Origin of the sequence: Pseudofrankia coriaricola (assembly GCF_032027725.1) — a bacterium.
Classification (GTDB): Bacteria; Actinomycetota; Actinomycetes; order Frankiales; family Frankiaceae; genus Pseudofrankia.
The window spans coordinates 230,496-425,954 of record NZ_JASNFO010000002.1; the positions used below are offsets into that span (position 1 = coordinate 230,496).

The following is a 195,459-nucleotide window of genomic DNA, read 5'->3' on the forward strand; positions in this document are numbered from 1 at the left end:
AGCACCGCGGCGCCGGCCAGCGGCAGCGCGATGAGCAGCCACGACAGCGAGAACGCACCGCTGGCCGCGGCGTAGTGGACGGCGCCCCCCTCGGCGCCCGCAGCAACCGCCGGCGTCATCGCGGACCGGTCCCGAGGTGCGACGGCGTCGCGCCGTCGAGGACTTCCAGCTTCACTGCAGTTCGTCCGTTCTTCGCTTAGCCGGCAGCGCGCGCGCATGTCGCGCGGGGCCGCGTCGGCCTCGTCCGGATCACTTGTGGGCTTTGGCCCTTAGCCGCCCTGGGGACAACGGCCGCCGGGCGCGCGAAAGAAGATCATTTTCGCACACCCTTTGGCCCTTCAGTACTTGAGGAGGTTCACGTCGTCGACCGACGCCGACCTGCGCGTTCGGAAGATCGTCAGAATGATCGCGAGCCCGATCACGACCTCGGCGGCGGCCACCACCATCACGAAGAACGCGATGACCTGGCCCTCGAGGTTGCCCTGTATCCGGGAGAAGGTGACCAGCGACAGGTTCACCGCGTTGAGCATCAGCTCGACGCACATGAACACGACGATCGCGTTGCGCCTGACCAGCACCCCAACCGCGCCGATCGCGAACAGCAGCCCGGACAGCACCAGGTAGTTCCCCGGGTTCACAGCCCGCTCCCCTTCCCGGCGCCGACCGGCGCCGCGCCACCAGCCGCGCCCGGCCCCGTGGCGGGCACCGGGCCGGACGGGGCTTTGCCGTCGCCCGCGTCGCCCGCGCCGGCATCGTCGCCGCGGCCACCGGCCGCGCCACCACCGGGCCCCAGCTCGGACGGCGCGCCGCCGACCAGGCCGTTCGAGCCGCCGGGCAGCGCCGGCCGCTGGTCGGCCGAGTCGGCCCGCGCGTACACGCCGGGGCCGGGCACCGGGGTGAGCACGGCGCCGCTCTCGATCCGCCTGCGCAGGGTCTCCCGCTGCGACGGCTTCGGCCCGGTCCGCTCACGATGGGTGAGGATCATCGCGCCCACGGCCGCGATGACCAGCAGCGCGGACACCGCCTCAAAGGCGAACACATAGTCGGTGAACAACAGCCGGGCGATCGCGTGGATGTTGCCGCCGCCGGCCTTGTTCACGTCCGCGACGCCGGCCGCGGGCTGCCCCTTGATGACCTTCCCGAGCGGGAAGACGAGCAGGCCCGCGAAGCCGAGGCCGAGCACGGTCGCCGCCAGCCTCTGCCCGCGCAACGTCTCGACGAGGGACTCGGTGGAGTCGACGCCGATCAGCATCAGCACGAACAGGAAGAGCACCATGATCGCGCCCGTGTAGACCACGATCTGCACGAAGCCGAGGAACGGCGCATCCTGCAGCAGATAGCAGACCGCCACGCAGAACAGGTTGGCGACCAGCAGCAGCGCGCCGTGCACGGCGTTCTTGGCGAGCACCATGCCGAGGGCGCCGAGCACCGCGATCGGAGCGATGATCCAGAAGGTCAGCGCCTCGCCACCCGAGGTACTGGTGATCGGCGCCGCCGCGGCGAGAAGGTGCGGGTCCATCAGTGCTCCGAACCGGACCCGCCGTCGCGCGCCAGCTCCTGGAAGGCGGGCAACGGTGTGTTCGGGTCCCAGCGGTAGTAGTCGGTCTCGCTGTCACCGAGGTACATCGGGTGGGGCGCTTCCTGCATCCCCTCCCGCAGCGGCGCGAGCAGCTGCTCCTTGGTGAAGATCAGGTCGTTGCGGCTGTCGTCGGCGAGCTCGTACTCGTTCGTCATGGTCAGCGCCCTGGTGGGGCACGCCTCGATGCACAGACCGCACATAATGCAGCGCAGGTAGTTGATCTGGTAGACCTTGCCATACCGCTCACCGGGCGAGTAGCGCTCCTCGTCGGTGTTGTCGGCACCCTCGACGTAGATCGCGTCCGCCGGGCAGGCCCAGGCGCACAGCTCGCAGCCGACGCACTTCTCCAGCCCGTCCGGGTGCCGGTTGAGCTGGTGACGGCCGTGGAAGCGCGGCGCCGTCTCCTTCTTCTGCTCCGGGTACGACTCCGTGACCGGCTTGCGGAACATGTTGCCGAAGGTGAGGCCGAAGCCCTTGAAAAAATCGAAGGAGCCCATGGTTCAGCTCTCCTGACGCTGGCGTGGGCCAGCCGGCATGACGATGGGTGAAGCGGCGGGGGTCGCGGCGCCCGTCTCGGCGGGCGGGGGCCACGGGATGCGCTCGAGGCTCGGCGGCCCGACGTCGTCCTCGTCGTCCTCGTCGATCTCGCCTCGCCGCCCGCCGAACGCGAACTCGGCGACGACGAACAGGCCGAGGATGACAGCGACGGCTATCAGCCAGGGACGCAGGCCCGAGGTGTTGTTGTCCCGCATGGTCCGCAGCGCCGCGATGAACAGCACCCAGACCAGGCCGACCGGGATGAGGATCTTCCAGCCGAAGCTCATGAACTGGTCGTAGCGCAGCCGGGGCAGCGTGCCGCGCAGCCAGACGAAGAAGAACATCACGAGCAGCAGCTTGACGATGAACCAGATCAGCGGGACCCAGCCGTGGTCGAGCCCCGACAGCCCCGGAATGGGCGGGGGCTGCCAGCCGCCGAGGAACAGCGTCGTCATGACCGCCGAGACGGTGACCAGGTTGACGTACTCGGCGAGGTAGAAGAACGCGAACTTGATCGAGCTGTACTCGGTGAGGAAGCCACCGACCAGCTCGCCCTCGGCCTCGGGAAGGTCGAACGGCGTCCGGTTCGTCTCGCCGACCATCGAGATCATGTAGATCACGAACGACGGGAACAGCCCGATGTACCACCAGTCGTGCTGGCTCTCGACGATGCCCGAGGTCGACAGCGTCCCGGAGTACATGAACACGGCGACGAACGCCAGGCCCATCGCGATCTCGTAGGAGATGATCTGCGCGGCCGAGCGCAGCGACCCGAGCAGCGGGTACGTCGACCCACTGGACCAGCCGGACAGGATCAGCCCGTACACCCCGAGCGACGCCGCCGACAGCAGGTAGAGCACGCCGACCGGCAGGTCGGCGAGCTGCAGCACGGTGTGGTGACCGAAGATCGAGACCTCGGGCCCGAACGGGATGACCGCGAACGCGATCAGTGCCGGGATGACCGACACCAGCGGCGCGAGGAGGAACACCGGCCGGTCGGCCAGCGCCGGGATGATGTCCTCCTTCAGCATCAGCTTGACGCCGTCGAAGAGGCTCTGCAGCCAGCCTTTCGGCCCGTGCCGGTTCGGGCCGAGCCGCACCTGCATGCGGGCGACGACCTTGCGCTCGAACACGATGCCGAACAACGTCATGATCATGAGGAAGGCGAAGACCGCCACACCCTTGATCAGGATCAGCCAGAAGGGGTCCGAGCCGAACCTGGTCAGGTCGGGGTCGGCGCCGGTGCTGCCCGCGGCGAGCAGCACGGTGGTTACAGAGTCGCTCATGCTGCCCCTCCAGCGGTGACGGGGCCTCCGGCAGTGATAGTGCTCCTGGTCGTGGCCGCCGCCGGCACCGCGGGCGCCGGCACCGTCCCCGGCGCCTGGGCGGCCGCGATCTTCACGATCCCGCCGGTGGACCCGGCCAGCGCCCGGCGGACGTGCGAGCCGGGCGAGTGGGTCGGCACCCAGACCACCCGGTCGGGCATGTCGGCGATCTCCACCGGGAGCGTCACCGATCCCCGTTCGGTGCTGACGGTCAGCAGGCCACCGTCGGCCACGCCCGCCTCCGCGGCGGTCGCCGCCGACAGCAGCGCCGCGGCCGGGCGGGCGGTACCGGCGAGGTAGGGCTCGCCGGCCTGCAGCGCGCCGTCGTCGATGAGCTGGTGCCAGCTCGCGAGCACGGCCGTACCGACGGGCGGGGTGACCGGCGCCACGGCCGAGGAGGCGGGCGCGGGCACCCGTGCGACCTCGGCGCCGGCCCGGCCGAGCGCGGCGAGCTCGCGGGCGGCGGCGCCGACGTCCGCGACGCCGAGGTCGATGCCCATCTTCGCGGCCAGCAGGTGCAGCACCCGCAGGTCCGGCAGCGCCTGGGTCTCCAGCGCCCGCTGGAACGGGCGCAGCCGCCCCTCCCAGTCGACGAACGAGCCGGCCTTCTCCGCGGCCGGGGCGACCGGGAACACCACGTCGGCCACCTGGGTGATCGCCGAGCGGCGGATCTCCAGCGAGACCAGGAACGGCACGGTCGCGAGCGTCTCCAGCGCCGCCGCCGGGTCCGGCAGGTCCTCGACGTCGACGCCGGCGACGACCAGGGCGTCGAGCCCGGCGTTCTCGAGTGCCGCGGCGGCGAGGATCTCGGCGGTGCTCCGGCCGGGCGCGCCGGGAACCGGCGTCCCCCAGACGGCCTCGGCCTCGGCGCGCGCCGCCGGGTCGGCGACCGGGCGGCCGCCGGGCAGCAGCGACGGGAAGGCACCGGCGGCGAGCGCGCCGCGCTCGCCCGCCCGGCGCGGCACCCAGCCGAGCCGGGCACCGGTCGCCTCGGCCAGGCGCAGCGCCGCGGTCAGCGTGCCCGGCGCCTCGACGGCCCGCTCGCCGACCAGGATCACCGCGCCGGGGGCCCGGAGCGCCTCGGAGACGCTCGCCGCGAGCTCGCCGTCCGGACCGGGCCGCCCGCCGGCGAGGCCGGCGAGCAGGTCGGCCTCGCCGCCCGGCACCACCGGCAGCAGGGTGCCGGCGAGCTTGCCGAGCGCGCGGGTCGCGACCGGGCCGACGGCGTAGACGGCCGTACGACGCTTCTGGACCGCCTTGCGCAGCCGCAGGAAGACGATCGGCGACTCCTCCTCCGGCTCGAAGGCGACGAGCAGGACGGTGGGAGCGGCCTCCAGGTCGGCGTAGCTCACGCCGATGCCGGTGCCGGCGACCGCGTGCCCGAGGAACGCCTCCTCCTCGGCCGAGTGCGGCCGGGCCCGGAAGTCGATGTCGTTGGTGCGCAGCGCCAGCCGGGCGAACTTCGCGTAGGCGTAGGCGTCCTCCCGCGTGAGCCGGCCGCCGGCCAGCACCCCGACGCCGTAGCGGTCGCGGGTCTCGGCGAGACCCCGCGCGGCGTACTCGAGCGCCTCGGTCCAGCTCGCCTCGACCAGTTCGCCGGTCTCGCCATCCCGGATGAGCGGGGTGGTGAGCCGGTCGGCCTGGCGGGCGTAGGTGAACGCGAACCGGCCCTTGTCGCAGTTCCACTCCTCGTTCACCGCGCCGTCGTCGCCGGCGAGGCGGCGCATCACCGTGCCGCGCCGGTGGTCGGTGCGCAGCGAGCAGCCCGACGCGCAGTGCTCGCACGCCGTCGGCGTGGAGACCAGGTCGAACGGGCGGGAGCGGAACCGGTAGGCGGCGCTGGTGAGCGCGCCGACCGGGCAGATCTGCACCGTGTTGCCGGAGAAGTAGGACGAGAACGGCTCGTCGCCCGCGACGCCGACCTGCTCGGCGGCGCCCCGCTCGAACAGCTCGATGAACGGGTCGCCGGCGATCTGCGCGGAGAACCGGGTGCAGCGCGCGCAGAGCACGCAGCGCTCACGGTCGAGCAGGATCTCCGAGGAGATGGCGAGCGGCTTCGGGTAGGTCCGCTTCTCCTCCTTGAACCGCGACTCGCTGCCGCCGTTGGCCATCGCCTGGTTCTGCAGCGGGCACTCGCCGCCCTTGTCGCAGACCGGGCAGTCCAGCGGGTGGTTGAGCAGCAGGAACTCCATCGTCCCGGCCTGCGCCTTGCTGGCGACCGGGGAGGTCAGCTGCGTCTTCACCACCATGTCGGCGGCGACGGTCGTCGTGCAGGAGGCGACCGGCTTGCGCTGGCCCTCCACCTCGACGATGCACTGCCGGCAGGCACCCACCGGGTCGAGCAGCGGGTGGTCGCAGAACCGCGGGACCTCGATGCCCAGCAGCTCGGCCGCCCGGATGATCAGCGTGCCCTTGGGGACGCTGACCGGCAGCCCGTCGATGGTCAGCGTGACGTGGTCGGGTGGCGGGGCGGGAGGCCCGCCCGGTCCGGCCGCGGCGTCCGCGGTGACAGTCATATTCCGACCGCTTCCATGATCAGTGACGATCCCATGTCAGTGCGCTCCCGCCAGGGCGGCAGGCCCGGTGGCGACGCCATTGCTGGAGCCCTGCGCCTGGTCCGCCGGCCGTGGCTGGGCCGCCGCGGCGAACTCCTCCGGGAAGTGCTTGATGCCGGAGACGATCGGCGAGACCGCGCCGTCGGCGAGCGCGCAGAACGCCCGGCCGAAGATGTTGTCGCAGGCGTCGGTCAGGGTGTTGATGTCGCTCGGGTCGCCCTGGCCGCGCTCCATCCGGGACAGGATCTGCACCATCCAGGTGGTGCCCTCGCGGCACGGCGTGCACTTGCCGCAGGACTCGTGCGCGTAGAACTGGGTGAGCCGGCGGACGACCTTGAGCATGTCCACCGTGTCATCCATGATCATGAGCGCGGCGGTGCCCAGCAGCGAGCCGGCGGCCATCACGCCGTCGAAGTCCAGCGGGACGTCGAGGTGCTCGGCGGTCAGCATCGGGGTCGACGAGCCGCCGGGCGTCCAGGCCTTGAGCGCCCGGCCGCCGCGCACCCCGCCGGCCATCTCCAGCAGCTCGCGCAGCGTGGTGCCCATCGGCGCCTCGTACTGGCCGGGCCGGGTGACGTGGCCCGACAGGCTATAGATCTTGGGGCCGGGCGACTTCTCGGTGCCCATCGAGCGGAACCACTCGACGCCGTTGTTGACGATGAACGGCACCGAGGCGATCGTCTCGACGTTGTTGACCACCGTTGGCGAGTTGTAGAGGCCATGCGTCGCCGGGAACGGCGGGCGCAGCCGCGGCTGGCCGCGCCGGCCCTCGAGCGAGTCGAGCAGGGCCGTCTCCTCGCCGCAGATGTACGCGCCGGCACCGGAGTGGATCACCAGGTCGAGGTCGAAGCCGCTGCCCAGGATGTCCTTGCCGAGGTAGCCGGCCCGGTACGCCTCGGCGGTGGCGTTGCGCAGCCTCCGGGCGGCGTGCACCAGCTCGCCGCGGACGTAGACGAAAGCCCGGTTGGCACGCACCGCGTACGAGGCGACGATGATCCCCTCGATCAGCGAGTGCGGGTCGATCATCATCAGCGGGGCGTCCTTGCAGGTGCCCGGCTCGCCCTCGTCGGCGTTGATGACCAGGTAGTGCGGCTTGCCGTCGCCCTGTGGGATGAAGCTCCACTTCATCCCGGTCGGGAAGCCGGCGCCGCCGCGGCCGCGCAGACCGGAGTCCTTGACCATCTTGATGATGTCGTCCGGGCCCTTGGCGAACGCGGTGCGCACCGAGTCGTAGCCGCCGTGGCGCTCGAACGTGTCGAGCGTCCAGATGCCGGGGACCTTCCAGCGCGCGGTGAGAACCGGGGTGACGGGCATCGTCACGCCCCCTTTGACTTCGTAGCGGCAGGAGCGGCCGGTGTCGTCGTCGGAGCGCCGGCGGCCGGGGTGGCCCCGGACCGGGCGCCGTCCGCGGGCACCCTGTCCGGCGGCACGTCCTCGACCGGCACGTCCTCGACCGGCACGGCGCCGGCCGGACCGGCCGCGGACGAGCCGGCGACCTCGCCGCGCCAGCCGGCCTGCTCCGCGAGGGTGAGGCCGGCCACCGAGGGCTCCAGGAAGCCGGGGCCGGCGATGCCCTCGGGCCGCGGGTCCTCGAAGCCGGCAAGCTGGCGGGAGACCTCGGCGAACGTGCACAGCGGACCGCCACGGGTGGGCAGGGGGCGCTCGCCACGCTGGAGGGCCTCGACGAGGCCCTCGGCCGCGCCCTCGTCGACACCGTCGTAGAACTCGTAGTTGACGGTCATCACCGGGGCGTAGTCGCACGCGGCGAGGCATTCCGCGTGCTCAAGGGTGATCGAGCCGTCGGGCGTCGTCTGGTCGTGCCCGACGCCGAGCTTCTTCGAGATCCGGTCGTAGACCTCCTGGCCGCCCATCAGCGCGCAGGACAGGTTCGTGCAGACCGAGACCAGCCAGTCCCCGACCGGGCGGCGCTTGTACATCGTGTAGAAGGTCGCGACCGCGCTGACCTCGGCCGCGGTGATCCCGATCTCGCGCGCGCAGAGGTCGACCCCCTCGGCCGTGACGCAGCCCTCCGCGGCCTGGACCAGGTGCAGCATCGGCAGCAGCGCCGAGCGCTCCCGTCCCACGGGATAGCGGGCGATGATCTCCCGGGCGGCGGCCCGGGTCTCGTCCGTGAGTGGCATCAGCGATCAACTCCCCCGAGCACCGGGTCGACCGAGGCGACCGCGACGATCACGTCGCCGATCTGTCCGCCCTCGGTCATCGCGGGCACCGCCTGCAGGTTGACGAAGCTTGGGTCGCGCACGTGCACGCGGAACGGCTTGGTCCCACCGTCGCTGACGACGTGCACGCCGAGCTCGCCGCGCGGGCCCTCGACGGCCGTGTAGACCTGGCCCGGCGGCACCCGGAAGCCCTCGGTGACCAGCTTGAAGTGGTGGATCAGGGCCTCCATCGAGGTGCCCATGATCTTGCGGATGTGGTCGAGCGAGTTGCCCATGCCGTCGGAGCCGATAGACAGCTGCGCCGGCCAGGCGATCTTCTTGTCCGCGACCATGACCGGGCCGGGACCAAGCCTCGAGAGCTTGTCCAGGCACTGCTCGACGATCTTCAGGGACTCGCCCATCTCCTCCAGTCGCACCAGGTAGCGCGCGAAGGAGTCGGCCTCGGTCGCCGTCGGCACGTCGAACTCGTACGTCTCGTAGCCGCAGTACGGCATGGTCTTGCGCAGGTCCCAGGGCAGGCCGGCGGACCGCAGGATCGGGCCGGTGATGCCGAGGGCCAGGCAGGACGACGCGTCGAGGTAGTTGACGTCGATCAGCCGGTTCTTCCAGATCGGCTGGCCGGTCAGCAGCCGGTGGTACTCCTTGATCCGCTTCGGCATGTCGACGAGGAACTCGCGGATCGCGCGCTCGGCGCCGTCCGGGAGGTCCTGGGCGAGCCCACCGGGGCGGATGTAGGCGTGGTTCATCCGCAGGCCGGTGATCATCTCGAGCAGGTCGAGAATCTTCTCGCGCTCGCGGAAACCGACGATCATCGCCGTGGTCGCGCCGAGCTCCATACCGGAGGTGGCGAGGCCCACGAGATGAGAGGAGATCCGCTGCAGCTCCATCACCAGGACGCGGATGACGGTCGCCCGCTCCGGGATCTGGTCGGTGACGCCGAGCAGCCGCTCCACGGACAGGCAGTAGGCCGTCTCGGTGAACAGCGGGGAGAGGTAGTCCGCCCTGGTCAGGAAGGTGACCGCCTGCGTCCAGGTGCGGAACTCGCAGCTCTTCTCGATGCCGGTGTGCAGGTAGCCGATGACCAGCCTGGTCTGGCGGACCGTCTCGCCCTCGATGTCGAGGACCAGCCGCAGGACGCCGTGCGTCGACGGGTGCTGCGGTCCCATGTTGATGACGATCTGCTCGGCGCCCTCCTCACCGGCGCCGAGCACCTGCTCCCAGTCCCCGCCGGTGACGGTGTAGACCCGGTTCGCGCCGCCCTCGGTGAAGCCGGCCTCGTAGGGGGCCGCCCCGGGCGGAGTATGCGTGTCGGCGGTCATGACACACCTTCGATCGTGGCCAGGGGGGCCGGGAGAACGGTCTTCAACACGTCTCCAGACGCCCCTGATGACATCGCGAACCTGCTGGTCAGGCATCGCTTCAGGTCGTTGTTCACGAGTAGCTCCGACGCTTCTCGGGTGGGGGCACCTGGGCGCCCTTGTATTCCACCGGGATACCGCCGAGCGGATAGTCCTTGCGTTGCGGGTGGCCCACCCAGTCGTCCGGCATCATGATCCGGGTCAGCGCGTGGTGGCCCTCGAAGATGATCCCGAAGAAGTCGTAGGTCTCCCGCTCGTGCCAGTCCGCCGTCGGCCACAGCGAGGTGAGGCTCGGCATCACCGGGTCCTCGACGGTCACGGACACCTCCACCCGGATCCGGCGCCGGTGGGTCAGCGACGCCAGGTGGACCACGGAGTGCAGCCGCCGCCCGGTCGGATCGTCCGGGTAGTCCGCGCCGGACTGCGAGGACAGCAGCTCGAAGCGCAGCGCCGGGTCGTCGCGCAGGGTGCGACCGACGGCGAGCAGGTACTCGCGGCGCACGTAAAGCGTCAGCTCGCCGCGGTCGAACACAACCCGCTCGATCGCCTCGTCGAGGCCGGGGAACGCCCGCTCCAGCGCGTCGTAGACCTTGTCCGCGTCGTCGTCGCCGAACGGCCGCTCGCTGGATCCCAGCACCGGCGCCGGGGCGACGAGGCCGCCGAAGCCGGAGGTGTCGCCCGTACCCTTCGCGCCGAACGCGTCCTGCCGGCGACCGCCCGCGGCCGCCGATCCGTTCGGTACCAGTTCGCTCATCAGCCCAGGTCCTCGGTGGTCGGTCCGCCGTCCCGCCCGTGTACGTCGTCGGTCGGCTCGGCGTCGAACAACTCGTCGAGCCTGCCGGTGGTCGACGGCTGCCCGACGACCGGAAGCTGCTTGCGCCGGCCGAAGACCGACGGCGGGACGACCGCGGCCGGCTTGCGCGCGTCGAGCGCCGCGGGCTCGACGGCACCACGGCCGGCCGGCAGCGGGGCGTCGGCGGGCATCCTGAAGCGCTTGCGGTCGTTGACCGACAGCGTCCGGGTGTCGAGGCTGCCCGCCGGCAGCGCCGACTGGGCGGTCGCGACCTCGATGGGCTTCGGGTAGGGCGACTCGCCGATCTCGGTGCGGTCCAGCTTGCCGGACACCGGGCCGGTCTGGATCTTCCGGTGCAGCTTCATGATCGCGTCCATCAGCATCTCCGGACGCGGCGGGCAGCCGGGCAGGTACATGTCGACCGGGACGATGTGGTCGACGCCCTGCACGATCGCGTAGTTGTTGAACATGCCGCCGCTGGAGGCACAGACGCCCATGGCCAGCACCCACTTGGGCTCGGCCATCTGGTCGTAGATCTGGCGCAGCACGGGGGCCATCTTCTGGCTGACCCGGCCGGCGACGATCATCAGGTCGGCCTGGCGGGGGCTCGCCCGGAAGACCTCCATGCCGAAGCGGGCAAGGTCGTACCGCGCCGCGCCGGTACCCATCATCTCGATGGCGCAGCAGGCGAGGCCGAACGTCACCGGCCACAGCGACGACTTGCGACCCAGTCCCGCGAGCTTCTCGACGCTGGCGAGAAGCACGCCTCCGGGCAGCTTCTCCTCTAGTCCCATTCCAGGCCTCCCCGCCGCCAGACGTACGCGTAGGCGACGAACACCGTTGCCACGAACAGCACCATCTCGACCAGGCCGAACACGCCGAGCCCGCCGAAGGCCACCGCCCACGGGTACAGGAAGATGATCTCGATGTCGAACACGATGAAGAGCATCGCGATGAGATAGAACTTCACCGGGAAACGGCGCGGGCCGGCCTCCTGCGGTGCCGGCTCGATACCGCACTCATAGGCGTCGAGCTTGGCCCGGTTGAACCGCTTCGGCCCGACCAACATGCTGATCACGATCGACCCGGCCGCGAACGCCGTGGCGATCGCGATCAGGACGAGGATCGGCACGTAGTTGGAGAGCATGCCGAGCTCCTCTCCCCAGAGAAAGTGTGGCCGGCGGTGCGCCGGGCTCCCTGCCCCGCCTCCGGCCGGTCAGGACCGCTTCCCCGGAGGCCTGTCTTGGTGATGCCGTGCCGCCGGTCGCGGCGGTGATTCCCGCCGCCACCCGGCGGTGAGTTTCTTCGCTTTCTACACGCACGCCCAAGGGCCCTACGCGCTCGGTGCCAGCCGGCACAGCGCGTTGATCACCCGGTCGTGCGCATCACCTCCCCGTGGGTCGGTAAGGTTCGCCATGATCTTCAACATGAACCTCATCATCACCGGGTGCGGCAGCCCGTACTTCGTGGCCAGCCGCATCACGGTGGGGTTGCCGATCAGGTTCACGAAGACCCGCCCGAGCGTGTAGTAACCGCCGTAGCGGGCCCGCACCGCCTCGGGATACTGGCGCAACGCCTTCTCCCTGGCGGCGTCGCTCGTCCTGGCCAGCGCCTGCGCGACCACCTCGGCGGCAAGCTCGCCGGACTCCATCGCGTACGCGATGCCCTCGCCGTTGAAGGGGTTGACCATCCCGGCCGCGTCGCCGACGAGGAGCACGCCGTCGGCGTAGTGCGGGGTCCGGTTGAAGCCCATCGGCAGCGCGCTGCCGCGGACCGGGCCGGTCGCGTTGTCCTCGGTGTAGCCCCACTCCGGCGGCAGCGCCGACAGCCAGCGGCGCAGCAGGTCGCGGTAGTCGGTGTTACCGAAGGCCGGGGTGGTGTTCAGGATCCCCAGACCGACGTTACTCGTCCCGTCACCCATGCCGAAGATCCAGCCGTAGCCGGGCAGCAGCCGGCTCGCGTTCGGCTTGCCCTCCCAGAGCTCCAGGTGCGACTCGAGGTAGTCGTCATGGGTGCGCGGGCTGCGGTAATAGCGGCGGACCGCCACGCCCAGCGGCCGGTCGTCCCGGCGGCGGATGTCCAGCGAGAGCGCGAGCCGAGCGCTGTTGCCGTCGGCGGCCACGACTACCGGGGCGCGGTAGGTGACGGGCTCGCGGTCCGCGCCCGAGCGGGCCGTGACGCCGACCACCTGGCCGGTCCGCTCCTCGCGGACGACGCCGGCGACCGTCGTGCCCTCATGCAACCGGGCGCCGGCCTTCTGCGCGGTGCGGGCGAGCAGCTCGTCGAAGTCGGAGCGCGGCCGGACCAGGCCGTAGTCGGGGAAGCTCGCCAGCTCCGGCCACGGCAGCTCCAGACGCAGGCCGCCGCCGATGATCCGCAGGCCCTTGTTGCGCGCCCAGCCGGAGTCCGCCTCGGCCGCGTCGCCCTTGGTCCCGTCGGCCGGCGCACCACCGGCGCCGGTGCCGCCGGATGCCGCGGGCCTGGCCGCCGGCGGGCGGGCGGGGCCGGTGTCGATGCCCATCCGCACGAGGCTCGCGACCGCCCGCGGCGTGAGGCCGTCCCCGCAGACCTTGTCGCGCGGAAAGGACGCCTTCTCGAGCAGGAGCACGTCCAGGCCGGTGTTCGCGAGGTGGTAGGCGGCCGCCGAGCCCGCGGGACCGGCGCCGACGACGATCACGTCGGCATCGGCGCGTGTCGCGCCGTCCGACCGCGTCGTGGTCTCCGTCGTCACCTGATGCTCCCCACCGACAACCGACTCTCCACCAGGTCCCACACTGATCCGCCTCCCCTGAGGTTCCGCTGTCCCACCACGGATCCTGGGGCGTGGAGCGATGCGTACTCCAGCCGTTCGCCGGTCGTTGACCGCGCGTTCCTCGCACGCTCGTGAATTTCTTCACGAGCGTCCCGCCACGGCCGAGTGTAGGCGCTCACACCGCCATTGGCATCAACCAGGATCCGGCGGGCGCTGGGGGCAGGCGCGGAGCACCCACCCCCAGCGCCCGTCTGTCGGGCGCGAGCGCCCTCTTTAGGTGGTTCCGGGCCGGGGCATGCGGCGGTGGTCAGTCCGGGCCCGGACCAGCGAGGTGGTCTCGTTGACGCTGCGTCAAGACGCCGTCACGGTCGGTGGCCAAAGTGACACTTACGAGCGACCGGTAAAACGTCACACCCCGCCTCGCCACCGGACACCCAAATGCTGGCGAGTTCAGAACGGGGTGAGCCCCTGGTTGTCTCCGTGGTGGAGGGCGACGATGCCGCCGGTGAGATTGCGCCAGCCCACGCCCGTCCAGCCGGCGGCGCGGAGGGTCTCGGCGAGGTCGGACTGAGCCGGCCAGGCGCGGATCGACTCCGCCAGGTAGACGTAGGAGTCCGCGCTGCTGCTGACGCGGCGGGCCACCGCGGGCAGCGCGCGCATCAGGTAGCCCAGGTAGACCCGGCGCAGCGGGCCCCAGGTGGGCTGGCTGAACTCGCAGACGACCAGTCGGCCACCCGGGCGGGTCACCCGGCGCAGCTCGGCCAGACAGCGGGGCACGTCGGCGACATTGCGCAGTCCGAACGAGATCGTGACCCGGTCGAACGCGCCGTCCGGGAACGGCAGCCGCAGGCCGTCGCCCGCGACCAGCCGGACACTGCCAGTCCTGACGGGCCGCTTCGCCAGCCGTGCCTGGCCGGCGCGCAGCATGCCGACGGAGAAGTCGCAGGCGACCGCATCGACGCCGGCCGTCGCGAAGGCGCGCGACGAGGTCGCGGTACCGGCGGCAAGATCGAGAACCAGCTGGCCCGGTTCAAGACGCAGCGCCTTCGCGGTGGCCCTGCGCCAGCCGCGGTCCATCCCGGCCGAGAGCACCGCGTTGGTCACGTCGTAGCGCCGGGCCACCTGGTCGAACATCGCCGCGACCTCGTCGGGCCGCTTGTCCAGCCCGGCGCGCGCACCCCTGCCCGGCGCCGGCCCCGGCCGCTCGGCCTCGCCGGGCGGTTCGTGTGCGCCGGCCGCGGGCACCGGCCGCGCGGCCACGTCGGGATCGCCTTGCGGCGCCGCCACCACGGCGGGTCAGCTCGCCTGGACGAGCGGGAGGGCGGTGGACGAGAAGTGCGAGGCGACGCGCTCGTCGAGCGGGTCGTCGGCCGGGTCGCGGTGGACGACCAGGTGGTTGTAGAGGGTGTCGCGCTGGGCGGGGATCCGGTCGGCCGCGCGGATCAGGTGGATCAGCTCGGCCCGGTTGGTGCGGTGCCGCGCGCCGGCGGAGGAGACCACGTTCTCCTCCAGCATCACCGAGCCCAGGTCGTCGGCGCCCATGTGCAGCGTGAGCTGGCCGACCTCCTTGCCGGTGGTGAGCCACGAGCCCTGCAGATGGGCGACGTTGTCGAAGAACAGCCGTGCGACGGCGACCAGGCGCAGGTACTCGAACGTCGTCGCCTGGGTGCGACCGCGCAGGTGGTTGTTCTCCGGCTGGTAGGTCCATGGGATGAACGAGCGGAATCCACCGGTGCGGTCCTGGACGTCGCGGATCATCCGCATGTGTTCGATGCGCTCGGCGTTGGTCTCGCCGGTGCCCATCATGAACGTCGCCGTCGACTCCAGGCCAAGGCCGTGAGCGGTCTCCATGACCGACAGCCAGACGTGGCCGGGCTCCTTGAGCGGGGCGATCGCGGCCCGCGGACGCTCGGTGAGGATCTCGGCCCCCGCGCCGGCGAAGCTGTCCAGGCCCGCGTCGCGCAGCCGGACGATGACCTGCTCGTGTGTCAGCCCGGAGGTGCGGCCGATGTGCACGACCTCGCTCGCACCGAGCGAGTGCAGCGCCAGCTGTGGATAAGCGGCCTTGATGGCGGAGAAGGCGCTCTCGTACCACTCGATGCCGAAGTCCGGATGGTGACCGCCCTGCAGCATGATCTGGGTGGCACCCAGATCGACCGCCTCGCCGCACTTGGCGACGATGTCGTCGATGTCGCGGACCCAGCCTTCCGGGTGTTTCGGCGCCCGGTAGAAGGCACAGAACCTGCAGGCGGTCACACAGACGTTGGTGTAGTTGATGTTGCGATCGATGATGTAGGTCGCGATGCCGTCCGGGAAGCGGCGCCGACGCACGGCGTCCGCGGCCTGCCCGAGTTCGTGCAGCGGCGCCTGCGTATAGAGCAGTAGCGCCTCATCGGGCGTGATCCGGCCGCCGTCGGCGGCCCGGGCCAGCAAGGATCGGATCTCGCTCACCGGCCAGATGCTATCTTCCCCACCCTCGACGCCGGCCTCCTCCGGGAAGGCACGGCGGCCCAGTGGGATCGACCACACAGGCCGAAGGCATCCCGTTCCGCCCCGGCACAGGCGTGCGCCGGGGCGGAGGGGGCGGATCCGGCGGTCAGTAGCGGGGGCCACCACGGTCAGACGAGGACGAGCCGAAGCTGCGGAGCTTGTCCTTGAAGTGCGTGATCTTTGCCTTGTTTTCCGGCTTGGTGGCCTGCGACTTGACCTTGTTGATCATCTCGTGGGCCTTCGGGTTGTGCAGCATCTCCGAGACCCGCTGCGTGAAGTTCGCCATGACGGGGTTGTACCTGCCAGGCACCTACATCATGCGCCCAGAACACTTTCTGTCTGGACTGTCGTCACCCAGCGTAGGAGCTGTCAGGGCGTCGCCGCCGGCGGCGCGCCGCTGGCGGCACCACTGCCCGCCCTGTCCTCGAACCGGTCTCGCAGCTGGCCCGGCAGCTGGTTCACCTGGCCCGGCAGGTCGCTGGTCGCCTTGCCGCGCCATTCGTCGATCTGCTGCTCCACTCGGTTCACGACACGGTCCCAGACCGCCTGGCGCTGCTTGTCGATCGCGCTCGCGATCCGATCGGCCGCCGAGAGCAGGAGCAGGACGATCAGTACGAAGAGGATCGTCTTCTTGAACGGGATCCGGAGCCGGAAACCGCGACGGCGCCGAACGGGACGCTCACGGCGCGGCACCGGCGCGGGAGCGGGCGGCGGCGCTGGCGGCGCCGGGCGAGCCGGCGCGGGCGGCTGGTACGGGGGCCGGTAGGGCGCCGGCTCGCGGGCGGCCGGCCGCCGGGCCGGCGGGGCGGGCGCGGGAGCCGGTGGCTCCTCGTAGCGGATGTAGCCACCGCCGCGGGGCTTACGGCCAGCGTCTCGCGCGGCCCTGTCCACCGCGCCGCCCGCATAGCCGGCGCCCTGCCTGCCACCGGCGCGCGGATCCCCAGGCTGGCCGTAGTGGCCGTCACCGGCGTAGCCAGCGGGCTGGCGCGGGGCGGGCGCCTGTCCGCCCTGGTAGCCGCCGTCGCCGTACCCGGCAGCCGCGCCGGGCCGGGCCCTCGCGCCCGGCCGGGCCGCGCCGGCACCGCCGTGGCGCGCGGGCGCCTCCGTCGGGCCGCCGATCCGGGTCGGGTCGAGCCCGGCGGCGCCCTGCTCGACGCCCGGCCACGTGCCGCCGAGCACCCGGGTAGCGGCCGCCCGGACGTTGCCCCGCCCGGTCTCGCCGAGCAGCGTCAGCAGGATCTGGTCCGCCGACGGCCGCAGCCGCGGGTCGCGGCCCAGCGTCGCGGCGACGACGGGGCGCAGGTCGGTCGGGATGCCGGAAAGGTCGGGACTGCCGACCAGCACCCGTTCGGAGATCTCGTAGAAGGTGCCCTCGCCGTACGGGTGGACGCCCGTCGCGGCGTAGCCGATCAGCAGGCCCCAGGCGAAGATGTCGGTGGCGGGCCCGACCGGGCTGCCCTCCATCTGCTCGGGGGCCATCCAGCCAAGCGACCCGAGCACGATGCCGGAACGGGTACGGTTCGCGACCGCGTCCAGCGCGCGGGCGATCCCGAAGTCGATCACCCGCGGGCCCGAGTAGGACAGCATGACGTTGCTGGGCTTGAGGTCGCGGTGCACGATCCCGGCGCCGTGGATCGCGGTCAGCGCGCTGGCCACGCCGATGGCCACGCCCTGTAGCGTGGACTTGCCGAGCGGGCCCGACTCCTCGACGACGGTGTCCAGCCGCTTGCCGTCGATGTACTCGGTGACGAGATACGGCTGCCGGGCGTCCGGGTCGGCGTCGAGCACCTCCGCGGTGCAGAAGGGCGCGACCCGCCGGGCGGCCGTCACCTCGTCGCCGAAGCGGGCGCGGAACTCCGGGTCGTTGGCGAGCTCGCCACGGATCACCTTGATCGCGACCCGTCGGCCGCTGGAGTCCAGGGCGAGGTAGACGGCGCCCATCCCGCCGGCGCCGAGCCGGCTCAACAGTTCGTACCGGCCGATCATGCGCGGGTCGGAGGAGCGCAGCTGATCACCGGGAACCGGTGGGCCCGCGGACCGCTCCGTCCAGACCGATCGTTCCGACACTGCCACCCCGCTCGTCGACCTCATTCTATCGTCCACGATCGTCCAGGCACCCGGACCATGATCCGGATCGCATGCCGTACGACTCTCTGGCGGCCCGAAGCCCCGGAGGCCGCGGGACCTGTTCCCGAGCCCCGTGATCCTGGGACCTCTGGCCTTGTACTGGCCGACGGTAACCCGCCAGCCAGTGGCTTCCGTCAACTTGTCTAAGTTCTGACCCTTCCCGGGCAAACGGCGCGACGATTGTCACAGTCGGCCGACCACCGCTGTCCAACCGCCGACATCCCATGGGCTCGGATGTCCGGCCGCACGGCGCCCCGCGACGCCGCCCCAGCGACCAGTAAGCGCAACTCACCCACACCTGTCCAGTCGCGCCGCGGCCCGCGACACCGTTCCAGCGACCAGTAAGCGCAACTCACCCACACCTGGCGACAGCGCATCGGCGCAGTACCAACCCGACCACGTCGTCAGCCCGGCCCAAGCCCCACCACCGCCATATGCCAGGGGCCCGGCACCACGCGAGGAGGGCGCCCAGCGCCCGACACGGGGCGAGCGCGCCCAGCGCCTCGCCCCGACTCTCCGACAAGCCGGATCAGGGCACGTGACCCGGACGTCGGGCAGTATGAAGCCCTAGGAGTACTCCAGTGGCATCGAACCGGAGCCTGGGGCTCGGCCGGGCGGAAGGACTCTGCCGGGCCGGGGCGTTGCCCTTAGATCCTGGGGCAACGGCCGCCGGGCGTGCGAAGGAAGAGCATTTCGCACGCTCTTGGCCCTCTAGGCACGGTCGGGCCATCGGTAGTCCGGGCCCGCCTGGGCCCGCAGTGATCCTCAGGGCCGGGGCCCGGGTGCCAGCGGATGGAGATACGCCATGGGTGACACGTCCGTCGACCATTCGGTCGACATGCTCATCGTCGGCGCCGGCCCGGCCGGGCTGTTCGGCGCCTACTACGCGGGTTTCCGCGGCATGTCGGTCGCGCTGATGGACTCGCTTCCCGAGCCGGGCGGCCAGGTGACCGCTATGTACCCGGAAAAGGTCATCTACGACGTCGCGGGCTTCCCGGCGGTGCGCGGGCGTGAGCTCGTCAACGCGCTCGTCGAGCAGGTGGCGCCGTTCAACCCGACCTACCTGCTCGACCAGCAGGCCGCCGAGATCGCGCACGAACCAGATGCCATCGTGGTGACCAGCCCGAAGGGCCTGAGGGTCCGCGCCAAGGTCATCATCATCACCGGCGGCCTCGGCACCTTCACTCCGCGCCCGCTGCCGACCGGCGTCGAGCACCTGGGGCGCGGCCTGGTGTACTTCGTGCCCCGCCTCGACGACTACCGCGACCTGGACGTCGTGGTGGTCGGTGGCGGCGACAGCGCGTTCGACTGGGCGCTGGCGCTGGAGCCGCTGGCGAAGTCGGTCACGGTTGTGCACCGCCGGGACAAGTTCCGCGCCCACCAGCACACCGTCGACCGGGTGCATGCCTCCTCCTGCGAGGTGCTCACCTTCACAGAGGTCGCCGCCATCAGCGGCGACGAGCGGATCGAGAAGGTCGAGCTGGTCCACAGCAAGTCCGGCGAGCGCCAGGTCCGCGAGGCCCAGGCCGTCGTCGCCGCGCTCGGCTTCACCGCCGACCTCGGCCCTCTCACCCGCTGGGGCCTCAACATCGACAAGCGGCACATCGTGGTGGACACGACGATGTACACCGGCGTCGAGCGCATCTTCGCCGCGGGCGACATCACCGAGTACCCCGGCAAGGTCCGCCTGATCGCCACCGGCTTCGGCGAGGTCGCGACCGCCGTCAACAACGCGGCCCCGGTCATCGACCCCTCCGCCAAGGTCTTCCCCGGCCACAGCTCCGACGACGGCACGCCGGCGGCCTAGCCCGCGCGACGCTTGATCGCTGTTTCTGCTCCCTCGTGGGCTGTTCCTCAGCCCGCCAACGACCACCAGGGAGCAGAGACCCCGATCTTCGCCCGCGCGGCGCGCGGCGACGGGCGGCACGATCTCACTCTCAGTAGCGGAACTGGCCGTTGGCAGCTCCGTCGAGGAAGGCGTGCCATTCTGCCTGGGAAAAGGCGAGTACGGGGCCGAGGTTCACGAGGTCGCGGACGAGGACTCCGCCGATGGCGGCACCGTGGTCGATCCGGGCGACCTGCACTTTTCCCGTCCTGGCGTCGCTTTGCAGTGACGCGCTCCATCCCAGGGGGTACTGGAGGTAGAAGGCGGGGACTGGTTTGACGGGGTTGAGTTGCTGCGCGTTGGTGGCGTTGCCATCCGTGGGTCCCGTGTTGTGATCGCGCATGGGAGGTAGTGCCTTCCTCGAAGCCGCGCAGAGTTCTGCGTTGACGATGTCAGGTGACGGGTGCCGTCGGACGGCGTGGTTCAGACGGTGGCCTGGTGGTAGGGCTCGACGATCGGTGAGCCGGTGGGCGAGTTCGCGGACGGTGGGGAGCCTCGCCCGATGCGCGATGTTCGCGGCGGTCGTGAACTGGCCAGCGAAGAACGCGAGCGCCGCACGCACGTCAACGACGGAACCCGCGAGCACCAGCACTCTCCTCAGCGGGTAGCGAATCCTCAGCCGGTCGATGCACTGAGCGGCTGAGTCTGCGCGGCGGCCACAGACTGGGGGCATACCGTTTAGCCCACGACGGGCGGCCGAGGCGAATGGTGGGGGCCGCGGGCTTCCGCCGCGTCGCGGAGTCTTGCCGCAATCTTCCTGAGGCGCCCGGCTCCTTCGGGGAGACGAGGTCTGAAGTCGATGTAGGCATGCCCAGGCGGCGCGCTCTCGAGCACCATCGTGGACTCCGCGTCGTCAATCACCCGAAGATCTTCCGCGGATACGTCTCCGACCGACACGGCGTATGAACCCACCGAGGCCAGGCCCAGAACTTCCGTGTGATGCCGATGGGCCCGCTCGGCGGTGACGAGGGCGCTTCGGGACACCGACAGCTGTCCGGCGTCCTTCTCGGTCGGCGTAAATGCCTGGCTGGTAATCCGTCCTCTGCTCACGAAGGCGGGGTGGACCTGACGCCAGAGAAGCTCGTCAGCGTCAGACAGTATCTGCTCACCCGGAAGAAGGTCAGGCTCCGAGTCTTTGGACGACATCGATCCCCTCGCGAATGAAGGCCACCATCCGGTCGACGTCCCGCCACGCGCAGGTCAGCTCCCGGTCGTCGCCGTCATTTCTCTTGTTGAAGTAGTACGACACGAGAATATTTCCAGGCTTGATCTCCATCGAGACTTCACCATGCTCGTGTGGCCATTCGAGCTGGATCCCGCCGTCAGGCATCGGGTACACGTGGTGGCCGTGGACACCGTTCTCAAGCAGTTCCAACAGAAGCGTCTCTGCCTGTCGAACGGTCAGCCGGGAGATCGGCTCCCCGCTTCCGTCGTACCACCCCGCCGGCATTTCCGCGATCTCCTTCAGCCGCGCGGACCACTCCTCGGGCAGCACTGGCTCGACACCGAGAACATCCTTTATTTCAAGGATGTTCTCATCCCTGTCCTGGAGCGCCACGCAGTTGAGCGCAACCGTCGGCGCCATACTCGAGCTGCCCAGATGGGCAACCAGGTCCGGGAAGACATCGTCAGCCGAATAACCGCCAGCAACCGTCCTCCCGGTGGATGACAGTCTGATCTCGAAAGCCGACCGGTCAGCGAGCAGCCCGGTAATCTGACCCACTACGACAACCTCGACCTCGAAGAGCACGCGCCTGGTAAAGGCCTGGATCTTCCGGCGGACCTCGCGGGAATAGGTTGCCTGAGCCGGGGAGCCCTCGTCGAAGACGATGAACTCATCGTCCTTCAGGCTCCGGCCAAACCGTGCGAACTCGCGTAGAGCAGGTATCGGAAAGTCGCGAGGGAGCGCACCCTCATCGGCGATCATACGGAGAGCGTTCTGTATCAGCAGCCGCGATTCGTCGAAGATCCCATCTGGCATCCGGTCGATCTCGTCCTGCTCCGCCAGGATCGGCGTCTCAAGTACCGGAACTACACTACCGTGCCGCACCTCGGTCAGCCGGAGATCAAAACCAGCAGAGAACCCGCGAGGGATCCGCCGCCGCAGTGGGTGCCGTTGCTTGTAGAGATTCTGGGCGACATCTAGGACCAGTCGCTGGTAAAGCGCGAGCTCCGACAGCATCTCGACGGGCAGACCGGGCGTGTCGTACCGCCCGCCGCGCAGCCGCCAGCTACCGAAGGGTCGCGTCGCGTCTGCCATGCCCCGACTGTACCGCAAATCACCTACTGCTCATGCCGCCAATAGGAGTTTCAGCGGCTCCAGTCATGGCATGACGTCATCATGACACCGGTAAGCGCTCTTCTAGCGCTTACCGGCACCAATGGCGTGCCAGATAAATAGGTCCGAAGTCTGGTCAGCATCCCGGACATGGAGGGAGAGAGCCTCCAGGGCCGGGTTGCGACGCAAGACCTGGAACCATGGTGATCGCACTGGACGTGAAGGTCCACGGCCGGCTCGCGGACAGGCCACGCACCGGCCGCGCGGCCCAGATGACGGCGCAGACTAGGGACATGCGAGGTCTGCTGGTCATCGGGCACGGGTCGCGGCGGGATGAGGCCAACGCGACCGTGCGGGCGCTCGCGGCGGCGCTGGCGGCGGAGCCGACGGTGGATGCCGGGGCACCGCCGGCGTGGGCCGCGGTGGAACCAGCCTTCCTGGACGTGTTGCGGCCGGACATCGCGGACGGATACGCGGCGCTGGTAGCGGCCGGCTGTACCCAGATCGTCGCGCATCCGTTCTTCCTGTTCGAGGGAAAACACACCGCGCGAGACATCCCGGAGGCGCTCGACGCCGCCCGCGCCACGCATCCGGGCACCTCCTGGACGATGACGGAGCCGCTCGGGCTGCACCCCGGCGTGATCACCACTGTCCGTGCCCGCATCGCCGACCGCCTGGCCTAGCGGGGGTCGGCAAGGAACCGGTCACATCTGGTCGTCGCCCACGCCCGCCAGCCGGCAGATGGCGGTGACGAGGCCGGCGATGCCGGGCTCGTCAGCGACCGCGTCGACCCGGATGCCGGCCTGGCGACAGGCGACGACCGTTCGCCGGCCCATGGCGGCCACCACGAGGCCGGGCGGCAACGGGCCATAGAGCTCGGCGGTGATCCGGGCGGCCGTGGACGAGGCGAACGCGACGGCATGCAGCGCGCCACGGCGCAGCTCTTCCGCGATCATCGGGTCCCGTTCCGCCGGGACGTCGGTCTGCAGGGTGATCCTGCGGACAGTCCGGACGCCCATCGGCGGCGCCGCACCGGCGCAGACGGCGACCCGCAGACCGGTCACCGGGATGTCGGTTACGACGACATGCGCCACCTGTACCTGGGCCGAGGGGCGGACGTTCGCGAGCCCGAGCGCGTCCAGCGCCGCCGCGGCCGACTCGGACTCGGACACCAGTGTGAGGCCGGCCAGCGCCCGTACGTCGCGCCCGGCGGCACGCAGCAGGGCGACCACGGCGCCCACCTCGTCCGCGTCGGCGAGGACCAGCGAGTCCGCGCCCGGCAGCGCCTCCAGCAGCGCGCCCGCGTCCGGTACCGGCGACAGGCGCGACACCACCGTCTCGACCACGTCGGCGCCCTGGCTGCGCAGGCCGCGCGCGAGCAGGCCGGGGCGGTCCCTGGTACGCGGCACCAGTACCCGCATGCCGGCCAGCGGACCGGTGGCGCCGTCCGCCGGCGGGGCGGGCAGCGCCAGCCGCTCCGGCTGGCCACCGAGTCCGTCCGGGCCGTCCCGCCCGTCCACGTCGTGCTCCTTCCAGCCGCCGTCGGGTCCCGGCCCTGGCCCCGCCCGTGGCCGCGGCCTCGTCCCAGCCGGAGCCGCGAGGCGGGGCGGAACGAGGCGCGCCGAGGCAGGCCGAGAAGCTGTGCCGCGGGCGTCGATGCGGGCCGCGACGTCGCCGACGACGATCACGGCCGGCGAGCGCACTCCCGTCTCGACCGCGTCCGCGCCCAGCGAATCCAGCGTGGTGCGCAGCACCCGCTGGGCGGTGGTGGTGGCACGCTCGACCACGGCGACCGGGGTGCTCGGCTCACGGCCAGCCGCGAGCAGCGCGTCCGCGATCGCGACCAGGTGCGCGACACCCATCATGATCACAACGGTGAGCGACGGAGAGGCGAGCGCCGACCAGTCGACCGTCGAGTCCGGGTGGCCCGGCGGCAGGTGGCCGGCGACGATCGCGACATCCTGGGCGATGCCCCGGTGGGTCACCGGAATGCCGGCGTAGGCCGGTCCGGCGAGCGCGGACGACACTCCCGGCACGACTGTCACGCCGATGCCGGCGGCGGCGCAGGCCTCGGATTCCTCGCCGCCCCGGCCCAGCAGGTAGGGGTCACCGACCTTGAGCCGCACCACGCGGGCGCCGCGCCGCGCGCGGTCGACCAGCACCGCGTTCACCTCGTCCTGGCCGCGCGCGTCGCCGTCAGGGCCGACTCGCACGATCTCGGCGCCGGCATGGGTGTAGCCGTGCAACGGGGCGTCCGCCGCCAGGTCGCTGACAATCACGTCGGCGCCCGCCAGCAGCTCGGCGCCACGCACAGTGATCAGGCCTGGGTCGCCGGGGCCCGCGCCGACCAGCCAGACGTGGCCGCGGCGCCCTGTCCCCGCGCCGCCAAGGCGCGCCGAGGCTCCGCCGCCATCCAACCCCCCACTGGCCACCCACGGAACGTTACCGACCTACGGCACTCGCCCCGACACCGTCCCGCTCAACCACTAATGGATTCCGCACTCAGTCTTGGTGGAACCCGCCCAGCGGCCGGCGCGGCCGGCGCCGCGCTGGGTGCAGGGCCAGCAGCCGACCGACTCGTAGCCGTCGGACAGCAGCGGGTTGACGATCACGTTGTGCTCGGCGACATAGCGTTCGACGTCCTCGTCCGTCCAGGTCGCGAGCGGGTGGATCTTCACCTTGCCGCGCCGCTCGTCCCAGCCGACGACCGGCAGACTGCGGCGGCCGGCCGACTCGGCACGCCGTGACCCGGCCGCCCACGCCTTGTACGGGGCGAGCGCCCGGTCCAGCGGGACGACCTTGCGCATCCGGCAGCACAGGTCCGGGTCGCTGGCGTACAGGTCCTTGCCGTGGACGGCGTCCTGGCCGGCGACGGTCAGCTGCGGCCGGACGCTGATCAGCGGCAGGTTGTAGGTCGCGGCCACCGCGTCGCGGGTTCCGACCGTCTCGGCGAAGTGGTAGCCGGTGTCGATGAACACGACCGGCACGTCGGACCGGATCTTCGCGAGCATGTCGACCAGGACGGCCTCGGCCATCGAGGCGGCGACGACCAGTTTCGTGCCGAACTCCTCGACGGCCCAGCGCAGCACCTCTTCGGCGGGTGCGTCGGCGAGGTCCCTGTCGGCCCGCTCCGCGCGGGTCTTCAATCCGGCGTCCATCAGCCGTTCTCCTCCGGTGCGGTCGTGCTGGAGGGCCAAAGGGCGTGCGAAAATGATCTTCTTTCGCTCGCCCGGAGGCCGTTGTCCGCGGGATCACTAGTGGTGCCAGGGGCGGTGCCAGGAGTGCTACCGGTGATCGTGGCGGAGCTGGCGAGCGCGGTGAGGCTCAGCCGGAAGGAGCGCTGGCAGGCGCGGCACGCCCAGTGGCCGTGCCCCTCGCCGGTCGCGCCTTCCGGGATATCGGGAACGAGGTCCTCTTCGCCGCAGTACGGGCAGTAGAAGGGCACCGCGCGACCCGTGCTCACTGGTGCGCCATGACCGCGTCGTGGGTGAGGATCGACTCGTCCACCCGCTCGACCCAGTCGGCGAACGCCTCGCCGTCGGCGCGCTCGGCCTGGTAGGTCTTCAGCAACCCGACGACGTAGTCGACCAGCTCGTCCGAGGTGATCTTCAGGCCGCGCGACTTGCGGCCCAGCCGCGAGCGGGTGCCGAGGTGGCCGCCGAGGTGCAGCTGGAAGCCCTCGACCATCTCGCCGCCCGGTCCGGGCACGAGCGACCCCTTCAGGCCGATGTCCGCGACCTGGAAACGGGCGCAGGCGTTCGGGCAGCCGTTGACGTTGATCCCGACCGGCTCGTCGAACTCGGGCAGCCGCCGCTCCAGCTCCTCGATGAGGGTGGCGGCGTTGGCCTTGGTCTCGACGATCGCGAGCTTGCAGAACTCGATGCCGGTGCAGGCCATCGTGCCGCGGCGGAACACGCTCGGACGCACCACCAGGTCGAGTGCCGCCAGGTCCTTCTCGAGCGCCGGCACGTCGCTCTCGGCGACGTCGAGGATGACCAGCTTCTGCGACGTGGTCGCGCGGATGCGGCCCTGGCCGTACTGGTCGGCGAGGTTCGCGACGACCGTCAGCGTGGTCCCGGTGAGACGGCCGGCGCGCGGCGCGAAGCCGACGGCGAACCTGCCGTCCGCCTGCCGGTGGATGCCGATGTGGTCGCGCCCTTCGGAGCGCGGCGGCGCCGGCGGCGGGCCGTCCGGCAGCGGCGTGTCGAGGTACTCCTTCTCCAGGGTGGCCCGCACCCACTCCGTGCCCATGTCGGCGACCAGGAACTTCAGCCGGGCGCGGGTGCGCATCCGCCGGTAGCCGTAGTCGCGGAACAGCGAGGCCACGCCGTGCCAGACCTCGGCGACCCGGTCCGGCTGCACGAACGTCCCCAGCCGGACGCCCAGCTTCGGGTTCGTGGACAGGCCGCCGCCGACCCACAGGTCGTAGCCGGGCCCGAGCTCCGGGTGGACGACACCGACGAAGGCGATGTCGTTGATCTCGTGGAGCGTGCAGTGGTCGACGCACCCCGACATCGCCGACTTGAACTTGCGCGGCAGGTTCGCCAGCGACGGGTCGCCGACGAAGCGGCGCACAGTCTCCTCGATCGCCGGGGTGGCGTCGATGATCTCGTCGCCGTCGACGCCGGCCAGCGGGCAGCCGACCATGACGCGCGGGGTGTCGCCGCAGGACTCCTCGGTGGTCATGCCGGCGCCCTCGAGCGCGCCCCAGATCGCGGGGACGTCCTCGATCCGGATCCAGTGCAGCTGGATGTTCTGCCGGTCGGTGACGTCGGCGACGTCCCGGCCGTAGCGGGTCGAGATGTCGCCGATCACCCGCAGCTGGTCGGATGTCATCCGCCCGCCGTCCAGGCGGATCCGCTGCATGAAGTAGGAGTCCTCGATCTCCTCGGGCTCCAGGATCGCGGTACGGCCGCCGTCGATACCGGGCTTGCGCTGGGTGTAGAGGCCCCACCAGCGGAATCGGCCGCGCAGGTCCTGCGGATCGATGCTGTCGAACCCGGTGTAGGGATAACGATTGAGAATCCGGTCACGGACCTCGAGGCCGCCCTGATCCTTCTTCATCCGCTCGTTGGCGTTGAGCGGCTCGGTGTAGCCGAGGGCCCACTGGCCCTGGCCCTTCGGGCGGGCCGGGCGTGCGGGCCGTGCAGGAGAAGTCATCTGATCTCTCGCGACGCGGGTAGCGGAGCGCCGAACGGCTGGACGGCGCCAGGATCCGGGAACGTCCCCGGCGGGCACGACAGGCCCAGGGAACTGGGCTGTGACCGGCGAAAGGGGACGGCGGGGTCAGCAGGCGCGACGACAGCAGGCGCTGGCTACCCGGAGCAGGTCGACGTGCAGACGCGCGACCAGTAGAAGCTCCGGAGCACCCTCAACCGCCATGGCCAGCGGCCGTGTGGTCGGTTGGGGCGCAGTCATGGGACCTATGGTTTCACAGATGTGACCGACGTGCCGCAGTTGTGGCCTAATCGATCCTCTGCACGCTGAGCTAACGACAATTACCCACCAGACGAATCGGGATAGTAGCTCCCGGGCGCCTTGGTGGCGGTTTGTCCGGGGCTCAGGCCGCGGGCGCCGGGCGCCGGCAGACGGCGCGCAGGCGATCGACGAGCGGGCCTGAGCCAAGGCCCTTCTCCATCACGTCGTCGGCGCCAAGGGCCAGCGCCTCGTCACGTACCGTGTGCGCGGAGAAGCCGGTGAAGACGACGACCCGGGCACCCGGCACCAGCCGGCGCACCTCGGGCAGCGCGGCGATCCCGTCGAGCACCGGCATCGCCACATCGAGGATGACGAGGTCCGGACCGGTCTCGGCGACGAGGTCGATCGCCTCGGCGCCGTTGGCGGCCCGGCCCACGATGGTGAAGTCCGGCTCCAGGTCCAGCAGGAGGCAGATCAGGTCACGCACGCCATCGGCGTCGTCCGCGACGACTACCCGCAACGGGCCCGACTCGCCGCGAGGCACGGCACCTTCGGCGCCGGCACGGCTCAGGCTCGGGCCCCGGGAGAGCTCGGCGGCACGGGAGCCGCCCTCTGGACGCACGCCACCGTCCGGACGGACGTCGCCTCCGGTGGGGAAGCTGTCCGGACGGAAGCGAACGGGGTGGAGCGCCTCGGTCTCTACCGCCTCGGCGCCTGCTTCGAGGTGCCGGTCCACTCGTACCGTTCTACCGGACCACACAAGGTGTGCCCATCGTCATTCAGGGTGGTATTCGCGCATGGCCCGGGCGGGCCTCGGCCTCAGCCCGCCGCGAGGGAAACCAATCGCGATGCGCAATCGAATCGCATACACACGGTAATCGATGTGACTATACGCGTATGTGACCTTTGGCCTCTAGCCCTGCGTGGTGCTCGACGCAATAGACTGATCACCAACAGTGACACGCACGCGAGTCATGCGACGGCCAAATCCCGTCAGCGGGGCCCTCTCGACGGAGCCCTTTCAACGGGGCCTCGGCGGTTGGTCTTCGCGGCATGGTTGCCGCACAGCCTGGCTGTGCGGCGGGCTGCCGCGTGGTGACAGTGTGACCGCGGCCGGGACCAGTGGAGCGCAGATGCGGCATTCGGGCAACCGGCAGAGCAGCCGTGGCCCGGAAGACACGGCCACCGCCGAGGAGATCTTCCATCAGGAGGTCCGTCGTCGCAGGTGCGCCCGCGGACTCTCCCGCGACGATGTCGCGCAGCGAACCGGCTACAGCCGCCAGTACGTCAGCCAGCTCGAGCAGCCGAGCAAGGGGATTCCTCCCCGGCCCGTGGTCGTCGCCGTCGACGCGGTGCTGTGTGCCGACGGAGCCCTGATCGCGCTACGTGACCAGGCCATGGTTGCGCGCGCCGAACGGGCCGGCCAGCCGCGCGACCCGGAGCGCGAGTCCCGCCGCCGGGTTCACGACCTGCTGCACAACCGTCGCCGCGACACCGACCTAGACTACCTGGACCGCATGGTGGGCGAGCTGATCGCGATGGCGGACAGCCTCAGCCCGCGGGACGTCTCCAGCCGGGTCCTCGACCAGCAGGAGTTCGTCGACTCCCTGCTGCGCACCCCGATGCTGCCGCACCAGCAGTTCCGGCTCTACATGATCGCCGGGCACCTCGCGGGGCTGCTCGCGATCGCGCAGCTCGACATGGGCGACCTCGCCGGTGCGAGCACCTGCTGCCTGGAGGCCGCGGTCTTCACCGAGCTCACCGGCCATGAGGGGCTGCGGGCCTGGACGCTGGCGGTCAACCGGCTGGTCGGTGAAACCGCGCGGCACGCGGCGGCGATCATCGACGGTGACGGTGGCGCGAACCCGCCGTACGGGCCCGACGCGGCGCGGCTCATCGACAGGGCCGGCCTCACCGACCAGATCGAGCTCCCGGACGAGGCCGAGCTCCCCGACGCTGCCTCGATCTTCCTGGCCGACGGCTACGACGAGCCCAGCCGGATGGACTACGCGGCCACCGCGGGCGCCGCGGCCACCGCGGGCGCCGCCGAGGCGTCGTCCGACCCGATCGTGCGGCGCGCGGACGAGCTGGCGGCCGGTCGGCCGGCCGGCCAGGAGCGGGCACTTCTCGACGCCGAGCCGACCAGCCCGCCCTGGCGTGGCCTCTCGGACCTGATGACCGCCCCAGGCGGGCGGGCCAGCACACCGCGCCTGGTCGCGCTGGTCAAGGGCCGGATCGCCCGGTTCGCCACCACCAGCGCCCGCCGCGAACGCCCTCCATACGGCATTTCCCGCGCTTTCCACCCACCCGTATAACACTCACCGGGCCAAAGGCGGGCGCTGCGCGCCTTCAGCCTTTAGATCCTTGGGGCAACGGCCGCCGGGCACGCGAAGGAAGAGCATCTTCGCATGCCCTTTGGCCCTCTAGATCCTGGGGGCAACGGCCGCCGGGCACGCGAAGGAAGAGCATCTTCGCATGCCCTTTGGCCCTCTAGATCCTGGGGGCAACGGCCGCCGGGCACGCGAAGGAAGATCATCTTCGCATGCCCTTTGGCCCTCTAGACGTCGGCGAAGGTGAGTTCGCGGAGTGGGGGGACGGCGCCGCGGGTGGTGGCGCGGCGGGCGAACTCGGTGATGCCCTCGAGCTGGCGGGGGCCGAGCCGGAAGTCCAGGGTCGTGAAGTAGCGGACGAGCGACGCCGGGTCGAAGACCTCCCAGCGCGCCGCGCTGGTCGCGACCGTCGTCACCTCGGAGAGCGCGAGGTCGAGGCTCGCCCGGAAGGCGCCGTGGACTTCCTTGACCAGGCCGGGGTGCGCCCGCGCGAAGTCGCGGCGGGCCGCCCAGACAGCGAAGACCATCGGCAGGCCGGTCCACTCCCGCCAGGCCGCGCCCAGGTCGAGCACCGTCGGCTGGTGGCCCGGGCCGCCCTGCTCGTGCTCGTAGTAGGCGCGCAGGGCGACATCGCCGATCGTCACCGCCGCGTCGGCCTCGCGCAGCATCATCGGCACGTCCGGCGGCATCGTGACGTAGTCGGGACGCACCCCGAAGCGGTCCTCGAGCATCATCCGGGCCAGCAGCACGCTGGTCCGCGACGTGGAGCCGAGCGCGACCGAGCGGATCTCGCCGACCGGTACCTGGGTGCTCAGCACCACCGACAGGACCGGCCCGTCCGAGCCGACGGCGATGTCGGGCAGCACGACGAGCTCGTCGGCGTGCCGCAGGTACTCGACGAGGCTGATCGGGCCGATGTCGAGGTCCCCGGCGACGAGTGCCTCGCTCAGGTGGTCCGGTGTGTCCTTGAACAGGTCGAGGTCCAGCAGCGCGCCCGAGTGGACCAGGCCCCAGTAGAGCGGCAGGCAGTTGAGGAACTGGATGTGCCCGACCTGTGGCCGGCTCGGGACGCCGGCCTCCGCGGTATGTGGGCCGTCGGCCCCGCCCGGCACCTCCCCCGCGGCCTTGGAGGCGCCGGCGCCTTCCGCGCTGCCTGGACTCGCCTGAAGCGTCACTGCTGGCCCCGGCGGATCTCGAACGCTCGCTGCGCGGCCCGCCGCTGGCGCAGCGCGAGCGGGAAGCTCATGATCCCGCTGACGACCAGCGCGGCGAAGAAGGCGAGCCACCCGTTCACGCCGAGCAGCAGCACGGCCGCCAGCACCGCGCCGAACAGCACGGCGCGCAGCGCGAAGTAGCGAAGGTTGATCGCGAGCAGCCCCGACGGCTCCTTGGAGGAGGGCGCCAGGCTTGTCTCGGGCTTCATCGGCACGGGCTTGGTCATCGACCCCTCGAGTCCTTCCGGCGGTGGGGGCCGCCGGAGGTGCGAAGGAAGAACATTTCCGCACCTCCTTTGGCCTCTAGGCTTGGTCTCCTCCAGGCTGCCTCATAGACGGCCTCCGCAGAGTCATCCGGTGATTTCCAGGATTCTCCGGATCTAACGGCGGCGGGAACGCCTGCGCACCCAGCCCAGCCGGACCAGCACGCTCGGATAGCAGCCCAGGCAGACGATGACCGTCAGCAGCCCCAGCAACGAGGCTGGGCCGAGTCCCAGACCGAGCGCGTGCGACACCAGGTAGACCACGATTCCGGGTACCAGGATCACGATGAACGCCAGCACGAAGATCGACCCGATGCCAGCCTGGCCCGGCTGAGGAGCGCCCGGATGCCTCGGGTGGCCCGGGCCCGGGCCCGGCGACGGTTGGCTGGCCCGCGCGTCCGACGAGGTGACCACGGGCGACGAGGGCGCGCCGCCAGGCGCCTCGGCGACCGGCGGGGCCTCCTGGAACCCTGGGGGCCCGCTGGCGCGCGGGGCTTCGCCGTCATCGCGCGCCCTCCGGCCAGGGTCGGTCACGTCAGCCCTCGCTCACGCGTCGATCGGCTGAGGGATGTCGCGGCGGGCCGGGTCAGGGCCGTCAAAGGTGCGGATCACCCGGTAGCGGGTGTCGCGCTCGACCGGCTGGAAGCCCGCGTCGCGGATCACCGCGAGCAGGTCGTCCCGGGTCATCGTGTTCGGCGTGCCGAACCGGTCGGCATCGTGAGTGATCTTGTATTCGACGACCGAGCCGTCCAGGTCGTCCGCGCCGAAGTTCAGCGCGAGCTGTGCGGTCGTCAGACCGTGCATCACCCAGAAGCACTTGACGTGGTCGACGTTGTCGAACAGCAACCGGGAGACGGCGAACGTCTTGAGCGCCTCCGCGCCCGTCGCCATCGGCTGGTTCATCAGCCGATTACGGGGATCGCCCGCGGCGTCGTGCTGGAATCGCAGCGGAATGAAGACGGCGAAACCGCCGGTCTCGTCCTGGAGCTCGCGCAGCCGGAGCACATGGTCGACGCGGTGCCGCGGCTGTTCGACGTGGCCGTAGAGCATCGTGCACGGCGTGCGCAGGCCCTTGGCATGCGCCAGCCGGTGGATGCGCGACCAGTCTTCCCAATGGGTCTCGTGACCGACGATCTGCTGGCGGATCTCCCAGTCGAAGATCTCCGCACCGCCGCCGGTCAATGACTCCAGGCCGGCGTCGATCAGTTCGTCGAGGATCTCGTCGGCGGTCAGACCGCTGATCTTCTCGAACCAGTGAATCTCGGTGGCGGTGAACGCCTTGAGCGCGACGCCCGGCAGCGCGGCACGCAGCTCGCGCAGCGAGCGCGGGTAGTACCGCCACGGCAGGGTCGGGTGCAGGCCGTTGACGATGTGCAGCTCGGTGATGCCGGCGGGCTCCATCTCCTTGGCCAGGCGGACGGCCTCTTCGATGCGCATCGTGTATGCGTCGGCCTCGCCGGGCTTGCGCTGGAAGGAGCAGTAGGCACAGGAGGCCGAGCAGACGTTCGTCAGGTTGAGGTGGCGGTTGACGTTGAAGAACGTCTGGTTCCCGTTCTTGCGGGTCCGCACCTCGTGCGCGAGGCCACCGAGCCAGGCCAGGTCATCGCAGGCATAGAGCGCCTCTCCGTCGGCCCGGTCCAGCCGTTCCCCGGCATGGACCTTCTGCTCGATCTCCCGCTTCAGCCCGGCGTCCATACCGATGAGACTAGACCCACGGCCGGCGCGATCATCAACGACGAGACCACCGGCACAAGGGATACCGTCCCGTCGGCGCCCCCCACAACGAGGGAGCCCATCGGAGGCGGGACGGCGGGCGGACGGGTGACGACCGGCCGGATATCTCGGCCCGCCCTCCCACGGATGCCGAGGTCGAACCAGCATCCGGGCAGCGGCCGGCGCCCAGCGGCGGCCGGGCTACTTGGCCGGCTTGCCCGGCCCGGCGGTGTCGCGGCGGGCGACACGCTTCTGGATCCGCGCGATCGGCCAGGTCACGACGGAGGCCGCGATCATCCCGATCAGCAACGCCCAGAGAACGTAGAAGCCGACCAGAATGAGGATCACGGTGATCACGGCGAAGACCGCGATCCGGATGAGGAAGTAGGGAAGCGCGGCCTTCAGGTCGTCGGGCTGGTGCTCGGGCTTGGTGCCCTTCACCTTCTTTGGCCCCGTCGTCGGCACGGACTTCACCGTGGGCACGGACTTCGCCGTGGGCACGGACTTCGCCGTCGCCGTCTTCGGCTTGGCCGGCGCCTTCGGCTGCGCCGCGGCCCCCTGGTTCCGCCCGCGTGCCATCCCGATCTCCCTCAGTCCTTTGGTCCACCGAGGAGCTGGCCCGTTCCCGCGCCCGCGCCCGCTTCGTCGTCGCCGTCCCACCCGTGCGGTGTGCCATCTACTGTGCCAGGTCTCGGACGGTCCGTACGCGCCGCGCCCAGTTGTCCCGCCCACCGCCGGAACAGGGTGTTGGGCACGCCCGCCGCGTCGAGGACCCGGCCGGCGACGAAATCGACCAGTGCCTGCGCGTCCGCCGCTCCGGCATAGAAGCCAGGGCTCGCGGCGGCGACCACCGCGCCCGCGTCGTGCAGCGCCAGGAGGTGGCGCAGGGTGGCGCCGGTGAACGGCATCTCGCGGGGCACGACCAGCAGCCGGCGCCCCTCCTTGAGGGTCACGTCGGCGGCACGCTGCAGCAGGTCCTTGGACAGGCCGAGCGCGATTCCGGCGATCGACGCGGTACTGGCCGGCACGACGATCATGCCGCGGGTCGGGTAGGAACCACTGCTCGGCCCGGCGGCCAGGTTGTCGGCGCCGTGCACCCGCACCAGTCGGGCGACCTGCTCGGCGATGAGCCCGCGGTCGGGCCGCCCGCCGCCGGCGAGCGTCGTCCCGAGCCACTCGGCGAGCGCCCCCGGCCACGCGCCGTCGCCGTCGCGCCAGGCGATCCCCGTCTCATCCAGCAGGGTGAGCCGCGCGGCCCGGGAGACCACCAGGTCCACCGGCAGGCCGGCGGCCAGCAGGCCGCGCAGCACCGACGCGGCGTACGGCGTGCCACTTGCCCCGCTGACCCCGACGACCCACGGCCTCCGCCCCTCATCGGGCGCGGCGCCGTCGCGGGCGGTGCCTGGCCGTCCGCCGGGGGGCGTGGTCACGCGACGAGGCCGCGCGCGATCAGGTCGACGAGCGCGAAGCCGAACAGCGCGATGCCGACGAAGCCGTTCGCCGTGAAGAACGCGCGGTTGACCTTGGACAGGTCGCTCGGGGTGACGATCGCATGCTCGTAACCGAAAGCGACCGCGGTCAGCCCTAGCCCCACCCACCAGAAGGCGCCGAAGCCCTCGGCCAGCCCGAACAGGACGAACAGGACGAACGTCACGACGTGAGTGGCCGCCGATGCGATGAGGGCGGCTCGTACTCCGAACCGGGCCGGCACCGAGTGGACCCCGATCCGACGGTCCACCTCGACGTCCTGGCAGGCGTAGATCAGGTCGAAGCCACCTATCCAGCTGCCGACCGCCAGCCCAAGCAGTACGGCGCCCCACGACCAGTGGCCGGTGATCGCGATCCAGGCACCGATCGGCGCCACCGCCTGCGCGACCCCGAGGACGACCTGCGGGAAGTTCGTGAACCGCTTGGCGTAGGGATAGACGACCAACGGGGCGACGGCCGCCGGAGCGAGCGCCAGACAAAGCCAGCCGAGCGCTGCCGCGGCGGCGAGGAACACCACCAGCGCGACACCCGCGCCAATGATCGCGGTACGAACGGCCACCACGCCGGTGACCAGCTCCCGGCGCGCGGTGCGCGGATTACGGGCGTCGATCTCCCGGTCGATGACCCGGTTGGCCGCCATCGCGAACGTCCGGGCGGCGACCATCGCGACGGTCACCAACACCAGGTCCGCCCAGTGCACCGACCGCGACACCCGGAACCCAGCTGCCAGCGCCGCCACATAGGCAAACGGCAACGCGAACACCGAATGTTCGATCATCACCAGTCGCAGGAACGCCCGCGGCCGCGCCGTCACCGCCGGCAACCAGGCAGCCTCACTCATCGCACACCTCGCGGGGACCTACCACCGACGCATACCCGCCGGGGTCCCCGGATCTCCGTGCCGCCCCAGCGGCGCGGATATCCGGGGCTATGCCTAGTCAGATCCACACCAGCCCCGGACATCCGCTCGATCGTCACCAGCCGCAGAAACGCCCGCGGCCGCGCTGTCACCGCCGGCAACCAGGCAGCATCACTCATCGCACACCTCGCGGGGCTCCACCACCGACGTCAACCCCCCGGGGTCCCCGGGGGTGCCCGGCCCCGCCCCCCGCGGGCGGACCCCGGGGGGGGCACACCCCGTGGATCCGAGCCGCGCCAGCGGATCGGATCCACGGGGCTATGCCAAGCCGGATCCACGCCAGCCCCGACGATCCGTCACTCATCGGTCACACCAGCGCTCGTCATTCGTCGCTCGCCACCCGTTGGTCATAGGTCCTCGTCCCGCGGTCAAATTCCGTAGTCCTTCCAGCGGTCAGTGACCAGCGTGCGGGTGGCGTCGTCCATCACGCACTCCGCCGGCCAGCCGCCGGCTCGGCGGTAGCCCTCGGTCGGAAGCTTCCTGGTGGCGTCGATGCCGGCCTTGCCACCCCAGAACTGCTCGTAGGACGAGTGGTCGAGGTGGTCGACCGGGCCGATCGTGGTGACCAGGTCGTGGGCGTAGTCGACGTTGCCGAACGCCCGCCAGGCGACCTCCGTGTAGTCGTGCACATCACAGTCGGCATCGACGACGATCACCAGCTTGGACAGCGACAGCAGCCCGGCGCCCCAGACCGCGTGCATGACCTTCTGTGCCTGTTTCGGGTAACGCTTGTCGATCGAGACGAGCGCGCAGTTGTGAAAGACGCCGGCCTCGGGAAGGTCGTAGTCGACGATCTCGGGAACCAGCATCTTGATGAGCGGCAGGAAGATGCGCTCGGTCGCCTTTCCCATCGGGCCGTCCTCCTGCGGGGGCCGGCCGACGACGATCGTCTGGTAAATCGGCTCCCGTCGCATCGTCATCACCTCGACGTGCAGCGCGGGGAAGGGCTCGACCGGGGTGTAGAAGCCGGTGTGATCGCCGAACGGCCCTTCTGGGCGGCGCTCCCCCGGCTCAAGCCAGCCCTCCAGCACGATCTGCGCGTTGGCCGGGACCTGCAGCGGGACGCTCACGCAGTCGACCAGCTCGACCCGCTCGCCACGGAGGAAGCCGGCGAACAGGTACTCGTCGATGTCGGCGGGAAGCGGCGCGGACGCGGCATAGGTGACCGCCGGATCGCAGCCGAACGCGATCGCGACCGGCAGCCGCTCGCCGCGCCGCTCGGCGACCGCGTGGTGGGCGTTGGAGTCCTTGTGGATCTGCCAGTGCATGCCGACGGTGCGCGCGTCATGCCGCTGCAGCCGGTACATGCCGAGATTGCGGGCGCCGGTCTCCGGGTGGCGGGTGTGCGTGAGGCCCAGGTTGAGGAAGGCGCCGCCGTCGTCCGGCCAGGAGGTGACGGCCGGCAGCCGGAACAGGTCGACCTCGTCGCCCTTGTAGACGACCTCCTGGCAGGGCGCGGTGCGGACCTTCTTCGGCGGCATGTTCGTCAGTCGGGCGGCCTTGCCAAGCGCCTCACGCATGCCGGAGAAGCCATGCGGCAGCTCAGGGCGCAGCATGTCGGCGATCCGGTCGCCCAGGTCGTCGAGCCGCTCGACGCCGAGCGCCCTCGCCATCCGCTTCTCGGTGCCGAAGACATTGATGGCCAGCGGCATGTCCGAGCCCGCCGGGTTCTCGAACAGCAGCGCCGGACCGCCGGCACGAACGACTCGCTGGACGATCTCGGTCACCTCCAGCTTCGGGTCCACCGTCGCCGCCACGCGACGCAGCTCACCGTGCTTCTCGAGGTCACGCAGGAACGCCCGCAGATCCGCCCATGCCATGCCGCCATCCTCCCAGCGCACCTCCTCCCCGCGCCCAGTGCACTCAGTGCGCTGTGCCGCTTCCTCGCCCGGCGGGCACGCGCCGACCGGCCAGACCGGTCTGGCCGGTCAGACCGCCTGGTCAGGGAGCGGAATCGGTCGGCCGGATCGGCGGTTGTCGTCAGTGGCCAGACGCCGCCGGTAGCCAGGGCGCACACTGACTCCTAGGCGACACCCGCCCCTATGCACCGGATGGACCACCCCCGCCGCGATGAAGACGCTGGTCAGCGCGGCGACGCGGAGACGACCATCGGTCTGGGTAGGTCTCGCCGGCGTCGTAAGGTGGTCAAGGGCCGTGAACGACGCAAGACGAACGGCTAGCAGGAAAGGGGGGCGACGAGCCGGTGGTTCTCCTGCTCTACGTCGTGATCTGTGCGGCCATGGCCTACGTGATCCTGGACATCGCGCGAACCCCCCGGAGCGGGATCCGAGTCCTGTCCAAGCCGGTCTGGATCGCGCTCGTTCTTCTGTTCGGGGTGCTGTTCGGGCCGATCAGCTGCGTGCTCTGGTTCATCTTCGGTCGGCCGCGGTCGGCGATCGGCCGCGGCGGCGCACGCGCCCGCCGCGAGCACCCGGCCTACGGCGGTTCCGGCCGGTGGGACGCCATCTCGTCGCACCGTTCCGACGGCCTGGGCCGTGCGCGGGGCCGCGTTCACTGGCTCGAGCAGCCCGACCGCCCGCGTGGCCCCGATGACGATCCCGAGTTCCTGCTCGAGCTCTCGGAGCGCCTGCGCCGCCAGGACCCCGACGGTCCCTCCCCGCGTCCGTAACCGGTCGGGCCTGACGTGGTCGTCGACAAGCGCTAGATCAAATCTGCTGAGCCGCTGGCGCGACCCAGCCACAGCACATGACGGCGCCTCTAGCGCAGTGCCAACCCAGCCACATCTTCAATCTGGCACCACACCAACCACGGCCATACGCCTGCACCCGGCACCACGCAAGAGGACGCCCCGCGTCCGACAGGCGGATGGGCGAGCGGTCGCGCAAGCGACCTTCGAGCCAGATCCGCCTCAGACTCCGGCGTAGGAGTGCAGGCCCGAGATGACGAGGTTGACCAGGTAGTAGTCGACGAACAGGGCGCTGAACGCGACCAGGGAGACGGCCGCGGCCTTGTAGCCGCGCCAGCCAGCGGTCGCCCGCGCATGTAGGTAGGCGGCGTAGCAGACCCAGGTGATGAACGACCAGGTCTCCTTCGGGTCCCAGCCCCAGTAGCGGCCCCAGGCGGCCTCGGCCCAGATCGCGCCGGCGATGACGGCGAACGTCCAGATCGGGAAACCGAATGCGATCAGCCGGTAGGTCAGGGTGTCAAGCGACGCCGACGCCGGCAGCTTCATGACGATGCCGCCGCGGTTGCGCATCGCGGCCGAGACGGGCGCCCGCCCGGCCGCGACCTCGGCGAGCCGGTGCTCCCAGCGGTCCTTGACCAGGAACAGCACTGTGGTGACCGCGGACACCAGGAAGATGCCGCTGGACAGGATCGCGGCAACGACGTGGATCTTCAGCCAGTACGAGTTCAGCGCCGGCACGAGCGGCCCCGCCGGGACGTAGAGCACCGTCCTGGCGAAGCCCAGGTAGACCAACGCGGGGAACACCAGGAAGACGCCTAGCCAGCGGACCGGGTAGCGGGTCAGCAGCAGGAGGAACGCCGAGATCGCGATCAGGCAGATCATCGACGAGAACTCGTACATGTTGCCCCACGGCACCCGGTGCGCCGCGAGGCCGCGGGTGACCAGGGAGCCGACGTGCAGTCCCCAGCCGAGCACCGTGAGCACGACGGCGATCCGGCCGATCAGGAGCGCCCGCGCCGGCTGGGCCTCCCCGGCGTCACCGGCCGAACCCGAGCCGCCGGCGGCCTTGCCGGCCGCGGCGCTCGTGACGGCGGGAGCGGCGGCTGAGACGTTACCCGCGGCGGCGCTGGCCTGGCCGGCCGCGGCGCCGACGAGCGCCGGCTCGCGGAGCGCGGTCTTCGCCGCGCTCTCGGCCCTCGGCGCGGCTGCGGCCGCGTCCGCCGTCCGGCCGATGCGGTTGAAGGCGAACTCAGCCGCGTAGCCGAGCATCGCGACCGCGTAGACGGCCATGGCACCGTCGACGAGATGATCGGACAGATGGGCGAGGCCCTCGTTGACGGCCATCAAGGCTCCCGTCTGGTGCTGGAGGGGTTGTTCTGGTCATCGGGCTCGGCGGATGGTTCCGCCTGCCCGCTGGCTTCCGTGGCATCCTCGGTTGTCGCCGTGGCCGCCGGTGACTGAGCTGGCGGTGACTGAGCTGGCGGTGACGGTGTGGCCACAGGCGGCGGACCGGGAGGTTCCGTCGCCGCGCGGACCCGGGCGGTGAGGGCGGTGAGCTCGGCCGCGAAGCCCTCCGCGTCCGAGCGGGACAGGCCACCGATCTCGACGGTGCTCCCCGTGCCGGCGGCCGGGCGGGCGCGGACCCAGACCCGGCGGCGACGCACCCGCAGGCTCGTCACCAGCCCGACGATGATCGCGATCGCCGCGTAGAGCACCAGGTTCTTGTACGGGTCGGACTTCGTCTCGAAGGTGGCGAACTCGCGCAGACCGTCGACCTCGAGCGACATGCCGCCGGGCAGGCCCGTCATCGTGCGGTTCTTCGGGTCGTTCAGCGCCAGCCGCTGGGCGGGCAACGCCTTACCGCTCGGGCCGTCGGTGCCGAACTGCTTGAGGTCCTGCGTGTCGAGCGAATAGATGTTCTGCGGGATGCCCTCGTTGACGTGCAGGTTGCCGAGCCAGCCAGTGAGGAACAGGCCCGGCGCGACCGCCGCCGGGTAGACCGAGACCGGTCCCTGGACCGGGTCGACGATGGTCGTCGGGGTGAAGAACCCGGTGAAGGCCAGCTGCTGCGGCGACCTGAGCGGCCCCACGGGCGGCAGCCCGGTGTCAGGGATCTTGACGGTGCAGGTCGACGTGAACATCCCGTCCCGTGGGGTGCACGGAACGTACGACTCCCAGACGGTCTTGCCGCTCTTGTCGCGCAGCACGAAGTGCGGCGCGTAGCCATGCCCCAGCAAGTAGATCTTGCTGCCGCCGATGCTCAGCGGGTGGTTCACCCGGATCTCGGCGTGCTTCGTCGGCGCGTCCAGGTCCTCGGCGTAGGCGACGGTCGCCACGAAGTCCTTGGGCTGGCCGTTCGCCTCATAGGTGGCCTTGAAGTCGTCCAGGTCGAGGGAGAACGGCCGCAGCTTGGCGGTGTCGACCAGCGTGCCGGCGCTGAACTGGTCATAGGAGATCAACGTGTTCGAGTAGCCGTTACCCTGGATCACCAGCACGGTGCCCTGGTAGCCGAACCAGGAGCCGAGGCCGACGCCGAGCAGCACGACGACGAGCGCGATGTGGAAGATCAGGTTCCCGGTCTCGCGCAGGTAGCCTTTCTCCGCCGCGACCGAGTGGTCGGGGTCGCCGCCGGCACGGGTCGCGCCGGGGGGCGCCACCGCCACCCGGAACCGCCGGCTTCGCAGCACCTTGCCGGCCGCCACGACGGCCTCGTCCGGCGCGAGCGTGCTCGCCCAGGACGACCCGCCGGCCAGCCGGCCGGGCCTCGACGGCGCCGCCGGCGGCCGGCCGACGAGCGCTCGCAGGTGCCACCGCACCCGCGACCACAGGCAGCCGATCAGTGAGATGAACAGCAGCAGGTAGATCGCCGCGAACCACGGCGCGCCGAAGACGTGAAATCCGCCGAGGCGGTTCAGGATCGGTGCCCAGGTCGGATGAGCGGCGTAGTACTCCTGCACCTTCAGCGGATTGATGGTGCGCTGCGGGAAGAGCGAGCCGGGGATGGCCGCCACCGCCAGCAGGAACAGCAGGATCAGCGCGGTGCGCATGCTGGTGAGCACCCGCCACGCCCGCCGCGGCGGGTCGAGCAGCCGGTCGAACTGGCCGCGCCCGCCGTCGCGCGCCGCGCCACCACTGGCGGCGTCGGCGGCGGCCGTGGCACTCGGCTTCGCCCCGGACGCCGGCGCGGCGGCCGCCTCCGGGAGGGAGAACTCGTCCGGATGGGCGACGATCTGGTCGGTGCCGGCGCCTACGACGGGTGTCGGCTCGTCCGAGCCTGGCTCGTTCGCGGCCCGCGCCGTCGGCACGGAGGTCGTCGGGGGTGGCGTCACAGCGGCGTCTCCGCGAATCCGGGGGCGTAGGGGCGCAGCGTCGCGACCAGGTCCGCCCACTGCCCGGTCACCTGTAGGACCCCGACGGCGACGAGCAGCGCGCCGCCCGCGACCGTCAGCAGCCGGGCATGCGAACGCACCGCGCGCAGGGCGCCGGCGACGCGTCGGAAGGCGAGCCCGGTGACGACGAACGGCACCCCGAGGCCGAGGCAGTACACGGCGGACAGGAACGCGCCGCGGCCGGCGGTGGCGCTCTGCACCGCCAGCCCCTGCACGGCCGCGAGAGTCGGGCCGAGGCACGGCGCCCAGCCGAGGCCGAACAGCGCGCCGAGCAACGGCGCGCCGAGCAGGCCCCGGGTGGGTGGTAGCCGGTGGATCCGGAACTCCCGGTTAGCCCAGGAAAACCGGGAGAACACGCCCGCGAACAGCAGGCCCATGGCGATCGTGACCGCGCCGAGCACCTGCGCGACCCCGACCTGGTGCACCTTCAGCCACTGCCCGAGCCCGCCGAAGGCGGCGCCAGCGGACACGAACACGACCATGAACCCGAGCACGAACAGCCCGGTCCCGGCGGTCACCCGCCCCGTTCGCCGAAGCCCGCCCAGCCCGTGCCGGACGGCCGTCGCGGTCGTCACCAGCCACGGCCGCTCCGCCGACAGCCTAGAGGGCCAAAGGGTGTGCGAAAATGATCTTCCTTCGCACACCCGGCGGCCGTTGTCCCCAGGATCACTAGAGGGCCAAAGGGTGTGCGAAAATGATCTTCCTTCGCACACCCGGCGGCCGTTGTCCCCAGGATCACTGACGGGCGACGGGTCCGGCGTGAGCGCCGTGTGCGCGTCGTGGGCGGCCGTGCCGGGCGCCATCGCCGCCGTCGCCCCGGCGGTCACGAGCGCCGGCCCGAGGACCGCGTCGGCCGGTTCGGCGCCGCTGGCCGCCGGAGCGGTGGCCCGCCGCGCCCTGGCCGCGGACGGCTCGCCTTCCAGGTCGGCCCCGGACAAGCCTGTGACGTAGGAGAGGTAGCCCGGGACGAGCGGCAGAACGCAGGGCGAGAAGAACGACAACAGACCGGCCGCCGCGGCGACCGGGGTCGCGAGCAGCAGGGGCCCGTCGGAGATCAGCCCGGTGAGGCTCACCCGCGGCCCCCCGCCCCGCGCGCCGGCCGTGGCCGGCCGGGTTCGCCGCGACGACCGTCAACCACCGCGGCGGGTCGACGGCCTAGGAGGCGGTGGACGGTGCGGGCCACTGTCGCGACGGTCGACGGCCGGGACGCGGCAGCGCGGCGGGCGGGCGTGGAGGTGCTCGACGGGGTCAGGAGGAGCGAGCCGCCGCTGAGGGCGATCACGTCTCGGCCGCCATCTGGTCGAGGACCCCGGCGAGCGCCTCGAACGAGACGGGGCCGGTGAACCGGGCCGCGATCTGGCCCTTGCCGTCGAGCACGACCGTCGACGGCAGGCCCAGCGCGATCGGCCAGCCCGCCGAGAGGATGCCTTTCTTGTCGGAGATGCTGGGATAGCTGACGGAGTAGTCACGAACGAACGCCAGACCCGGCGAGGTGCTCGGCTCCTCGTTCACTCCGACGAACGCGACGCCCGGGCGCTGCCCCGCGAGCTCGACCAGATGAGGGGTCTCCTCGCGGCAGGGCGCGCACCAGCTCGCCCAGAAGTTGATCACGACGGGTTTGCCGCGCAACGACGCAACGTCCAGCTTCTCTCCGGTCAGTGTGTCGCCGGCCAGCTTGGGCGCCGGCTTGCGCTCGGCGGGTGGGACGAAGTCCTGCCCCGCGGACTGCTGCACGAACCCGAAGCTGCCGCCGCCGGTCGCGTCGACGGCGGTCGAGCCCGTCGAGCAGCCGCTGAGCCCGAGGCCCACCGCCAGCGCCAGGGCAGCCGGCGCACCCGCGAGCCCGACGATCCGCCGCCGTGTCCCCGGCCGCGCGCCGCCCAGCGACGGCCGCCGGCCACGCACACGCGAATCCCGCCGTCGCATCTCCAGCACGCCACCCAGTATGTGCGCCACGCTCGCCGCCCCGACACGGTGTCTACGACCACTCGTAGAACTTCCCCCACACAGTAAGTCGCGCCGTTCGGACACGCCCCACTCGGCCCCGGTCCATCACGGTCGCGTCCCCGCGCTCGGCCGGTTGGGGCCCAGGGGTGATGGGCGGAACGCGGACGCGACGTGGGTGTGACGTGGTGAAGTTCACCGCCCATCGGGCCCGAGCCACGCCGCCAGGCCACGCCGCCACACCGACTTCCGTTCTCCTTGCCGGCCGGCCGGCCCGCCGCGCCGCACCGACGCCGGCGAAGGTCACCTGAACGCGCCGGGGCGTCGCCCGTAGGGCCCGGAATCGCCTCCGCATGATCTGTGGTGCCGAACAGCGCCTCATTCACCCCCAGAAACGATGCCCCGAACGCAGGCCTGGCCGGGCGGAGGTCGCTGCGTCCACCGCGGCGGGCACGACGTCGATGCCCTGCCCGCCAGTCAGAGCCCGCCAGGCGCGGCGCGGATCTCGCTGGTCGCCGCCGGCCTGTGGGCGGGTAGCGCACCGGGCCGCGGTGGCGACGGCCCGGCCACACGGTTTATCACTCTGCGTGCATGTAGGATCACCCTTCGCGTCGTCACTCTGAGTAGCGATATCTGGGGCGTGAAGCGTGCTGGAGTTGAAGTCGGTCCTGGTTGGCGCCCTTTTGGGGCAGCCACGGAGGGTGACGCGCGTGGCGGCGTCCGTGGTCGTCCTCAGTCTCCTGTTCATGGCGGTGAGTTCCACGGAGGCCTGGGCCGCCGACACAACACAGTTTCCGATAGACCCATCGCGCCATAAAGGCGTCGCGATACCGTTCGAGGGTTACACCGACCACCTTGGCGGGATACTGCCGATTTCCGGGGCAGTGGGCGTGGACCTGGTGCTCGGCATGCCCACACACAAGTACCTGCCCTGCCAGAATCTGACAGACAAATTCATCAATGCCTGCGAGGAGCGTGGGAGCTATACTACCTACACCCGGTTCAGAGCCGGCCAGGGGCTACTTTTCCCGTACGGGTACTTCATGGGAAACATGCAGCGGGACATCGTCACCGACCACTACGTGCAGACAGACTGGGGTCGGCGCGCCACAAACTTGTCGGTGGAGTTCTACCCCGAGTTGAGCCGCGACCGGGAGTACGTTCACCCGCGCTTCCAAATCGACCATTTCAACCCTCGTGTGAACGGATGGGCCTACTCCGCGCCCATCGGGCGAATCACTGTCCTCACCCTCGCGGACCCGGGGACGACCCGTGTTAGCGGAGGTATCACCGATGGGGGTAAGGCAATCGCCAAGGACCGAGTCAGGATCCTCGTTTTCGGCGGTAACGCCAGCTCCTCCACCGGTTACCCGGTCTCGTCGTTCGCGGTGTGGGACAGCGCAGGCGAAACGTCCTGGACTTCTGGAGCGATGTACGCGGGAACGCAGCTGATCACGGTGACCGACAAGGCGACCGGCCACACCTGCGACGTGCGGTACGGCAACATGACCGGCTCGAACAACCACTTGGACTTCGACATCTCTCAGCCCGGTTTCGGGCGTATCGGGCGTAAGTGCAACTTCGGCACCGACACCGTCTCGGACCGCCAGGTGGCTTACCCAAAGAAGTGACGGCACGCACAGACTCGCGGTTGCCACGCCGGTGCCGACACGTCGGCCGGCCGCTACCTCGGAGGACGGGCGTAGAAGGAAGTCCGCGGTACGACGACACCGGAGAGGGCACTGATCTGCCCTAATTATGGCTTATGCGCCAGGACAGGCCGGGTCCGCAGACGGCCGAACGATTCCCGTCTCGTAGGCGAACACGACGGCCCGCACTCGGTCGCGCGACTCAAGCTGCTTTGCAGGTCTGCTTCGTCTGGTGCCGCTCAAGGACCTGCCGGACACGCCGTAGATCGTGCTCGCCGCCGAGGCAGGCGAGGCGGGCGTGGGGGGGGGGGGGGGGGCCGCGCCCCCCCCCCCCAAACCCCCCCCCCCAAAAGCGGGAGCCCTGGGCCCCGCCGCCCGGCCGGGCGGGGGGGGGGGGGGGCCCCCCGCGGGGTGCCCCCCACGGCCCAACTCCCGGTGGTTCCGCAGGAGGCACTCCGGCGGAGATTGTGGCGGTATGCCAGCGATAGAGATTTCGGCGTTGCGCAAGATGTACGACGGGCGGGTCGTCGTCGACGATCTCGATCTGTCCATCGAGGCCGGCGAGTGCTTCGCGCTGCTCGGCCCCAATGGCGCGGGCAAGACGACCACCGTCGAGATCCTGGAGGGGTTCCGCTCCAGGGACGGTGGCGGCGTCACCGTGCTCGGCCGCGATCCTGCCAGGGCGGACCGGAGGTGGCGGTCGCGGATCGGGGTCGTCGCGCAGACCACCGGTGCGGCGCTCGACCTCAGCGTCGCCGAGGCGGTCCGCCACTTCGGTGCCTACCATGCCTCGCCGCGGCCCGCCGACGAGCTGATCGAGGCCGTCGGGCTCACCGACAAGGCGAGCACCCGGATCGTCGATCTTTCCGGCGGGCAGCGCCGGCGGCTCGACGTCGCGCTCGGCGTGCAGGGGCGCCCGGAGCTGCTCTTCCTGGACGAGCCGACGACCGGCCTCGACCCCCAGGGCCGCCGGCGGCTGTGGGATCTGGTCACGAGGCTGCGCGCCGACGGGACGACGATCCTGCTGACCACGCACTACCTGGACGAGGCGGCGCGCCTGTCCGACCGGGTCGGGGTGATCGCGCACGGCCGGCTGCTGGAGGTCGCGCCGACGGCCGAGTTCGGCGGCGAGCTGCGCGACGGCGCGACCGTCCGCTGGCGCACCGGCGACCTGGTCCACGAGGTCGCCACCCGGACCCCGACGGGGGTCGTCCGCCAGCTGCTGGCCGAGACGCCCGACGGCGAGATCGAGGACCTGGAGATCCGCCGCCCCACCCTCGAGGACATCTACCTCGCGCTGCTGGGCGCCGCCGAAGACGTGGGCGCGGGCGAGACCGCCCAGCCGGCCGAACCCGAGCCGCCAGCCATATCCACACCACCATCCGAAACCGCGCCGCCGCGCCAGCCGCGTGCCACCACCAGGAGTGGGTCATGACAACCGCCACCGGTCCAGCCACCGCCCGCGGCCCGGTCGCGGCGCCGCCGAGCGCGGCACGGATCGCCCGGGCGCGGGCCGCGCTCGAGCTTCGGCTCTACCTTCGCGCGCGCCAGGCGATGATCTTCTCCTTCCTCTACCCGATCATCATGCTGGTGATCTTCGGGTCGATCGACATGGGCGGCACGGTCGCGGGCGGCGTCACCTACGTCCAGTACTTCACCGCCGGGATCGCCGCGACCGGCATCATCCTCAACACGTTCCAGCAGCTGGGGATCCGGATCGCGAACGAGCGGGACGCCGGCGAACTGGCCCGGCTGCAGGCGCTCGGCACACCCGCGATCTCCTACCTGGCCGGCAAGGCGGCGCAGGTGCTGGTGACGACCGCCGCCCAGCTGGCCGTCCTGGTCGTGGTGGCACGCTTCGCCTTCGACGTCCCGTTCCCCGTGGACGCCGCCCACTGGATGACGTTCGTCTGGGTGGCGCTGCTGGGCACGCTGGCCGGGACGGCCCTCGGCTTCGCCGTGTCGCTGCTGCCGAAATCGGCGAAGAACGCGGACACGGTCATCGTGCCGATCGCGCTCGTGCTGCAGTTCTTCTCCGGAGTCTTCTTCGTCTACAGCGACCTGCCCGGCTGGATGCAGGCGATCGCCAGTGTCTTTCCGCTGAAGTGGCTGACGCAGGGCATGCGCTCGGTGTTCCTGCCCGACGCGGCCGCGAGCGCCGAGGTGGCCGGCGGCTGGGAGCATGGCCGGACGGTGCTCGTCCTCGCCGCCTGGATCGTCGTCGGCGTCGCCGTCTGCGCCCGTAGCTTCCGCTGGCGCCGCGTCTCCTGAAGGGCCCAAGGGTGCACGAAAATGCTCTTGCTTCGCGCACCCGGCGGCCCCCGTCCTGGAATCGTTAGACCATCTGTCGTAGACCATCTGTCGTGGCGACATGGGCCGAAATCGGAGGTTCACGGTGAGCTCGGGCACGGCAGTGGCGACGACGAGAATCTGGCGCGGCGTCGGCTCGTTCCTGCTGCCCAACCTGGCCGACCCGTCGACGCACGAGGGCCCGCCCATGGGCGCGCGCGTCTGGCGCCGGGTGCTGGTGGGCCTGCACGCGTCCTTCGGCATTCTCGCGGCGCTCGCCGTGCTCACGATCCTGACCAACGCGCAGTCCGAGCCCTGGTGCCGGCCGGCGGCCCTGGCCGCGATCGGCGCGATCGTGCTCGCCTACACGGTGGCGGGCCGGGTCGGCCTGACCGCGGCCAGGGTGTCGCGGCGCGGTCGCGCGCTCATCGTCGCCTACCTGGTCGTGCTCGTCGCCGGAGTCGGCGTCCTGGCCAGGACCGAGCCGGACACCCTGTTCATCTTCTTCATCGTGTACGCCCAGGTGTGGTCCCTGGTCGACCGGACGGTCGCCGGCACCTTCTGGTCTCTCATGCTGGTCGCCGCCAGCATCGTCGGGATGGCACTGCGCCCGGCGCCGGACCGGCCGGATCTCGTCAGCCTGATCTCCAACCAGGCGGTCGGGGTCGCGTTCGCCCTCCTGATGGGCATCTGGGTCCACAGCCTGTTCGACCGCAGCCGCGAGCAGGCGCGCCTGATCGAGAAGCTGGAAAGCGCGCGGGCGGAGGTCGCGGCGCTGGAGCGCGAACGCGGCGCGCAGGCCGAACGCGAACGGATGGCCCGCGACGTCCACGACACCCTCGCGCAGGGCTACACGAGCATCCTCATGCTGGCCCGCACCGCCGTCGCCCAGCTCGGCGCGGACCCGGCGGCGGCGCGTGAGCGCCTCGAGCTGGTCGAGGAGGTCGCGAGTGAGAACCTGGCGCAGGCGCGGGCGCTGGTGGCGGCCCAGTCACCGGTCGAGCTGGACGGCACCAGCCTGCGCGACGCGCTCACCCAGCTCGCCGGCCGCTTCACCCGGGAGACCGGCATCGAGGTCGACATCCGGTTCTCCCCCGAACCGGCCGGCGACGGCACCGCCGGGCCGGCGGGCCTGCGCCCGGCCGAGGAGCTGATGCTGCTGCGCGCCGCCCAGGAGGCCCTCACGAACGCCCGCCGGCACGCCTCACCGACCAGGGTGAGCCTCACCCTGGCCACGGCCCGCCCGGGTGAGGCGACGCTGCGGGTCGTGGACGACGGGGTGGGCTTCGCGGTGGGCGCCGAGACCGGCAGCGGCCTCGTCGGCCTGCGCCGCCGGATGGAGGAGGCCGGTGGCGAGCTGCTGGTCACCTCGGCACCGGGCGCCGGCACACAGCTGGTCGCCCGGGTCGTGCGCGGCCGGTGACCGCACCAGAGCCGGTGACCGTACGGAGGCGGAGATCGTGACGATGGACGAAGAACGGGCGACGATCGGGGTCCTCGTCGCCGACGACCACCCGGTGGTGCGTTCGGGCCTGGTCGGGATGCTCGCCAGCCAGCCCGGCCTGCGCGTCGTCGGCACGGCCGCCGACGGCGAGCAGGCCGTCGCCCGGACCGCGGAACTGCTGCCCGACGTCGTGCTGATGGACCTGCGGATGCCGCGCCTGGACGGCGTCGCGGCCATCGAGCGGATCGGTGCGAGCCACCCCGGCGTCGCCGTGCTGGTGCTGACCACCTACGACAGCGACGCGGACATCGTCCGCGCCGTCGCGGCCGGCGCCGCCGGCTACCTGCTCAAGGACGCCCCGCTCGACACGCTCGCCGAGGCGATCCGCGCGGCGGCACGCGGCGAGACCGTGCTCGCCCCGCCCGTCGCCGCCCGGCTGGCCTCCCGGCTGCGCGCGCCCGAGCCGGTCACCCTGACCCGCCGCGAGACCGAGGTGCTCGCGGCGGTCGCCCGCGGCGGCACCAACGCCCAGATCGCCCGCGAGCTGTTCATCGGCGAGGCCACCGTGAAGACCCACCTGGTGCGCATCTTCGCCAAGCTCCAGGTCGACGACCGAACCCGCGCCGTCACCGTCGCGCTCGAACGCGGCCTGCTCCCACCCATCACCCCGAACTGACCGCCCCCGACAGCCCGATCGGCGGTCGGCTCCTCGAGACCGCGCGATGCCTCCTGAAGCCGCGGAGACGGCTAGGCACCGGGCTTGTGAGGACGCCCGCCCACATGGAGGCGAGGACGTCGCTGTCCGTCCGCCGCTTGGGCGCGGGGACGAGACCGGGCTCGATCAGCTCCAGCGGCTGAGCCGTCGCGTGCGGCAGGCAGGTACTGGCGGCTGCGTCAGAACGGTAGTCCGCACTGCGGCTGGCTGGTACTCATATGTGCGTGACGCTGGCAGTCTGGTCTCCGCGCAGTGGATCCGAGGTGGCTGTGCGCGGTGGCTAGGAGTCTCGACGGGTGAGCAGCCACCCGCCGGCCCCGAGTGCCACGGCGGCGTAGAGGCAGAGCAGGCCGAGGCCGGCCCAGGGCGACAGAGCATCTGCCTTGGGCGTGGCCACCGCGAGGGAATTGGCGACGATCCCCAGCGGGACGTAGCGCGCGGCCGAAGGCGCGAACACGAGCGCGAACTGCCCGACGAGCAGTGCGCCGACGACGAACACGGCGAGGGCGACCGCGGAGTGCCGCAGGATGGCGCCCAGGCCGAGCCCGAGCAGGCTCACCAGGCTCAGTCCCGCTCCGCTCAGGACGACGGCGCGCAGCACAGCGGGCTGGTCGAGGGCAGGGGCCGGCTGTCCCTGGGGCAAAGCGGCCGAGCCGGCGAAGAACGCGAGGAACGCGGCGGCCTCGCCGACGGCCAGGGCGGCCAGGCCGAACACGGTCGCCTTGGCGGCAAGCAGACGCAGCCGGTTCGGGACCGCGGCCAGGGTCGCCAGGATCATGCCCGAGCTGTATTCGCTTGTCATGGTGAGCACGCCGAGGATGCCGAGGAGCAGCAGGCCAGGCGCGACGCCGGACAGGATGCTGTTCGTCACGTCGGACACCGGGTCGGTGTGCTCGGAGGCGCCGACGGCGGTGGCGATCCCGATGGCGCTGGCGATGGCGGCCAGCAGCGTCCAGCGGGTGGACCGCAGCGTCCGCAGCTTGATCCACTCCATCCGGACGGCGTGGGCGTACCCGTAGCCCCGGTCGTGCGTCGAGACGGTGCTCACGGGTTCCTCCTGGTGGGGATCCTGCCGACGTCGGTGGCCTGGTCGCGGTCGCCGTCGCGGCCGCCCTCACCGTTCGTGGTGAGGGTGAGGAACGCGTTCTCCAGCGAGCCGTGCTCGGCGGTGAGCGCGGCAAGCGTGGTGTCGGCGCGGAGCCGGCCGTTGTCGATCACCACGACCTGGTCCGCGGTGAGGGCCATCTCGCCGATCAGATGGCTGGACACGAGGACGGCCCGCCCCTCGGCCGCGAGCGACCTGAGCAGGTCACGCAACCAGCGGATCCCTACCGGGTCGAGGCCGTTGGCGGGCTCGTCCAACAGCAGAACGCCCGGGTCACCGAGCATCGCTGCGGCGATGCCGAGCCGCTGGGCCATACCGAGTGAGAACGTGCCGGCCCGGCGGCCGGCCGCGTTGGTCAGGCCGACGAGGTCGAGCACCTCCTCGACCCGCCGGCGAGGGATGCCACCGCCCGCCGCCAGCGCCCCGAGGTGGCCGCGGGCGGACCGTCCCGGGTGGAATGCCTTTGTCTCCAGCAGGGCCCCGACCTCGCGCAGGGGCCACCGCAGCCGGTTGTACGGCATTCCGTTGATCCGCGTCCCACCGTTGTCCGGCCGATCCAGACCGACGACTATCCGCATGGTCGTGGATTTACCGGCACCGTTCGGACCGAGAAAGCCCGTCACCCGGCCCGGTTGTACGTCGAAGCTGAGGGCGTCGACGGCGATGACGTGACCGTGACGTTTTGTCAGGCCATGCACCTCGATAGGAGCCGTTATGTGATCCACAGGTGACGTTCCTTTGGTGAGGGGAGCTGGCGGATCCGATGCTGCTGGCGGGCGGTCGCGGGGTAAATCGAGCCGGCACGACCTTTTGAGGTTCGGTTATCCGACCCATGGGACGTGCCGAGGACGAGCGCTGGCCCGCGCTGGCGTGGCAAGGTCTCGGCGCGGCTCCTGCCCGACGCGGACCTGACGGGCGGTCGGGGTCGGGGCGGGGTCGGGGCGGGGTCGGCTGGCGGTGGTTCGGATGCCCGTACCCCGGGTCCGGGTGCTGCCGCCATGGGCGCAGGGCCGTCCCCGCGCCAGCATGATGCGACCGCTCCACCCACCCGGGCGAGGTGACAAATGATCAAGAACTCCGCGCTCGACGAGACGGTGACCGAGGTACGAGGCCGCGCGAGGTGGTTCGACGTCCAGCGGGCCGCCGACGCGCCGTGGTCCGCGCGGCCCTGCCGGGTCCTGCGCGCCGCCGTCCGCGCCCCGTTCACCGCCAGGGCCTGGGCCGAGCTGGCCTATGCCGTCGCCGGGTTTCCGCTCGGCATTCTCGGCGCCGCCTATGTTGTGGTGACGTTCGTCCTGGGCACCGGTCTGCTGGTCACCCTCGTCGGCCTGCCGGTGATCGCCGCGTTCTCCGCCGGTGCACGCCTCCTCGGCGCGGTGCGCCGGGCGCTGGCCCGTGCTCTGCTGCACCTCGCCGTGGAGGCGCCCGAGCGCGCCCGCCGGGCACCGGGGTTCGTCGGATGGGTCGGCGCGGGCGTCGGCGACAGCGCCGCCTGGCGGGCACGGGCCTACCTGCTGATCTCGTTGCCGCTGTCGGTGATGTCCTTCGCGGTCGTCGTCTTCTTCCGGGGCTACGGGCTGGTCCTCATCGCGTCGCCGATCCTGTGGAGTTTCGGCTACGTGGGCAGCAGTTACCGCGACGCACACGGGCACGAGCGCCAGGCGGTCCTCGACTACGGCGACCTCCACGTCGACACCTGGCCGGAGATCCTCCTGCTCGTCCTGCAGGGCATGGTCATGCTGCTGGCCGCGCCGTGGGTGTTGCGCGGTGTCCTGTCGGTCGAGACGTGGCTGATCCCGGCGCTGCTCGGCCCGTCCGGAACGGCCCGCCGGGTTCGGGACCTGGAGCGGACCCGCGCGCTCGCGGTCGAGGACGCGGCGGCCCAACTGCGCCGCATCGAACGCGACCTCCACGACGGCACCCAGGCGCAGCTCGTCGCCCTGGCCATGAAGCTGGGCCTGGCGTCGGAGAAGCTCGACGCCGCCGGAGACACACCCGCCGAGGTCGACCTGCCGCGGCTCCGGGAGCTGGTCGGCGCGGCACATCGCGGCGCCAAGGAGGCCATCGTCGAGCTGCGGGACCTTGCCCGCGGCATCCACCCTCCGGTTCTGGACACGGGGCTGGGTACCGCGCTGACCACACTCGCGGCCCGCAGCCCGGTGCAGGTGGACCTCCAGGTCGACGTGCCAGCCGACGCGTCGAACCGCCCGTCCGCGGCCATCGAGGCCATCGCCTACTACTGCGCGGCCGAGCTGCTGACCAACGCCGTCAAGCACGCCGGCGCGCGCCGGATCACCGTCGACGCCGCCCGGCGGGGTGGGATGCTGCGGCTGCGGGTACGCGACGACGGCACCGGAGGCGCGCACGCGGCGACCGGCGGAGGCCTCGCCGGGCTGGCGGAGCGCGTCGGTACCGTCGACGGGCGCCTCGTCCTCGACAGCCCACCGGGCGGGCCCACCGTCATGACGGTCGAGCTTCCGCTGCATGTCTGACCGGCGGCGGGAAGGGGGATCTCTCGTGCGGGTTGTCATCGCCGAGGACTCGGGGATCCTGCGAGCCGGCCTCGTGGAGGTGGTGACCGACCACGGATATGACGTGGTCGCCGCGGTCGGTGACGCCGACGCGTTACGCGCCTCCGTGGACGCGCACCGGCCCGACGTCGCCGTCGTCGACATCCGGATGCCGCCGACCCACACCGACGAGGGGCTGCGTGCCGCGATCGCGCTGCGCGAGGACCACCCGGGGCTCGGCGTGCTCGTCTTCTCGCAGTACATCGAGACCCGCTATGCCACGGCCCTGCTCGGGCGATCACCGCGCGGGGCGGCGGGGCTGGGCTACCTGCTCAAGGAGCGGGTCGCCGACGTCGCCGAGTTCGTCGACGCGCTCACCCGCGTCGCCGGTGGCGGCACGGCGCTGGATCCCGAGGTCGTGACGCAGCTGCTGGGCGCCCGGCGCCATGACGCGCTCGACACCCTCACCCCACGCGAACGGGAAGTGCTCGCCAGGATGGCGGAGGGCCGGTCGAACACCGCCATCGCGGCCGCGCTGGTCGTCACCGAACGGGCCGTGGAAAAGCACGTCAGCAACATCTTCACCAAGCTCGGTCTCCAGCCCTCAGACGCGGACAACCGGCGAGTTCTCGCCGTGCTGTGGTACCTGAACTCCTGACCTCGTGCTTCCGCCCATCCGACGGCCGGAGCCGGACCGGCGATCGCCCCGAAACGTCAGGCGCCGACGGAGCCGGCGGTGGTGGAGGTGGGGCCGTTGGGCTCGGCGTAGTCGACGCGCAGGAGGGCGCCGTCGCCGGCGTAGACGGCGGAGGTGACGCTGGCCAGGGCGCACTGGCGGCGGTCGGGGCGGTGGAAGAGGCGCAGGCCTTCGAGGGCCCGGCGGGCGGTCCAGACGGGCAGCTGGTGGCTGACCAGCACGATGTGCCGGCCGGGGAAGGCGTCGCGCCACTCGGCGGCGGCGCGCAGCATCCGCTCGGCGATCTCGGTGTAGGGCTCGCCCCAGGACGGGCGCAGCGGGTTGCGCAGTACTGACCACATCTTCGGGTCACGCAGCAGGCGAGGGTTCGCCTCGAACGCCCTGCCCTCGAAGAAGTTGCGGCTCTCGATCAGCCGGTGGTCGGTGATCACGGGCAGCCGGTGGGCAGCGGCGATCGGCGCGGCGGTCTGCTGGGCGCGCAGCAGCGGGCTCGCGATGACGGCCGCCACGTCGAAGCCGGCGAGGAACTCCGCGGTGACCTTGGCCTGCTGCTCCCCCGTCTCGGAGAGCCGGTAGTTCGGCAGCCGGCCGTAGAGGATCTTCTCGGGGTTGAAGACCTCGCCGTGACGCACCAGGTGGACGGTCGTCGTCCCCGGCTCACCGGCAACCCTGGGCGACGCGTCGGCCGCGGCAAGGACGGCGCCAGCACCAGTGACGGCGCTGGCGTCGGTGATGGCACCCGCACCGGCGCTCTCGTCGCCTGGCCGGGCCGCGCTCCCGGCATCCGGCGTCCGCTCCGCCGCCTCGCTCATGACGCCCCCGCCCCGCGCCCGCCGGCGGCGACCGGCGGGTCGGCCACCGCCGCGGCGGCGCGGGCGGCGGCGGGGGCGGCGTCGGCGAGGCGGTTGACGGCCTCGTCGTCATGGGCGGCGGAGACGAACCAGGCCTCGAAGGCGGACGGGGGCAGGTAGATGCCGGCGTCGAGCATGCTGTGGAAGAAGGCGGCGTAGCGGGCGGTGTGCTGGGCGGCGGCGCCCGCGTAGTCGATGACGGCGGCGGCGTCGGTGAAGAAGAAACTGAACAGGTTGCCGGCGTTGGCGGGCAGGTGGGCGACGCCGGCCTCGGTCAGGGCGGTGGAGATGATGCCGGCGACGTCGGCGGCGCGGGCGTCGACGGTGGCGTAGACCTCGTCCGTGCAGGCGCGCAACGTGGCCAGCCCCGCGGCGACGGCCAGCGGGTTGCCGGACAGGGTGCCGGCCTGGTAGACGGGGCCGGCCGGCGCCAGGCGGGCCATCACCTCGGCGCGGCCGCCGAAGGCGGCGGCGGGCAGCCCGCCGCCCATGACCTTGCCGAAGGTGAACAGGTCGGGCGCCCAGCCCTCGGCGGCGCCCTCCAGGCCCCACCAGCCGGCGCGGGAGACCCGGAAGCCGGTCATGACCTCGTCGAAGATGAACAGCGCCCCGTACTGGTCACACAGCCGGCGAAGGCCGGCGTTGAAGCCGGGCAGGGGCGGAACGACGCCCATGTTCGCCGCCACGGCCTCGGTGATGACCGCCGCGATCGCCTCGCCGTGCTCGGAGAAGGCGGCCTCGACCAGGGCCAGGTCGTTGTAGGGCAGGACGATGGTGTCGGCGGTGGCCGCGCCGGTCACCCCAGGGCTGTCGGGCAGGCCGAGGGTCGCGATACCCGAGCCCGCCGCGGCCAGCAGGGAGTCGACGTGGCCGTGGTAGCAGCCGGCGAACTTCACGATTTTCGGCCGGCCGGTGAACCCGCGGGCCAGCCGGATCGCGCTCATCGTCGCCTCGGTGCCGGAGTTGACCAGGCGGACCTGCGCCAACGGTGCCACCCGGTCGACGAGCGTCTCGGCGAGCTCGACCTCACCCGGGGTCGGGGTGCCGAAGCTGGTGCCGCCGGCGGCGGCCCGGTGCAGCGCGTCGACGACGTCCGGATGCGCGTGGCCGAGGATCATCGGCCCCCACGAGCAGACCAGGTCGACGTAGCGCCGGCCGTCCGCGTCCGTCAGGTAGGCGCCCTTGCCGGACACCATGAACCGCGGCACGCCCCCGACCGCCCGGAATGCCCGGACCGGGGAGTTGACGCCACCGGGAATGACCCGCCCGGCGCGGGCGAACAGATGTTCGGAAGCCGGTGCCGCGGACGGGGTCACCGTGTCAGCCGCTGGAACGTGCATGTCCCCGATCCTCGCAGGTCCGTCCGGCACGGCTCGCGACCTGCTCACCATTGAGTCCCGTCCCTCGACGGTCAGCCTCGGTAGTTCGTCGACGCGTCGACGTTCGCGCCCCAGGGCCGAGGAGGCCAGGCAGGCGTGACCCGGTCGACGAGGAGCCATCCTCGATCGCACCGGCGAATGCTTACCCTTGGGCCATCGGGACGTGAGACAGCTCACAGTTGGCCGGCGCGGGCAGGCCCAGGCACCGTGGCGGCGCGGAGACCGCTCCGCGATAGTGGCAGGCGCCGCTCACCGCGCCAACCACCGCCCGTGTTCCGGCGTTGCTCGCGCCACGCGGGCCGGACGATCGGAGTCGCCATGCGCATCGGGACCCTGCTACCGAGCCCGGAGGGGCCGGACGCGTTCGCGAAGCTGCGCGACGCGCTGGCCCGGGCCGCCGACGACGGGTTCGCGTCGGCCTGGATGTCGAACATCTTCGGCCTGGACGCGCTGACGGCGCTGGCCGTCGTCGGCAGTCAGGTGCCCGGGATCGAGGTGGGCACGGCGGTGGTGCCGACGTACCCGCGCCATCCGGTCGCGCTCGCGCAGCAGGCGTTGACGACGGCGCTCGCGGCCGGCGGCCGGCTCACCCTCGGCATCGGCCTGTCGCACAAGATCGTGATCGAGGACATGCTCGGCTACAGCTTCGAGCGCCCGGCGCGCCACATGTCGGAGTACCTGTCGGTGCTGGTGCCACTGCTCGACGGCAAGCCCGTGGACGTGAAGGGCGAGACGCTGCGGGCCGCGGCCGGGCTCTCGACGCCCCGGCTCGGGCGGGTGCCCGTGCTGGTCGCGGCCCTCGGGCCGGCGATGCTGCGGCTGGCGGGCGCGCACGCCGACGGCACCGTGCTGTGGATGACGGGGCCCGCGACCGTGCGCGACCACATCGTGCCGACGATCCGGGCGGCGGCCGCGGCGGCCGGCCGGCCCGAGCCCCGGGTGGCCGCCTCCCTGCCGGTCTGCGTCACCGACGACCCGGCCACCGCGCACGCCCAGGCCGGCAAGATCTTCGCGATCTACGGTGGCCTGCCCTCATACCGCGCGATGCTCGACAGGGAGGGCGCCGCCGGGCCCGCGGACGTCGCGATCATCGGCGACGAGGACACCGTCTCGGCACGGATCGCCGATCTCGCGTCCGCCGGGACGACCGACTTCGTCGCCAACGTGTTCGCCGCCCCCGGCACCGCCGAGGAGCGGCGCACCCGCACCCTGCTGAGCGCCCTAGCCCAGGGCTAGCGCTTCGCGCCAGCCCGCTGATGCGCCGTCACCAGGCGAGTTCAGGTACGAGGCGAGTTCAGGTACTAGTTGAGTTCAGGCCAGGCCGGCGAATCGCGCCAGGTCGGGGCGACGAGGCTGCTCCTGACGGTCGGCTGACCGTCAGGAGCCGGCGTCGTGGAAGGACGGGAAGTCGCCGTCGCCGCCGAACCCGACGTCGGTGTGGCCGGCCTGGTGCGCCCAGGCCTCCTCGTGGCCGGTGTGGACGTGATCGGCGGCGTTGTAGGTGTCGTAACCAGAACCGTCGTAACCGGAACCGGAGCCGTCGGGGTTCTCCGTGCCCTCCGTGTGGGGGCTCTCGGTGCCCTCCGCGTGGAGATGTCCCGGATCGGTGTGGCCCGTCGTCGGGCCCGACTCGCCCCTGCCCTGGCTGTCGTAGTCCGCGTCGGCCGCGGTTGTCTCGGTGAAGAGCTGATGGGCCTCCGAGCCGGCCGTTCTCCCGAGCATGTCTGTCTCGTGGCCGGCCGCCGTGGTCCCGGCGTGGCCGCCGGCGGCCAGCCGGTGGCTGGACTCCGCGTCCCAGCCGTCGTCCCAGCCGTCCCCCCAGCCCGCGCCCCAGGCATCGGCGTGCCCGTGGGCATTCGCTCCGTCGGCATCCGCGCCGTCGGCGCCCTGGGACCCGGTGCCGCTCACCTCATCGGCCGCCGCGTTCTCCGCGCCGGCGTGCGCATCGGCCATGGCGTCCGCGTGGCCGTCCGAGTGGGCGCCCGCGGGGCCGTCCTGGTGGGGATCGGCGTGCGCGTCGTGATGGGCGCCCGCGTCCGCGTCGCCGTCGAAGAACGCGTCGACAGCCGCCGCCGCGGCGAGGCCGGCGACCACCCCGCCCGCGGCCAGGGCCGCGACCACCCCGCCGGCGAGGAGCCCTCCTCCACCGGTGGCGGCACCCCGGGGTGTCCGCCAGGTCGTGTCGTCGGGCCGGCCGGTGTACATGCCCGTGTAGACCCGGGCGCGGTCGAACTGGCTCGCAAAGATGGACATCGCGCTCCCTCGCGGCTGAGCAGAGGGCCAAAGGGTGCGCGAAAATGCTCTTCCTTCGCGTACCCGGCGGCCATGATCCAAAGTAACTGGAGGGCCAAAGGGTGCGCGAAAATGCTCTTCCTTCGCGTACCCGGCGGCCATGATCCAAAGTCACTGGAGGGCCAAAGGGTGCGCGAAAATGCTCTTCCTTCGCGTACCCGGCGGCATGTTCCAAAGTCACTGTGGGAATCAGAAGTCGACGAACCGCGGGGTGCTGACCGAGTCGCGCGCGGCACGAAGATGGTGCGCGATCTCACCACGGGTGAGCCGGATGCCGGTGCCCGCCGGATAGCGACGCAGCACGTCGAGCCGGGCGAGCCGCCGGGCGACCCCGCCCATCGCGGCCCCCCGCGCCGCCGGCGCCGCGTGCCGCAGCTCCTCGGCGAGCCGGCGGGCGGTCTCCCAGCGCAACGCGAACAGGTTCTCGGTCAGTACATAGCCGAGCACCGGGAGTGTGGCGGTGACCAGCGTGTTCCACCGGTCGAGGGCGCTCGCCCAACCACTCACCGCCTGCGCGCTCATCAGAGCCGACCGCTGCGCCCGCTGGTTGTACTGACTGAACGCCTGGGTCGCGCCGGAAACCAGGAACACCGGGTTCAGCAGTGCCGCTCCGAGCGCGACCGCGGCGCCCGCGTAGTTGGCCTTCGGCAGCGCGGACGGGTCGAGGTCCATCAGGCGCTGCACCTGCGCCGACAGCGCCCCGGTCTCGGCCGCCGCGCGCTGTGCGGGGGCGAGCGCCGCTCGCAGCCGGCTCTCCTGAGCCTTCAGCCACTCCGGCTCCGCCCGTCCACCCGTGGCCGGCGCCAGCAGCAGCGCGTCGCGGTGGCGGATGAAGGCGGGCAGGACCGAGCCGACCTGGTCGAGGTGGCGCCGCAGCTCGTCGAGGCCCTCCGACAGCGCGGCGGCGGTGCGCAGCTGGCCCTCGTCGTCCGCCGGCAGCGTCACCGGGACGGCCAGGTCGCCCGCGGCCGCGTCGCCGAGCAGGGCGGCGTGCAGCTCGTAGAACGGGCCGAAGATCGTGTAGAGGAAGTAGTCGTCCTCCAGGCCCGCGGCTGCCCGCAGCATGTCGGGAAGGTGGCGCGGGTCCTCGGTGGCGTAGTTGCCGGCGACGATGTCCGTGTGCAGCGCGCGGACCAGCTCCAGCTGGCCGACGACCGTGACGTCCGCGCCCGCGGCCGCCACCCGCAGGCTGGCGCGTGCCGCGTCGGCGGTGCCCTCGACGGACAGGATCTCCGGGAACGGCACCCGCAGGTCGGCACCAGGGCCCTTCACCCGTAACGCGCCGGCCGCGACCGCGCAGGCGACCGGCCCCCCGTCCGCCAGCTCGGCCGGGTAGGGGCCGGCCGCCAGCGTCCGCTCGGCCGCCGACCGCACCCCCGGGTGGGCCCCCACCCGCTGGCCGAATGCCTCCGAGTCACTTTCCACGACCACCGGGCCGTGCTCCGGGTCAAAAATGACGAACCGCTGCGCCGAACCGGCCACCCGCAGCCGGGAGTCGGTCAGCTCGAACCGGGTAAGCGCCGTGACGCTCTCGCGCGGCTGCAGCTCCAGCACGGTGTCACCGAGGACGCAGTCCGCCCGGCCCCGCGCCGCGTCGCCGCCCAGCCCGCTCGCCCACACCGGCGCGGAGGTTCCGATGGCCGCGGGCTCGGCCTCGCGCCGCTCGGCGTGCGCGGTGGCCAGAAAGGCGGCGAGCACCTCCGGGGTGGCCAGGTGCAGCGTCACGCCGGTGAGGAACCGGCCGTCGAGCACGGCACCGCCGCGCACCGCCGCGCTCGTGGGGCCGGCCGGCTCGACGGCGACCCGGTTGAGCGGCCAGTCGATGATCGTCTGTCCTCGGGAGCGCAGCTCGAGCCGGCCGTCCTTCACGACGACGTAGGTGGTGAGCTCCCCGTCGGGGGCGCTGGGGGTGCCCGCCTGCCCCTCGCTCGCGGACGCGCCGCGGGCGGCGGCCGCGACCTTGGCGGCGGCGCCCCTGACGGTGGCCGCGGAGAGCCCGCCGGTGGCGGCATCGGCGGGAGGTGGGGCCACGGCGACCGGGGGCGCGGCGGCTTTGAGGGTGGCGTCGGCGCCCGGGTCCTGCTCGTAGTGCGGCGTGACGGACATGGCGCACGGGCTGACGAACGCCGTCGACCACGCGTCCGGCAGCAGCCGGCCGAACAGGCCGGTGAGCGCGGCGCGCAGCTCCGGCGGCAGCGGGGTGACGGTCGCGGCCTGGTAGGTCCGCCCGTCGGGGAACGCGACGTCGACGGCGAGCCGCGTGCTGCCCTCGTGGAGCTCGACCGTCGCGACGGGGTCGAAGGCCGGCTCCAACGTGCTCAGGACCGCGGCGCCGAACCCGCCGGTGTCGTGCACGTACACCGCCGGCAGGTCGGTGAGCAGCAGCTGGCGGCTGCCGATCATCGAGAAGCCGCTGGTCCGCCCCTCTCGCAGCGCGCACCATGCGCTGTCGAACACGACCCGTCCCCGCACCTGCGCCCAGTGCGCGGGCACCGGCGCGGCGGCGCCCCCGCCGCCCCACGGCGCGACACCCGCGGGCGGCGCGGGCGGCCGCGCAGGCGGGGGCGGGGGGCCGGCGATGACGGGCGCGGTCGTGTGCCAGGGGGCGATCGGAGGACCCGCGGCCGGCCCTGGCGCGGGAGCGGCCACGCCGACGACTGGCGGGTGGATGGGCGGCGGCGGAGGGCCCTCGACCGGCCTGTCGGCCGGGCCGAGGGCTGTCGGTGGCCAGTTCCAGCCGGCCGGCTGGCCGGCCTGTTGGGGATCGCCCGGATTACTGCTCACGTGGTTTCGCCGCCCCCATCCGAATAGGACGTGACCGGCCGCGCGCCCGGCGCGCGTGAGGTTTCCGATCGGGTAACGGAGGCGGGGCGCGCCCGGTCGCGGCCTTTCCTGGAAAGTACCGGCTAACCGGACCCCTTGCGCAAGCTGGCGGACAACCGCCGCTATCGAGGGTCGTGGCCGGTGCCCGATGAGGTGGGTTCCGGATCCTCGTCGACAGGCTTGCGCTGGCCGACGACGGCGCCACGGACCCGGCGCGGGGCGCTGGTTCGGTCACGGGTGGGCGGCTGCTCGGGGAGCAGAAGCCGGCGCAGCGCGTCGACCTGGTCCGCGGCGGGACCGGTGGCACGGGCGGGCACCGCGTCCGCGGCGGCGAGCACGTCGGCGTCGGACCCGCCGGACGGCCCGGCGGCCGCGGCGCCGTAGGTGCGGCCCTTCCAGGCGGCGCCGCGACCGGCGCGGTGGCGGCGGGCCGAGTCGAGGGTCATCGCCAGGTAGAACATCGCCGTCACCGGCAGCAGCAGCGCCGCGGGCGGCGGCTGGCGATAGTAGCGGATCATCGGCAGGTAGGTCCCGGCAAGCACCAGCCAGCCGGCCGCTCCGAGCGCCGCCAGCACCGGGTCACCGGCCGCGAGCCCGGTCACCGCCGCCACAACCGGCACGGCGAACAGCAGCAGCATGCCGACGGCGGTCGCGGCGAGCAGCGCGATCGAGTGGCGCAGCTGGGTGTAGGCAGTGCGGGCGATCATGTTCCACAGGTCGGCGAGCGCCGGGTAGGGCCGCACACTGTCGACCCGGTCGGCAAGGCCGAGCCACGTCCGCCCTCCGGCCTTCTTGACCAGCCGGGCGATCGCCACATCGTCGATGACCGCACCGCGCACCGCCGCGAGCCCGCCCGCGTCGACCAGTACCCCGCGGCGGACGAGCGAGCAGCCGCCCGCCGCCGCCGCGATCGCCGACCGCGGCCGGTTCGACCAGCGGAACGGGTAGAGCATCGCGAAGAAGTACACGAAGGCCGGGACGACGAGCCGCTCCCAGCGGGTGGTGACGTTCAGCCGGGCCATCTGGGAGACCATGTCGAGCCGGTGCGTCGTCGCCGCCTCGACGAGCGCGCGCAGCGAGCCCGGCCGGTGCGCGATGTCGGCGTCGGTGAGCAGCACGAACTCGGCCTCGCCCGCGAACTCCACGCCATGCTGGAGCGCCCACAGCTTGCCGGTCCAGCCGGGCGGCGGCGGGGTGGACGTGAGCACGGTGAGCCCGACGCCGCCGAGCGCGGCGGGGTCGCCGGCATCGCGCGCCGCGGCCCGGCGGGCGAGCTCCCGCGCGCCGAGGTCGCGGGCGGCCTCGGCGGTGTCGTCGGTGCTCGCGTCATCGACGAGGACCAGCGTCACCGGGCCCGGGTAGTCCTGGGCGAGCAGGGTTGGCAGCGTCAACGGCAGCATGGCCGCCTCGTCCCTGGCGGGCACGATGATCGCGACCGCGGGCCACTTGGCCGGTGTGCGCCGGGACGGCAGGCGTTGGTCGGTCCGCCAGTACCCGCCCCAGCACGTCGCCAGCGACACCCAGGAGGCCAGCGCGACGATCGCCACGCCCGTCAGCACCGTCAGAACCGTCTGCCCCGTCACCCTCCGTAGCGTGCCACGTGCGCGCAGTCGCCGCCTGCACACGCCCCCCGCACGCCCCGGGTGGTAGCAGCCCCTACCTACCCGAGCTGGCGCGGAGGCGCACCTCGCGGAGGCCCGGCCCACGAGCGAAGCGAAGTGGGTCGGGCCGCAGCGAGGTCGCCGGAGCGCCCGTGAGCGGAGGAGGACGGCACGCGGAGGTCCCTTCCCGCCGCGAAGCAAGGGAAGGGACCGGAGCGCGCCGCCCGGACGGAGCGAACCAATGTCACAGCGAGCGCAGGTAGCCGCGGAAGGCGCGGACCGCGACTGCCGAAGCGACACCAGCCAGCGAGGCGAGCACGAGGAAGTAGCCCAGCACGGACAACCAGTCGGGATGTGCCTCAAGGGCGGTCCGTGAGCCGGTAACCGCCCAGTTCGCCGGGTTGTAGGCGGACGCCACGCGGATCCAATGAGGCAGCAGGTGCACGGGCATCATCGCGCTCGACAGGAACGTCAGGGGCAGCACCAGGATGTTCGCCGCCGCGATCAGCGCCTCCCGTCGGCGCACCACCAGCGCCAGCGCGCCCGACAGCGCCGTCACCACCGAGCTCAACGTGACCGCCATGACGATCATCACCAGCACGCCCACAACACCGGAGTGGAAGCTCGCGCCCAGCGCCCAGCCGAGCAGCGCCACCAGTGTCACCTGCACGGCGACGAGCAGTGCCTGGTAGGCGAGCATGCTGCCGACCACCGCCCACCGCCTGGTCGGCGAGGCCAGCAGCCGCTCCATCACCCCGCTCTCCATGTCGTCGATGAACCGGATCCCCGCCCAGCCGGCCGAGAACAGCACGCTCATCGTCGCCACGCCGGGGGTCAGGTAGTCGATGTAGTTCCCGCCGCCGAAGCCGGGGATCGCCGCCACGCCACGGAACAACGACCCGAACAGCGGCAGCCAGACCACGGCCTGCACCAGCGTGATCGCGAGGAACGCCGGATGGCGCAGCATCGCGCGCACCATGCGGGCCGTGAGCGCGCCGAACTGTCGCCACCCGGCCGGGTAGGCGACACCGCCCTCGAACGCGCCGACAGGCGCCGCCGCGACCGGCACCGGGACCGGGACCGGCACCGCGACCGGCACCGCCGCTGCCAGGGCCGCCGCGGCCGGGGCCGAGGAGCCCGGCGACACGATCTCCGGGATCTGGGACAAATCCCAGACCGCGGGGTCGTCCACCGCCGTGGGATCGTCCACCGCCGTGGGGTCGTCCACCGCCGCGACGTCGGCCATCGCCGTGACGTCGGCCATCGCTGTAGGGTCGTCTACCGCTGCGGCGTCGTCCACCGCCGGTTCCGGCTGGTTCGGGGCGCGCTCGGGTGCCGTCGCCATCAGGCCACCCCCCCGGACTGGCCGAGCCGGTGACCGACATGGCGCAGGTAGACGTCGTCCAGGGACGGGCGTGCCACGGTGGCCGCCACGACGGACAGGCCCGCACCATCCACCGCCGCGAAGATCGCTGGCAGCTTCACGGCGCCCTCGTCCACCCGGGTCCGCACCGCGCGTCCGTCGAACAGGACCTCCACCGCGCCCGGCAGAGCGGCGAGCCGGGCGCGCAGGTTTTCGGCCTGGGTGGCGGTCGGCTCCGTACCCAGGTCCACATCGACGGCGTCACCGCGCAGCTCGCTCTTGAGCGCGTCCGGGGTGCCCTCCACGACCACCTGACCGCTGTCGATGATCGCAACCTGGGTGGCGAGCCGGTCGGCCTCCTCGAGGTAGTGGGTGGTGAGCAGGATCGTCAGCCCGTCGGCGGTGAGCGCCGCGATCTCGTCCCACATCACCGCCCGCGCGTGCGGGTCGAGACCGGTCGTCGGCTCGTCGAGGAAGAGCACGGTCGGGCGCTGGACCAGGCCGATCGCCACGTCGAGGCGGCGCAGCATGCCGCCGGAGTAGGTGCGAGCCAGCCGGTCGGCCGCGCCGACAAGGTCGAAACGCGCCAGCAGCTCGTCGGCGCGGCGGATGAGCGGGGCGCCACCGAGGCCATAGAGCCGGCCCTGCAGCAGCAGGTTCTCCCGGCCGGTGGCGTCGAGATCGGCACCGGTCTTCTGCGACACGATCCCGATCGCGCGGCGGACATTCCACGGGCTGTGCAGCAGGTCGTGGCCGGCGACGGTGGCCGACCCGCTATCCGGCCGGGAAAGCGTCGCGAGCATTCGCACCGTGGTCGACTTGCCGGCGCCGTTCGGGCCGAGCAGGCCGAAGATCGTCCCGGCGGGAACGCGCAGACTGACGCCACGAACGGCCCGAATCGGCGGATCACCGCGCCGACGCCCCCGGTAGGTCTTGACCAGCTCGTGTGCGTCGATCGCCCACACTGGTTCACCACCCCCCGCCACGCGAGGCTTCGCCGCCGCCCCGCCTTCGGTGGGGGCCCTCTCATCAGTCTCGACCGCGGCCACCTCTGGCTGCGCCGAAACACCGCCTTCGACACCAGCCACGTCATCGACCCCGGCGACACCGGACTCGGTCTCCGCGCCGCCGTCGGCGGGAGTCCTCTCATCTCCCCCAGCCGCGCCCGGCTCTGCCACCGCCGCGCCGCCTTCGGCGGGAGACTGCTGGTCTCCCGAAGATCGCTGGTCATCCCCGGCCACACGCGGCTTCGCCACCGCCGCGCGTCTCCTGGTCGGAGTCCGTGGACTGCCGCCAGTCGCACGCGATTTCGCCCTCGTCGGGCGTGCCTTGGGACGAGGCTCCGTGGTCGCTGGCTGGTCGGGGGCGGTCGGCTGGACCGGGATGGTCGGCTGGTCGGGCTTGGCGGCGGCTGGGATGTCCGGCTGTGGGCTGGAATCCGTGGGTTCGGGGGGTGGCTCCGGCTCAATTGCCGAAGCGGGTGGTTCCGTCGGTGGCGCGGGTCTGCGCGCCGGATGGGTCGTGGTCATGACCGCGTCTCGGTGATCCTCCGCTCGGCGGACCAGCCCAACGGCCGGCCCGGCGCCCCCTGATCAGCGCGGGCTGCGGCCCGCTTCGTGGATCCGACCGAAGTATGCCGATCCCATTCCAGACCGCAGCAAACATGCCACCAAGGACTACATCGTGGCATCTGTCCGTGCCGTTGCGTTCGCAAACATAGGCGTTCTGACGAACGGCGGGAACCTGATTCGTCACCAAAAGTCGGTAAAGACCACTGTCAGGCGGAATCGGCGGGGTGGCGGGCGAAGCGACGCAGCCGCAGGCTGTTCGAGACGACGAACAGGGAGCTGGCCGCCATCGCCGCGCCGGCGATCATCGGGTTGAGCAGCCCGAGAGCCGCGACCGGCAGCGCCGCCACGTTGTACGCGAACGCCCAGAACAGGTTGCCGCGGATCGTGCGCAGCGTCGCCCTGGACAGCCGGATCGCGTCAGCCGCCGACGTCGGGTCGCCGCCGACGAGCACCAGGTCACCCGCCTCGATCGCGACGTCACTACCCGTGCCCATCGCGAGCCCCAGGTCGGCCTGGGCGAGCGCCGGGGCATCGTTCACCCCGTCACCGACCATGGCCACGACCAGCCCCTGGGCCTGCAGCCCGCGAACGGTCTCGACCTTGCCTGCCGGCAGCACGCCCGCGACGACGTCCGCCGCGTCGATCCCGACCTGGGCGGCGACGGCCCGCGCGACCGGCTCCGCGTCACCGGTCACGAGCATCGGCCGCAGCCCCAGCCCGCATAGCGCGGCGACCGCGTCGGCCGCGCTCGGGCGCACGGTATCCGCGACCACGACAGCGCCCCGGGCACACAGGCCCACCGCGCCGGCAGCGCCCGCGGTGCCAGCGCCACCGGCACCGGCATCGCCGAGCCGCGGCGGCCGGTCCGGCGCCGGGCCCCAGGCGACGAGCACCACGGTGCGGCCGGCGGCCTCGGTGGTCACCTGCCACGCGGCAAGATCCTCGTCGACCGGCACGCCCCGCTCCGCGAGCAGCCGGGCCCGGCCGACGAGCACGCGACACCCGTCGACGGTGCCGCCGGCGCCGAGACCGGGCAGCGCGACAAAGTCGGTCACCGCCGGCGCGGCGAGCGCCGAGCCGGAGCTGGCCACGCCGGCTGTCCCGGCCGAACCGGCTGCCTCGGCCACGCCGGCGGCCGCGGCGATCGCCTGGGCGATCGGGTGCTCGCTGGCCGCCTCGACGGCGCCCGCCAGGCGCAGCACCTCGCCCGCGGTGATGCCGGCGGCCGCGGATCCGGGGGCAGGGCGCACCTCGACGACGCTCATCCGGCCGGTGGTGACCGTGCCGGTCTTGTCGAGCACGACGACCTGGGCCCGCCGGGTCGACTCCAGCACCTCCGGCCCGCGGATCAGGATGCCGAGCTGGGCACCGCGCCCGGTGCCGACCAGCAGGGCCATCGGCGTCGCGAGGCCCAGCGCGCAGGGGCAGGCGACTATCAGCACGGCGACGGCGGCGGTGAAGGCGGCGGCCACCGGCTGGCCGATGGCCAGCCAGGTGGCGACGGTCGCGACGGCGAGCACGAGGACGACCGGGACGAAGACCGCCGACACCCGGTCGGCCAACCGGGCGATCTCGGCCTTGCCCGACTGGGCGGCGGCGAGCATCCTGGCCATCTGCGCGAGCTGGGTGTCCGCGCCGACCCGGGTGGCCCGCACGACGAGCCGGCCCCCGCCCGCGACGGTCCCGCCGGTCACCGCCGCGCCCGGCCCGACGTCGACGGGCACCGACTCGCCGGTGACCAGGCTGGTGTCGATCGCGGCCGATCCCTCGGCGACGACCCCGTCGGTGGCGATCCGCTCCCCCGGCCGGGCCACGAACAGGTCGCCGACGGCGAGTGTCTCGACCGCCACCCGTCGCTCGGCCCCGTCCGGGCCCACCACGGCGACGTCCCGGGCTCCGTGCTCCAGCAGCGCCCGCAGCGCCGCCCCGGCCCGCCTGCGCGACCGTAGCTCCAGGTACCGGCCGACGAGCAGGAACACCGTGACGCCGGCCGCCACCTCGAAGTAGATCGTGTCGAGGCTCTCCCCGGGGCCGCCGCCCGTCCAGCCGACGGCGAGGTCGAAGCCGTGCCGCATGCCGATCATGCCGGCGTCCCCGAACACCAGCGCGTACAGGGACCAGCCGAAGGCGGCGAGCGTGCCGAGCGAGATCAGCGTGTCCATCGTGACCGCGCCGTGGCGGGCATTGCGCCAGGTGGCCCGGTGGAACGGCAGCCCGCCCCAGCCGACCACGGGCGCGGCGAGCCCCAGCGACACCCACTGCCAGCCGGGGAACTGCGCCGGCGGCACCATCGCCAGCACGATCACCGGGACGGCGAGCGAGGCGCTCACCCACAGCCGCGTCCACGACCGGCGGGTCTCGGCGGCCTCCCGCGTCTCGGCCTCGGCGATCGCGTCGACGGTCGGCGGATTCGCCGCGTCGAACCCGGATCCGTGATCGTGGCCGCTCTGAGGATGACTGTCCTGAGCACGGCCGGGGTACCCGCCGGAACCAGGCCCGTCGGTCTGCCCGCGCGTGCCGGCCGGGGTGAGCGGCGCGGCCGTGTAGCCGGCGGCCTCGACCGCCTGGACGAGGTCGGCGATGGTCAGCGTCCCACCCGCCGTGGCACCGCCAGCACCGCCAGCACCGCCAGCCGTCGTCGCGTTCGCCCGCGCTCCATCCCGGGCGCCGCCGGCGTACGCGTCGGTCGTCGGCTCACCGTCGTGGCCGACCAGCCGGACGGTCGCACGCTCGGTCGCGTAGTTCACCGCCGCGTCGACGCCCGGCAGCTTGTTCAGCCTGCGCTGCACCCTGGCCGCGCAGGAGGCGCAGGTCATCCCGCCGACCATCAGCTCGACGGTGTCGCCCGCGCTCATCGGGTCGAGTTCCCGGATCGCGGCCATCATGGTCCTCCCGCCCCTGGCACGCGTGGTCGCGCCCGCACGTCACACGAGCTGATAACCAGCCTCTTCGACGGCGGCCCGCACCGTCTCGCGATCAAGGGGAGCCTCGCTGGTCACCTCGGCCGTGCCGGACGCGAGGCTGACCAGGACCCCCGAGACCCCCGACAGGTGGGATAGCTCCTCGGTCACGGCGTTCACACAGTGCCCACAGGTCATCCCGGTCACGGTGTACGTGCTGGCGACCATGGCTTCCTCCATGCTTCGTATCCGGTCCCGCCGGTATCCTCCGGCGGCCCCACAATGATACCCCCAGGGGGTATCTATGAACCAGAGATGTGTGCCTTCGAGGTGTCCGCCGAGCGTCACGACGTCACCAGGAGGACGTCACCAGGAGGTGGTGGGACCGCATGGGCCGAGCCGCCAGGAAATGCCTCGGCGGCCTCGGCATCTGTCGCCGAGGCCGCCGACGGAGTCAAGCGGGATGAGAAACGCCCATTCCGGGCGAGCGGGCCGGCCGGCCACCCACATGGGCCGGACGCGGCGCTAACCGTGGGCGAGCCTGGTGGCTACCTCGGTTGCCCAGTAGGTGAGGATGATGTCCGCGCCGGCGCGGTGGATCGCGGTGAGCGTCTCGTGGATGATCCGGTCGCGGTCGACCCAGCCGTTCGCGGCGGCGGCCTCGACCATCGCGTACTCCCCGGAGACCTGGTAGGCCGCCACCGGCACGTCCACCGTGTCGGCCACCGCCCGCAGGATGTCCAGGTACGCCAGCGCGGGCTTGACCATCACCGCGTCCGCGCCCTCGGCCAGGTCCAGCGCCACCTCCCGCAGCGCCTCGGCGGCCGAGCGGGCCGGGTCCTGCTGGTAGCCGGCCCGGTCGCCGAACTGGGGCGCGCACTCGGCGGCCTCCCGGAACGGGCCGTAGAACGCCGACGCGTACTTCGCCGAGTACGCCAGGATCGGCAGGTCGCGGTAGCCGGCACCGTCCAGGGCGGCGCGGATCGCGCCGACCTGGCCGTCCATCATCCCGCTCGGCGCGACCACCTCGACGCCCGCGTTCGCCTGCGCCACCGCGATCGAGGCGTACCGCTCCAGGGTGGCGTCGTTGTCGACGTCGCCGGTCTCGGTGAGCAGCCCGCAGTGGCCATGGTCGGTGTACTCGTCCAGGCAGAGGTCGGCCATGATCGCGACCGATCCGCCGACCTCGGCGACGAGGTCGGCGATCGCGAGCTGCACGATCCCGTCCGGGTCGTCCGCCGCGGAACCGCGGCCGTCCTTCACCGCGGGCACACCGAACAGGATGATCCCGCCGACGCCGGCCTCGGCCGCCTGGGCGGCGGTCTTGCGCAGCGAGTCGCGGGTGTGCTGGACGACGCCCGGCATGGACACCACCGGCACCGGCTCGGTCACGCCCTCCTTGACGAACACCGGCAGGACCAGGTCCGCCGGGTGCAGCCGGACGTCCGCGACGAGGCGGCGCAGCGCGGGCGTGCGCCGCAGCCGCCGCGGCCGCGCCAGCGGGAAACCAACGCCGCCGCCCAGCCCGGCCGCGGCGCTCACCGGTCGTCCCTCGACGGGCCGCCAGCCCCCGGCCGCCAGGCGACCCGACCACAACGCGACCGGGGCCCGACAGCCAGACCCGAACCGATCGCAAGGAAGCCGTAGAAGCCGGCCAACAACCCAACCGGAACGGCACGACGGCAGGCGACCACAGGATTCATCGCCGGCCCCGCCGGGGCTTGGGCAGGCGGGCGGCCAGCGGGCCGACCTTGCCCAGTTCCTCGCGGTGCTCGGCGGAGAACTCCGCGAGCGCGCCGACCAGCGCGGAGATCGTCGACTCCGGTGCCTGCACGTCGACCCGCAGGCCCAGCTCCTGGGCGGTCTCGGCGGTCTTCGGGCCGATGCACGCGATCACGGTCGTCTCGTGCGGCTTGCCGGCGATGCCGACCAGGTTGCGCACCGTGGAGGACGAGGTGAAGACCACGGCGTCGACCCGGCCGCCCTTGAGGGCCTCGCGGATCGGCGCGGGCGGCGGCGCGGCACGCACCGTCCGGTAGGCGGTGACGTCGTCGACCTGCCAACCGCGCTCCTTGAGCCCGGCCTCCAGGATCTCGGTGGCGATGTCGGCCCTCGGCAGCAGCACCCGGTCGAGCAGGTCGAGCGAGCTGTCGTACGGCGGCCAGTCGGCGAGCAGGCCCTCACTGGACTGCTGGCCGGAGGGCACCAGGTCGGGCCGGATGCCGAAGGCGCGCAGCTCGTCCGCCGTCGCCTCGCCGATCGCGGCGACCTTCACGCCGGCGAACGAGCGGGCGTCCAGGCTGCGCTCCTCGACCTTCTCCTGCACGGCCCTGACCGCGTTGACGGACGTGAACGCCACCCACTGGTAGCGGCCGGAGACCAGGCCGGTGATCGCGCGCTCCATCGGGGCGGCGGTGCGCGGCGGCTCGACGGCGATCGTCGGCACCTCCAGCGGGCTCGCGCCGTGCGAGCGCAGCAGGTCCGACAGGACAGCCGCCTGCTCCTTGGTCCGCGGCACCAGGACGGTCCAGCCGAACAGTGCCCGGGTCTCCCACCAGGACAGCTTGGCGCGGGTCGCGACCACGGGACCGATCGACAGGACGACCTGGGTCGGCGGCTGGCTCGAGTTGGCCAGCAGCGGTGCGCAGTCGGTCTCGATCCGGTCGAGGGTGGAGCTGACGGTGCGCTGGTCGGTGGTGGTGCCGTCGACCGTGACGGCCGTCGGGGTGTCACCCGGCCGGCCATGCTCGACGAGCGCCGTGGCGACCTTGCCGATCTCGCTGGGCGCCGCGGTGATCACCAGCGTGCCCGGGGTCTGGGCGAGGCCAGCCCAGTCCACGTCGGACATGCCCGCGACGGTCCCGCCGCCCAGGCCGCCGAACCCCCCGCCCAGGCCGAGGCCGCCGCCCAGGCCGCCACCAAGCCCACCGCCCAGCCCGCCGGAGCCCAGGCTTCCTGAGCCCAGGCCGCCGCCAAGCCCACCGCCTAGGGTGCCGCCGAGCGGGCGGCCGATCAGCCCGCGCGACGACCCGAACGGCGACGAGCCGAGGCCGCCCGTGTCCGGCCCGAACGGCGAGGCGACCGGCAGCTCTCCGCTGGACGAGAACACCCCGCTGGTGCTGGCGAAGGTCACCGGCAGGCCGGGGGCGACGCCCGCGTATGTGGAGACAGCGGCGCCGGTCGCGACACCGGGAATGACCTTGTACGGGATCTTGGCCTTCGCGAGCGACTGCGCGTCGTTCGCGCCGATCCGGGTCAGCCATGGGTCGGACGCGTAGAGCCGGACGACCTTGTCGCCGGCTCGTGCCCGGCTGACAACCGCCGCGGTGGCGGCCTCCGCGTCCCGGATCGGTTTCGGCGCGTCCAGGTCGCCGATCCGCAGCACCTCGGCGGTGAGCGGCTCGAGGATGCCGGGGGCGACATCCGGGTCGGCGACGACGACGTCGGCGGCGTTGAGGGTCTCGACGGCCAGCACGGTCAGCAGGCCGGGGTCACGGGGCCCGGCGCCCACGAGGGCTACCGGGGACACGGGCTTTTTCGTTCGTCGGGTGGCCATGACGTCAGCGGGTTCCCATCAGCGTGTGTGCTCCGGCGGACAGCAGGTCGTCCGCGAGGCGCCTGCCGAGCGCCTCCGGGTCGGCGGTCGGGCCGATGAGCTCGCGCCGCAGGACGGTCCCGCCGTCCGGCGACGCGACCACCGCGCGCAGGCAGACCTCACCAGCGCGAGAGGGCTGGCCGCTTCCGCCTGCTGGCTGCCGGCTCCGTTCGTCAGCAGACATCTGCCCACGAGAGGTGCTGGCACCACCAGCCGCGGGCACGACCCGCGCCAACGCGCCGACCGGCGCGGTGCAGCCCGCCTCGATCGCCGCCAAAAACGCGCGTTCCGCCCTGACCGCCACGGACGACGGTGCATCGTCGAGCACAAACCGTAGCAGCCCGGCAAGCGGAACCTCAACTCCGCTTCCCGGGGTAGCCGACCCGTCGGCCCCCGTCACATTGCCGTCCGGGGCCACTGGGCAACCTGTCGTCACACCCGTCGGAGCCGTCGCCGCGATCAGGCACTCGATGGCGAGCGCGCCCTGCCCGGGCGCCGGAAGCATCACGTCCGGGTCCAGGATCTCGGTCACCGCGTCGAGCCGGTCGAGGCGGGCGAGCCCCGCTTTGGCGAGCACCACGGCATCGACCTCACCGTCGATCGCCTTCTTGATCCGGGTGTCCACGTTGCCACGGATGGCCACCACTTCCAGGCCAAGGCCGAGCGCGAGCAGCTGGGCGGCCCGCCGCGCCGAGCCCGTGCCGATCCGCGCGCCGGGGCCGAGCTCGGCGAGCCGCCGCCCGCTCGGCGAGATCAGCACGTCGCGGACGTCCTCGCGCGGCGGGATGGCCGCAAGCGTGATCCCCTCCGGCTGGGCTGTGGGCAGGTCCTTGAGCGAGTGCACGGCCAGGTCGATCTCGCCGGCGAGCAGGGCGTCGCGCAACGCGCTCACGAACACCCCGGTACCACCCAGCTGGTTGATCGCCGCCTTGTTCCGGTCGCCCTCGGTCACGATGTGCACCAGGTCGACCTCGACCCCGAGCCGGGCACGCAGCTCGTCGGCCACCATCCCGGACTGGGCGAGCGCGAGCGCCGAACGACGGGTGCCCAGCCGCAGCCGGGCGGGCGTCGGGCGGGGCACCGACGACCCGTCGGGTGCCGGAGCCGTGAGCGCCGGCGTGAGCGAGGCGAGCGACAACGGGGAAGGAGGTGTCACGGCTGCTCCAGCAGGTCAGGGGCCGAGACGACGGCCGGCACCTCACGGGGGAGGTCGAACAGCTCGCGCAGTGCCTCGGCGTAGGAATCGCCGGCGGGACCGTTCGCCAGCTGCTGGACCCGCACTGTGGGTGCGTGCAACAGCTTGTCAACCACCCGACGGACGGTACCGGTCACCATCTCCCACTCCCGGGCATCCAGGCCGGGGAGCCGGCCGCGTAGTCGGTCGAGCTCGTCCTGCACGATCGCGGCGGCCTGGGCGCGCAGGGCCACGACCGTCGGCGCGACCCGGACAGCGCCGCGCCGGTTGAGGAAGCCGGTCACCTCCGCGGAGACCAGCGAGCGCACCGCCTCGACATCGTGCGAGACCTGCGCGCCCTCGAGCGCGGCACGCAGGGACTCCAGATCGACGAGCACGACGCCGGGCAGCTCGCGCACCACCGGGTCGATGTCGTGCGGCAGCGCCAGGTCGAGGAACACCAGCGGCCGGCCCGCCCGGGCGGCGAGCGCCGCCTCGACCATCTCGTAGCTGACCACGAGCCCGGTCGCGTCCGTGGAGGAGACGACCAGGTCGGCCTGGCCGATCTCATGCGGCAGGTCCGCGAGGCCGACCACCTGGGCGCCGTGGTTCTCGGCGATCGCGGCCGCGCGCGCGGGCGTGCGGTTGGCGACCACCAGCTCCGCCGCACCCGCCCGCCGGACGGTCGCCGCCGTCAGGCCGCCGACCGCGCCAGCACCGATGATCAGCACCCGGCAGCCGTCAAGCGGCAGGTCCGCCCGCGGCGCCCCGGCGACCGGGCCGCGGACCTCCCCGCGGACCTCCCCGATCGGCTCCGCCGATCGGGCAGGAACCCCGGGCTCCGCCGATCGGGGAGGAACCCCGGAGTCGGCCGACTCGTCCGCGCGGCGTTGGCTGACGAGTGCGCCCGCGACCAGCGAGGTGGCGTCCGTGGAGAGCCGCTCGGGACGGCGGACTTCCAGGCTGCCGGCCGCGATCTGCAGGCCCACGGAGACGATCGAGGCGCCGGCGGCGTCGATCGACGTCTCGCTGTGCGCCCGCTTGCCGACCCGCAGGGCGGTCTGGAACAGCGCGGCCAGCGACCCGCCGGCGGCTCCGGTGCCCTGGGCGCCGCGAAACGCCGTCCGGACCTGCCCGAGGATCTGGCTCTCGCCGACGAGCATCGAATCCAGCCCGCAGACGACGGTGAACAGGTGCCCGACCGCGCGCGCCTCGTGGTGCACGTACAGGTGCGGCGACAACTCACTCAGATCGACGCCGCAGACCCGGGACAACTGGTCGGATATGTCAGCGAGGCCGCCGTGGAAGGTGTCGACCTCGGCGTAGATCTCGGTACGGTTGCACGTGGACAGGACCACGGCCTCGAGCACGTGGTCGGCCTGGACGAGATCGCTGAGCACCTTCGGAACGTCGTCGCCCGACACCGCGGCCAGCTCCAGTAACGAGTTCGGCGCCGTCCGGTGATTGAGGCCGACCGCGAGCAGGCTCACGCGCTCTCACTTCCCGCGCCCGAGGACGCGCCGGCACCGCTGGCCACGCCCTCCGCGCCCTGGCCGGTCCGCGCACGCGTCACCGTCGGCGCCGAAGACGCGGCGATCTCGCCGCCGGCACCGGGCACCTCATCCAGGCGAGGCTCTTCCTGCCGCCGTGCCGCTGTGATCCGTTGCATGCGCACGATCCCGTCCGTCCTGCCGCCCGTGCCCGCGCCGTCCGCCTCGACGCCCTGTATTCCAACGCCACCGACGACGGCATCCGTCCCGCCGCCGGTGAGGCCACGACTACTTAGGCCACCCTCACCGGGACCGCCGTCGCCAGGGCCGGTGCCCTCGTGACCGCCGGCCTCGTGTCCACCGGGGGGCGCGTGGTCCTCGCGTGGTGCTCCCACCGGCAGCGTCCCCAAGGCCGCGGGCCGGACACGTCCACCGGTGGCCGGGCGCTTGCGTGCCTCGTGGAACGACAGGATCTGGAGTTCGACGGCCAGATCGACCTTACGCACGTCAACCCCTTCGGGGACGGTCAGGACGACCGGCGCGAAGTTGAGGATGCTGGTGACACCGGCGGCGACCAGCCGTTCACAGACCTGCTGCGCCGCCCCGGCTGGGGTGCAGATCACACCGATCGTCACCTGGAAGTCCTCGATCAGTCTTTCCAACTCGTCCACGGGGCGGATCCGCACACCGCCGACGACCTCGCCGGCGCGCGCCGGGTCGGCGTCGACGAGCGCGGCGATCCGGAACCCGCGAGCCGGGAACCCGCCGTAGCGCGCGAGCGCGTGCCCGAGATTACCCACACCTACCAACATCACGGCCCGGTCCTCGGTCAGCCCGAGGCGCGCCGAGATGCGGTCGAGCAGGACGTCGACGTCGTAGCCAACTCCTCTGGTCCCGTAGGAACCCAGATGTGAGAGGTCCTTGCGCACCTTCGCCGGAGTGACCCCGGCCGCGGCGGCGAGCGTGTCCGACGACACGGTCGAGACGCCCTCGTCCCCCAACGAGGTGAGCACCCGCAGGTAGAGCGGGAGACGGGCGACAGTCGCCTCAGGGACAGCGCTGGCCCGGTTCTCCCGGGCTGTACGCCGGGGCTTGCTCATGACACGCGGCTCCTGTGGCGGCCGCTTCGCGTCCGCCTTTCGGGCGCTGAGCGCCCTCCTGGGTGGTGTGGGGGCAAGGTGTTAGCGGTGGCCAGGCTGATCGCGGGTCGGTGAGGCGGTCGGGTGGCGTCAGCGCCGATGCGCCGCCGCCCGTCGTGGCTGGGCTGAAGCGCCGCGCCGGGCGGCGGAGCCGCCCCAGGATCCGTTGAGTCTACGACTTCGTGAAAGGCTTCACAAAGTTTGCGCCGACAACTCGGCAGACGCACCCGTCCGCGCCGACAACGGATGGGGACCAAGGTCAGATATCCATGAGGCCGAAAGCCTTCAACGCCCGGGACGAAAAGCCACCAGAGCCCGGCCAGCCGGCACCGTCCAGCCCGCACACCCAGCCGGACCGGGTGAGCCAGGTCGGGCGAGCCGGTGGGTCCGTCGCCGGCGGGCGACGCGCTCAGCGCAGCGACCAGCGGCGCCCGCCGAGGGCGTCGCGCAACCGGGCCTCCTCGACCCGCCAGTAACCATGCTCCCTGCCGTCGACCAGAACGACGGGCACCCGGTCGCCGTACTCGTCCGCGCGGGCCTGCTCGGCGTCCACGTCCAGCTCCCGCCAGCCGACGCCGGTCTGCTCCGCCACCCGGACGACCGCCGCGCGCGCGTCGTCGCACAGGTGGCAGCCCACCCTGGTCAGCAGCGTGATCCGAGGCGCGCCACCGGCCGCCTCGCCCACCGTGTCAGTCCCGCCCATCGGCCCAGCCTTCCCGCCTGGTCATCACCCTCACCATTTATGCACGACCCGTCGGGCTCGTACCGCGAGCCCGACGCGGCCATGCGCGCATCGGTGAGGTAACGGGGATCGGTCGGGTAGCCGACCTGCGACGCGCACCGGCAGAGGCGCCGTAGGCTCAGGTGCGCATGTCCGCACGTGACCGCCAGGGCCGCGGGCGGACTGGCCAGCGGGCCGCCGAAGCGACCGGGGCACACCGGCATCGTTGCCGATACCAGCGGGCCGGCTGCCCCACGCGGCCGGTCGGCGGCCGGGCGGCCGACGGCCCGTGCCGCGGCGGGGTGACGCGCGGCACGCCGCACGGCGCCCGCGACGCACCGTGGACATACGCGACCATGGTCACGACGCGCCGTGGACAGCCGGGAGATGAGATGTGGTTGCGACCACGCAAGGATGAGCCGACCCACACGGACGCGGCGGCCGCCGACGCCGCCGACGCCGCCGCCACGGCCGCGTTGAAGACGGCGGCCCAGGCGTCGCCCAAGCCGCCGCCGGACCCGACCGCGGCCGCGTTCTTCGACGTGGACAACACGATGATGGCCGGTGCGTCGATCTTCTACTTCGCCCGCGGCCTCGCCGCCCGCGACTTCTTCGACTCTCGCGACCTGCTGAAGTTCGGCTGGCAGCACGTCAGCTACCGGCTGCGGGGTCTGGAGGACCCGAACGGCATGCACAACGCCAAGGAGGCGGCGCTCGCCTTCGTCGCCGGCCGGGAGGTCAGCGAGATCGTCCGCTACGGCGAGGAGATCTACGACGAGCGGATGGCCGAGCAGATCTACTCGGGCACCCTCGCCCTCGCCCAGCAGCACCTGGACGCCGGCCACCGGGTGTGGCTGGTCACGGCCACTCCGGTGGAACTGGCGTCGATCATCGCTCGGCGGCTGGGACTGACCGGCGCCCTCGGCACGGTCTCCGAGGTGATCGACGGCCGCTACACCGGCCATCTGGTCGGCGACCCGCTGCACGGCCCGGGCAAGGCCGCGGCCGTGCGGGCGCTCGCGGACCGCGAGCACCTGGACCTGGCCCGCTGCTGGGCCTACTCGGACTCGATCAACGACCTGCCGATGCTGTCCCTGGTGGGCAACCCGGTCGCGGTGAACCCGGATCCGGACCTGAAGACGGCGGCCAGGGAACGTGACTGGGCGGTCAAGGACTTCCGCACCGCCCGCAAGGCGGCCAAGGTCGGCATCCCCACCGCCGCCGGCCTGGGCGCCCTGGCCGGCGGCGTCGCCGCCGGCATGGCCCTCAAGCGCCGCTATGCGGATGTCTAGAAGAAGACCGAGCGGCGCTGCATGAGCAGGCCGTAGAGGGTGTGCTGGATGGTCTCCCGGATGCGGTCCGTGAGCTCGAAGACGAGCATCGGGTCCTCGGCGGCGGCCGGGGTGAACGGCGCGGTCGGCACCGGCTCACCGAACTCGATCAGCCATTTCGACGGCAGCGGGACCATGCCGAGCAGGCCGAGCCACGGGAACGTCGGGGTCAGCGGGAAGTAGGGCAGGCCGAGCAGCCGGGCGACCGTCTTGGCGTTGCCGAGCATCGGGTAGATCTCCTCGGCGCCGACGATGGTGCACGGGATGATCGGCACCCCGGTGCGCAGCGCGGCGGAGACGAAGCCGCCGCGGCCGAAGCGCTGCAGCTTGTAGCGCTCGCTGAACGGCTTGCCGACGCCCTTGAAGCCCTCCGGCCAGACGCCGACCAGCTCGCCCTTGCCGAGCAGCCGTTCGGCGTCGGCCTGGCAGGCCAGGGTGTTACCGGTCTTGCGGGCGATCGGGGCGAGGAACGGCAGCGAGAACACCAGGTCGGCGGCGAGCATCCGCAGGTAGCGGTGCGCCGGGTGGTGGTCGAGCAGCGCGACGGCGGTCATCAGCGCGTCGATCGGCAGCGTCCCGGAGTGGTTCGCCACGACCAGCGCGCCGCCGGTGTCGGGCACGTTCTCCAGCCCCCGCGTCTCGACCCGGAAGTAGTTCCGGTAGACCGGCCGCAGCAGCGGGGCGACGACGTGCTCGGTCAGGTCCGAGTCGAAGCCGAGCTCGTCGACCTCGTAGTCGCCGGTGATTCGCCGGCGCAGGAAGGCGAGCATCCCGGCGAGCGCCCGTTCCAGGCCGGCGGGCTCCGCCATCGGCGCCGCCGAGGTGTCCGGGACCGCGCCCACGTCCGCCGCGTCGACGGTGACGCCGGCGCCGAGGGCCGCACCGTCGTGGTGTTCGCCGTCGTGATGTTCGCCATCCCGGTGCTGCCCTGTCGGGCGGCCCAGCAGTCGCTCGGCCCTGTCCTCGGGATGTTCCGGCTCCCCGCCTGACACCGCCGTGGCCGAACGGCCCCGGCCGGTGCCGGTCCTGCCGGGCCGCGCGCCGGCCGCTTTCGTGGTGCGCGCGCGCGGCACGTTCCCCGCGCCGGTCCGTTCGGTCGCCGCGTCCCCCGCGGTGGCGCGCCTGGCGGCGGCCTTGGCGGGGGCCGCCCTGGCGCCGGAGTCCTGAGCGTCCTGAGCCGCCGGCGGCTGGGCCGCATCGGCGGAATCGTGGGCCGCGTGTGCCGCCACCGTGCTCTCCTGGGCGTCCCCGCCCTCGGCGACCGCGGGGGCGACCGGCCGGGCGGTCCGTGACCGGGTGGAGCCCGTCCGCGCCGCCCCGCCCGCGGCGCCGGTCCGCCCGGTGGGGCGTCCCGAGGTGGTTCGCCTGGCCCTGGGGCGGGCCGGCTCGCCGTCCGTCCTCGGTCCGATCGACGGCACCGGGCTCGGGGGCGACGCGGCACCGGCGGGCCGGCCACCGCCGGCCGGCTCGCCGTCGGCGCGCGCCCGGCTTACGGACGGCCCGGCACCCGGCTGCTCGGTCCCCGGCCGTTCATCGCTGGGCCGCCCGCCACCGGGTTTCGCGGCGCCGAGCGGCTCGCCGCCGGACCGGTGGACGCCGGTGCGCCCGGCCGCCGCGCCACGGCGGGCCGACCGCGCCAGCGGGATGATCTGGGCTTCGCCCGGCGGCGGCTCGGCGGTGGTCACGACGCACCCACCAGGCGGCGGCGGGCCATCAGGCCGAGCAGCGCGCGCTCGGCCTGGACGACACGTTCAGAGTCGATCGTCGGACGCAGCCCGCGCTCGCGCACGAAGCTGTCGAAGGCGGCGGCCGTCGTATACCGAGGGGTGTAGCCGAAGACCTCACGCAGCCGGGTGGTGTCGACCGCGCGGCCGTGCGCGAGGAAACCGACCTGCTCGGGTGGGAAGTCCACGATCCGCAGGCGGCTGGCGAGCCGGGACAGCGAGCTGACCGCCGGCAACGGCACTGGCACCGGCGGCCGGCCGGCTCGGCGTACTGCCTGGGAAAGAAGAAGGATTCCGTCGCCGGCGACGTTGAAGGTGCCGGCGTGGCCGCCGGCGGCGGCGCGCAGCAGCACCGCGAGCGCGTCGCTGGAGTGCAGCAGCTGGATGCGCGGGTCGAAGCCGAGCACGGTCGGCACGACGGGAAACTCGAAATAGCGCGCCAGCGGGCTGTCGACACCGGGACCGAGAATGTTCGCGAACCGCAGCACGGTGACCGCGATATCCGGCCTGCGGCGGCTGAAACCCCGCACGTAGCCCTCGACCTCGACCGCGTCCTTGCCGTAGCCGCCGCGCGGTAGCGAGCGCGGCTCCATGTCCTCGGTGAACAGCGCCGGGTCACGCGGCGACGAGCCGTAGATGGTCGTCGTCGACCGGACCACCAGCCGGGTGACCGTGTCGGACTTCTGACAGGCGGCGAGCAGCTGCATCGTCCCGATGACGTTGATCTCCTTCATCGCGGTCCGGCCGCCGGCCGCGACCGGGTTCGCGATGAGGTTGAGATGCAGCACCGTGTCGATCGCGGACGTGGCGATCACTTTGGCGATCAGCGGGTTGCGGATGTCAGCGCGCACGAACCTCGTGCGGCCGAGATCATCGTTCGGGGGAACGGTGTCGACTCCGATCACCGTCTCGACCCGGGGACTCGCGGCGAGCGCTCGGGCCACGTCGGCGCCGAGGGGACGGGACACACCGGTGACGAGCACGCGGCCGCGTTTCATAGGCGGGGTCTCATGTGGGCTCCCGGGACGCCGGTCGGCTGCGGTCCGTGTGGTCATCGTACGCCTGCCCACGGGCAGCTCCACTGCGCAGCGTTACCAGATTTCCCGTCGCAGCCCCCGCGTCACCGGCCGCCGCCCCGGCCGGTCAGGTCAACGCCGGCAGCCGCACGACCGGGGCGGCGGCCCTGGCGGCGCCCGGATGCGGCTCGCGCGGAGGCTGGCCGATGACCACCGCGTCCCCGCGCCGCAACCTCAGCAGGTCACTGGCACGGCCGCAGTTGACCGCGAGCATCACCCGGCGCAGCGAGTCCTCGCACAACGCCACCTGACCGACCGGAACGTCGCCGTAGGTGTAGGTGAACGGGAGCGTCGCCTCCCGGCCGGCGGCGCGGATCTCGACCCGGTCGCCGAGCAGCATGCCGGCGGCCTCCAGATCGACCCTGGTCACGTTGAGTGACAGATTGCCGAAGTGGTCGACGGCCAGCACCTGGGCGTGGACGTGGTCGTCGTCCACGACGCAGGACGGCCGGGTGAACCGAACGAGCGAGTCGGCGTCGATGCGCGGCCCGACCTCGGCGAGGGCGAGCCCAGCCGCGATCCGGGCGGCGACCGGGGCGTAGACGTCCCGGCCGCGGAACACCGCGCTCGGCAACGGCAGCCACAGCGCCGGGTTGGAGATCTCATGCGCGGCCGCCACCCCGCCGAGGACGTCCCAGGCGAGCGACGTGAGCCCGTTGTCCGGGGCGACGAACGTCGACCCGTCGGCGGTGCGGATCGCGACGCCGCGCGCCCCAGGCGTGACCGCGGAAATGACCTCGCGGGCGGGGATTCCGGGAGTGCCGTCCGTGTTCGGGAGACCCGCCGCGTCCAGCCGCTCGACGACGGCGAGATGCACGCCGACCGGCAGGTAGCACACGCTGTCGGCGAGCAGCCCCGCGCCGTGCTCGATGTCCTGTTGGGCGACCGCGTGGCAGACGTCGAGTACACGCACCTGCGGCGCGTGCCGGGCGATGACCCCGTGACACACGCCAACACACGTGTCCTCGAGCCCGTAGTCGGAGAGGAAGCTGATCCACCCCATCGATCGCGCCGCGGCACCATCCACCGCGCCCGTCATCACCCCGGCCGACGCCATCTCTCGCACTCCCGAACCCGCCGCGGGGCGGCCCCGTTGCCGCCCGTCAGGCAGCCTCCCACAGGGCCAGGGCCTCAACCGTCGAGGCCACTGCGAGGAAACCAGCTGGATACATCAGGCGGGCCCTGACGGGCGCTCCGCGCCCGTCAGGCGCCAGCCCTACTTCTTGTTACGACGCTGCACGCGGGTCCGCTTGAGAAGTTTGCGGTGCTTCTTCTTGGCCATCCGCTTGCGACGCTTCTTGATAACAGAACCCACGAATACGACCGATCTGTGTGGAGGAGAGCTACCGAGCGAGCCTACCGCCCAGCACCGGTGTGGATGGGTGGCCGCCTCGACACGGCATGCGGTGGTCGGACGGTACCACCGAGTCCGGGAGGGGCCGCCCAGCGCGGTTGGCGGCCGCGGCGGGACTGGCCCTGTCGGCAGAGGCCAGCTAGCTGGAGCGACCTAGTTCGGCCGAGCGGTCGCGGGCGGCCGTGAGGGCGTCGAGGATGGCCGCGCGCACGGCCCGGCGGTCGAGCTCGAGCAGCGCGGCGGCGGTGGTCCCGGCGGGCGAGGTCACCGCCTCGCGCAGCAGCGCCGGATGCTCACCGGTCTCCCGGAGCATGCGGGCCGATCCCAGCGCCGTCTGCACCATCAGCTCGGCCGCGAGGGGCCGGGGCAGGCCGAGCAGCACCCCCGCCTCGACCATGGCGTCGAGCAGGTAGAAGAAGTATGCCGGGCCGCTGCCGGACAGGGCGGTGATGGCATCCAGCTGCGTCTCGGGGACCCGGACCACCCGGCCGACGGCGCCGAGCAGGGCCTCGGTCCGGTCCAGGTGCTCGTCGCCCGCGTGCCGGCCGGCGCACAGTGCCGACATCGCCTCGCCGACCAGCAGCGGAGTGTTCGTCATCACGCGCACCACCGGCGTTCCGGCCGGCAACGCGTCCTGCAGCGCGGTAAGCGTGATCCCCGCCGCCAACGACACGACGAGCGTGCCGGCCTCGAGCACGCCGCCGATGTCCGCCAGCAACGCGGCCGTGTCGTGCGGCTTGACGGCCACGACGACCACGTCCGCGCCGGCCACGGCCTCCTTCGGCGCGGCCCCCGCGACGCCGTGCTCATCCGACACCGCCGCCGCCCGGGCCGGGTCCTTCTCGGCCACGACGATCTCCCTCGGCTCGACGCCGGAGCGCAACAGCCCAGTCAGGAGCGCCTCCCCCAGCCGTCCCACGCCCACGATCGCCACAGTCATGCCCACTCCTCCGCCCAAACGCGCCCAACCGCCCGCCAGCGCCGCCCCGCCGATTCGCGGCACATGGTTCTCGTACATGCGACCTTGTCGGGCCCAGGGGACGAATCGGCGGGGACCCTGCGACCGCTCCATGTGGATCCTGCGACCGCTCCATGTGGATATGGAAACTAGCGGAGGCTGTCAGAGCGTGACCGAGGTCAGGGGCGGCGGGCGACCACGAGCACGGTACGGAAGGGCTCCTCGATGATCCCGTCGGGAAAGGCACGCAGCATCGAGCGGCGCTCGGCGTCCAGGAAGTCCGCCAACCGGTCGCCGATCTCGGCGACGTAGGACTTCGAGCGCAGCCACGTCAGGTACGTGTCGACATCGATCCGGCGGGCCCACCGGCCGGCGAGCGTGACGACGTCGGCGAACTGGCCGGTCCAGCGCAGCTCGTCGGCGTACGGCCGGGCCCGGTAGCCGCGCTGGTAGGCGGGGTTCATCACCTCCAGCCGGTCCTGCTGGCGGCCCCACCATTGCTCGTCCTCGGCATCGACGTCGTTCCACCACACGGCTAGTGCCCCGCCGGGGCGCAGCACCCTGGCCGCCTCCGCGGCCGCGGCCGGCACCCGCACCCAGTGCCATGCCTGCGCGTAGCAGACGAGGTCGGCCACGCCGGCGCGCAACGGCAGCGCCTCCGCGTCGGCGAGCACGGCGGGGATCCCCGGAGTGCGTTCCCGCAGCCGCGCGAGCATCGCCGCACCGATGTCCAAGGGCACCACCCGGGCACCGCGGCCGAGCAGGCACCGGGTCGCGATGCCGGTGCCTGCGCCTACCTCCACCACGTCCGCGCCGGCGAGTGGGCGCCCGGCCAGCCGGGCGAGATCGTCGAACAGGGCGTCCGGGTAGGTGGGCCGCGCCGCGTCATAGGCGTCGACCAGCGGATCGAACAGCGAACGTGAACCCATACCTCGATCGTGGCACCAATTACCAGAGGCGGGCCACGCCCGCGGCGTTACCGAGGTGGGGCCACACCCGCGGCACGCCGGAGATGAGCGGCCCGGGAGGCGTCAGCGCCTGGCCGCGCGCGAAGGGCTCGCGGCGGCGGGGGCCGCGAGGTTGAGACGGGTGAAGGCGAGCGCCTCGGCGAGGTCGATCTCGCGCTGTGCCCGCGTCTCGGCGCGACGAGTGTTGATCTCGACGACGACCGTGCCGTCGAAGCCCCTGGTCGCCAGCCGCTCGAGCAGCTGCGCGCACGGCTGATTGCCTCGCCCCGGCACCAGGTGCTCGTCCTTCGCGGAGCCGGAGCCGTCGGCGAGGTGAACGTGCGCCAGCCGGTCGCCGAGTGCGTCGGCCATGGCCAGCGCGTCCGAGCGGGAGACGGAGGTGTGCGACAGGTCCAGCGTCACGTGCCGGTAGCCGTCCTCGACGGGCGACCAGTCCGGCAGGTAGGCCGACACCTCACGGCCGCGGGCTCGCAGCGGGAACATGTTCTCCACCGCGAAGTGGACGTCGGTCTCCTGCGCCATCCGCTCGATGCCGGCGACGAAGTCGCGGCCGTAGTCGCGCTGCCAGCGAAACGGTGGGTGGACGACCACGGTCGACGCCCCAAGGGACTCGGCCGCGGCACGGGCGCGCACGAGCTTCCCCCATGGGTCGGTGCCCCATACCCGCTGCGTGAGCAACAGGCACGGCGAGTGGATCGCGAGCACAGGGATGCCGTGGTAGTCGACCAGCCGGCGAAGCGCCTGGGTGTCCTGGCTGACGGGGTCCGTCCAGACCATGATCTCGATGCCGTCGTAGCCGAGGCGGGCGGCCATCTCGAAGGCGGCGGGCGTCGACTCGGGGTAGGTCGACGCGGTGGACAGCGCGATCTTCGCCGCCGGGATGCGCGCGACCCGATCCGACCCGTTGCGGACAGCGACAATTTTCCGTGGTTCCGTGCCGTTCACCGCATCCGACGGCCGGGTTTGCGACGTCGCGGCGTGACTCGCGCCATCCGCGTCGGCCCCGGCCGCGGCCGCGGCGGCCTCCCGTCCAAGGTTGCGTATCACCCGCACCCGAACACCCTCCTCCCCTACCAGGCCCCACAGCCGCGCCCCCGCGCAGCCATCCGGCCCACATCTCAGGCTAGGCCATCGAGCGGAGCGGGCCCGTCAGGCCGCCCGCGGACGATCTCACGCTGCGTATCAGTGGCGGGAGCGGAACCGCCGGACGGCGGGAGGGCGGGACGCGGGTGTCGGCCAGCGGGAGGCCCGGTCAGCCGAAGTTCAGGGTGTCCAGTCGGCGCAGGATGATGCCCTCCCGCAACGCCCACGGGCAGATCTCGACCTCGTCGACCGAGAGCAGGTCCATCGTCTCGACGGCGACCACCGCGCCGGCCGCGAGCTGGCCCGCGCGGGAGGCGGACACCCCGGGCAACGAGACCCGCACGGCCGACGGCATCCGGCAGACCGTCTTCGCCGCGGCCTCCAGGTCGGTCCGGCGCAGCACCCGGCGCACGTAGGGACCACGGCTGTAGGGCTCGGCGCCGGCGATCCTGGCCAGCGAGCGGAACGTCTTCGAGGTGGCGACGGCCCTGGTCGGCTCGCCGACGTGGTAAAGCTTGCCGACGACCGGCGCGATCTGGGCACGCACGTAGCGGCGCAGCTCGGCCAGCTGCCGATGGCTCGGCGGGTCGGTGGGCAGCCAGTCCCTGGTCAGCCGGCTCGCGCCCAGGGGCAGCGAGGCGACGACATCCGGTTCCTCGTCCATCCCGGCGCCGATCTCCAGCGAGCCGCCGCCGATGTCCATCGCCAGCAGCCGGCCCGCGCTCCAGCCGAGCCAGCGGCGCACCGCGAGGAAGGTCAGCCGGGCCTCGTCCTCGCCAGGCAGCACCTCGACCGCGACGCCAGTCACGGAGCGCAGCCGGGCAAGAACCTCGTCACTGTTCGTGGCATCACGCAGGGCCGACGTGGCGAACGCCACGAGATCGAAGACGGCGAGCTCCTCGGCCTGCCTACGCAGGTCGCGGATGCAGTCGATCAGCGCATGCTCGCCGCTCACCGACAGTGCGCCGCCACCATCCAGCAGCTCGACGAGCCGCAGGGGCACCCGCGCACTCGCCGCGGGCCGCGGCGCCGCGCCGTGGTGGGCGTCGACCACCAGCAGGTGGACGGTGTTCGAGCCGATGTCGATGACACCGAGCCGCATCGGCTGAGCGGGCGGCGCCGGCAGCGCGACCGCCGTGGCGCGCCGCTGGCTGGGCGGCGCGGTGCCCACCGGGACCACCGCGCCGGGGCTCGCCGTTCCGACGGGGCCGCCGACCGGACCCGCCGGCACGAGCGATGCCGACGCGACCGCCAACCGGCGCGGCACCAAGGCCGTACCCGGCACGATCCGCGGCGCGTCGCCGGGATCCTCCTCGGGCACCTCCGTGTTCCCGGCCGCCGCCCTGGCCGTCGGCGAGAACCTCAGCCGCATCGCTCGTCCCCCCATGTCTACCGGCCGCCTCCGGCCGCGCGAGGCTTCGCCATCGTCGCGCGGCCTTTGGCCGGGTCTACCGGCCGCCTCCGGCCGCGCGAGGCTTCGCCATCGTCGCGCGGCCTTTGGCCGGGTCTACCGGCCGCCTCCGGCCGCGCGAGGCTTCGCCATCGTCGCGCGACACCCACGTACCAGGCATCGAGCAACGAACGAGGCTACGCGCCGGCCCCGGTGCCCCGCCGCCGACACGGCACACCCTCACTACCCGCTCACCAGTGCGAACCGCACGGTGACCGCGCAACTCGGGCGAGACGTATCCGCGGAACGCCGACCGGAGTCGACATGCATACGGGACCGCCTACGGCTCGAACTTGTAGCCAAGTCCTCTGACGGTCACGAGGTGGCGTGGGTTGCCCGGCTCGGACTCGATCTTCGCCCGCAGGCGCTTGACGTGGACGTCGAGCGTCTTGGTGTCACCGACGTAGTCCGACCCCCAGACCCGGTCGATCAGCTGTCCACGGGTCAGTACCCGACCGGTGTTCCGCAGGAACATCTCCAGCAGCTCGAACTCCTTGAGCGGCAGGGCGACCTGCGCTCCGTGCACGGTCACGACATGCCGCTCGACGTCCATCCGCACGCCGCCGGCCTCCAGGGTGACGGGCGCGGCCTCGTCCGGCTCGCTGCCTCGCCGGCGCAGCACGGCTCGGATCCTGGCGACGAGCTCACGCGAGGAGAACGGCTTGGTGACGTAGTCGTCGGCTCCGAGCTCCAGGCCGAGCACCTTGTCGATCTCGCTGTCCTTGGCGGTGAGCATGATCACCGGCACCGAGGACTTCTGCCGCAGCGCTCGGCACACCTCCGTGCCGGACAGGCCCGGCAGCATGACGTCGAGCAGCACGAGGTCGGCCCCGTGGCGTTCGAAGTCCGACAGCGCGGTGTGCCCGTCCGCCGCCACGGCGACGTCGAAACCCTCGCGTTCCAACATGAAGGACAGTGCCTCCGAGAAGGACTCCTCGTCCTCCACCACGAGCAGGCGGGTCACCGGTCACTCTTCCTTTCACGAACCGTCGTCAGGGTGGTCACGCGTGACCGGGCCGACGACGGCGATGTTCTCTGGTGGTCACTGCTCGAGGACTTGCTGATCTGCTGGCTGGTCGTCCTCCGACCACCCGCCTGTTAACTGATTGTTACGTGCCGTGTAGTCCTTCGTGGCCTGTTCCTCGGGCTCGTGGCTGCTGGATGGGTCTTGTTCGGACGACGGCGCGGGCGGAGGGGCCGCGGGCTCGCCGTCCCGATGGTCCGCCGTCGCGTCCGCGCCGTCAGCCGGATCACCGAGTTCGGTGGTCGCTGGCTCGACGGCTTCCTGTCCAGGGGATTCGGCACCCGGCTCCTCCCCCTCCGCCGGGTCGTCGAGATCCGCGTCCTGGTTGTCGGCCTGGTCGTCCAGGTAGGTGGGCAGGCGCAGGGTGAAGGTCGAGCCGGCGCCCTCCGCGCTCCAGACGCCGACCGAACCGCCGTGGTTGGTCACGATGTGCTTGACGATCGCGAGGCCCAGCCCGGTGCCGCCGGTCTCCCGGGAACGTGCCGGATCGGCCCGGTAGAAGCGCTCGAAGACCCGCTCCAGGTCCTTCTCCGCGATTCCGACGCCCTCGTCCGCGACGGAGATCTCCACGGTGTCGCCGACACAGCGGACGCCAAGCCCGACCCTGGTGCCTCGCGGCGAGTAGCTCACCGCGTTCTCCAGCAGGTTGGCCACCGCGGTCACCAGCTGGGACTCGTCCCCGAGCACCCCGGCGTCGGTCTGCCCGATGACGGCCACCGAGATCCCCTGGTTCTGCGCCGCCAGCCGGTTGCGGTCCACCGCCTCCGTGACCACATTGCCCACCGCGACCGGCTTCATCACCGGCAACGGGTCAGCACCCTGCAGCCGGGAGAGATGGATGATCTCCTGGACGAGCCGGGCCAGCCGGGCTGACTCGTGCGTCATCCGGTCGGCGAACCGGCGCACGGCCACCGGGTCCTCGCTGGCCGCCTGCACGGCCTCGGCGAGCAGGTGCAGCGCGCCGACCGGGGTCTTCAGCTCATGGCTCACGTTGGCCACGAAGTCGCGGCGGACGGCCTCGACCCGCCGGGACTCGGTGACGTCATCGAGAATGACGGCTATGTGACCTCGGCCACCCAACGGCCGGGTTCGTGCCCGCACGGCGACCGCCTCCTGGTCGGGGCGCGGCCGAGTAAGCGGGGGCGGCGGCACCGGCGGCAGGTCCAGCTCACCGTCGAGCCCGGCACCCACCTCACGGGTGCGCCGCACCAGGTCCAGCACCGACTCGAGGGCGACCTTGCTGCCGGTGACCACGCCCATCGCGTGCGCTGCCTGGTTCGCCAGCGCGACCTCGTCGTTCACGGTCAGCACGAGCACGCCGGACGGCAGCGCCGCGACCAGCCGACGCAGCTGGCTGGCCGGCAGCGTGGCATCGAGGTCGTCGGTCGGCAAGCCGGACTGGGAGGCGTGCGCCCAGCGGACCGGCGGCCGCCGGTCCGGTGGCCGTGCCGGCCCGGCGGGCGGTGGCGTCGGTGAGGTCATCCGCGCACCGCCGCGAGGCGGCCCCCCGCCACCCGGCGGGTGGCATCCTGCCGGACGATCCGGTGCACATCGTCAAACCCGTGCACATCGTCAAGCCAGTGCACATCGTCAAGCCAGTGCACATCGTCAAGCCAGTGCACATCGTCAAATGTCGGTGCGGCAGAGCAGGCCGGCGCGGACCGGGCTGCGTACCGTAGCATGCTTGTCACATCATTCACCGACCTGTCGCCCACGCGCCGAATGTTAGGTGCCCCCGCGCCCTCCGCGGGCCGCCGAACGGTTCAGCTCGGCGGTTCGTCGCTAGGTGTTCATCCCCGCTAACGTCAACGTTCACCGGGTCGCGGTGAGGTCACCGCATCTTCGACCAATCAGAAGCAGCGAACTCGGGTCGACGAGTCCCGAGTCCGTGCCACGGCGCAGCCGTGGGTCCGGCATCGCCGCCGACAGCGGCGCCCCGGCTACTGAGGCGAGCGACCAGGCAGAGCACGCCGGGCGGGCACCTGAACCCGAACGACGATCACGACATAGATCATGAAGAGGAGTCCGCCGGTGCGGGACGTCTTCCGCGAGGAGCTCGAGGGCATCACAGCTTCCCTCGTCGAGATGGCAAACCTGGTCGCGTCGGCCATGGCGCGCGCGACCACGGCGCTGCTCGACGCCGACCTCAGGCTCGCCGAGCAGGTCATCACGGCCGACGAGACCGTCGACCTGCTGCGCAACGAGCTCGAGGAGCGTGCCTTCGACATCCTGGCCCGCCAGGCCCCGGTCGCGACCGACGCCCGGGTGATCGTCACCACGCTGCGCATCGTGGCTGACCTGGAGCGGATGGGCGACCTGGCGCTGCACGTGGCGAAGGTGGCCAGGCGCCGTTACCCAGGCGGGGCCGTTCCCCCGGAGCTGCGCGGCACGATGACCGAGATGGGCCAGGTAGCGCAGCGGATCGTCGCCAAGGCCGGCTCCGTCATCGCCAGCCGTGACACCGAGCTCGCCCGCGAGCTCGAGGCCGACGACGACGCGATGGACAACCTGCACCGCCAGGTTTTCCACATCCTGCTGGAGCGGCCGTGGCCACATGGCATGGAGGCCGCGATCGACATCACCCTGTGCGGCCGTTTCTACGAGCGCTACGCCGACCATGCGGTCTCGGTCGCCCGTCGCGTCGTCTACCTCGTGACCGGCGTCAAGGAATAGGGGTCAAGGCGGGTCGGGCTGGGGCGCCTCGCGCCCCAGCCCGCTGCCCAAGCGCGTGGGTTACTTCTTCTTGCCCTGAGCCGCGACGGCGGCGGCCGCCAGTTCCGCGGCGTCGGGGTCGAGATAGGCGGACGAGATCACCTTCAGGTCGGCGTCCAGCTCGTAGCGCAGCGGGATGCCGGTCGGGATGTTGAGGCCGGCGATGTCCGCGTCGCTGATCCCATCGAGGTGCTTGACCAGCGCGCGCAGCGAGTTGCCGTGCGCGGCGACCAGGACGGTCCGCCCGGCCCGCAGGTCCGGCACGATCGCGTCGTACCAGTAGGGCAGCATCCGGACGACGACGTCCTTGAGGCATTCGGTCTTCGGAACGAGGTCCGGCGCGAGCTCGGCGTAGCGCTCGTCGACGCCGCTTTCCTGGCGATCTGTGATCTCCGGCGGCGGGGTGTCGTAGGAGCGGCGCCAGAGCGTGAACTGCTCCTCGCCGTACTTCTCCAGCGTCTCGGCCTTGTCGAGGCCCTGCAGGCCGCCGTAGTGCCGCTCGTTGAGCCGCCAGCTGCGACGGACCGGGATCCACAGCCGTCCGGCTGCGTCGAGGACGATCCAGGCTGTCCGTATCGCTCTGGTGAGCAGGGACGTGTGCAGGACGTCCGGCAGTACGCCGGCCTCGCGCAGCAGCTCGCCGCCGCGGGTGGCCTCCTTGACGCCCTTCTCGGACAGGTCGACGTCCACCCAGCCGGTGAACAGATTTTTCTGGTTCCAGGTGCTTTCGCCATGGCGGAGCAGGACGAGAGTCGGCATGGCCTCGATCCTGCCCGCTGCTCCCCGCCTCCGGCCATACCCGTCCGCTCTCCGCGCGACGTGACGTCCGTCGACCTGGTGTGGCACGCGCCGCCCGCCGGCACGCGAAGGATGACAGGCCGGACATAACAGGCCCGGGAACGTGAAAACCCCCGGGTACTTCCGCGTCGGTGCGTGGCACACGACGCGGGCCGTCGGGACGACGACGGCACCCGGGGGCCCGGTAACTGCCTGGTACTCGCCGGCCGGGGCTCATGGGCACCCGGATGGGGACGGTGTCCCGCTCGGTGAGGACCACGAGACCGGCTAGCTGACAGTCACCTCACGCGTCCAAGAAATACACAACTCTGGACCACCTCCCTTCTCGTGTACCGACGACGCTACGCGCGACCGGGGCGGGACGGCAACGCCTTTTCTCGACCCCGACCAGCCGCCACGCAGGAACCCGTTCTGGTGAGGCGTCCGCGGGTCGCGCCGGCCGAGGACGACCCCGTTCCAGTGAGGCGCCAGCCCAACCCAGCCACCAGTAGCGACAGCGCATTGGCGACCACCGCCCGCGACAGCGCATTGGCGCACCGCCACCGCAACCACATCCCGACCCCGACCCACACCAGCCCCGGCCATACACCTCAACCCCGAAACCAGGCCGGGAGGGCGCCCTAGGCGCCCGACAGGCGCCGCGGCCGGCGGTCGCGCAAGCGACCTTCCGGCCAGCGGCGCCCTAGACTTGACGGTGTGGCCGCAGAGGTCTATCGGCAGTCGATGACATCAACGAGCACGGCGCCCGTCCATGCGGCGCCGGCTTCCAGCGCGCTGGCCTCCGATGCACCGGCCGAGGTCTCGGCCGCCGCCGAGGGGCGGGACGGCTGGCAGTCACGGCTGCGCGGTCGTGGGTACCGGCTGACACCGCAGCGCCAGCTCGTGCTGGAGGCGGTCGCGAGGCTCGGCCACGCGACGCCGGAGGCGATCGTCACCGAGGTGCGCCGCACCGCCACCGCCGTCAACATCTCGACCGTCTATCGCACGCTGGACCTGCTCGAGGAGCTCGGGCTGGTCTCCCACGCCCACCTCACCCACGGTGCGCCGACCTACCACGTCGCCGGGCGGGACCGGCACATCCACCTGGTGTGCGGCGGCTGCGGGACGATCAGCGAGCTGTCCCCCGACCGGCTCACCGGGCTGGTCGACGCGCTGCGCGAGGAGCTCGGGTTCACCGTGAACGTCGACCACGTCGCGCTGGCCGGCCGGTGTGCGGACTGTTCCGCGCGCGCCCACGGTTGACTACGGACATGAGCAGCTCCCCGGTCGATGCCACCGCCGACTCCGCCGCGGCGACAGCCGCCGGCTACCGCTCCCCGCTGCTGGGCCTGCCCGGGGCGGTCGCCGCGGACGGCCCGGACGCCGGAGTGGCGGCGCACTACGGTGACCCGCTGCGCGAGCAGCGCCGGGCGGCGGCCGGCGCCGCCCTGGTGGACCGCTCGCACCGGGGCGTGCTGCGCGTCGACGGTGCCGACCGGCTGACCTGGCTGCACAGCCTGACGTCGCAGCACCTGAGCGCGCTGCGCCCGATGCGCGGCACCGAGGCGCTGCTGCTCTCGCCACACGGCCACGTCGAGCACCATCTGGTTCTCGCGGATGACGGCGCCACCACCTGGATCGACGTGGAGCCCGGCTCCGGCGCCGCCGGCGTCTCCAGCGAGGCTGGCGCACTGCTGGCATTCCTGGAGTCGATGCGTTTCCTGCTGCGGGTGGAGCCCGCGGACGCGACGGCGACGACGGCCGTGCTCTCGGTCCTCGGCCCGCGCGCAGCGGCGGCGGTCGCGGGCGCGCTGGGTGCCGACGCACCGGGCGACAAGGCCGGCGACGGCGACGTACCGACGGACTGGGCCGCAGCGCCGGCCGGGGGCGCGGCCGGCCTCCCGACGGAGGCGGGTCCCTACCCGCTGGCCCGGTTCGGACCCGGCGTGCTGGCCCGGCGGATGCCGTACGGCGTGGACCTGCTGGTGGAAAGGACCCAGCTCGGGGACGTCGCGGCCCGGCTGCGCGCCGCCGGCGTGGAGCCGGCCGGCGTCGAGGCCTTCGAGGCCGAGCGCGTCGCCGCCCACCGGCCGCGGCTCGGCGTCGACACCGACCACCGCACGATCCCGAACGAGGTCGGCTGGCTCACCAGCGCGGTGCACCTGGACAAGGGCTGCTACCGCGGCCAGGAGACGGTCGCCCGCGTCCAGAACCTTGGCCGCCCGCCGCGCAGGCTGGTGCTGCTGCACCTCGACGGGGCGCTGGCCGCGCCCGGCTCTCCCGTGACGGCCGCCGGCCGCCAGGTCGGGTTCGCCGGCTCGTCCCGGATGCACGCCGAGCTCGGCCCCATCGCGCTGGCGATGCTCAAGCGCACGGTGCCGGACGACGCCGCCCTCGTCGTCGCCGACCCGGATGGCCACGAGGTCGCCGCCCAGATCGACCCGGGCTCCGGTCCCGTGCGCCCAGACCGTCCCGCCGGTCACGTTCTGCGCTAACGGCACAGACGGAACCGGCGACGGAACACCGCTGACTGGCGCGGCCCGGCTGGCCGCCGTCCGTGCCACGGGTCATTCCTTCCGCGGGCCTTCCGCGGAACCCCTGCTTTGATCACGGATCGTGACACTGGTCCCGGCGGACATATCTGGCGACTGCCGGTGACCGCCCACCGAAACCGGAGGATCGCCTCGGCCGATCTCCAGTTAGTGACAAGTAGCCCGCGAGTGCCGCCGCGCCCGAGACCGCAGTCAAGCGGTCCTTCGGCCCCGTGCAGTGACCACTTGGGACTACACGGTCTCGCCACGCCACCGAGCACCCCTCGGCGAGGCCGATCGTGACACCGTCTGGCCCGGTCAGCGGCCTGGAGGCCGGCGCCGGCCTACTGGGCGCTCAGCACCCCTTGGCCGGGGGTGTGCAATACAGACCCCCGAGTGGGCTCCTTGCAACACCAATGCACGCATCGCACCACGCTCAGCGCTATCGATGACAGATGTCGCGACATAGCGTTGCCATGCGCCTACGAAACGTCCATCGGGCGACAGACAGCGACCGTCACGGAGCGCATGCGTTCCTGGCTTCGGACGGTCGCGGGAGCGGACAGGCCGACGGCGTCCTGCCTGCCCTTCAGCACAGCTGTCGCCAACGGATAACCGTGCACGCATATCCGAGGAGATCGTCGATGCTGACGGAGAACGCTCAGGCCTGCGCACACCCACTGGCCTTCGTCCGCGCCCAGCGAGGCTGGTCGTACCAGAAGCTCGCTCGCGTCGTCGCCAAGAGGGCTCGTGACCTGGGCGTGGCGAACATGGCCGCTGAGCGGCAGAAGGTATGGCGCTGGGAGCACCGCGGTGTCGTCCCCGACAGGGTGTCCCAGCTGGCGCTCGCCACCGAGCTCGGCGTACCCACCGAGCGGCTGGAGTCCCACCCCTGGCCGTCCTGGCTTCCGACCGGTGACAACGTGCGCACCGACTACCCCTGGACACAGGCCGGCAGCCTGTCCGCGCTGACCGACGTTGTCCAGGACGCGCTGACCGACCGCCGCGGATTCCTCACCATCAGCGGATCCGGGGTCGCGAGCCTCGCCACCGAGTGGCTCGGCCTGGAGCCGGCCCGCCTCGTGGGCGCGCTGGACGGCGGTCTGGTCGACGAGCAGATCGTGCACCGGATCGCCCACAACATCCCCGGGCTCCGAGTGATGGACGATCGGCTCGGCGGCGAGAGCGTGCGCCGCCTGGTGGACGCGGAGCTGGGCGTCGTCGCCGAGCTCCTCGCCCGCGGCCGCTACCCGGAGAAGATCGGCCGCGAGCTGCACACCGTCGCCGCCGAGCTCGCCCGCTTCGCCGGCTGGGTGTCGTTCGACGCCGGCTACCAGACCGCCGCCCAGCGCTACTGGGTCACCGCCCTGCACGCGGCCCACGTCGGCGGCGACCGTCTGCTGGGTGCCAACGTGCTCAAGAACATGTCGCTGCAGTGCGTCGACTTCTCCCGGCCCGCTGAGGCCATCGAACTCGCCGAGGCCGCGGTCCGCACCGCCGGCGCCACCACCGGCCGGGTCGGCGCGATGCTGCACATGCGCAAGGCCCGGGCGCACGCCGCGCTCGGCGACCAGGTCGCCTGCACGCGCGAGCTCGCCGTCGCCGAGGCCGCGTTCAGCCGCGCCCGGCCGCAGGAACCGTCGTGGGCGGTCTACTTCGACGAGGCCGAGTTCCAGGCCCAGGTCGGCTGCTGCTACATCGACCTCGGCCATCTGCCCTCGGCCGACCGGTGGCTCGGCAACGCCCTGGCCAGCCACCCGGCCGAGAAGGTCCGCGACCACGCGACCTACCTGCTGCGCCGTGCGGGCGTCCAGATCGACCTGGGCAACCTCGACGCCGGCTGCGCGCTGGCCACCGAGGCCGTCCCGCTGCTGACCGTCACCCGGTCCCGGCGCAACGCCCGCCGCGCCGACGAGGTCCGCCGCCGCCTGCGCCGCCACGCCGCGGTCCCCGCCGCCCGCGACCTCGACGCGCAGCTCGCCGAAATGGTCTAGGGCAACCCCAAATAGCCGGGGTCGGCCTAAAAGGTTGTTGCTGGTTCCCTCCGTCCGGGCTGTGTCTCTGGTTCGCTCCGTGCGGGCGGCGCGCTCCGGCCCCGTACTCGCTTCGCTCCCAAGGGACCTCCGCGCGCCGTCCTCCTGCGCTCACGGGCGCTGCGGCGACCTCGCTGCGGCCCCCCTACGTCGCTTCGCTCGTAGGAGGGCCTCCGCGAGGCGCGCCTCCGCGCCCAGCCCGGTTGCTTGCCGCTGTGACGTCGCGAGTCCGAAGCTGCCGTCTCGGTGGGGCCACTTCGCTTCGCTCGTAGGGCGCCTTCGCGCCTGATCGGTGGGAACTATTCCAGATCAGGTCCCACCTTGGATTGGCGCCGTTCAAGCGCATCGCAACCGAGCTGGCGCGAAGGCGCACCTCCGTGGAGGTCTCCCTACAAGCGAAGCGAGGTAGGGGGCTCCACAGGCTGGTCCCAGCTTGGTGACGTTCAAACGACACGCCACCGGGCTGGCGCGGAGGCGCACCTCCGCGGAGGCCCGGCCACGAGCGAAGCGACGTGGTTGGGCCGCAGCGGAGGTCGCCGCAGCGCACGTTCGCGGAGGAGGACACGGCGCGGAGGTCCCGTGGGAGCGAAGCGAGTACGGGGCCGGAGCGCCGTGCCCGCACGGAGCGAACCAGAGACACAGCCCGCACGGAGCGAACCAGAAACAACCTTCCACCCCGACCCGCTAAACCATTCGGCCACGGGAGCGAACCGGGTTAAGAAACGGCTACCTCGGTCAGGGCGTTGGCGGTGGCTTGGGGTTCGGTGATCATCAGGTCGTGGCCGGTGTCGATGTCCCAGAGGCGGCCGTCGGCGCGGGCCTTCGCCATCAACTCCGGATCCCTGGTGGCCAGCGTGGACGTGCAGACGATGTGGTACTGCGGGATCGCCCACACCGCGGCCTCGTTGGTGAGCGTCAGCGGCTGCTCGAAGCACCGCCAGGGGTGCGGGGTCAGCCGGTCGGCCATCCAGGCGATGTCGTCGGGGTTGGTCACCCCGTAGAAGGCGCCCGCCTCGGGGAACGGGATGAGCACGAGCTCGACGCCGTCGACCACCTTTCCCGTCGGGCGGGTCGCCTGGATGATCGGCCCGGCGACGTCGACCAGCGACTGGCCATTGACCGGGTTCGCCGCGTCCAGGTAGACGAGGCGCCCGACCCGGTCGGCGGCCCGGTCCGCGATACCGGTGATGACCATCCCGCCGTAGCTGTGCCCGACGAGGATCACGTCGCGCAGGTTCTCGTAGTGCAGCAGGGCGACGACGTCCTGGATGTGCAGGTCGAGGTCGACGTGCGGGCCGACCAGGTGCGCCCGTTCCCCTAACCCGGTCAGCGTGGGGGCGTACACCTCGTGTCCGGCCGCCCGAAGCAGCCGGGCGACGGGCTGGTAACACCAGCCACCGTGGCCACCCCCGTGTACCAGGACGTAAGTCGCCATGATCCAGTCTCCTCCGCGGCGAGGGAGCCGATCGGCGGCACCGGACGGATTCGCCGGAACCAGGACCAGGCACCCGAGTAACGTGGTTACCGAGGTAACCACGTTACTCTAAGGACGTCAAGCAGGGCCTTGCCGTCCTTTGCCGTTAGAGGGTTCAAGCGTGACGTCACCGAGCTGGCGCGGAGGCGCGCCTCCGCGGAGGCCTGCCTACGAGCGAAGCGATGTAGGCGGGCCGCAGCGGAGGTCGCCGCAGCGCCCGTGAGCGCAGGAGGACACGGCGCGGAGGTCCCTTGGGAGCGAAGCGAGTACGGGGCCGTAGCGCCGTGCCCGCACGGAGCGAACCAGTAACACGGAGGGAGGCTCGCCCGGTGGCGGAGTTACGGCAGACCGACGTCATCGTCGACGTCGTCCTCGCGCTCCTGGAATCCGAGGGCTACGACGCCGTTCAGCTGCGCGCGGTGGCCCGCCAGGCCCACGTCTCACTTGCGACGATCTACAAGCTGTTCCCCACCCGGGACGAGCTCATGGTCACCGCGGTCGAACGGTGGATGGCCAAAAACGGCTGCGCGCCGGTACCACCGCCACCACCCGACGAGACCCTCTACGACGGCCTCATGCGGGTGTTCCGGCACGTCTTCGAACCGTGGGAGCGCAGCCCGCGCATGCTCGAGGCCTATCACCGCGCCCGCATGACGCCGGGCGGGGAACGTCTCGAACGACAGACGGCGGCCATCATCGAGCCCGCGGGACAGGCCGTGCTGGCGGCGGGTGAGCCCGGCTATGTGGAGGACGTCGCCCTCATCCTGACCAACGTCGCCTACGCCGTCGTCGCCCGGTTCGCCGCCGGTGAACTCGACAACACCGCCATCCTCCCGGCGCTCGAGCGCGCCGCGTACCGGCTCACCGCGAACAACGAGCCCGCCGCGCGTGCGGCCGGTGAGCGCTCCACCACGGCCCGGCGGGCGGCGCGGGAGGCACAGCACGAGACCGAGAGCACCTGACTGAGGCACCTGACCGACTGGTCCAGCCGCCGGTCGACGGCCGTGGCCGCGCCGCCGGGTCGCATGGCGGCCGCTGTCGCATGGCGCGGTCTGCCCCCTGGCGGCTAGTCGACGCCTATCAGCGCTCCGTCGCCGGTGAAGAAGGCCAGAGCGGTGGCCGGGGCTGTCAGCGTGACCGGGGCCCCGGAACGCGTCGCGTCCGGGGTTCCTCCCGCGTCGGTCTGACGAGCGGGGACGCGGACGGCCACGGCACCGGCCGCGGTCTGCACGTAGACCACCCGTTCGGCGCCCAGGCGTTCGGAGACGACGACGTTGCCCGCGATCCGCAGCGAGCTGTCCGGCTGGGTGGCCGCCGGCGCGTCGGGCGCGGCCGTCGTGCCACCCGGGGAACCGGCCGTCGCGGGGGCGAGCTCGAGGCCCTCGGGGCGCACGCCCACAGCGGTGGAGCCCGCGGGGGCGGTGACGGCGAAACCAGGACCGCGCAGGACGCCCTCGGTGAGGGCACCGTCGAGGACGGTCATCGGTGGGCTGCCGACGAAGGTGGCGACGAAGCGGGTCGCGGGACGGTCGTAGATCTCGTCAGGGGTGCCCAGCTGTTCCAGGCAGCCGGCGTTGAGGACGGCGACCCGGTCGCCGACGGCCATCGCCTCCGACTGGTCGTGGGTCACGAACAGCGCGGTCGAGCCGAGCCGGCGCAGCAGCGCGACGATCTCGACGCGCAGCTCGACGCGCAGCTTCGCGTCCAGGCCGGACATCGGCTCGTCGAGCAGCACCACCCGGGCGCGCCGGGCCAGCGCCCGGCCGATCGCGACCCGCTGGCGCTGGCCGCCGGACATCTGCGCCGGCCTGCGGTCGGCGAGCGCTCCGATGCCCAGCATCTCCAGGGTCTCGTGGGCGCGCGCCACGGCCGCGGACTTGGACATCCTGCGGCCGTAGCGCAGCGCCAGCGTCAGATTGTCCAGCGCCGACAGGTGCGGGTAGAGCGCGTAGTGCTGGAACACCAGGGCGACGTCCCGCTGGTGCGGGGCGAGGCCGGCCTGGTCGGCGCCCGCGAACAGCAGCCGGCCGGAGGTGGGGGCCTCCAGGCCGGCGCAGATGCGCAGCAGGGTCGACTTGCCGGAGCCGGACGGGCCGAGCAGCGCGACGATCTCCCCCGGGCGCACCGACATGGTCATGTCGGCGAGCGCCCTGACCGGGCCGAAGTCCCGGCCGAGGCCCTCCATGTCGATCGGCACGCCCGCGGTGCCGGCGGCGGTCGCCGCCAGCGCGTCATCGCCGGGCCGCACGGCCAGCTCCGTCACTCCAGCTCCTCGTCGTTCCCAGCGGAAGGGTCTTCGGCGGCGCGCCGGCGGGGCGCGCCGCCGGCGACCGTCAAGCGGTCAGCTGCGTGGCCTTGGTCTGGGCGTCGCGCATCGCGGTTGTCGGGTCGGTGCCCGTCATCGCGCGGATCACCTGGTCGGTGATCGCCTGCGGGACCTCACCGCCGCGGGTGCCCGGCCACGCCGGCGCCTGGGTGAGCGAGCCGGCCAGGTTCTTGAACGGCACCAGCTCGGGGAACTCCTGGTAGAAGCTGGCGAGCTGGGTGGCGGCGGCGGTGTCCACCGGCAGGTAGCTGACCGACTCGACGCCGGCGGCGACGACGTCCGGCGCGAGCAGCGAGACGAGCAGCTCGGTGGCCATCTCCTGCTGGCACTTGTCGGTGGACAGCACGGTCAGCGCGTTACCGCCGGCGGTCAGGTGCTCGGTGCCGCCGGGCAGGGTCGGGAACGGCACGGCGCCGGCCTTGAAGCCGTTCGCCCCCTGGCCGCGGATGAAGCGCAGGCCGGCGGCGAGCGAGGCGACGGTGGCGCCGACCATCGCGGTCTGCTTCTGGATGCCGAAGCGCAGCAGGCCGTTCTGCGACGGGTCGTCGGACTGCGGGCCGTAGGAGCCGACCTTGGCGAGGAACTGGGCGGCCTCGGTGACGGCCGGGGCGGTCAGGTTCGGCGAGCCGTCCGGCTTCTGGATCGAGGTGTCCTTCGACTCGGCGAGCGAGCCGAGGTACCACTGGCCGAACTGCTGGCCGGTCGGCAGGTCGATCGGCTGGACGCCCCCGCCGGAGGCCTTGATCTTCTCGGCCGCGGCGAGAACGCCGTCGGTCGTGGTAAGTGTCTTCGGGTCGACGCCGGCCTTGGCCAGGATGTCGGCGTTGTAGACCAGCACCGGCATCGAGACCTGGGCGGGGATGCCGATCTGCTTTCCGTCGACCTGGCCCAGCTTCAGGAACTGCTGGTCGTACGTAGAGCGCAGCAGGTTGGGCGAGAGGGTCTGGGCGCCGAGCTGCTTGGCGAACACGGGAAGCAGGTCGAACCCGGCGACGGCGACGTCGGTCTGCTTGCCGGCGGCCCGGTCGGCGGAGATCTGCTGGACGAGCGCGACGTAGTTCGGCGCGGTCGAGTTGAGCTGCACGGTGAGGCCCGGGTGCGCCTTCTCCATGTACGCCTTGCCGGACTTGGCCACGTCGCTGAGCGCCGCGACACCGTAGAACGTCAGCGTCTTCACCTTGGACGCGCACTCGGGCGACGCGGTCGCGCCGTTGACGCCCGCGACGCCGGCGGCCGCCGTGCGCGCGGTCGGCCGCAGGTCGGGGGTGTCGGAACCGCCGCCACCGCCGCCGCAGGCAGCGGTGATGAGAGCGACGGTCGCCGTGAGCAGCACCGGCGCCTGCCTGAGGCCGCCCAGTCTGCCTCGGCCCGGGCGCGCCGGGGCCGCTCCGGCACGGCCGGACCTGTCGATGCGGATCACGGTCTATCCCTCCACTGCGCCAGCTGGCACGGTCTGCGCACGGTGTACCTGGTCGAGTACGAGACGTACAGGTCGATGCCGAGGTTGCGGACTGAGGACATGAGTCAGCCGCCGGCCCCGGTGCCGGTGAGGCCGGCGGTGAGGCGACGCTGGGCGATGAGGAACACGACGAGCGTCGGCAGGCTGATGATCAATGCTCCGGCCGACAGCTCGGCGAAGTCCGGTAGGCCCGAGGGGGGCGAGGCCACCAAGGTGGCCAGCGCCAGCGGCGGGGTGGCGATCTCCGGTGAGCGGGCCTCCAGCAGCGGCCAGAGGTACTCGTTGAACGACAGCAGGAAGCTGAACACCGACACCGTGGCGATCGCGGGCATCGACAGCGGGACCACGATGGTCCGCAGCGTACGAACCAAGCCAAGGCCGTCCATCCTGGCAGCTTCCAGGACGGAGACTGGAATGGTCGTCATGTACTGGCGCAGCAGGAAGATCGACGCCGCACTCGTCATGAACGGCAGCACCAGGCCGACGCGGGTGTTCGACAGGCCCAACGCGGAGATCGTCACGTAGTTCGGGATCGCGGTCACCTGGCTCGGGACCAGCAGCGTCGCCAACACCAGCCCGAACACCACGCCGCGCCCGCGGAAAGGCAGCCAGGCGAACACGTATGCCGCCGGGATGGCGGTCAACAGCTGCAGCAGCAGGATCGCCAGGCTCACGACGATCCCGGTGAGCAGCGCCCTTCCGAGATGGCCGTCCCGGAAGGCGCGCGTGAAGGCGTCGAAGCTGATGGACTCCGGAATCGGGTTCGACGAGAGCGCCAGCGCCGACTGGGACGGCCCGAACGCGGTGCGGACCATCCAGACGAAGGGCAGCAGGGCGAAGAACACACCGACGGTCAGGACGGCGGCTCGCCCAGCGAGCCCCGCGAACCGACCGCTGTTCGGTCCACCCGTCCGTGCGGCGCGATGCGCGTGTCTACCGGTCGGGGGCGCCGGCACAGGGCTGTCCGCCCGCGGCTCGCCCCTCACTGGCTCGGTCATCGCCGGCTCGGTCATCGCCGGCTCGCTCACGGCGGGTTCGTTCGTCGGCGGTTGACTGAGGGGCGGTTGGCTGAGGGGCGATTGGCTCATCGGGCCGCCTCCGTCGCCGGGGCGGCCGCGCCGGCGACACCGAGGCCCACCAGCGCGGCGCCCGCGGCGCCGTCCACCCCGGCGTCGGCCCCGTCGCTCTCGACGCGGGCGGCCCGTGCCCTGGCTCGCCTGCCGAGCACCGAACCGAGGACACCGATGAGGACGATCCCCAGGATCAGCAGCAGCGCGATCGCGGAGGCGTAGCCGATCCGGAACGAGCCGGTGAACCCGACCTCGTAGATGTAGTAAACGATCGTCGCGCTGGACCTGAACGGCCCGCCGTGCGTCAGCACCGCGACTGTCTCGAACGTCTGCAGCGTGAGGATCGTGGTGAACACCGCGAGGAAGATCGTGGTGGGCGCGAGCAGCGGCAGTGTGACGTGTCGCAGCCGGGCGAACCCGCGGATTCCGTCGACCTCGGCCGCCTCGTACACCGAGGCCGGGATGGTCGTGAGGCCCGCGAGGTAGACGACGAAGACGAAGCTGGTCAGCCGCCAGCCGCCGACCAGCGCGACCACCGGCAGTGAGGTCGCCTCGTCTCCCAGCCAGTTACGCGGCCCGGCGCCGAACCAGCCGATGACCGTGTTGGCGAGCCCGTGGCCACTCGGGTCGAACATGTACGCGAAGACCACCGCGATGGCCACCAGGTTCGCGCTGACCGGCAGGAACAGTGCCAGCCGCAGGGCACCCGAGCCGCGGGTGACCTTCTGCGCGGCCAGCGCCAGGGCGAGCCCGACGACCACCGCGGGGATGACCGTCAGCACGCAGTACAGCAGCGTGTTGCGGACGGACCTGCCAAAGTCCGGGTCGCCGAACGCCTCCCGGAGGTTCGCCGTGCCAACCCAGTGAAAACTCGGCCCTGTCAGGGTCTTGTCGGTCCCCGCCGCGAAGGCGGAGACCAGCGCGGGGCCGAGGATGAACACGGTCAGCCCCAGCAGAGCGGGGAACAGCAGCGCCCCGATCCGCCAACCGCCGGCTCCGGTTCGTGGTCCGGCGCCCGCCCTTCTCGTCACGCTTACGCATCTTGGCCTGCCACGCGTCACCTGCCTAGAAGCGTGGCTGACATGGAGGTGAACACGACCGGTCCGGGCCATGACGGTGATGGGGTTGAAGCGGGATCCCCGGCAGGGATCCCACTCTGGCCCGATGCCTGCAAGAATGGCAGGCAACCTAATGTCGATCTTGGGATTGCGATGAGTGACGGGACCGGCTCCGAGTGGGGACGAGTCGCCGACGACGGCACCGTCTATGTACGGACGTCCGAAGGCGAACGCGCTGTCGGCTCGTGGCGGGCCGGCAGCCCTGACGAGGGGCTCGCGCACTTCGTGCGCCGCTATGACGATCTTTCCGCCGAGGTGGAGCTGCTGGAACGGCGAGTGACGATCCCCGGGGTCGACCCGGTGGGGATCGCCGCCAGCGCGCAGAGGCTGCTCGACGGGCTGGCGACGGCCGCCGTCGTGGGCGACCTCGACGCGCTGCACAGCCGGCTGACGGCGCTGCTCGGCGTGACCGAGGACCGCAAGTCGCAGGCGCAGGCCGAGCGCGCCGTCCGCGTGGCACAGGCGGTCGCCGCGAAGGAGGAGCTGGTCGCCGAGGCCGAGCGGCTGGCGAAGAGCTCCGACTGGAAGGCGGTCAGCGAGCGATTCCGGACGATCGGCGACGAGTTCCGCGCGATCACCGGCGTCGACAAGCGGACCGACTCGGGTCTGTGGCGTCGGATCGCCGCCGCGCGCGAGGAGTTCGCCCGCCGCCGAACGGCGCACTTCGCCGCGCTGGACACCCAGCGCGCCAAGTCGAAGGAGCGCAAGGAGGCGTTGATCGCCGAGGCCGAGTCGCTCGCCAGCTCGACCGACTGGGGGCCGACAAGCACCAGGTTCCGCGAGCTGATGGCCGAGTGGAAGACGGCGGGCCGCGCGGCCAAGGACGTCGACGACGAGCTGTGGACGCGGTTCCGGGCGACACAGGACGCGTTCTTCAGCCGGCGCAACGCGGTGAACGCCGAGCGCGACGCCCAGGCGCGGGCGAACCAGGCCGCCAAGGAGGCGCTGCTGGCCGAGGCCGCCGAGCTCGACCCGGCCGACACGGACAGGTCGTCGCGCAGGCTGCGCGAGATCCAGGGGCGCTGGGACGCCATCGGCAAGGTGCCGCGCGAGGCGGTCGGTCAGCTGGAGCGCCAGCTGGCCACGATCAGTGACCGCATCCGCGAGGCCTCCGACGCCCGCTGGTCACGCCAGGACGGGGAGACCTCCCTGTTCGCCGCGAAGATGCGCGAGAACATCCGCCGGCTCGAGGAGAAGTTGCAGAAGGCCAGGGCCGCGGGCCGGGAGAAGGACGTCGCCCGGATCGAGGGCGAGCTCGCCAACCACCGGGCCCTGCTCCCGGGCAGCGACCGTTAGGCCAGCACTTCCAGGCCCCCGCACGACCGCGCCGAAAGCCCGCCGACCACCAGGTTGGCGGGCTTTCGGCGCGTTGAGGGGGGTCGCCGGCCCACGCCCGCGCCTAACCCCCGCCCCCCACCAGGTTGGCGGGCTTTCGGCGCGTTGAGGGTGGTCGCCGGCACGCGCGCGATGTGCTAACTGTCCGCTTGCCATAGTTAGCACCGTGGCGTAGCGTCGCCGTAGTAGGTGCGGTGTGCATCGTGCGACGACGCGCCGACTCGGCCGGTGAGCTGGCTGTTCCGCCTGCAGCCGCCGGCTGGCTCGACGCGACGGCGGTGTCGGCGGTCTGGCGAGGAGGTCGAGAAGCCCGTGGCGGCTCTGAACGTCCGTGAACTCGGCGATTTCATCCGGGACCAGCGGCGCACGGCGCAGATCTCGCTGCGACAGCTGGCAAAGCAGGCCGGGGTAAGCAACCCGTACCTGAGCCAGATCGAGCGCGGCCTGCGCAAGCCGTCGGCGGAGATCCTGCAGCAGATCGCCAAGGCGCTGCGCATCTCCGCCGAGGTCCTCTACGTACAGGCAGGGATCCTGGAGGAGCGGGAGGGTGGCGAGGACGTGCACGCCGCCGTGCTCGCCGACGAGTTCCTCACCGCCCGCCAGAAGCAGGTCATTCTCGACATCTACGAGGCGTTCCGCCGGGAGAACGCGGTCGCCGGCGCCGACGGCGCTGGCGACACGCCCGGCGCGGCTGTCAGGGAGCCCGGCACGGTGACCAGGCCGCCGGCCTCCCAGCCGTCCACCACGGGCGGTGCGGACGCGGCGAGCACCACCGCTCCGCCCTCGCGGGCGATCCCGAAGCCAGCGACGGCCGAGGCGGCCGCCGAGTCCGCCGGCCGGACGGCGACGGGGCGCCCACGACGCGCCGCGGCCTCGGCCACCGCGTCAGCCCCTGCTGCCCGGGCCACGGCCCGCCGGCCGCGCGCTGCGTCCGTCGACAGGACAGCCGCCGGCGAGACGGCCGCGGCCGAGCCCGTGCGGCGGGCCGCCACCCGGCGCGCGACGACCCGGCGTCCGGCGGCGGCGGACGCTCCCGCCGAGGGCACCGCGGGCGGGCCGGGCGCGGGCGCGGAGCCCTCGGGGAACGCCTCACCGGCGGCCCCCCAGCCGTAGCTCGGCGAGCCGCCGGCTCGCCGACGGCTGCTACAGATGACGGTGTGTCCCGACTGCCCCTGAAAGCGGTGCACCGCCCTTAGACGACAACAGCAGACACATGCGCGGTGGGACCGCTGGTCCTGATCGCGGAGGAGGTCAGATGGCTACCGAACGGACCACGACCACGACCACGGCCAAGGGCAGGCGCACCAGCACCGCGGCGTCCTCGAGGACCTCGGCCACCGGCGGCGCGAAGAGCGCGCACGCGACCGGTGGCACGACGCGCGGCACCGGCGCGAGCGCCTCCGCCGGGACGGGCACAGCCAGCTCGCGGACCACGCCGGACCAGCGGCGCGCCCAGCTGTCCGAGGTCCGCAAGCCGCTCTACGCCTACGTCGGCGCGGCGGACCTGGCCGTCGAGAAGCTGCGTGCCCTGCCGGCCACGGCCAGCACCGAGGTGCGTCGGCTGTCCGACCGGGTTGGCGAGCTGACGGTCGAGGCGGCGAAGGTCCCGACCCAGGTCGGCACCACGGTCCGCGGCCTGCCGGAGACCGTCGGCGCCCAGCTGTCGGGCCTGCAGGGCCGCGCGACCCAGCTCTACAACGCGTGGGCAAACCGCGGCGAGAAGCGGGTCACCGAGATCCGTCGCAGCCCCACGACCGAGGAGGCGGTGACGCGGACGAAGACCGCCGTCAGCCGGACCAAGGCGGCCAGCACGTCGGCACGCCGGGCCGCGGACGCCGTCGGCAAGGCCGCCGTCAGCCAGGCCACGCTTCCCCGCCGGACCCGATAGGGCGGCTTTGGGGCGAGGCGCGGGAACGCCTCGCCCCAAATCTCGCCGGCCTCGTGGGCGGGTGGTGGGTACGCTTCGTCGTCTCGAGGCGACGGACGATCGACCGGGATGGGAATCGCCGGACCGGGCGCCGGGCGATCGTGGTCCGGGTGTTGTATTGCGGTCATGCGCTACCGTCCCTTGGGCAACTCGGGCCTACTGGTCTCCGTCGTCGGTCTCGGCTGCAACAACCTCGGGTCGAGGGTCGACCTGGGCGGCACCCGCGCCGTCGTCGACGCGGCGATCGAGGCCGGCATCAACCTCTTCGACACGGCCGACACCTACGGCAACAAGGGCGGCTCGGAGACCCTGCTCGGGCACGTGCTGCGGTCCCGCCGGGACGAGGTCGTGCTCGCCACCAAGTTCGGCAACGACATGGGTGGCGTCTACGGCCCGGACTATGGGGCGCGCGCGTCACGCCGCTACATCCGCAAGGCCGTCGAGGGGTCGCTCAGCAGGCTGCAGACCGACTACATCGACCTTTACCAGCTGCACAACCTCGACGGCGTCACGCCGATCGAGGAGACGCTCGAAGCCCTCGACGAGCTGGTCAAGGAGGGCAAGGTCCGCTATGTCGGGTCCTGCAATCTCGACGGCTGGGAGGCCGCGGACGCCGAGTGGACGGCGCGGACCTCGGGCCACACCCGGTTCATCTCGGCGCAGAACCACTACAACCTGATGGAGCGTGGTGTCGAGGCCGAGCTGGTGCCGGCGGCGCTGAGGTACGGGATCGGCATTCTGCCCTACTTCCCGCTCGCCAACGGCGTCCTGACCGGCAAGTACGCCCGCGACGAGCCGCCGGCGCCCGGCACCCGGATGGCCGGCCGGCAGGACGAGCTGACCGACGAGGTCTTCGATCAGGTCGAAGCCCTGGAGACGTTCGCCAGGGAACGGGACCGTTCGCTGCTGGACGTCGCGATCGGCGGCCTCGCCGCGCAGCCCGCCGTCACCTCCGTCATCGCCGGCGCGACCAGCGCCGCCCAGGTTCACGCGAACGCGACGGCCGGCGCCTGGCAGCCCCGCGCGGACGACCTCGCCGTCCTCGACAAGATCGCCCCCACCTACCGGCAGTAACACTGGTTCGCGGCGGGGGGGGGGGGGGGCGCCCCCCCCCGGGGCGGCCCCAAAAAAAAGGGGGGGCCCCCCGGCGGAGAGCGCCCCCCCCTCCCGGCCGTAACCCTGGTTCGCTCCGGGCGGGCGGCGCGCCGCCCGCACGGAGCGAACCAGAAATACAGCGGGCGCCCGCCGGCTCGTCGGCGGAATGGGCATACCGGTGGGCGCCGCGCACATCCCAGCCTGCCCACGTCCGCCCGCCGCGAAGCCGCTCCCGCCGGATGAGGTGAGCGACGTCCTGGATGAGCGGAATCACCGCTCAGGTGGGCTCGGCGGGGGCCAGGTGACAGTCAGCTCGCCGAGGCGCCAGCGGCGCGGCGCTCGGTGGATGGCCCAGCCGTCGGCGCGGAGGGCGGACACGGCCTGGGACCAGCGGGTCCGGGGGCCGAACGGCGCATAGCTGGCGGCGCGGTCCCATGCGGCGTCGAGGGCGACGAACAGGGCATGAATGGGCTCGCCGGGAGTGTTGCGGGCGATCAGGGCCTTGGGAAGGCGCTCGGCCAGGTCGGAGGGGCGTTCGAGGCTGGGCAGGTGCGCGGAGAGCGTCAGCGTTCCTGGGCCATCGGCGGGCAGCGCGAACCAGCAGGCGCGGCGGCCGATCTCGTCGCAGGTGCCCTCGAGGAGCAGGCCGCCGGGCGCGAGACGGGACCGCATGGTTCGCCAGGCGGGCTCGACATCGTGCTCGGCGTACTGCCGCAGCACGTTCATCGCCCGGATGACGAGCGGGCGCCGGCCGGCGAGCTCGAACCCGCCGCGGGCGAAGGCCAGGCCGGGCGGACGGGCGGCGGCCGCAGCGGCGGCGACCCGCTCCGGGTCCAGCTCGAGGCCGAGCACCCTCGCCGACGGGCAGGCGGCACGCAGCCGGTCGTAGAGCTCGATCGCCGTGACCGGCGACGACCCGTACCCGAGGTCGACGACGAGCGGGTCATCCGCGGCGCGCAGCAGGGCCGCCTGGGTTCCCGTCAGCCACCGGTCGACCCGGCGCAGCCGGTTCGGCGCCGTCGTGCCCCGGGTCGGCAGGCCGAGCGCCCGGGCCCGCCCCGCCGCCAGCCGCGGGGGGCGCCCACCGGGCACCGTCGTCGTCACCTCTCCACCTTGACAGACGGCGCCCGCCCGCCTGGGCGGCGCGGTCCCGCTTCCGCCCGTCCGGGGCGGCCCGGGGATGACCACGGGCCGTCAGGGGGATACAGGTTGCTGCCGACGCCGCGGGCTTCTAGCGGGTCACGCGGCCCCGTCCGCCATGGTCGCCGCCCGTGACCGATGACGCGCCGCGACCAGGCGACGGATGCCCGCCAACGTGAGGAGGATCGCGCCCACCAAAACGGCCGGAGTGGTGTCATAACCCGCTTAAGGTGGGCAGTCGGCCTACCGGGACGGGCCGCCCGCGGCCGGTCGCCCTGGCCGCCGAGATGGGCCCGGGCATGCCCGGCCAGATGCGCATGTTGCACCTTCCCGGGTCAGCAATATCCGAGTAACAAACGCTGAAGCGGCCTGACAACGGGGCAGTGCCCGACGGCCGGTTCGCGGTAGGTGTGGAGGTGGTCGTGCAGCTGGTCGCAGGCGGAGGCGAACCGTCCCCGAGCCACCAACAGCACGCCCGGCCGCTCGTACCCCGTCGAGTCGCGATGCTGTCGATGCACACCTCGCCGCTCGAGCAGCCCGGCACCGGCGACGCCGGCGGCCTCAACGTCTACGTCGTCGAGCTCTCCCGCCAGCTCGCCGCGCTGGGCACCGAGGTGGAGGTGTTCACCAGGGCGACGAGCAGCAGCCTGCCTCCGACCGCGCAGCTCCATCCCGGAGTGACGGTCCGGCACGTGCCGGCCGGCCCCTTCGAGGAGATGCAGCGCGCCGAGCTGCCCGCCTGGATCTGTGCCTTCACCGCGGACGTGCTGCGGGCCGAGGCGGAGCGCGAGCCCGGCTGGTTCGACCTGGTCCACTCGCATTACTGGCTCTCCGGCCAGGTGGGGCTGACCGCGGCCCGCCGCTGGGGTGCTCCGCTCATCCACACCGCGCACACCCTGGCGAAGGTCAAGAACCGATCCCTGGCCGCGGGGGACCTTCCGGAGCCGACAGCGCGGGTGCTCGGCGAGCAGGAGGTGGTGGCCACCGCGACCCGGCTGGTTGCCTCGACCACGGAGGAGGCCCGCCACCTCGTCGAGCTCTACGGGGCGGACCCGCACGCGGTCGACGTGGTCGCGCCCGGCGTCGACCTGGAGGTGTTCCGGCCCGGCGAGCAGGCCGCGGCACGTCGACGGATCGGCATCCGGGCGGACGGTCACCTGCTGCTGTTCGTCGGGCGTATCCAGCCGCTGAAGGCGCCCGACCTGCTGTTGCACGCCACGGCCGAACTGCTGCGTCGCGACGGGCGGCTGCGCGAGTCGCTCACCGTCGCCGTGGTCGGCGGGCCGAGCGGCAGCGGGCTGGACCGACCGGACGCGCTGGTGAAGCTTGCCGCCGACCTCGGCATCTCCGATGTCATGCTGTTTCGCCCGCCGGTGCCGCGCGCCGAACTCGCCGACTGGTTCCGCGCGGCCACCGCCGTCATCGTCCCCAGCCACAGCGAGAGCTTCGGGCTGGTCGCGATCGAGGCGCAGGCCTGTGGCACGCCGGTGGTCGCCGCCGCCGTCGGTGGGCTGCGCACCGCCGTCGCCGACGGGCATTCGGGGGTGCTGGTCGGGGACCGCGACCCGTCCGCGTACGCGGACGTACTGGCCAGGCTGCTGGCCCAGCCCGGCTGGCGGCGCCGGCTGTCGGCCGGCGCCCGAGCCCACGCGTCCGGCTTCGGCTGGTCGGCGACCGCGGCGGGCGTGCTCACCGCCTACGACGCCGCTCTCTCCCCCGCGCCAGGCGTCTCGGTGCCGATGCCGATGCCGGTGACACGGTCGCGCGGACGGCGCAGGCTGACTGGCAGCGCACACTGAACAGCACGCCGAACGTCGAGTGGTCCACGTCCGGCCAAGCACGCCGCTGGCAACCAGGACCGGCAGTATGAGCGGTCAAAACCAGGGAAGGTTCTCGGTCATGACCGTGACATCTGTGGGCACAGTGGGGCGGATCGACGAGGCTGAGCGCGCCCGGCTGGACGGAGTGATCAAGGACGCGCTCGACGATCTGGGGCTGGCCTACGAGCACCCCGGGGTCGGAACGTTCCTGGTCACGCTCGAAGGCGAACACAAGCTGCGGACGATGACCTGGGTCGTCGTTCAGGACCACACGCTGCTCGTCGAGGCGTTCTTCATGCGCAAGCCGGCGGAGAACGTCGCCGGGACCTACGGGTTCCTGCTCAGCCGTAACGCGAAGACCTACGGCGTGCACTTCTCCATCGACCGGATCGGCGACATCTTCCTCACCGGCCAGGTACCGCTGACGGCGGTCAACGCCGACGAGATCGACCGGCTGCTCGGCTGCGCCCGCACCTACGCCGACGAGAACTTCGACCCGGCGATCGCGCTCGGCTTCGCCCAGGCGGTCGCCCGGGAGAAGGCCTGGCGGGCCAAGGTCGCCACCGAGGCCCGAGCCGCCCGCGCCCAAGACTAGACCCCTCGCGGATCCGAGGGGGATCCTGTCACGGATCCGGGAGGAACCCGGACCCCCTGGGGGTACAGCCCTTCCGATCAGCCAGGACTCGAGGCCAGCCCTAGGCCAAAGTCGCTCCCCCGGAAGATCGGCTGGCGCCGATCTTCCGGGGACCCCTGCGGCGATGATGGCGGAGCCTCGCGTGGCCGGAGGCCGTCAGACACGGCCTAGTCCTCGACCTTCCGGAGCCGGGCGGACAGGTGGGGCTGGAGCGGCTTGCCGCCGGATTCCATGTCGATCGCGTAGGCGAGGTCGCCGCCCTCGACGATGCCGTAGAGCCGGACCGAACGGGTGACGTCGCGGGCGGTCGCGGTCCGGATGACGACGTTCGAGTCCAGCTCGATCCTGGTGCCGTCCAGCGTGCCGACGTAGATCTCGGCGATGCCGAACGGGTGAGCGAGGGCAACCTCGACGATCCTGCCGCCAGGCTTGTCCGGGTCGTCCTGCACCCGCCAGAAGCCGGTCTCGGTGGCCAGCGGGCTCCCCGGCTCACGGCCGTCGCGCGGCTCGTCGGCCCACCAGGTCGTCGACGCGTAGGCGAGCGCCGGCCGGCCGGCCGACAGGAAGGTGATCTCCTGTTCGTAGCGGAAGTCCGGCAGGTCCTCGTAGCCGCCGACACCCTCGCCGTGCCAGGTGCCGACCAGAAAGGCCAACGGCGCGAGGCTGGGGTGCAGGTCTGGGACCGACGCCCCGCTCCGCGCTGGGCCGGTCGTGCTCGCCACCTGAATTCTCCTCGCGTCACGGCGCCTGTCGGCGGCATCCTTGGGGCATGCCCGAGAGGCAGGATCGCATCCTGTTCGGGCAGGTCGGCTTCGGGCAGGTCAGCGCTGGCCCTGGTAGAGCCTGTAGGCCACGTACACCGAGCACCACGCGATCAGCAGCGCGGCCGCCGCCAACAGTCCTGTGAAGACGTACTGCACGGCGCTCCCGCCAAATCTGCCGAACGGCGTAGTTGGACGACCTCACGACCTTAAGGGACCGGGATCCGGTTGGTGGCGACCGGCAGCTGTGTTGATGGTTCGCTCCGTCCGGGCACGGCGCTCCGGCCCCTTACTCGCTTCGCTCCCAAGGGACCTCCGCGCCGTGTCCTCCTCCGCTCACGTGCGCTACGGCGACCTCCGCTGCGGCCCAACCACGTTCGCTTCGCTCCGTGGCCGGGCCTCCGCGGAGGCGCGCCTCCGCGCCAGCTCGGGTGCGTCACGCTTGACCGTCGCGAGACCACAGCACGCACCTGCGGGGCCACGTCGCTTCGCTCGTGGGGTGGCCTTCGTGCCTGATCGGTACGGAAGGCGACCAGCCCCAGCCCAGAGTCCACGAGCGAAGCGACGTGATTCCCGCAAGGGTCTGGCCCCCGGATCGGGCCGGTCCTGGATTGGTTCCGTTCAAGCGAGAGGCGACCGAGCTGGCGCGGAGGCGCGCCTCCGCGGAGGCCCTCCTACGAGCGAAGCGACGTAGGGGGGCCGCAGCGGAGGTCGCCGCAGCGCACGTGAGCGGAGGAGGACGGCGCGCGGAGGTCCCGTGGGAGCGAAGCGAGTACGGGGCCGGAGCGCGCCGCCCGCACGGAGCGAACCAGAAACAACCTTCCACCCCGACCCCCGCCAAAACCATCTCGGCCGGGAGCGAGGCTCGTGCGGGCGTTGCTGGGAATTCCGGGGCGGCCGGCGGTCATTGTGGCTGTCGTGACAGGACTGTGGGCGCTGGTGGCGGCGGTCGTCGTCGCGACCGCGATCGGGGTGACCCTGCGTCGTCGGGACGGTCGCTTCCGGCCGGCGCGCGGCGCGCGGAACGGACGCCCCACGACCGCCCTCGGCGGCGCGGAGTACCAAGACGTGGCCTCGGACCCGGCCGGCTCGCCGGCTGAGGACCCGACGGCTGAGGACCCGCCGGTAACCGCCGCGACCATGACGCTTGCTGAGCCGCCGGTGGCGCCACCGACCGAGTCGCTCGCGGGCGAGCTCACGTCGCTCGGCCGGGAGGCCGGGGAGCGGGCCACGCTGTTGCAGTTCTCCACCGCGTTCTGCGCGCCTTGCCGAACGACCCGGACGGTACTTGCCGACGTGGCTCGGATCGTGCCGGGCGTGGCGCATGTCGAGGTCGACGCGGAGGACAACCTCGAGCTGGTGCGCCAGCTGGGGATCCGCCGGACGCCGACGGTGCTGGTGCTCGACGGTCATGCGCGGGAGATCAGCAGGGCGAGCGGCGCGCCGCCGAGCCGGGCGGCCGTGATCGCCGCGCTGGGCCCGGTCGCCACCGAGTCCGAACCCATGGAGCCGTAGTGGCGCGGCTGAGTCCAGCGCCTGCTCACCGGCCACTCGGCCCGTTCCGCCCCTGGACGCCGCGGGAGAACGGGCATCACCCCACCCCCGGGGGACAGCCACGGGACGGCCTCTGGAAAAATCACTCGATTCGGGCCACAACCGTTAACACCTGCGTGACGTTCGCTGCTAACGTGGCACCGTTATGTTCTCGACACACCTGATCAAGCGCCGCGCGGTGGACCTTTGCCGCGTGAGCAGCTGCTTGTGTCGACTTTCCTGATTGGGCACTAGCCCAGGCATGCCCGCGGCCCGCGGGTGCCCGCCAGACCGACGCCAAGGTTCCTGCTAGATCGGCGAAGCCGAACCGGCAGATCGGCGGTCTGGGGGCCAGCGGCCAGGCGGGCACCCGCCACAGCGACGGCAGACCCGGCCCTACCCGTCTCCGCCCCGCCTATCAGGAGAAGATCCCTGTGGTTGACCCCAGAGGTCTGCGGTTTGCCGCGACCATCACCACGGTCGTCCTGGCCGTCGCCCTGGTCACCGCCAATCCATGGGTGCTGCTGGCGCAGCTGGCTGTCTTCGCCGTCGGCGCACTGGGCGGCGTACGCCGCGCACCGTACGCGCTGGTCTTCCGGCGCCTGATCAGGCCGCGGCTGGGGCCTCCGGCCACCACCGAGGACCCTGCTCCGCCTCGGTTCGCCCAGGCCGTCGGGGCCGTCTTCGCCGCTGTCGGCGTCGTCGGGTTCCTGACCGGGCTCGACGTGCTGGGCTATGTGGCAACGGCCTTCGCCTTCGCCGCCGCCTTCCTGAACGCCGCCTTCGAGTTTTGCCTCGGTTGTCACCTTTATCTGTTCATCCGAACCACTACCGCGAGAGGAGCGCGCGCATGAGCCGCGAGCAGGCACTGGTCGACGCGACATGGGCCGAGGCGCACCTGACCGACCCGTCGGTCGTGTTCGTCGAGGTCGACGAGGACGTGTCCGCGTACGACAAGGGCCACATCCCGGGCGCCGTCCGGCTGGACTGGAAGTCCGAGCTGCAGGACCCGGTCATCCGTGACTTCGTCAACAAGGAGGCCTTCGAGGCCCTCCTGTCCGGCAAGGGCGTCTCGAACGACCAGACCGTCGTGCTCTACGGCGGGAACAACAACTGGTTCGCCGCGTACGCCTACTGGTACTTCAGCCTCTACGGGCACGCCGACGTCCGGCTGCTCAACGGCGGCCGCAAGAAGTGGGAGCTCGACAGCCGCGAGCTGACCACCGAGGTCGCGGGGCGGCCGGCGACCCAGTACAAGGCCAAGGAGGCGCGCACCGACATCCGCGCCTTCCGCGACGAGGTCATCGCCGCGATCGGCGAGAAGGCGCTCGTCGACGTGCGGTCGCCAGACGAGTTCTCCGGCAAGCTGCTCGCCCCGGCGCACCTGCCGCAGGAGCAGTCGCAGAAGGCCGGGCACATCCCGACCGCGAAGAACATCCCGTGGGCGAAGACCGCCAACGAGGACGGCACCTTCAAGAGCAACGACGAGCTCACCGCCCTCTACAACGAGGCGGGCGTCGACCTCTCCAAGGAGATCATCGCCTACTGCCGGATCGGTGAGCGTTCCGCGCACACCTGGTTCGCGCTGCACGAGCTGCTCGGCCTGCCGGGCGTGAAGAACTACGACGGCTCCTGGACCGAGTACGGGGCGCTGGTCGGCGTGCCGATCGAGAAGGGCGCCTGAGCATGTGCGGAGCCATCGCTGGCGGGCCGTCGACGGAAGGAATTGACGTGGCCAAGGAAACCGTGATCCAGGGGATCGTCGTCAAGGGCGGCGAGCCGGTGTCGTCCGGCTACGCGCGGCTGCTCGACGAGGGCGGCGACTTCACCGCCGAGGTTCCACTGTCCGCCACCGGCCAGTTCCGGTTCTTCGCCCGCCCGGGTACCTGGACCGTGCGCGCGCTGGTGCCAGGCGGAAGCGGCGAGCAGAAAGTGTTCGCCCGTCAGGGCGAGCCGGTCGACGCCCAGGTCGAGATCTCGGCCTGAGGCGTGCGGCGTGCGGGCGCTGAACGCGCCGCCCTGCCTCTCGGACGCTGAGCGTCCTCGTTGCGTGGTGCCCGGTACAGGTGTGTGGCGGTGGCCGGCCTGATTCCGGGCTGACGAGGTGGATCGGTTGGCGCTGCGCCAATGCGCCGTCGCCCCGGGTGGCCGGGTCTCACAGGCACGAAAGACGAAGGCGGTAGAGGGTGGACCCTCTACCGCCTTCGTCACGTTTCAGCTCTCCGCGGCCACCGGCGCGACGCGTCCGATCGAACAAAGATCCGCGAGAGCTCGCCTACGTGGGGCGGCGCGGGGTGGGGATCGAGGGCGGTCCGGGTGGGGCCGCGAGGACCATCGGGCGGACCGTGAAATGTCGCATCTCGTTGTCGACGGCGAACGTGGCGGCGGCCCCGCGGTCGGGAAAGGGCGCGACAACCTGCCGGACGTCCTGGCGTCCGGCGCCGTCGTACTGAATCACCGCGTACAGACTCTGCGCCTCGGACATCATATGATCATCTAACCTCATCCACGCAAAGTCACGGGATGGGCACCGAGTGTCCCCGTTGTGGTCCGTACCAGCATGACCAAGCCATCCATCAGCGGGTACGCCAACGCCCACCCGTTTGGTGGCAGCGCTTTGGCGCAGCACCAACGCAACCACCGCGGGAGGGCGCCCAGCGCCCGGCATGAGGCGAGCGCGCACAGCGCCCCGCCTCAACAGCGCTTTGGCGCAGCGCCAACGCAACCACCGCACCGGGCCCGAGACCAGACCAGCCACCGCCATACACCTGTATCCGGAACCTCGCGGGGAGGGCACCGAGTGTCCCCGTTGTGGTCCGTACCAGTGTGACCAAGCCATCCATCAGCGGCGGCGTACACCAACGCCCACCCGGTTGGTGCCAGCGCTTTGGCGCAGCGCCAACGCAACCACCACACCGGCCCCCACGCCAGACCAGCCACCGCCATACACCTGTATCCGGAACCACGCGGGGAGGGCGCCCTGGCGCCCGACATGAGGCAGGCGCGTATAGCGCCCTGCCTCAGTAGACGAGGGCCTGTACGCCGTCCTGCATGGCCTCGGCCACGAAGGTGGCGGCTCCCGCGATCCGGATCCCGTCGATCACGTCCTCTGGGCCGATCGAACGGCGGGCCGCGCACTGCGTACACAGCGTTACCCGACCGGCCGTGAGCACCACCTCAAGGAGGTCGGGCAGCGGCGCCGCTTCCGGCAGGCTGAACTCGGCTGCCCGGCCCGGCAGCGCGAACCAGGCCGACTCACCGGTCAGCCACAGCGATACGTCCACGCCGCTGCTGGCCGCCACGGAGGCGACGGTGAACGCCTGTGAGCAGCGCTCCGGCGCATCCATCCCGGCGGTCACCTTGATGACGAGCGATCGACTCATGCGACCAGTTTCCACCGCCGTCGCCGCGGCCTAGGCCAAAGTCGCTCCCCCCGGAAGATCGGCTGGCGCCGATCTTCCGGGGACCCCTGCGGCGATGATGGCGGAGCCTCGCGTGGCCGGAGGCCGTCAGACAGGACCTACTAGCCCGCTGGCGACAGCGTCGTCGTGGTACCTGTCGGGATGGTCGTCGTGTCGAGGATGACGTGCTCGCCCGCGGCGCTGAAGCGCATGCGGTCGGGCAGAACATCGACGGCTGTCAGTTTCAGGTTGAAGGGCAGCCCCTCGACCGGGATCCTGACGGTCAGCAGCTTGATGATCTGGTCGTGCCACTCGGGTGGGAGCACCGACGTGACGCTCTGAGCCAGTTCCCTCGGGGTGATGGTGAAGGCGGCTGGCTCCACGCCGATGCTCGCCGTGCCCTCCACCGGGTAGTCCGTTCCGAACACGTTCGCCGTGCCGCCGATCCGGATCGCCGAACCTGCCGGGGCGACCGTCAGCTTCATGCCCTGAGCGGCCAGGTAGGCGTTGAGGTCGGTGTAGGTCACCTCCACGTCGGCGTCGAGGCTGTCGACCGGGATCTTTTTGACGTTGCCGCCGATGATGTCGGACAGCGGGATGTGCACGCCGTCCAGATGCGAACGCACCCGGTCGACCCGCAGGCCGTTCTGGACGCTGCCGCGCACGTCGATGTCGATGTCCCGGTAGTCGCCACGCACGACCTGGGGCAGGAAGAGCACGCCGCCGATGGACACCGACGGTTTGGTTGGCAGGTTCTGGCTGCGTTGCGCCTCGGTCGCTATCTGGCCGGAGACCACCCGGGCCGCGACCCTGTCCCCGATGAACAACAGCACCAGCAGAACGACAACGACGCCAACTGTGATCCGGATTGCCCGACTGCCCACCGGATTATCCTTACAGATGCCGTCCGACCAGATAGATGAGCGGTGCCGCGATGGTCAGCGGAGCTACCGCCGCGAGCAACGCCGTCGCAACCGGCCTGGCCGAGATCGGGCCGACGCGGACCCCGCCCGACAGCAGCGGCGCGACTGGTGAGCGCAGGTCGCCAAGTGCTCCGCGGCCGGCCCGCCACGCCCGCGCGCCCACGCTCCCAGACGCCGCGCCCGCCCGCGCGGCCGGAACCGGTCGCGTCCCGTCCGCCGGCGGAACCGCCGCGCCCGCCGACGGACGGGACGCGGCTGCTGGCGAGGAGGCGCTGGCGCGCGCGATCAGTACGCCCATCACCGCCGCGGCGAGCGCACCGGCCGCCGCGAGCAGCGCGCCCGAGCCAGCCGACAGCTCATCCACGTATGCGCCGTAGACCGCGCCCATACCCGTACCAGCGGCAAGGCCAAGCCCGGCGGCCACCAGCGTCCCGGCACCCAGCAGGCCGGTCAGCCAGGCGACGAGCACGGCCCCGCCGGCTCCGGCCAGCCCGACGGCGACGAGAAGGTCACCCGGCGCGGCCGACTCCGGCTGAGCCCGCAACGCGAGCAGTCCGGCGAGAAACGCCACAAGGGTGCCGCCGCCGAGCGCGGCGGCGAGCTCACCCGTCACCCGAGCCGGCGTCGGCGTCGGCGGAGCAGACGTGCCCGACGCGGTCGATGCCGTCCGCGTCGTCGGCGCCAAGCCCTCCGGTGAGGCCGGTTGCGTCGCGGCGGGCACGGCACCGACGCGGTGGCGGCGGACCAGCTGGTAGACGATCACCACGGCGATCCCGGCGCCCACGACACCCGCGAGGCTGCCGAGGTCGTGCCGCGCCGCGCCGAGCACCGCGCCGTCAGCGGTCAGTGCCGCCGCGGTAAGCAGCAGCACCGTCGGCCGGGAGGCGCGCAGCACGACAACCCAGGCCCAGCCGAACGCCAGTTGTTCGGCGAGCAGCACGGCGGCCAGCGCCGGGGTACCGGCCATGGCGGCCGCGGCCGGGAGGGCAGCGGCCAGTGCCGCGCCGAGCAGCGCGGCCGTCACCCACCATCCGCCGGCGCGGGCGGCCCGGCCCCCGGCCGGCAAGGCCGACGACTCCGGGAACGATGGGTCTGGTGAAGGCTCGGCGCCCGCCGATCCGGCGGGCGCGCAGGTCCGTGGATCGCGGGCACGCACCCCCTCATGCTGTCACGTCACCAGCTGGCCGCCTGCTCGACATCCTCTATCGATCATCGATGGTCCGGGGCCGGCCCCGGACCGCCTGCCAGGACGCTTGTTTTGAGCCAGGTCTGGACGCGGACGCCACCAGGCAGCCCGGCAAGCCCGTTCACCGAGAACCAGTACCGAAAAGATCGGCCGGGCCGGTTCAGCCGCTGATCAGCCGCCGGCGAAGGGCGGGAGTGCCTCCACGACGCTGCCGGGGCGCAGCGCCAGCGTGGCCGGGTCTCGCCGGCCCGCGGGCTTCTCGTCGATGAGGAACGAGCACCGGGTCAGCACGTCGGCGAGCCGCTGGCCGTGCCGGCCGACGGCGGCCTCGATCACCGCGGCCAGCGTGTCGGCCGTCAGGCGCTCCTCGGTCACCCCGGCCGCATCACGCGCGGCGGCCCAATACCGGACAGTAACTTCCGTCACATCCGACAAGTAGCCCATCACCCTTCCGCAGCCGGAGCACTTCGGCACCACTCGACGTAACCCCGCCACAGGGTGGCGCACTTCCCATGCGGCGGCCTCACGGAGCGCGGAGGCCGGCGCCGCGCCTCGGCGCATCGCGTCTCGCCATCCGCGAGGTTCGTCTCGCTCAGGGCCCGCCTGGACCGTCCAGCACGACCCGGCGCGCGGCGGCAGGGCTGGGCGGCGACCCGGGCCCGTGGCCGATATATTTCACTGACGTTTCCCACACGTTATCCATGCTGAACATGGAGTCATGCCGGTGGCCGTCCAGGAGGTACGGGAGATACCTCCCGATCCGGTCGACGAGTCCCGGCACCACACCCGTCTCCGCGTGTCCGAAACCAGGGACGATCCAGAGCCTGGCCCGCGGACCGGCGGCCGCGGCGAGCGCCCGCGGATGATCCAGAGTGAAGTACCCGTCCAGGTCGCCATGCACGATCAGCAGCGGTGTCGGGGCCACCTGGCCGATCAGGTCGACTGGCGCCGGCGGACGCTCGGAGGGGAGCTCCGGCCAGGGCCGCGATGGGATACGCACCCCGAAAACGGTCCTCGCCATCAACCGCCCGGTCCGTGTCTCGGCCATCCAGAGGATGCGCCGAAGCGGAGCGGTGTCGCGCACGAACCACCGGCTGGTCGCGCTGACCGTGACCACCGCGTCCGGACGATTGCGCAGCCGGTGTCCGTGAACGGGAGTTTCCTCACTCGCGAGCGCCGCGTGCCGGACCACCGCGGCACCGCCCATCGACCAGCCGACGGTCACGACCCGCTCGTGCCCGAGCCGCCTGGCCTCACCGACGGCCGCGTCGACGTCGAGGACCTCACGGTCGCCGAACGTGCACGTACCCGTCGACCTTCCGTGGCCGCGCGTCTCGACCATGACCACGCTTGCGTGCCACCGCAGGCCCTCCGCCACGGACCGTACAGCCGGCCGGCGGATCGTCCCGGAGAAGCCCGGAACCAGCACGACCGCGGGCGGCGGGATGACGGACCCCACCAAAGAGCCGTGATCAAGAAAGGCAGTGGCCAGGATCTCAGCATCGGCCGTCGGAAGAAGCCGGTAGACGGTGGGAGCGCGGTGGAACACTCCGCTATCCTCCTCACGTACCGGTGTGCGTTTCATGCCCATGACGGTCGTGAGACGCCGGGGTTCGACTTGTGCCTTCTGAGGCCAAGTGCGGGCCACTCGGCACTACCTGGGTCGACGCTGCCCCACCACCATCCGCCTCGCATGGAGGAGTCGTCTTGAGCGTCGTCCTTTTGCTCACCAACGCGCCCGGTCCGTCCGCCGAGTCGTTCCCGTCACTCGGACTACTCACTCATACCGTGCGCGTCGCCCCGCTGGAGGCCAGCGCCCTGCTCGACGCCCCGCCGGTCGACGTCATCGCTGTCGACGGCCGTCGCGAGCTCGTCATCGCCCGTGGCCTGTGCCGCCTGCTGCGCACCACCGGCCTGACCACCCCGCTGCTCGCCCTGGTCACCGAGGGCGGCCTGGCCGCCGTGTCGGCGGACTGGGGAGTCGACGACGTGGTACTCGACACGGCGGGCCCGGCGGAGGTCGAGGCCCGGCTGCGGCTCGCGATCGGCCGGGTGGCCGCCGCCGGCGGTACCGCGGAGGCCGGTGTCATCCGCTCGGGCGACCTCTCCGTGGACGAGACGACCTACTCGGCGAAGCTGCGTGGCCGGCCCCTCGAGCTCACCTTCAAGGAGTTCGAGCTGCTCAAGTACCTCGCCCAGCACCCGGGCCGGGTCTTCACCCGGGCCCAGCTGCTGCAGGAGGTCTGGGGCTACGACTACTACGGCGGCACCCGCACGGTGGATGTCCACGTCCGCCGGCTGCGCGCCAAGCTGGGTGCCGAGCACGAGTCGATGATCGGTACCGTGCGCCACGTCGGTTACAAGTTCGTCGCCCCGCCGATCACCCCGCTGCCCGACTCGAACGGCGCCGGGCGCCTCGAGCGCGATGAGATCCGCACCCCCGAGCGCGTCTAGGCGCTAAGCCTGACCTCCCAGATCGCCGACCTCCCAGATCGGCTCCCAGACCTCCCCGATCGCTTACCTCCCAGATCTGCTTCGCAGATCCGGCAGGGACCCTGTCGCCAATCGGGCAGGGACCCTGGATCCGGCAGGACCCTGTCGCCGATCCGGCAGGGACCCTGCTCCCCACCGTGGTACCGGGCACAGGCTCATGGCGGTGGTTCACCTGGTTGCGGGTTGACGACATGGGTGCGCTGGCACCAGCGCAGAGGCGCGGTTCCCTACCATGGCCGGATTGCATGGACCGCTCACCAACAGACGTCACATGACGACCGCGCGGGCTCGACGCTTCGCGCCCGCGCGGTCGTCCTGGGGCGAGTGCTCGGCGGGTGCGTCTCGCCATTGGGGTGGCTACCGTCTGCCTGTGACGTCTTTGGGCTGGTCGGACAGTTTGACGGTGGCCGAATCCGACGGGGTGAAATCGGTCGTCGCGGCCGCGCATGCCGCCGACGGCGTCGGACCGGTCTCCGATGACGTCGCCCTGACGGTCAGGCCGGGGTCGAGCCCGGCGCCAGGCCGGTTCCACCTGCTCGCGGCCGACCCGGACCCGGCCTCGCCGGAGAGCGACGTGGCCGGGTATGCGCACCTCGCCCATGCGGGGGGTGGCGCGTGGGAGGCGGAGCTGGTCGTCCGCCCGGACCTGCGGCGCCGGGGAGTCGGGTCCGCCCTCGTCGACGCCCTCGTCCAACGGGTGGCCAGCGAGTCACCGGCCGAGGTTGCCGCCGCCGCGAGTCCGGCGACGCTGGACATCTGGGCACACGGCGACTCGGCGGCCGCGGCCGCGCTCGCCGCGCGCGGGGGGTTCGAGCGTGGCCGGGTGCTGCTGCAGCTACGCCGTCCGCTAGTCGCCGACGCGGGGTCCGCGGGCGAGGAGCTACCCGAGCCGACGTGGCCCGCGGACGTGACCGTGAGGTGTTTCGAACCAGGCCGCGACGAGCGGGCCTGGCTCGCGCTCAACGCCCGCGCGTTCGCCAGCCACCCAGAGCAGGGCCGCTGGACCGAGCAGGACCTGCTGCCGCGCGAAGCGGAGCCGTGGTTCGATCCGGCGGGCTTCTTCCTGGCCGAGCGGGACGGTGAGCTGGTCGGTTTCCACTGGACGAAGGTGCACGCCGAGGACCCGACACCGCCCGACGGCCGGGCCGGGCCGGGCCGGGCACTTCCGATCGGAGAGGTCTATGTCGTCGGAGTCGACCCCTCCCGCGCGGGTGGGGGACTGGGCCGCGCCCTGACCCTGGCTGGACTGCGCCACCTGCGCAACCGTGGCCTCACGACGGTGATGCTCTACACCGACGAGGACAACGCCCGCGCGGTGCGGATGTATGAGCGTCTCGGCTTCACCCGTCACGCCGTTGACGCGCAGTACCGCCGGCACGTCGCCGTCGGCCGGCCCGGTCACTGACACGGCCGGCTGACACGCCAGCCGCGCGTCGGCGGCGCCTGCCGCCACGTCGCGGGCCCTGTCGCTCGGAGCCCACCACCGGCCACGACGTTATGCCGATCAGGCATCTACCGGGATCGAGCTCCCGTACGGGCTCGGGCCCCCGTGCCGGTCACTCGCCACGGGTGGCGGTGCGCGGCGCGGCAGCGGCCGCCGACGCCGTCGGCGGCTCGCCCACCCCGCCCTCGACGTCGAGCACGGTGGTCAGGTTCGTCACGTGCAGCAGACGTCGAGCCGTGTCGTTGAGGTTGCGCAGGATCAGTCGACCACCGCTGGAACGCTGCCGTCGGTGGGCGTAAAGGATGACAGCAAGGCCCTGCGAGTCCAGGAACCCCACATCGGTGAAGTCGACGACGATCTCCCTGACACCCGCCATCCGGGCGTCCACGAGGGCTTCTCGCAGCGGATCTAGGCAGGAGTAATCGACGTCTCCCTCGGGCCAGATCACGATTGCATGCGGACCCGTAACTTCGACACGCAGTCTCATGATCATTGCTCCCGCCTCGGTTTCCGTCCGGGTCGTCCCCGGTCGGACATACGGCCTTGTCCAGGCGGCGCGGGGAGCGACCGGAACAGCCTCGCGTCGCGCACGCCCCGAGCGGGCGTGATCCAGCTCCCCACCGTCGTCAGCCCATCTCCAGGCAACAGCGCCGACTTAGCCGACGACGGAACGGCGAAACCACCGGCCCGGGTCACCGTAGTCGTGACGGTGATCGGGCTCAGACACTTCGATCGGGTGACGTAGCGGGACGCAAGGCCCGTCAACCATGCAGCGTCGTACCCGTCTCGACTGAGCTCACACCCCGTCAGCGGAGTTCACCCATCGTTTTGACGCTGGGTGCACGACAGCGGACCACCCGTCGATCCTCCGTGCCCCGCTGTTCGTCTGGCCAGACGCGGCCGGCCGCGCGAAAAGCTCCCCGCCGCACGGGGTGGGATCGGGCAGGCGGGGATGCGATCTTTGGGCCATGCGTGATGAACAGGCCCTTATCCCCCGGCCGGGCGCCCTCACGGAGCCGCTCACCCTCGTGAGCGAGCTCGACGGGAGCGTCGTCACGGTCGGCACCCAGCCAGGCATCGACGACGGCACCCACGTCATCGTCATGCGGCTGCAGTCGTCATTGCTGGACGTCCTGAACGCGGTGTACCTGATGCCGGTGGAGGCTCAACGGCTGGCGGACTCGTTGTCGTCCGCCGCCGCGATGGCCGTCGCCGGCACGGCCGCGCACGCGGACCGTGTCCTGGCCCGCCTCCCGGACGAGGATCCATGCCCGCACGACCTCGTCGACGCCGAGCCGGCAGGCATGGAAGTCGGCGCGGTGGACGGGGACGACGTCGCTCCCGACGGGAACATCAAGATGGACGGCATGGCCGCGATGCACACGGTCACGGCCAGCGAAGGGGCGAGCGCCGCCCAGCTGCGCGACGCGCTCGGCACCCTGCCGCCGTCCGCGGAGCTGGTCGACTTCGGTGCCGACGCCGACGTCGTCCTGGTCTTCGTGGCCACGCCGCGTTCGAGCCCATAGCGAACCCACGGGATCCCGGGGACCCGCGGACCCGCGGACCCGGAAAGAGATCGGCAGAAGAGTCTCTATGCGGGGGCGGCGGATCCGCTACCGGGCCCCGCCTGGCTCGAGGCGAGCCGGGCGTCGAGCTCCGCGCGGTCGTCGACCCAGTACGGCCCCTCGTCCTCCACGACATCCGCCATGATCACGTGGTGGCGGCCGGCGTGCCCGGTGGGGAGCAGGCAGGTCAGCCCGTCCGCCCGGCAGCTCGAGATCACGACGGTCTTCGGCATCGTCCAGAGCAGCCACACCTCGTCATCGCCCCAGCCCTGCAGCACGGCCGTATGGCTGCCCTCGTGACCGGCCTCCAGCGCGCAGGTCACCTCGTCAGGCACCTCGTAGGCGGCACCAGGCACGTCGCCCAGCCGCTGCACGATCTCCTCCGGCACCCGCTGCCACTCGCCGCAGGCACCGTCGTCCACGGTCTCACCCATGTCCCGGCTCCCTTGCCCTTCCCGGAGACCTCCGTCGGCCCGGCCGCGCGGTCCCCGCAACCCCGATACCCAGCACCGCCGACCCACTCGACGCACAGATATAAGCACGCGGGGTCGGGAGACCTGGACACCGGGTCGAAACACTCCGTATGGATAAAGTCACCCATTGAACACAAGAGGGAGTTTTCGACCGCCAGCGCGCCAGATTCCGGGTCTCCCAGATCGGCGACGGGGTTCCTGCCGGATCCGGGGTCCCTGCCCGATTGGCGACAGGGTCCCTGCCGGATCTGCGAAGCAGATCTGGGAGGTAAGCGATCGGGCAGGTCTGGGAACCGATCTGGGAGGTCGGCCGGGAGGTCAGCAAGCCTGGACGTCCGCGATCCGCCCGTCACGTCATGAGGCGGCCGATGGGCATCCGACTGGCCTAGCCCCGGTCCGTCGGCTGGGTGGCAACGATGGTGATGCCGAGGGCGGCGGCAAGCGACGGTGCCAGGCCCATGAGGTCGCCAACGCCGATCTCGGCACCGGCGAGGCCACTCGCGCCCGCCACCCGGTCGAACCGGCAGTCGGCGAAGCGGGCCGCGGCGACGGTCGCGCCGGTGAAGTCGACGCCGGTCAGGTCGCAGCGGACGAACTCGACATGGTCGAGCCGGGCTCGGGTCAGGTCCAGGCCGGACAGGTCACAGCCCTCGAACCGAGAGCGGTGCAGCCGGCAGAACCGCAGGGTCAGGCCGTCCGCGCGTACGTCGGTCAGCCGCGCGTCGCGGATCTCGCCGTCCACCCAGACGGCTCCCGAGAGCCGGCCGCCGTCGACCGTCACTCTGGTCGCCGCGCCGCCGTCGACGATGGTTCCGGCGAGCGCGACATCCCGTAGCGCGACGTCCCGCAGGGTCACGCCGGCAAGCTGGCCGCCGACCACCCGCAGCGTGGCCAGCCGGACGCCGACCAGCCGGACGTCGCGTCCGGCACCGGCGCCCGCCTCGGCGAGCAGCTCCGCCAGTTCGACGAGTTCCGCCGGCCCCCGGCCGCCGTCGATCGGCCGGGCTGGCTCAGCCGGCAGGTCGGGTGCCACCGGACTCCAGGGGTCGCTACGTCGCCGCGTGGTCGCCATGGCCTCAGCATCCAGGACGCTTCCGACGCTTTTCGGCCTGGCCTCCGCCGCGCGGCTCAGCCGCGGATCACGTCGATGAGGCTCAGGATCGCCAGGATCACGAAGGCAGCCGCCGCGATCCTGGTGATGACCTTGACCGGAACGATCCGCAGCAGGCCGCGCCCACCGGCGATCGCGATCGCCGCCACCGACCACAACGCGAGCAACGCTCCGAGCCAGACTGTCACCGGTGAGTCGAACCGGGCGGCCAGGTTCGCCGTGGAAATCTGGGTCAGGTCACCCATCTCGGCCACGAAGATGACGGTGAACGAGGTCGCGGCCACCCGCCAGAACCCGCGGGATACGGCGCTTTCCCGCTCCTCGGGCGCGACCTCGAGGTCACTGGGCGCTGGTTCGCTGGCCGACGGGCGAGTCGCGCCCGCGCCAGCCGCCGCGGTCGGCCCACCCGCGGCGCCGGACGCGCGGACGCCCGCCGGCATCGCCGTGGGCGCGCCCGGCGCGACGGTGCCAGCCGCGACGCTCTCACGGATCTCGTCGCGTTCGTGGGTCTCGCGGGTCGTATCGGTCTCGCCCGTCTCGTCGCGGCCCTCGCGGTAGACGAGCACGGCGCCGATGGCGAACAGGACCAGCGCGATCGCGTCGACGACGCGGTGTGGCAGCAGCGTGAGCACGCTGCCGGCGGCGACGGCCAGCGTGACATGCACGAGGAAGGCGGCGGCCACCCCTGCCCAGACGTAGAGAGGCCGGTAGCGGCTGCCCATCACGAGGCTCGCGACCATGGTCTTGTCGGGCAGCTCGGCGAGAAAAATGATGCCGAAGGTAACGAACGCGGCGGTAAGGCTCACGACCTGGCCCCTCTTCTCGGGCCGGGCCGGGGGCGCGAGTCCCTTCGACCCGGCATGCAAACCGGATCGAAGGTCTCGTCCACCCGGTCGACCGCAAGATCGACCAGGCCCGGCCGCCGGGCCTGCGCCGCTGGGTTTCGACCGATCAAGATCGGCCTGACGCGCGACGCCGCCAGTATGTCGACGGCCGGGCTGTCCAGCACATCAGCGCCAGACAGCAGGGCTACTCCCCTTCAATGACTAGTTTACCGGAGAACGGAACCAACGCTCCGCATCCGCGCTTCCGTGGCTCCGCCGCCGCCGAGTACGGGCCCGCCGCGATCGCCCGGCAGCCTCACTCGCCGCACTCGGAACCGGTGGTCTCAGCGGTCGCGGGTGAGGGTTCACGCCAACGCCGGCCACACCACAAGAGCGACACCACAAGCTCGACGTGAGCCACTCTCGCTGACACCCCGAAGTCATGTGGTCACACATTTGCCATCGGAGGTGTGGATTCTGGCCGCCACGTTGCGTCACCGGACGGCACGGCAGTCCGCCCAGGGCGTGGTGGCCTGCGACAGAGCCACCGGTCCGGCTGGAGATCTTGCTCTGGCATCCTGTGCCGGTTCGACCAGAACCGGCTGTCAGGGACCACAGGCCGCTGTGACATCATCGCCCGGCCGAGTCTGCGCGAATGCCGCACCGCTGCGCAGCGAGAGGCGTACAGCTCGTTGTCGAGGAGGGGCGCATGGCTTCCAAGAAACAAGTCAAGGCATACGCCGACCAGGCGAGGTCGACCCTGCGCAAGGCAGTACAGCAGACCGGCTTCGACGTCGTCCGTCGCCGTCCCGGGATCGACTCCGCCGGCATGGATGCCCTGGCGATCGCGACCATCCGCGAGACCTCGCCCTACACGATGACCGACCCGACGAAGGTGTTCGGCCTCATCCAGGCCGTCCGTTACCTGGTGACGAACAAGATCCCCGGTAACATCGTCGAGTGCGGCGTGTGGGCCGGCGGCTCGTCGATGGCGGCTGCGCGCACGCTGCTGCAGCTCGGCGACACCTCGCGTCACCTCTACCTGTTCGACACCTTCGAAGGCATGACGCCACCGACCGGCGCCGACATCGCCCCGGATGGGCAGACCGCCGAGCACCTGCTCGCGAACTCCGACCCGGACGACCCGGCGTCGGCCTGGTCGATCGTGCCGCTGGAGAAGGTCAAGGAGAACGTCGCGCGGATCGGCTACCCCGCCGACAAGATCCACTTTGTCAAGGGCATGGTCGAGGAGACGGTGCCGGGCGGGGCCCCGGAGCAGATCGCGCTGCTGCGCCTGGACACCGACTGGTTCGAGTCGACCCGGCACGAGATGGAGCACCTGTTCCCGCGGATCAGCCCGAGCGGGGTTCTGATCATCGACGACTACGGCTGGTGGAAGGGCTCCCAGCAGGCCGTCGACGCCTACATCGCGAACCACCAGATCCCGCTGCTGCTCACCCGCCTCGGCCCGGAGGGCGGCGCGATCGGCGTGGTCCCAGCCACTGGCGCGCTCCCCACGCTGACGAAGCCGGCCCCGTCGTCCGTCGGCGCCCGGGCCTCCTGACGCCGCGCACCGGCCCGTCCTCGCCGCGCGGAGGTAAGGACGGGCCGCTCCGGCGGCGGCGCGGCGCAGCGCAACCCCAGCCACCTCGCCAGCCGGAAACCAACGCGCCCGCCCCGTCCCGTGACCCGTCCACGCGACTCGGCCACAGAAAGTGACGGCGCATCAGCGCTGGCGCTGACCCAACCACCTCGTCAGCCCGGAACCAGGTCAGCCGCCGTCATACGCCTAAACCCGGAACCAGGCCGCGAGCAGGTCCCTGCCGGATCGGCGAAGCCGATCTGGGAGGTAGGGCTCAGCGCCCGAGGGCGGCGCCCGGCCGGGGTCCCTGCCGGATCGCGAAGCGATCTGGGAGGTCTGGGGCGCGGAGCGTCCCGGACCTCCCAGATCGACTCCGCAAGCTCCGTCGATCCGGCAGGAACCCCGGCGGGACCGCCTCAGGTGAACAGGCTGCGGCCCCAGTAGTCGCCGCCGGTGGCGGCAACGCCGGGCGGGACGGCGAAGATCGCGCTGCCCGTGTGCTCGATGTACTCGTTGAGCGCATCCGAGCTCGCCAGCCGGGTCTGGATCGGGATGAACTGCTTGCGCGGGTCCCTTTGGAAGGCGATGAAGAACAGGCCGGCGTCCAGGTGGCCGAGGCCATCGCTGCCATCGGTGAACGAGTAGCCGCGGCGCAGGATCGCATGGCCGCCGTTGGTGTCCGGCGAGGCCAGGCGGATGTGCGCGTCCGCCGGGATGACCAGCTCGCCGTCCGCCGTGCGGCCCTTGAGGTCCACGGCGTCGAACTCGCCGGTGTGGCCGAACGGCGCGCCGACGACCTTGGTGCGACCGAAGGTGGTCTCCTGCTCGGCGAGTGAGGTGCGGTCCCAGCGCTCGATGAGCATCTGGATCCGACGGGTCACCATGTACGACCCGCCGGCCATCCATGCGCCGGCGCTCTTCTCGTCGCTGGGGGCGACCCAGACGTGCTCGTCGACTTTGGCCGGCTGCTCGACGTGGATGTTGTTCGTGCCGTCCTTGAACCCCATCAGGTTGCGCGGCGTCGCCTGGCTGGAGCTGGTCGACGCCGTGCGGCCGAACCCGAGCTGGGACCAGCGGACCGCGACGACGCCCCGGCCGATCCGGGCCAGGTTGCGCACGGCGTGCACGGCGATCTGCGGGTCGTCGGCGCAGGCCTGGACGGCGAGGTCCCCGCCGCAGCGCGCCGGGTCGAGCGCGTCGAATGAGAAGGCGGGCAGGTCGACCAGCGCGGCCGGCCGGCGGCTCGCGAGCCCGAACCGGTCGACGCCGTCGGCCGTGGTGAACAGGGTCGGCCCGACGCCGAAGGTCAGGGTGAGGTGGCCGGAGGCTAGCCCTTCGGCCTCGCCGGTGTCGTCGGGCGGCGCGTCCTGGGCGCCAGCGACGCCGTCGCCGACCGCCTTACCCGCGGCCATGGCGGCCGCGGCCGCCGTCCATTCCTTGAGTACCTCGACCAGATCGGCGCGGCTGTCGGTGACCACGTCGAACGCGGCGAAGTGCAGCCGGTCCTGCGCCGGGGTGACGATCCCTGCCTGGTGGGCGCCGTGGAACTCGACAAGCTGCTTCCCCGAGGCGGGGACGGCCTCGGTCCCTCCGTTCTTGTCGTCCGAGCAGGCGGCCAGGCCACCGGCGGTGGCGGCGCCTGCGGCCGCCACTCCAGCCAGCCCGAACAGCCCTCGCCGCGACACCCGTGTCCCAGCCACGTTCTTTACCTCTGCTTCCTGTTCCTGCGTCCTCCCGGACGGTGGCACCGCCCGATTTCCGATTAGTGATCCTGGGGACAACGGCCGCCGGGTGTGCGAAGGAAGATCATTTTCGCACACCCTTTGGCCCTCTAGGCCGCCAGACGGCGCCTTTGTTACGACTGGCCAGGAAACGCGGTTGGCCGGACCGGCCGGGTGCCCACTGGCGGGGCCGGCCCGGCCGCCCCCGCTAGGCCGCGACCGCCCCGGTCAGCTTGGACAGCGGCTCGGCCAAGCCGTCGACCTTGTCGGACAGTGCTCGGACCTGGGTGTCGCTCAGCGAGGTGTAGTCCACGTAGCCGTCGCCCGACTTGTACGGCTCCAGCGCCTTCTCGACATCGGTCAGGCGGGCGTCGATGGTCTTGGCCAGCTCCGGGTCGGTGTCCTTCAGAACCGGCAGCAGCGGCTCGTACGCGGCCCGGGCACCCTCGACGTTGGCGGCGAAGTCGATCAGGTCGGTGTGCGAGTACCGCTCCTCCTCGCCGGTGACCTTGCTGGTGGCGACTTCGTTGAGCAGCTCGGCCGCGCCGTTGCCGAGCTGGCTCGGGGTGAGCTTCACGTCGGTGACCAACGTCTGCAGCTTCTTCACGTCGGCGAGCAGCTTGTCGGCGACGACCGGGTCGGACGTCTTGCCGTTGACCCAGAGGTCCCTCTCGATCACGTGGAAGCCGGTCCACTCGTCGTCCGGGACATCGCCCTCCCGGGCATCGATCGCCGGGTCGAGGTCGCCGAAGCTCTCCGCGACCGGCTCGATCCGCTCGTAGAAGACCCGGGCCGGTGCGTAGAGACGCTTGGCCGCCTCGACGTCGCCGCTCTTGACCGCCGCGGCGAACGTCTCAGTGGCGGTGACCAGCTGACCGGTCTGGCCCTCCACGTAGACGCGGTACTCGCCGACGGCCTCGTACAGCCGCGGGTCGTAGGCGGCGCCCGGGGCGGACGCACCGGGCGCGGCGATGGTGAGCTTCGAGGTCACGCCGTCACCAGTGGTACTGGTCGGCCGACAGCGCAGGGTGTAGTCGCCCTCGGCCAGGTCGACGGTCAGGTTGCGCGACGTCCCCGGGCCGACGTTCTCCACCTCGCCGACGGCTTGGCCGTTCGCGCCGATGAAGTAGAGCTCGATCGCCTTGCCGGTGGTGTTCGAGACCTTGAAGGTGTGGGTGCCCGCGGACAGGGCCGGCCCGGAGTAGGCGCATGTGTCGTCGCCGGCGGTGACCACCGAGGCGCCGGCCGCGGTGCCGGCCGCGGTGCCGTCCGAGCCGCCGTTCAGCGCGAAACCGATCGCGCCGCCAGCCAAGAGCAGGCCCACGACCGAGACGCTCAGGACCGGGACCGCCGTGAGCGTCCTGCGCCAACCCATGACCTCGTCCTCCTTGGGAGCTGCTTCCTCGCCGCTGTCGGCGGGCTTGCTGGTGTCGTTGTTGCCGGCGGGCGCCGGGATGTCGCGGTGCTGGCCGCTGGGCGAGTCGGTGCTCTGGGTCGGGATGGCGGCCTCGGCGGTCGGGATGGCGGCGTCGGCGGCCGGGGCGGCGTCTATCCGGGTCGTGTCCGGCCCGGCCGGAACCGCGCCTGCCCCGGCTCCCGCCGCGGCCGTGGCGGGAGCCGGGGCGGCCGCCGGCTCGGGGGACCTGAACAGGTAGCGGTAGCAGACGTAGATCGCCATGACCGGGACGAGGTAGCCGAGCCAGACGCCCAGCTGCGCCCACGACCACACCGGGCTGATGTTGAAGATGCCCTTGAGCAGCGCGCCGTACCAGCTGCTTTCCGAGATGTGGTCGGAGAGGTCGAACGCGAGCGCCTCGTGGCCCGGCAGCAGGTCGGCCTCCTGCAGGTCACCGACGCCGTAGGCGGCGACACCGGCGGCGACGACGATCAGCGCACCACCCGTCCAGGTGAAGAACCTGCCGAGGTTGAACGTGAGCACGCGGTTGTAGAGCAGGTAGCCGAGCAGGATGGCGATCAGGATGCCGACGAGCGCGCCCAGCATCGGGCCGACGGTCGAGCCGTTCGTCGAGTCGATCGTCGCCCACAGGAACAGCGCCGTCTCCAGGCCCTCGCGGGCGACCGCGAGAAACGCGGTGAAGACGACGGCGCCCGCACCGACAGACAGTGCGGCGTCCATCTTGCCGCGCAGTTCGCCGGACAGGTTGCGCGCCGTCTTACGCATCCAGAAGACCATCCAGGTCACCAGCACGACGGCGACCAGCGACAGGATCCCGCCCAGTCCCTCCTGCGCCTTGGTCGACAGGTTCGCGGAGGTGAACGTGAGCGCGGCACCGAAAGCCAGGCTGAGCGCGACCGCCGCCCCAACCCCGAAGGAGAGGTGCGCCATCCGGTCACGTCGATCAATCTTGACCAGGTAGGCGGCAAGGATGCTGACGATCAGCGTTGCCTCAAGCCCTTCACGCAACCCGATCAGTAGGTTCGGAACGAAGTTGTCCACGCACTCTCCACTGGGCCCAGGTCCCATCCAGTTAGGACCACCTAACTTAAGGCAGGCCGACCTAACTTAGGACCGCCTAAGGCTCAGACGCAAGGGTCCTCCGAACGAGTGCCCACGAACACCTCGGCCAAGGCTCACAACAGCTCGACCAGCGCAGGAACGAAAGGCGCGCGGGCGTCCCGCACCCCCACCTCCAGGCGAAGATCACCCCTGCCGGCAGTTCGCGGTCGCGCCCCGCCAGGACAGTCGGAACTCACCGCCGACACGCGACCCGAACAGGGCGCCCACAGCGTTGCCCTCATCGAACACATGTGCGACTGTTGGGCTCGTGGAAGTGCGGATCGTGATCGACGGCCAGACCTTCGAGCTGCCGGCCGACACCGACCCGGATGAACTTCGCACGCGCGTCGCCCAAGCGGTCTTCCGCTGCGAGGTCGAGCAGTTATACCTGGCCGACGGCTACACGATGCTCGTCAACTGGCGCTCCGTCCGCACCATCCAGATCCGCACCGGCCCGGCCTCGCCCAATCACCCCGACACCGGCACCGCGACCGCACCGACCGGCGAGCCGCCGGTCCCCTAAGACGGACCACGGTCGTGTGGTGGCCGGGGCGGGACCTACGGCCACCTTCCCCCGCACGGCCGTGGTCCCCACCCGCACGCCGACGCCGCGGGCGGCAAGGCCGAGACCCGTCCCGCGCCTGATCGACTGCTACGCACAACCCAGCCACCGATGGTGACGGCGCATCGGCGCATCACCAACGCACCCACCACCCCGGCCCCAGTCCACGCCAGCCCCGGCTACACACGCCAACCCCGAGATCAGGCTGGGAGGGCGCCCTGCGCCCGACAGGCGGCGCCCGGCGCCGGGCGCGAAGCGTCCGGCGCGGGACCGCCCCAGCCGCCGCCGCCCGGGGTGTGGACCGTGACCACGGCCCCGGCGGGCAGGGGCCGGCTGGCCTTGGGCGGGAGCGGGTCGCCGTCGACGTCGGCGCGGCCGACGCCGCCGGGGCCGCCGCCGGCCGCGCCCTGCGGGGCATGGCGACGCCGATCGGCCAGCACCGACAGGGTCGCCGGCTCCAGCACCCGGATCGAACGGACCAGACCGGCGCCACCGGGGTGCAGCCCGGCGCCGGCCGTCGCCTCGTCGAGCTCGTAGCGCTCCACCCGCATCGGGTACTCGAGCTCGAGCGCCTCGATCGGGGTATTGAGCGTGTTCGTCATCCCGACGTGCACCCCGGACGCGCCCGGCCCGCGCGCGGAGCCCCCAGCCCCGCCCGCCAGCGTCTCGTAGTACGTCCAGCCGTCGCCGCCGATCACCAGGTTGTTCATCGTCCCCTGGCCCTGCGCGGGCAGGACCGGCAGCGTCGCCGGTTCCTCTCCCGTCTCGGTCGCCGCCGCCGCGACCGCAGCGGCGCCCGCGGCGGCGGCGACCGCCTGGCCCAGGGCGGCGAGCACGGTGTCGGCGATCCGCTGTGACGTCTCGACGTTGCCGGCGACGACGGCCGACGGGCGACGGGCGTCGACCAGCGAGCCGGGCTCGGTGACGACGGTGAGCGGCGCGTACGTGCCGTCGTTCGCCGGCACGTCGTCGGGCAGCAGCACCCGCAATGCGAAGCAGCAGGCCGAGCGGGTCACCGCGCGCGGGCAGTTGACGTTGCCCCGCACGGCCGGCGAGGTACCGGTGAAGTCCACCGTGAGACCGTCCCCGGCGATCGTCACCGCGACCCGCAACGGGATGTCGACGTCGTCCGCGCCGTCGCCCTCCAACTCGCTGGCCGCCTCGTACCGGCCGTCCGGCAGCAGCGCGACCAGCGACCGGCTGCGCCGCTCGCCATAGCGCAGCACCTCGGCGAAGGCGGTGAGCACGGTCGCCACCCCATGGCGCGCCGCGAGCTCGGTCAGGCGGATGCCGGCGAGCCGGTTCGCGGCCGCCTGTGCGCGCAGATCGCCGCGGCGCAGGTCGGGGGTGCGCGAGTTCGCGCAGATCAGGTCGAGGATGTCGTCCTGCCACCGGCCCGCCCGGACCAGGCGGACCGGCGGGATGATCAGCCCCTCGGCGAAGATCTCGCGCGAGTCGGCCGGCATCGAGCCAGGTCGCATGCCGCCCATGTCGGAGTGGTGCGCCCTCGTGGCCGCGTAGCCGACGATCTCGCCGCCCGGTTCCTCCGCGGCGGTGCCCGGCGGGCCGCCGAAGGAGGCGCGATCATCGTCCTCGCGTGCGCCTCCGGAGGCACCTGGCGGGATGGTCAGGGGGCTGACGAGCGTGACGTCCGGCAGGTGGTTGCCACCGGTGAACGGGTCGTTGAGCACCCACACGTCGCCGGGTGCCGCGCCGCGCTCGGCGACCACCCGCACCGACTCGTAGAGCGCCCCCAGGTGCACCGGCACGTGCGCCGCCTGCGCGACCATCCGGCCGTCCGCGTCGAACAGCGCGGCCGAGCAGTCCCGCCGCTCCTTGATGTTCGACGAGTACGCGCTGCGGACCAGCAGCGTCCCCATCTCCTCGGCGATCCCGGCGAGCCCGCTCGCGAGCACCGACAAGGTCACCGGGTCCAGCCCGGCCGGCACCGCCTCCATGTCTCCCAGCGTGGCACCTCCCCGTCCGGCGGAGGCTGTGGGGGCCGTGGTCAGATGAGGCCATGCCAGCCGCCACCCCCGGCGTGCCCGCCGGCCCGTCCACCGGTCCGTCCTCCGGGCTTTCCCCCCAGGAGCCTCTTGGCGGCGTCTCGGCCGAGCTCGCCACCGACGTCGCCGGACGGGTACGGGCGCTGATGCCGCGCGCCCGTGACGAGCTCGCCGAGCTCGTCGCCATCCCGACCGTCTTCGATCCCCGGCTGGGGCCGTCGGCCGACTGCGTGCGCGGCGCGGGCCTCGTCGCGGACGCGCTGCGCGACGCCGGGCTGCCGGACGTGCGGCTGGTGGAGACGCCGGACGGCTCCACGGCGGCGATCGGCCACCGGCCGGCGCCCCCCGGCGCGCCGACCGTGCTGTTCTACGCCCACTACGACGTCCAGCCTCCGGGCGACGAGGCGAGCTGGGACAGCCCGCCCTTCACGCTGACCGAGCGGGACGGCCGCTGGTATGGCCGGGGCGCCGCCGACTGCAAGGGCAACCTGATGGCCCACCTCACCGCGCTGCGGGCGGTCGGAAACTCGACTTCCCCCACATCCAGCCTTCGGCAGGATGTGGGGACCCCTGTCCCAGTCGGGATCAAGGTCGTCGTCGAAGGCTCCGAGGAACAGGGCACCGGGGGACTCGAGCGGTTCGTCGAGCAGAACCCGGACCTGCTGGCCGCGGACACGATCGTGATCTGCGACTCGGGCAACGTCGCCGTGGGCGTGCCGACGTTGACGACGGTGCTGCGCGGCCTGGTCAGCGCTGTCGTCCGCGTGACGACCGGCACCAGCGGCATGCACAGCGGCATGTTCGGCGGCCCGACGCCGGACGCCCTGCTGGCGCTGGTCGCGATGCTCGCGACGCTGCACAACGAGGCGGGCGACGTCACCATCCCCGGGCTCGCCAACGGCGGGGTGTGGAACGGCGAGCCCTACCCTGAGGAGCGGCTACGCGCCGACGCGCACGTGCTCCCCGAGGTGGGCCTGCTCGGAAGCGGCACCGTCGCCGACCAGCTCTGGGCCCGGCCGGCGTTGACGGTCATCGGCATGGAGGTACCGCCGCTGACCGGCGCGCCGTCGGCGGTGCAGCCGGCTGCCGCGGCCCGGCTGAACCTGCGGGTCCCGCCGGGCGTCGACCCGGAGGCCGCCTACGGGCTGCTCGCCGACCACCTGCGCGCGGTCGCGCCGTGGCATGTCCGGGTGGAGATCGAGCTGGAGGGCATCGGCGCGTCGTTTCGCGCCGAGACCGACGGGCCCGGCTACCGCGCGATAACGGCGGCGCTGGCGACGGCCTATGGGCGGCCGGTCACCACAGCGGGGCAGGGGGGCGGGATCCCGCTGTGCGACACGTTCGCGCGGACCTACCCGGATTCGGAGATCATGCTGATCGGCGTCTCCGAGCCGGCCTGCCTCATCCACGCCCCCAACGAGAGCGTCGCCCCCAGCGAGATCGAACAGATCGCGCTGGCCGAGGCGCTCTTCCTGCTCGGCCATCCCACAACGGGCTGACCAGCGGGAGAGACACATCATGATCGACGTGAGGCGGGTACCACAATCACCTCGCAAGACCGGCAACCCAGCTCCGCGCCTGGCATCGCGCGGTGCCATTCTTGGGGGTCATGGGACCACGGGGGGATGAGGCCACGTCGGCCATGCCCCCGGAGCCCCCGCCGGTGAAGGCGCTGCCCGCGGAACCCCAGTCCGCGGAACCCCAGTCCGCCCAGCCCGCGTCGCCCGCGGCCCTGTCGTCCACGGCCCTGTCGTCCACGGCCCCGTCGCCCACGACCCCGTCGCCCGCGTCCGTTACCTCCCCCGAACCCGCGGTGGCCCAGGCCCCGACGACGGGGACCCTGCCGGACTCGCCGGCCCCGGCGGCTGAGACCGAGGCCGTACCCGCGGCGCCAGCCCGCACGCGGGCTCCTCGGCGCGCGCCAGCCAGGACGGCGGCGGCGAAGGGCACGGCCGTCACGACCGTGGCGCCGACTGAGCAGGCCACGGCCGAAGGCACACCGGCCGCGCGGCAGCCTGCTCCCTCGGCCAGGGCGACCCGCGCCCGGCCGACCCACGCCAAGGCCACGCCAGCCGGCGCGGGGACCGACGAGGCGACGACCGGCCCGACGCCATTCGCCGACGCCACGACCTCGGACGCCACGACCTCGGACGCCACAGCCTCGGACGCCACAGCCTCGGACGCCACAACCGCCACCGCCACGCCCACGGAACCACCGAGACCGAAGACGACCCGAACCCGGTCCACCCGTGCCAAGGCGCCCTCCGCCGAGGCGACGGCCGGCGCGCCGGCCGTCGAGGCCGCGCCGGTCAAGGCCAGCCGCGCCCAGTCGACGCGGAGCCGGGCCAAGGCCGCGCCCGCCACGGCGACGGAGCAGTCACCGCTGCCGGGAGCGACGGCCGGTCCCGCGCCGGGCAGGGCCGCCCAGCGGGCCGGCGCTGGATTGGCCGGGCTCGCCGACGCAACGCCGGAGCCGGTCGAGACCCGGGTCTCCTCACCGCTCAGTCCAACAGGCACGGGGGATCTCGGTGAGCTGATCCGCCTGTTGATACCGGATGACCCGACGACCGGCCCGGTCCCGATCCCGGCGCCGCCCCCGGACACCGGTCCCCTGATCCTCCCCCCGATCGACGGCCCGTTCCTGACGCCGATGGCCGACGAGACGGGGCCGCTTACCGTTCCACTCGCCTACCGCGGGTGGGACAGCCCGACCGCTCCTGGCGGCGCGCCGGACGACGCCACCGCGCCGACGAGCCCTGGGGGTGCTGGCCTGGCCGGCCAGGCCACGGCGCCAGTCGGTGGGAGCACCACCGGTGAGAGCGCCGTCGGTGAGCCCACCACCGTGGCCGCCGCGGAATGGCCCGTCGCGGCAGCCGCCGCGACGCGGCCGGGTGGGGCCGAGCCCGACGCGGAGGGATTCGCGGTCGTCGGAGTGTTGGAGCAGCGGCGGCGCCGGTGGCCCTGGACCCGTTGGCGGTGGACACGCCTCCCGCTGCCCGCGTCCTGGCCACCGCCGGGGCGGGAGCCGTCCTCGCGGCGCTGGCCGCGGGCGCTGCGCTGGTCGCTGGACATGAGCTGGGAGCGGACGCTGCGTCAGCCGCGGTTTCGGCGCTGGCTCCCCGCCGTGGACTGGGAGGAGACCCTGGGCCGGCCGCGGGGCCGATACCTGCTGCCCGCCCTGATCTGGCCGTCGGCTCCACGCCGACCGTCCGAACGGCGCTGGCAGTCGGCCGGGCGCTCGCTGTCCCGGCCGGTCTGGGCCAGGGGCAACGTCGACCGACGGTTCGCGCCGGTCTACGCGGTGGCCTTCTCGCCAGACGGGCGGCGGCTCGCGACGGCGAGCGGCGATGGCCTCGTCCGGCTATGGAATGTCGCTGACCCGGGCGTGCCCGCGCGAATGTGGGAGGTCTCGACGAGGTTCGCGGCCGGGCCGGTCGTGGCGTTCTCACCCGACGGCACATGGCTGGCCACGGGCCACGACAACACCCACGCGGTGCTCTGGAAGATCGACGAGCTCGCCGGACCCGTTCCGCGCGCGTTGCTCGCTCATCCCGGAGGGCTGACCGGGCTGCACTTCTCGGCGGACGGGCGGCGGCTTGCCGCCGGCTTCGCCGCGGAGGCCGCCCGGATCTGGGACGTCACGGACCCCACCCACCCCCGCCCGCTGGGCCGCGCGGGTGACTCGCGCCTGATCCGCGCCGCCGCGATCTTCCCGAACGGCCGCTGGCTCGCGACCGCGGGCGAGCGGGTCGAGTTCTGGGAGGTCTCGGCCACGCCGGTGCGCCGAATGCACCTGACGGCCGGCGAGGGCCCGCTGTTGGACGTGGCGGTCGCGCCGGACGGCCGGACGATGGCGGTGGGACGCCTCGACGGCACCGTCGACCTCTGGCACACGATCGACCCGTCGGCGCCCGCGCCGCGGGCCTCGATCAACGCGCACGCCGGCTGGGTCACGTCGGTCACCTTCAGCGCGGACAGCCGGTGGCTGGCCACTGTGAGCGCGGAGCACGTCGCGCTGTGGGACCTGCTGGACCCGACCGCCGCGGTCGGGCGGATACGTACCCGACTGCCGGTGACTGCCGTCGCGTTCGCCCCCAAGCGTGGGTTGCTCGCCGTCGCGAGCCTCGACGGGTCGGTGACCCTGCTGCGCCCGACGACGGAGGCTCATGAGCCGGCCGGCGCGGATGGCCACGCGGCGACGGACGCCGACGAGGCGCGGGTCCGCGAGGCGCGAGCTGACGACGAGACCGACGCCGAGAAGACCGCGGTCGATGTCGAACCGCTCAGGACCCTCCGCCCGATGGGGGACACGCCGGCCGCCGGCGGCATCGACCTGCCGGGCAGGCGCCGCCGCGAGCGCCGGACGAACGGTCGGGCAGCGGTCGTCGGGGGCCTCGCGATCGGCCTGAGCTGCCTGCTTGTCTTCGGTCACCAGCTGGGGCTGCCCCCGGCGCTGCTGCTGGCCGCGGGGATGATCGTCGTGCTGGCACTGGTCGTGGCGACGGGGCTGGCACTGGCTGCGGCCGTCTGGGCGCCGCCGGCCGCCGGGCCACGCCAGGCGGCTGGCGCGGGTACGCCCGCCGCCCGGTCCGCCGGCCGGCGGACGCGCGGTGCGCACACGCGCTCGGCGAGCCGGCCACCCCGGCCGGGGCCGCGGACGGCGACCGACCCGACGACGGCGCGGACGAACGCGGCGGAGCCGGACGAGGAGCAGCCGCGGGATGCGGGCGCGAGCCCGCTGAGCGCCACGCTCCCGCTTGGCCTCGTCGGCGCCGATGCCGTCGGGACCGAGGACGACGGCATGGGCGGCCACGCGAATGCCGGGGCCGAAGCCGTCGTGACCAGCCCCTGGAACGTGTCCGAATCAACGCGCCCGATGCCATAAGAAACGTGTACGTCACCTAAAGCGCCCGTGTTGGCCGCCTGGGTCATCTAGGCTGCGCGGCTGGTACGCCATGGCGCATAAGGGCAACTGACGCTGTCCGTGGTCGTTGTGTGGCCTGACTACCACCGAACCCGACATCGACAGGAGACTCCGATGCCAGCGCTGGCTCCGGTACCCGACGCCTCGGCCGGGCGCTGAGATGGCGACGCCCACTGTGGGCCAGCAGGCCCCCGACTTCACCCTTTCCGGCCTGGTCGTCCACGACGGCGAGACCGCCCGTTCCGACTACACCCTCTCGGCCGCCAAGGGCACCCCGGTCGTGCTCGCGTTCTACCCCGGCGACGAGACGCCCGTCTGCACGAAGCAGCTGTGCTCGTACGCGGACAGCATGGAGGTGTTCTCGGGCGTCGGTGCCCAGGTCTGGGGCATCAGCCCGCAGGACCTCGACAGCCACGAGCGGTTCGCCAGGCATCGTGCCCTGTCCTTCCCGCTGCTGGCCGACCCGGACCGTGCCGTGATCCGCCAGTACGGGATCGCGATGCCCGGTCTTGGGCTGCGCCGCTCGGTGTTCCTCGTGGACGCTGACGGCGTGCTGCGCTGGAAGGACGTCGGCCTGATCGGCGTCACCTATGCCACCGCCGACAAGATCGGCAAGGAGCTCGCCCGGCTGGGGTGACCAGCGGCCGGCCGTCGTCCCGGCCGCGAGGTTCCGCCGTCGTCTCCACCACCGCCCCGGCGGAGCTCCGGCCAGCGGGGCCGTCGGGGAACCGTTTCGGCCTGACGCGGTCGATGTGCCGGGCTCGGGCCAACTGTCGTAAAGTCACCGGCGAGGCCATCGGTATTCGGAACTCGACAGTGAGGTGGGGGCAGCCTTGTTCACCGCCCGACGGGATCCGGACGCGTCCACGAACGATGCGGCCACGGCTGCCCCGAGCACCGTTCTCCAGATCGGGGATGTGGCCCGACAGGTAGGTCTGTCGTTGCGCACGGTCCGCTTCTACGAGGAAGCCGGGCTGCTCACCCCGGTCGGGCGGACTCAGGGCGGCTTCCGTCTCTACGACGAGGACGCCCTGGACCGGCTGCTTCTGATCAAGCGGATGAAGCCCCTCGGCTTCACGCTGGAGGAGATGCGGTCCCTGCTCGCGGTGCGTGACGAGCTTCGCCTGCCGGACCTGACGGCGGACCGCCAGCATGAGCTGCGGGAGCGGCTGAAGACCTGGGCGACGCTGGCGGAGGAGAAGCTCGCCGACCTGCGGGCGCGGGCCGGGATCGCGGCGGACTTCGTCGCCGGCCTGCACGACGACGCGTCCCGCCTGCCCGACAGCCCGGACGACCTCACGGATGTCGTCGCCCACTCCGGCGCCACCGACACCGCTCCCATCGCCGGTGACAGCGCCACGACCTGCGACGATGGTGACAGTGACGGCGTCGCGCGCGCCATCACCGCTCACAGCCCAGACGGCCCCGAGCACGACGCGCCTTCGACCGAGACGAGCCCCGACCGGACCTGACCGTCCGCGCCGCCGGCGCCGCCACGAGCGGTCACCGATCGGCGCGCAACGGACGCCGGGTGCCTCCGCGCCCGGCAGCGGCACCCGCCGAGCCCACCCGTCCCGCCTCCAGCATCGAGTAAGGGTTCAGTTGTCCAGCACGCATAGCATCCCGTCCCCTGCCAGCGCCGGACGCGAGGTTTACCCGATCGGCGACGTAGCGGACAAGGTCACCCTGTCGTTGCGCACGACGCGCTTCTACGCCGAGGCCGGCCTGCTCGCCGCCGTCGCCGAGGACGGAGCCGGGGCGCCGCTGTACGACGAGGACGCCGTCGACCGTCTCCTCCTGGTCAAGAAGATGAAGCCGCTCGGCTTCGCCCTCGACGAGATGCGCGCTCTCATTGCCCTGCGCGACGAGGCGACGAGCGCCGGCACTCCTCCCGAGCGGCGTGAGGAGCTGCTAGAGCGGCTGCATACCTGGGTCGCTCTCGGCGAGGAGAAGCTGCGCTCCCTCGAAGAGCAGGTCCGCATCGCCGAGTCGTTCCTGCACGGCCTGCACGACGACGCACACCGCGCCGGCCGCGCGGCCGGCGACTAGGCCTCGCGGCTCTCCGCCTGCGCCGCCGCCTGGCCGTGCGCCGGCCGGCTCCCGGCGGAGTCGGACGACGAAGTCGGGGCGATGATGGTCCGTATGCCGACTTTTATTCAGAAGCCGACCGTCGTCGAAGCGGCGGGCAGCCTGCCGAAGATCATCCGCGAGTACGTGGGCATGGTGAACACCGGTTCGTCCGGTGTGAGCATCGCGCACATGACCAGCCCGTCTGGCTGGGAGGAGCCGGGCCAGCGGCCCGAGTTCGACGAGTACACGCTGGTACTGCGCGGCGTCCTCACCGTTGAGCACTCCGGTGGGGTGATCGAGGTCGGTGCCGGCGAGGCCGTCCACACGGCGGCCGGCGAGTGGGTGCGGTACAGCACTCGCGGCGCCGACGGTGCCGACTACATCTCGGTCTGCCTGCCCGCCTTCGCCCCCGACACCGTCCACCGCGACGCCTAGGCTCCATCCGCCCGCCGGAGCACCGGGATGGACCCGGAGTTCCGCATCGGGGCCGCGGCGGGCGGGCCTCCGACTACGATCAGGGGAAACCGTCGCGGCGCCCTCCGGCTGACTGGCTGGCTCCGGAGGGCGGACGCGGCGAGGCCGGTGGCGGTGGGAGGCGACGGATGACGACATCGAGCGAGTCACCGCCGCTGTTGCGCCGGCTGGTCGGCGATGCGCTACGCGACTATCGGATGGGCCAGGGCCGGACGCTGCGTGATGTCGCGGCCGCGGCGCGGGTTTCCGTCCCCTATCTGTCCGAGGTGGAGCGGGGCCGCAAGGAGGCCTCCTCCGAGGTGCTCGCCGCGGTATGCCGCGGGCTGGGCATCCGGCTGAGCGACCTGCTCGAGCAGGTACGCCGCGAGCTGGTGGAGCGGGAGCCCCGCCAGGAGCCTTCGCGGGCACCGGTTCGGCCGGTGGCCGGCTCGGCGCCCACCCGCCCGGTGGCGGGCGCGAAGGCGCCGGCCGCCAGGCCGGCCGCCGCGGCCCGGCCGCTGTCTCCCGCGGCCCCGGTTCGTCTCGTGCGCGCCGCCGAGCAGGCCATCCCGACTTCGCCCATCCAGCCGGGCCCGACCTGCCAGGTCGGCGCCGCGCACACGCCACCGGCTCGGCCCCTCCGCGCACTTCGACGCCGGGGGCGCTACGGGCGACCGGGCGGCCTCGGTCCGCGCCAGGCCCTGGCACCGATCGTCCCCACGGCGCCGGGCCGGCCTCCTGCCCGAGCGACCCAGCCCGGATGCGCGGCGGCCCGGCGCGTTTCGGGGCACCACCGCGCGGTCGGGCACGCCCCTCGTCGTGTCGGCGGCCCCGCGGTCCGGGCGACAGTCATGCTCTGACGGACTCGCGGTCGCTGTCGGGCCGCGGCCACCGTCGGGCTTGGGTGACCTCTGCCGGGCCAGTGGACTAGATGGTGCCGTCCCCGTCCCCGTCCTCGTCCTCACCCGCGGGCCCGGCCCGGTCGTGTGGCGCCGCGGCCGGCCGTGACTCCGGCGGTGTCTGCGCGTCCGCCTGCTTCCGGACGATCGCGGGGATGACGGCCCAGAGCAGGACAAGGACCAGCAGGGTCAGCGCACCGGCGATGATCCCCGCGGTGGGGCCGACGACCACGTCGAAGATGAGGGTGACGACGCCGGCGACGGCGAGCGCGAGCAGCGCGAGCCCCGCCTGCGCCAACGCGTTCGCCGCCTGGATGAGCAGTTCCTTCTGGTGACGGCGAAACACCGCCCGATGCAGGCTGACCGGCATCAGCAGAAGGCCCGTCGCCGCGACCGCGAGCAGCACGACGACCAGATAGAGCCCCCGCTGGGCCGAGCTGAGGTCCGAGAACTTCGCCTGGAACGGGAGCGCCAGCAGGAAGGCCGTCAGCAGCTGCACACCCGTCTGCGCGACGCGGAGCTCCTGTAGCAGCTCGGTCCAGTTCCGGTCACGCCGGTGGTCCGGCGTCTCTCCGGAGTGGCCGGCGGCGCTGTCGGCGCTGTCGGCCGACGGGACGCGCTGGCCGCTGGCCGCCGGTCCGCCGGATTGGCCGGGTCGACCGGCGGCCTCTGGAGACTGGCCGGCTGACCGCTCGCTCACCACCTCATCCTGCCCTCTCCGAGCAGAGGCGTCATCATCCACGCAATCCGCCAGGCCGGGCCGCCTCGGACCGCCGTGGCGTGCGGTCCACGTCCCACGACGCGAGATTCTCTGCGCCTAACCGTCCCGTCTGTCCGGCTTGCGAGCATAGGAACGTGACGCACACACCGGACGCCGAGGACACGAGCTCGCCACCACACAACGGCAGGCACCACCCGAAGGTCGTCAACGAGCGAATGCTGCTCGCGCAGCGGCGGACCGGCCAGGAGCGGTTCGCCGACGCCGTCACCGGCTTCGCCGGCTCGATGTCATTCGTCTACCTGCACGTCGTCTGGTTCACCGTCTGGATCCTGCTCAACCAGGGCGCCTTTGGCGACAGGATAATCTTCGACCCGTTTCCCTACGGCCTGTTGACGATGATCGTCAGCCTGGAGGCGATCTTCCTGTCGACGTTCGTGATGATCAGTCAGAACCGGGACACCCGCCGCCAGAACGTGCGCGCCGACCTGGACTACGAGACCACCGTCCGGTCCGAGGTCTGGTCGTCGCACATCGGCCGGCAGCTGGGCATCGACCCAGCCACGATCGAGGTCCGCGTCCAGGAGATCCTCCGCCGAACCGGCGCGCCATCGCCCTGACGCCGGCCGCGGACGCCCGAGCACCCGGCGGCGTCCGCGTCCCGGCACGGCCCGCCATACCGGGCAGAGGCGCGCGCCATGGACTGCCAGGGACGGCTGGAGCCGCTTGCTTCGGGCATTTCGGGCTGGCAGGCTGTCGTTTTGATCATTGGATTGTGACGCGGGCCATGGCAGGAAGCGAGGAGACGACGCGATGGGCGGTCAGACCGAGGGGAACGGGCGAGTCGCGGGCAAGGTGGCCGTGGTGACCGGCGCCGCGTCCGGGATCGGCCGGGCGGTGACCCGGCGGCTCGCCGCCGAAGGCGCGCGGATCGTCGCGGCGGACATCGACGAGACGGGGTTAGGCAAGCTCACGGCGGAACTCGGCGAGGAGGTCGCCGCCGCCGCCCGGTGCGACGTCACCGTCGAGGAGGACGTCGCCGCGGTCGTCCAGCTCGCGGCCAGCCGCTTCGGCGGGCTCGACATCGTGGTCGCCAACGCGGGCGGGGGCTTTCTCGGGGAGATCGCCGACCACGACTACGCCGAATGGCGCCGGATCGTCGACCTCTGCCTGAACAGCGCCTTCCTCACCGTCAAGCACGCGGGCGCCGCGCTGCGCGCGGGCGGGCACGGCGGCTCGATCGTCGCGATGGCCAGCCTCAACGCGGTCCAGCCCGGCCGGGGTATGGGTGCCTACTGCGCGGCGAAGGCCGGCGTCGTCGCGCTCACCGAGGTCGCGGCGCTGGAGCTGGGCCGTCACGGCATCCGGGTGAACGCGGTCGCTCCGGGCCTCGTGCGCACCTCGCTCACGACGCCGCTCTGGGACGTCCCGGGGGTCGTCGAGGACTACGTCGAGAACGCCCCGCTCGGCCGGTTCGCCGAACCCGAGGAGATCGCGAACGTCGTGCTCTTCCTCGCATCGGACGAGGCCGCCTACGTCTCCGGCAGCCTCTACAGCGTCGACGGCGGCGCCCGCACCCGCCGCTACCCCGACGTCATCACCGCCCTCGAACGACTGCGACCGCCCTCGCCGGCCGACTGACCGCCAGCCGGCCTCAGGCCGCGGGCGGCTCTTCGGAAGCCAGGGCGGCCAGGACGGCGTCGGTGACCTCGCGGCGCCGGGCCTCGCCGACGACCTCGGCGCCGTCGGGCTCCTGGATGTAGAACGCGTCCACGACGTCGAGGCCGATGGTCGCGACGATCGCCGTACGCACGTCGACGCCGGCCCCGGCGAGCGCCCCCACGATCCGGAACAGCACCCCGGCCCGGTCGGGGGCGCGCACCTCCAGCACCGTCCTCGACCCGGAGTCGTCGAACGTCGCTCGCGGCGGGCCCGGGGTACGCCACGGGCGGCGGGTCGCGTACGCCTCCTCACGGGCGGTGAGCTGGCCCCCGACGTCGAGCCGGCCCTCGAGCCCGCGGCGCACGTCGGCGAGCAGCCGGCTCGCGTCCGGCTCGCGTCCGTGCCGCCCGGCGACGGCGGCCTGCAACAGCGCCCGGCCGTTCGCGCCGCGGGCCGAGGCACGCCGGACGTCGAGGCGGTTGAGCGCGAGCACCCCGGTCGTGACGGCGAGCAGGCCCACGTGGTCCGGCGCGAGCACCACGATCTCGTACATGCCCTCGTCGGGCAGCCCGTTGACCTGGACGAGGTGCTCATCGGGCAGCTCGAGCAGGGCGCGCTGGCGGTCGGTCAGCTCGCCGGGGTACGGCACCGGGCCACCGCCGAGGACGGCCAGCGCGCGGGTGACCAGGTCGTTGATGAGACGGGCCTTCCAGGCGCTCCACGCCGTCGCGCCGGTCGCCTGGGAGTCGGCCTGGGTCAGCTTGTGCAGCAGGGTGAGCACCTGCGTGCTGCCGGCGGCGGCCGCGACCGCCTCGATCGTGGCCGGGTCGTCGATGTCGCGGTGGGTCGCGGCGTCCGGCAGCAGCAGGTGGTGGCGGACCATCGCGATCAGCACGTCCACGTCGGCGGGCGGCAGGCCGAGGCGGGGCCCGAGCTTCTCGACGATGACGATGCCGGCGTCGGTGTGGTCGCCGGGATAGCCCTTACCGATGTCGTGCAGCAGCGCGCCCAGCAGCAGCAGGTCGGGCCGGTCGACCTCGCGGGTGTGATCGGCCGCCCGCGCCGCCGTCTCCATCAGGTGCCGGTCGACGGTGTAGCGGTGGTACGGGTTGCGCTGGGGCCGGCTGCGCACCGCCGCCCACTCCGGCAGGATCCGGGTGAGCAGGCCGACCTGGTCGAGCGACTCCAGCACCGGCACGGCGTTGTCGCCGGCGGCGAGCAGCGCGACGAAGGCGTCCCTGGCCGCGCCCGGCCACGGGTCCGGCAGCGGGGGTGTCTCGCGGGCGAATCGGTCGACCGCGAACCTGCCGAGCGGGATGCCGGCGCGGGCGGCGGCGGCCGCGGCCCGCAGCACCAGCGCCGGGTCGGCCGCGGGGTCCGCGTCCCTGGCGAGCAGGACCTCGCCGTCCTGCTCGACGACCCCGGCGGCGAGCGGGCGGCGTACCGGTCTGCGCGAGCGCCAGCGCGACTGGGAGCGCAGCGCCGCGGACACCCGGTGCCACGTGGTGTCCCAGGTCCACGAGATCGTCCGGCCGGCATCGGCGATGGCGTGCGCGAGGGCGAACGAGTCCGGCTCGCCGAGCGCGCCTGGCCTGCCCAGTTCGGCCGGCTCGCCGGGCTGGGCGGGTTCGCGGGTCCCGCCGGACCCGGTGGGCTCGGCCGGCTCGGCCCGATAGCCGAGCGCCGCGGCGACCGAGGTGCCGTCCTGGAGCAGCAACCGGTCCTGGTCACGGCCAGCGGCGAGCCGGCGGACCTCGCCGCGGACGTCGAGCAGCATCCGCTGGGCGGCGAGCACCCGCTCGCCCGGAGCCTCGGCGACCCAGGCGGCGGCGAGCGCGTGCAACGCCTGCACGTCGCGCAGCCCACCCCGGGACTCCTTGAGGTCGGGTTCCAGCAGGAACGCGACCTCGCCGGCCCGGCGGGCGCGTTCGGCGTGCAGCTCGGCGAGTTCGGGCAGCCGGCGGCTGGCCCGGGCACGCCAGCGGGCCCGCACGGCCTCGGCGAGCCTGGTCGCGAGTGCCTCGTCACCGGCGACCAGGCGGGCGTCGAGCAGGCCGAGGGCCGCCTTCATGTCGCCGTCGGCGACCGAGACGGCCTGCTCGACCGTGCGGACGCTGTGGTCGAGGCCGACGCCCGCGTCCCAGACCGGGTACCAGATGCCGTCGGCGACCGCGGCGACGGCACGCGCACCGCGCCGGCCGTCGTGCAGCAGCACCAAGTCGAGGTCGGTGCCGAAGGCCGGCTCGCCGCGGCCATAGCCACCCACGGCGAGCAGGGCGACGCCGGGGCCCGGATCGCCGAACAGGGCCCGCAGCGCGACGTCGGCACGCTCGGTGAGCGCGACCCGCAGCGGGGCTCCGATCAGATCGGGAAACGCGCCGTCCCGTCCACGCAACGCCGCGAGCTCGGCTGCCACGTCCACCCCGTGCTCCACCGCGCGCCCACCTCCAGATCCGTCATACAAGTCAGATCCTTACGCGACGGACACCTGTGCCGCTCGCCAATGGGGACGGCGGTAGGCGCCGGCGCATCGCGACGAGCGGACAAGGCGGGGGCAGGCCGGTCTCGGCCTGCCCCCGCCCATCACGGTCGCACTACCGAAGCAGAGGAGGAGCGATCAGAACTTCTCGCGGTGTCGCGTCCGGAGGCTCCGGCGCTCCCCGGTGCTACAGGGCGTCGGAGCCGCGCTCACCAGTCCGCACACGGATGACCGTTTCGACCGGGACCACCCAGACCTTACCGTCGCCGATCTTGCCGGTCTGCGCCGCACTGGTGATCGCGGTAACGAGGTCCTCGACGGCCTCATCGTCGACAACAACCTCGATCTTGATCTTCGGGACGAAGTCGACCTTGTACTCTGCGCCTCGGTAGACCTCGGTGTGCCCCTTCTGCCGACCGTAACCCTGAACCTCGGAGATAGTCAGTCCGTGCACACCCAGGGCCTCCAGCGCCGCCTTGACGTCGTCGACCTTGAACGGCTTGATCACCGCGGTGACAAGCTTGGTCATTACTTTTCCTCCTCTTTTTGACAGACCTGCGGCCCCTCGCTCAGGCCTGCGTCCTCTCGGGCATCTTGACCGAGTTGACGGCGGCGACGCTACCGTCATCGCCGGACAAAGTGAACCAGTCCGCATCTTCTTTTCGCCACGACCGGCCAGCCCTGATCGGCTCCCCCTCCCCGCCGTTTCGCGAGAGCCGAAGGATTGGCTTGAAGCGCGCGGCGGGTGAACGTTCCGGCAGCCACGTCCGAACAGCGGCGACCGCTAGGCCGGCATGCCCGACAGGATTCTTACGACGCTCCCCTGGGCCGGCCAACGTCTTCCGGATCGCCAGCGCGAGAACCAGCGTGACGGCGGCTGAGTAACCGACCGTGGACACGACCGCGAGCGTCTGCCTGCCGAGCAGCCCCCACGACCCCCCGTAGATGAGGCCCTCGTTGATCGAGCCGCCGGTATCCGCCGTCGCGAAGAAGCCGACGAGCAGGGTGCCGAGCACACCGCCGACGAGGTGGACGGCGCCGACGTCGAACGCGTCGTCGATCCCGGCCCTGCCCGTGAGGGCCGTGGCGAAAGCGCAGGCGACCGCGGCGAGCGCCCCGATCGCCAAGGCGCCCATCGGCGCCACGAAGCCGCTCGCGGGGGTGATGGCGACCAGCCCGGCGATGGCGCCAGACGCCGCGCCGACCGGGGTCGTCCGGCCGTCACGCAGCCACTCGACGATCAGCCAGCAGATCATCGCGGCGGCGGCGGCGAGCTGGGTGTTCAGGAACGCCCAGCCGGCGAGCTCACCCGAGCCGAGCGCCGAGCCGGCGGTGACTCCGAACCAGCCGACCCAGACGATGCCCGCGCCGACCAGCGCCAGCGGCACGTTGTGCGGCAGCCCCCTGGAGATGCCTGGCGAACGCCTGGGAACACCGCCCGGTCGCGCGGCGCCGCGCGGCGCCATGGCCGCGCCGCGCGCGAGGCGCCCCCCGTCCCGCCACACATCCCGCCAACCGGGGCGGAGGCCGAGTACAACCGCGAGCACGACGCCAGCGGCGCCGGCGCTCGCGTGGATCGTGGTGCCGCCGGCGAAGTCCAGTGCGCCGAGCCGGAACAACCAGCCGTGCGGACTCCAGACCCAGTGCGCGACCGGGGCGTAGACCAACGCCAGCCACAGCGCGACGAGAAGGGCGAGCGCGCCGAGCCGAAGCCGGCCAGCCGTCGCTCCGGTGACCAGCGCGGCGGCGAGAAGAGCCAGCATCAGCTGGAAGGTAAGGACGATCACCGTCGGGGTGCCGCCGCCCTCGGCGGTGTAGGGCGCTGTCACCGGGTCGCCGAGGTGGCGCAGGGCGAAGGCGCCGAGGCCGCCCCACGCCCCGTTGCCGCCGGGCCCGAACGCGATCGTGTAGCCGACCAGTACCCACAGCAGTGTGCCGACCCCGATGCAGACCAGGTTCTGCGTGAGGACGCTCAGGACGTGCCCGACGCGGGCCAGGCCTCCGTGGAAAAGGCCCAGGCCCAGTACCGCGAACATCGCCAGCGCGCAGCTCACCAGCAGCCAGGCGCCGTTCGCGGACAGATGCGCGTCGACGACCGCTCCATGCAACCGCGGATCAACGATGTGCGCGTTCATGTGCCTCCCCCGATCACGCGCTAGCTCCGGGCAGCATGCCCGGGAGTGTGTGCGTCCTCCTCACCGGGTACTCAAAGGGCATGTGACCACGTATCGGGGCGTGCCGGACGACCGACGCGAACCGAGCGGGACCGCAACCGGGTCGATACAGCAAGGTGGGGGTGCGCCGGCTGAAACCGACGCACCCCCACCTTCCGTGCTGTGTACCTACCGGGGCGGCGACGAGACGAACTCCCCCACCCCGGTCAGGCTCGCGACGCTGGCCCGTACGTTCAGGCCTGCGCCTCTTCCGGCACCTTGACCGGGGCGACGGTCGTCGAGGCGGAACCCGCACCGCCGACCGAGCTGAACCGGTACGCGGTCTCGCCGTGCTGCGCCTCGTCGAGGCCGATCTCCTCATGGTCGTCGCTGAGGCGACCGTTCAGGACGTACTTGACGAACAGGGCGAGGATCGCGGTACCGACGGCCGAGTAGCCGACAGTGGCACCGACGGTCATCGCCTGGTAGCCGAGAACGCTCCATGGACCGCCGTAGAAGATGCCGTCCTTGCCGGCAGCGTTCACGTCGACGGTGCCGAAGAAGCCAATCAGCAGGGCGCCGAGAACACCGCCGACCAGGTGGACGGCACCGACGTCGAGCGCATCGTCAATCCCGACCTTGCCCTTGATGGCCGTAGCCAGGGCGCAGAGGGCACCGGCGATGGCGCCGATCGCGATGGCGCCCATCGGCGAGACGAAACCACAGGCCGGGGTGATGGCGACCAGACCGGCGACGGCACCGGAGGCAGCACCCAGGGTGGTCGGCTTGCCGTCACGCAGCCACTCGATAGCGACCCACGCGAGCGAGGCGACACCGGTGGCGATCTGGGTGTTCAGGAACGCCCACGCGGCCAGCGAGCCGGAGCCCAGGGCCGAACCGGCGTTGAACCCGAACCAGCCGAACCACAGGATGCTCGCGCCGAGGACGACGTACGGCACGTTGTGCGGACGGAAGTCCCCACCCGGCCAGCCCTTGCGGCGACCGAGCACGAGCGCCAGGACGACACCCGCGGCACCGGCGTTCGCGTGGACGACCGTGCCGCCAGCGAAGTCGAGCGCGCCCTTCTTGAACAGCCAGCCGTTCACGTTCCAGACCCAGTACGCGATCGGCGAGTAGATCAGGATCGACCACAGGGCGATGAAGACGACGAACGCGCCGAACTTGAGGCGGTCCGCACTCGCGCCGGTGATCAGAGCCGGCGTGATGATGGCGAACATCATCTGGAAGGCGATGAAGACGACGGTGTGAACGCCGCCGCCCTCCGGGTTGTACACGGCCGTGACGTGGTCACCGATGTTCTGCAGCGCAGCGAAGTCGAAGCCACCGAAGAAGCCGTTCGTCGCCGGCCCGAAGGCGATGCTGTAGCCGACCAGGGTCCACAGCAGCGTCACGATCCCGATGCAGAAGAAGTTCTGCATCAGCATGCCCAGGACGTGCTTGGTGCGGACCATGCCACCGTAGAAGAACGCGAGGCCCGGCGTCATGAAGAGCACCAGCGCCGCGCTGGTGAGCAACCAGGCGTCGTTGGCGGACAACCCCGCGTTGGTGACAGCGTCCGTTAGTTCCTGTTGGGACATATCTCTCCCGTCGTTCTCCCCCCGCGCGAGCGGCCGCGCGGACTGCGGTCCACCGGTTCGCTGCCCGCGGCACTCGTCCCGGATCCTCCGGAGTCGAAGGTTCTTCAGGGCGTGTTCCGGACCAGTGACCGCCCTGTTTCTTGTGTGTGAATTCGCCAAATTGGGCGCGTCGTGGTCGACTCGGGTGTGCCGGCTGTAGATCCTTCGGAACCCTACGTGTCACCCGGCGCGGATGCGTGACTGTCAAACTTCGGACAGTTACTGTGACGCGCCGTGTGCACCACGCCGTCGGAGGGCTCCCATAGGGGCAGTGGTCTGTCTCAAAGATCACCGGAGACAAGGAGTTGGCTCGAACGGGCTGTGTCGCAGCCCGCGCGGCACGGCCGGCCACCCAGCGTCCGGGTGTCGCTGGGTTTCCTGATCTCCGGATGGCTGTTCCTCGCCCCCGGCATGGCCCCCGCATGGGCGAGCCCTGTTGCTCCGTCGGTCGACGGGAGCCCCTCGGCAGGGGTCGGCGATGGTGGCTCGTCCGACACGATCGACGGGATCATGGCCCAGATCGCGGCCGCCCGCGGCGAACTCGCGGATCTCGACGCCAAGCTGTCGACAGCCACCGAGGCGTTCGACGCGGGTCGGATCCGGCTCGGTCAGGCGAGAGCCGCCGTCGACGACGCCGAGGCCCGCGTCGACCGGGCCGACACCGCGGTCCAGGACGCCGTCCAGGAAAGGCGCGGGCTTGCGGCATCCGCGTACCGCGCCGGCGGACTGGACGCGCTGTCGGCGATCCTCACCGGCGATCCGGGCGGCGCGCTGGACCGGGCCGGCGCGCTGGACGCGCTGGCGCGCCGGGCCCGCGTCGCCGAGACCCGGGAGCGGCTGGCCCGCGTCGACCTGACCGAGGCACGCGCCATCGCTCGCACGACGATGGCGGACGCGCAGGGCGCCCTTGACGCCGTCACCGACCAGAAACGGATCATCGAGACGTCGGCGGGCACGCAGCGCACCCTGCTCGACGGCCTGATCGTCAAGCAGGCCGACCTGGAACGTCAGGCCAGGGAGCGGGAGGCCGCGGCGCGGCAGGCGCGGCAGCAGGCCGCGGCCGCCGAGGCCGCGCGGATCGCCCAGGCCGCCGCCGACGAGCAGACGAGGCTGCGCCAGCAGTCCGGCCTGGTCCAGCAGGCGAGCGACACCTTCGCCGCCACCCCGGTCACGCCGGCCACCCCGGTCACGCCCGCCAGTCCAGCCCCGCCCGCACCGGCGGCAGCGGGCGCACCCCCGCCGCCGGTGGCTGGGGGCGGCGGCGCGGCGGCCGCCGTCGCCGAGGCGCACCGGCAGATCGGCAAGCCATACGTGTGGGGGGCGGAGGGGCCGGACGCGTTCGACTGCTCCGGCCTGACACAGTGGGTATGGGCGAAGGCCGGTGTCCAGCTCCCGCACTACACCGGCGACCAGTGGAGCGCGGGCCGGCACGTGTCCCGCGACCAGCTCATCCCCGGTGACCTGGTGTTCTTCAACGCGGCTCTGGATCACGTCGGCATCTACATCGGCAACGACCAGATGATCCACGCCCCGCACACCGGCGCCGTCGTCCGCGTGGAGAACGTGTGGTGGTCCAGCTTCCAGGGGGCCGTCCGCCCGTCCGGCTGAGCCCGGTCAGCGCCGGCCGGGACCCGCGACAACGGGGGGTTGACAACGACAACCCTGGGTTGTCGTCGTAGGCCTCATGAACGAGCACACACAGGAACAGCGGCAGGCCTTCGACCGGCTACGACGGGTTCGGACAGAGGCTCTTGAGCACGCCCGGAGGACCCAGGAACTCGCGCTCGAGCGCCGCGACCTGATCCGGGCTTTGATCGCGGAAGGCTTCTCCCAGGCCGACGTCGCCCGCGAGCTGGGCGTCACCCGCCAGGCCGTCCAGAAGATGCTTGCCTGCTGACGGCGATGCCGCTGGCCGACGGCGAGAGCGCCGTGACCGGTCACGACCGGCCCGGGAATCAGCCGTGGGAGCTCAGGCCAGAGGAACTCGGCTCAGGAGGACCACCCGAACTCCGGGTGGATCGCCAGAACCCCGGACGCGCTATCCGAACTGCTCGGCCATGTCGACGAGCTCCTTGCAGCGCGGGCAGACCGGGAATCGCTGAGGGTCCCGGACCGGTTCGAACTTGAAACCGCACAGGGCGGTCACCCTGCCGCCTTCGATGGACGCACGGACGATCTCCTCGCGGCGGGCGAAGTGGGCGTGGTCGTCCCCCTCGCCGGTACGCGTATCGGACGTCTCTGGCCGGATCTGCGTCGTGCTCACCCGTCGAGTGTAGGTCGCGGCGGCTCGTTGGCCACCCCTGGGCCGCCGTGCGGCCGGAGCGCGAGCAGGATTCGCGCGCGAGGACCAGTCGGCACCACCGACGCGGCCCACACGGCTCTTGCCCCAGCGGCAGGCGGCGTACTCTTAGGAATGGACGAAGGAGACCGGTGACTGCACTGATCGACAGTACCGAGATGTACCTCCGTACCCTGTATGAGCTACGGGAAGAGGGCATCCCGCCACTACGGGCGCGCCTGGTGGAGCGGCTGCACGTCAGCGCTCCCGCCGCGAGCGAGTCCACGGCTCGGCTGGCGCACGAGGGACTCGTCTCCCTCGCCGAGGACCGGACGGTCCAGTTCACCGAGAAGGGGCTCCTCCGGGCCACCGCGGTGATGCGCAAGCACCGGCTCGCCGAGCTGCTACTCACGAAGATCATCGGTCTCGACTGGGCGCTGGTCCACAACGAGGCCTGCCGCTGGGAGCACGTGATCTCCGACGAGGTCGAAGCCCGGCTCACGGTCATCCTCGGCGACCCCAAGCGATGCCCGTTCGGGAACGAGATCCCGCCGCCCACCGACCAGTTCGTGGGCGGCAACGGCTCCCCGACCAGCCTCCTCGCCAGCGCGGACCTCGCCGGTGGCAAGAGCAGGCCGGTCACCGTCGGCTGGATCTCCGAGCGGCTGCAGGCTCATGAGGGCACGATGAGGCGACTGCAGGAAAACGGGATCATTCCCGGCGCCCCGATCGTCGTCGAGTCCCACGGTGACCTCGTCAGCATCCGCCAGGACACCGACAGGCCCACCGAGTTCGACCGCCGCACCGCCTCCCTCGTCTACGTCGACCCCTGACCTCCCCCGGCCCGCGCGCGGGGCCCCACGGTCTCGCGCTCCGAGTCCCAAGTGGAACGACCGCGCCCGCGATCCGCCGCCCAGGCGGCGTATTCTCGCCTGGTCACCGCTGACCCGAGATCGCCCCGCCCGGGGCGGTCCACGGCCACGGAGACCGCCAAGCCCTCGTAGCTCAGTGGATAGAGCGACCGCCTCCTAAGCGGTAGGCCGCAGGTCCGATTCCTGCCGGGGGCACGCGCGAATGATCTTTTGTGTTGCTATTTGCGCTGGTCAGACAGGTTGAGCGCAATCGCGGCCGGGCTCCGCCGCACTGGCCCGAAACACGTCACACCGGCTACGACCAGCGGTTTTCACGAACGGGGATGGGCGTAGGTGCGTGCCCTACGGGGTTAGGCATCGCCGGCCGTGGTCGGCACGCAGCCCGACGAAATCCCGTCGTCATGCCCTCCACGACGATCTATGACTTGCGCACCCGCCCCAGGACCCAACATAGATCAAAACCAGATACGCGCGAGACAGCCCTCGGGCTGGTCGCCACCACTCGCGGAGCGGGGCGAGTCCGACCGTCACGTTGTCGCGAGACTCGGCCTGGTCGACTTTGATCCTCGCGAGAAGCCAGTCGCCAGACCGATGCTCGACTCTGCAGAGGCAGCCGCAAAGGGAACGTGATGGCGGTACAACCGGACTATGTCCGACAACGGGGACGGGGCACGGCGTACCGGCCGGCGCTGGCTGTGGATCATTGCCGGGCTCGCGGGGGTTGGTGCGATCGCGGCAGTGGTCGCCATCTGGCATCTGCCCGACCGGATGTATCCGCCGGGCACGGACGGCGGTGCCGAGGCTCGGGCCGCGCTGCAGAGCGGACTGCTCACAGCAGCGGCGGCGTTGACGGCGGTGGCAGGTGCTCTGATTGCGTTGAACGAGACCAGGCAGGCCAACGCTGAGACCAAACGATCCAACGAGGCCGCCGATGTCCGCGAGCGGACGTCGAACACGAACACCCACGTGCGCGAGCTGTACGTAGAGGCGGTCAAGCTACTCAACGAGCCTGGGAACCTCGGTATTCGACTCGGGGGTATCTACGCGCTAGAACGACTCGCGGTCGACTCGCCGCCCGACCAGCGGACCGTCGTCGAGGTGCTCTCGGCGTTCGTGCGCACCCGCACTACCGACCCGGAGCTACGCCGCCCGCCCCCGCCTTCCGCCGAGCCGGCGGAGGGCTCGGCGGCCGACGTGCGCGCCGCAGTCCAGGTCCTCGCACGCCTACCCCCTCGCGCCGTCGACCGAGCCGACCTCACCCGCGCGGACCTCAGCGGCCCCGCCAGCCTGACAGCCCTCACCTTCATTGATTACGCCGACCTACATAGCGTCGCGCTGAATCAGGCTCATCTCACCTTTGCCCAGCTGCGAAGAGCGAACCTGACCTGCACCCAGCTGTACAAGGCGGACCTAAGTAACGCCGAGCTGGACGGCGCGAACCTGACCGGCGCTGATCTGGTCGAGGCGAACCTGACCGACGCCAAGCTGGGGCGGGCAAAGCTGACCCACGCCGTGCTGCGCGGGGCGGATTTGACTGGCATCGTGGCGGCCGAGGCCGACCTAACACGAGCAATGTTGATCGACGCGAATCTGACCAATGCTTGGCTGGCCGGGAGCGACCTAACCGAGGCCCACATGTTCGGGGCAGACCTGACGGGTGTCATGCTCGCCGGAGTCAATCTGACTGACGCTCAGCTGGACGGCGCGAACCTGACCTACGCGCGCGGGTTAGTGCAGGGCCAGGTGGACGTGGCGATGGGGGACGCGCTGACGCAGTTGCCGGCGGACGTGACTCGGCCATCGTCCTGGTGATTCCGGGCGGTAGCCCCGACCGCTGGGCGGTGACTCACCTCGAACCGTCGCCCCGCTGGTGGAACACCCAGCTTGGTTCTGGCGAGTTCCGTTCGCCAGCCGCTCCGACACTACCGACCAGAACCCACGCGCATCAGTCACCGCCCACGACGGATGCCGACCCGCCGGCACCCGCAGCCGTCAGCAGCGCACCCTGACAGTGACTGAAATCACATCGGTCCGACGGAAGGACCGGGCCCCATCCATCGCTAGCCCGACGCACCGCGTTCACGAGTCCAAGCGAGGAACCCAGCACCCGTGTACATCAACTGCCGCATCCTCGGCACGGGCTCCGGCCGGGCGTCGGTGCCCGATACTGAAGGCCCAGGCGCAGGCCATCGAGATCTCCTTCACGCCCTGCACAGCAGCTCCTCGTTCAGATGCCGCAGCACAAGTGGGTCATGCTCAGCCAGGTAGCGGAAGCTCTGCGGGGGTCGGAACTTGACCTGAGCCTCGCGGAGCTCGGCCAGCGAGTAGCCGTACTCAAGTCGCCGCGGGCTGTCGAGCAGTACAGCAGTTGCTAGACGCGCGCCCATGAAGTACCGGTCGTACTCGGCTCGGCTGACGCTCGCGAAGCGCCCGTACCGGCTCCACACGCTGTCCGGCGTATCAACCACAGTGCTGGCTAGGCGGGCTACGCCTACGACGGACATCACAGGCGCACTCGCATACAAGATCAGCAACGTTCCGCTGGAGGCTGCCAGCCTCGTGCGTCGCAGCTCCACCGTCTTCGTGCCGTCAAGTATCGCGCGTGCGAAGCGCGGACGAAGAGAGAGCAGGAGCGGTCGGGGCGCCGCCGTTTCTTCAGCAGGTTCCGCTGAACTGGTCACGACGAGAGACGTTACGACAAGTCAGGCCGCGAACCATGGAGATCGGCGGTGTCGGCCGATATTACCTCCGATTGGATGTGCCTAGTTTGTAGATTGCCTCGAACGTGGCAACAGGCATCTTGACAGGAGCGAGCACCCCTCTCGGCCCCGGCAGCGCGTCGAGGAGGCCGAGGTAGCTACTCCACAACACCGGCGTGGGAAATATCTCCGTGTTGGACACCCGAAGAGCCTGGACCTTATCGCTATCGCCGGCGGCCTCCTTCACGTGCCTGAGGCGAAAGACTCCATAGTGTGAGAGTCTGGAGTACAGAGCGTCAGGTGTGTCGGTGTCGATCGCGTCGAGTAGAGAGGTGCCGACGAATCGTCGCGGTCCGGATGGCCCCCCGCTGACGCACCACAAGATGCGGCCCGGCGCTCGCAGCGGGCTGCTGCGGCCACTTCGGTAGTAGACGAGTTCCCGCGCGAGTGCCAGCTCGTCAGGACGGGGCGTGAGAACCGCGGGCACTCCAAGGAGATCCGAGCTCCATCGTTCCTGGATCGCCACAACGAAGTGCGGGAGGTCACTGTCGGTAATCTTCGCGGGCCACCACGTCCGTTCGTACTGTGCCGCGGTCACGGCCGGCAGATGCGGGGCGAGGAGCGAGGCAGGGCCGACCTCAGCGATCCGGTACGCCTCGTTCGCCATCGCGGTGATCTCGGCGCCGGGGCCTGTCGCCTCGACAATCCACGAGTACCAGCGGTCTCCGATGCGCTGGTACGACTCGTGGCTTGCCGCTCGGATCACTACCTCAGAGAGGTGCGGGTCATCGATCTCTACTGCCTTGGCACCAGCCTGACGGGCGGTCCGGCGGAGTGACCATAGCAAGTAGCGAGCCATCGTCTCTGCAACTGGTCGAGCGTCGACTCGAAAAATTGATACCCGCAGCAAATCACCCGAGTGAAGGCGGGAGAAGCAGGCCACTGGTTCGCCGACGAGGGTGCGGACGATGAGTCGCTCATGTCCTGATCGAGCGATCTCGCGCAGTCTATCTCGTAGGTGGCCGCGTTTTTCTCCCTTCGACTCCTCGAGGAATGACATGAGTTCGTGCTCCGAGTCCGCTCCTGCTAGCTCAACACTGTACCCTCCCCCCTCGATGGCCTTGGGCTGATATTCAGATGAATGTGTGATCTCATCGAGACGGATGACCAGGTGGTCAGGATCTATGATGCGGAGGTTCGCGAGTTCCGGTATCCCCTCGATCTGACGCACTATCGGAGCGATGACCTGCCGTAGCTTGTCATCCCAGGTGAGAAGTATGGTCATTCCGGCTGCCGCCGCCTCGGCTATCTGCCAGATGTCTCCGATGTCGTTTTGATCCAACTTCGGATTGGGGAGCTGTGTTGTCACCGCCTTCCGAATTACCTCGAACAGTTCAGCCGCGGCCTGCTCCGGGCCACGTCTACGCGGGAACCGTGTCGCCTGACGTGCTAGTTGGGCGTGTAGGTCTTCCGGCTGAGCCTGCAACTCACGATCAAGGCCACGAGTGACGACCAGTTCGATGCGGTCAGCCAGCTCAGGTGAGGAGAGAACCCGAGATCGTCTGCTTCGCTCCGCTTCGAAAGATGCGCTCAAGTCCCGCATGATGTTGAGGTCGATGGCGACGGGCAAGGTGGCGGGCTCGTCAAGAGCGCTGTATAGGTGCGGGTGGCCATGATCACGCCACCAGTAGGTCATCCACGCTCTGTCGCGTCCCCGGCCGCGCGTCTTGCTGCGCGCACCGAATCCGAGCGCCTGCCAGATCAACGCGATGTCAGGGTAGTCATCTCGGCACTTGGCGAGCAGTCCGAGCCGCGCGTGGTGACGGGTACTCACCTCGTCCACGAGCCGACGGGCTACACCACGGCCTCGGAAGTCCTCGCGAACGCAGAGGTGTGTTAGCGCGACTCGGCCCCATGAAAGGCGAAAAAGGGCATATCCGACAGGCTCGCCTCCCCGCCAGGCGGCAAGGAGGCGGTCCTCTGCGGCCGCTTCGTAGTAGACGGCCCGGGGAAGTAGGCCCAGAGTCCGAGCGGCCCGATTACCCTGATCGATCAGAAGTTCGATCGTTCTGCCATCGGAGGCAGCGACATAACCGAGCGTAAGCTCCTCGCCAGAGGACATGCACGCCATTCTGCTCGCCTGCTCGCAGAATCGGTATAGCCGGCACATCCTCCAATCTCGGCCACGCGCGTCGTTTCGTCCGCTTTGCGGCGTAACCGCCGCGCCAGCTGGGAAGACGCTTTGCTGGCACGATCGGCGGCGAGGTGGACCATGGGTCGGGCGGCGGGGCGCCGGGGCGAGGCTGCGGGTGCATCGTTGCGCTGGTGGACCTCGGTCACGCCTGCCTGCGGGTATCGCCACCGCCGACGCCGCGCTCCGCATTATGGCGCCTCCGACGACGCGGTCGCACGCCTGTGCGAAGGACGCAGGAGCGGAGTGTCGCAGGCCGAGACCACGCCCCTGGCCGCCACGCAGCTCTGCAGGGCCCTCCTGATCGGGGACAGGGCCACCGAGGATCGGGGGCATCCGGCCCCTGGTCGCCGGGCCCCGTCGAGGCATCCTAGAACTGCAGCCCGGCGTCGAGGGTCGCCTGCCGGAGATTGCGCAGGTACCGCCGCCCCTCGACGAGAAGCAGATAGGTGGGTGCCTCGGCGAATCGCGCCTCGTAGTCGGGGTCGAGCGTCGCGCGGGGGTGAAGGGCATAGTCCCTGATGCCGCGCAGGCTGTCGGCGAACCGGTGCAGCTCGTCGACCCGGCTCTTCTTCGCTCCCAGGTCCTTCAGCACAGGAACGACTCGCTCGATGAGCGTGCTCGCCGGTGTCTTGGGATCGTCGAGGAGCTTGTCGATCTGCGGCTTGCCGGCGCGCACCGTCTCCGCGACGGAGAACCACGCCGCCTCGCTCGCGAGCGCGAGCATGTTCGAGGACGAGAAGTACCGGCCGGCCCGAAAGGTCTCGACGGCCTCCACGAGAGCCTTCAGACCGCGCGGGCCGAGTAGGTCCTCGAGTCCGTCGGTGCCGAGAGTCGGGTCGAGGATCGCCAGCTCCGACACGCCGCGGTATCGGCGGGCCACTCGATATGCGGGCGCGAGCAGCGGCTCCGACAACGGGAGCTGCGCGGTCGTGCCGTAGCCACCGTCGTGGACCTGCACCGGGAGGATCCCAGGAGTATTGCAACTGGTGAGGATTCCGGCCGCCACCAGGTCGGCGAGTGCCTCGCGCGCCGCCGCCTGGATGCGAGCGAGCTTCAGCGGCGGCAGCTCCGCGTCAAGCGGGTCTTCCCCGAGCTCCCGGGGGTGGACCGGTGTCCGAAACGCGTTGAGGTCAGCTCCGGCGGCGGGAGAACCGCGATGACTAGCCCATCGGCCCCAAGAGCGCCGCCGCCCTCGACCGCTCGAAGAATGATCGCCTTGGCCTGCTGAACATCCGTCTCCCGCGGCTCGACAGCTTGCGTAAGCCGACCCTGGTCCTGCGGGCTGATCGTGTGCATCACGCGACGGTAGCCGAACACAGGCACGAGCATGCCTGACCACCCACGCCCGTCAGACCGCGGCGAGTGCCTCGATCTCCACGAGCCACCCCTCGTCATAGATACCCGCGACGATCACCGTCGGCGCCGGGCAATGCCCACCCAGCAACCTCCCGGCGAATGGCGGAGTTCTCGTCGCGGTACCGCCGACCGGACAGATAGATCGTCACCTTCAGGCCGGACAGGCCCATCCCGCGGTGCGACAGTGCCGCGGCCACGTTCGCCCAGGCCTGGCGGCACTGAGCAGCGAATCCAGCGGACACGGTGCCGCGGTGACACCGGAATCTGCCCGGAGACCACGACCAAGCGCGCCGGGGTCAGGATCTCGTACGAGTGCCGGCAACCGCCCCCGTCGGGGACCACCAGGCCGGAACTCACCACGGACTGATGCTGCCAGCAACGCCGCAGCCCTGATCAGTCAGTCCTCGTGTCCCCAGTGACGGTCGCCGCTGTCTACGACCACGCCGGACCAGCTCAATGAAGGTCCACACGCCGTTGCACCAGAGATATTCCCGCCAGCGCGAAATTGAGAGCGACCAGCTCGGCTTCGCAATACGAAAATTTGGGCGGCCAGGATAATTCCGCTACAGGATTCGGCCATAGCGGAATAAGCGGCTTCGGTTCGTCGAATTCGAGCGCCTCCAGACCGCGAGCGATCGCGTCTGGCACAAACACCACTTTGATCACGAGGGGGCCCAGGGCGGCCGTGAAGTCGACCAGGCTCCCGACGTAGACGCCGTCGGCGGTGCAGTCCAGCCTCCTCGGCCGGAGCCGCACGGGGCGATCGTGGTACATGGTGTCGTGGAACCTGCTGGTCCACACGGCCACGTTGGTGGGTGCGTCGCCATCTGCCAACTGGCGAGCGGTGATGGGCGGCAGAATGGCGCCATACCCCGACGTATTGACCTCGGCGATAGCGGTCTTGATACACCAGCGAGCAAGAATGCCGAGGTGCTCCGGCCCGAGGCTGACTGGAGCACCTTCCAACAGTGGCCCGAGAAAAACCTTGGCAGAATTCTCCAGTCGGCTCATCCACCCGGCGTTGCAGTCACCGCAGGCGATCCGCACCTGGAGATCGATTTTCTTGAGGCTGAAAGTCTTAGACTTTCCTGAATCACCGGCTCTAGAATCTACGATCACCTTGCCCGTGAACGAGGGAAGAGTCGATATCCAGGCTGGGATCACATGCTCCTTGGTGAGGGTTGCCTCAGTACCGCAGAACTGACAGATCATTTCCTCATCCTCTGGAGCTAGGCCGTCCGTCGAGTAACTTCGGCGACGACCGCGATCTCACACGATCGAACCTGGGCCGTGATGATCTAGGATATAAGGGGCCGGGCTCTCACGGCACATGGCCTCGGTCGGCTTCACTCGCTGCCAGTGCGGTCACCTGCGGCCTGGTAGCAAGCACGCCAGGTTTGCCCGAGTTCGATGGGATCGCTCTGCCGACCCTGCCATCTGTGCGACCGATCGCTCTGGATCCCGCCTGACGCCGTTTCGGCGGCGTCCTGCGCGGGCGGAATACTCGGAGGGTGAACGATCCGAGGAAAGGCGCAAGAGGCAGTCCGGAGCGACGCGGTAGCGGTTCCGCCGCTGGCGCGTCGCCGGCCGACGCTGCGGCGTGGGCGCCGCCGCCGCCGAGGCTGCACACGATGGTGCTGGCGCAGGAGCTGGCTCCGCCGGTGGACACGCGGGAGCAGGTGCTGCCGTTCGACTGCCTGGCTTGGGAGAACTTCGAGCGGCTGTGTCTGAAGCTCGCTCTGGAGCGCGGCAAGGTTGATCATGCGGTGGACCACGCGGCCGGCGACCGGGAAACCGGCCGGCTGTCCGCGCGGGAAGCCCAGGCGCAGGGCCGCCTATACGGCACCCGGGGCCAGAAGCAGCAGGGCATCGACCTGTATGTCCGGCTGCCGCCGGCCGGCGATGCGCCCCCGGGTTCCGGCGCCTCGCCGCGCTACCTGAGCCTGCAGTCACGGCGGGTCGCCAAGCTGACTGCGGCCGGTCTGAAGAAGGCGGTCGGGGACTTCCTGGGCGGTTCGTGGGCCCCAACGAGTGACGTCTTCGTCTACGCCACCAGCCTGCCGGCCGTGCAGACCGAGCTTGCCGACGAGATCGCCCGGCAGACGGAGCGCCTGGCAGCCAAGCACATCGAGTTCGAGGTCTGGGACGCGGAAGCGCTGTCGACCCAGCTGAAGTCGGCATCGCGGCATGTCCTGGTCGACGACTTCTTCGGCCGGGTCTGGGTGCGCCGCTTCTGCGGCTCCGAGGCCGCCGACGCCTTGGGCGAGAGGCTGGACGCCGCGCAGGTAGGCGCGTTTCGCGAGAAGCTCGGCGGGTTTTACAGGGCGCTCTTCGGCGTCGTTGACCCAGGGACGGCGGCGTTGGGGCGTTCCGACGCCCCGCGGTTGGAGCTACGCGACCGGTTCGTGCTGCCGGATCTGCTCGCGCCCGCCAGCGCAGAAGCCCTGTCCTTCGACGGGGCTTATCCGCAGCCGACATCGGTCCCGTCGACGCTGGAATCCGGGCCGACCGTCGAGGTATACGAGCTTCTCCCGGAGGTGGGGGGCACACGGATGGGGGGCGCCTCCTATCGCGCGCTACGCCGGCAGTCCGCGAGCTGGCCCGCGGGCCTGGGGCCGGACGTCGGGAATACCTCGGCGCTGGCGGCGGGCGCGGCGCTGCGTATGAACGCGGACAGGTGGTTCGCGTCCGGTGACCGGTTCGTGCTGGTCGGAGGGCCCGGAAGCGGGAAGAGCACGTTCCTGCGCTTCGCCGTGCTCGACCTGTTCTCCGATGAGCCGTCGATGCCGGTGTGGACCGAGCGCTTCGGCGGGCTGCTGCCGGTCTGGCTGCCCTTCCATTTCCTGACCCGCCGCAGGCAACAGCACGACGACGCCGCGGCGTCGATCAAGGCCACCTTGCAGGCGTGGCTGGGGCAGCACGACGCAGGGCACCTGTGGCCCCTGGTCGAGCAGGCGCTGACCGACGAGCGGCTGCTGCTGATCGTCGACGGCCTGGACGAGTGGGTAGATGAGTCGGCCGGGAACAGCGCGGCCATGGCGCTGGAGATCTACCTCGCCGCGCGCAACACCCCGGCCGTCGTGTCCACCCGGCCCTATGGGCTGGCCCGCCTGAGCCTGTCTGCCCGCTGGTCGCGCGCCGATCTGGCGCCCCTGTCGGAGGCACAGCAGCGGCGGTTGGCCGAGCTGTGGTTCCGTGCGTACGCCGAGGACGGCGAAGCCGGCGCCGCGGATCCGGAAGGCGATGAGTCCGCGGCCGTCGACGGCTTCATCGAAGAGGTTCACGGTCTGCCCGAGCTGCGGTCGCTGGCGCAGGTGCCGTTGTTCCTGCTTCTACTAATCGGGCTGCGGCTGGCCGGCGTGCAGCTGCCCACCCGCAGATTCGACGTCTACGGGCGCGTCATCGACAGGCTGCTCAAGGATCATCCGGCCCGGCGGGCGACCGCGGCATCGGCGGCGGCTCCGTACACGTCCATGCCTCAGGACGATGTGCGTCAGGTGCTGGCTCATGTGGCCTACGCGCACCAGTCGCGCGGCGATTTCGGGCCGGTCTCCGAGGCGGCTGTCCGGCGAGACGTCGTCGCGGCCCTGCGGGATCCCGATCACCTGGCCATGCAAGAGGAAAGCGCCGCTGCGCACGTGCGCCCGTTCGTCGAGGTCGCGGAGGGGCGGCTCGGGGTCCTGGTCCGTCAGGGGCCGCGCGAGCTGAGCTTCCTGCACCGAGTCCTGCTCGAACAACTCGCTGCCGAGCACGCCGCGGACCATCTGTCCGAGCAAGAACTCGGCGAGCTGTTCGTCGGCAAGGCCGCCGACCCACGTTGGAAGGAGGTGCTGTTGGGGATCCTGTGGCGTTCCGGGCGCCCCAAGGAGGTGGCGCAGCTGACCACAGTCCTGGCCGAACAGGCAGAAGGGCAGACGCCCGCCGCGCTGGGCGTGAGCGAACTGCTCGCCGAGATCGCGTTCGGTAGCTACCGGCTGCCCGCCGCCGACGCGGCCCGCCACGCGCACGCCACCCTGGATGCCATCGAGACCCACCCCTACCTCCCGCACCGTGCCCGCCTGCTGTCCGCGGCCGTCCCCGGGATCGAGCACCCTACCGCCGGTCCACTGCTTCGAGAGCGGCTACCCCGATGGACGCTGGCCCGCCAGCCGCCCACGGCCCTGTACTACATGGTTCGTCTGCCCAAAGACGGGCGGACGGACGCGGTGGTCTTGCCGGTGCTGCTCGCCTCGCTCGCCGACGAGGACCCACGGACCGCGAAGGCCGGCGCCGTCGCGATCGCAACCCGCTACAGCGCCGGCGAGCGCGGCGACGAGGTACGCACCGCGCTGGTCAACGTCGTGCGGCGGCCCGGCACTGCGCAGCACGCCGCTATGGCGCTGGCGAGCATGTTCCTGGGCTGGCCTGAGGACGAGCAGGTTCAGCGGCTGCTCGCTGCGGCGCGGCAACAGCCGACCGGCCCGACCCGTCTGGTTGGCCTCGCCGCCCGTCTGGGGATCCTGCCGGCGCTGCTGAGAGAACAGGATCCGCCGCCCGAACCGCACGACGCGTGGCGGGCCGCAACGGACGATGACCGCGCCTGGCTGGCGCACCAAATCGACTTCGAGCAGCTGGGGCGCGAGCACTGGGTCCCCTACATCTCCGCGTCGCTCGTGGCCGCCACCGCTGGTCTGCCTGACAAAACCGCGCAGTTGCGCGACCGGTGCCTGCGCATCGTGGACACGCGCGAGTTCGGCGACCGCGCCATCGCCTGGGCCGTGCTGATGCGCGGACATGCCCGCGATACTGCCGTCGTCGCGTTCGTGCGCCGAACCCTGGCAACTGATCTGCGCCGCCTGTATTTCCTCGGGCTGGGTCGGCTGGCCACGGCCTACTCCGGCGATCCGGACATCGCGCAGGCTGCGGAGGAAGGGCTGCGCGGAGAGCCGACGATCATGGATGCGGAGCTGCACACTCTCGCTCGCGTCGACCACGGCCCAGTCCTGCGCGACCTGCTGCTGCGCAGGTTCGCCGAGCGCGGATTCCCGCACTGGGCGGCCGGAGCGCTCGCCATACACTGGGCCGACGACCCGACCGTGCACCAAGCACTGCGCGAGGCGCTGTCCGGCGCGCCGGAACGCGCCAGCACCGTCGCGAACGTCGCCGTCCGCGTTCTCGGAGCGCGCGCCGCCCGCGGGCGACTGCTGGAACTGCTCGCGCACACCCCCACGCCTGGCAAGCGGATACGCCGCGACATCGTGACCTACGCGCTGCTGGAGGCGTGCCAGGAGCTAGGCGAAACGACCGGGCCGGAAGCCGAAAACGTCGCGCAGGCATGCCTGACCGCCCTGGACTCGGACGCTATGTGGGAGGCGGACGCCGAAGCCGCGGTCCTGGCCGTGCTCCCCGAGACCCACGCTGCCCGGACCAGGGCCGAGCAGATGCTCGCCCTCCCGCAGCCGCCCGTGACGGTCCTCCTAGCCGGCTACGGACAGGACGGCACCATCCTCGCCAAGACGCTGCGCATCATCGCCACCGTGGCGCCCCCGCTGCCCGCAGCGCTGCGCCTGCATCTAAGCGGCCTGCTGGAGAACGCCACGCCCGCGAACGCTTTCGTCCGCGCCCTGACCCGCGACTGGCCGTTGGAACCCGACGACCTGGTGCGCTCGGCGGCCAGCGCCGCCTACCACACCCATCTACTGCACGCTCACCGGCGAGCGGCCGACGACGCGGACGAATGGGACGCGGCCCTCGACGTGCTCCGCCGCGAAGCCCTGGCCACAGGCTGGGCCAACGGCGGCCGGCGCCGCTCGGCGTGGCTCGGCATCCTGCTGCTCGACGAGCTAGGAATCCTCAACGAACTACGCGAACACGGCCAGTCGCAGCAAGCCGCCCGCGTAGAGCTCGGGGATCTGATCGGAGAACTCGACACGCGGCTGCTAGGCGAGATCGCGGCCCGCTGGCCGCAGCTACGCGCCCACTTCGGCGGCGAACTCCTGCCGCGGCTTTCGGGCGGACTCAGCCAAGACACTGACGAAGCCTGGCAGTACCTGGCCCTGGTCGCCGACCGGCACCCAGCATTGCAACGCGAACTGTCCAACGCCGTCGCCGCCGACGAGACCCTGCTGCGTCACGACGGGGTGCTGGCCTGGTACGCCCGCACGCACCGCGGCGAATCCGGACTGCCGGTCACCCTGGTCGCGCACCTTCACGAGCACGACTCCAACCTGCGCGCGCTGCCCAGCCTGCTGCTGGGCCGGCCGGAAACGCTCGGCCTGACCCCAGACACGGTCGCGAACGCCCTACACATCCCGGTCGAAAGTGAACTGCGCTTCTCGCCCCCCTTCCATTCGGCCGCTCTCGAAGCCCTCGCCGATGCGGCGCCGGACGACGCGCGAGTACGCGCCTGCTGGGCCGCCACGCTCGCCCAGCGCGAACAGGACGGCCACCTGGAGATGCACCCACGCACCTACTACCCCCTGGCCTATGCCGCAGAGCCGGCCGACGGGTTCATCACACGTCTCTGCCACGACATCGACCACCTCAGCATCGCCGGAGGCGACTACTTCGAGCCGCAGTTCGCCGCCGCCGCAACCCGGCGCCTAGGCCGCGACCCTGAGGCGCGCCGACTGCTAGATGAGCACATTCGCGCAGCGGACACCACTGACCAACGTGCGGCGCAGCTGGCTCACCTCGCAGCCGGCGCGCACCCGCTCGACCCGGAGACGGTACGCGACCTTTCCGCGCGACTCGAACGCCAACTCGACGCCGAAGCGCCCGACATGGTCCACGACTGCAGGTCGGGCGACGACGTACCGGTGTACCTACTGCTACTCGGCGTCCTATCCGGATACCCCGCCGACACCCCTCAGAGCGCAGGCTGACACAGCGATCGCCGCGATCAACCCATAGCTCTGCAGTCGCGTCCCGGCCTGTTCGCGGGCGATCTGCTCGTCGGTGACGCCACGTCGTTCAGCGCGAGCAACGGAGGCGTCGACAGCCTGCGCCGGCTGTGGGGCAATCTTCTCGGGCGTCAGGTCTGAGTCGCTGCGGCAGTGCTCGCGGCGGGCGCCGCGAGGCATTCGCGTTCCGGCGGTGAACAGGAGCCGTTCACCTTCGAGCGGTTCGTTGACACCAGTCTCGCAGGACGGGCAGCCCCCAGGCGCCGCCGGCTTTCCCGCAACGCCTCGTGAGGTACCCGGTCTTCCTGCCTGGTTGGCGGCTGGCGATCGGCTGTGACGCGGTCCTGAGGTCGTGTGGGTCGGCCGCGCGGGCGCCGCCGCCGCCGACATCGCCATCTACGCGGCAGTCAAGGCCGCCAACATCCGCGCGCCAGCCTCGCGAGCAACACCGGGCAGCTCCCGCGGACCTTGGTACACCCCTGCGACCTTGCGGAGATCTCCCACGTGGTGGCGGGCCTTGCCCAGTTAGCCGTCGCCCGGCCCTGACCTCTTCGGAGGCGCTCGGTAACGACCCCGTGTGCGCTGCCGCTGCGGGTTGGTCGAAAGTTGTTAGCGCCGACGCCGGCGAATACGCGCGCGTCCTTCCGACGCTGGTGAACCGGCCTCTCATCAAGAACTGCCAGGTCAGCGACGCCGTTTGGTTCGGCCAGCCGGCTACGGGAACATCAGCGGGACTGCCCTGGTCATGGGCCAGGGTGTTGGAGGTCGACGGTGTGGAAGCTGTGGCGCGCGATGCGGGGTGCCCATTGCCGGTAGGTGGCGAGTGTGCCGTGGTAGCTGGTACCGGCCTGGCGGATCGCGTCGATCGTGCGGGCGATGGTGTCGCAGGCCGGTTGGAGGGCGTCGCCGCAAGGTTTGTCGTGGAGGAAGTCGATGATGTCGCCGTCGCCGGTGCTGGCGGCGAGCGCGGTCAGGAGCGGGCGGGCCAGGACCGGCTGACCGATGATGATGGCGAGCAGGAGCACGACGGCCTGGTACGGGCCCGCGGTGAAGGTCGCCAGGTCGCTGTCGGGGACGCCGATGCGCACGAGCCGATAAAGGTTGATCAGTTTCTTGCCGGCGCGTGGAGTGGGCAGCAGCGGTCCGACCAGGGGGATCAGGGCTCGTTCGTTGTCGTTGAGCGTCAGTGACGCCGGCCGCAGGTCAGGGATTCCTCGGCCGCGGTCGACGTCCGGGTCGGCGACGGCGCGGTCCATCGATGGTGTTGCAGGTGGGCTGTTGACAGGCATCGTGGTCCGGGTGGATGGCGAAGAACGTTGGGGGTCGGCGCGGCGCGGGGCGACCGGTCGGGGAGCGGGAGCGCGGATGGGGGTGAGCGGATGGCTCGGATCGACGAGGCCCGGAAGCAGCGCGGTCAGATAGTCGGCGGCGGTGTGGCGTGTCGGTCGCAGCGCGAACGGGATCTGGAAGATTTTGTCCAACCAGTCGATCGGGGTCACCACAACTGCGGAGGCAGGGTCGCCGTCCACGGTTGGACCGAACAGGGTGGCGTGGTGGGCCGTGAGGGAACGCCGCAGCCAGGCTGCGTCGACCGCGACGAGCACTATGAACAGCCGCCGCGCTAGCAGCAGGTGGATGGCGGTCAGGACGTCGACGACCCGGTCGGGTGAGCATCGGTCGAGGTCATCGACGTAGAGCACGATCCGTTCCAGCGGCGGCCGGGCCGTGCTGCCGCTGGTCTGCCATTCGACGCGGGCGGCCGTTAGCGCCTGTTCGAGCAGGTCGAGATCGCTGCTGATCTGGCCTACCAGGCCCCGGTAGCCCTCGTAGGCACGGCCGGTCGTGAGGCGGTCGAGGACGTCGGCGAGGTTGGCCGCAGCGTCGATCTGGGCGAGGTGGGCACGCGCGTCGGCTAGGTCGCGGCGTACCTGGCCTGCCTGCTCGGCGAGACGGCGCCGTTGGTCCGCCGTGAACCGCACCATCCAGCTGTGTACCCGGCCCAGGACCGCGAACGGGGCCAGCGCGATCACTCCGGCGACTGGCACGGCCGCAGATCTCGACCACGGCCCAAGCCACAACCAGAGCGCGCCGGCGCCCGCGAGCAGCACCGCCCAGCCGGTGAGGATGCGGTAACCGCGGCGCAGGTCACCCGCGACTCCACCGACCGCAGACAGTGCTGCTCGCGCGAACCCCCCGAGTGACCCGGCGGCGGCGAGCCGCCCGGCCAGGGCCGGGGCTGTGTCGATCTCGCGCAGCTGCGCGTCGAGCCGGTCGCGGCTGGCCTCCAGCTGTTCGGCTGTTTGCCGGAGCTGACTCTGCTTCTGCCGAGTGGCTTCGGGGGCGGGGGCCGGTGCCGTTGGCTGGGTGCCGGCGAGTTCGCGGAAGAGGTGTTCGACCAGGCCGGTCCACACGTGATCGTCGCTGTAGTGCCAGGCGTTGAAGGTGATCTGCCGGATCGAGGTGACATACGCGCTGCGGCCGAGGTTGTTCAGCGACAGGCCGGCAAGCCTCTCGACCCGGGCGTGCACCTGGCGCAGAACCGTCGACTTGCCAGCGCCCCACTCCCCGAGCACCGCAACCGCCAACGGCGGCTCTGTACTGGATGCGGCGATCAATGCAGCCAGGGTGTCCACATCATCGCTGACATCGAGCAGGTCAACATCGCTAGGCTCGTCGCTCCGCACGCCGGCCAGCACGCCTCGTCGTGACGGTGCCCCCGTGGCCGTGCCACGGACCTGCATCCCACTGCGCCGATTCCACACTCGGATCGTCCGACCGCCAACGCTGACGATCTCCAACCCATCTGGGGTCACCGCCACCGCGAAGACAGGCCCGGTGTGGCCGATCAGCGCAGCCTCCCGGACCCCGCTCGCGCGGTCCCACAGCCGCACCACACCGTCGCCGCCACCGGTGACGATCTGCCGGCCATCCGGCGTCACCGCCACCGCGAGGACCCGATCAGTGTGACCTGCCAGGGCGGGTAGTTGGGCGCCGGACTCGCGGTCCCACAGCCGCACCACACCGTCGTCGCCACCGGTGACGATCTGCTGGCCATCGGGGGTCACCGCCACCGCGAAGACAGGGCCGGTGTGGCCTATCAGGACACGCTGTTGGGCGCCGGACTCGCGGTCCCACAGCCGCACCACACCGTCGCCGCCACCGGTGACGATCTGCTGGCCATCGGGGGTCACCGCCACGGCGAGGACCCGCTCCATGCCACCAGTCCGAAGATGCTGTTGTTCGTCGCCGGACTCGCGGTCCCACACCCGCACCCAACCGTCGTCGCCACCGGTAATGATCTGCTGGCCATCCGGCGTCATCACCACCGCGAGGACCCGATCAGCGTGACCGGCAAAGACACGTTGTTCGGCGCCAGATCCACGGTTCCATACCCGCACCTGGCGGTCGCCGCTGCCGGTGACGATCTCTTCGCCGTCCAAGCTCATCGTGACCGCGAGAACCTGGCGATGGTGGCCAGTCAACGCGAGCTGTTCGACACCGGACTCGCGGTCCCACACCCGCACCGCACCATCGTCGCCACCGGTAATGATCTGCCGGCCATCCGGCGTCACCACCACCGCGAAGATAGGCCCGGTGTGGCCCGTCAGCACAGCCTCCTCGACGCCACTGACGCGGTCCCACACCCGCACGGAGCCATCACGGCCGCTGGCGACGATCTGCCGGCCATCCGGCGTCACGACCACCGCATGGACCTGGCGACGATGGCCAGCCAAAACAAGCTGTTCGGCACCGGAGTTACGGTCGAAGATCCGCACTTCACCGACGTAGCCAGCGACGATCTGGTCGCCGTCCGGCGTCACCACCACCGCGTCGACCGGACCCTGACCGCGAGGCGTGAGAAAGAGCTGGGCACCGGACCTGCGATCCCACACCCGCACCTCGCCGTCATTGCCGCCGGTGACGATCTGCCGACCATCGGGCGTCACTGCCACCGCAAAGACAGGCCCGGTGTGGCCGATCAGCACAGCCTCCCGGACGGCCCTAGCGCGGTCCCACACCCCCACCACACCGTCGTCGCCACCGGTAACGATCTGCCGACCATCGGGCGTCACTGCCACCGCAAAGACAGGCCCGGTGTGGCCGATCAGCACATCCGCAGGGACGCCGCTGGCACGGTCCCACACCCGCACCAGACCGTCGTCGCCACCGGTAACGATCTGCCGGCCGTCCGGGGTCACCACCACCGCGAAGACCCGGTCAGTGTGGCCGGTCAGGACGCCCTGTTCGGCACCGGACTCGCGGTCCCACAACCGCACCACACCGTCACCGCCGCCGGTGATGATCTGCTGGCCGTCCGGCGTCACCGCCACTGCGAGGACCTGGCCGGTGTGGCCAGTCAGGACACCCTGCACAGCTCCGGACTCGCGGTCCCACAGCCGCACCGCACCGTCGTCGCCGCCGGTGATGATCTGCCGCCCATCCGGGGTCACCGCCAGCGCGGCGACCGCGCCGGCGTGGCCCCAGAACGGTGGTCGGTCCGACGGCGCGACATCCGTGGGCATGTAGCCAGTGTGCCGTGATGATCCAGGCGCCTGGCAGCAGCATGTCGGCCTGCGCGCAAGGAGAACAACTCGGCTTCAGTGCCAGGGAAAGCACCGGCGGCTCCGCACACCCCGACCCTCATCTGCGCGACATCGTGTGGCGCCGAGAGAACGCCCTTCTCGCCCTCGGCACCGCAGCCAGCCTCGCCCAGCTCATCTTCCGCCCAGCACTACGCCGGCACGCCCACTAGGTCTCGTCAGCGACCCGCGCCCACCGACGCGGCAGGCGCGGGATCGCCGTCCTTACAACAGGTCACACGCCATCTTGCGGCTCGTCACTGATGGGGCCGCTGGCACCTTCGATCCGGGTGTGGATGTCGCTACGCAGCTGCGTGACCAGCCCACGCGCGGCCGGAGCACCGATGTGCAGACGCTTTCGTAGCGTCTCCGCGGAGATTGGCCGCTGTTGCTCCTGCCAGTGCAGCACGTCCTCGGCCCGAGCCCGGTGCAGCAGATCCTGCTCCCGGGCCTTCCGATCCACGCGACGCGATCCCTTTGCCGCACCGAGTGCCCCGGCCGTGACCGGCCGACTCGGGCTGCCATCCTGCTCCACCTCTGCGGCCTCAGCCGGCTCGGGGGCCAGCGGCGCACCCTCTGGCTGCATGGCGTGGAGCAAGCCCGGTCCCACCTCCGCCCAGCCGATCAACAGAAGAGGGCCGACAGCGTCGAACGCCGCCTTGCCCAGATTCCCGGCGATAATCGGTTCAGCGATGTTGAGCGCCAGGGTGACGAGGCTCGCGAAGACCAGAAGCCGACGGGCCGGCTGGATCTCCTCACGAGGCGCACCCCGCATCGCAAGCTCCTGGATCGCGATCAACAAGCCAAGGACCGACAGATCCACCGCCGGCGCGACCAACGGCGCCACATAGACCGGCACCCCCAACCGCAACCCCAGCAGCCAAACGTTGCCGAACCCGAACAAGAACGTCAGACCCACCACCATGGCCATGACCACAGTCACGGCAGTGAACGCCACACCGCGCCCACGTGCGACCGATGCCGAAACCGGCGATGATCCGCTCATCGCCTGCCCTGCCGGACCTCGAAACTGGCCTCCACGACCAGCTGCCCGACGCAAACGCCCAGGTCAGCGCCTCCCCCTTCTACAAGGTTCCCCGCCGGGGGCACACAAGAACGATCATCGTTGAGCTATTTGCGCTGGTCAAACGGGGTGACCGGCATCGCGACTGAGCCACCTGCTCTCACCCGAAACGCTCCGCATCGCCGCCACCAGCGGTTTTCCCGACCGACGGCCGGCGTAGGTCCGAGCCCCCGGAGACAACGCCAGCAAGCAGATCGACGTAAGCGACCTGCATGAAGAGGATCAACTTCCACCAGCCGCCAACAGAAGCAGGTCCCGCCGCCGTGCGCTGGCGCTCAACTCGTCGCGCCTCCCACCGGGTCACCGAACCGAGCGCATGGGGCGGCAAAGCCCCGACACCTCAGCCGCCATCAAGATCGGCTAATGCCGCCTTCGCGCGGATCGTGTGGGGGTGGTCGTCGCCGAGGATCCGCTGCCACCGGGCAAGCACGTCCTCCCACAGGGCGCGGCGGCCGGATGGTCCCCCTGGCTCTGTAAGGCGCTCGCGAGGTTCCCTGCGGCGTAGATCGTGTGGGGTGGTCGTCGCCGAGGATCCGGCGCCGCCGGGCAAGCACGTCCTCGTCGAGGGCTCGGGCGGCTTTGAACTCGCCCAGGTTCCACAGCGCGGCCGAGAGGTTGCCCGCCGCGCGGATCGTCTCCGGATGGTCCTCGCCCTGGACTCGCCGCCATCGAGCGAGGACATCCTCGGCCAAAGCCCGAGCGGCCGTGTAGTCGCCCGAGCCTCGCAGGATCGCCGAAGAGAGGGTGCCCGCGGCGTGGATCATGTCCGGATGGTCCTCCCCGGCGGTTCGCTGATACCAGGCGAGCACGTCCCGGCTCAGAGCTCGGGCCTCCTGATACTCCCCCTGCTGGCGTAGGGCGTTCGCGAGGTTGCTCGCCGCGCGGATTGTGTAGGGGTGGTCCTCGCCCAGGATCTGTCGGAACCGTGCGTATGTACAACTGAGTCGCCTGGTCGAGCACTGCCACCGCCGACGGGTTCCGGGTTACCCCTCGGGTAACGTCACGGACGACTTCGGGCCACGGCCACCATAGGGGATGGGCGCATGACAAACATTCGGCCGGACATCGACCAGGCCAGCCAGCGGATGCGCGTCAAGCTGGGCGCGGAGCGGAGACCAAGAAACTCCCTGACTAACGGTGGTTTGTTGTGATCGGTAGTTCCTCTGCATGACTAGGGTGGTAGGTAGAGGCGGAGCCGGTGCCCGGCGGCGCCCCACAATCAGTTCGTGCAGTGGGCTGGGTGTCGGAATGGCGGGCCAGGTCCGGCAGATCTGGAGCAGGAAGAGCAGCGGGGTCAGGCAGGCGCGGACCTGGCGGAGGCTGGCTGGCCAGGATGGCGGGGCCGGGCGTGGGGGTGTCTGGTCGGGGCCGCTGCCCGGCGGGGTGGCTGCTGGGGCGCTGTCGTGCCAGCACAGGCTGAACGCGCAGTTCACCAGGGTCCAATGCCGCTGGATGGCGGTGGCGGAGCGGACCTGGAAATCGGCCCAGCCGAGTTCGTGTTTGACCTGCTTGTAGTCCTGTTCGACCCAGCCGCGCAGCCCGTAGAGGCGGACGATCTCGTCGTAGGCGGCCGGTGGGAACGGGCTGTCGGGACGGGTGGGCAGGTCGGGGTGGGCCAGGGTGGTGGCCAGGTACCAGGTGCTGGTCGCGGGCAGGGTGGCTGGGTCTGTGGTGGCGACGACGAGGCGCAGCGGTCCGCCGATGCGGTAGGGGCCGGCGCGGCAGTCGGTGGCCCACCAGGTCTCGGTGTGCCCGTCGCGGTAGGTGCGCCGTACCGGCGTCCACTGGCCGGGCCGGTCGGGGCAGTCCCAGACCCGTTCGCGGGCGGCCTGGGCCGGGGTACGCACCTGGCTGTCCTCGTCGGGGTGGGGCAGTTCCAGGTTCGGTTTGAGCGCCAGCACGAATGGCAGTCCGGCCCGGCGCAGTTCGGCGACCAGGCCGGGGCTTTCGGACGGGCCGTAGAAACAGTCGGCGACCACCGCGCGAAACGGGATACCCGCCGTACAGGCGTCCTCGACCAGGCCGGCGGCGATCTGTCCCTTCGTCCGAAACGACGGGTCCTCGCGGCCGCCGGGCAGGCAGGGAGCCGGAACATACAGCCGGGTGTGTAGCGGGTGGTAGGTCCGCTCGTCGGCCCAGGCCGTGGTCACCGCGACGACGCCAGCCTCGATGCCTCCGCGGGAGCCGAGATACTGGCGCGACACCCCCGCGGTGGCGTGCCCGCTCTTACGGTCCCCGGAGTCGTCGACGACCAGCGCCCCGCCCGGGTGCGGCGCGGCGCCCGGCTGTCGCGCGAGCAGTTCGACCCGCCGACTGTTGATCTTTTTGTGGTCCCATGGCGACTCCGAGAGGAACCACTGCAGCTGCTGGACCCGCCGGTGCTGGGCATCCACCACCGGCTCCGCCCCGGCCAGACACGTCAGCGTCTTGTTCCGGTCTCGCGGCGCCAACAGCCCGACCAGATAGTCCCGGAACCCCTGCCGCTGCGCCCGCGACGCGAAAAGGTCATCGAACTGGGCCGCGTACACCTCCACCGGCGCCGGAGCCGGCGGGCACGGCAGTCGTGCCGTCATCACACACCCCCATACGCTGCGGGGCCCCTACTCCTCCTTACCGTCTGTACCCATACCGACCACCGATCACAACAAACCACCGCTAAAAACCTCGATCAATTCGCCGAATAATTCAACAAGACGGCATCAACATAAGGGGGTGCAGCGTCCCGTCGAGGGGATTACCTCGAGAAGGTCGACCCACCGGCGAATCTTCGCCCCCTTATTTCCCCGGGGCCTGGTCATCGAATCTCTCACGAGATCTGGCTCGAATAGACGATGAGCGCGAGCGGCAGGCAGTCCACTCCAGAGCGCAACCATAGTAGAGGTGCTCTCGCGGCCAGCCTCTAAGCTATTGTAAGAATTCCGAGAGTGGCGAGGCGAAACGTCATCGCCTGTTGGCTCACTTCGAAACGACGCGCGAGCCTGGCGACCAGTTCCGAGTCAGAGAGATGCCTACCTGCAAGAATCGCATCTAGGGCCTTCTTTAGAAGATCTTCTGGCATCAGAAGTTCAGCCGCAAACTCGTTAGCATCGATCTCTTCCGAATCGGTCGCCGTACTGCTCGTGGCGTCTCTAAAATTCAGTCGGACGTGCCGCTCAAAGATGAGACCGTTCCCTTTATGAAGAAGCAAATGTCCAAGCTCGTGAGCGATGGTGAAGCGTTGCCTGACCTTGCTGTTGGTGCTGTTGACACCAATGACGGGCGCGGCACCGACGGCTCGGTAGAGGAGCCCCGAGATATCGTCGGCCTCGAAGGGCTGATAGCTGATAAGCGCACCGGCTTCCCGAGCGAGCCGTTCCACAGGCACTGGCGGCTGGGCTAGCCGCGCCGTGCGGAGCAGGCGGGATGCCTCCTCGTGAGCCTTTGTCATCTCGGCCTCCGCGCTGAGGGTCGTCGCCCGTCTGGACGAGCAGACGAGTCCGAGGCGTCAACACTGCCCGAGATCACCTGGGCGGCCCAGGATTTCAGGCGCAGGTCTTCGACGCTGTCAAGCGGACTGCGACTAGATGAGGTCGGTAGGCCGAGCGCTTCGCGGACCAGACGGTCGGCCTGGGCACCGAGAGCAGCAGCGAGGCCAGGCAGCGTGCCGATCGGAAGGTTCTGCGCGCCGCTCTCGATGTTGCTGATGCTTGTTCGAGCCAGCCCGAGCCGATCCGCGAGCTCGGCCTGGGTCATGCCCTGCCGCCGGCGCGCCTGTCGTACGGCGGCGCCGAAGCGAACCAGGAAGTCGTCAGGCATGTCTTCCAGAGTGGCGCTGCTAGGGCAGTGACGTCAACCAGAGTGACAAGGCGCACGGCCACTCCGAGCTGGATAAGGTCAGTCAGGCTGACATTTTCAAATTGACGATGCCTACTTGATTGACATCCGACTTGCCTCTGTAGCACCATCGTCGCGGACCGGGGTCGACTCTCGGCCAGCGGTCGTCAAGAGGGGGTAACAGAACGTGACGCCGAGGCGGGATCCCGCAGACCGAGTCGTTCTCGCCGCAGCAAGGGTCCTTCGGTCCCATCAACGCCTGCCCGGAAGAGACCCGCGGTCCGCGCGGGCCCGTTGGCTCCGCCCGTCCTGGCCCGACCAGCACTTCCTGCGCAGCCAAGTCCGCGAGCGCCTCGTTCAGCAGCTCCTGCTTGATGATCAAGTCCGGGCTGAGGTTCGCGCTTCCCTGTCGCTTGCCGAGGCAAGCGACCTAGACAGCGCAGAGACCGACTTCTCCGATGTTCTTCCCGGTCTGCTGGCTGAGGCAGGAAATCCCGGCGCTCTACTTCTGGATGCCACCACCCATCCAGACACGCGTTGGGTGGCCGCAGCCCTTCCCTACTTGCGCGGGCAGGTATCAATACCGGAGATGCCTCCCCCGGACGCATCGACACCTACGCCTCACGCGGATCGCCAGGCGGAGCGCAAGAGGAAGACCGACGCTCAGGCCCTTGCCCGGCAGACGCGCGAGTTGACGCGTCAGATAGACGCCCTCAAGACCCAGAACCTCCGCCTCGAAGAAGACCTCCGCCTCACTCGGCAGGAGGTAGGCGGTCTCCGCGCGCAGCTCCCATCGGGCCGTGAACGCGCCGCATTGAAGCATGCCGATGAGCTTTCGCGAGGTCGGAAGAAGGCGCTCAAAGACCTCGCGGCCCAGCGTCGAGCGAACACCCAGGAGCGGGAAGCGGCGATGAAGGAGCGTCAGCGGCTGGAGGTACTGCTGGAAGAGGCACGCCAGGAGGCAAAAAGGGAGGCCACGCGCCGTCACGGTCTCGAGAACAACCTAGGGGACACCGCCTATCGCGCTCGCGGGTTGGCCGACCTCGTCGAGCGCGAGGCCGCCTCGCTTGACCGCAGCATCCAAGACCTTCGTCACGGACCTGCCCGATCTCGCGCTGAACGTCGTATCGCTCGACTGCGAATGCTTGCGTTGGAGCTCGACGAGCTGTACTCAGATAGATCAGATCGGCAGGCCAGCGTCCAAAACGAGGAATACTCTGTGGGGCTCACCCCTCCCGAACGCGACGCTCTACCGTCGATCCCACAACGAGATGAGGTATTTAAAACGCGTGACCGGGGACTGCGCGTTACAGCCGTTGGCGGCTCTGACTGCATCGGCGGGAGTGCGCTACTTCTCGAGGCAGGAGCCACTCGTCTGTTGGTAGACGCAGGAGTTCTTCCGACCGGACGGGTCGAGCAGCCGGCCACCGAGGCGCTCGTGGCGGCACTGTCAGAACCGGTCGACGCGATCGTTGTCACTCATGCCCACGCGGACCACGCCGGCTATGTCCCAAAGGTAGTCGACCAGTGGCACAGCGCGAAAGTCTTTTGCACCCCCGAAACCATGGCGCTCCTTCCCACCGTCTGGAACGACGCCGTGAAGATCATGGCGGCGGAAGCAGAATCGCTGTCTGGCGGGGGAAACAATGTTCGGCCTGCATATGGTGAAGTGGAAGTTGAACAGGCCGAAGACCGCTTGCGCGAGCTTCCCACAGGCATGACTCAGCAGGTCGGGGACTTCGAAATAACCCTTTTCCCAGCCGGCCATGTTCTCGGAGCAGCCGGAGTCGTTGTGACCGCCGGCGAACACCGTGTCGTCATCACCGGCGATATCGACAACCGTAGTCAAGGGACCATTGGCGCCGCTAGGATCCCGCCTCGACTCGCCACAAATGCCGATCTTTTGATCATCGAGACAACCTATTGCGACAGCACTCACCCCGACCGCGGACAAGAGGGTCTCGCCCTCGTGCGACATGCCGAAGATGTGATCAACCGCGGAGGTCGCGTTCTCATTCCCGCTTTCGGCCTTGGCCGGGCGCAGGAAGTAGCACTACTACTCGGCGAAAATTTGCCAGACGCACAGATTCTGGTTGACGGCCTAGCCGTACACATCAGCAAGATATATGAGATGCAAGGAGCTCCTCGGATCCTGAAGGGGGGAGTGCGCCAGGTTCAGCATCGCGGCCGTGAGATCCGTGGCATGACGAGCGGCATCGTCATCACCACAAGCGGGATGCTCACGGGCGGCGCGGCCGTGCCATGGGCGCGGGCTGTGCTACCGGAGCCCGACAGTGCGCTTTTCCTATGTGGTCATCAAGACGAAGAGGCGCCTGGTCGCAGGTTGCTGGACCTCGCCCGCACGGCATCCAACGGCAGGCGCCAGATCGTCTTGAACGACGAGCACGGCCAGCCGATTACCGTGCCAGTCGCGTCTGCGATTGAGACCTATAACCTGAGCGCGCACGCAGATCGGCCGGGTCTGCTTGAGATCATCAAGATAGTAGATCCCGCTGCCGTCATGCTGGTTCATGGCGAGCGGGCGCCGCAGCGACGGTTCACCGAACGACTCACCCGCGAGGGTCGGGTCGTGGTCGACAACCAGCTGACCTGGAGCCCAGGTCAACCGGTCCGCGATGTAAAGGCCGGAAGGCGCCGTCATCCCTCCCGGCATCCTGCGCGGCTCGCGGCAGGGGGACCGCGCTGATGAGTACGGACGTACATACGTGGTTGGACAGCCGGACGCGTTCAGACGCCCTCTTGTCAGCATGGTCGCGGGACAGCGGGTTGCAGAGGTATGAGAGTCGCGTCCTCGGGATGGCTGCTCTAGCGGGGCAGACGGGATCGTCAGTCACGCTACCGATCATCTCGGGACTTTCCCGCCTTCCCGTGCTTGCGGCTGTCCACGCTGCCGCGCTTCGTCTGCCGGAGTTCCCGTCACCGTTTACACCTCGAGATCCACGGCCGGTCGTGCTCGTGACCCGCAACCCTGTCCGTCGCAGTCAGATTCTTGCCCTCGACGCGGCAGGCGTGGCCATCTCTATCGTGGTAAACCCCTGTCGCCTCCGCCAGGACGGCCAGGTTGTTCCGCTAGGCGGCGGCCGACCACGGCCGCCCCGCCCCACTGATCGACTTCTGTTGTGGTCACCCGGCGCTGGGTTGCCCAGCGAGCGCCCAGCCTCGTCGGTCACCGTCGTGGATGCCATTGATGACCATGCCCACCCGTGGATCGAAAGCGCCCGGGCCGATGCGAGGTCGACGAGCACGATCGTCCTGTTCGGGATGCCTTCTGCCGCTACCGATCCGTCGACACCCATGTCATTCGGCTGGGCGGCCGTCACCGCAGCCGACCCGGCCGGAACCCACGAATTGACCGCGTTGGCGTCGGTCCGGGGACACGCCGCGGCCCTCGAGGTCGGTGCGCTACCCGAACTGGCCACAGCTGGTCGTCTCCTCTCATCGTCACGTCCCTCCGGGCCCCTGCCTCCGCCCGTGCTCGAGGCCGCCGTCATGTTCGCTCGGCTCAACGAACTCGCTGTACCGCTGGATTGCTATGACGCAGCCTGCGGCCGTTGGCATACCCGGACGCTGACGGAACGTCTCGAGGATCTGGAGGAAGTTCGAGCACGGGACCTCGGTCCTGCGTGGCGGGGTTGGGCAGAAACAGTCTGGGGACCGCTCAAATCGGCCATTCTGGCCGCGCATCGCACCTTGCTGATTGGCAACGCGAAGGCCGAGGCCCTCCTCGAACGCATCGATAGGGGCGTGCGTCAGGGCATGAGCCTCGACGTCGTGACTCCCAGCAACACGGCCCGAGACGCGCTCGTTGCGCATCTCGTCGAGGCCGGCGTGCCCGTGCCCACTGATGGTTCTCTGGTCGTGCGGTCGCTGCGTCAGGTGCAGCCGTGGGGGCCGCCTCGCTGTTCCGTCTTGATTGGGTTGCCGACGAGGGACAAACTCCGCCGGGTGGTCGGCGCCGACGTCGGTCCGTTGAACGTCCTGTGCTGGCAGCACGAGACACGACGCCTACCAGCGCTATTGCAGCGGGCGCTCGCAGAGATCCCTCCGGACGAGAAACTGCTCGCGGCGTTGCTTCCCCCAACGCTCACCGTCGCGGTGCCCACAGTGGTGCCGCCTGCCGTCATCGTGAGCGCCGTGCCGGCGGCCCCCCACGTCGCCGACGCCGCGCCGATCAGGGCCGGTCTGCTCGGCGGCGCTGATCTCGTGGCTCTCGCCGCGCTCGGCGTCCGCGTCTCCCCAGATCTGGGGCCGACCAGCCTGCCGGACATCGACGATGTCGACGAGCTCAATGAAGCCTTGGAAGGCCAAGGAGATGCCAGCCCGTCTGGTCCCGCGCCGAGACGACGGTTCGAGGTTCTCGCAGTCGGCGATGGCTCGCGGCCCTGCGAGGTATGGCTCCCCCTGGCAACCCTCGTCATGCGCGTACTCGGTGACCGCACACAACGGCTTGCCGTAGCGGACATCGCTCCCGGCATGCTTCTCGTGGGACTCGACGGCTGCAGCCCATTCGATCGCTTCCGATCACTACTCGTGCAAACTCGCGGGCCGGTTACGCAAATGCTGCTCGCCGCCTGGGACCAAGCCCTCCGGGAGGCTCTTAGCTTGGCGGGTGGTCCCGCGGAACTCACCAGGCAGATGAGTTCCGAAGGTTCAACCATCAGCTCGGGCGCGGTAGCGCAATGGACCGACGACGATCGTATCGGACCTCGTGACGCTTCCGACGTCGCCCGGATCGGCCGCCTCGCCGGGCATCCCCTCGTCAACCACGAAGCAAAAGCGATCGCCGAGACTATGCGAAGGCTGCGGGCTGTGCACCAAGACATCGGGCGAGTCCTCGCCGATCCCTCTCGCAGCCGAGATGAGATCAGGAGTCGTCTCGAAGACGCTCTTGGCCCAGACGCGCCCGATCTTCTCGACCAGATCACCGTGTGGCGCGTCCTCGACGCGGATCCGGTCCCCACGGCTGCGTCGGCCAGGGTTCCGGATCAACCTGCCGACAACGACTTCCGTAGGAAACGAGAGACTACGTGATCCAGACCGGCGCCAGCGGCCCGCACAGTGCCCGCGTGCAGCGCAACCAAGACCAGGTTCGGTTCGCCGAGCACCTTATCGGCGTCGCCCGCAACCGGCTGACCGGGCGCGACGAGCAGGGTCAGCAACTCGAGGATCGCCGACCCCGTGAGCAAGTCGTTCTAGGTGTCCTGTCGCCGCAGCCACGCCAGTCGACGACTACTCCGCCTGCCACGTCGCCCTCCGGGACACCCTTTGAACCCGGTGTCCCCGTCGATCGCCTGCCAGCCAGCGAGATGGGTCTGACCGCACTCGTCTCGGCCTGCGCGGAGACACTCGTCCTCAAGGTCAGCGCGCGCTATGCGATCTACTTGCAGCATCTGCCGACCCATGGGCAACAGGCCGAGCGGTCAGGGCTCTCCTCGGCCGACGACCCGGAAGTGTCTCCGGGAGATACAGACGACGACATCGCCCAAGCCGACAGCGAACTCGACGCGCGAGCCAACGGTATCGGCGTCAACCTGCCAGGGCTCATCGCGCCAACGACGCCGGGCGAAGACCAACTCGTCGACCTTCCGCCTGATGTAGCGGCTGCAGTCATCGCGAGCGTCGCGGGCGTGCAGGCTGGCTCACCGGGCTCTGATTCCGCCGTAGCTAACGCGGCAGGCGCTGGAGCACGAGACCAGCTCCGGCTGATCTATCGCCGATACGAGATCACGGTGGAGCACGCGCTTGAGGTACCCGTTCCTACGGATGCGCGACCCCACACGTACGGCGAGCGCTCCGCCTACGACACCAAGCACGCCGAGATCGTCCGAACAGCCTCCTTCCCGCCTTCAGGGGCGCCGGGCGGTCTGTTCGTTCCCATGGCCGGAAGGAGCGCCACGCGCATCCCGCGTCAGGCGGTGATCGAGGGAGAGGAGTCGTACGCGGCCTACCTGCACGCCAATAAGCGAGCAACCTGGGCGACGCCGTTGCCGAAGGTTGCCTTTCAGGCCACGGTCCAGCGCACCCCTGATAAGTCCATTCGCCTCGCAGTGACCCTCGTCAACGAGTCGCCAGATCCTGCCAGAGATAAAGGTTTTACGCCAGAGGTCTCCCTCTACGACGCCGGCTTCAGCGTCGCGATCGGCAACGGAACAGTCATCCCGAGCGAGTACCGGGTAGTCGAGCGGGACTATCGCAAAGAACCACGCGTCTGGGCACACGGTCGCTTCTGCTGCCTGGACGAGGCTGCGTTTCATGCTGACGGACGCCTCACCACCACGACGATGCCGATCTACCGTCAGCAAGTCTATGAGTCACGCCCCGAGCTACAACCCTCCTTTTCCGAACTTGCGACCGACCCACTGCCGCCTCTACGACACCTCCTTGATCACATGATTGGGTTCCTCCGGGATTGGGACGACTACCTGAGGTCTGGTCCGACCCTGCCTCCGACTGCTCTGACCGCATGCGCCGCGGACCGCGACGCATTCGCCGACGAGGTTCGTCGGTTCACCCGAGGTCTAGAATTGATCGCGAACGACATTGCGAAAGGCGGACGAGGCATTGGGGGTGCGTTCATCCGCGCGAACGAGGCCTTCGCTCTCTTCAACACGCGTGAAGGCCTGAACCAGCTGGGTGAATCAACCACGACCACATGGCGGCTTTTTCAGATCATCTACGTAGTATGCAATCTTCCAGCTCTTGTCGCCCGCGAGGCTCCTCTTGCGGACAAAGAAGCATGGATCAATGGACGCGGCGAGCCACGGCAGATCTTGTCCGACCTCGACGAGCTGGACGTCGCTGATGTTCTCTGGTTCCCGACTGGAGGCGGCAAGAGCGCAGCTCTCTACGGTATAGTCGCTGTCGCGCTCTTCTTCGACCGACTCCGCGGTAAGCATTCCGGTGTTACCAGCATGATCCGATTCCCACTGCGGATGCTTTCAGTCCAGCAGCTAGAACGCGTACTGCGCCTAATCGCCTCGTGTGAAAAGGTACGCCGCAACCGAGCCGATCCCGGGGAGGAGTTCCGCCTCGGCTACTGGGTCGGAAGCGCCAATACACCAAACAAGATCACAAGCCCGGCGGACGAAAGGTGGCGAGACGTCGCCGCAATGTCGCGCCAGGGAGAGGAATGGCGGCGGGCCAATACCGTCATCCCCACATGCCCCTTCTGTGCTAGCTCTTCGGTCGTTCTAGAACCAGATCCGGTAGCCGTAGTCGTACGGCACCGGTGCCGCACATGCGGTGAGGCGCTACCGGTCGATATCTCCGATGACGAGGTATTCCGGCATCTGCCCTCCGTAGTTGTCTGCACCGTCGACAAGATTGCCTCACTGGCCTTCAACGCGCATGTCAGTCATCTCACTCACGGGCCAACCCACCGCTGCCCCGACCACGGTTACATCACCTATCCCCAGGGACGCGCTGGACGCTGCCTAGCACGCCAGTTCTGCAACAGAGAAAGGACAGAATGGGAAGAGATAGCCATCAAGGACCCAGCGCCAGCACTTGTCATCCAAGACGAGCTGCACCTTCTTAGCGAGGAGCTGGGGACATTCGCGGCGCACTACGAGACACTGTGGCAGCACCTCTGTGTCGTCGGCAGTGGACTGCCTAGCAAAATCCTGGCTGCTACCGCGACAATTAGCGACTACGCAAATCAGGTAACTCAGCTCTACGCCTTGCGCCCACGACGATTCCCGACAGACGGTTGGGAGGACGGCCAGAGCTTCTACGCCCGGCAGCATGATGACCTGGTGCGCCGAGTATTCGTCGGTACCCTTCCCACGCAGATGGATACACTCGACGTGTCGCTCGCCACAGGATTTGCGATACGCGATGAAATCGGCCGCCTGAGAAACAGCGATCCGGTCGACGCGGTATCGCTTCTCGGGCTCCAGGACATCAATCCTGATGAGATTACCGAGTTTCTTTTCCGTTATGAACTCCAGGGTTACTATTGCAATCGCAAGACAGACGCCGACCGCGTTCAGGCCGCCAACGAGCGACACGCCGCCTTGCGCCCTCCCGGCTTCGGTTCTGTTCGCCTCAACGGCCAGAACAAACTCGGTGAAATCAGCGACGCAATCCGTCGCGTCGAGCGCGAGACCGCGTCCTCTGATGTTTCTGAACGGCTCGCAGGCATTGCCGGGACGAGCCTCATCAGCCATGGAGTGGACCTAGAGCGCCTCAACCTTCTGTTCGTCCTGGGGATGCCGAGCACAGTTGCCTACTATGTGCAGGCCAGTAGTCGCGCCGGGCGAACGGACGTTGGCATAGTCTTCACCGCCCTTGGCCGGAACTACGTCCGAGATCGAAGCGTCTTCCATTTTTTCCAACCACAACACGAACACGTTAATGTCCTCGTCGAACCTGTCGCCCTTAACAGGTTCAGCACGCACGGTCCGCTCAAGACGGTCAGCGGGCTAATCGCCGCTATAATCATTCAACAATGGGGGCGCGACACATCCGCGCTGGGGCCCGCAGCTGCGGGTGGGCCGCAGGATTTGACCAGGGCTGACCAGGCCCGACAGCTTCTGGCGCGGATGCGCGCACATGCAGCTGCAGGAACCGGTCCCGACCCAATCCGCCTCCTCCGGCACGCCCTCAGGGCGGCGTACGGGCTCACCGCTCCGGTGCTTGACCGTCACATGGCTCAAAGATTCGCCGACGATGTGGATCATCTCGCGTCGGCCCGCGTCGAATCGATTGAAGCCGGTCACGAGATGCTGCTTAGCCGTTCACTTCGGCCTAGACCACCGCGAAGCCTACGCGATGTCGACACCAGCGCGGACTTCGGGGCAGTAAACTATCCCGCCCGCCGACGCTTTCAGTTCCTCGGCGGCACCGCTGCCACCAACGACGACGTGGTCATTTCCGACGAAGAGGAGGGGTAACGTGGAGCGCTCCCGCGTCACTGTCGAATACTCTCACCTCCCGGGACAGGTGTTTGAGCACGAGGCGGCGGGGATTTTCTGCGAAACGCGAGCTGTCACGGGCGGATCACCCAACGATCTCCGGATTGCTCCGGTCCTGGAGGCACTCGAACACACGCTCGAGATCTGGCGCGCCCAAGGGGGTGTCGCCACTGGCTTTCCCAGCCCAGTGACTGACTACGAGGACGAGTTCCGTCTCGTCGAGCCCCGCTCCGTCGAGTTTGACGTCTTCCCAACCTGGCTCTTCTGCAGCAACAGAGCCTGCGGACACCTAATTCGCGCGCAACGTGTCGAGGAAATTCCAGAGCGGCGTACGTGCAAGCAGTGCCGCACCGGCGTCTATCAGCAGATGCGATATTTCACGGTGCACTCCTGCGGCGCCCGCGCCGACCTTCGCATACCCTCCTGCCCGGAACACTCCAGCGGACCGGTCGCATTTGAGGACAGCCGTTCTTTCCGCACCGCTGGATTCCGCTGCCTCACGTGCCGACGTCCACTGGAGATCACATTCCGGCGGTGCAATTGCGGGATGACTTGGCGGGGTCCAGGCGCTTCAGCCGCGGACGCCGTGCGGCGGCCGGTCACCGTCCGCGACAGCCAGGCCTATTTTGGCCACCATCTGACGCTCGTCAGCGTCGGAGGAACCCGCCTCACGGCGGCGTTGGCCGCCCCCCGTGGCGTGCACTACGCCCTTGGCCACTACCTCGGAGCGGTTACCGACCTAGCCGGACTGGCCGACGAGGCAAGCGGACGACGACCCAAGACCGGTCAAGCTGGGCAAGAAGCACTACAGCGACTTCGGGATCTCCAGCCGGACCTGCCACCCGATATTCTTGACCAACTCAGCGCCGCCGTGAATGCGAATCGCGGCGACACACCCGCGCTGGAGGCGACCGAGAACGCTCTCACGGCCGATACGTTCCACACAGCCCGCTCAGATCGCCGCCTCATGGAACGCGCCTTCCTATACGCCGAACACGCCGTCGACGATCTCGCCTCGATCTCCGACCGCCTGCAAGCCGACGGCCATCCCACCCTGGCGAGCCGCGTGAAGGATGGGCTCACCGCCGCGCGCGATCAAGGCCTCGCCCGGGTCAGCGTCGTCCGCGATTTCCCGATCGCACTCATCGGCTACGGCTATACGCGCGAACACAACCAGCCGACCCGGGCACAGCTCAAGCCGCTGCCGCACTATGAAGGCGATCGTCTACCCCTGGTAGCTGTAGAAGCTCGTACCGAAGGCCTGCTTATCGAACTCGATCCGCTCATCCTCTGGCATTGGTGCGCCGCGAACGGCTGGGCGGCGCCCCCACCCCCCAACGCCGGCGACCCACTGGCCCGGGCGTGGCTGCTGGACACGACCTGCGCCAGAGACCCAGGCGAGGCGGCGCAGGCTATCCGTCGGGCGACACATGCATACAGCCACCTGCTTATGCATGCTCTCGCAGCGCACTCCAGCTATTCGTCCAACAGCGTCAGCGAATACCTCATGGAGCGACAGGCGAGCACACTCATTTATGTAGCGAAATACACGAGCTTCAACCTGGGCGGCCTCGCGACCCTCGCCGAACAGCACCTCCGACGATGGCTCGAGTCCGCAGCATCGGCCGCCTGGACCTGTGTGCACGACCCCATTTGCCTTTCCGAGCGCGGCGGTTGTCATAAGTGTCTAGCCGTTGCCTTTGGCTGTGAAAGCTTCAATAGGGGGCTGGACCGCGGCTACCTGGTAGGCGGAGGGCCACAGAACATCACTGAAGGATTTCTATTCACTAGCGGTGCTCGCCAGTCAGGCGGGACGCCGTAGCAGGAGTACGCTCTCACGACCTCCCCCACCGTGTGCTCGTTGTTGCACAGCGACTCGTTTGTGCCTCAGCACCCACAGGCCCTCGACTTGGAGTCCAACGCCCTCGGCGATGCTCCCAAGCATCCGATCCGTAGGCACGGGCACACCGAAGTAGGTCTGCGTTCCCACGACCAGCGCGGCCGGCGCGCCCGGCCGCAGCACACGCCGGGTCTCGCTCAAGACTCGTGTCATGTCATCGAAGTAGCCGACAAGCATCCGCAGCGCGCGCCCCCGTTGCCGGTCCGGCTTTTCAGCGCCATCGGCGGCCCTGGCGACCCGGGACAGCACCTGCAGACATGCAGGGTCCCGAAGAGCGGGACTGTCGAGATCTGGGGCCTCCAGGTGAGACCGCAGCAACGATCTACGAACGGTTCGCAAATCCTGGTTCGACTTGACGAAGCCACCAAAGGCGAGCTCAAGCTGGTAGACAGCAGAATAGTCATATCGATTCGGATAAGGAGGGCTAGTCAAGACAGCACCAACGGCGCCCGCCTCAATCGGAAGACAACGAGCATCACCAGCAAGAACCCGAGTCCCGGCTGGAAGTAACGGTAGATGCTCCAAATCGTCCACCATGCGCTCGACGGCCGAACGGAACGCGCCCTCGACGTCCCCATCTGTCACCAGCTGATTCTTTCGGCCAGGCCGGACCGTACGCCCAGCCCGGCGCCGCTCACGGTGGCGGAGACTCGTCCCGTCCTTCACCGCTTGGCTGACCGGCTCTACGGCGGTCAGCAGCGCGAGATGCGCAAGATTCGCTTCCCGCGAAGATCCCCGGCGCGGAAGTGCCTCCCGCAGACCAACCAGCCGCCCCAAGACCTCCGGTGGAAGCGCCCAAGCAGCGGCCGGCACTGGCAGCATCGGTTGGTCGACCGCCGTGCTCAGGTCGATGGCCTTCTTCGAAAGCTCGAGAAGAGCCGTAGGATCGGCGCCCGCCGCGCCTAAGACAGCGTTCGCTGCCCACCGTGGGTACGCGAGCAACTCGACACCGAGAGCCGGGACGCCGCTCGCAGCCGCCGCGAGCAGACTCGTGCCGACGCCAGCAAATTGATCAAGGAGTGGTCCGTCGATCTTCTTCCAATGCTCGAGTATGGCCTCGACGAGGCCGGGGGAGAATGCCTCCTTGTATGGCAGCCATCGGTACACCGGTCCGCGCCGCCGCGGACCAGCCATGACACCTAGGTGGGCCCTCACATCTATCAGAGGATCGATCAGGGCCTCGGCTTGATCCGCCTCGTCGCTCGCCAACAGCAACGAACGCCAGCCCGTACTGAGGGGTTGGCTTCCCACCCGCCCTCCTCTCCTAGGTCCAGTCTCAGGCTGAGAACCTACGCACCTCGGTTCCTAAGCTGCCACGCCGGAGTCTGGCAGCCCGCAACCTCTGGATCGCGGAGTGGCTCACACGGATGGCCCAGGATCGAGGCGAGAGCACTCGGGCCTCTCGGACTTGGCGTCCTGCGCCCTGGCCGGTTAGCGCCACTCACCAGTGCCGACCGGAGTGATGGGCCCGGTGTTTCGTCCCGGCCGGTTCCAACCCGCAGCCCCTCGCCGCCTTCCGAGGGGTCGGCGGCACGTCACTGCGCGATCCACCTGCAGATCTCCCTGATCGCATCGGCCTCTACCCGGACTAGGCGCTCACCCTCGACCCCGGTCTCGACCTCGACGGAGAAGTCCATCCCGATCCAGCTCGCGATGACCGTGGCCTAGGCGTCGCCCGCAGACCTCACGCCGCACCTTCACAGGCGTGCTCAAGGGTCGGTCGCCTCGTCCGGCGGAGGGTCAGTGGTGCGTTGCTGTGCGAGCCAGTCGCAGACGTCTCGGATCGCCTTGGCCTGCGCTCGGGCCAGGTCGGCTGCGTAGGGACCGGTCATGACCTCGACGGTGAAAACCATCTCGGGCGGCTCACGACGCCCATGACCCCGCCCACCCGAACCTCCCGAGACACCTGCCACTGACGCACCCCACAGCCATCCGAGCCGCTACCCCCACACAAGACGCATCGTAACCATATAGTCACAGTCGAACGGAGTGCGCTCATCCGGATCGATGCCAGGAAGCGAGTCAGGTCCGCAATGGGCATAGGTCTCGTCGGCGACCCGCGCCCACCGACACGGCAAGCGCGGGCTCGCCGCCTTCCAATAGGTCACACGGCCTCGTGCGGCTCGCCACCGGCAGGGCCGCTGGCCGTGCCGATCCGGGTGTGGATGTCGCTGCGTAGCTGGGTGACCAGCCCGCGTGCGGTCGGAGCGCCGACGTGCAGGCGCTTACGTAGCGTCTCCGCGGAGATCGGCCGCTGGTGCTCCTGCCAGTGCAGCACCTCCTCAGCCCGAGCCCGATGCAGCAGATCCTGCTCCCGCGCCTTCCGATCCACCCGACGCGGCCCCGTCACCGCGCCGCGCATCCCTGCAGCGACCTGCCGGTTCTGGCCGCCTTCTCCCTCCGCACCAGCGGCCTGCGCCGGCTCCGGAACCGGTGGCGCGCCGTGCGAACCGACCGGCTGCATGGCGTGGAGCAGGCCCGGCCCCACCTCTGCCCAGCCGATCAAGAGAAGTGGGCCGACGGCGTCGAACGCCGCCTTGCCCAGATTCCCAGCAACGACCGGTTCAGCGACATTGAGCGCCAAGGTCACAAAGCTCGCGAACACCAGCAGCCGACGCGCCGGCCGGATCTCCGCGCGAGGCGCACCCCGTACGGCAAGCCCCCGGATCGCGATCAACAGGCCAAGGACCGACAGATCCACCGCCGGCGCGACCAATGGCGCCACATAGACCGGCACCCCCAGCCGTAGCGCCAGCAGCCACACGTTGCCGAACCCGAACAAAAACGTCAGGCCGACCACCAGCTCCATGATCACAGTCACGGCCATGAATGCCACACCGCGTCCACGTGCGTCCGACGCCGGAACCGGCGATGATGCGCTCATCGCCTGCCCTGCCGGACCTCGAAACTGGCCTCCACGACCAGCTGCCCGACAGAAACACCCAGGTCAGCGCCTCCCCCTTCTACGAGGTTCCCCGCCGGGGGCACCCAAGAACGATCATCGTTGAGCTATTTGCGCTGGTCAAACAGGGTGACCGGCATCGCGACTGAGCCACGCGCCCTCACCCGAAACGCACCGCATCGCCGCCACCAGCGGTTTCGCGACCGACGGCCGGCGTAGGTCCGAGCCCCCAGAGACAACGCCAGCAAGCACCTTCACGAGCTGGTCGCCCGTGAACTCGCCGCCACGACCGCCGTACTCGACGACGCCGCCTACGACGAGCACCTCGGATATCGACTGCTGTCCGCTGTCGCGGAGCTGTGTCAGCTCGCCGGGTGGGTCGCGATGGACGCCGGCCACGCTCAAGCCGCCCGACGCCTTTACCTCGACGGCGTGAAAGCCGCCCACGCCGCCGGCAACAGCCCGGTCGCGGCGAACCTGATCTCGCCTACTACCTGGCATTCGGGGCCGTGCTGTACCTGGCCTGGGCCCTGCGCGGTCAGACGCCCCGCGGCCTGGTCGACGACACCAACTCACTGATGTGAACACCGACCGTCGTCTCGAGATCGTCTCGGAGGTCGACGATCTCGAACGCAGGCGTCCAGTCGGCCGCGGCGGTTGTCAACGGCCCAGCGCGGTCCGCGAGGCGGCCTGGGCGTCGACGGTACGGCGCGGACGGCGAAACCGAACTCCTCAGCCGTTCTGCCGGACGCCGGACGACAGCGGGCACTCAGCACGGGTTTCAAACAGCGTGCGGGTCGTTCGTTCCACGCGCCAGAACCGCCAGTCGCCCGGTTGGAAGCTCCGGTGGCGGCCTTGGCCGCGGCGCTCGGCGAGCGGTGGATTTCGCCGGAGGCCGTGCGGATTCGGCCGTCGGCCGTCACGGTCGCTGGGAACAGCCGGCCGCGACGGCTCCCGACGAGCCGCTCGCCGGCGCGCAGTCGGCCGGCATCGATCAGGTCTGCCGGGGTCGCGTTGCAGCGCTGCCGCCGCGGGCGTGCTCCGTCGTCATCGGCGGCGACATCGTTCCCACCGTCACCGCCTTCGCCGCCCACTGCGCCGGAAGGCTTCGCGGCGGGTGGACGCGGCAAGTCGAGCGTCCGCGGCGACCAGATCCGCTGGTCAGCCCCTGCTCAGCGGCAAAGGCGCTGAAACGTTTGTGCCCCCGGCTCCGGTGGGTGTCCGGCTGCTCGGCGGCGTATTCTTCCTCGTCTCCACGCTGTGCCTCGGAATTAACGGGCAGCCGCCGCGACCGAAGTAGTTCCGGCGGATAGTGCACGGCATGAGACTCTCTGCCGCCGGTCCGTCGACTCGCCTCCCGCGGTGCGGCAGGGTATTGGCGGCGACGGTCTGGGTGGGCGCGATGGTCCTGGGGCTGGTCGCATGCGCCGGCTCCAGCCCGTCCGGCGGCGCGGCGACGCCCGCGGCCGCTGGGTCGTCGGCGTCGTCGGTGTCGGCGCCCCGGACGGTCTACGACGTGGCCTACGCCGGGACGTCCCCGGAGCAGCGGCTCGACCTCTACCTGCCCGCGGCCGCGGGCCGTCCGGCGCCGTTGGTCATCTGGATCCACGGCGGCGGCTGGCGGACCGGTGACAAGAGCTCCATCGCCGACCGGTACGACCCGACCGTGACCCCGCCCAAGCCCACGAGCTGCAACGACGTCGTGCAGGTCCAGGTGCCTGACGTGGCCGCGCTGACCGCCCGGGGCTACGCCGTGGCCAGCATCAACTATCGGCTCGAGCAGGACCCGATCACCGCCGTCCAGGACGCGAAGGCCGCCGTCCGCTACCTGCGAGCGGGCGCCACCCGCTACCGCCTCGACCCGGACCGGTTCGCTGCCTGGGGCAATTCGGCCGGCGCCTACTCGGCGATCATGGTCGGCCTGACCGGCGGCCAACGCACGGTCTTCGACGATCCCGCGCTGGGCAACTCCGATGTCCCGGCCACCGTGCAGGCCGTCGTCGACTGGTACGGCCCCACCGACTTCGCCAGCATCCCAGGCCACCTCGGACCGGCAGAGAACCCGTTCACCTATATCGTCGCCGGACGGTCGCTGCCGCCGTTCCGGATCGCGAACGGGGACGCCGACTGCGTGGTGCCGGTCGCGCAGGCCCGGCGGCTCTACGACGCGCTGCGGACGGCCGGGTCAGTCGCAACGCTGGCCGTGCTGCCCGGAGCCGGTCACGAGGACCCGGCCTTCATGCGCACCCAGCTTGCCCCGACCGTCACCTTCCTGGCCCGGACCTTCGGTCAGTAGGGGGACGGCGGCCAGCCCCCGGGGCGACGATGCTCGGCCCGATCCATTGCCCCAGGAGTCGCGGCGGGGACGGGACGAGAACGGACGGCGTCCGACCGCGTGACAATCAGCCGAGTCCAACCGGATAGATGCTGGCCGCACACTTCCACATGGCTAGAGCAGCACTGTTCCAGCAACAGCACGTCACCGGTCAAAGTCTCGGCTCCCAAGGCAGGGTACCTGGGCGACGTCGATCAACGCCGGATCCCGGCGCCCAAGCCCTTGGCCGGGGAGGGGACTTGTCACGCGGCCTCGGCGATGGTTCTTGCCGCGCTGTGCCACACTCACCTGTCGCCGCGCGAGCCATGCGGTCTCAGTCTTGGTCTCGTTCAGGGCCGTTCAGCAGCGGTCGAGACCTCGCAGTGGCATCGCTCGGCCTGCATCGCGGACCGCGCTGAAGGTCGGCGGACGCACCACCGTGGCACTCCTAGAGGGAAATAGAACGTGACCGATCAGCGCAACGCGGCCCAGGGCGAGGCGACCACGCTGGGACAGGCGCCTTCCGGTGGGCGCCCACGCTGGAACGGGCACCTTCGGTGGGGTGACCGCGCCGGGTCAGGCGGCCTGGGTGGCGTGGTCGGGTCGTTTGGTGATGACGGTGTCGTAGCCGATGGCGTTGAGCTGGGCCTTGAGTCTTTCGGCATGGCGGGCGGGGTCCTGGCGGCGGGTGAAGTAGTCGGCGCCGAGGTCGTGGTAGGGCTCGCCGCGCTCCAGCATGTGGTAGATCGCGACGAGGATCGAGTGCTCGACCGCGACGCGGGCCTTGGCCGCGCCGCGGCGGGGTTTGATCCGTTTGTACTGGGCGGACAGGTAGGTGCCCTTCGTCGTGGAGGCGGCGCGGGCGGCCTCGTGCAGGTAGAGCCGCAGCCACTTCGAGCCCTTGCGGGTCTTTCCACCCTTGGACCGGCCCGCGGACTCGTACTGGCCCGGGCAGCGGCCCGCCCAGGAGGAGAGGTGTTCGGCGCTGCCGAACACGGTCATGTCGTCGCCGATCTCGGCGAGCAGGCACTGCGCGGTGCGGCGGTCAACCCCGGGGATCGTGTCCAGCAGGGCGACCTTCGCCTCGAAAGGGGCGATCATCCGGTCGATCTCGGTCGAGAGCCGGTCGATCACCTCGTCGAGGTAGTCGAGCTTCGCGAGGATCTCCCGCACGATGATCGCGTGGTGGCCGGTGAAGAACCCGGTCAGCGCCTCCTGCAGCGCGGGCAGCTTGCGGCGCAGCCGCCCGCGGGCCAGCTCGGAGAGCACCACCGGATCGGTGGTCCCGGCGACCAGCGCCTGCAGCATCGCCTTCCCGGAGACCCCCAGCAGGTCGGAGGCCACCGAGGACAGCTTCACCCCCGCATCCTGGAGGACCTTGTCAAGGCGCTGGGTCTCGCGGGTCCGCTCCTCGATCTGCGCCTTGCGGTAGCGGGTCAGATCGCGCAGCTCCCGGATCGGCGGCGGGGGGACGAACGACGGGCGGACCAGGCCGTACTCGACGAGTTCGGCGATCCACGCAGCGTCGGCCGCGTCCGTTTTGCGGCCCGGGACGTTGCGCAGGTGCCGGGCGTTGAGCAGCCAGCACTCGCCGATCACGTCCTCAAGGATGTGGAAGACCGGCTTCCAGAAAACCCCGGT

Annotated in this window: 159 protein-coding genes, 1 tRNA gene and 3 pseudogenes (1 of these 163 cut by a window edge); 55 read left to right on the top strand and 108 right to left on the bottom strand. The window is 71.1% G+C overall.

Annotated elements, in window-relative coordinates; translation table 11 throughout:
- The 17 genes from nuoL to QOZ89_RS03155 form a co-directional block, all read right to left on the bottom strand.
- Positions 1 to 119 carry the 5' end (the start) of an NADH-quinone oxidoreductase subunit L gene (gene nuoL, locus QOZ89_RS03075; protein WP_071050793.1) on the bottom strand. It extends 1,855 nt beyond the left edge of the window, so only the first 119 of its 1,974 coding nucleotides appear in the window; its start codon is at positions 117 to 119; the stop codon falls past the left edge of the window.
- A gap of 219 nt (positions 120 to 338) precedes the next feature.
- Positions 339 to 638 (bottom strand): NADH-quinone oxidoreductase subunit NuoK, encoded by a 300-nt coding sequence (gene nuoK / locus QOZ89_RS03080; RefSeq protein ID WP_007514768.1) that lies wholly within the window; start codon positions 636 to 638, stop codon positions 339 to 341.
- Positions 635 to 1,519, bottom strand: a complete 885-nt coding sequence (locus QOZ89_RS03085) for an NADH-quinone oxidoreductase subunit J (RefSeq protein WP_071050794.1) — start codon at positions 1,517 to 1,519, stop codon at positions 635 to 637. Before QOZ89_RS03085 ends, nuoK begins: the two co-directional genes overlap by 4 nt.
- Entirely contained in the window at positions 1,519 to 2,076 is a 558-nt protein-coding gene (gene nuoI / locus QOZ89_RS03090; RefSeq protein WP_071050795.1) for an NADH-quinone oxidoreductase subunit NuoI, read from the bottom strand. The genes QOZ89_RS03085 and nuoI overlap by 1 nt, the downstream gene beginning before the upstream one ends.
- 3 nt (positions 2,077 to 2,079) lie before the next feature.
- The gene (gene nuoH / locus QOZ89_RS03095; protein WP_071050796.1) at positions 2,080 to 3,402 is read right to left on the bottom strand and encodes an NADH-quinone oxidoreductase subunit NuoH; all 1,323 of its coding nucleotides are present in this window, start codon (positions 3,400 to 3,402) and stop codon (positions 2,080 to 2,082) included.
- Positions 3,399 to 5,957, bottom strand: a complete 2,559-nt coding sequence (locus QOZ89_RS03100) for an NADH-quinone oxidoreductase subunit G (RefSeq protein ID WP_071050799.1) — start codon at positions 5,955 to 5,957, stop codon at positions 3,399 to 3,401. Before QOZ89_RS03100 ends, nuoH begins: the two co-directional genes overlap by 4 nt.
- A 36-nt stretch (positions 5,958 to 5,993) precedes the next feature.
- Positions 5,994 to 7,310 carry an NADH-quinone oxidoreductase subunit NuoF gene (nuoF, locus tag QOZ89_RS03105; protein WP_071050843.1) on the bottom strand — a complete coding sequence of 439 codons (1,317 nt, stop codon included), beginning with the start codon at positions 7,308 to 7,310 and terminating at the stop codon, positions 5,994 to 5,996.
- Between the two features lie 2 nt (positions 7,311 to 7,312).
- On the bottom strand, positions 7,313 to 8,137 hold the full coding sequence (gene nuoE, locus QOZ89_RS03110) for an NADH-quinone oxidoreductase subunit NuoE (protein ID WP_071050800.1): 825 nt from the start codon (positions 8,135 to 8,137) through the stop codon (positions 7,313 to 7,315).
- Positions 8,137 to 9,495, bottom strand: a complete 1,359-nt coding sequence (locus QOZ89_RS03115) for an NADH-quinone oxidoreductase subunit D (RefSeq protein WP_071050801.1) — start codon at positions 9,493 to 9,495, stop codon at positions 8,137 to 8,139. Before QOZ89_RS03115 ends, nuoE begins: the two co-directional genes overlap by 1 nt.
- Positions 9,496 to 9,607: 112 nt before the next feature.
- Positions 9,608 to 10,288 (bottom strand): NADH-quinone oxidoreductase subunit C, encoded by a 681-nt coding sequence (locus QOZ89_RS03120; protein ID WP_071050803.1) that lies wholly within the window; start codon positions 10,286 to 10,288, stop codon positions 9,608 to 9,610.
- Entirely contained in the window at positions 10,288 to 11,121 is an 834-nt protein-coding gene (locus tag QOZ89_RS47125) for a NuoB/complex I 20 kDa subunit family protein (protein ID WP_071050805.1), read from the bottom strand. The genes QOZ89_RS03120 and QOZ89_RS47125 overlap by 1 nt, the downstream gene beginning before the upstream one ends.
- On the bottom strand, positions 11,112 to 11,474 hold the full coding sequence (locus QOZ89_RS03130) for an NADH-quinone oxidoreductase subunit A (RefSeq protein WP_007519871.1): 363 nt from the start codon (positions 11,472 to 11,474) through the stop codon (positions 11,112 to 11,114). The genes QOZ89_RS47125 and QOZ89_RS03130 overlap by 10 nt, the downstream gene beginning before the upstream one ends.
- A 186-nt stretch (positions 11,475 to 11,660) precedes the next feature.
- Positions 11,661 to 13,058 (bottom strand): geranylgeranyl reductase family protein, encoded by a 1,398-nt coding sequence (locus tag QOZ89_RS03135; RefSeq protein WP_312622916.1) that lies wholly within the window; start codon positions 13,056 to 13,058, stop codon positions 11,661 to 11,663.
- Between the two features lie 471 nt (positions 13,059 to 13,529).
- Positions 13,530 to 14,213, bottom strand: coding sequence for a demethylmenaquinone methyltransferase (locus QOZ89_RS03140; protein WP_071050845.1), 684 nt, complete (start codon positions 14,211 to 14,213; stop codon positions 13,530 to 13,532).
- Between the two features lie 162 nt (positions 14,214 to 14,375).
- Positions 14,376 to 15,530, bottom strand: coding sequence for a cyclic dehypoxanthinyl futalosine synthase (mqnC, locus tag QOZ89_RS03145; RefSeq protein WP_083419154.1), 1,155 nt, complete (start codon positions 15,528 to 15,530; stop codon positions 14,376 to 14,378).
- 145 nt (positions 15,531 to 15,675) lie between these two features.
- Entirely contained in the window at positions 15,676 to 15,879 is a 204-nt protein-coding gene (locus QOZ89_RS03150) for a hypothetical protein (RefSeq protein ID WP_241841962.1), read from the bottom strand.
- A gap of 59 nt (positions 15,880 to 15,938) precedes the next feature.
- Entirely contained in the window at positions 15,939 to 17,660 is a 1,722-nt protein-coding gene (locus QOZ89_RS03155) for a serine/threonine-protein kinase (RefSeq protein WP_116271649.1), read from the bottom strand.
- Between the two features lie 841 nt (positions 17,661 to 18,501).
- Here QOZ89_RS03155 and QOZ89_RS03160 point away from each other — a divergent pair.
- On the top strand, positions 18,502 to 19,503 hold the full coding sequence (locus tag QOZ89_RS03160) for an NAD(P)/FAD-dependent oxidoreductase (RefSeq protein ID WP_071050808.1): 1,002 nt from the start codon (positions 18,502 to 18,504) through the stop codon (positions 19,501 to 19,503).
- Positions 19,504 to 19,633: 130 nt separating this feature from the next.
- Here the strand turns inward: QOZ89_RS03160 and QOZ89_RS03165 are convergent, their stop codons facing one another.
- Both QOZ89_RS03165 and QOZ89_RS03170 read right to left on the bottom strand, forming a co-directional pair.
- The gene (locus QOZ89_RS03165; protein ID WP_312622917.1) at positions 19,634 to 20,167 is read right to left on the bottom strand and encodes a DUF397 domain-containing protein; all 534 of its coding nucleotides are present in this window, start codon (positions 20,165 to 20,167) and stop codon (positions 19,634 to 19,636) included.
- Between the two features lie 534 nt (positions 20,168 to 20,701).
- Positions 20,702 to 21,841: a hypothetical protein gene (locus tag QOZ89_RS03170; RefSeq protein WP_071050813.1), complete on the bottom strand. Its 1,140-nt coding sequence runs from the start codon at positions 21,839 to 21,841 to the stop codon at positions 20,702 to 20,704.
- A gap of 218 nt (positions 21,842 to 22,059) precedes the next feature.
- Between QOZ89_RS03170 and QOZ89_RS03175 the strand changes: the two genes are divergently transcribed.
- Positions 22,060 to 22,542 (top strand): sirohydrochlorin chelatase, encoded by a 483-nt coding sequence (locus QOZ89_RS03175; RefSeq protein ID WP_397428665.1) that lies wholly within the window; start codon positions 22,060 to 22,062, stop codon positions 22,540 to 22,542.
- A gap of 21 nt (positions 22,543 to 22,563) precedes the next feature.
- Here QOZ89_RS03175 and cobA read toward each other — a convergent pair whose 3' ends face one another.
- The 6 genes from cobA to QOZ89_RS03200 all read right to left on the bottom strand — a co-directional run bounded on the left by cobA (position 22,564) and on the right by QOZ89_RS03200 (position 28,013).
- The gene (gene cobA, locus QOZ89_RS03180; protein WP_312622918.1) at positions 22,564 to 24,291 is read right to left on the bottom strand and encodes a uroporphyrinogen-III C-methyltransferase; all 1,728 of its coding nucleotides are present in this window, start codon (positions 24,289 to 24,291) and stop codon (positions 22,564 to 22,566) included.
- A gap of 54 nt (positions 24,292 to 24,345) precedes the next feature.
- Complete coding sequence (locus tag QOZ89_RS03185) at positions 24,346 to 25,017, bottom strand: phosphoadenylyl-sulfate reductase (protein ID WP_071050816.1); 672 nt, start codon at positions 25,015 to 25,017, stop codon at positions 24,346 to 24,348.
- Positions 25,017 to 25,322 (bottom strand): transposase, encoded by a 306-nt coding sequence (locus QOZ89_RS03190; protein WP_241841963.1) that lies wholly within the window; start codon positions 25,320 to 25,322, stop codon positions 25,017 to 25,019. Before QOZ89_RS03190 ends, QOZ89_RS03185 begins: the two co-directional genes overlap by 1 nt.
- Positions 25,319 to 27,019, bottom strand: a complete 1,701-nt coding sequence (locus tag QOZ89_RS03195) for a nitrite/sulfite reductase (RefSeq protein WP_071050818.1) — start codon at positions 27,017 to 27,019, stop codon at positions 25,319 to 25,321. The genes QOZ89_RS03190 and QOZ89_RS03195 overlap by 4 nt, the downstream gene beginning before the upstream one ends.
- A gap of 126 nt (positions 27,020 to 27,145) precedes the next feature.
- Positions 27,146 to 27,277: a putative leader peptide gene (locus tag QOZ89_RS47130; RefSeq protein ID WP_491677170.1), complete on the bottom strand. Its 132-nt coding sequence runs from the start codon at positions 27,275 to 27,277 to the stop codon at positions 27,146 to 27,148.
- 142 nt (positions 27,278 to 27,419) lie between these two features.
- A complete protein-coding gene (locus QOZ89_RS03200; protein WP_241841964.1) occupies positions 27,420 to 28,013 on the bottom strand; it encodes a response regulator transcription factor in 594 nt (197 codons plus the stop codon).
- 397 nt (positions 28,014 to 28,410) lie between these two features.
- On the opposite strand from QOZ89_RS03200, the gene QOZ89_RS03205 reads away from it, so the two are divergent.
- A complete protein-coding gene (locus tag QOZ89_RS03205; protein ID WP_071050819.1) occupies positions 28,411 to 29,592 on the top strand; it encodes a helix-turn-helix domain-containing protein in 1,182 nt (393 codons plus the stop codon).
- A gap of 242 nt (positions 29,593 to 29,834) precedes the next feature.
- On the opposite strand, the gene QOZ89_RS03210 is transcribed toward QOZ89_RS03205, so the two are convergent.
- From QOZ89_RS03210 to QOZ89_RS03245, 8 genes are all read right to left on the bottom strand, one after another.
- Entirely contained in the window at positions 29,835 to 30,719 is an 885-nt protein-coding gene (locus tag QOZ89_RS03210; protein ID WP_312622972.1) for a menaquinone biosynthetic enzyme MqnA/MqnD family protein, read from the bottom strand.
- A 59-nt stretch (positions 30,720 to 30,778) separates the two neighbouring features.
- Positions 30,779 to 31,048, bottom strand: a complete 270-nt coding sequence (locus QOZ89_RS03215; protein WP_083419144.1) for a hypothetical protein — start codon at positions 31,046 to 31,048, stop codon at positions 30,779 to 30,781.
- 153 nt (positions 31,049 to 31,201) lie between these two features.
- On the bottom strand, positions 31,202 to 31,618 hold the full coding sequence (locus tag QOZ89_RS03220; RefSeq protein WP_241841965.1) for a hypothetical protein: 417 nt from the start codon (positions 31,616 to 31,618) through the stop codon (positions 31,202 to 31,204).
- 12 nt (positions 31,619 to 31,630) lie between these two features.
- Entirely contained in the window at positions 31,631 to 32,779 is a 1,149-nt protein-coding gene (gene mqnE / locus QOZ89_RS03225) for an aminofutalosine synthase MqnE (RefSeq protein WP_071050821.1), read from the bottom strand.
- Positions 32,780 to 32,998: 219 nt separating this feature from the next.
- Positions 32,999 to 33,376 (bottom strand): hypothetical protein, encoded by a 378-nt coding sequence (locus QOZ89_RS03230; protein ID WP_312622919.1) that lies wholly within the window; start codon positions 33,374 to 33,376, stop codon positions 32,999 to 33,001.
- Between the two features lie 11 nt (positions 33,377 to 33,387).
- Positions 33,388 to 34,227 carry a UbiX family flavin prenyltransferase gene (locus tag QOZ89_RS03235; protein ID WP_083419145.1) on the bottom strand — a complete coding sequence of 280 codons (840 nt, stop codon included), beginning with the start codon at positions 34,225 to 34,227 and terminating at the stop codon, positions 33,388 to 33,390.
- Complete coding sequence (mqnP, locus tag QOZ89_RS03240; protein ID WP_071050825.1) at positions 34,224 to 35,126, bottom strand: menaquinone biosynthesis prenyltransferase MqnP; 903 nt, start codon at positions 35,124 to 35,126, stop codon at positions 34,224 to 34,226. Before mqnP ends, QOZ89_RS03235 begins: the two co-directional genes overlap by 4 nt.
- Positions 35,127 to 35,572: 446 nt before the next feature.
- Positions 35,573 to 37,024: a menaquinone biosynthesis decarboxylase gene (locus QOZ89_RS03245; protein WP_071050826.1), complete on the bottom strand. Its 1,452-nt coding sequence runs from the start codon at positions 37,022 to 37,024 to the stop codon at positions 35,573 to 35,575.
- Positions 37,025 to 37,407: 383 nt separating this feature from the next.
- Here QOZ89_RS03245 and QOZ89_RS03250 point away from each other — a divergent pair, with 383 nt between their 5' ends.
- Complete coding sequence (locus tag QOZ89_RS03250) at positions 37,408 to 37,833, top strand: PLD nuclease N-terminal domain-containing protein (RefSeq protein ID WP_083419146.1); 426 nt, start codon at positions 37,408 to 37,410, stop codon at positions 37,831 to 37,833.
- A 240-nt stretch (positions 37,834 to 38,073) separates the two neighbouring features.
- Here QOZ89_RS03250 and ccsB read toward each other — a convergent pair whose 3' ends face one another.
- The 4 genes from ccsB to QOZ89_RS03270 all read right to left on the bottom strand — a co-directional run bounded on the left by ccsB (position 38,074) and on the right by QOZ89_RS03270 (position 43,196).
- A complete protein-coding gene (gene ccsB, locus QOZ89_RS03255) occupies positions 38,074 to 39,195 on the bottom strand; it encodes a c-type cytochrome biogenesis protein CcsB (RefSeq protein WP_071050827.1) in 1,122 nt (373 codons plus the stop codon).
- On the bottom strand, positions 39,195 to 41,180 hold the full coding sequence (gene resB / locus QOZ89_RS03260) for a cytochrome c biogenesis protein ResB (RefSeq protein WP_312622920.1): 1,986 nt from the start codon (positions 41,178 to 41,180) through the stop codon (positions 39,195 to 39,197). The genes ccsB and resB overlap by 1 nt, the downstream gene beginning before the upstream one ends.
- The gene (locus QOZ89_RS03265) at positions 41,177 to 42,313 is read right to left on the bottom strand and encodes a cytochrome c biogenesis CcdA family protein (RefSeq protein ID WP_312622921.1); all 1,137 of its coding nucleotides are present in this window, start codon (positions 42,311 to 42,313) and stop codon (positions 41,177 to 41,179) included. The genes resB and QOZ89_RS03265 overlap by 4 nt, the downstream gene beginning before the upstream one ends.
- A 205-nt stretch (positions 42,314 to 42,518) precedes the next feature.
- Positions 42,519 to 43,196 (bottom strand): TlpA family protein disulfide reductase, encoded by a 678-nt coding sequence (locus tag QOZ89_RS03270; RefSeq protein WP_083419148.1) that lies wholly within the window; start codon positions 43,194 to 43,196, stop codon positions 42,519 to 42,521.
- 698 nt (positions 43,197 to 43,894) lie between these two features.
- Here QOZ89_RS03270 and QOZ89_RS03275 point away from each other — a divergent pair.
- The 5 genes from QOZ89_RS03275 (at position 43,895) to QOZ89_RS03295 (ending at position 49,242) form a co-directional block, all read left to right on the top strand.
- A complete protein-coding gene (locus tag QOZ89_RS03275; RefSeq protein WP_241841967.1) occupies positions 43,895 to 44,815 on the top strand; it encodes a hypothetical protein in 921 nt (306 codons plus the stop codon).
- Between the two features lie 493 nt (positions 44,816 to 45,308).
- Positions 45,309 to 46,268, top strand: coding sequence for an ABC transporter ATP-binding protein (locus tag QOZ89_RS03280; RefSeq protein WP_312622922.1), 960 nt, complete (start codon positions 45,309 to 45,311; stop codon positions 46,266 to 46,268).
- Positions 46,265 to 47,104: an ABC transporter permease gene (locus QOZ89_RS03285; RefSeq protein WP_071050830.1), complete on the top strand. Its 840-nt coding sequence runs from the start codon at positions 46,265 to 46,267 to the stop codon at positions 47,102 to 47,104. The genes QOZ89_RS03280 and QOZ89_RS03285 overlap by 4 nt, the downstream gene beginning before the upstream one ends.
- Before the next feature lie 124 nt (positions 47,105 to 47,228).
- Complete coding sequence (locus tag QOZ89_RS03290) at positions 47,229 to 48,545, top strand: sensor histidine kinase (protein ID WP_083419150.1); 1,317 nt, start codon at positions 47,229 to 47,231, stop codon at positions 48,543 to 48,545.
- Positions 48,546 to 48,588: 43 nt separating this feature from the next.
- On the top strand, positions 48,589 to 49,242 hold the full coding sequence (locus QOZ89_RS03295; RefSeq protein ID WP_071050854.1) for a response regulator: 654 nt from the start codon (positions 48,589 to 48,591) through the stop codon (positions 49,240 to 49,242).
- A 319-nt stretch (positions 49,243 to 49,561) separates the two neighbouring features.
- On the opposite strand, the gene QOZ89_RS03300 is transcribed toward QOZ89_RS03295, so the two are convergent.
- Positions 49,562 to 50,329 (bottom strand): ABC transporter permease, encoded by a 768-nt coding sequence (locus QOZ89_RS03300; protein WP_071050833.1) that lies wholly within the window; start codon positions 50,327 to 50,329, stop codon positions 49,562 to 49,564.
- Positions 50,326 to 51,111 (bottom strand): ABC transporter ATP-binding protein, encoded by a 786-nt coding sequence (locus QOZ89_RS03305; RefSeq protein ID WP_312622923.1) that lies wholly within the window; start codon positions 51,109 to 51,111, stop codon positions 50,326 to 50,328. Before QOZ89_RS03305 ends, QOZ89_RS03300 begins: the two co-directional genes overlap by 4 nt.
- Positions 51,112 to 51,450: 339 nt before the next feature.
- Between QOZ89_RS03305 and QOZ89_RS03310 the strand changes: the two genes are divergently transcribed.
- Both QOZ89_RS03310 and QOZ89_RS03315 read left to right on the top strand, forming a co-directional pair.
- Positions 51,451 to 52,878: a sensor histidine kinase gene (locus QOZ89_RS03310; protein ID WP_312622924.1), complete on the top strand. Its 1,428-nt coding sequence runs from the start codon at positions 51,451 to 51,453 to the stop codon at positions 52,876 to 52,878.
- Between the two features lie 25 nt (positions 52,879 to 52,903).
- Entirely contained in the window at positions 52,904 to 53,554 is a 651-nt protein-coding gene (locus QOZ89_RS03315) for a response regulator transcription factor (RefSeq protein ID WP_198543380.1), read from the top strand.
- A 56-nt stretch (positions 53,555 to 53,610) separates the two neighbouring features.
- Here QOZ89_RS03315 and QOZ89_RS03320 read toward each other — a convergent pair whose 3' ends face one another.
- Positions 53,611 to 54,405, bottom strand: a complete 795-nt coding sequence (locus tag QOZ89_RS03320; RefSeq protein WP_083419151.1) for a histidine phosphatase family protein — start codon at positions 54,403 to 54,405, stop codon at positions 53,611 to 53,613.
- Positions 54,402 to 55,784 (bottom strand): glutamate-1-semialdehyde 2,1-aminomutase, encoded by a 1,383-nt coding sequence (gene hemL / locus QOZ89_RS03325; RefSeq protein WP_071050837.1) that lies wholly within the window; start codon positions 55,782 to 55,784, stop codon positions 54,402 to 54,404. The genes QOZ89_RS03320 and hemL overlap by 4 nt, the downstream gene beginning before the upstream one ends.
- Positions 55,785 to 56,141: 357 nt before the next feature.
- Here hemL and QOZ89_RS03330 point away from each other — a divergent pair, with 357 nt between their 5' ends.
- On the top strand, positions 56,142 to 57,059 hold the full coding sequence (locus tag QOZ89_RS03330; RefSeq protein ID WP_071050838.1) for an LLM class F420-dependent oxidoreductase: 918 nt from the start codon (positions 56,142 to 56,144) through the stop codon (positions 57,057 to 57,059).
- A 141-nt stretch (positions 57,060 to 57,200) separates the two neighbouring features.
- On the opposite strand, the gene QOZ89_RS03335 is transcribed toward QOZ89_RS03330, so the two are convergent.
- The 13 genes from QOZ89_RS03335 to QOZ89_RS03395 form a co-directional block, all read right to left on the bottom strand.
- Positions 57,201 to 58,076 (bottom strand): hypothetical protein, encoded by an 876-nt coding sequence (locus QOZ89_RS03335; RefSeq protein ID WP_071050839.1) that lies wholly within the window; start codon positions 58,074 to 58,076, stop codon positions 57,201 to 57,203.
- A 228-nt stretch (positions 58,077 to 58,304) separates the two neighbouring features.
- Complete coding sequence (locus tag QOZ89_RS03340) at positions 58,305 to 60,899, bottom strand: hypothetical protein (protein WP_312622926.1); 2,595 nt, start codon at positions 60,897 to 60,899, stop codon at positions 58,305 to 58,307.
- 161 nt (positions 60,900 to 61,060) lie between these two features.
- Positions 61,061 to 62,497 (bottom strand): glycosyltransferase, encoded by a 1,437-nt coding sequence (locus QOZ89_RS03345; RefSeq protein WP_312622927.1) that lies wholly within the window; start codon positions 62,495 to 62,497, stop codon positions 61,061 to 61,063.
- A gap of 286 nt (positions 62,498 to 62,783) precedes the next feature.
- Positions 62,784 to 63,884, bottom strand: a complete 1,101-nt coding sequence (locus QOZ89_RS03350; RefSeq protein WP_312622928.1) for an ABC transporter permease — start codon at positions 63,882 to 63,884, stop codon at positions 62,784 to 62,786.
- The gene (locus QOZ89_RS03355; protein ID WP_312622929.1) at positions 63,884 to 64,867 is read right to left on the bottom strand and encodes an ATP-binding cassette domain-containing protein; all 984 of its coding nucleotides are present in this window, start codon (positions 64,865 to 64,867) and stop codon (positions 63,884 to 63,886) included. The genes QOZ89_RS03350 and QOZ89_RS03355 overlap by 1 nt, the downstream gene beginning before the upstream one ends.
- A gap of 812 nt (positions 64,868 to 65,679) precedes the next feature.
- Positions 65,680 to 68,355: a heavy metal translocating P-type ATPase gene (locus QOZ89_RS03360; protein ID WP_071050857.1), complete on the bottom strand. Its 2,676-nt coding sequence runs from the start codon at positions 68,353 to 68,355 to the stop codon at positions 65,680 to 65,682.
- Between the two features lie 42 nt (positions 68,356 to 68,397).
- Positions 68,398 to 68,601 (bottom strand): heavy-metal-associated domain-containing protein, encoded by a 204-nt coding sequence (locus QOZ89_RS03365; protein ID WP_083419167.1) that lies wholly within the window; start codon positions 68,599 to 68,601, stop codon positions 68,398 to 68,400.
- Between the two features lie 297 nt (positions 68,602 to 68,898).
- Positions 68,899 to 69,915 (bottom strand): porphobilinogen synthase, encoded by a 1,017-nt coding sequence (gene hemB, locus QOZ89_RS03370; protein WP_071050859.1) that lies wholly within the window; start codon positions 69,913 to 69,915, stop codon positions 68,899 to 68,901.
- A 157-nt stretch (positions 69,916 to 70,072) separates the two neighbouring features.
- The gene (locus QOZ89_RS03375; protein WP_312622930.1) at positions 70,073 to 71,929 is read right to left on the bottom strand and encodes a bifunctional uroporphyrinogen-III C-methyltransferase/uroporphyrinogen-III synthase; all 1,857 of its coding nucleotides are present in this window, start codon (positions 71,927 to 71,929) and stop codon (positions 70,073 to 70,075) included.
- A 4-nt stretch (positions 71,930 to 71,933) separates the two neighbouring features.
- Positions 71,934 to 73,124, bottom strand: a complete 1,191-nt coding sequence (hemC, locus tag QOZ89_RS03380) for a hydroxymethylbilane synthase (protein WP_397428667.1) — start codon at positions 73,122 to 73,124, stop codon at positions 71,934 to 71,936.
- Positions 73,121 to 74,632 carry a glutamyl-tRNA reductase gene (locus QOZ89_RS03385; protein WP_071050862.1) on the bottom strand — a complete coding sequence of 504 codons (1,512 nt, stop codon included), beginning with the start codon at positions 74,630 to 74,632 and terminating at the stop codon, positions 73,121 to 73,123. The genes hemC and QOZ89_RS03385 overlap by 4 nt, the downstream gene beginning before the upstream one ends.
- Entirely contained in the window at positions 74,629 to 75,732 is a 1,104-nt protein-coding gene (locus QOZ89_RS03390) for a redox-sensing transcriptional repressor Rex (RefSeq protein WP_083419163.1), read from the bottom strand. Before QOZ89_RS03390 ends, QOZ89_RS03385 begins: the two co-directional genes overlap by 4 nt.
- Before the next feature lie 448 nt (positions 75,733 to 76,180).
- On the bottom strand, positions 76,181 to 76,474 hold the full coding sequence (locus tag QOZ89_RS03395; RefSeq protein WP_071050863.1) for a glutaredoxin family protein: 294 nt from the start codon (positions 76,472 to 76,474) through the stop codon (positions 76,181 to 76,183).
- A 410-nt stretch (positions 76,475 to 76,884) separates the two neighbouring features.
- Here QOZ89_RS03395 and QOZ89_RS03400 point away from each other — a divergent pair, with 410 nt between their 5' ends.
- Positions 76,885 to 77,784 (top strand): HAD family hydrolase, encoded by a 900-nt coding sequence (locus QOZ89_RS03400; protein WP_071050864.1) that lies wholly within the window; start codon positions 76,885 to 76,887, stop codon positions 77,782 to 77,784.
- Here the strand turns inward: QOZ89_RS03400 and QOZ89_RS03405 are convergent.
- The 10 genes from QOZ89_RS03405 to QOZ89_RS03450 form a co-directional block, all read right to left on the bottom strand.
- Entirely contained in the window at positions 77,781 to 79,508 is a 1,728-nt protein-coding gene (locus tag QOZ89_RS03405) for a lysophospholipid acyltransferase family protein (RefSeq protein ID WP_491723639.1), read from the bottom strand. The two genes, QOZ89_RS03400 and QOZ89_RS03405, sit on opposite strands and share 4 nt — an antisense overlap.
- Positions 79,505 to 80,545: an NAD-dependent epimerase/dehydratase family protein gene (locus QOZ89_RS03410; RefSeq protein WP_071050865.1), complete on the bottom strand. Its 1,041-nt coding sequence runs from the start codon at positions 80,543 to 80,545 to the stop codon at positions 79,505 to 79,507. Before QOZ89_RS03410 ends, QOZ89_RS03405 begins: the two co-directional genes overlap by 4 nt.
- Positions 80,546 to 80,690: 145 nt before the next feature.
- Positions 80,691 to 81,680 (bottom strand): SAM hydrolase/SAM-dependent halogenase family protein, encoded by a 990-nt coding sequence (locus tag QOZ89_RS03415; RefSeq protein WP_083419164.1) that lies wholly within the window; start codon positions 81,678 to 81,680, stop codon positions 80,691 to 80,693.
- Between the two features lie 159 nt (positions 81,681 to 81,839).
- Positions 81,840 to 81,938: a 30S ribosomal protein bS22 gene (locus tag QOZ89_RS03420; protein ID WP_003948845.1), complete on the bottom strand. Its 99-nt coding sequence runs from the start codon at positions 81,936 to 81,938 to the stop codon at positions 81,840 to 81,842.
- A gap of 178 nt (positions 81,939 to 82,116) precedes the next feature.
- Positions 82,117 to 82,917: a pyrroline-5-carboxylate reductase gene (proC, locus tag QOZ89_RS03425; protein WP_071050867.1), complete on the bottom strand. Its 801-nt coding sequence runs from the start codon at positions 82,915 to 82,917 to the stop codon at positions 82,117 to 82,119.
- A gap of 197 nt (positions 82,918 to 83,114) precedes the next feature.
- Positions 83,115 to 83,864 (bottom strand): class I SAM-dependent methyltransferase, encoded by a 750-nt coding sequence (locus QOZ89_RS03430; RefSeq protein WP_312622931.1) that lies wholly within the window; start codon positions 83,862 to 83,864, stop codon positions 83,115 to 83,117.
- 102 nt (positions 83,865 to 83,966) lie between these two features.
- Positions 83,967 to 84,824 (bottom strand): sugar phosphate isomerase/epimerase family protein, encoded by an 858-nt coding sequence (locus QOZ89_RS03435; RefSeq protein ID WP_312622973.1) that lies wholly within the window; start codon positions 84,822 to 84,824, stop codon positions 83,967 to 83,969.
- Positions 84,825 to 85,155: 331 nt separating this feature from the next.
- Positions 85,156 to 86,358 carry a Ppx/GppA phosphatase family protein gene (locus QOZ89_RS03440; RefSeq protein ID WP_083419165.1) on the bottom strand — a complete coding sequence of 401 codons (1,203 nt, stop codon included), beginning with the start codon at positions 86,356 to 86,358 and terminating at the stop codon, positions 85,156 to 85,158.
- Between the two features lie 358 nt (positions 86,359 to 86,716).
- Positions 86,717 to 87,400, bottom strand: coding sequence for a response regulator (locus QOZ89_RS03445; RefSeq protein WP_071050874.1), 684 nt, complete (start codon positions 87,398 to 87,400; stop codon positions 86,717 to 86,719).
- 78 nt (positions 87,401 to 87,478) lie between these two features.
- Complete coding sequence (locus QOZ89_RS03450) at positions 87,479 to 88,942, bottom strand: sensor histidine kinase (RefSeq protein WP_312622932.1); 1,464 nt, start codon at positions 88,940 to 88,942, stop codon at positions 87,479 to 87,481.
- Between the two features lie 549 nt (positions 88,943 to 89,491).
- On the opposite strand from QOZ89_RS03450, the gene phoU reads away from it, so the two are divergent.
- Positions 89,492 to 90,133 carry a phosphate signaling complex protein PhoU gene (gene phoU / locus QOZ89_RS03455; protein WP_071050875.1) on the top strand — a complete coding sequence of 214 codons (642 nt, stop codon included), beginning with the start codon at positions 89,492 to 89,494 and terminating at the stop codon, positions 90,131 to 90,133.
- 60 nt (positions 90,134 to 90,193) lie between these two features.
- Here phoU and QOZ89_RS03460 read toward each other — a convergent pair whose 3' ends face one another.
- Positions 90,194 to 90,931 (bottom strand): phosphoglyceromutase, encoded by a 738-nt coding sequence (locus QOZ89_RS03460; protein ID WP_312622933.1) that lies wholly within the window; start codon positions 90,929 to 90,931, stop codon positions 90,194 to 90,196.
- 762 nt (positions 90,932 to 91,693) lie between these two features.
- Between QOZ89_RS03460 and QOZ89_RS03465 the strand changes: the two genes are divergently transcribed.
- The 3 genes from QOZ89_RS03465 to QOZ89_RS03475 all read left to right on the top strand — a co-directional run bounded on the left by QOZ89_RS03465 (position 91,694) and on the right by QOZ89_RS03475 (position 95,474).
- Positions 91,694 to 92,212 carry a Fur family transcriptional regulator gene (locus tag QOZ89_RS03465; RefSeq protein WP_083418816.1) on the top strand — a complete coding sequence of 173 codons (519 nt, stop codon included), beginning with the start codon at positions 91,694 to 91,696 and terminating at the stop codon, positions 92,210 to 92,212.
- Between the two features lie 8 nt (positions 92,213 to 92,220).
- Positions 92,221 to 93,444, top strand: a complete 1,224-nt coding sequence (ygfZ, locus tag QOZ89_RS03470; protein ID WP_312622934.1) for a CAF17-like 4Fe-4S cluster assembly/insertion protein YgfZ — start codon at positions 92,221 to 92,223, stop codon at positions 93,442 to 93,444.
- A 680-nt stretch (positions 93,445 to 94,124) separates the two neighbouring features.
- Positions 94,125 to 95,474: an NsdA family TPR-like regulatory protein gene (locus QOZ89_RS03475; RefSeq protein ID WP_071049591.1), complete on the top strand. Its 1,350-nt coding sequence runs from the start codon at positions 94,125 to 94,127 to the stop codon at positions 95,472 to 95,474.
- A 754-nt stretch (positions 95,475 to 96,228) separates the two neighbouring features.
- On the opposite strand, the gene QOZ89_RS03480 is transcribed toward QOZ89_RS03475, so the two are convergent.
- Positions 96,229 to 96,948: an alpha/beta hydrolase gene (locus tag QOZ89_RS03480; RefSeq protein WP_312622936.1), complete on the bottom strand. Its 720-nt coding sequence runs from the start codon at positions 96,946 to 96,948 to the stop codon at positions 96,229 to 96,231.
- A 368-nt stretch (positions 96,949 to 97,316) separates the two neighbouring features.
- Here QOZ89_RS03480 and QOZ89_RS03485 point away from each other — a divergent pair, with 368 nt between their 5' ends.
- Complete coding sequence (locus QOZ89_RS03485; protein ID WP_312622937.1) at positions 97,317 to 97,949, top strand: TetR/AcrR family transcriptional regulator; 633 nt, start codon at positions 97,317 to 97,319, stop codon at positions 97,947 to 97,949.
- 104 nt (positions 97,950 to 98,053) lie between these two features.
- On the opposite strand, the gene QOZ89_RS03490 is transcribed toward QOZ89_RS03485, so the two are convergent.
- From QOZ89_RS03490 to QOZ89_RS03505, 4 genes are all read right to left on the bottom strand, one after another.
- Complete coding sequence (locus QOZ89_RS03490) at positions 98,054 to 99,250, bottom strand: ABC transporter ATP-binding protein (RefSeq protein WP_312622938.1); 1,197 nt, start codon at positions 99,248 to 99,250, stop codon at positions 98,054 to 98,056.
- Positions 99,251 to 99,320: 70 nt separating this feature from the next.
- Positions 99,321 to 100,733 (bottom strand): extracellular solute-binding protein, encoded by a 1,413-nt coding sequence (locus tag QOZ89_RS03495; protein WP_397428668.1) that lies wholly within the window; start codon positions 100,731 to 100,733, stop codon positions 99,321 to 99,323.
- A gap of 104 nt (positions 100,734 to 100,837) precedes the next feature.
- Complete coding sequence (locus QOZ89_RS03500; RefSeq protein WP_312622939.1) at positions 100,838 to 101,860, bottom strand: carbohydrate ABC transporter permease; 1,023 nt, start codon at positions 101,858 to 101,860, stop codon at positions 100,838 to 100,840.
- On the bottom strand, positions 101,857 to 102,873 hold the full coding sequence (locus QOZ89_RS03505; protein WP_083418821.1) for a carbohydrate ABC transporter permease: 1,017 nt from the start codon (positions 102,871 to 102,873) through the stop codon (positions 101,857 to 101,859). Before QOZ89_RS03505 ends, QOZ89_RS03500 begins: the two co-directional genes overlap by 4 nt.
- 180 nt (positions 102,874 to 103,053) lie before the next feature.
- Between QOZ89_RS03505 and QOZ89_RS03510 the strand changes: the two genes are divergently transcribed.
- From QOZ89_RS03510 to QOZ89_RS03525, 4 genes are all read left to right on the top strand, one after another.
- Complete coding sequence (locus QOZ89_RS03510) at positions 103,054 to 104,256, top strand: DUF349 domain-containing protein (RefSeq protein WP_071049594.1); 1,203 nt, start codon at positions 103,054 to 103,056, stop codon at positions 104,254 to 104,256.
- A gap of 351 nt (positions 104,257 to 104,607) precedes the next feature.
- Positions 104,608 to 105,408: a helix-turn-helix domain-containing protein gene (locus QOZ89_RS03515; protein ID WP_071049756.1), complete on the top strand. Its 801-nt coding sequence runs from the start codon at positions 104,608 to 104,610 to the stop codon at positions 105,406 to 105,408.
- A 142-nt stretch (positions 105,409 to 105,550) separates the two neighbouring features.
- The gene (locus QOZ89_RS03520; RefSeq protein WP_083418822.1) at positions 105,551 to 106,183 is read left to right on the top strand and encodes a hypothetical protein; all 633 of its coding nucleotides are present in this window, start codon (positions 105,551 to 105,553) and stop codon (positions 106,181 to 106,183) included.
- A gap of 165 nt (positions 106,184 to 106,348) precedes the next feature.
- On the top strand, positions 106,349 to 107,296 hold the full coding sequence (locus QOZ89_RS03525) for an aldo/keto reductase (RefSeq protein ID WP_071049595.1): 948 nt from the start codon (positions 106,349 to 106,351) through the stop codon (positions 107,294 to 107,296).
- 291 nt (positions 107,297 to 107,587) lie between these two features.
- Here QOZ89_RS03525 and QOZ89_RS03530 read toward each other — a convergent pair whose 3' ends face one another.
- On the bottom strand, positions 107,588 to 108,421 hold the full coding sequence (locus tag QOZ89_RS03530) for a class I SAM-dependent methyltransferase (protein ID WP_083418823.1): 834 nt from the start codon (positions 108,419 to 108,421) through the stop codon (positions 107,588 to 107,590).
- 458 nt (positions 108,422 to 108,879) lie between these two features.
- Between QOZ89_RS03530 and mshA the strand changes: the two genes are divergently transcribed.
- Both mshA and QOZ89_RS03540 read left to right on the top strand, forming a co-directional pair.
- Positions 108,880 to 110,256: a D-inositol-3-phosphate glycosyltransferase gene (mshA, locus tag QOZ89_RS03535; RefSeq protein ID WP_083418865.1), complete on the top strand. Its 1,377-nt coding sequence runs from the start codon at positions 108,880 to 108,882 to the stop codon at positions 110,254 to 110,256.
- Positions 110,257 to 110,356: 100 nt separating this feature from the next.
- A complete protein-coding gene (locus QOZ89_RS03540; protein ID WP_071049596.1) occupies positions 110,357 to 110,872 on the top strand; it encodes a type III secretion system chaperone family protein in 516 nt (171 codons plus the stop codon).
- Between the two features lie 206 nt (positions 110,873 to 111,078).
- On the opposite strand, the gene QOZ89_RS03545 is transcribed toward QOZ89_RS03540, so the two are convergent.
- A complete protein-coding gene (locus QOZ89_RS03545; RefSeq protein WP_083418824.1) occupies positions 111,079 to 111,633 on the bottom strand; it encodes a nitrobindin family protein in 555 nt (184 codons plus the stop codon).
- A 957-nt stretch (positions 111,634 to 112,590) separates the two neighbouring features.
- Between QOZ89_RS03545 and QOZ89_RS03550 the strand changes: the two genes are divergently transcribed.
- The 5 genes from QOZ89_RS03550 (at position 112,591) to QOZ89_RS03565 (ending at position 115,191) form a co-directional block, all read left to right on the top strand.
- Positions 112,591 to 113,187 carry a thioredoxin family protein gene (locus tag QOZ89_RS03550; protein WP_083418825.1) on the top strand — a complete coding sequence of 199 codons (597 nt, stop codon included), beginning with the start codon at positions 112,591 to 112,593 and terminating at the stop codon, positions 113,185 to 113,187.
- Between the two features lie 184 nt (positions 113,188 to 113,371).
- Positions 113,372 to 113,449 carry an Ms5788A family Cys-rich leader peptide gene (locus tag QOZ89_RS47135; protein ID WP_397428671.1) on the top strand — a complete coding sequence of 26 codons (78 nt, stop codon included), beginning with the start codon at positions 113,372 to 113,374 and terminating at the stop codon, positions 113,447 to 113,449.
- Positions 113,450 to 113,639: 190 nt separating this feature from the next.
- Entirely contained in the window at positions 113,640 to 114,059 is a 420-nt protein-coding gene (locus QOZ89_RS03555; protein ID WP_071049597.1) for a DUF4395 domain-containing protein, read from the top strand.
- Positions 114,056 to 114,889, top strand: coding sequence for a sulfurtransferase (locus QOZ89_RS03560; protein WP_071049598.1), 834 nt, complete (start codon positions 114,056 to 114,058; stop codon positions 114,887 to 114,889). Before QOZ89_RS03555 ends, QOZ89_RS03560 begins: the two co-directional genes overlap by 4 nt.
- Before the next feature lie 2 nt (positions 114,890 to 114,891).
- The gene (locus QOZ89_RS03565) at positions 114,892 to 115,191 is read left to right on the top strand and encodes a DUF1416 domain-containing protein (protein ID WP_071049599.1); all 300 of its coding nucleotides are present in this window, start codon (positions 114,892 to 114,894) and stop codon (positions 115,189 to 115,191) included.
- A 289-nt stretch (positions 115,192 to 115,480) separates the two neighbouring features.
- Here the strand turns inward: QOZ89_RS03565 and QOZ89_RS03570 are convergent, their stop codons facing one another.
- The 6 genes from QOZ89_RS03570 to QOZ89_RS03595 form a co-directional block, all read right to left on the bottom strand.
- Entirely contained in the window at positions 115,481 to 115,693 is a 213-nt protein-coding gene (locus tag QOZ89_RS03570) for a hypothetical protein (RefSeq protein ID WP_071049600.1), read from the bottom strand.
- 532 nt (positions 115,694 to 116,225) lie between these two features.
- Positions 116,226 to 116,588 (bottom strand): DsrE family protein, encoded by a 363-nt coding sequence (locus QOZ89_RS03575; RefSeq protein ID WP_312622943.1) that lies wholly within the window; start codon positions 116,586 to 116,588, stop codon positions 116,226 to 116,228.
- A gap of 140 nt (positions 116,589 to 116,728) precedes the next feature.
- The gene (locus tag QOZ89_RS03580) at positions 116,729 to 117,490 is read right to left on the bottom strand and encodes an LmeA family phospholipid-binding protein (protein WP_083418826.1); all 762 of its coding nucleotides are present in this window, start codon (positions 117,488 to 117,490) and stop codon (positions 116,729 to 116,731) included.
- A 10-nt stretch (positions 117,491 to 117,500) separates the two neighbouring features.
- Positions 117,501 to 118,553 carry a hypothetical protein gene (locus QOZ89_RS03585; RefSeq protein WP_312622944.1) on the bottom strand — a complete coding sequence of 351 codons (1,053 nt, stop codon included), beginning with the start codon at positions 118,551 to 118,553 and terminating at the stop codon, positions 117,501 to 117,503.
- 333 nt (positions 118,554 to 118,886) lie between these two features.
- Positions 118,887 to 119,276, bottom strand: coding sequence for a MoaD/ThiS family protein (locus QOZ89_RS03590; protein WP_491677144.1), 390 nt, complete (start codon positions 119,274 to 119,276; stop codon positions 118,887 to 118,889).
- A 31-nt stretch (positions 119,277 to 119,307) separates the two neighbouring features.
- Positions 119,308 to 120,264: an alpha/beta hydrolase gene (locus QOZ89_RS03595; RefSeq protein WP_083418827.1), complete on the bottom strand. Its 957-nt coding sequence runs from the start codon at positions 120,262 to 120,264 to the stop codon at positions 119,308 to 119,310.
- Positions 120,265 to 120,422: 158 nt separating this feature from the next.
- Here QOZ89_RS03595 and QOZ89_RS03600 point away from each other — a divergent pair, with 158 nt between their 5' ends.
- Together QOZ89_RS03600 and mshD are read left to right on the top strand one after the other, a co-directional pair.
- Positions 120,423 to 121,169 carry a winged helix-turn-helix transcriptional regulator gene (locus QOZ89_RS03600; RefSeq protein WP_071049605.1) on the top strand — a complete coding sequence of 249 codons (747 nt, stop codon included), beginning with the start codon at positions 120,423 to 120,425 and terminating at the stop codon, positions 121,167 to 121,169.
- A gap of 409 nt (positions 121,170 to 121,578) precedes the next feature.
- Positions 121,579 to 122,613 (top strand): mycothiol synthase, encoded by a 1,035-nt coding sequence (mshD, locus tag QOZ89_RS03605; protein WP_071049606.1) that lies wholly within the window; start codon positions 121,579 to 121,581, stop codon positions 122,611 to 122,613.
- Between the two features lie 151 nt (positions 122,614 to 122,764).
- Here mshD and QOZ89_RS03610 read toward each other — a convergent pair whose 3' ends face one another.
- Positions 122,765 to 123,145 carry an STAS domain-containing protein gene (locus QOZ89_RS03610; protein WP_071049607.1) on the bottom strand — a complete coding sequence of 127 codons (381 nt, stop codon included), beginning with the start codon at positions 123,143 to 123,145 and terminating at the stop codon, positions 122,765 to 122,767.
- Between the two features lie 475 nt (positions 123,146 to 123,620).
- Here QOZ89_RS03610 and QOZ89_RS03615 point away from each other — a divergent pair, with 475 nt between their 5' ends.
- A complete protein-coding gene (locus QOZ89_RS03615; RefSeq protein WP_071049608.1) occupies positions 123,621 to 124,178 on the top strand; it encodes a hypothetical protein in 558 nt (185 codons plus the stop codon).
- A gap of 65 nt (positions 124,179 to 124,243) precedes the next feature.
- On the opposite strand, the gene QOZ89_RS03620 is transcribed toward QOZ89_RS03615, so the two are convergent.
- From QOZ89_RS03620 to QOZ89_RS03630, 3 genes are all read right to left on the bottom strand, one after another.
- The gene (locus QOZ89_RS03620; RefSeq protein WP_071049609.1) at positions 124,244 to 124,651 is read right to left on the bottom strand and encodes a hypothetical protein; all 408 of its coding nucleotides are present in this window, start codon (positions 124,649 to 124,651) and stop codon (positions 124,244 to 124,246) included.
- Positions 124,652 to 125,075: 424 nt separating this feature from the next.
- Positions 125,076 to 125,723: a pentapeptide repeat-containing protein gene (locus QOZ89_RS03625; RefSeq protein WP_241841823.1), complete on the bottom strand. Its 648-nt coding sequence runs from the start codon at positions 125,721 to 125,723 to the stop codon at positions 125,076 to 125,078.
- 95 nt (positions 125,724 to 125,818) lie between these two features.
- Positions 125,819 to 126,607, bottom strand: coding sequence for a TMEM165/GDT1 family protein (locus tag QOZ89_RS03630; RefSeq protein ID WP_071049611.1), 789 nt, complete (start codon positions 126,605 to 126,607; stop codon positions 125,819 to 125,821).
- 727 nt (positions 126,608 to 127,334) lie between these two features.
- On the opposite strand from QOZ89_RS03630, the gene QOZ89_RS03635 reads away from it, so the two are divergent.
- Entirely contained in the window at positions 127,335 to 128,189 is an 855-nt protein-coding gene (locus QOZ89_RS03635; protein ID WP_071049612.1) for a TylF/MycF/NovP-related O-methyltransferase, read from the top strand.
- A 434-nt stretch (positions 128,190 to 128,623) separates the two neighbouring features.
- On the opposite strand, the gene efeB is transcribed toward QOZ89_RS03635, so the two are convergent.
- The gene (gene efeB, locus QOZ89_RS03640) at positions 128,624 to 129,907 is read right to left on the bottom strand and encodes an iron uptake transporter deferrochelatase/peroxidase subunit (protein ID WP_071049613.1); all 1,284 of its coding nucleotides are present in this window, start codon (positions 129,905 to 129,907) and stop codon (positions 128,624 to 128,626) included.
- Positions 129,908 to 130,136: 229 nt separating this feature from the next.
- A complete protein-coding gene (gene efeO, locus QOZ89_RS03645) occupies positions 130,137 to 132,386 on the bottom strand; it encodes an iron uptake system protein EfeO (RefSeq protein WP_241841824.1) in 2,250 nt (749 codons plus the stop codon).
- Between the two features lie 328 nt (positions 132,387 to 132,714).
- Here efeO and QOZ89_RS03650 point away from each other — a divergent pair, with 328 nt between their 5' ends.
- The gene (locus QOZ89_RS03650) at positions 132,715 to 132,969 is read left to right on the top strand and encodes a hypothetical protein (protein WP_071049614.1); all 255 of its coding nucleotides are present in this window, start codon (positions 132,715 to 132,717) and stop codon (positions 132,967 to 132,969) included.
- Positions 132,970 to 133,208: 239 nt separating this feature from the next.
- On the opposite strand, the gene QOZ89_RS03655 is transcribed toward QOZ89_RS03650, so the two are convergent.
- The gene (locus QOZ89_RS03655) at positions 133,209 to 134,966 is read right to left on the bottom strand and encodes a hydantoinase B/oxoprolinase family protein (protein ID WP_241841825.1); all 1,758 of its coding nucleotides are present in this window, start codon (positions 134,964 to 134,966) and stop codon (positions 133,209 to 133,211) included.
- Positions 134,967 to 135,028: 62 nt separating this feature from the next.
- On the opposite strand from QOZ89_RS03655, the gene QOZ89_RS03660 reads away from it, so the two are divergent.
- The 7 genes from QOZ89_RS03660 to QOZ89_RS47140 all read left to right on the top strand — a co-directional run bounded on the left by QOZ89_RS03660 (position 135,029) and on the right by QOZ89_RS47140 (position 143,321).
- Entirely contained in the window at positions 135,029 to 136,513 is a 1,485-nt protein-coding gene (locus tag QOZ89_RS03660; protein ID WP_083418829.1) for a dipeptidase, read from the top strand.
- Between the two features lie 143 nt (positions 136,514 to 136,656).
- On the top strand, positions 136,657 to 139,899 hold the full coding sequence (locus QOZ89_RS03665) for a WD40 repeat domain-containing protein (RefSeq protein ID WP_131804036.1): 3,243 nt from the start codon (positions 136,657 to 136,659) through the stop codon (positions 139,897 to 139,899).
- Positions 139,900 to 140,098: 199 nt separating this feature from the next.
- Entirely contained in the window at positions 140,099 to 140,575 is a 477-nt protein-coding gene (locus tag QOZ89_RS03670; RefSeq protein WP_071049617.1) for a peroxiredoxin, read from the top strand.
- 196 nt (positions 140,576 to 140,771) lie between these two features.
- Positions 140,772 to 141,410 carry a MerR family transcriptional regulator gene (locus QOZ89_RS03675; RefSeq protein WP_312622947.1) on the top strand — a complete coding sequence of 213 codons (639 nt, stop codon included), beginning with the start codon at positions 140,772 to 140,774 and terminating at the stop codon, positions 141,408 to 141,410.
- A gap of 130 nt (positions 141,411 to 141,540) precedes the next feature.
- The gene (locus tag QOZ89_RS03680; protein ID WP_071049618.1) at positions 141,541 to 141,987 is read left to right on the top strand and encodes a MerR family transcriptional regulator; all 447 of its coding nucleotides are present in this window, start codon (positions 141,541 to 141,543) and stop codon (positions 141,985 to 141,987) included.
- A gap of 93 nt (positions 141,988 to 142,080) precedes the next feature.
- Positions 142,081 to 142,443: a cupin domain-containing protein gene (locus QOZ89_RS03685; protein ID WP_071049765.1), complete on the top strand. Its 363-nt coding sequence runs from the start codon at positions 142,081 to 142,083 to the stop codon at positions 142,441 to 142,443.
- A gap of 167 nt (positions 142,444 to 142,610) precedes the next feature.
- Positions 142,611 to 143,321, top strand: coding sequence for a helix-turn-helix domain-containing protein (locus QOZ89_RS47140; protein WP_083418830.1), 711 nt, complete (start codon positions 142,611 to 142,613; stop codon positions 143,319 to 143,321).
- A gap of 67 nt (positions 143,322 to 143,388) precedes the next feature.
- Here QOZ89_RS47140 and QOZ89_RS03695 read toward each other — a convergent pair whose 3' ends face one another.
- On the bottom strand, positions 143,389 to 144,060 hold the full coding sequence (locus QOZ89_RS03695; protein ID WP_083418831.1) for a DUF6328 family protein: 672 nt from the start codon (positions 144,058 to 144,060) through the stop codon (positions 143,389 to 143,391).
- Positions 144,061 to 144,215: 155 nt separating this feature from the next.
- Here QOZ89_RS03695 and QOZ89_RS03700 point away from each other — a divergent pair, with 155 nt between their 5' ends.
- Both QOZ89_RS03700 and QOZ89_RS03705 read left to right on the top strand, forming a co-directional pair.
- Positions 144,216 to 144,698 (top strand): DUF1003 domain-containing protein, encoded by a 483-nt coding sequence (locus QOZ89_RS03700; protein WP_071049619.1) that lies wholly within the window; start codon positions 144,216 to 144,218, stop codon positions 144,696 to 144,698.
- 193 nt (positions 144,699 to 144,891) lie between these two features.
- Positions 144,892 to 145,719: an SDR family NAD(P)-dependent oxidoreductase gene (locus tag QOZ89_RS03705; RefSeq protein ID WP_071049620.1), complete on the top strand. Its 828-nt coding sequence runs from the start codon at positions 144,892 to 144,894 to the stop codon at positions 145,717 to 145,719.
- 13 nt (positions 145,720 to 145,732) lie between these two features.
- Here QOZ89_RS03705 and QOZ89_RS03710 read toward each other — a convergent pair whose 3' ends face one another.
- The 4 genes from QOZ89_RS03710 to QOZ89_RS03725 all read right to left on the bottom strand — a co-directional run bounded on the left by QOZ89_RS03710 (position 145,733) and on the right by QOZ89_RS03725 (position 151,970).
- Positions 145,733 to 148,156: a [protein-PII] uridylyltransferase gene (locus QOZ89_RS03710; RefSeq protein ID WP_071049766.1), complete on the bottom strand. Its 2,424-nt coding sequence runs from the start codon at positions 148,154 to 148,156 to the stop codon at positions 145,733 to 145,735.
- A 250-nt stretch (positions 148,157 to 148,406) separates the two neighbouring features.
- Positions 148,407 to 148,748: a P-II family nitrogen regulator gene (locus QOZ89_RS03715; RefSeq protein WP_071049621.1), complete on the bottom strand. Its 342-nt coding sequence runs from the start codon at positions 148,746 to 148,748 to the stop codon at positions 148,407 to 148,409.
- A gap of 40 nt (positions 148,749 to 148,788) precedes the next feature.
- Positions 148,789 to 150,354 carry an ammonium transporter gene (locus tag QOZ89_RS03720; protein ID WP_071049622.1) on the bottom strand — a complete coding sequence of 522 codons (1,566 nt, stop codon included), beginning with the start codon at positions 150,352 to 150,354 and terminating at the stop codon, positions 148,789 to 148,791.
- Positions 150,355 to 150,626: 272 nt separating this feature from the next.
- Positions 150,627 to 151,970 carry an ammonium transporter gene (locus QOZ89_RS03725; protein ID WP_071049623.1) on the bottom strand — a complete coding sequence of 448 codons (1,344 nt, stop codon included), beginning with the start codon at positions 151,968 to 151,970 and terminating at the stop codon, positions 150,627 to 150,629.
- Between the two features lie 360 nt (positions 151,971 to 152,330).
- Here QOZ89_RS03725 and QOZ89_RS03730 point away from each other — a divergent pair, with 360 nt between their 5' ends.
- Both QOZ89_RS03730 and QOZ89_RS03735 read left to right on the top strand, forming a co-directional pair.
- Entirely contained in the window at positions 152,331 to 153,617 is a 1,287-nt protein-coding gene (locus tag QOZ89_RS03730; RefSeq protein ID WP_071049624.1) for a C40 family peptidase, read from the top strand.
- A 76-nt stretch (positions 153,618 to 153,693) separates the two neighbouring features.
- Complete coding sequence (locus tag QOZ89_RS03735) at positions 153,694 to 153,906, top strand: TrfB-related DNA-binding protein (RefSeq protein ID WP_071049625.1); 213 nt, start codon at positions 153,694 to 153,696, stop codon at positions 153,904 to 153,906.
- Positions 153,907 to 154,047: 141 nt separating this feature from the next.
- Here QOZ89_RS03735 and QOZ89_RS03740 read toward each other — a convergent pair whose 3' ends face one another.
- Positions 154,048 to 154,272 (bottom strand): DUF3039 domain-containing protein, encoded by a 225-nt coding sequence (locus tag QOZ89_RS03740; protein WP_071049626.1) that lies wholly within the window; start codon positions 154,270 to 154,272, stop codon positions 154,048 to 154,050.
- A gap of 167 nt (positions 154,273 to 154,439) precedes the next feature.
- On the opposite strand from QOZ89_RS03740, the gene QOZ89_RS03745 reads away from it, so the two are divergent.
- The 3 genes from QOZ89_RS03745 to QOZ89_RS03755 all read left to right on the top strand — a co-directional run bounded on the left by QOZ89_RS03745 (position 154,440) and on the right by QOZ89_RS03755 (position 156,971).
- Entirely contained in the window at positions 154,440 to 155,120 is a 681-nt protein-coding gene (locus QOZ89_RS03745; RefSeq protein WP_071049627.1) for a metal-dependent transcriptional regulator, read from the top strand.
- A gap of 161 nt (positions 155,121 to 155,281) precedes the next feature.
- Positions 155,282 to 155,354 (top strand) — tRNA-Arg (locus QOZ89_RS03750).
- Positions 155,355 to 155,807: 453 nt separating this feature from the next.
- Positions 155,808 to 156,971, top strand: a complete 1,164-nt coding sequence (locus QOZ89_RS03755) for a pentapeptide repeat-containing protein (RefSeq protein WP_312622948.1) — start codon at positions 155,808 to 155,810, stop codon at positions 156,969 to 156,971.
- Between the two features lie 389 nt (positions 156,972 to 157,360).
- Here the strand turns inward: QOZ89_RS03755 and QOZ89_RS03760 are convergent, their stop codons facing one another.
- The 6 genes and pseudogenes from QOZ89_RS03760 to QOZ89_RS03775 all read right to left on the bottom strand — a co-directional run bounded on the left by QOZ89_RS03760 (position 157,361) and on the right by QOZ89_RS03775 (position 162,620).
- Positions 157,361 to 157,627: a hypothetical protein gene (locus tag QOZ89_RS03760; protein ID WP_312622949.1), complete on the bottom strand. Its 267-nt coding sequence runs from the start codon at positions 157,625 to 157,627 to the stop codon at positions 157,361 to 157,363.
- A 15-nt stretch (positions 157,628 to 157,642) separates the two neighbouring features.
- Positions 157,643 to 157,840: pseudogene (locus tag QOZ89_RS48190) on the bottom strand (ASCH domain-containing protein); the annotation flags it as partial.
- Between the two features lie 61 nt (positions 157,841 to 157,901).
- Positions 157,902 to 159,554 carry a PIN domain-containing protein gene (locus QOZ89_RS03765; protein ID WP_312622950.1) on the bottom strand — a complete coding sequence of 551 codons (1,653 nt, stop codon included), beginning with the start codon at positions 159,552 to 159,554 and terminating at the stop codon, positions 157,902 to 157,904.
- Positions 159,555 to 159,611: 57 nt separating this feature from the next.
- Positions 159,612 to 160,418, bottom strand: a pseudogene (locus QOZ89_RS47145) (GNAT family N-acetyltransferase); the annotation flags it as partial.
- A gap of 1 nt (position 160,419) precedes the next feature.
- On the bottom strand, positions 160,420 to 161,010 hold the full coding sequence (locus tag QOZ89_RS03770; protein WP_312622951.1) for a hypothetical protein: 591 nt from the start codon (positions 161,008 to 161,010) through the stop codon (positions 160,420 to 160,422).
- 851 nt (positions 161,011 to 161,861) lie between these two features.
- A complete protein-coding gene (locus tag QOZ89_RS03775; RefSeq protein WP_312622952.1) occupies positions 161,862 to 162,620 on the bottom strand; it encodes a hypothetical protein in 759 nt (252 codons plus the stop codon).
- A gap of 419 nt (positions 162,621 to 163,039) precedes the next feature.
- Here QOZ89_RS03775 and QOZ89_RS03780 point away from each other — a divergent pair, with 419 nt between their 5' ends.
- Entirely contained in the window at positions 163,040 to 168,271 is a 5,232-nt protein-coding gene (locus QOZ89_RS03780; RefSeq protein WP_312622953.1) for an NACHT domain-containing protein, read from the top strand.
- Positions 168,272 to 169,032: 761 nt separating this feature from the next.
- On the opposite strand, the gene QOZ89_RS03785 is transcribed toward QOZ89_RS03780, so the two are convergent.
- On the bottom strand, positions 169,033 to 172,812 hold the full coding sequence (locus QOZ89_RS03785; protein ID WP_312622954.1) for a P-loop NTPase fold protein: 3,780 nt from the start codon (positions 172,810 to 172,812) through the stop codon (positions 169,033 to 169,035).
- Positions 172,813 to 172,829: 17 nt separating this feature from the next.
- Here QOZ89_RS03785 and QOZ89_RS03790 point away from each other — a divergent pair, with 17 nt between their 5' ends.
- A complete protein-coding gene (locus QOZ89_RS03790) occupies positions 172,830 to 173,042 on the top strand; it encodes a hypothetical protein (protein WP_312622955.1) in 213 nt (70 codons plus the stop codon).
- 62 nt (positions 173,043 to 173,104) lie between these two features.
- Here QOZ89_RS03790 and QOZ89_RS03795 read toward each other — a convergent pair whose 3' ends face one another.
- The 5 genes and pseudogenes from QOZ89_RS03795 to QOZ89_RS03815 all read right to left on the bottom strand — a co-directional run bounded on the left by QOZ89_RS03795 (position 173,105) and on the right by QOZ89_RS03815 (position 177,748).
- Positions 173,105 to 173,875, bottom strand: a complete 771-nt coding sequence (locus tag QOZ89_RS03795) for a hypothetical protein (protein WP_397428669.1) — start codon at positions 173,873 to 173,875, stop codon at positions 173,105 to 173,107.
- A gap of 428 nt (positions 173,876 to 174,303) precedes the next feature.
- Positions 174,304 to 174,867: a tetratricopeptide repeat protein gene (locus tag QOZ89_RS03800; protein WP_312622975.1), complete on the bottom strand. Its 564-nt coding sequence runs from the start codon at positions 174,865 to 174,867 to the stop codon at positions 174,304 to 174,306.
- A 257-nt stretch (positions 174,868 to 175,124) separates the two neighbouring features.
- Positions 175,125 to 176,526 (bottom strand): annotated as a pseudogene (locus QOZ89_RS03805) (IS701 family transposase).
- 326 nt (positions 176,527 to 176,852) lie between these two features.
- On the bottom strand, positions 176,853 to 177,380 hold the full coding sequence (locus QOZ89_RS03810) for an ImmA/IrrE family metallo-endopeptidase (RefSeq protein ID WP_312622957.1): 528 nt from the start codon (positions 177,378 to 177,380) through the stop codon (positions 176,853 to 176,855).
- Positions 177,377 to 177,748, bottom strand: coding sequence for a helix-turn-helix domain-containing protein (locus QOZ89_RS03815; protein WP_312622958.1), 372 nt, complete (start codon positions 177,746 to 177,748; stop codon positions 177,377 to 177,379). The genes QOZ89_RS03810 and QOZ89_RS03815 overlap by 4 nt, the downstream gene beginning before the upstream one ends.
- A gap of 928 nt (positions 177,749 to 178,676) precedes the next feature.
- On the opposite strand from QOZ89_RS03815, the gene QOZ89_RS03820 reads away from it, so the two are divergent.
- The 4 genes from QOZ89_RS03820 to QOZ89_RS03835 all read left to right on the top strand — a co-directional run bounded on the left by QOZ89_RS03820 (position 178,677) and on the right by QOZ89_RS03835 (position 188,524).
- Positions 178,677 to 180,473 carry an MBL fold metallo-hydrolase gene (locus QOZ89_RS03820; RefSeq protein ID WP_312622959.1) on the top strand — a complete coding sequence of 599 codons (1,797 nt, stop codon included), beginning with the start codon at positions 178,677 to 178,679 and terminating at the stop codon, positions 180,471 to 180,473.
- Positions 180,474 to 180,961: 488 nt separating this feature from the next.
- Complete coding sequence (locus QOZ89_RS03825) at positions 180,962 to 182,818, top strand: DISARM anti-phage system protein DrmE domain-containing protein (RefSeq protein WP_312622960.1); 1,857 nt, start codon at positions 180,962 to 180,964, stop codon at positions 182,816 to 182,818.
- Positions 182,815 to 186,681, top strand: coding sequence for a helicase-related protein (locus QOZ89_RS03830; RefSeq protein WP_312622961.1), 3,867 nt, complete (start codon positions 182,815 to 182,817; stop codon positions 186,679 to 186,681). The genes QOZ89_RS03825 and QOZ89_RS03830 overlap by 4 nt, the downstream gene beginning before the upstream one ends.
- A 1-nt stretch (position 186,682) precedes the next feature.
- Positions 186,683 to 188,524: a DUF8724 domain-containing protein gene (locus QOZ89_RS03835; RefSeq protein ID WP_312622962.1), complete on the top strand. Its 1,842-nt coding sequence runs from the start codon at positions 186,683 to 186,685 to the stop codon at positions 188,522 to 188,524.
- A 1,787-nt stretch (positions 188,525 to 190,311) separates the two neighbouring features.
- On the opposite strand, the gene QOZ89_RS03840 is transcribed toward QOZ89_RS03835, so the two are convergent.
- The 4 genes from QOZ89_RS03840 to QOZ89_RS47150 form a co-directional block, all read right to left on the bottom strand.
- Positions 190,312 to 190,455, bottom strand: coding sequence for a hypothetical protein (locus QOZ89_RS03840; protein WP_312622963.1), 144 nt, complete (start codon positions 190,453 to 190,455; stop codon positions 190,312 to 190,314).
- Between the two features lie 251 nt (positions 190,456 to 190,706).
- Entirely contained in the window at positions 190,707 to 191,429 is a 723-nt protein-coding gene (locus QOZ89_RS03845; RefSeq protein WP_312622976.1) for a hypothetical protein, read from the bottom strand.
- A gap of 195 nt (positions 191,430 to 191,624) precedes the next feature.
- Positions 191,625 to 191,951 carry a hypothetical protein gene (locus tag QOZ89_RS03850; RefSeq protein ID WP_071049628.1) on the bottom strand — a complete coding sequence of 109 codons (327 nt, stop codon included), beginning with the start codon at positions 191,949 to 191,951 and terminating at the stop codon, positions 191,625 to 191,627.
- 125 nt (positions 191,952 to 192,076) lie between these two features.
- The gene (locus tag QOZ89_RS47150; protein ID WP_397428672.1) at positions 192,077 to 192,598 is read right to left on the bottom strand and encodes a restriction system modified-DNA reader domain-containing protein; all 522 of its coding nucleotides are present in this window, start codon (positions 192,596 to 192,598) and stop codon (positions 192,077 to 192,079) included.
- Between the two features lie 308 nt (positions 192,599 to 192,906).
- Between QOZ89_RS47150 and QOZ89_RS03855 the strand changes: the two genes are divergently transcribed.
- The gene (locus QOZ89_RS03855; RefSeq protein WP_241841826.1) at positions 192,907 to 193,800 is read left to right on the top strand and encodes an alpha/beta hydrolase; all 894 of its coding nucleotides are present in this window, start codon (positions 192,907 to 192,909) and stop codon (positions 193,798 to 193,800) included.
- Positions 193,801 to 194,394: 594 nt separating this feature from the next.
- On the opposite strand, the gene QOZ89_RS03860 is transcribed toward QOZ89_RS03855, so the two are convergent.
- The coding region (locus tag QOZ89_RS03860) for an IS110 family RNA-guided transposase (RefSeq protein WP_312622965.1) at positions 194,395 to 195,459 on the bottom strand (1,065 nt) is incomplete at its 5' end.

Coding starts and splice junctions, on each gene's coding strand:
- QOZ89_RS03295 (WP_071050854.1), top strand. CDS start 48,589: ATGGACGAAGAACGGGCGACGATCGGGGTCCTCGTCGCCGACGACCAC.
- QOZ89_RS03350 (WP_312622928.1), bottom strand. CDS start 63,884: ATGGCGACGGCACCCGAGCGCGCCCCGAACCAGCCGGAACCGGCGGTG.
- QOZ89_RS03100 (WP_071050799.1), bottom strand. CDS start 5,957: ATGACTGTCACCGCGGACGCCGCGGCCGGACCGGGCGGGCCTCCCGCC.
- QOZ89_RS03085 (WP_071050794.1), bottom strand. CDS start 1,519: ATGGACCCGCACCTTCTCGCCGCGGCGGCGCCGATCACCAGTACCTCG.
- QOZ89_RS03430 (WP_312622931.1), bottom strand. CDS start 83,864: ATGGGTTCACGTTCGCTGTTCGATCCGCTGGTCGACGCCTATGACGCG.
- QOZ89_RS03810 (WP_312622957.1), bottom strand. CDS start 177,380: ATGACAAAGGCTCACGAGGAGGCATCCCGCCTGCTCCGCACGGCGCGG.
- QOZ89_RS03725 (WP_071049623.1), bottom strand. CDS start 151,970: ATGTCCCAACAGGAACTAACGGACGCTGTCACCAACGCGGGGTTGTCC.
- QOZ89_RS03195 (WP_071050818.1), bottom strand. CDS start 27,019: ATGACTTCTCCTGCACGGCCCGCACGCCCGGCCCGCCCGAAGGGCCAG.
- nuoI (WP_071050795.1), bottom strand. CDS start 2,076: ATGGGCTCCTTCGATTTTTTCAAGGGCTTCGGCCTCACCTTCGGCAAC.
- QOZ89_RS03280 (WP_312622922.1), top strand. CDS start 45,309: ATGCCAGCGATAGAGATTTCGGCGTTGCGCAAGATGTACGACGGGCGG.
- QOZ89_RS03185 (WP_071050816.1), bottom strand. CDS start 25,017: ATGGACGCCGGATTGAAGACCCGCGCGGAGCGGGCCGACAGGGACCTC.
- QOZ89_RS03475 (WP_071049591.1), top strand. CDS start 94,125: ATGCTGACGGAGAACGCTCAGGCCTGCGCACACCCACTGGCCTTCGTC.
- QOZ89_RS03175 (WP_397428665.1), top strand. CDS start 22,060: ATGGTGATCGCACTGGACGTGAAGGTCCACGGCCGGCTCGCGGACAGG.
- QOZ89_RS03170 (WP_071050813.1), bottom strand. CDS start 21,841: ATGGCAGACGCGACGCGACCCTTCGGTAGCTGGCGGCTGCGCGGCGGG.
- QOZ89_RS03685 (WP_071049765.1), top strand. CDS start 142,081: ATGCCGACTTTTATTCAGAAGCCGACCGTCGTCGAAGCGGCGGGCAGC.
- hemL (WP_071050837.1), bottom strand. CDS start 55,784: ATGCACGTTCCAGCGGCTGACACGGTGACCCCGTCCGCGGCACCGGCT.
- QOZ89_RS03575 (WP_312622943.1), bottom strand. CDS start 116,588: ATGAGTCGATCGCTCGTCATCAAGGTGACCGCCGGGATGGATGCGCCG.
- QOZ89_RS03775 (WP_312622952.1), bottom strand. CDS start 162,620: ATGATCTGTCAGTTCTGCGGTACTGAGGCAACCCTCACCAAGGAGCAT.
- QOZ89_RS03670 (WP_071049617.1), top strand. CDS start 140,099: ATGGCGACGCCCACTGTGGGCCAGCAGGCCCCCGACTTCACCCTTTCC.
- QOZ89_RS47130 (WP_491677170.1), bottom strand. CDS start 27,277: ATGACTGCGCCCCAACCGACCACACGGCCGCTGGCCATGGCGGTTGAG.
- QOZ89_RS03655 (WP_241841825.1), bottom strand. CDS start 134,966: ATGGAGGCGGTGCCGGCCGGGCTGGACCCGGTGACCTTGTCGGTGCTC.
- QOZ89_RS03615 (WP_071049608.1), top strand. CDS start 123,621: ATGCGTGATGAACAGGCCCTTATCCCCCGGCCGGGCGCCCTCACGGAG.
- ygfZ (WP_312622934.1), top strand. CDS start 92,221: ATGAGCAGCTCCCCGGTCGATGCCACCGCCGACTCCGCCGCGGCGACA.
- QOZ89_RS03735 (WP_071049625.1), top strand. CDS start 153,694: ATGAACGAGCACACACAGGAACAGCGGCAGGCCTTCGACCGGCTACGA.
- QOZ89_RS03565 (WP_071049599.1), top strand. CDS start 114,892: ATGTGCGGAGCCATCGCTGGCGGGCCGTCGACGGAAGGAATTGACGTG.
- QOZ89_RS03520 (WP_083418822.1), top strand. CDS start 105,551: ATGGCTACCGAACGGACCACGACCACGACCACGGCCAAGGGCAGGCGC.
- QOZ89_RS03845 (WP_312622976.1), bottom strand. CDS start 191,429: ATGGCCGTGACTGTGATCATGGAGCTGGTGGTCGGCCTGACGTTTTTG.
- QOZ89_RS03390 (WP_083419163.1), bottom strand. CDS start 75,732: ATGAGCAAGCCCCGGCGTACAGCCCGGGAGAACCGGGCCAGCGCTGTC.
- QOZ89_RS03415 (WP_083419164.1), bottom strand. CDS start 81,680: ATGGCGTCGGCCGGGGTGATGACGGGCGCGGTGGATGGTGCCGCGGCG.
- QOZ89_RS03660 (WP_083418829.1), top strand. CDS start 135,029: ATGCCAGCCGCCACCCCCGGCGTGCCCGCCGGCCCGTCCACCGGTCCG.
- QOZ89_RS03620 (WP_071049609.1), bottom strand. CDS start 124,651: ATGGGTGAGACCGTGGACGACGGTGCCTGCGGCGAGTGGCAGCGGGTG.
- QOZ89_RS03140 (WP_071050845.1), bottom strand. CDS start 14,213: ATGTTCGACCAGGTGGCCCGGCGCTACGACGTGACCAACGCGGTGCTC.
- QOZ89_RS03400 (WP_071050864.1), top strand. CDS start 76,885: ATGTGGTTGCGACCACGCAAGGATGAGCCGACCCACACGGACGCGGCG.
- QOZ89_RS03330 (WP_071050838.1), top strand. CDS start 56,142: ATGCGCATCGGGACCCTGCTACCGAGCCCGGAGGGGCCGGACGCGTTC.
- proC (WP_071050867.1), bottom strand. CDS start 82,917: ATGACTGTGGCGATCGTGGGCGTGGGACGGCTGGGGGAGGCGCTCCTG.
- QOZ89_RS03715 (WP_071049621.1), bottom strand. CDS start 148,748: ATGACCAAGCTTGTCACCGCGGTGATCAAGCCGTTCAAGGTCGACGAC.
- QOZ89_RS03785 (WP_312622954.1), bottom strand. CDS start 172,812: ATGCCCACGGATGTCGCGCCGTCGGACCGACCACCGTTCTGGGGCCAC.
- mqnE (WP_071050821.1), bottom strand. CDS start 32,779: ATGGACGCCGGGCTGAAGCGGGAGATCGAGCAGAAGGTCCATGCCGGG.
- QOZ89_RS03120 (WP_071050803.1), bottom strand. CDS start 10,288: ATGAGCGAACTGGTACCGAACGGATCGGCGGCCGCGGGCGGTCGCCGG.
- QOZ89_RS03310 (WP_312622924.1), top strand. CDS start 51,451: ATGATCAAGAACTCCGCGCTCGACGAGACGGTGACCGAGGTACGAGGC.
- QOZ89_RS03450 (WP_312622932.1), bottom strand. CDS start 88,942: ATGACCTCACCGACGCCACCGCCCGCCGGGCCGGCACGGCCACCGGAC.
- QOZ89_RS03755 (WP_312622948.1), top strand. CDS start 155,808: ATGTCCGACAACGGGGACGGGGCACGGCGTACCGGCCGGCGCTGGCTG.
- QOZ89_RS03510 (WP_071049594.1), top strand. CDS start 103,054: ATGAGTGACGGGACCGGCTCCGAGTGGGGACGAGTCGCCGACGACGGC.
- QOZ89_RS03155 (WP_116271649.1), bottom strand. CDS start 17,660: ATGAGGTCGACGAGCGGGGTGGCAGTGTCGGAACGATCGGTCTGGACG.
- QOZ89_RS03840 (WP_312622963.1), bottom strand. CDS start 190,455: ATGGTTTTCACCGTCGAGGTCATGACCGGTCCCTACGCAGCCGACCTG.
- QOZ89_RS03815 (WP_312622958.1), bottom strand. CDS start 177,748: ATGCCTGACGACTTCCTGGTTCGCTTCGGCGCCGCCGTACGACAGGCG.
- QOZ89_RS03285 (WP_071050830.1), top strand. CDS start 46,265: ATGACAACCGCCACCGGTCCAGCCACCGCCCGCGGCCCGGTCGCGGCG.
- QOZ89_RS03460 (WP_312622933.1), bottom strand. CDS start 90,931: ATGCCGACTCTCGTCCTGCTCCGCCATGGCGAAAGCACCTGGAACCAG.
- QOZ89_RS03365 (WP_083419167.1), bottom strand. CDS start 68,601: ATGGTCGCCAGCACGTACACCGTGACCGGGATGACCTGTGGGCACTGT.
- QOZ89_RS03230 (WP_312622919.1), bottom strand. CDS start 33,376: ATGGCACGCGGGCGGAACCAGGGGGCCGCGGCGCAGCCGAAGGCGCCG.
- QOZ89_RS03480 (WP_312622936.1), bottom strand. CDS start 96,948: ATGGCGACTTACGTCCTGGTACACGGGGGTGGCCACGGTGGCTGGTGT.
- QOZ89_RS03560 (WP_071049598.1), top strand. CDS start 114,056: ATGAGCCGCGAGCAGGCACTGGTCGACGCGACATGGGCCGAGGCGCAC.
- QOZ89_RS03215 (WP_083419144.1), bottom strand. CDS start 31,048: ATGACCAAGCCCGTGCCGATGAAGCCCGAGACAAGCCTGGCGCCCTCC.
- QOZ89_RS03395 (WP_071050863.1), bottom strand. CDS start 76,474: ATGGGCGGGACTGACACGGTGGGCGAGGCGGCCGGTGGCGCGCCTCGG.
- QOZ89_RS47125 (WP_071050805.1), bottom strand. CDS start 11,121: ATGGGACTAGAGGAGAAGCTGCCCGGAGGCGTGCTTCTCGCCAGCGTC.
- QOZ89_RS03375 (WP_312622930.1), bottom strand. CDS start 71,929: ATGGCCACCCGACGAACGAAAAAGCCCGTGTCCCCGGTAGCCCTCGTG.
- QOZ89_RS03115 (WP_071050801.1), bottom strand. CDS start 9,495: ATGACCGCCGACACGCATACTCCGCCCGGGGCGGCCCCCTACGAGGCC.
- mqnP (WP_071050825.1), bottom strand. CDS start 35,126: ATGAGTGAGGCTGCCTGGTTGCCGGCGGTGACGGCGCGGCCGCGGGCG.
- QOZ89_RS03465 (WP_083418816.1), top strand. CDS start 91,694: ATGACATCAACGAGCACGGCGCCCGTCCATGCGGCGCCGGCTTCCAGC.
- QOZ89_RS03855 (WP_241841826.1), top strand. CDS start 192,907: ATGGTCCTGGGGCTGGTCGCATGCGCCGGCTCCAGCCCGTCCGGCGGC.
- QOZ89_RS03705 (WP_071049620.1), top strand. CDS start 144,892: ATGGGCGGTCAGACCGAGGGGAACGGGCGAGTCGCGGGCAAGGTGGCC.
- QOZ89_RS03335 (WP_071050839.1), bottom strand. CDS start 58,076: ATGTCCATCTTTGCGAGCCAGTTCGACCGCGCCCGGGTCTACACGGGC.
- nuoE (WP_071050800.1), bottom strand. CDS start 8,137: ATGCCACTCACGGACGAGACCCGGGCCGCCGCCCGGGAGATCATCGCC.
- QOZ89_RS03245 (WP_071050826.1), bottom strand. CDS start 37,024: ATGGCATGGGCGGATCTGCGGGCGTTCCTGCGTGACCTCGAGAAGCAC.
- QOZ89_RS03780 (WP_312622953.1), top strand. CDS start 163,040: ATGGTGCTGGCGCAGGAGCTGGCTCCGCCGGTGGACACGCGGGAGCAG.
- QOZ89_RS03500 (WP_312622939.1), bottom strand. CDS start 101,860: ATGAGCCAATCGCCCCTCAGCCAACCGCCCCTCAGTCAACCGCCGACG.
- QOZ89_RS47135 (WP_397428671.1), top strand. CDS start 113,372: ATGTTCTCGACACACCTGATCAAGCGCCGCGCGGTGGACCTTTGCCGC.
- QOZ89_RS03635 (WP_071049612.1), top strand. CDS start 127,335: ATGGCTTCCAAGAAACAAGTCAAGGCATACGCCGACCAGGCGAGGTCG.
- QOZ89_RS03360 (WP_071050857.1), bottom strand. CDS start 68,355: ATGGCCGCGATCCGGGAACTCGACCCGATGAGCGCGGGCGACACCGTC.
- QOZ89_RS03540 (WP_071049596.1), top strand. CDS start 110,357: ATGACCGTGACATCTGTGGGCACAGTGGGGCGGATCGACGAGGCTGAG.
- QOZ89_RS47140 (WP_083418830.1), top strand. CDS start 142,611: ATGACGACATCGAGCGAGTCACCGCCGCTGTTGCGCCGGCTGGTCGGC.
- QOZ89_RS03320 (WP_083419151.1), bottom strand. CDS start 54,405: ATGAGCGAGGCGGCGGAGCGGACGCCGGATGCCGGGAGCGCGGCCCGG.
- QOZ89_RS03765 (WP_312622950.1), bottom strand. CDS start 159,554: ATGACCTACTGGTGGCGTGATCATGGCCACCCGCACCTATACAGCGCT.
- QOZ89_RS03205 (WP_071050819.1), top strand. CDS start 28,411: ATGCGGCATTCGGGCAACCGGCAGAGCAGCCGTGGCCCGGAAGACACG.
- QOZ89_RS03440 (WP_083419165.1), bottom strand. CDS start 86,358: ATGCGGCTGAGGTTCTCGCCGACGGCCAGGGCGGCGGCCGGGAACACG.
- QOZ89_RS03570 (WP_071049600.1), bottom strand. CDS start 115,693: ATGATGTCCGAGGCGCAGAGTCTGTACGCGGTGATTCAGTACGACGGC.
- QOZ89_RS03590 (WP_491677144.1), bottom strand. CDS start 119,276: ATGCGCCGAGGCGCGGCGCCGGCCTCCGCGCTCCGTGAGGCCGCCGCA.
- QOZ89_RS03410 (WP_071050865.1), bottom strand. CDS start 80,545: ATGAAACGCGGCCGCGTGCTCGTCACCGGTGTGTCCCGTCCCCTCGGC.
- nuoH (WP_071050796.1), bottom strand. CDS start 3,402: ATGAGCGACTCTGTAACCACCGTGCTGCTCGCCGCGGGCAGCACCGGC.
- ccsB (WP_071050827.1), bottom strand. CDS start 39,195: ATGGCCGTCAACGAGGGCCTCGCCCATCTGTCCGATCATCTCGTCGAC.
- QOZ89_RS03720 (WP_071049622.1), bottom strand. CDS start 150,354: ATGAACGCGCACATCGTTGATCCGCGGTTGCATGGAGCGGTCGTCGAC.
- QOZ89_RS03160 (WP_071050808.1), top strand. CDS start 18,502: ATGGGTGACACGTCCGTCGACCATTCGGTCGACATGCTCATCGTCGGC.
- nuoF (WP_071050843.1), bottom strand. CDS start 7,310: ATGCCCGTCACCCCGGTTCTCACCGCGCGCTGGAAGGTCCCCGGCATC.
- QOZ89_RS03665 (WP_131804036.1), top strand. CDS start 136,657: ATGCCCCCGGAGCCCCCGCCGGTGAAGGCGCTGCCCGCGGAACCCCAG.
- QOZ89_RS03130 (WP_007519871.1), bottom strand. CDS start 11,474: ATGCTCTCCAACTACGTGCCGATCCTCGTCCTGATCGCGATCGCCACG.
- QOZ89_RS03525 (WP_071049595.1), top strand. CDS start 106,349: ATGCGCTACCGTCCCTTGGGCAACTCGGGCCTACTGGTCTCCGTCGTC.
- QOZ89_RS03795 (WP_397428669.1), bottom strand. CDS start 173,875: ATGAGCGGATCATCGCCGGTTTCGGCATCGGTCGCACGTGGGCGCGGT.
- QOZ89_RS03790 (WP_312622955.1), top strand. CDS start 172,830: ATGATCCAGGCGCCTGGCAGCAGCATGTCGGCCTGCGCGCAAGGAGAA.
- QOZ89_RS03610 (WP_071049607.1), bottom strand. CDS start 123,145: ATGATCATGAGACTGCGTGTCGAAGTTACGGGTCCGCATGCAATCGTG.
- QOZ89_RS03820 (WP_312622959.1), top strand. CDS start 178,677: ATGAAGGAGCGTCAGCGGCTGGAGGTACTGCTGGAAGAGGCACGCCAG.